The sequence below is a fragment of the Pseudomonas sp. PDM04 genome (assembly GCF_014851765.1).
In the GTDB taxonomy this organism is placed as follows: Bacteria; Pseudomonadota; Gammaproteobacteria; order Pseudomonadales; family Pseudomonadaceae; genus Aquipseudomonas.
The window spans coordinates 345,707-576,392 of the sequence record NZ_JACVAI010000005.1 but is presented as its reverse complement, the minus strand read 5'-3'; the positions used below and the strand labels follow the sequence as shown (position 1 = coordinate 576,392).

The 230,686-nt window shown below is 62.5% G+C and carries 187 protein-coding genes, 2 tRNA genes, 1 pseudogene and 1 riboswitch (2 of these 191 cut by a window edge); of the genes and pseudogenes, 88 read left to right on the top strand and 102 right to left on the bottom strand.

From position 1 onward, the window contains the following. Positions 1-922, top strand: the 3' portion of a protein-coding gene (locus IB249_RS22105; RefSeq protein ID WP_192307831.1) for an adenosine deaminase. The gene continues 32 nt to the left of window position 1, outside the view; the window shows 922 of its 954 coding nt (coding positions 33-954); the start codon falls outside the window, past its left edge; it ends in the stop codon at positions 920-922. 52 nt (positions 923-974) lie between these two features. Here the strand turns inward: IB249_RS22105 and IB249_RS22100 are convergent, their stop codons facing one another. Both IB249_RS22100 and IB249_RS22095 read right to left on the bottom strand, forming a co-directional pair. After that, positions 975-1,712: an ArsR/SmtB family transcription factor gene (locus IB249_RS22100; RefSeq protein WP_192307830.1), complete on the bottom strand. Its 738-nt coding sequence runs from the start codon at positions 1,710-1,712 to the stop codon at positions 975-977. A 314-nt stretch (positions 1,713-2,026) separates the two neighbouring features. Then, a complete protein-coding gene (locus IB249_RS22095; protein ID WP_192307829.1) occupies positions 2,027-2,956 on the bottom strand; it encodes a LysR family transcriptional regulator in 930 nt (309 codons plus the stop codon). A 120-nt stretch (positions 2,957-3,076) separates the two neighbouring features. On the opposite strand from IB249_RS22095, the gene IB249_RS22090 reads away from it, so the two are divergent. The 3 genes from IB249_RS22090 to IB249_RS22080 all read left to right on the top strand — a co-directional run bounded on the left by IB249_RS22090 (position 3,077) and on the right by IB249_RS22080 (position 4,721). Then, complete coding sequence (locus IB249_RS22090) at positions 3,077-3,370, top strand: putative quinol monooxygenase (protein ID WP_192307828.1); 294 nt, start codon at positions 3,077-3,079, stop codon at positions 3,368-3,370. Positions 3,371-3,402: 32 nt separating this feature from the next. Then, positions 3,403-4,416 (top strand): zinc-binding alcohol dehydrogenase family protein, encoded by a 1,014-nt coding sequence (locus tag IB249_RS22085; protein WP_192307827.1) that lies wholly within the window; start codon positions 3,403-3,405, stop codon positions 4,414-4,416. A 134-nt stretch (positions 4,417-4,550) separates the two neighbouring features. Further along, entirely contained in the window at positions 4,551-4,721 is a 171-nt protein-coding gene (locus IB249_RS22080; RefSeq protein WP_192307826.1) for a hypothetical protein, read from the top strand. Positions 4,722-4,728: 7 nt separating this feature from the next. Here the strand turns inward: IB249_RS22080 and IB249_RS22075 are convergent, their stop codons facing one another. Beyond that, positions 4,729-5,925 carry a multidrug effflux MFS transporter gene (locus IB249_RS22075; protein WP_192307825.1) on the bottom strand — a complete coding sequence of 399 codons (1,197 nt, stop codon included), beginning with the start codon at positions 5,923-5,925 and terminating at the stop codon, positions 4,729-4,731. Between the two features lie 199 nt (positions 5,926-6,124). Further along, positions 6,125-6,322, bottom strand: a complete 198-nt coding sequence (locus IB249_RS22070; protein WP_192307824.1) for a cation transporter — start codon at positions 6,320-6,322, stop codon at positions 6,125-6,127. Positions 6,323-6,470: 148 nt separating this feature from the next. Here IB249_RS22070 and IB249_RS22065 point away from each other — a divergent pair, with 148 nt between their 5' ends. The 3 genes from IB249_RS22065 (at position 6,471) to cueR (ending at position 9,745) form a co-directional block, all read left to right on the top strand. Then, complete coding sequence (locus IB249_RS22065; protein ID WP_192307823.1) at positions 6,471-6,854, top strand: hypothetical protein; 384 nt, start codon at positions 6,471-6,473, stop codon at positions 6,852-6,854. Between the two features lie 87 nt (positions 6,855-6,941). Further along, a complete protein-coding gene (locus tag IB249_RS22060; RefSeq protein WP_192307822.1) occupies positions 6,942-9,335 on the top strand; it encodes a heavy metal translocating P-type ATPase in 2,394 nt (797 codons plus the stop codon). Further along, positions 9,332-9,745, top strand: coding sequence for a Cu(I)-responsive transcriptional regulator (cueR, locus tag IB249_RS22055; protein ID WP_192307821.1), 414 nt, complete (start codon positions 9,332-9,334; stop codon positions 9,743-9,745). The genes IB249_RS22060 and cueR overlap by 4 nt, the downstream gene beginning before the upstream one ends. Positions 9,746-9,907: 162 nt before the next feature. Here the strand turns inward: cueR and IB249_RS22050 are convergent, their stop codons facing one another. Then, positions 9,908-10,801: a PA4780 family RIO1-like protein kinase gene (locus IB249_RS22050; protein ID WP_192307820.1), complete on the bottom strand. Its 894-nt coding sequence runs from the start codon at positions 10,799-10,801 to the stop codon at positions 9,908-9,910. A gap of 441 nt (positions 10,802-11,242) precedes the next feature. Between IB249_RS22050 and IB249_RS30265 the strand changes: the two are divergent. Next, positions 11,243-12,331, top strand: a pseudogene (locus tag IB249_RS30265) (cache domain-containing protein); the annotation flags it as partial. A 90-nt stretch (positions 12,332-12,421) separates the two neighbouring features. Beyond that, positions 12,422-13,189 carry a methyl-accepting chemotaxis protein gene (locus IB249_RS30260; protein WP_412548023.1) on the top strand — a complete coding sequence of 256 codons (768 nt, stop codon included), beginning with the start codon at positions 12,422-12,424 and terminating at the stop codon, positions 13,187-13,189. 115 nt (positions 13,190-13,304) lie between these two features. Here the strand turns inward: IB249_RS30260 and IB249_RS22040 are convergent, their stop codons facing one another. Both IB249_RS22040 and IB249_RS22035 read right to left on the bottom strand, forming a co-directional pair. Continuing rightward, on the bottom strand, positions 13,305-14,096 hold the full coding sequence (locus tag IB249_RS22040) for an AraC family transcriptional regulator (RefSeq protein WP_192307818.1): 792 nt from the start codon (positions 14,094-14,096) through the stop codon (positions 13,305-13,307). A gap of 184 nt (positions 14,097-14,280) precedes the next feature. Continuing rightward, a complete protein-coding gene (locus IB249_RS22035) occupies positions 14,281-15,558 on the bottom strand; it encodes an acetyl-CoA C-acetyltransferase (protein ID WP_192307817.1) in 1,278 nt (425 codons plus the stop codon). Positions 15,559-15,795: 237 nt separating this feature from the next. Here IB249_RS22035 and IB249_RS22030 point away from each other — a divergent pair, with 237 nt between their 5' ends. The 4 genes from IB249_RS22030 to IB249_RS22015 all read left to right on the top strand — a co-directional run bounded on the left by IB249_RS22030 (position 15,796) and on the right by IB249_RS22015 (position 21,439). Beyond that, positions 15,796-17,148 carry a 3-oxoacyl-ACP reductase gene (locus tag IB249_RS22030; protein ID WP_192307816.1) on the top strand — a complete coding sequence of 451 codons (1,353 nt, stop codon included), beginning with the start codon at positions 15,796-15,798 and terminating at the stop codon, positions 17,146-17,148. A 4-nt stretch (positions 17,149-17,152) separates the two neighbouring features. Further along, a complete protein-coding gene (locus tag IB249_RS22025) occupies positions 17,153-18,007 on the top strand; it encodes a MaoC family dehydratase (RefSeq protein WP_192307815.1) in 855 nt (284 codons plus the stop codon). A 223-nt stretch (positions 18,008-18,230) separates the two neighbouring features. Beyond that, on the top strand, positions 18,231-19,649 hold the full coding sequence (locus tag IB249_RS22020; protein ID WP_192307814.1) for a collagen-like triple helix repeat-containing protein: 1,419 nt from the start codon (positions 18,231-18,233) through the stop codon (positions 19,647-19,649). A 119-nt stretch (positions 19,650-19,768) separates the two neighbouring features. Then, on the top strand, positions 19,769-21,439 hold the full coding sequence (locus IB249_RS22015; RefSeq protein ID WP_192307813.1) for a ShlB/FhaC/HecB family hemolysin secretion/activation protein: 1,671 nt from the start codon (positions 19,769-19,771) through the stop codon (positions 21,437-21,439). A 56-nt stretch (positions 21,440-21,495) separates the two neighbouring features. On the opposite strand, the gene IB249_RS22010 is transcribed toward IB249_RS22015, so the two are convergent. The 5 genes from IB249_RS22010 to IB249_RS21990 all read right to left on the bottom strand — a co-directional run bounded on the left by IB249_RS22010 (position 21,496) and on the right by IB249_RS21990 (position 24,980). After that, positions 21,496-22,278 (bottom strand): response regulator transcription factor, encoded by a 783-nt coding sequence (locus tag IB249_RS22010; protein ID WP_192307812.1) that lies wholly within the window; start codon positions 22,276-22,278, stop codon positions 21,496-21,498. Between the two features lie 412 nt (positions 22,279-22,690). After that, positions 22,691-23,248 carry a DUF4136 domain-containing protein gene (locus IB249_RS22005; protein WP_192307811.1) on the bottom strand — a complete coding sequence of 186 codons (558 nt, stop codon included), beginning with the start codon at positions 23,246-23,248 and terminating at the stop codon, positions 22,691-22,693. A gap of 53 nt (positions 23,249-23,301) precedes the next feature. After that, on the bottom strand, positions 23,302-23,916 hold the full coding sequence (locus tag IB249_RS22000) for a DUF4136 domain-containing protein (protein ID WP_192307810.1): 615 nt from the start codon (positions 23,914-23,916) through the stop codon (positions 23,302-23,304). Between the two features lie 12 nt (positions 23,917-23,928). Beyond that, entirely contained in the window at positions 23,929-24,678 is a 750-nt protein-coding gene (locus IB249_RS21995; RefSeq protein WP_192307809.1) for a methyltransferase domain-containing protein, read from the bottom strand. After that, on the bottom strand, positions 24,678-24,980 hold the full coding sequence (locus tag IB249_RS21990) for a MazG-like family protein (RefSeq protein ID WP_192307808.1): 303 nt from the start codon (positions 24,978-24,980) through the stop codon (positions 24,678-24,680). Before IB249_RS21990 ends, IB249_RS21995 begins: the two co-directional genes overlap by 1 nt. A 145-nt stretch (positions 24,981-25,125) precedes the next feature. Here IB249_RS21990 and IB249_RS21985 point away from each other — a divergent pair, with 145 nt between their 5' ends. Together IB249_RS21985 and IB249_RS21980 are read left to right on the top strand one after the other, a co-directional pair. Further along, the gene (locus IB249_RS21985; protein ID WP_192307807.1) at positions 25,126-25,419 is read left to right on the top strand and encodes a hypothetical protein; all 294 of its coding nucleotides are present in this window, start codon (positions 25,126-25,128) and stop codon (positions 25,417-25,419) included. A 72-nt stretch (positions 25,420-25,491) separates the two neighbouring features. Beyond that, a complete protein-coding gene (locus IB249_RS21980) occupies positions 25,492-26,841 on the top strand; it encodes an MATE family efflux transporter (protein WP_192307806.1) in 1,350 nt (449 codons plus the stop codon). On the opposite strand, the gene IB249_RS21975 is transcribed toward IB249_RS21980, so the two are convergent. From IB249_RS21975 to IB249_RS21950, 6 genes are all read right to left on the bottom strand, one after another. Further along, complete coding sequence (locus IB249_RS21975; protein ID WP_192307805.1) at positions 26,835-27,620, bottom strand: DUF4123 domain-containing protein; 786 nt, start codon at positions 27,618-27,620, stop codon at positions 26,835-26,837. The genes IB249_RS21980 and IB249_RS21975 overlap by 7 nt on opposite strands. Continuing rightward, a complete protein-coding gene (locus IB249_RS21970; RefSeq protein ID WP_192307804.1) occupies positions 27,617-28,927 on the bottom strand; it encodes a contractile injection system protein, VgrG/Pvc8 family in 1,311 nt (436 codons plus the stop codon). Before IB249_RS21970 ends, IB249_RS21975 begins: the two co-directional genes overlap by 4 nt. Before the next feature lie 228 nt (positions 28,928-29,155). After that, positions 29,156-31,069, bottom strand: coding sequence for an arginine decarboxylase (speA, locus tag IB249_RS21965; protein ID WP_192307803.1), 1,914 nt, complete (start codon positions 31,067-31,069; stop codon positions 29,156-29,158). A 218-nt stretch (positions 31,070-31,287) separates the two neighbouring features. After that, positions 31,288-31,659, bottom strand: a complete 372-nt coding sequence (locus IB249_RS21960; protein ID WP_192307802.1) for a translation initiation factor Sui1 — start codon at positions 31,657-31,659, stop codon at positions 31,288-31,290. Positions 31,660-31,890: 231 nt separating this feature from the next. Then, positions 31,891-32,448: an NUDIX hydrolase gene (locus tag IB249_RS21955; protein WP_192307801.1), complete on the bottom strand. Its 558-nt coding sequence runs from the start codon at positions 32,446-32,448 to the stop codon at positions 31,891-31,893. 3 nt (positions 32,449-32,451) lie between these two features. Continuing rightward, positions 32,452-33,519 (bottom strand): DUF2333 family protein, encoded by a 1,068-nt coding sequence (locus IB249_RS21950; protein ID WP_192307800.1) that lies wholly within the window; start codon positions 33,517-33,519, stop codon positions 32,452-32,454. 510 nt (positions 33,520-34,029) lie between these two features. Between IB249_RS21950 and gcbA the strand changes: the two genes are divergently transcribed. The 14 genes from gcbA (at position 34,030) to IB249_RS21880 (ending at position 52,596) form a co-directional block, all read left to right on the top strand. Next, a complete protein-coding gene (gcbA, locus tag IB249_RS21945) occupies positions 34,030-35,700 on the top strand; it encodes a diguanylate cyclase GcbA (RefSeq protein ID WP_192307799.1) in 1,671 nt (556 codons plus the stop codon). Between the two features lie 51 nt (positions 35,701-35,751). Next, positions 35,752-37,698, top strand: a complete 1,947-nt coding sequence (locus tag IB249_RS21940; RefSeq protein ID WP_192307798.1) for a methyl-accepting chemotaxis protein — start codon at positions 35,752-35,754, stop codon at positions 37,696-37,698. A 176-nt stretch (positions 37,699-37,874) separates the two neighbouring features. After that, complete coding sequence (locus tag IB249_RS21935; RefSeq protein WP_192307859.1) at positions 37,875-39,617, top strand: protein-disulfide reductase DsbD; 1,743 nt, start codon at positions 37,875-37,877, stop codon at positions 39,615-39,617. Positions 39,618-39,758: 141 nt separating this feature from the next. After that, on the top strand, positions 39,759-40,211 hold the full coding sequence (gene aroQ / locus IB249_RS21930) for a type II 3-dehydroquinate dehydratase (RefSeq protein ID WP_192307797.1): 453 nt from the start codon (positions 39,759-39,761) through the stop codon (positions 40,209-40,211). A 48-nt stretch (positions 40,212-40,259) separates the two neighbouring features. Further along, on the top strand, positions 40,260-40,718 hold the full coding sequence (accB, locus tag IB249_RS21925; protein ID WP_192307796.1) for an acetyl-CoA carboxylase biotin carboxyl carrier protein: 459 nt from the start codon (positions 40,260-40,262) through the stop codon (positions 40,716-40,718). Positions 40,719-40,735: 17 nt separating this feature from the next. Further along, on the top strand, positions 40,736-42,094 hold the full coding sequence (accC, locus tag IB249_RS21920) for an acetyl-CoA carboxylase biotin carboxylase subunit (RefSeq protein ID WP_192307795.1): 1,359 nt from the start codon (positions 40,736-40,738) through the stop codon (positions 42,092-42,094). Between the two features lie 173 nt (positions 42,095-42,267). Then, entirely contained in the window at positions 42,268-43,146 is an 879-nt protein-coding gene (gene prmA, locus IB249_RS21915) for a 50S ribosomal protein L11 methyltransferase (RefSeq protein ID WP_192307794.1), read from the top strand. Between the two features lie 30 nt (positions 43,147-43,176). Then, a complete protein-coding gene (locus tag IB249_RS21910; RefSeq protein ID WP_192307793.1) occupies positions 43,177-44,412 on the top strand; it encodes a DUF3426 domain-containing protein in 1,236 nt (411 codons plus the stop codon). 185 nt (positions 44,413-44,597) lie between these two features. Further along, complete coding sequence (gene dusB, locus IB249_RS21905) at positions 44,598-45,608, top strand: tRNA dihydrouridine synthase DusB (RefSeq protein ID WP_192307792.1); 1,011 nt, start codon at positions 44,598-44,600, stop codon at positions 45,606-45,608. Further along, complete coding sequence (fis, locus tag IB249_RS21900; protein ID WP_030128251.1) at positions 45,605-45,925, top strand: DNA-binding transcriptional regulator Fis; 321 nt, start codon at positions 45,605-45,607, stop codon at positions 45,923-45,925. Before dusB ends, fis begins: the two co-directional genes overlap by 4 nt. Before the next feature lie 81 nt (positions 45,926-46,006). After that, positions 46,007-47,614, top strand: coding sequence for a bifunctional phosphoribosylaminoimidazolecarboxamide formyltransferase/IMP cyclohydrolase (purH, locus tag IB249_RS21895; protein WP_192307791.1), 1,608 nt, complete (start codon positions 46,007-46,009; stop codon positions 47,612-47,614). Positions 47,615-47,764: 150 nt separating this feature from the next. Continuing rightward, positions 47,765-49,060, top strand: coding sequence for a phosphoribosylamine--glycine ligase (gene purD / locus IB249_RS21890; RefSeq protein WP_192307790.1), 1,296 nt, complete (start codon positions 47,765-47,767; stop codon positions 49,058-49,060). Positions 49,061-49,159: 99 nt separating this feature from the next. Next, on the top strand, positions 49,160-51,937 hold the full coding sequence (locus tag IB249_RS21885; RefSeq protein ID WP_192307789.1) for a hybrid sensor histidine kinase/response regulator: 2,778 nt from the start codon (positions 49,160-49,162) through the stop codon (positions 51,935-51,937). Between the two features lie 62 nt (positions 51,938-51,999). Continuing rightward, positions 52,000-52,596: a MarC family protein gene (locus IB249_RS21880; protein WP_192307788.1), complete on the top strand. Its 597-nt coding sequence runs from the start codon at positions 52,000-52,002 to the stop codon at positions 52,594-52,596. Positions 52,597-52,675: 79 nt separating this feature from the next. On the opposite strand, the gene IB249_RS21875 is transcribed toward IB249_RS21880, so the two are convergent. The 6 genes from IB249_RS21875 to cobG form a co-directional block, all read right to left on the bottom strand. Further along, positions 52,676-53,326 carry a hypothetical protein gene (locus IB249_RS21875; RefSeq protein WP_192307787.1) on the bottom strand — a complete coding sequence of 217 codons (651 nt, stop codon included), beginning with the start codon at positions 53,324-53,326 and terminating at the stop codon, positions 52,676-52,678. Positions 53,327-53,354: 28 nt separating this feature from the next. Then, entirely contained in the window at positions 53,355-54,164 is an 810-nt protein-coding gene (locus IB249_RS21870; protein ID WP_192307786.1) for a hypothetical protein, read from the bottom strand. A 193-nt stretch (positions 54,165-54,357) separates the two neighbouring features. Continuing rightward, positions 54,358-56,061 carry a precorrin-3B C(17)-methyltransferase gene (gene cobJ, locus IB249_RS21865; protein WP_192307785.1) on the bottom strand — a complete coding sequence of 568 codons (1,704 nt, stop codon included), beginning with the start codon at positions 56,059-56,061 and terminating at the stop codon, positions 54,358-54,360. Further along, positions 56,061-56,792 (bottom strand): precorrin-2 C(20)-methyltransferase, encoded by a 732-nt coding sequence (locus IB249_RS21860; RefSeq protein ID WP_192307858.1) that lies wholly within the window; start codon positions 56,790-56,792, stop codon positions 56,061-56,063. The genes cobJ and IB249_RS21860 overlap by 1 nt, the downstream gene beginning before the upstream one ends. Next, positions 56,792-57,418, bottom strand: a complete 627-nt coding sequence (locus IB249_RS21855) for a precorrin-8X methylmutase (RefSeq protein ID WP_192307784.1) — start codon at positions 57,416-57,418, stop codon at positions 56,792-56,794. Before IB249_RS21855 ends, IB249_RS21860 begins: the two co-directional genes overlap by 1 nt. Next, a complete protein-coding gene (gene cobG / locus IB249_RS21850) occupies positions 57,411-58,718 on the bottom strand; it encodes a precorrin-3B synthase (RefSeq protein WP_192307783.1) in 1,308 nt (435 codons plus the stop codon). Before cobG ends, IB249_RS21855 begins: the two co-directional genes overlap by 8 nt. 211 nt (positions 58,719-58,929) lie before the next feature. Between cobG and cbiE the strand changes: the two genes are divergently transcribed. The 10 genes from cbiE (at position 58,930) to IB249_RS21800 (ending at position 67,978) form a co-directional block, all read left to right on the top strand. After that, positions 58,930-60,141 carry a precorrin-6y C5,15-methyltransferase (decarboxylating) subunit CbiE gene (gene cbiE, locus IB249_RS21845; RefSeq protein WP_192307782.1) on the top strand — a complete coding sequence of 404 codons (1,212 nt, stop codon included), beginning with the start codon at positions 58,930-58,932 and terminating at the stop codon, positions 60,139-60,141. Beyond that, the gene (locus tag IB249_RS21840) at positions 60,134-61,231 is read left to right on the top strand and encodes a cobalt-precorrin-5B (C(1))-methyltransferase (RefSeq protein WP_192307781.1); all 1,098 of its coding nucleotides are present in this window, start codon (positions 60,134-60,136) and stop codon (positions 61,229-61,231) included. Before cbiE ends, IB249_RS21840 begins: the two co-directional genes overlap by 8 nt. Next, a complete protein-coding gene (locus IB249_RS21835) occupies positions 61,228-61,956 on the top strand; it encodes a cobalt-precorrin-6A reductase (RefSeq protein ID WP_192307780.1) in 729 nt (242 codons plus the stop codon). The genes IB249_RS21840 and IB249_RS21835 overlap by 4 nt, the downstream gene beginning before the upstream one ends. Positions 61,957-62,121: 165 nt before the next feature. Continuing rightward, positions 62,122-62,424 (top strand): type II toxin-antitoxin system RelE/ParE family toxin, encoded by a 303-nt coding sequence (locus tag IB249_RS21830; RefSeq protein ID WP_192307779.1) that lies wholly within the window; start codon positions 62,122-62,124, stop codon positions 62,422-62,424. A gap of 3 nt (positions 62,425-62,427) precedes the next feature. Continuing rightward, complete coding sequence (locus IB249_RS21825; RefSeq protein WP_192307778.1) at positions 62,428-62,718, top strand: addiction module antidote protein; 291 nt, start codon at positions 62,428-62,430, stop codon at positions 62,716-62,718. A 98-nt stretch (positions 62,719-62,816) separates the two neighbouring features. Next, on the top strand, positions 62,817-63,215 hold the full coding sequence (locus IB249_RS21820) for a DUF2946 domain-containing protein (RefSeq protein ID WP_192307777.1): 399 nt from the start codon (positions 62,817-62,819) through the stop codon (positions 63,213-63,215). 48 nt (positions 63,216-63,263) lie between these two features. Further along, positions 63,264-63,743, top strand: a complete 480-nt coding sequence (locus tag IB249_RS21815) for a copper chaperone PCu(A)C (protein ID WP_192307776.1) — start codon at positions 63,264-63,266, stop codon at positions 63,741-63,743. A 21-nt stretch (positions 63,744-63,764) separates the two neighbouring features. Continuing rightward, on the top strand, positions 63,765-64,214 hold the full coding sequence (locus IB249_RS21810) for a DUF2946 domain-containing protein (RefSeq protein ID WP_192307775.1): 450 nt from the start codon (positions 63,765-63,767) through the stop codon (positions 64,212-64,214). Positions 64,215-64,395: 181 nt separating this feature from the next. Next, a complete protein-coding gene (locus IB249_RS21805) occupies positions 64,396-66,513 on the top strand; it encodes a TonB-dependent copper receptor (protein WP_192307774.1) in 2,118 nt (705 codons plus the stop codon). Between the two features lie 88 nt (positions 66,514-66,601). Further along, positions 66,602-67,978, top strand: a complete 1,377-nt coding sequence (locus tag IB249_RS21800; protein ID WP_192307773.1) for a PepSY-associated TM helix domain-containing protein — start codon at positions 66,602-66,604, stop codon at positions 67,976-67,978. 60 nt (positions 67,979-68,038) lie between these two features. On the opposite strand, the gene IB249_RS21795 is transcribed toward IB249_RS21800, so the two are convergent. Continuing rightward, entirely contained in the window at positions 68,039-74,005 is a 5,967-nt protein-coding gene (locus IB249_RS21795) for a DUF4329 domain-containing protein (protein ID WP_192307772.1), read from the bottom strand. A gap of 326 nt (positions 74,006-74,331) precedes the next feature. Here IB249_RS21795 and urtA point away from each other — a divergent pair, with 326 nt between their 5' ends. The 5 genes from urtA to urtE all read left to right on the top strand — a co-directional run bounded on the left by urtA (position 74,332) and on the right by urtE (position 80,007). Next, complete coding sequence (gene urtA / locus IB249_RS21790; protein WP_192307771.1) at positions 74,332-75,597, top strand: urea ABC transporter substrate-binding protein; 1,266 nt, start codon at positions 74,332-74,334, stop codon at positions 75,595-75,597. A 126-nt stretch (positions 75,598-75,723) separates the two neighbouring features. Further along, the gene (gene urtB, locus IB249_RS21785; RefSeq protein ID WP_192307770.1) at positions 75,724-77,226 is read left to right on the top strand and encodes an urea ABC transporter permease subunit UrtB; all 1,503 of its coding nucleotides are present in this window, start codon (positions 75,724-75,726) and stop codon (positions 77,224-77,226) included. Next, the gene (gene urtC / locus IB249_RS21780) at positions 77,226-78,305 is read left to right on the top strand and encodes an urea ABC transporter permease subunit UrtC (RefSeq protein ID WP_192307769.1); all 1,080 of its coding nucleotides are present in this window, start codon (positions 77,226-77,228) and stop codon (positions 78,303-78,305) included. The genes urtB and urtC overlap by 1 nt, the downstream gene beginning before the upstream one ends. Continuing rightward, positions 78,302-79,171 (top strand): urea ABC transporter ATP-binding protein UrtD, encoded by an 870-nt coding sequence (gene urtD / locus IB249_RS21775; RefSeq protein WP_192307768.1) that lies wholly within the window; start codon positions 78,302-78,304, stop codon positions 79,169-79,171. Before urtC ends, urtD begins: the two co-directional genes overlap by 4 nt. 137 nt (positions 79,172-79,308) lie before the next feature. Then, entirely contained in the window at positions 79,309-80,007 is a 699-nt protein-coding gene (gene urtE / locus IB249_RS21770; protein WP_192307767.1) for an urea ABC transporter ATP-binding subunit UrtE, read from the top strand. On the opposite strand, the gene IB249_RS21765 is transcribed toward urtE, so the two are convergent. After that, on the bottom strand, positions 80,004-80,666 hold the full coding sequence (locus IB249_RS21765) for a DUF4329 domain-containing protein (protein WP_192307766.1): 663 nt from the start codon (positions 80,664-80,666) through the stop codon (positions 80,004-80,006). The genes urtE and IB249_RS21765 overlap by 4 nt on opposite strands. A gap of 241 nt (positions 80,667-80,907) precedes the next feature. On the opposite strand from IB249_RS21765, the gene IB249_RS21760 reads away from it, so the two are divergent. From IB249_RS21760 to ureC, 6 genes are all read left to right on the top strand, one after another. Beyond that, positions 80,908-81,747, top strand: a complete 840-nt coding sequence (locus tag IB249_RS21760; protein WP_192307765.1) for an urease accessory protein UreD — start codon at positions 80,908-80,910, stop codon at positions 81,745-81,747. Between the two features lie 146 nt (positions 81,748-81,893). Continuing rightward, entirely contained in the window at positions 81,894-82,196 is a 303-nt protein-coding gene (gene ureA, locus IB249_RS21755; protein WP_007915951.1) for an urease subunit gamma, read from the top strand. 9 nt (positions 82,197-82,205) lie between these two features. Further along, positions 82,206-82,739, top strand: coding sequence for a GNAT family N-acetyltransferase (locus IB249_RS21750; RefSeq protein ID WP_192307764.1), 534 nt, complete (start codon positions 82,206-82,208; stop codon positions 82,737-82,739). Between the two features lie 6 nt (positions 82,740-82,745). After that, on the top strand, positions 82,746-83,279 hold the full coding sequence (locus IB249_RS21745; protein WP_192307763.1) for a GNAT family N-acetyltransferase: 534 nt from the start codon (positions 82,746-82,748) through the stop codon (positions 83,277-83,279). Next, positions 83,279-83,584, top strand: coding sequence for an urease subunit beta (locus IB249_RS21740; RefSeq protein WP_192307762.1), 306 nt, complete (start codon positions 83,279-83,281; stop codon positions 83,582-83,584). Before IB249_RS21745 ends, IB249_RS21740 begins: the two co-directional genes overlap by 1 nt. A 107-nt stretch (positions 83,585-83,691) precedes the next feature. Next, entirely contained in the window at positions 83,692-85,392 is a 1,701-nt protein-coding gene (ureC, locus tag IB249_RS21735; protein WP_192307761.1) for an urease subunit alpha, read from the top strand. A 63-nt stretch (positions 85,393-85,455) separates the two neighbouring features. Here ureC and IB249_RS21730 read toward each other — a convergent pair whose 3' ends face one another. Continuing rightward, positions 85,456-92,379 carry an NEL-type E3 ubiquitin ligase domain-containing protein gene (locus IB249_RS21730; protein ID WP_192307760.1) on the bottom strand — a complete coding sequence of 2,308 codons (6,924 nt, stop codon included), beginning with the start codon at positions 92,377-92,379 and terminating at the stop codon, positions 85,456-85,458. Positions 92,380-92,595: 216 nt separating this feature from the next. Between IB249_RS21730 and IB249_RS21725 the strand changes: the two genes are divergently transcribed. Continuing rightward, entirely contained in the window at positions 92,596-93,720 is a 1,125-nt protein-coding gene (locus IB249_RS21725) for a sensor histidine kinase (protein ID WP_192307759.1), read from the top strand. Between the two features lie 81 nt (positions 93,721-93,801). Here the strand turns inward: IB249_RS21725 and IB249_RS21720 are convergent, their stop codons facing one another. Then, positions 93,802-94,107 carry a chaperone modulator CbpM gene (locus IB249_RS21720; RefSeq protein WP_192307758.1) on the bottom strand — a complete coding sequence of 102 codons (306 nt, stop codon included), beginning with the start codon at positions 94,105-94,107 and terminating at the stop codon, positions 93,802-93,804. A gap of 23 nt (positions 94,108-94,130) precedes the next feature. Further along, positions 94,131-95,078 (bottom strand): DnaJ C-terminal domain-containing protein, encoded by a 948-nt coding sequence (locus IB249_RS21715; RefSeq protein ID WP_192307757.1) that lies wholly within the window; start codon positions 95,076-95,078, stop codon positions 94,131-94,133. Positions 95,079-95,375: 297 nt separating this feature from the next. On the opposite strand from IB249_RS21715, the gene IB249_RS21710 reads away from it, so the two are divergent. After that, a complete protein-coding gene (locus IB249_RS21710) occupies positions 95,376-96,650 on the top strand; it encodes an Hsp70 family protein (protein ID WP_192307756.1) in 1,275 nt (424 codons plus the stop codon). 127 nt (positions 96,651-96,777) lie between these two features. On the opposite strand, the gene IB249_RS21705 is transcribed toward IB249_RS21710, so the two are convergent. Both IB249_RS21705 and IB249_RS21700 read right to left on the bottom strand, forming a co-directional pair. Then, the gene (locus IB249_RS21705; RefSeq protein WP_192307755.1) at positions 96,778-97,791 is read right to left on the bottom strand and encodes an AI-2E family transporter; all 1,014 of its coding nucleotides are present in this window, start codon (positions 97,789-97,791) and stop codon (positions 96,778-96,780) included. 169 nt (positions 97,792-97,960) lie between these two features. Continuing rightward, a complete protein-coding gene (locus tag IB249_RS21700) occupies positions 97,961-98,263 on the bottom strand; it encodes a PsiF family protein (RefSeq protein WP_192307754.1) in 303 nt (100 codons plus the stop codon). Between the two features lie 170 nt (positions 98,264-98,433). Between IB249_RS21700 and IB249_RS21695 the strand changes: the two genes are divergently transcribed. Continuing rightward, the gene (locus IB249_RS21695) at positions 98,434-99,312 is read left to right on the top strand and encodes a DMT family transporter (RefSeq protein WP_192307753.1); all 879 of its coding nucleotides are present in this window, start codon (positions 98,434-98,436) and stop codon (positions 99,310-99,312) included. Between the two features lie 105 nt (positions 99,313-99,417). Here the strand turns inward: IB249_RS21695 and IB249_RS21690 are convergent, their stop codons facing one another. After that, positions 99,418-100,308 (bottom strand): esterase/lipase family protein, encoded by an 891-nt coding sequence (locus IB249_RS21690; protein ID WP_192307752.1) that lies wholly within the window; start codon positions 100,306-100,308, stop codon positions 99,418-99,420. 245 nt (positions 100,309-100,553) lie between these two features. On the opposite strand from IB249_RS21690, the gene IB249_RS21685 reads away from it, so the two are divergent. After that, the gene (locus IB249_RS21685; RefSeq protein ID WP_192307751.1) at positions 100,554-101,084 is read left to right on the top strand and encodes a ferritin-like domain-containing protein; all 531 of its coding nucleotides are present in this window, start codon (positions 100,554-100,556) and stop codon (positions 101,082-101,084) included. Between the two features lie 101 nt (positions 101,085-101,185). On the opposite strand, the gene IB249_RS21680 is transcribed toward IB249_RS21685, so the two are convergent. Beyond that, positions 101,186-103,261: an AsmA family protein gene (locus IB249_RS21680; protein ID WP_192307750.1), complete on the bottom strand. Its 2,076-nt coding sequence runs from the start codon at positions 103,259-103,261 to the stop codon at positions 101,186-101,188. A 388-nt stretch (positions 103,262-103,649) separates the two neighbouring features. Between IB249_RS21680 and IB249_RS21675 the strand changes: the two genes are divergently transcribed. From IB249_RS21675 to IB249_RS21655, 5 genes are all read left to right on the top strand, one after another. After that, positions 103,650-104,246: a hypothetical protein gene (locus IB249_RS21675; RefSeq protein ID WP_192307749.1), complete on the top strand. Its 597-nt coding sequence runs from the start codon at positions 103,650-103,652 to the stop codon at positions 104,244-104,246. A gap of 145 nt (positions 104,247-104,391) precedes the next feature. Further along, positions 104,392-105,024: a TetR family transcriptional regulator gene (locus IB249_RS21670; RefSeq protein WP_192307748.1), complete on the top strand. Its 633-nt coding sequence runs from the start codon at positions 104,392-104,394 to the stop codon at positions 105,022-105,024. Positions 105,025-105,062: 38 nt separating this feature from the next. After that, entirely contained in the window at positions 105,063-105,974 is a 912-nt protein-coding gene (locus tag IB249_RS21665) for a LysR substrate-binding domain-containing protein (protein ID WP_192307747.1), read from the top strand. Between the two features lie 111 nt (positions 105,975-106,085). Beyond that, positions 106,086-107,384 carry an OprD family porin gene (locus tag IB249_RS21660; RefSeq protein ID WP_192307746.1) on the top strand — a complete coding sequence of 433 codons (1,299 nt, stop codon included), beginning with the start codon at positions 106,086-106,088 and terminating at the stop codon, positions 107,382-107,384. Position 107,385: 1 nt separating this feature from the next. Then, positions 107,386-108,987: an MFS transporter gene (locus tag IB249_RS21655; RefSeq protein WP_192307745.1), complete on the top strand. Its 1,602-nt coding sequence runs from the start codon at positions 107,386-107,388 to the stop codon at positions 108,985-108,987. 167 nt (positions 108,988-109,154) lie between these two features. Here IB249_RS21655 and IB249_RS21650 read toward each other — a convergent pair whose 3' ends face one another. Continuing rightward, positions 109,155-110,996, bottom strand: a complete 1,842-nt coding sequence (locus IB249_RS21650; protein WP_192307857.1) for an amidohydrolase — start codon at positions 110,994-110,996, stop codon at positions 109,155-109,157. A gap of 272 nt (positions 110,997-111,268) precedes the next feature. After that, positions 111,269-111,898, bottom strand: coding sequence for an isochorismate family cysteine hydrolase YcaC (ycaC, locus tag IB249_RS21645; RefSeq protein ID WP_192307744.1), 630 nt, complete (start codon positions 111,896-111,898; stop codon positions 111,269-111,271). 312 nt (positions 111,899-112,210) lie between these two features. On the opposite strand from ycaC, the gene ureE reads away from it, so the two are divergent. The 5 genes from ureE to IB249_RS21620 all read left to right on the top strand — a co-directional run bounded on the left by ureE (position 112,211) and on the right by IB249_RS21620 (position 115,923). Then, positions 112,211-112,711, top strand: a complete 501-nt coding sequence (gene ureE, locus IB249_RS21640; RefSeq protein ID WP_192307743.1) for an urease accessory protein UreE — start codon at positions 112,211-112,213, stop codon at positions 112,709-112,711. Beyond that, a complete protein-coding gene (locus tag IB249_RS21635; protein ID WP_192307742.1) occupies positions 112,708-113,382 on the top strand; it encodes an urease accessory protein UreF in 675 nt (224 codons plus the stop codon). Before ureE ends, IB249_RS21635 begins: the two co-directional genes overlap by 4 nt. 23 nt (positions 113,383-113,405) lie before the next feature. After that, positions 113,406-114,020: an urease accessory protein UreG gene (gene ureG / locus IB249_RS21630; protein ID WP_192307741.1), complete on the top strand. Its 615-nt coding sequence runs from the start codon at positions 113,406-113,408 to the stop codon at positions 114,018-114,020. Positions 114,021-114,054: 34 nt separating this feature from the next. Further along, positions 114,055-114,627: a HupE/UreJ family protein gene (locus tag IB249_RS21625; protein ID WP_192307740.1), complete on the top strand. Its 573-nt coding sequence runs from the start codon at positions 114,055-114,057 to the stop codon at positions 114,625-114,627. Between the two features lie 162 nt (positions 114,628-114,789). Further along, positions 114,790-115,923 (top strand): AGE family epimerase/isomerase, encoded by a 1,134-nt coding sequence (locus IB249_RS21620; RefSeq protein ID WP_192307739.1) that lies wholly within the window; start codon positions 114,790-114,792, stop codon positions 115,921-115,923. 76 nt (positions 115,924-115,999) lie between these two features. On the opposite strand, the gene IB249_RS21615 is transcribed toward IB249_RS21620, so the two are convergent. The 8 genes from IB249_RS21615 to IB249_RS21580 form a co-directional block, all read right to left on the bottom strand. Then, on the bottom strand, positions 116,000-116,770 hold the full coding sequence (locus IB249_RS21615) for an SDR family oxidoreductase (protein ID WP_192307738.1): 771 nt from the start codon (positions 116,768-116,770) through the stop codon (positions 116,000-116,002). 755 nt (positions 116,771-117,525) lie between these two features. Further along, positions 117,526-118,245, bottom strand: coding sequence for an ABC transporter ATP-binding protein (locus IB249_RS21610; protein WP_192307737.1), 720 nt, complete (start codon positions 118,243-118,245; stop codon positions 117,526-117,528). Continuing rightward, on the bottom strand, positions 118,242-119,114 hold the full coding sequence (locus IB249_RS21605; RefSeq protein WP_192307736.1) for an ABC transporter ATP-binding protein: 873 nt from the start codon (positions 119,112-119,114) through the stop codon (positions 118,242-118,244). Before IB249_RS21605 ends, IB249_RS21610 begins: the two co-directional genes overlap by 4 nt. Then, complete coding sequence (gene livM, locus IB249_RS21600; RefSeq protein WP_192307735.1) at positions 119,111-120,394, bottom strand: high-affinity branched-chain amino acid ABC transporter permease LivM; 1,284 nt, start codon at positions 120,392-120,394, stop codon at positions 119,111-119,113. Before livM ends, IB249_RS21605 begins: the two co-directional genes overlap by 4 nt. A gap of 3 nt (positions 120,395-120,397) precedes the next feature. After that, positions 120,398-121,312 carry an ABC transporter permease subunit gene (locus tag IB249_RS21595; RefSeq protein ID WP_192307734.1) on the bottom strand — a complete coding sequence of 305 codons (915 nt, stop codon included), beginning with the start codon at positions 121,310-121,312 and terminating at the stop codon, positions 120,398-120,400. 171 nt (positions 121,313-121,483) lie between these two features. Next, on the bottom strand, positions 121,484-122,617 hold the full coding sequence (locus IB249_RS21590) for an ABC transporter substrate-binding protein (RefSeq protein ID WP_192307733.1): 1,134 nt from the start codon (positions 122,615-122,617) through the stop codon (positions 121,484-121,486). A 355-nt stretch (positions 122,618-122,972) separates the two neighbouring features. Next, on the bottom strand, positions 122,973-124,256 hold the full coding sequence (locus IB249_RS21585; protein ID WP_192307732.1) for an NAD(P)/FAD-dependent oxidoreductase: 1,284 nt from the start codon (positions 124,254-124,256) through the stop codon (positions 122,973-122,975). A 161-nt stretch (positions 124,257-124,417) separates the two neighbouring features. Beyond that, a complete protein-coding gene (locus IB249_RS21580) occupies positions 124,418-125,908 on the bottom strand; it encodes an aldehyde dehydrogenase family protein (RefSeq protein WP_192307731.1) in 1,491 nt (496 codons plus the stop codon). A gap of 174 nt (positions 125,909-126,082) precedes the next feature. Here IB249_RS21580 and IB249_RS21575 point away from each other — a divergent pair, with 174 nt between their 5' ends. From IB249_RS21575 to IB249_RS21560, 4 genes are all read left to right on the top strand, one after another. Then, on the top strand, positions 126,083-126,985 hold the full coding sequence (locus IB249_RS21575) for a LysR family transcriptional regulator (protein WP_192307730.1): 903 nt from the start codon (positions 126,083-126,085) through the stop codon (positions 126,983-126,985). A gap of 189 nt (positions 126,986-127,174) precedes the next feature. Then, positions 127,175-128,401, top strand: coding sequence for a nicotinate phosphoribosyltransferase (gene pncB, locus IB249_RS21570; protein ID WP_192307729.1), 1,227 nt, complete (start codon positions 127,175-127,177; stop codon positions 128,399-128,401). Positions 128,402-128,405: 4 nt separating this feature from the next. Then, on the top strand, positions 128,406-129,233 hold the full coding sequence (nadE, locus tag IB249_RS21565) for an ammonia-dependent NAD(+) synthetase (protein ID WP_192307728.1): 828 nt from the start codon (positions 128,406-128,408) through the stop codon (positions 129,231-129,233). A gap of 192 nt (positions 129,234-129,425) precedes the next feature. After that, positions 129,426-129,773, top strand: coding sequence for a hypothetical protein (locus IB249_RS21560; RefSeq protein WP_192307727.1), 348 nt, complete (start codon positions 129,426-129,428; stop codon positions 129,771-129,773). A gap of 23 nt (positions 129,774-129,796) precedes the next feature. On the opposite strand, the gene azu is transcribed toward IB249_RS21560, so the two are convergent. Further along, complete coding sequence (gene azu, locus IB249_RS21555) at positions 129,797-130,243, bottom strand: azurin (RefSeq protein WP_192307726.1); 447 nt, start codon at positions 130,241-130,243, stop codon at positions 129,797-129,799. A 343-nt stretch (positions 130,244-130,586) separates the two neighbouring features. Here azu and IB249_RS21550 point away from each other — a divergent pair, with 343 nt between their 5' ends. Further along, complete coding sequence (locus IB249_RS21550) at positions 130,587-131,174, top strand: TIGR00730 family Rossman fold protein (protein WP_192307725.1); 588 nt, start codon at positions 130,587-130,589, stop codon at positions 131,172-131,174. Between the two features lie 67 nt (positions 131,175-131,241). After that, positions 131,242-131,433, top strand: a complete 192-nt coding sequence (locus IB249_RS21545) for a hypothetical protein (protein WP_192307724.1) — start codon at positions 131,242-131,244, stop codon at positions 131,431-131,433. Between the two features lie 137 nt (positions 131,434-131,570). On the opposite strand, the gene IB249_RS21540 is transcribed toward IB249_RS21545, so the two are convergent. The 11 genes from IB249_RS21540 to rnr form a co-directional block, all read right to left on the bottom strand. Beyond that, positions 131,571-132,461 carry a transglutaminase family protein gene (locus tag IB249_RS21540; RefSeq protein WP_192307723.1) on the bottom strand — a complete coding sequence of 297 codons (891 nt, stop codon included), beginning with the start codon at positions 132,459-132,461 and terminating at the stop codon, positions 131,571-131,573. Next, positions 132,461-134,947, bottom strand: a complete 2,487-nt coding sequence (locus IB249_RS21535) for a circularly permuted type 2 ATP-grasp protein (RefSeq protein WP_192307722.1) — start codon at positions 134,945-134,947, stop codon at positions 132,461-132,463. The genes IB249_RS21540 and IB249_RS21535 overlap by 1 nt, the downstream gene beginning before the upstream one ends. An 88-nt stretch (positions 134,948-135,035) precedes the next feature. Then, positions 135,036-138,311, bottom strand: a complete 3,276-nt coding sequence (locus IB249_RS21530; RefSeq protein WP_192307721.1) for a DUF2126 domain-containing protein — start codon at positions 138,309-138,311, stop codon at positions 135,036-135,038. Positions 138,312-138,653: 342 nt separating this feature from the next. Next, positions 138,654-140,972 carry a YgiQ family radical SAM protein gene (locus tag IB249_RS21525; RefSeq protein WP_192307720.1) on the bottom strand — a complete coding sequence of 773 codons (2,319 nt, stop codon included), beginning with the start codon at positions 140,970-140,972 and terminating at the stop codon, positions 138,654-138,656. Positions 140,973-141,088: 116 nt separating this feature from the next. Beyond that, positions 141,089-142,486, bottom strand: a complete 1,398-nt coding sequence (gene dnaB / locus IB249_RS21520) for a replicative DNA helicase (protein ID WP_192307719.1) — start codon at positions 142,484-142,486, stop codon at positions 141,089-141,091. Between the two features lie 133 nt (positions 142,487-142,619). After that, positions 142,620-143,066 carry a 50S ribosomal protein L9 gene (rplI, locus tag IB249_RS21515; protein ID WP_175375463.1) on the bottom strand — a complete coding sequence of 149 codons (447 nt, stop codon included), beginning with the start codon at positions 143,064-143,066 and terminating at the stop codon, positions 142,620-142,622. Positions 143,067-143,087: 21 nt separating this feature from the next. After that, positions 143,088-143,981, bottom strand: a complete 894-nt coding sequence (locus IB249_RS21510) for a hypothetical protein (protein WP_192307718.1) — start codon at positions 143,979-143,981, stop codon at positions 143,088-143,090. A 36-nt stretch (positions 143,982-144,017) separates the two neighbouring features. After that, complete coding sequence (gene rpsR, locus IB249_RS21505; protein WP_002551829.1) at positions 144,018-144,248, bottom strand: 30S ribosomal protein S18; 231 nt, start codon at positions 144,246-144,248, stop codon at positions 144,018-144,020. 28 nt (positions 144,249-144,276) lie between these two features. Further along, a complete protein-coding gene (gene rpsF, locus IB249_RS29935) occupies positions 144,277-144,699 on the bottom strand; it encodes a 30S ribosomal protein S6 (RefSeq protein ID WP_037015709.1) in 423 nt (140 codons plus the stop codon). A 305-nt stretch (positions 144,700-145,004) separates the two neighbouring features. Then, complete coding sequence (gene rlmB, locus IB249_RS21495) at positions 145,005-145,772, bottom strand: 23S rRNA (guanosine(2251)-2'-O)-methyltransferase RlmB (protein WP_192307717.1); 768 nt, start codon at positions 145,770-145,772, stop codon at positions 145,005-145,007. Continuing rightward, positions 145,769-148,396 carry a ribonuclease R gene (gene rnr / locus IB249_RS21490; protein ID WP_192307716.1) on the bottom strand — a complete coding sequence of 876 codons (2,628 nt, stop codon included), beginning with the start codon at positions 148,394-148,396 and terminating at the stop codon, positions 145,769-145,771. Before rnr ends, rlmB begins: the two co-directional genes overlap by 4 nt. Positions 148,397-148,622: 226 nt before the next feature. Here rnr and IB249_RS21485 point away from each other — a divergent pair. The 4 genes from IB249_RS21485 (at position 148,623) to IB249_RS21470 (ending at position 151,853) form a co-directional block, all read left to right on the top strand. After that, positions 148,623-148,709, top strand: a tRNA-Leu gene (locus IB249_RS21485). A gap of 166 nt (positions 148,710-148,875) precedes the next feature. Further along, a tRNA-Leu gene (locus IB249_RS21480) sits at positions 148,876-148,962 on the top strand. Positions 148,963-149,277: 315 nt separating this feature from the next. After that, positions 149,278-150,288: an extracellular solute-binding protein gene (locus IB249_RS21475; RefSeq protein WP_192307715.1), complete on the top strand. Its 1,011-nt coding sequence runs from the start codon at positions 149,278-149,280 to the stop codon at positions 150,286-150,288. After that, positions 150,288-151,853 carry an ABC transporter permease gene (locus IB249_RS21470; protein WP_192307714.1) on the top strand — a complete coding sequence of 522 codons (1,566 nt, stop codon included), beginning with the start codon at positions 150,288-150,290 and terminating at the stop codon, positions 151,851-151,853. Before IB249_RS21475 ends, IB249_RS21470 begins: the two co-directional genes overlap by 1 nt. 108 nt (positions 151,854-151,961) lie before the next feature. Here IB249_RS21470 and IB249_RS21465 read toward each other — a convergent pair whose 3' ends face one another. From IB249_RS21465 to IB249_RS21410, 12 genes are all read right to left on the bottom strand, one after another. Further along, the gene (locus IB249_RS21465) at positions 151,962-153,896 is read right to left on the bottom strand and encodes a methyl-accepting chemotaxis protein (RefSeq protein WP_192307713.1); all 1,935 of its coding nucleotides are present in this window, start codon (positions 153,894-153,896) and stop codon (positions 151,962-151,964) included. Between the two features lie 151 nt (positions 153,897-154,047). Further along, entirely contained in the window at positions 154,048-155,340 is a 1,293-nt protein-coding gene (locus IB249_RS21460; RefSeq protein ID WP_192307712.1) for an adenylosuccinate synthase, read from the bottom strand. Between the two features lie 54 nt (positions 155,341-155,394). Continuing rightward, complete coding sequence (locus tag IB249_RS21455; protein WP_192307711.1) at positions 155,395-156,582, bottom strand: ATP phosphoribosyltransferase regulatory subunit; 1,188 nt, start codon at positions 156,580-156,582, stop codon at positions 155,395-155,397. Between the two features lie 315 nt (positions 156,583-156,897). Next, on the bottom strand, positions 156,898-157,767 hold the full coding sequence (gene hflC / locus IB249_RS21450; RefSeq protein WP_192307710.1) for a protease modulator HflC: 870 nt from the start codon (positions 157,765-157,767) through the stop codon (positions 156,898-156,900). After that, positions 157,767-158,942 carry an FtsH protease activity modulator HflK gene (hflK, locus tag IB249_RS21445; RefSeq protein ID WP_192307709.1) on the bottom strand — a complete coding sequence of 392 codons (1,176 nt, stop codon included), beginning with the start codon at positions 158,940-158,942 and terminating at the stop codon, positions 157,767-157,769. Before hflK ends, hflC begins: the two co-directional genes overlap by 1 nt. 96 nt (positions 158,943-159,038) lie before the next feature. Continuing rightward, positions 159,039-160,340: a ribosome rescue GTPase HflX gene (hflX, locus tag IB249_RS21440; protein WP_192307708.1), complete on the bottom strand. Its 1,302-nt coding sequence runs from the start codon at positions 160,338-160,340 to the stop codon at positions 159,039-159,041. A gap of 12 nt (positions 160,341-160,352) precedes the next feature. Beyond that, a complete protein-coding gene (gene hfq / locus IB249_RS21435; RefSeq protein WP_192307707.1) occupies positions 160,353-160,613 on the bottom strand; it encodes an RNA chaperone Hfq in 261 nt (86 codons plus the stop codon). Between the two features lie 94 nt (positions 160,614-160,707). Next, the gene (gene miaA / locus IB249_RS21430) at positions 160,708-161,679 is read right to left on the bottom strand and encodes a tRNA (adenosine(37)-N6)-dimethylallyltransferase MiaA (protein ID WP_192307856.1); all 972 of its coding nucleotides are present in this window, start codon (positions 161,677-161,679) and stop codon (positions 160,708-160,710) included. Further along, on the bottom strand, positions 161,679-163,586 hold the full coding sequence (gene mutL / locus IB249_RS21425; RefSeq protein ID WP_207195537.1) for a DNA mismatch repair endonuclease MutL: 1,908 nt from the start codon (positions 163,584-163,586) through the stop codon (positions 161,679-161,681). Before mutL ends, miaA begins: the two co-directional genes overlap by 1 nt. Beyond that, on the bottom strand, positions 163,583-164,962 hold the full coding sequence (locus tag IB249_RS21420; protein ID WP_412548022.1) for an N-acetylmuramoyl-L-alanine amidase: 1,380 nt from the start codon (positions 164,960-164,962) through the stop codon (positions 163,583-163,585). The genes mutL and IB249_RS21420 overlap by 4 nt, the downstream gene beginning before the upstream one ends. A gap of 48 nt (positions 164,963-165,010) precedes the next feature. Continuing rightward, positions 165,011-165,481 carry a tRNA (adenosine(37)-N6)-threonylcarbamoyltransferase complex ATPase subunit type 1 TsaE gene (tsaE, locus tag IB249_RS21415; protein WP_192307705.1) on the bottom strand — a complete coding sequence of 157 codons (471 nt, stop codon included), beginning with the start codon at positions 165,479-165,481 and terminating at the stop codon, positions 165,011-165,013. Next, a complete protein-coding gene (locus IB249_RS21410) occupies positions 165,469-166,968 on the bottom strand; it encodes an NAD(P)H-hydrate dehydratase (RefSeq protein WP_192307704.1) in 1,500 nt (499 codons plus the stop codon). Before IB249_RS21410 ends, tsaE begins: the two co-directional genes overlap by 13 nt. A gap of 63 nt (positions 166,969-167,031) precedes the next feature. Between IB249_RS21410 and queG the strand changes: the two genes are divergently transcribed. Continuing rightward, a complete protein-coding gene (gene queG / locus IB249_RS21405) occupies positions 167,032-168,102 on the top strand; it encodes a tRNA epoxyqueuosine(34) reductase QueG (protein ID WP_192307703.1) in 1,071 nt (356 codons plus the stop codon). A 4-nt stretch (positions 168,103-168,106) separates the two neighbouring features. Here the strand turns inward: queG and IB249_RS21400 are convergent, their stop codons facing one another. The 5 genes from IB249_RS21400 to orn all read right to left on the bottom strand — a co-directional run bounded on the left by IB249_RS21400 (position 168,107) and on the right by orn (position 179,493). Beyond that, positions 168,107-172,840, bottom strand: a complete 4,734-nt coding sequence (locus IB249_RS21400) for an RHS repeat domain-containing protein (RefSeq protein ID WP_192307702.1) — start codon at positions 172,838-172,840, stop codon at positions 168,107-168,109. A 69-nt stretch (positions 172,841-172,909) separates the two neighbouring features. Continuing rightward, a complete protein-coding gene (locus IB249_RS21395) occupies positions 172,910-173,887 on the bottom strand; it encodes a hypothetical protein (protein WP_192307701.1) in 978 nt (325 codons plus the stop codon). 195 nt (positions 173,888-174,082) lie between these two features. Beyond that, positions 174,083-177,988, bottom strand: a complete 3,906-nt coding sequence (locus IB249_RS21390; RefSeq protein WP_225607133.1) for a dermonecrotic toxin domain-containing protein — start codon at positions 177,986-177,988, stop codon at positions 174,083-174,085. A gap of 221 nt (positions 177,989-178,209) precedes the next feature. Beyond that, a complete protein-coding gene (locus IB249_RS21385; protein ID WP_192307699.1) occupies positions 178,210-178,821 on the bottom strand; it encodes a trimeric intracellular cation channel family protein in 612 nt (203 codons plus the stop codon). A gap of 129 nt (positions 178,822-178,950) precedes the next feature. Next, positions 178,951-179,493 carry an oligoribonuclease gene (orn, locus tag IB249_RS21380; protein WP_192307698.1) on the bottom strand — a complete coding sequence of 181 codons (543 nt, stop codon included), beginning with the start codon at positions 179,491-179,493 and terminating at the stop codon, positions 178,951-178,953. 107 nt (positions 179,494-179,600) lie between these two features. Here orn and rsgA point away from each other — a divergent pair, with 107 nt between their 5' ends. Further along, entirely contained in the window at positions 179,601-180,632 is a 1,032-nt protein-coding gene (gene rsgA / locus IB249_RS21375; protein WP_192307697.1) for a small ribosomal subunit biogenesis GTPase RsgA, read from the top strand. Between the two features lie 892 nt (positions 180,633-181,524). Here rsgA and motB read toward each other — a convergent pair. Both motB and motA read right to left on the bottom strand, forming a co-directional pair. Then, the gene (gene motB, locus IB249_RS21370) at positions 181,525-182,553 is read right to left on the bottom strand and encodes a flagellar motor protein MotB (RefSeq protein ID WP_192307696.1); all 1,029 of its coding nucleotides are present in this window, start codon (positions 182,551-182,553) and stop codon (positions 181,525-181,527) included. A 3-nt stretch (positions 182,554-182,556) separates the two neighbouring features. Next, positions 182,557-183,408 carry a flagellar motor stator protein MotA gene (motA, locus tag IB249_RS21365; protein WP_192307695.1) on the bottom strand — a complete coding sequence of 284 codons (852 nt, stop codon included), beginning with the start codon at positions 183,406-183,408 and terminating at the stop codon, positions 182,557-182,559. 166 nt (positions 183,409-183,574) lie between these two features. Here motA and IB249_RS21360 point away from each other — a divergent pair, with 166 nt between their 5' ends. The 4 genes from IB249_RS21360 (at position 183,575) to IB249_RS21345 (ending at position 188,766) form a co-directional block, all read left to right on the top strand. Continuing rightward, positions 183,575-185,113 (top strand): HDOD domain-containing protein, encoded by a 1,539-nt coding sequence (locus tag IB249_RS21360; RefSeq protein WP_192307694.1) that lies wholly within the window; start codon positions 183,575-183,577, stop codon positions 185,111-185,113. A 39-nt stretch (positions 185,114-185,152) separates the two neighbouring features. Continuing rightward, complete coding sequence (gene rhdA / locus IB249_RS21355) at positions 185,153-185,968, top strand: thiosulfate sulfurtransferase (RefSeq protein ID WP_192307693.1); 816 nt, start codon at positions 185,153-185,155, stop codon at positions 185,966-185,968. A gap of 18 nt (positions 185,969-185,986) precedes the next feature. Beyond that, complete coding sequence (gene asd, locus IB249_RS21350; RefSeq protein ID WP_192307692.1) at positions 185,987-186,847, top strand: archaetidylserine decarboxylase; 861 nt, start codon at positions 185,987-185,989, stop codon at positions 186,845-186,847. Positions 186,848-186,978: 131 nt separating this feature from the next. Further along, positions 186,979-188,766, top strand: coding sequence for a molecular chaperone (locus IB249_RS21345; RefSeq protein ID WP_192307691.1), 1,788 nt, complete (start codon positions 186,979-186,981; stop codon positions 188,764-188,766). A 107-nt stretch (positions 188,767-188,873) separates the two neighbouring features. Here IB249_RS21345 and serB read toward each other — a convergent pair whose 3' ends face one another. Continuing rightward, positions 188,874-190,088, bottom strand: coding sequence for a phosphoserine phosphatase SerB (gene serB, locus IB249_RS21340; RefSeq protein WP_192307690.1), 1,215 nt, complete (start codon positions 190,086-190,088; stop codon positions 188,874-188,876). Positions 190,089-190,223: 135 nt separating this feature from the next. Here serB and IB249_RS21335 point away from each other — a divergent pair, with 135 nt between their 5' ends. Beyond that, a complete protein-coding gene (locus IB249_RS21335) occupies positions 190,224-191,747 on the top strand; it encodes an AhpA/YtjB family protein (RefSeq protein ID WP_192307689.1) in 1,524 nt (507 codons plus the stop codon). Between the two features lie 240 nt (positions 191,748-191,987). Here IB249_RS21335 and IB249_RS21330 read toward each other — a convergent pair whose 3' ends face one another. From IB249_RS21330 to IB249_RS21290, 9 genes are all read right to left on the bottom strand, one after another. Further along, positions 191,988-192,701 carry a membrane integrity-associated transporter subunit PqiC gene (locus IB249_RS21330; protein ID WP_192307688.1) on the bottom strand — a complete coding sequence of 238 codons (714 nt, stop codon included), beginning with the start codon at positions 192,699-192,701 and terminating at the stop codon, positions 191,988-191,990. Positions 192,702-192,877: 176 nt separating this feature from the next. Beyond that, positions 192,878-195,145 carry a DNA topoisomerase IV subunit A gene (gene parC / locus IB249_RS21325; protein ID WP_192307687.1) on the bottom strand — a complete coding sequence of 756 codons (2,268 nt, stop codon included), beginning with the start codon at positions 195,143-195,145 and terminating at the stop codon, positions 192,878-192,880. Positions 195,146-195,152: 7 nt separating this feature from the next. Then, positions 195,153-195,677: a TIGR02281 family clan AA aspartic protease gene (locus tag IB249_RS21320; RefSeq protein WP_192307686.1), complete on the bottom strand. Its 525-nt coding sequence runs from the start codon at positions 195,675-195,677 to the stop codon at positions 195,153-195,155. Continuing rightward, positions 195,674-196,663, bottom strand: coding sequence for an esterase-like activity of phytase family protein (locus tag IB249_RS21315; protein WP_192307685.1), 990 nt, complete (start codon positions 196,661-196,663; stop codon positions 195,674-195,676). The genes IB249_RS21320 and IB249_RS21315 overlap by 4 nt, the downstream gene beginning before the upstream one ends. Then, entirely contained in the window at positions 196,663-198,567 is a 1,905-nt protein-coding gene (parE, locus tag IB249_RS21310; RefSeq protein ID WP_192307684.1) for a DNA topoisomerase IV subunit B, read from the bottom strand. Before parE ends, IB249_RS21315 begins: the two co-directional genes overlap by 1 nt. A gap of 53 nt (positions 198,568-198,620) precedes the next feature. Beyond that, entirely contained in the window at positions 198,621-199,229 is a 609-nt protein-coding gene (locus IB249_RS21305) for a YqiA/YcfP family alpha/beta fold hydrolase (RefSeq protein ID WP_192307683.1), read from the bottom strand. A 184-nt stretch (positions 199,230-199,413) separates the two neighbouring features. Further along, a complete protein-coding gene (gene cpdA / locus IB249_RS21300) occupies positions 199,414-200,229 on the bottom strand; it encodes a 3',5'-cyclic-AMP phosphodiesterase (protein WP_192307682.1) in 816 nt (271 codons plus the stop codon). 83 nt (positions 200,230-200,312) lie between these two features. Continuing rightward, positions 200,313-200,765: a DUF1249 domain-containing protein gene (locus tag IB249_RS21295; RefSeq protein ID WP_192307681.1), complete on the bottom strand. Its 453-nt coding sequence runs from the start codon at positions 200,763-200,765 to the stop codon at positions 200,313-200,315. Next, positions 200,756-201,373: an NUDIX domain-containing protein gene (locus IB249_RS21290; RefSeq protein ID WP_192307680.1), complete on the bottom strand. Its 618-nt coding sequence runs from the start codon at positions 201,371-201,373 to the stop codon at positions 200,756-200,758. Before IB249_RS21290 ends, IB249_RS21295 begins: the two co-directional genes overlap by 10 nt. A gap of 227 nt (positions 201,374-201,600) precedes the next feature. On the opposite strand from IB249_RS21290, the gene IB249_RS21285 reads away from it, so the two are divergent. Then, positions 201,601-202,347 carry an RsiV family protein gene (locus IB249_RS21285; protein WP_192307679.1) on the top strand — a complete coding sequence of 249 codons (747 nt, stop codon included), beginning with the start codon at positions 201,601-201,603 and terminating at the stop codon, positions 202,345-202,347. Here IB249_RS21285 and cytX read toward each other — a convergent pair. Both cytX and thiC read right to left on the bottom strand, forming a co-directional pair. Further along, complete coding sequence (gene cytX, locus IB249_RS21280; protein ID WP_192307678.1) at positions 202,316-203,608, bottom strand: putative hydroxymethylpyrimidine transporter CytX; 1,293 nt, start codon at positions 203,606-203,608, stop codon at positions 202,316-202,318. The genes IB249_RS21285 and cytX overlap by 32 nt on opposite strands. A 128-nt stretch (positions 203,609-203,736) precedes the next feature. Further along, the gene (gene thiC / locus IB249_RS21275) at positions 203,737-205,626 is read right to left on the bottom strand and encodes a phosphomethylpyrimidine synthase ThiC (protein ID WP_192307677.1); all 1,890 of its coding nucleotides are present in this window, start codon (positions 205,624-205,626) and stop codon (positions 203,737-203,739) included. 163 nt (positions 205,627-205,789) lie between these two features. Further along, positions 205,790-205,895, bottom strand: a riboswitch (TPP riboswitch). A 198-nt stretch (positions 205,896-206,093) separates the two neighbouring features. Between thiC and IB249_RS21270 the strand changes: the two genes are divergently transcribed. Then, positions 206,094-207,527 (top strand): TolC family outer membrane protein, encoded by a 1,434-nt coding sequence (locus IB249_RS21270; protein WP_192307676.1) that lies wholly within the window; start codon positions 206,094-206,096, stop codon positions 207,525-207,527. Positions 207,528-207,578: 51 nt separating this feature from the next. On the opposite strand, the gene waaA is transcribed toward IB249_RS21270, so the two are convergent. Together waaA and IB249_RS21260 are read right to left on the bottom strand one after the other, a co-directional pair. Then, the gene (gene waaA, locus IB249_RS21265) at positions 207,579-208,859 is read right to left on the bottom strand and encodes a lipid IV(A) 3-deoxy-D-manno-octulosonic acid transferase (protein ID WP_192307675.1); all 1,281 of its coding nucleotides are present in this window, start codon (positions 208,857-208,859) and stop codon (positions 207,579-207,581) included. Between the two features lie 11 nt (positions 208,860-208,870). Then, positions 208,871-209,767: a LysR family transcriptional regulator gene (locus tag IB249_RS21260; RefSeq protein WP_192307674.1), complete on the bottom strand. Its 897-nt coding sequence runs from the start codon at positions 209,765-209,767 to the stop codon at positions 208,871-208,873. A 101-nt stretch (positions 209,768-209,868) separates the two neighbouring features. Between IB249_RS21260 and IB249_RS21255 the strand changes: the two genes are divergently transcribed. The 4 genes from IB249_RS21255 (at position 209,869) to IB249_RS21240 (ending at position 213,262) form a co-directional block, all read left to right on the top strand. Further along, positions 209,869-210,201, top strand: coding sequence for a DMT family transporter (locus IB249_RS21255; protein ID WP_192307673.1), 333 nt, complete (start codon positions 209,869-209,871; stop codon positions 210,199-210,201). Between the two features lie 78 nt (positions 210,202-210,279). Then, a complete protein-coding gene (locus IB249_RS21250; protein ID WP_192307672.1) occupies positions 210,280-211,455 on the top strand; it encodes an NAD(P)/FAD-dependent oxidoreductase in 1,176 nt (391 codons plus the stop codon). Continuing rightward, the gene (locus tag IB249_RS21245; protein WP_192307671.1) at positions 211,452-212,264 is read left to right on the top strand and encodes an aldo/keto reductase; all 813 of its coding nucleotides are present in this window, start codon (positions 211,452-211,454) and stop codon (positions 212,262-212,264) included. The genes IB249_RS21250 and IB249_RS21245 overlap by 4 nt, the downstream gene beginning before the upstream one ends. A 32-nt stretch (positions 212,265-212,296) precedes the next feature. Continuing rightward, complete coding sequence (locus tag IB249_RS21240) at positions 212,297-213,262, top strand: metal ABC transporter ATPase (protein ID WP_192307670.1); 966 nt, start codon at positions 212,297-212,299, stop codon at positions 213,260-213,262. A 24-nt stretch (positions 213,263-213,286) separates the two neighbouring features. Here IB249_RS21240 and IB249_RS21235 read toward each other — a convergent pair whose 3' ends face one another. The 5 genes from IB249_RS21235 to msbA form a co-directional block, all read right to left on the bottom strand. Beyond that, positions 213,287-214,090 (bottom strand): hypothetical protein, encoded by an 804-nt coding sequence (locus tag IB249_RS21235; RefSeq protein WP_192307669.1) that lies wholly within the window; start codon positions 214,088-214,090, stop codon positions 213,287-213,289. Between the two features lie 66 nt (positions 214,091-214,156). Then, the gene (locus tag IB249_RS21230) at positions 214,157-214,828 is read right to left on the bottom strand and encodes a hypothetical protein (RefSeq protein ID WP_192307854.1); all 672 of its coding nucleotides are present in this window, start codon (positions 214,826-214,828) and stop codon (positions 214,157-214,159) included. A gap of 32 nt (positions 214,829-214,860) precedes the next feature. Continuing rightward, positions 214,861-215,838 carry a glycosyltransferase gene (locus IB249_RS21225; protein WP_192307853.1) on the bottom strand — a complete coding sequence of 326 codons (978 nt, stop codon included), beginning with the start codon at positions 215,836-215,838 and terminating at the stop codon, positions 214,861-214,863. A 127-nt stretch (positions 215,839-215,965) separates the two neighbouring features. Continuing rightward, on the bottom strand, positions 215,966-217,387 hold the full coding sequence (gene hldE / locus IB249_RS21220; RefSeq protein WP_192307668.1) for a bifunctional D-glycero-beta-D-manno-heptose-7-phosphate kinase/D-glycero-beta-D-manno-heptose 1-phosphate adenylyltransferase HldE: 1,422 nt from the start codon (positions 217,385-217,387) through the stop codon (positions 215,966-215,968). A 168-nt stretch (positions 217,388-217,555) separates the two neighbouring features. Beyond that, positions 217,556-219,358 (bottom strand): lipid A export permease/ATP-binding protein MsbA, encoded by a 1,803-nt coding sequence (gene msbA, locus IB249_RS21215; RefSeq protein ID WP_192307667.1) that lies wholly within the window; start codon positions 219,356-219,358, stop codon positions 217,556-217,558. A gap of 154 nt (positions 219,359-219,512) precedes the next feature. On the opposite strand from msbA, the gene IB249_RS21210 reads away from it, so the two are divergent. Next, a complete protein-coding gene (locus IB249_RS21210) occupies positions 219,513-221,369 on the top strand; it encodes a bifunctional O-antigen ligase/aminoglycoside phosphotransferase family protein (protein WP_192307666.1) in 1,857 nt (618 codons plus the stop codon). A gap of 62 nt (positions 221,370-221,431) precedes the next feature. Here the strand turns inward: IB249_RS21210 and IB249_RS21205 are convergent, their stop codons facing one another. The 9 genes from IB249_RS21205 to IB249_RS21165 all read right to left on the bottom strand — a co-directional run. Continuing rightward, a complete protein-coding gene (locus IB249_RS21205) occupies positions 221,432-222,316 on the bottom strand; it encodes a glycosyltransferase (protein ID WP_192307665.1) in 885 nt (294 codons plus the stop codon). Beyond that, on the bottom strand, positions 222,313-223,467 hold the full coding sequence (locus IB249_RS21200) for a glycosyltransferase family 4 protein (RefSeq protein ID WP_192307664.1): 1,155 nt from the start codon (positions 223,465-223,467) through the stop codon (positions 222,313-222,315). Before IB249_RS21200 ends, IB249_RS21205 begins: the two co-directional genes overlap by 4 nt. After that, positions 223,464-224,348 (bottom strand): DUF6625 family protein, encoded by an 885-nt coding sequence (locus IB249_RS21195; RefSeq protein ID WP_192307663.1) that lies wholly within the window; start codon positions 224,346-224,348, stop codon positions 223,464-223,466. Before IB249_RS21195 ends, IB249_RS21200 begins: the two co-directional genes overlap by 4 nt. Before the next feature lie 53 nt (positions 224,349-224,401). After that, positions 224,402-225,835: a PIG-L deacetylase family protein gene (locus IB249_RS21190; protein ID WP_192307662.1), complete on the bottom strand. Its 1,434-nt coding sequence runs from the start codon at positions 225,833-225,835 to the stop codon at positions 224,402-224,404. A gap of 8 nt (positions 225,836-225,843) precedes the next feature. Then, entirely contained in the window at positions 225,844-226,740 is an 897-nt protein-coding gene (locus IB249_RS21185) for an antimicrobial resistance protein Mig-14 (RefSeq protein WP_192307661.1), read from the bottom strand. Further along, the gene (locus tag IB249_RS21180; protein WP_192307660.1) at positions 226,740-227,870 is read right to left on the bottom strand and encodes a glycosyltransferase; all 1,131 of its coding nucleotides are present in this window, start codon (positions 227,868-227,870) and stop codon (positions 226,740-226,742) included. The genes IB249_RS21185 and IB249_RS21180 overlap by 1 nt, the downstream gene beginning before the upstream one ends. Beyond that, on the bottom strand, positions 227,854-229,611 hold the full coding sequence (locus IB249_RS21175; protein WP_192307659.1) for a carbamoyltransferase: 1,758 nt from the start codon (positions 229,609-229,611) through the stop codon (positions 227,854-227,856). The genes IB249_RS21180 and IB249_RS21175 overlap by 17 nt, the downstream gene beginning before the upstream one ends. Before the next feature lie 173 nt (positions 229,612-229,784). Next, positions 229,785-230,105, bottom strand: a complete 321-nt coding sequence (locus tag IB249_RS21170; protein WP_412548021.1) for a YceK/YidQ family lipoprotein — start codon at positions 230,103-230,105, stop codon at positions 229,785-229,787. 236 nt (positions 230,106-230,341) lie between these two features. After that, positions 230,342-230,686 carry the 3' end of a lipopolysaccharide kinase InaA family protein gene (locus IB249_RS21165; RefSeq protein WP_192307657.1) on the bottom strand. 1,107 nt of this gene lie beyond the right edge of the window, so 345 of the gene's 1,452 nt are visible here — the last part of the coding sequence; the start codon falls outside the window, past its right edge; it ends in the stop codon at positions 230,342-230,344.

The window sequence follows — 230,686 nt, the reverse complement described above, 5'->3', positions numbered from 1 at the left end:
AGAACTGCACCTGCACCTCGAGGGTTCGCTGGAGCCCGAGCTGCTGTTCGCCCTGGCCGAACGCAACAGGATTGCCCTGCCGTGGAGCGATGTCGAAACCCTGCGCAAGGCCTACGCCTTCAATAACCTGCAGGAGTTCCTCGACCTGTACTACCAGGGCGCCGACGTCCTGCGCACCTCGCAGGACTTCTACGACCTGACCTGGGCTTACCTGCTGCGGTGCAAGGCGCAGAACGTGGTTCACACCGAACCGTTCTTCGACCCGCAGACCCACACCGACCGTGGCATTGCCTTTGAAGTGGTGCTCAATGGCATCGCCGCCGCGTTGAAGGATGGCGAGCAACAACTGGGCATCACCAGTGGTTTGATCCTGAGTTTCCTGCGCCATCTGAGTGAAGACGAAGCCCAGAAAACCCTGGATCAGGCGCTGCCGTTCCGCGATGCGTTTGTCGCCGTCGGCCTCGACAGCTCGGAAATGGGCCACCCACCGAGCAAGTTCCAGCGCGTGTTCGACCGTGCCCGCCACGAAGGTTTCCTGACCGTCGCCCATGCCGGTGAAGAAGGCCCGCCGGAGTACATCTGGGAAGCCATCGACCTGCTGAAAATCCAGCGTATCGACCATGGCGTGCGCGCCATCGAAGACGAGCGCCTGATGCAGCGGATCATCGACGAGCAAATCCCGTTGACCGTGTGCCCATTGTCCAACACCAAGCTTTGCGTGTTCGATCACATGTCCCAGCACAACATCCTCGACATGCTCGAGCGTGGCGTGAAGGTCACCGTGAACTCGGATGACCCGGCGTACTTCGGCGGTTACGTGACCGAGAACTTCCACGCGCTGTATACCGATCTGGGCATGACCCAGGACCAGGCCAAACGCCTGGCGCAAAACAGCCTGGACGCCCGGTTGGTCAAACCCTAAGCCGGTGTGGGAGCGAGCGAGTCGAGTCTTCGCCGCCGCTCCCGCCTTGCGCCTACAACGCCATTTCCAGTTCGGTTTCCTTGGCAAAGCGGTGGATTTCACGCTGCCCTGCCGAGGTGATGTGCAAGGCGCGGGAATCGTTTGGCAGGCTCAGCCACCCGGACTGCATGAACAGTTGCAACAGCGCCGCCCCCAGAGAACCGCCCATGTGCGGACGTCTTTCGCTCCAGTCGGGACAGGCACAGGCCGCCTTGCTGGTGCTGTACGCCAATGCCTGGACGAACACCCCGCGATTGGCCAGTTGCGTCGCGCCCTTGTGGGTGATCGACACCCGATGATCGAACTGCTCGATCCAGCCTGCGTCCAGCAGGCGCTGGTAGAGATCGGCGGCCAGCGTGCCGCCCAGATGATCGTCACAGAGCCGGGCGCGCAATAATGACGAAGGTGCCGCCTGGCGTATCGGGATAGGGGTCGTGTTGCGCTTGAACACGTCGGGAATGTCCCGAGGGGTACTGGCAATCGTTGCACTGGCCAGCGCTTCGATCGCAGCGCCGATTTCGGGCGCGGCCAGGCGGAAGAACCGCTTGCGGCCACGGGTTTCGACTTTCAACAGACCTCCGGCGGACAAACGCCCCAGGTGCGCACTGGCCGAGGACGGCGACAGGCGGGCCAGCAATGCCAGCTCTTCGGTCTGTCGCGCCGCGCCGTCCATCAAGGCCCACATCATTGCGCTGCGCTTTGGGTCAGACAGCAACGTGGCAATCTGGCTGATGCAAGGTGCATGTTCCATGTATTCACTCCCTGTTGAATCGTTTCGTCTACTGCTCAGAGATATCTTGACCAGTAATGTGTCGTCGGCCAAGACGTGGAAACCGCCATAAACCGGGCAGAGCCATCCACTCACCCAAGCCACGGCTTCGCAGACCTTGCAAAGACCGGTGATTGACCGCAGAGCCGGGCGGCTCGGACGCGGACTCGCCATGGCAAGCTCGACGCTGCGCACATGAGGCGGCGCTAGTATAAGCGCGTTGATCGCCGGTTCCTGCCCCCCGGAAACCATTGGTGGTGATTGATCCTGAGAGAAATTTCGCTATTTTCCGGCGACTAATGATCAGCCCCCGCCAACCCGGGAAATTGACCGCCCAGACGAGTACATCGGCTGGCAAGCATTTCCCGCAGAAGGTTCACCGGCTTACTCAATTGTGCGCGATGGGCGCACAGCAGATTCAGCGGTGCACGCTCACAGAGCAGCTCCGGCATCAGCACTTTCAAGCGACCGGCCAGCACATCGGCGGCCACGTCGAGCCATGACTTGTAGGCGATCCCCGCGCCCGACAGCGCCCACAAGCGCACCACATCGGCATCGTCGCTGAAGCGGTCACCGCTGACCGTCAGGCTGACTTCGCGCTTGCCGTCGTGGAAACTCCAGTGGTCATGAACCCGACTGCCGAGCATGTACAGCAGGCAATTGTGCTGCGCCAGTTGCTCGAGTTGGCGCGGCTCGCCATGCCGGGCCAGGTAACTCGGCGCGGCACACAACACACGTCGGTTCTGCGGGGCGATGGGCAACGCCACCAGGCTCGAATCTTCCGGCTCGCCGTAACGCAGGGCAATGTCCACAGGTTGGCGAAACAGGTCGGCGATACGATCGCCCAACAGCAAACGCACGGTCAGTTTCGGGTGCTCGCGCTGAAACTCGTCCAGCCAGGGCAGCAGCAGGTTGCGCCCGAAATCCGACGGTGCCGACAACTGCAGCACCCCGCTGACCTGATCCTGGCCACGGGCCAACAAGCGGCGGCCTTCGTCCAGGTTGCCCAGCGCGGCCCGGGCATACTCGAGGAACCCTTCGCCCTCGGCGGTCAGGCGCAGGCTGCGTGTGGATCGAGCCAGCAACCGGGCGCCAAGTTGCTGCTCGATGCGCTTCAACGCGGCACTGGCCACCGCCGCCGACATGTCCATGCCCCGGGCGGCCGCCGACAGGCTTCCCAGGTCCGCCGCCCGGACAAACAGCTGCAGGTCATCGAAACGCAACATGGCTCAAGCCCCAATTATCAAAAATATATTGAAAGAGACTGCTCTTTTAGCGGGTTTTATCTTGCAGAGAAATAGCCAATCATCTGCCCCATCGCAATCAACCTGCTCACGGAGCCGAACATGTCGCAGCCTTTCACCGCCATTGCCACGCTGATTGCCAAAGCTGGCCAGCAGGACGCACTTGAGCAGCACTTGCGCACCCTGCTGGAACCGACCCGCGCCGAAGCCGGCTGTGGTCAATACGATTTGCACCAGGACCTGGCCAACCCGCTGGCTTTCTACATGATTGAACAATGGAGCAGCGACGAAGCGCTGCAGGCCCATGATGCCAGCGCCCACATCCAGCATTTTCGTGCCTCGGCCGGCGAGCTGATCGAACACTTCGACCTCAAGCGCCTGCGCGCCCTGGTTTGACCCTTCTTTTTACTACTGCTCAGGAATCCCTCATGAAAGCCATCGCCTACTACGCCTCGTTGCCGATCAGCGACGAAAAATCCCTGCAGGACATCGAATTGCCAGAACCGGTCGCCGGCCCGCGCGATCTGCTGGTGGAAGTCAAAGCCATCTCGGTCAATCCCGTGGACACCAAGGTCCGCCAGAACGTCCAGCCTGAAGGTGGTGCGCCCAAAGTGCTGGGCTGGGACGTCGCCGGTGTGGTCAAGGCGGTCGGCAGCGAAGTGACGTTGTTCAAGGCCGGCGACAAGGTGTTCTACGCCGGCTCGATCGCCCGTGCTGGCGGCAACAGCGAATTGCACGTGGTGGACGAGCGCATCGTCGGCCACATGCCGAAGACCCTGGGTTTCGCCGAAGCCGCCGCCCTGCCGCTGACCGCCATCACTGCGTGGGAATTGCTCTTCGAACGCCTGCAAGTGCGCGAAGGCAAAACCGATGAAGGCCAGAGCCTGCTGATCGTTGGCGCGGCCGGCGGGGTGGGTTCGATCCTGACGCAGTTGGCCAGCCAACTGACCGGCCTTACGGTGATCGGCACCGCTTCGCGACCGCAAACCCAGAGCTGGGTCCGTGAACTGGGTGCCGACCTGGTGATCGATCACAGCCAGCCGTTGAGCGAAGCCCTGAAAAACGCAGGCGTTGCGAATGTCACCCACGTCGCCAGCCTGACCCAGACCGATCATCACCTGGACCAGTTGGTCGAAGCCCTGGCGCCGCAAGGCCAGCTCGCGCTGATCGATGACCCGAAGGCCCTGGACGTGACCAAGCTCAAGCGCAAGAGCCTGTCGCTGCACTGGGAGTTCATGTACACCCGCTCGCTGTTCGAAACCCCGGACATGATCGAGCAACACAAACTGCTCAACCGGGTCGCCGGGCTGATCGACGCCGGGACCTTGAAAACCACGGTCGGCGAGCACTTCGGGAGCATCAATGCGGCCAACCTGCGACGCGCCCACGCGCTGCTGGAAAGCGGAACATCCAAGGGCAAGATCGTGCTCGAAGGCTTCTGAAACAGGTTGAAACACGCGTCGCCCGCCAGGGCGACGCCGTCAGTCCGAAGGTTGATCGTTGTCATGGTTTTGATTGCACGGGGGTCTACAATCGTGACCTCTGCGATGCAATCTTTTAACCGAGGAGGTCAGCAATGAAGATCCTGATAAAAGAATTGGCACATTCCCAGTGGCAGGTCCGCCTGGATCAACACGCCGTGACATTCCGCACCGAAGCCGAAGCCCGCGCCTTTACCCGCACCCTCGAAGCGCGCCTGCAAGCCCCTCACCCGATCCCCGTCTACCAGCACCGAGCTGCTGGCTGAGGCCTCCTCAGACCTGGGCTTGCGCCAATGCCCGGGCATTTTGCAGACGTCGGGTGAGCATCGCCGCACTCACCACCAGAATCGCGCACAGGCTGATGACCATGGCCATCGGCATCGCGCTGCCGTCATACAAGACACCCACCAGCGACGCGGCCCCGGCGGCGACGCTGAATTGCAGGCAACCGAGCATCGCCGACGCACTGCCGGCGCGCGCACCCTGCCCGGTCATGGCACACGCCGAAGCATTGGGCAGAATGCAACCGAGGCTGGAGATGCAGATGAACAGCGGCACCAACAGCGGCCACAATTGCTCGGTGTGCAGCGAGCTGACAGCCAACAGCGTCAGGGCCGCCGCCAGGTAAATCCAAACGGTGCGCACCAGCAGATACGCCGGCCCGCGCTTGGCCAGCAGGCGTGCGTTGACCTGCGCCACCAGAATGAAGCCTGCCGCGTTGGTACCGAACAACCAGCCGAAGTGCTCGGCCGGAACCCCGTAGAGCTTGATGAAAACGAACGGCGAACCGGCGATGTAGGCAAACATCCCGGCGATGGCGATGCCACCGGTCAGGGCGTGGCCCAGGTAAACCGGATCCTTCAGCAGGCGACCGTACTGGCGCAGCGCCCCTGACAGCGGTTGACGCGGCAGGTGCGCGGGCATGCTTTCCGGCAACCCCAGCGCCACTGCCAGCCCCGCCATCGCACTGAAACCGGTCAAGGCGAGGAAAATCGATTGCCAGCCCGTGGTGTTGACCAGCAATCCGCCGAGCATCGGCGCGAGAATCGGCGCCAGGCCCATGACCAGCATCAGTTGGGAAAAGACCTTGGCCGAGCCCACGGCATCACACTTGTCGCTGACCACCGCCCGGGAGATCACCATGCCGGCGCAGCCACCCAATGCCTGGACAAAGCGCGCGCCCATCAGCCACTCCAGGTTCGGCGCATAGGCGCACGCCAGGGACGCGACGGTGAACAGGCCGACGCCCGTCAGCAATGGCACCCGCCGGCCGAAACGATCCGCCACCGGGCCGTACGCCAGCTGGCCGATGGACAGACCGAGGAAATACGCGGCCAGCGTCAGTTGAACGTGCTGTTCATCGGTGCCGAACGCCAGGGCCATCGCCGGGAAGGCCGGCAGGTAGAAATCGATCGCAAGCGGCCCAAAAGCGCTCAGGGCGCCGAGTATCAAAATGGTACGGAGGTTCATCAGGCATCCAGTGGGACTGAGGTCAGCAAGCCCGACAGTCTAGCCGTGCCTGGCCGCCTTGAACATTCCGATAGCTCGCTAACTATTAAAAACCTGCTGAATGGAAGCAAAACACTGTGGGAGCGAGCTTGCTCGCGATTGCGCGGGCATCAGTCAATATCAATACCCTTGACCGGGACTGGCTCCCACAGGGAAGTGTTCAGGCGACTTTCACTTCATAGCCTTCTTCACTGATCGCCGCGATCACTTGATCGACGGTCAATGCGCTTTCGACGCCCACTTCCTTCGCCGCCAGGTCGACTCGCACGCTGGCTGCGGGATCCTTCGCCTGCAGCGCCTGGGTAATGGCCTTGACGCAATGGCCGCAAGACATGCCTTGAACGTTGAACACTTGCATGCAATGACTCCTTTTGATGAGGTTGCGCACAGCCTCGACCTTTCCACCATGGCAAGGTCAAGTTCTGAGATTCGCTGCCGGGCTGGCAATCGGCGCCGCGCTCGGCCAAGCTGCGAGCATCAATGACTCGAACTCAGGAGATTCAGCCATGCGCTGGTCAGCTTTCAGCCTGTTTGGCTTGCTCAGCCTTTCCGCCGCCGTGCCCTCGGCCCTTGCTGCCGGTGAAGATTACGGCGTCCTGATCATTTCCCGCGAGCGCCTGGAAGTGTCGACCAGTTGCGAAATCGGCGTGTACCTGCAGGATCAACTGTCGGCGCGGCTGTTCCAGGAACAGAGCACCTCGTTCAACCTGCCGCCGGGCGATGTCTCGCTGCGCCTCAAACTGCTGCCCGGCCAGGCGCCGGGTTGCAACCCCGGAATGCTCGCGCCGGGCTCGCAGGTCATTACGCTCAAGGCCGGTGACGTGTTGAAGTACCGGATCGCCATGACCCAGGAAGGCATGTACCTGAAGCAGGCAGCCCTGGATTACTGACGCCGCATTTGATCTGGAACATGGCGCTTGACCTTGCCCGCATGGCAAGGTTGATCCTGTAGGCATCTTCTACAGGGAGCGCGACCGATGTCCGAATCCATCACTTTCGATCTGCCGATTGCCGGCATGACCTGCGCCAGCTGCGCCGGGCGTGTCGAGCGTGCCTTGAGCAAAGTCATTGGCGCCACGGCGGTCAGTGTCAACCTGGCCACCGAGCAGGCTCGGGTGCAGGCGCCGGGCGACAGCCTGCCGGCGCTGGTGGAGGCCGTGGCACAAGCGGGCTACAGCGTGCCGCAGCACAACCTGGAACTGAGCATCGGCGGCATGACCTGCGCCTCCTGCGTCGGTCGAGTCGAACGGGCGTTGGGCAAGGTGCCGGGTGTCAGGCGCGTCAGCGTCAACCTGGCCAACGAACGCGCCCACCTCGAATTGCTTGGGCAGGTCGCCCCCCAAACCCTGATCGATGCGGTGTCCAGGGCGGGTTACAGCGCCAGCGTCTGGCAGCCCGAACAACCGCAGACCGATACGCAACAGCAGCACCTGCACCGTGAGCGCTGGGCGTTGATCCTGGCGATCGCGCTCGCCCTGCCGCTGGTGTTGCCGATGCTGCTGCAACCGTTCGGTGTGCACTGGATGCTCCCGGCGTGGGTGCAGTTCGCGTTGGCCACCCCGGTGCAATTCATCTTCGGTGCGCGCTTCTATGTGGCCGCCTGGAAAGCGCTGCGTGCCGGTGCCGGCAACATGGACTTGCTGGTCGCCCTCGGCACCAGCGCCGGCTACGGCCTGAGCCTCTATGAGTGGGCCACCGCCGCCGGACGCATGCCGCACCTGTATTTCGAAGCGTCCGCAGTGGTGATCGCTCTGGTGCTGCTGGGCAAATACCTGGAAAGCCGCGCCAAGCGCCAGACCGCCAGTGCCATCCGCGCCCTTGAAGCGCTGCGCCCGGAGCGCGCTGTGCAGGTGATCGACGGCCGTGAACAGGACGTCGCCATCAGCGCCTTGCGCCTCGATGACCTGGTCCTGGTCAAACCCGGTGAGCGCTTTCCGGTGGACGGTGAAGTGGTCGAGGGCCAGAGCCACGCCGATGAAGCACTGATCAGCGGTGAGAGCCTGCCCGTACCGAAACAGCCCGGCGACAAGGTGACCGGTGGCGCCATCAATGGCGAAGGCCGATTGCTGGTACGTACCCAGGCCCTCGGGGCGGAAACCGTACTGGCGCGCATCATCCGGCTGGTGGAGGACGCCCAGGCGGCGAAAGCGCCGATCCAGAAACTGGTGGATAAAGTCAGCCAGGTGTTTGTGCCGGCGGTCCTGCTGCTCGCATTGGCAACCCTGGTGGGCTGGTGGCTGTACGGCGCGCCGCTGGAAACCGCGTTGATCAACGCCGTCGCGGTGCTGGTGATCGCCTGTCCGTGCGCCCTCGGCCTGGCCACGCCGACCGCGATCATGGCCGGCACCGGCGTGGCCGCGCGCCACGGGATTCTGATCAAGGACGCCGAAGCCCTGGAACGCGCCCATGAAGTCAGCGCGGTGGTGTTCGACAAAACCGGCACACTGACGTCCGGCGCTCCGCGCATCGCTCACATGACCGCCGTTGACGCGGACGAAACCGCCCTGCTGCAAATGGCGGGCGCCCTGCAACGCGGCAGCGAACACCCGCTGGCCAAAGCGGTATTGGACGCCTGTGCCGAACGCGGCTTGACCGTGGCGGACGTCAGCGACAGTCAATCGCTGACCGGACGCGGCATCGCCGGCACCCTCCAGGGCCGTCGGCTCGCGCTGGGCAATCGGCGCCTGCTGGAAGACAGTGGCTTGAATGCCGGTCCATTGGCAGATTCCGCCAGTGCCTGGGAAAACGAAGGCCGCACCCTGTCCTGGCTCATCGCGCAATCGCCACAACCGCAAGTGCTGGGCCTGTTCGCGTTTGGCGACACCCTCAAGCCCGGCGCACTGCAGGCGGTGCAACAACTCAGCCGGCGCCAGATCAGCAGCCACCTGCTGACCGGTGACAACCGCGGCAGCGCCAGAGTGGTCGCCGAAGCGCTCGGCATCGAGGATGTCCACGCCGAGGTGCTGCCAGCCGACAAAGCCGCCACCGTCGCGGCCCTGAAAAAAACCGGGGTGGTGGCGATGGTCGGCGATGGCATCAACGACGCCCCGGCCCTGGCCGCCGCCGACATCGGCATTGCCATGGGCGGCGGCACCGACGTCGCCATGCACGCGGCCGGGATCACCCTTATGCGCGGCGATCCGCGCCTGGTGCCGGCGGCGCTGGAAATCAGCCGCAAGACGTATGCGAAGATCCGGCAGAACCTGTTCTGGGCCTTCGTCTATAACCTGATCGGCATCCCGCTGGCCGCGTTCGGCTTCCTCAACCCGGTGTTGGCCGGCGCGGCAATGGCGTTATCGAGCGTCAGCGTGGTGAGCAATGCGCTACTGTTGAAAACCTGGAAACCCAAGGACCTGGAGGATGACCGATGAACATCGGCCAAGCAGCCCGTCAAAGTGGCCTGAGCGCGAAGATGATCCGTTATTACGAGTCCATCGGTTTGCTCAAGGCGGCCCATCGCACCGACAGCGGCTATCGGCTGTACGGCGATGACGACTTGCACACGCTGGCGTTCATCAAGCGTTCGCGGGATCTGGGGTTTTCCCTGGAAGAGGTCGGCAAACTGCTGGCCCTGTGGCAAGACCGCCAGCGTGCCAGTGCGGACGTGAAGGCGCTGGCCCGTCAGCACATCGATGAGTTGGAGCAGAAAATCCGCGAGCTGGGCCAGTTGCGCGACACCCTGCAGGACCTGGTGGAGCATTGTCAGGGCGATCACCGGCCGGACTGCCCAATCCTGAAGAATCTGGCGTCGGGGTGTTGTGATTCATCGGTGCCAGCCTGAAACAGACGTGCTGGCTGTCAGGCCGTGCTCGCGGCCGGCCCGCTCCCAGATTGGAAGGCGCTCGACAGGGGGGACGGGCGCGCTCCGGGCGGCGGTTGCCCCTTCATAACCCACCCACCATAAAAAAACCGGCCGAAGCCGGTTTTTTTCTGTCTCAACCGATCACTGCATCCACGGAGGCGGCGGCTCTTCGGTTTTGTTCGGTGGCGCATCGTCTGCGGCAAGGGCCGCTTGCCGGCGCTCTTCGTCTCGGCGCGCCGCTTCGATTTCGCGCATCACCCCGCCGACATCGGCCAGTTCTTCCGTATCGGCGAATTCGCCGGTCAGGACACTGCCCGGATGCAGGGTGCCGGCCTCATACAAGGCCCACATTTCCTTGGCGTACCGGGTGTTTTTCAGCTCCGGGGCAAACCGCCCGAAGTAGGACGCCATGTTGCCCACGTCCCGTTCCAGCATGCTGAACGCATGGTTGTTACCCGCCGCGTCGACCGCTTGCGGCAGGTCGATGATGACCGGGCCGGTCGGCGTCAACAGCACATTGAACTCGGACAGGTCACCGTGCACCAGACCGGTACACAGCATCAGCACGATCTGCGAAATCAGGAACGCGTGATACTCGCGCGCCTGGTCCGGCTCCAGCACCACGTCGTTCAGGCGTGGCGCGGCATCGCCGTACTCGTCGGCCACCAACTCCATCAGCAGCACGCCTTCGAGGAAGTCATACGGCTTGGGTACCCGCACACCGGCATTGGCCAGGCGGAACAATGCCGCCACTTCAGCGTTCTGCCAGGCGTCTTCGGCCTCCTTGCGACCGAACTTGGAGCCCTTGGCCATGGCCCGGGCCTGCCGACTGTTGCGCACCTTGCGGCCTTCCTGATATTCGGCCGCCTGACGAAAACTGCGTTTGTTCGCCTCCTTGTAGACCTTCGCGCAACGCAGCTGATTGCCGCAGCGCACCACATACACCGCTGCTTCTTTACCACTCATGAGTGGGCGCAGCACCTCGTCGACCAGACCGTCCTCGATCAGGGGTTCAATGCGTTTTGGAGTCTTCATCAGCTTTTATTGTGGGTCCTTTATTACCAAACACGCGAAAGTCATTCGTTATACGGCAATCCTTTCCCGGGCGGGAGGGGTTGCCGACCTATGAACGCTGCAGATGCACACAATGTGCCGAAAAACCTGACAAATTCCGCCGATGTCCATCGACCGCCAAGGATCATAGCCGAGCACGCAACACTTGTTGGAGAAGGGATGCGCGGGGAATGGCGACATGATCTGACGTACCGCCCGACTCCATTCGTAGGATTTTTTTCGATAACCCTCAATTTCCCGCCTTGGCAGCCGAAGTCATCAGTAACAAAGTGAATTGTCCGACACTCGTTTCGATAGAAAACGACGGCTTCCCAGGATCGGGATCAACAACACCGTTTATGGCTGCCAATAATTCCGCGAGTCCTCTGCACTACGTGGGTTACAAGAAAATATGGAGCGCGGATGAACATCAAACAGAAGTTGACGTGGGCGTTTGCAATCATCGCCTGCTTGCCCGTGGTACTGGTCGCCACCCTGGTGGTGCTGAACCTGCGCAGCGATGCCAAGGACGACTTCGTCGACGGCAGCGGCCGCGAGATTCGTCAGGTCAGCAACGCCATGCAGCTGTTTTTCGACGGCATCAGCCAGAACGTCGAGTACCTGGCCAACCAGCCATTGGTCAAGACGGCCGACGCCAGCGTGAAGAGCCGTGTCAGCGCTGACGCCGCGCAGATCCCCGATACCGAGATCGACACCAAACTGTTTGATTTGTTCGCGGCCCTGGCCGCCAGCCATCCGGCTTACTCGTACGTGTCTTACGGCTTGGCCAGCGGTGGTTATGCGTTCTGGCCGGGCGACGCCAAAATGTCCAACTACGATCCGCGCATTCGTCCCTGGTACAAAACGGCGATGGCCAACCCGGGCAAGACCGTGCGGACCGAAGCCTACTACTGGGCCGGCGATGACGCGGTGCTGGTCAGTACCGTGCGCGCCGTGGCCAACCAGCTGGGGGCCCAGGGCGGCGTGGTCAACATCGACGTCTCGCTCAAGCAGCTCACCGAGATCGTCAAGCAGATCAAACTGGGCGAATCGGGTTACCTGATGCTGCTGGAAAACACCGGTACCGTGCTGGTGGACCCGAAGCAGCCGGAGCATAACTTCAAAGCCCTGGGCAGCCTCGGTGACGGTTACGCACAACTGGCCAAGGCAGGCAAAGGCCTGGTGGAAGTCGAACTCAACGGCGAGCGCTACATGGCCAACGTCTGGCCGTCGGAACAATTGGGCTGGACCTTCATCGGCCTGATCAAGCAAAGCGAAGTGATGAGCTCGGCCACCCAACTGACCTGGTTGATCGCGATCATCGCCGCCGTGCTGGCCGTGTTCTTCGCCATCGTCGGCGCCAGTTTCGCCAGCCTCATCGTACGTCCGATCCGCGGCGTGGCCAGCGGCCTGGAAGGCATCGCCCAGGGTGAAGGCGACCTGACCCAGAGCCTGCAAATCCGTGGTCGCGATGAAACCGCGCAACTGGCCAACTGGTTCAACCAGTTCCTGGCGGCGATTCGCAACCTGATTCAGAGCATCGGCGGCGCCGCGAGCAAAATCCTCGACACCTCCAAGAGCTCGACCCAGGTCTCCCACGACATGGCCGAGGCGGCCGGTCGTCAACGTGAAGCCGTGGACATGGTGTCCACCGCGTTCCACGAAATGGTCGCCACCGCCAACGAAGTCGCGCGCTCCTGCAGCCAGGCCGCCGAGTCGGCCGACAGCGGCCAGCGCCAGGCCCGCGAAGGCCAGCAGCAGATCGATGCCGCGGTGAACAGCGTTGATCGCCTGAGCCAGGAAATCGAACAGTCGGCGCAGTCGATGCAACAATTGGAGCGCGACAGCAATGACATCCAGTCGATTCTCGGGACGATCCGTTCGATCGCCGAACAGACCAACCTGCTGGCGCTGAACGCCGCCATCGAAGCCGCCCGGGCGGGTGAGCAAGGTCGCGGTTTCGCGGTGGTGGCCGATGAAGTGCGGGCGCTGGCCAAACGCACGGCCGACTCCACGGCGGAAATCGACGGCCTGCTCGGCAACCTCGCCAAACGCACCAGCGAGGTGACCCAGCAGATGCACGCGAGCCTGGAAGTGTCGCAGCAGTCGGTGACCCGCATCGGCGAGGCGCGCAGCAGCTTCGGGCAGATTCGCGAATCGGTGGACGTGATCCGCGACATGAACACCCAGATCGCCACGGCAGCGGAAGAGCAACACCAGGTGGCCGAGGACATCAACCGGCACATCAGCCAGATTCACGGCGATGCGCAGTTGGTGGCGGAACTGGCGAACTCGGCGCGGCTGGATTCCCAGAGTTTGGCAGGGTTGTCGAGTGAACTGGACGGGTTGGTTCGACGCTTCAAGACCTGACATCCTCCCTGTGGGAGCGGGCTTGCCCGCGATTGCGGTGTGCCAGTCGATACGTGTGACAACTGACACTCTGCCTTCGCGGGCAAGCCCGCTCCCACAGTAGACAGCGCCGATCCTACTGGCGGAACAACTCCCCCGGCGTAAAGCCGAACAACCCCTTGAACGCCGCTATGAACGCTGACGTCGAGTCATAGCCACAGGCCAACGCGGTATCGGTCACGCTGCCGCCCTCCTCCAGCAGGCTCAACGACGACAGCAATCGCATGCGCTGGCGCCAGCCCCGGAAACTCAAGCCGGTTTCACGCTGGAACAGGCGCATCAGCGTCTTCTGCGACGTCCCCAGGCGCTGCGCCCACTCCTGCAAGGTCACGTCGTGCTCCGGGGTTTCGATCAACTCGTTGCACAGCGCCAACAACCGCTCATGACGGGGCAACGGCAGCGAGAAGCCGACTTCCGGCAGGCTCGCCAGTTGATCCAGCAACACGCTGACCAGCCGCGCCTGCGGGCTGTCGCCTGGTGGATACTCCACCGGCAGTTGGCAAAAACTCTTGATCAGCTCCCGCGCCAGCGGCGTCACCTCCAACACCCGACACCGGTCCTCGGCCCAGCGGCAGTCTTCGCGGCGCACATACAGGCTGCGCATCTCGGCGCGCATCGAGGTCACGACCTGATGTTCGACCCCCGCCGGAATCCAGATCCCCCACTGCGGCGGCGCAAAGTAGCTGCCCTCGGCGGTGTGCACGCCGAGAACGCCGCTGATTGCGTAGGAAAACTGCACCCAGTCGTGGCGATGGGCGGGGGTCCAAGAGCCAGCGTTGAGGCTTTCTACCCGGGCATAGAGCGGGCGTGGCAAGGCGCCAAGCACTGGAATGGCGCGCTCCAGGGAAAGCTGTCCGTTAGTCGCCATTGACGAGCCTTGTATCGCTGAGTGTCTGGTGGGGACGACGTTAAGCCAAGTCGAACGTCCGTTCAACACTGTGGGAGCGAGCCTGCTCGCGATAGCGTCGGAATCCTCGCCAACAAGGCCTCGACAAATCGCAATCGCAAGCAGGCTCGCGGCCACATCAGGGATGGGGTCTCAGTCCAGGAGATCAGCGTTCGAGGATGGCAGTAACGCCCTGCCCACCTGCGGCACAAATCGAAATCAATCCTCGCCCCTTCCCGGCCACATCGAGCAACTTCGCCAGGTTCGCGACGATGCGCCCGCCGGTGGCCGCGAACGGATGCCCCGCCGCCAGCGAGCTGCCCTTGACGTTGAGCCGGCTGCGGTCGAGGGTGCCCAGCGGTGCGTCGAGGCCCAGGCGGGTTTGGCAGTACTGCGGGTCTTCCCAGGCTTTCAAGGTGCAGAGCACCTGCGCGGCGAAGGCTTCGTGGATTTCGTAATAGTCGAAGTCCTGCAGGGTCAGGCCGTTGCGCGCCAACAAGCGGGGCACCGCGTAGACCGGCGCCATCAGCAGGCCTTCGGCCCCCTTGACGAAATCCACGGCGGCGGCCTCACCGTCACGCAAATAGGCCAGGACCGGCAAACCACGTTCCTTGGCCCACGCCTCACTGCCCAGCAGCACCAGCGATGCGCCGTCGGTGAGTGGCGTCGAGTTGCCGGCGGTCAGCGTGCCCTTGGCGCTTTTCTCGAAGGCGGGTTTGAGCGAGGCCAGTTTTTCCAGGGTCAGGTCCGGGCGCAGGTTGTTGTCGCGGGTCAGGCCGAGAAACGGTGTCATCAGGTCGTTGTGCCAGCCCTCGGCATACGCCGCCGCCATCTTCTGATGACTCTCCAGCGCCAGTTGATCCTGCTCGGCGCGCGCAATGTTCCAGGTCTGCGCCATCAACTCGCAGTGATCGCCCATGGACAGCCCGGTGCGCGGCTCGCCGTTACGCGGAAACTCCGGGATCAGGTGACCGGGGCGCAGTTGCAGGAAGGTCTTCAGTTTGTCGCCCGTGGTCTTGGCCCGATTGGCTTGCAGCAGGATCCTGCGCAATCCTTCGTTGATGCCGATGGGCGCGTCGGACGTGGTGTCGACCCCGCCGGCAATGCCGCACTCGATCTGACCCAGGGCGATCTTGTTGGCCACCAGCAAGGCCGCTTCCAGGCCGGTGCCACACGCCTGCTGAATGTCATAGGCCGGGGTGGTCGGTGACAGTCGCGAGCCGAGCACGCATTCGCGGGTCAGGTTGAAGTCCCGGGAATGCTTGAGCACCGCACCGGCGGCCACTTCGCCCATGCGCAGCCCGTGCAGGTTGAAACGCTCGATCAGGCCTTCGAGCGCTGCGGTGAGCATGGCCTGGTTACTCGCGGTGGCGTAAGGCCCATTGGAGCGGGCGAATGGAATGCGGTTACCGCCAATGATCGCGACGCGGCGCAACTGAGTCATGAAAAGCTCCTTCTGAATCGAAAAATGTGCGTTCCCCCCTGGGAGCGAGCCTGCCCGCGATGGCGGTTGATCAGGCGACATCCATGTTGGCTGACAGGGCCCCATCGCGAGCAGGCTCGCTCCCACAGGGCGGTTTCGTCCGCCTGAAAGCACAAGCGTAGGCTTTATCTCGGGAATCGAACGACCGATTGCCATTCGTGGTCCACACTTTGAACCCCAGCTACCGGAGCGCGTTCCATGTCTGACCGCTATATCGACTTCGCCAATTCGTCCATCGGCCATCGACTGGTCGGGGCCCTGGGTCTGCCGTCACCCGTGCGGCTGGAGCGCTGGCAAGCCGGCCGGTTGCGGCCGGTCGAGGGGGCGCTGCTGATCGGCGGCGGGCCGCTGGCGGAGAACGTCAGCGCTTTCGCCAACCGCCTGACGGATGCGATCTACAGCTACGGCACCGAGCCTTCGATGGCCACCCCGTGGATTCCCGGCCACGGCCCCAAACTCAAGGCGGTGGTGTTCGACGCCAGTGACCTGGTGCACACCGATGCGCTGAAGCAGTTGCGCGAGTTCTTTCAGCCGTTGATGAAAAACCTCGATCACAGCGCGCACCTGGTGATTCTCGGGCGCGCGCCGCAGGACTTGAGTGATCCCTTCGCCGCCAGCGCGCAACGTGCCATCGAAGGCTTCAGCCGTTCGCTGGCCAAGGAACTGCGCAGCGGCGGCACCCTGCAGCTGATTCATGTCGGCGCAGGCGCCGAGGACCAACTGGAAGGGCCGTTGCGGTTTTTCCTCTCGCCCAAAAGCGCCTTCGTGTCCGGACAGGTGATCCGCCTCGACGCCTGCGACACGCCAGTGACGGACTGGACGCGGCCATTGGCGGGCCGCAAGGCACTGGTCACCGGCGCGGCGCGGGGTATTGGTGCGGCCATCGCCGAAACCCTGGCCCGTGACGGTGCCCAGGTCATTGTGCTCGATGTGCCAGCGGCCAAAACCGATCTCGAAGCGCTGGCCGCACGCCTCGGTGGGCGCGGCATTACCCTGGACATCTGCGCCGAGGACGCCGCTGCGCAGTTGATCGAACACCTGCCTGACGGGATCGATATCGTAGTGCACAACGCCGGCATCACTCGGGACAAAACCCTGGCCAACATGACCCCGGAATTCTGGGACGCAGTGCTTGCGGTCAATCTCAACGCGCCACAAGTGCTGACCCGGGCCCTGCTCGACAGCGGCACCTTGCGCGACAACGGCCGGGTGATTCTGCTGGCGTCGATCAGTGGCATCGCCGGCAATCGCGGCCAGACCAACTACGCGGCGAGCAAGGCCGGATTGATCGGCCTGGCCGAAGCCTGGGCACCGCAGCTCAATGAGCGTGGAATCAGCATCAATGCGGTGGCCCCCGGCTTCATCGAGACGCAGATGACCGCGCACATTCCGTTCGGCTTGCGTGAGGCGGGTCGGCGCATGAGTTCGTTGGGCCAGGGTGGCTTGCCGCAGGACGTGGCCGAAGCGGTGGCCTGGCTGGCGCAACCGGGTACCGGCGCATTCACCGGTCAGGCACTGCGGGTCTGCGGCCAAAGCGTTCTGGGGGCCTGACGATATGATCACCGACTGGCACACCCTCGACCGCGAACCTGGCTTGCCAGGGTTGTATGCGCGGGCCGCGACACGACGCAAGATCACGGGCAGCACATTACCCGACACCGGTTTACGTTGCTGGGTCGACGTCGATGCCAAACGCCTGGCCGCCTACCGTTCCGTGTGCGGCTTCGCCGACAATGGACTGCTGCCGCCCACCTATCCACACATCCTGGCGTTTGCATTGCAGATGCAATTGCTCACGGCCAAGGCCTTTCCGTTTCCGCTGCTGGGACTGATTCACCTGAGCAACCGGATAAGCGTATTGCGCCCCCTGGGAGGGGTGAACCGCGTGAGGATCGGCGTACGAGTGGAGAACCTGCAACCCCACGCCAAGGGCGCGACGTTCGATCTGCTGACGACACTGGACGATCAGTTGGGGCCCCTGTGGGAGGCGCAGAGCCGGATGCTCTGTCGCGGGGTGAAGCTCGAGGGTGAGCCGGTCGAGGACGAATGGACGACCTCACAGGCGCAAAGCGAAGTGACTCGCTGGAAAGCCCCCACGGACATCGGTCGGCAATACGCCAAAGTGTCCGGCGACTACAACCCGATTCACCTCAGTGCCGCGAGCGCGAAACTGTTCGGCTTCCCCACGGCCATCGCCCACGGGTTGTGGATCAAGGCTCGCACCCTTGCGGCGCTGGCCGAGCATTTGCCGACGGCAAATATCGAAATCGCGGTGCAGTTTCGTAAACCGGTGAGGCTGCCCAGCGAGGTCTTCCTGCTCGCCAGTGCAGCCGGGTCCAGCGGCGATTTTCAGCTTATGGGTGCCGGCGATCTTGAGCACATGGTGGGGCATTGGCGACCGATCGCCTGACGTTTCAGGCCCCCGATCCTTGATCGTTTCCACGCTCCGAGTGGGAACGATCAGCACCGGCCCCCTCTCCCCACGTCATTATCCAAGGTGTTAATACCAATTGGAGAATGGCGCCCCAGAGCGCTTGCGCCTTTTATGTAAACAACGGACGAAGGCAGCATCGCCGGCAGTCACGGCGAGCTATCGAAACCACGGCGTTGTTACAGGTGCAAGGAATCTCTCCATGAAAAATCCAGCGTGGTGTAAATCGGCAACGGCTCTGGCACTGATCCTGTCCCTGGGCCTGGGCGGTTGCAGCAGTGGCGGTGGCGGTCATCACAGCAGTTCCGGCAGCAGCTCACCCGACAGCTCGGCCAATGCCGGCGCGGGCGGTGGTGGTGGCAGCGATGGCTCGGGCGGCGGTTCGGGTGGCGGCGGTGGAACTGGCGGCGGTGGCACGACCCCGCCAACGGCGACGCCACTGGTGACCACCACGCTGGTTCAGGATGTGGGCACCACCGTCAGCGGCCTCGGCGATGGCGTGGGCCAGATCGGCGACTCCCTGGGCTCGGTTCCAGTGGCCGGCGGCGTGGTGCAAAGCGTGGCCAACACGGCGGGCAATGTGGTGACCACCCTGGGTGACGGCCTGGCCAACGGTGTCGGCAAGCTCGGCACGGATCCGAACGGCCTCGGCGTCACCGCCTCGGCGGTGGGCGGCGTGGTACAGGATGTCGGCAATGGCGTTTCCGACGTCAGTGGCAAACTCGACACGGCCACCGCCCGCATCCCGGTCGTCGGTGGCGTCGTGACTCGCGTCGCGCCGGTGCTCGATGGCGTCGGCCAGAAAGTCACGATGCTCGGCGACACCCTGAGCACAGCCACCACCACGGGTCCCCTGGGTTCAGTCACCCAGGAAACCGGGGATGCACTGGTACCGGTCATTGCCATGGTGGAAAACACCACCGATAAGGTCGGCGACGCCACCGGGCTGGGCGAGCCGCTCAAGGGTGTGATCAAGAAAGTGGGGGATACCGTCGATGGCGTGGGTGACAAGGTCACCGATGCCGGCAAGGGCAATCCTGTGACCAACACCCTGGGTAACGCGCTGAGCAATACTGGCACGGCAGTTGGCAAGGCCGGCGGCCTGGTCGCCAATGGCAGCGGTTCAGGCGCGGGCGGCAATGGCTTGCTGGAAACCGTGGGCGGCGCCGTGGTCAATATTGGCCAAGGCCTCAACGGCGGCAATACCGTGATCAACGCAGCGGGCGGTAACGCGGTCGCGGGCGGCAACCTCGTTGCCAGTGTCGGCGGCGCACTGGGCGGTTCCGGTGTTGCCAACCTCGGGCCGACGGCACCGCTGGCCAGCGTCGGCAGCAACCTCGGCACAGCGCTGAGCCCGGTAGTGGGCGCCGTCGGCGGCGTGACTCAGAATGTCGGCGCCGCCACCGGCCTCGGCAGTCCGGTCGCCAGCCTGACCGGCCAGGCCGGTGGTGCAGTCGCCAACCTTGGCGGTGCGATTGCCGCCGGCAATGCCAACCCAGTCAGCACCTCGCTGGGCAACACCGTGACCTCGTTGGGCAACACCGTCACTGCCGCGGGCGGGTTGGTCAACGGCGGCACGGGCGGCGGCGGTCTGCTCGGAGGGCTGGGCAATAAACGCTAGTTGGCATCCGGCTGCTCAACGATAGCGCCCATCCTGATTGACGGCGCAAGACTCACCACCAGTCTTGCGTCGTCATTCCCGGACATCAACCCCGCAGCGAATAGAACAGGGAATGTCTTATGCGCGTCATGGCGTCATTGCTACTGCTCACCGTCAGCTCCTGCACCCTCGCAGACACGCTTCCCAGCTTTCTCAACAGCAACGACACGATTCGCAACCTCCCCGTCCCCAACCTGCCCGCCGACGCCTACCGCCCGACCGCCGCGCCCTTGCAGGTGCCGGAACCCGGTGCAACGCAGGCCCAACCCTTGCTGATGGGCACCCGGCTCACCCTCCGGACCGTGCAGATCGAGGGCGGCACGATCTACCCGCTCAGCGAACTGGCGGCGCTTTATCAACCGTTGCTAGGCCGTGAAAGCAGCGTCGCCGAGCTGATCGAGGCGACCCGCAGCATCACCCGCCGTTATCAACAGGACGGCTACCTGCTGTCCTATGCCTTCCTGCCCCAACAACCCTTCGACAATGGCGTGGCACGGGTGGTGCTGGTGGAGGGCTACATCAAGGATTACCAGTTGCAGGGCGACGTCGGACGGGTCAAGGGGCTGCTGGACAAACTGGTGGCCAGACTCCAGGCGGAACGGCCGCTGACGCGCAAGACCTTCGAGCGCTACACCACGCTGATGAGCCGCATTCCCGGGGTGACACTGCAGGCCCAGGTGCCGCCGCCGGGCACCACCGACGGTGCGGCGTACCTCGCCGTGCAGGCCAGCCGCAAGCCCTTCACCAGCAGCCTGAACGCCACCGAGGACAACCGCAACGGCACCCAGGCGCTGCTCGGCGTCAGCAGCAACTCACACACGGCCATGGGCGAACAGCTGAGCCTCAGCGGGCTTTTCCCACCGGGCGATGACGCCGAGCATTACTATCGCCTCGACTACAACCAGTTCCTCAATGCCGAAGGCACGCAACTGGCGTTCTCCGCTTCGCGATATCGCGCGGACCCCGGCACCCGGGTGCCGTTGGACAACGGGCTGGAGCTCAAGCCGCACCGGGAAAACGACCGTTACTCACTCGGCTTCAGCCATCCGCTGATTGCCGGCCCCAACGAGATGCTCAGCGCCGGCGCGCGGCTGTATGCGGTCAACGACAGGACCCGCTACCAGGTGGTCGGCCTGCCGCTGAGCCTGGAGCAACGCAGCGACATTCGCGCCGTCGCCGTGGAAAGCGACTGGCGCAAGGCCGATCAGACCCGCTTGCGGATTCTCAGCGGCGGCCTGTATCAGGGCATCAACGGCATGGGCGCGCGCACCAACGACACCGCCCTGGACCTGGACTTCTTCCGTGTTCGCCTGTCGGGGGTGCAAAGCGACAAGTTTTTCGACAACTGGCAGGGTGTGGTGTCCGCCGCCTTGTACTGGAGCGACGATAGCTTGCCCGAGAGCGAGCGCGCCGTGTTCGGCGGGCAGAACTTCGGTCGTGGCTACCCCGACGACCAGGCATCCGGCGACAAGGGTTGGGGGGTGGCCTACGAGTTGAACTACAGTTTCAACCGCGACGCGAACTGGCTGAGGATTGTGCAGCCGTACATGGTGCTGGACCGCGCCAGGACCTGGTTCAACCAATTGCCGGTCAAGGGCAACGACCTCTCATCGGCGGCGTTGGGTGTGCGCTTTGGTGATGCCAAGTACTACAACATTGCGCTCGAGGCAGCCAAACCGATGTCGGAAAAAGCCCTGGATACGTTCAATCGCAAACCGAGGTACAGCATCAGTTTCAGTTATCAGCTGTGACGGGGCTTGTCCCTGAAGGGGCGAGCCTGCTCGCTTCCACAGGGACCGGGGTCGGATCAGTGCGTGGTGTCCCGCTGGCGCGTGCCCGAACGGCTCGGCGACAGCGCCAGGGCCAGTTGCGTCCGGTTGTGCATGTGCGTCAGCCGCAACACTTGCGACACATACAACTTCACGGTGTTCTCGGTAATGCCCAGCTCACAGGCAATCTGATAGTTGGTCTGCCCTTTGCCGACCAGCCGCGCCACATCCAGCTGCCTGGGTGATAACTGGTTGAAGATGGCCGGGATCTCCGCCCCCTCCGTGTCGCCGGCATCCCCCTCGACCTCCTCCGGCAACTGTGGGCTGTGGCGGATCTTGTCCAGGTCCTGATACAAGTCATCGATCGAGGCGGACAGGTACTGCAGCTTCTGGCTCAACTGCCCCAACTGCACATTTTTTTGTCGCTCCTGCAGGACCCTTTCCTGACGCTGAATCCCTTCGAGCATTTCGGCCAGGTTGACCGGTTTCTGGTAGTAATCGGCAATCCCGGCCCGCAAGGCCTTGATCAGGTCCTGCTTCTCCGCGTGACCGGTGAGCATGATGGCCTCGAAAACCCGGTGTTTGCCGGATAACCGTTGCAGCTCTTGCACCAGCTCAATCCCGTCCAGCCCCGGCATGTACAAATCACAGAGCACCAGGCCGACGTCCACGTCCTCGCTGAAACGTTCGACCGCTTCCTGGCTCGACTCACAAGGCACACAGCGATAACCACTGCCCTCCAGAAATTCGCAGACCATCTCAACAATCAACGGCTGATCATCGACGACGAGGACTTTTACCGGTGACACCGACTTATTCAATTGCAGCTCCTTTCCGGGTCAAAGCCTGACCTTTTCTGTACTACCCGTCACTGGTTGTACAACTACTGTCTTGAAAGTAGTCGCACTTGCCGACTCTGTCATACACCGCCCGGCGATTGGATCCACTTCAAAACGCCGGAACAGAGCGGCTGCACAAAGCGCACCGATCGCCGCTTGTTTGACACTTTCAGCCCGACAAATCGAGCACACCTTTAAGTCTTTGACGTGTATGAAGACAGACTTTTGGCGCGAGTGGTGGCCAGTGCGCACTAACCGAACCTGACATCGAGTCAGCGTCACGATCGGGCCTGCACCGTCCGTCGCAGAGTCAAGGCTGTCATTAATTTCACAACCTCGAGGCAGGCCAAAACGCCGGGAGCGGGCTCGCTCCCAGCGTTTTTCATGGCTGGGTTCAGCGCGGCGGGTAGTTGGCGAGGATTTTCCTGACGGTATCCTGGATCGCCGTGCTGCGATCCGAAGGGTTCGGTGTCCGGCTGAGGATCTGTTCGTCACTGCCGCGCCACACCAGTTTGCCGTCCTTGCCGTCGAGCAGGTCGACCTGGATGGTCGCCACCTTGTAGGAAATGTTGCGGGTCTCGTTGTACATCGGACCGCCCCAGTAGCCATTCCATGGATTGCCCCAGGCGCCGCCATAGTTGGTGGTGACCTGTTGTTGTCGGTCCTCGACGATCAGATAGGTCTGCACCCACACATCACCCTTGCTGCCTGCCGCCGCCGGGCGCAAGCCGCGCTGGTCCAGTTGCTCGGTGACCGCCTGGCGGATGCGCTGTTCAGTCAGGTCGCTCTTGATCCGAGGGTCATCGGGACGGTATTGCAGGACGGGGTCTTTCCAGCTCCAGCTGCGATAGGCGGCAAAATCGCGGCTGGCATCGAAGTCATGATTGACCTGGTTGGCGGCACAGGCACTCAGGAGTACGGCCATGACCAGTAGAACGAGACGGCGGAACATGATGATTCTCCGGTTGAAGACATGAACCTGCGCAATGCTTCTTATTGCAGAAGCTAACTGGGAGGATACGCCGACATGGCTTTTTCCACAGCCTCCCGAATGGCATCGGCTTGCGCGCTCTGGCTACTCTTGCTGCTGGTTTCGGCACTGGCGCTCCACACCGGCTGACCGTTTTGCGCATCGAACAGGTTCACCTGCACCACCACGACCTGTTCCGAGTAAGTCCGCACGATCGGTACCGTGTTGTACAGGCCATAACCGCTGCCGTAACGGTTGTAGCCACCATACCCGCCGCCGTAATAACCATAGTCGTCCCGATACTGGCGCAGACGGGTTTCCAGGTGCAGATTGGCACTGACGAACAGGTCCGCCGGGCGATTGTCATGCAGCGGCCGCAGACCACGCTGATCCAGGGCATTGCTCACGGCCTCGGCGACCTGTGCCGAGTCGGCCCACGCCGTGCCCGGTGGCAGCGTGCCATTGAGCCAGGCCCAGCTGCGATAACGGCCGTAGTCTCGAGGCGCGGCCGGGTAGGCGCTGCGGTCGAACGTCGTGGCCGCTTGTGGCGGCGCCGGCGGCAAAGGCTTCGAACTCGCCACATACGGATTGCTGCCCTGGCAGGCGGCCAGGCCCAGGCAGATCACCAGTAACCCTGAACGACTTTTCATTTCGCACTCCGATCAGATCGGCCGACACATCCAGTGCAGGTAACGCCCAAGCCCGGCAAAGCTCGGGTGACGTCGATGGGCCAGTTCCATTTCCAGCACGTCGACCAATTCGGCACGGGCCTGGAACTCCACGGGCATGTAGTCGTGGAAAACCCTGACCCCGCTCTGTGTTTCGACCTGCCACAGGCCTTCAAGTTGCGCCGCCAGTTCACGCGGATCAAGAGGTTGTTGCGGGGTCAGGCTCTGCTTTTCGCCGGCCATGTCGTTCTTGCGCATTTTGCGGAAGTGGCCCTTGAGCAGGTTGCGGTAGATCAGCGCATCTCGATTGTAAAAAGCCAGGGACAGCCAGCCGCCCTGTCGCGTCAACTGATGCAGCACCGGCAAAATCGCATGGGGTTCGGCCAGCCACTCCAGCACGGCGTGGCACAGCACCAGGTCGTAGGGTTCGGTGAGCTGGCCGAGCAGGTCCTGCCAGGGCGCCTGAATGAATGTCGCGGCCTGCCCGGCCTCGGCGAATCGCTGGCGAGCGCCTTCGAGCATCGGTTCGGCAGGTTCGGCCAGCGTGACCTCATGACCACGCTGGGCCAGCCACAATGACATGTGGCCCAGGCCCGCGCCGATGTCGAGCACCCGCAACGGTCGATCCGGCAAGGCCTCGGCCAGGTCGGCCTGCAACACCGCCAGGCGGATCGCCCCCTTGGCCCCGCCGTAGATTTTCTCGGCGAAGCGGGTCGCCAGTTGATCGAAATGACGGTCGCTCATCAGCTGAACCTCCGCTCACTGTCGGCAAGCTTGCTGCGCACCACTTCGTTCATGTCCAACCCCAGCTCGCTGCACAGCAGCAGGAGATACAACACGATGTCGCCAACTTCCTGCCCGGCGTGGGCCAGTTGATCCGCCGGCAGCTGGCGCGACTGGTCTTCGCTCAGCCACTGGAAGATCTCCACCAGTTCGGACATTTCCACGCTCGCGGCCATGGCCAGGTTCTTCGGGCTGTGAAATTGCCGCCAGTCATTGCGGTCACGGATGGCATGCAGGCGTTCGGTCAGTTCAACAAGGTTCATCGGGCTCTCCTGAAGGCGTATAGCTTCGGGGGGATAACCCCCTGAAGGCAAGTTTGTTGCGCCATACTCAATCGATCCGGCTACGGAACTCGCCGCGCCCATCCGTGGCCCAAGGCTCAACCACTGACATCAGGACGTTAATGACATGCAGGTAGAAAGCTTTTTCGAATGGCTCGGCCAGGCACTCGGTTCGGTCATCCGCTTTATCGTTGACGGCTTGAGCGGCCTGTTCAATCTGCTGAGCAACGCAGGAAGCAATTTCGTCGAAGGGTTGTCCCGCACGCTGGGCATGGACACGTCGATCGTCAGCATCATTGCCTTGATTGTCGGCCTCATGCTGTTGTGGTCAGCGATCCGGGCGTTCATGAATGCATCGATCATCATGGGCATCATCTGGCTGCTGCTGGGGCTGTGGTTGCTGAGCTGGATCATTCACTGACACCGCCCCTTGCAACGGATCGATGCGGACACCGGATGAATCGCTACAATGCCGGCTCTGCAAGGAGCCTGCATGTCCAACCTGATCGCCGACTGGCGCGACCGCCCCACCCATCGCCGGGTCTGGGCGCTCGCCGCCCCCATGATTCTCTCGAACATTTCCGTGCCGCTGGTGGCACTGGTCGACAGCACGGTCATCGGCCACTTGCCCCACGCCCATCAGTTGGGCGCTGTCGCGGTCGGGGCCAGCCTCTACAGTTTTCTGGCCTGGGCCATGAGCTTCCTGCGCATGGGCTCCACCGGATTTGCCGCCCAGGCCGCCGGCCGTGCCGATGGTACGGCGCTGCGCCAGATCCTGTTACAGGGGCTGTTGCTGGCCATGGCGCTGGCCGTCGTATTGGGTGCGCTGGGCGTTCCGCTGAGCGGTATCGCCCTGCACTTCATGCAGCCCTCGGCGGAACTGGACCAGATGGCCCGGGAGTTTTTCCACACGCGCCTGTTCGGTCTGCCGGCCGCGCTGGCCAGCTACGCGTTGGTCGGCTGGTTCCTCGGCACCCAGAACGCCCGGGCGCCGCTGGCGATCCTGCTGGGCACCAACCTGGTGAACATTGCCCTGAACCTGTGGTTTGTCCTCGGACTGGACTGGGGCGTGGCCGGTTCGGCCCGGGCCTCGGTGATCGCCGAATGGACCGGTGCCCTGATCGGCCTGCTGCTGACGCGCAAAGCCCTGCGCGCCTACCCCGGCCAGATCGCCTGGGCCGCCCTGACGCTGTGGGGGAGTTGGCGCCCGCTGCTGGCCGTCAACCGCGACATCTTCATCCGCAGCCTGTTGCTGCAACTGGTGTTCATGCTGATCACCGTACAAGGCACGCGGCTGGGTGACGCCACTGTTGCCGCCAACGCCCTGCTGCTCAACGGCTTGCTGCTGACCGCCCACGCGCTCGATGGCCTGGCCCACGCCGTTGAAGCGCTGTGCGGGCATGCGATCGGCGCGCGCGATCGTGACGCCCTGCGCCGCTCACTGGTCGTGGCCTGCGGCTGGTCGCTGCTGGCCAGTTCGGGATTTGCCACGCTGTTCCTGTTCGCCGGGCACCTGTTCATCGAGATGCAGACCGATATCCAGAGCGTGCGCGATACAGCCTTCATCTACCTGCCCTACCTGGCTGCCCTGCCGTTGATCGCGGTCTGGAGCTACGTGCTCGACGGCCTGTTCATCGGTGCCACCCGAGCCCGGGAAATGCGCAACGGCATGCTGTTGGCGGTGTTGCTGATCCTGCCGTTTGCCTGGGCCCTGCGAGGCCTGGGCAACCATGGCCTGTGGATCGCGTTCCTGCTGTTCATGGTGCTGCGCAGCCTGACCCTCGGCGCCATCGCCTGGTCGTTGCGCAAGCACGATCGCTGGTTCGCCGGGCGAAGTCATTGAGCCTGGTCGTCCTGCCAGCGCTGGCTCAGGCTGTCCAGGCGCTCCTGTTGCGTCAGCCCCTCCAGCGGCAATACCAGCGGGGCTGTCGGATGCTGCAGGCGCAGCCATAACCAGCCATCGAGCACCGGCCGATCGCTGAACCCCAGCGCCAGCCCTTCCTGCAGGTATGCCCACAGACGCTGGTAGTCGGTCCCGGTGGATTGGCTCCAGCGCCAGGCATGCTGCTCCAGCAGGCAGACCTGCAGCTTCTCCCGCTGACGCAGGCTGAGGCTTTCTTCGACGGCCAAAGGACGCACGGCCAGCGCCGGGTTGAGCAACTGCTGCCACCCCTGGCTGCCAAACGCCCGGTCGGCCCAGGTCCCGCCGAACCAATGCAACTGGCTGATCGGGCCCAACCATCGACTCAGCTCCCGGGCATCGCAGGCATCAAAAAAATAACTGGCCGTGTTCGGGTTGTAGTAACTCAGCAGGGCTCGGTGGTGCAGCCCCAGCGTGACGGTGAGCATGCGCCGCAAATGCTCGAGCAATCGAGTGGGTGGTGCCTCGCTGACGATAAGCAGGCCACGGCAGACCTGCGCCTGGCTGTAGCACGCCTGCGCCAGCGCCGGGCACTGGCGCAGATCGATCAGCGCCGGGCCGTGCTCACGCAACGTGTGCCATTGCGTGCCCTCGAACAACCAGAGCCAGCGGTCCAGAGGCAACGCCTTTTGCAACAGCGCCCGCGCCTGGGGAACACTCGGTACATCCAGCAACAGCCATTGCGCAGTCGCACCGATCATGCCACACCGCTCTGGCCAGACCGGGTCAGCGCCCGACAGGTGCACAACACCTCGCAGCAATGGCTGAAACTGCCGCCACCGGGCATCAGGCACAACACCACCAAGGGCTCGCCCGAGCGCAGCTGTTCCAGCATGCCTTCACCGGCCGGCCCCGCCAATGACACCGGCATCACCCCGAGCTCTTCAACCGCCGCCGGCGTGGGCAGAAAACCGCAGATCATTGGCTGGTCCGGATCGCCCTCGATGAAGCTCACCACCACTTCGGTGCCTTCACCGAAGGCATTCGAGCCTTGCAGTTCGCCGGCCAGCGGCAACCAGCAATGGCTGGGGCTGGCACCTTCGCCTTGATAGAGCCAGTCGAACTGGACGGCGACCGGTCGGGACGGATCCGGCCGAAGCTCCTCGACTTCCACCACCCAGGCCCGTTGCAGACTGTGCATCCGCGGTTTCACGGGAGCTCGTGGCGGGTCGAAGGGGGCCGGCCAGGGCACGGCGCGAATCTGGTTCGTGTAGGGTTCGACGGGATCCTGGCGGCCCTGGTGTTCTACGTGGGTCAGCAGCCACCGCCGGTTCCACTCGGCGACCGGATGACCGGTCAACGCCATCGAATACCCGCTGCGCAACGCCGACAGATCGCTGCGACCTTCAGCACCGGGTGCCTGGCACTGACCCGCCTGAAGTTGAAACTGGCGCACGCCCGGACGCTCGCCATCGACCCGAAACGGGGCACGCGCGCCTGCACGGAAATGCCCGTGACCATCACCAAACACCAGGCAGTGCCCACGCTCCTGATGCTCGAAGTGGTAATGCAGTGATGCCTGGGCGCAGAGGCGATGAAGAAACTGCAAATCCGACTCCCGATATTGGGTACAGAAATCCAGCGGCGGGTAATCGCCTTCCAACTCGAAGCGCCGGTCCCTGCCGACGATGCCATGCTCTCTGAGCACCTGATCGAGGATCTCTGGCACCGACAGCGCATTGAAAATCCGCTGGCTCAAGCGCTGGTCAAGACACGCCAGCTTCGGCCCCAGTCGCACCTGGCAGAGCCGGGCGCTGGTGCCATGGTCACGCTGGACCAGTTCGTGCAATTGGCCTTGTATCGCTCGGTTCTGGGGTCCGATATGCAACGCGGCCGGTCGATACAGCAAACTGGCGAGGTCAAGCGCCGGGTCTTCGATCAGCAGATCCACGTCGAACGCAAAGGGCTCGCTGATCGCTTCTCTACCGGTAAAGGCCAGGACTTCAAAAGGCTCAGGCAGACCGGCTATATCCAGACGAAATGAGGGCTCGTTGACTGGATCGAACATCGGCGATTCTCTACAGGAGGGGCGGCCGGGGATTCTCGCCGAGAGACATGGCCGAGTAGAGTGCTGAAGTACAACTTAGGAAATGGCCTACGCGAAAAGAAGACCATATGACTTTGATGGCCGGAAGTCGGAGCAACTTCCCGGAAAAATGGAGAAACGCCGCACCCAGGCCATCTGAAATTCCCGCAGCAAGCGGTACATTTTCAGACAGCCTGGCGTGGACTGACGTCAGGACGACAGGTAAGACGAACGGGTCAGGCCCAGACGCAGGGCGTCAAGGAACTGGGTACGCTCGGCGGCCGAGATACGGGCGCTGGCGCACTTGTCGCGGTAATGAGTCATCAGTTCTTCCGGCGACAAGTGCACGTAACGCAGCATGTCTTCGATGGTGTCGTGGGTTTCGATACCCGCGTGGTACACACTGCCATCGGCATTCTGGTAGATGTTCACCGAGTCGGTGTCACCGAACAGGTTGTGCATGTCGCCGAGAATTTCCTGATAGGCCCCGACCAGGAAGATGCCCAGCAGGTAGTCTTCACCGTCCTTCAGTGCGTGCACCGGCAGGCTGGTTTCGATGCTCTGCTCGTCGACGTACTGCTTGATCTTGCCGTCCGAGTCACAGGTCAGGTCCTGCAGCACGGCACGACGCAGCGGCTCTTCGTCGAGACGGTGCAGCGGCAGGATCGGCAACACCTGGCCGATGGCCCAGGTGTCCGGCAGGCTCTGGAACACCGAGAAGTTGCAGATGTACTTGTCGGCCAGCTTGTCATTGAGTTCGTCGAGCACCTGACGGTGGGAACGCTGGCGCGCCTTCAGCGAGTTGTGCAGGCGACGGCACACCGCGAAGTAGCATTGTTCGGCCAGGGCTTTTTCCGCCAGGGTCAGTTTGCCGTCGGCATACTGGGCGGCCACGTCGCTCATGTAGTGCGTGGCACGCCAGTAGGTTTCGGTGACCATTTCGATATCGGTCGGGCCGAGCAGGTCGACCAGCCACTGCACGGTTTCCGGCAGTGCTTCCTTGTTCTCGATCTGCGGCACGTCGTCGTTGTGTTTCTCGACGTCAGTGACCTGCACCACCAGCATGGCGTGGTGCGCGGTCAGGGAACGACCGCTCTCGGAGAAAATGTTCGGATGCGGCAGGCTCTGCGCGTCGCAGAATTCCTTGAGCATGCCGACCACCACACCGGCGTAATCGTCCATGTCGTAGTTGATCGAGCTGGCGTTGCGCGAGTGTGTGCCGTCGTAGTCCACGCCCAAACCGCCGCCGACGTCGATGTGATCCACCGGCAGGCCGAGGTTGCGCAGCTCACCGTAGTAACGGATCGCTTCCTTGAAACCGTGCTGGTAGTCCGCCAGGTTGGCGATCTGCGAACCCATGTGGAAATGCAGCAGGCGAATGCCCTGGTCCAGGCCGGCCGCGCGGAAACGCTCGACCACCGACAGCAACTGCGCCGCCGACAGACCGAACTTGGATTTCTCGCCACCGGTGTCCGCCCACTTCGACGACGCCAGGGACGACAGGCGCACCCGCAGGCCGACCTGTGGCTTGACCTTCAGCGACGCGGCTTCCTCGATCACCAGCCCCACTTCGGATTCTTTCTCGATCACGATGAATACGTTGTGCCCAAGCTTCTGGCCCATCAGCGCCAGACGAATGAATTCGCGATCCTTGTAACCGTTGCAGACGATGGTGCCGCCCTTCGGTGCCAGGGCCAGCACGGCCAGCAGTTCCGGCTTGGAGCCCGCCTCGAGACCGATCGACACATTCTGCGTGGCGATGATGTTCTCGATCACCGCTTCCTGCTGGTTGACCTTGATCGGATACAGCGCGGTGTACTTGCTCTGGTATTCCAGGCGCGCGATGTTGGCGTCGAACGCGCCGGTCAACTGACGCACGCGGTCTTGCAGGATATCCGGGAAACGCACCAGCAACGGCAAGGACAGGCCGCTCTGGCGCAGCTGGTCGACTTGCTCGAACAGGTCGATAGGCGAACTGTCGGGGCCGTTCGGACGAACCTCGACGCGACCGGCGTCATTGATCGCGAAATACCCGGCCCCCCAATGGCGAATCCCGTAAACACTGCGGCTGTCCGCAACTGTCCATTGGCTGCCATCGTCTTTGCGTGTGCGTCGTACGGACATTGAAGTCCCCTATAAAGAAGTCATAGAGCGTCGCCTGGATTCAGGCCGGCGCAGTCTAAAGGATGAAAATGACGGTTCGTCAACGAAGGGGTAGACCCCGTCGACCGCAACGAGTTTAGAAGCCGGTCAGGAACAGGCTCTGTGAAAACCATGGTGACGACGTCAGACCAGAGGATCTCGGGACTGGATCAAGCCACAGGTGGTCTTCACAGAGGCTGCTAGCCGCCAGACTTCTTCGCCTTGAAACCGAGCTTGATCAGTTCGCCCAACAACAGCTCGACATGATCCCCCTGGATTTCAATGACACCGTCCTTCAACGCCCCACCGGTGCCACAGCGTTTCTTCAACGTGGTGGCCAGTTCCTTGAGCGCGTCTTCGGCCAGTGGCACGCCGGTGATGGTGGTCACCGTCTTGCCGCCACGGCCCTTGCTTTCGCGACGCACGCGAGCGATGCCGTCGCCGGCCGGGATAACGGTCTGTTTGCAGATGCAGGCGTCCACCGGTTGACTGCATTCCGGGCAATGACGACCTGCGTCGGTGGAGAATACCAGGCCACCTAGGGCGGCGAAGGATGCGGCTTTTTTGGCCACCGGCAATCCTCTATGGGAGGACAAAGACTGGTCGCAGCCCTGGACAAGGCTATCGACCGCGAAGCCCCACTCAGGCAGGGGCAGCGCTACTGAAACGGCTGGACTGCTGCAGGAACGAGCTGGCTCGCGCCTGCAAAACAGAAACAGCAAAAACCCACGCCGTCACAGTTTGAAAAGGTCGCGCAGTGTAACGGCAAAAACGCCGATTGCTAAGAGCCAATCGGCGCCAATTTATGCCTCTTTTGCGACGTCGTCCCGATGAGCCCGCAGATAGCGCTTCAAGGCTGCCAAAGAGTCCGGGCAGTAAGGCTTTTGCTGGATTTCCAGCATGACCTGATCAATCGGGATAAAGCGGGCTTCCAGCACTTCCTCGGGTTGCAGGACCAAGGGGCCGTCCCACACCGCGGAAAAGGCCGAACACCAGAGCCGGTTACCCGTGTCTTCAAAGAAGAAGTGATCGTGGGCCGTCAGCTCCACCCCGCTCACCCCCAACTCTTCTTCCAGCTCCCGGGCGGCCGATTCGGCGTAGGTTTCGCTGGCGAGCACCATGCCCCCCGCCGCCACATCCCAGTAACCCGGATAGATCGCCTTGCTCAAGGTGCGCCGATGCACACAGAGGTCCCCGGCGGAGTTGAACAGCATGATGTAGGTGCCGCGCCCGATCAGACCGCGCTCGCGCAGGTCGGAGCGGACCAGGGCGCCGAGCAGGTTGTCCTGCTCGTCGACCCAGGCGATCTGTTCGGCATCGGAAGCCGCGCGATGGGCGGCCTCCCTTGCGTTATCGACCATGACTCAGCCCTGATTGAGCAGTTGACGCAAATCGATCACCGCCGCGTTGGCCCGGGAAATGTAGTTGGCCATGACCAGCGAATGGTTGGCCAGCACGCCAAAGCCACTGCCGTTGAGGATCATCGGGCTCCACACCGGCTCCTGCGAAGCTTCCAGCTCACGAATGATCTGGCGCACGCTGACCGTTGCGTTCTTTTTCGCCAGCACATCGGCGAAATCGACCTCAATGGCCCGCAACAGATGGGACAGCGCCCACGCCTGGCCGCGCGCCTCGTAGAACACGTTGTCGATCTGCATCCACGGGGTTTCGACGATTTCTTCGTCGACCTGCGGCACCTCGCCCGGCGCGACCACTTCAGTCTTCAGCGCAGTATTCAACTTGACCCGACCGACGCTGGCCGACAGGCGTTGCGACAGCGAGCCCAGGCGCGTGCCGACATCGCCCAGCCAGTTGTTCAGGTTGTCGGCACGGGCGTAGAACAGCGCGTTTTTCTGCTGCGGGTCGGACAGGCGCGCCTGATAGCGACTCAGGGAAGCGATGCCTTCCTGGTACTCGGATTCACTGGAGGGCAACACCCAGCTTCTGTTGTCGAAGTTGAAACGCGGCTCGGCCTTGGCCAGATCGGCGTCTTCGGCGGACTGCGATTGCGAGCGGGCAAAATCCTTGCGCAGGGCACGCGTCAGGTCGCGCACCTGGACCAGCACGCCGTACTCCCAGCTCGGCGTGTTATCCATCCACAGGCCCGGCGGGAAGCGGTCGTTGGAGATATAGCCACCCGGTTTGGTGAGCAGGGTATCGGCGACCGTCTTGAGGGTTTCCACCGTGGTGTAGCCGATGACCATCTGCTTGCCTTCTTTCTCGGCGGCCAGCTGGGCATTCTGTTGAACCGGGAACAGCGCCGGCTCCTGGCTCCAGTACCAGCCCAGCGCAATGGTCACAAGCAGGTAGAGACCGATCAACGTGGCCAGCGCCCGGCTGAACAACAGGCCACCGACGTAACTGCGGGTAGCCGACTTCGGTTCAGCAGGTCGTTCAGGCGCGCTGCCCGCGCGGTTCTTCCAGTCCAGCATGGCGATATCCTTTCAATCACTTGAGTTCATCGTTTCGACCACAACCATACAACAACGTGCCTTGGCCCGGCACCCGTCGTCGGGTGATCCGAAAAAAACAGTGCCGCGTCATACCCGTGAACTCTAGCTGGCCTGGCTGGATCAGGCGTTGCTGATCGCAGGGTTGATCCTTGAAACACTGGCTCATGACCGTCACGGCATCTAAGGGTTTCCCTGAAGCCTGTCAGCGCCAAAAAGCGTTTGAATCAGCCCGATGAAAAATCAGAATTTCCCGACAGCCAACGCATGTCGACGCGGCGAAGGTTTCGTACACAGCGGCCGGAAAGTTCCTGAACCCCCCGTTTTTCGGGAGCCTGGGGGAAACGAGCAGGCAGTAACAGACCGCCAAGTCAGAAACTGAATGCATTCACGTTGCAGATTATTGACGTACGACACTCATCCCACCGAAAAGAGGTGCTAGCATAGAGCCACCAGTCGACCTCAGCATGCACCCTACCTAGTAGTCAGGATATGACCGAGCCAGAAGACCCAAGCCGCGAGCGCCTCAAGCACCACTTTGCCCAGCGGGTAATTCACCAGGCACGTCAAATTCTTGAGATCTGGCAGCGCCTGCAACGCACTGAGTGGTCCCTCGCCGATCTGACGGAGCTAAGCGAGGCCAATCTGCGCCTGCTGCGTTTCGCCGAGCGTTTCGAACAACCGGAACACACCCAGCTGGCACGCCATATCGGCCAGTCGCTCGAAGCGGTCGACGCCAATCGCGGTCGCTTGAGCAGCGGGCTGATCACCGACCTCAACCGCCTGATGCAGCGCCTGTCGCGCACCGGCCTGCGCCATGGCGATCAACTCGATCAAACGTTTCTGCCACCACTGCGCAAGCCGATCTACGTGATGCTGCAGGATCACGACCGTGCCGAGCGCCTGGCCAAGCAGCTCGAGTTCTTCGGTCTCAGCGCCCAATCCCTCGACAGCGTGGCGGCTTTCCGCTCGTCGATGGTCGAGCGCCTGCCCGCCGCGATTGTCATGGATGTGGATTTCAGCGGTCCGGGCATTGGCCTGAAACTGGCCGCCGAAGCCCAGGTCGGCCTGGACGAACCGTTACCACTGCTGTTCTTCAGCCTGCACGAAACCGACACTCCGACTCGCCTGGCCGCAGTGCGGGCCGGTGGCCAGGAGTTCCTGACCGGCACCCTCGAAGCCTCGAGCCTGCTGGAGAAAATCGAAGTCCTGACCTGCGTCGCGCAGTACGAACCTTATAAAGTGCTGATCATCGACGACTCCCGCGCCCAGGCCCTGCATACCGAGCGCCTGCTCAACAGCGCCGGGATCGTCACGCGCACCCTGATCGATCCGATCCAGGCCATGGCCGAACTGGCGGACTTCCAGCCCGACCTGATCATCCTCGACATGTACATGCCGACCTGCACCGGCACGGAACTGGCCAAGGTAATTCGGCACAACGACCGCTATGTCAGCGTGCCGATCATTTACCTGTCCGCCGAGGACGACCTGGACAAGCAGCTCGACGCCATGAGCGAGGGCGGCGATGACTTCCTGACCAAGCCGATCAAGCCCCGTCACCTGATCACCACCGTGCGCAACCGCGCGGCGCGGGCGCGCAACCTCAAGGCTCGGATGGTGCGCGACAGCCTCACCGGGCTGTACAACCACACGCACATTCTGCAATTGCTCGAAGACTGCAGCTTCCGCTCGCGCCGCGAGAGCAAGCCGCTGAGTTTTGCGATGCTCGACATCGATCATTTCAAACGGGTCAACGACAGCCACGGCCACCCCATGGGTGATCGCGTGATCAAGAGCCTGGCACTGTTTCTCAAGCAACGCCTGCGCAAGACCGACTTCATCGGGCGCTACGGCGGCGAGGAATTCGCCATCGTCATGCCCGACACCGATATCGAGGCGGCACACCAGGTTCTCGACGAAATCCGCCAGCGGTTTGCGGAAATTCACTACCCGGCCCAGCCCCAGGACCTGTGGTGCACCTTCAGCGCCGGGGTGGTCGAACTCTGTGAGGACTCTGACAGCCTGATGATGGCCAGTCAGGCGGACGAGGCGCTGTATCGCGCCAAGCACGCCGGACGCAACCGTGTGCATGCCGCCCGGACATCAAAGCAAAATGCCACTTTTTCATCGGATTCGACTCCTTCGGTCATAACCGTGTAACACAATCGCAATAACTTCACGGGCTTACCATTCTGCCGTTGGTAGTCCGCGATGCGCCTCAAGCTGCTGACCAATTTCAATACCCTTCTTTTAGTCGCCGTGTGCGTGGCCCTTGGCGCGACGCTGTGGTGGTCGCAAAGAGCCCTGGAACGCCCGTATCTGTTGATGGAGCGCTACCTGGGGTTGTCCCAGCAGTTCCAGAATCAAGTGGCGCGCAACGTTGAGGACTACCTCGCCAGCGGTGATGCCCTGCGCCTGAGCGCTGCCAGTCAGGCCATCGAAACGCTGCAAAAGGAATTGGGGGAATTGCCGTCGACACTGGCCGACACCCTGCGCCCCAGCCTGACGAACCTGGATGAATTCAGCAAAACCGACCTGTTGGCCGCCGGCAAACTCGCGGGCGACCCGCAGGCCCTGTTGCTGCAGGCCGAACGCGAACTCGGCGCCAGCCTCGACCAGCTCAGCCAGTACGCCAGCGGCAACGCACCCTATCTGATACCTTTGCTGGCCGCGTCCCAGCACCTGGGCAAACTGTCACTGGCCCGGGACAAACTGGTCAGCAGCGGTCGCAGCGAACTGGCGGCGGACGTTGAACGTGAAGTCACCAACATTCGCGCTCAAGCCGAATTGCTCAACGCCCTGCCGCTGCTCGGCGTCGCCACCACCACCGAATCGGTCTCCGACGATTTCGCCGCCATGATGGGGCTGGAGAACAGCGAAAAAACCGCAGCCGAGGATGCCGGCGTCGGGCTCAAGCGCGAACTCAACAGCCTGCTGACCCGCTACCCCGCCGAACTCGAGCGCACCCGCGAGCAAATCCGCAAGCGTGCCGACCTCAGCTCCGCGACGCACCTGAAAATCACCGAAGTGCAACAGGCCATCGCCGGCCTGGAACCGGTGGTTCGCGCCCAGCACGGACAAATCCAGAGTGAAGTGCGCCTGATGCAAGGGGTGATGATCGGCCTGATCCTGCTGATCGCCTTGCTCATCGACACCCTGCAACGCCGCCTCGCCCGGACCCTGACCAACCTCGCGCCGGCCCTGTCGACCTGGGCCGAGGGCGACTTCAGCCGGGACATCGAACTGGGCAAGACCAACCGCGAGTTGCATGACATCCAGGCCTCGCTCAACCGCTTGCGCGCCTACCTGGCCGATCTGGTGGGGACCATCCGCCGCAACGCCGAACAGGTCGCCGGCAGTAGCCGCACGCTCGCCGAACTGAGCAACGACCTGCACAACGGCGCCGAACACCAGGCCGGCGACACCGCGTTGATTCGCGACTCACTGGGCGAACTGGAGGCGACCATTCAACAGGTCGCCGACGATGCCAGCCAGGCCGCCGACGCCAGCCGCCATGCCGGGCTGGCGGTGGAGCACGGCCAGGAAGTCATCGGCCTGAGCCTCACCGGCCTGCATGCGTTGGTGGAGGAAGTGCAAGGCAACGCACAGATGATCGAACACCTGGCCGAGGAGTCCGCCACCATTGGCGGGGTCCTGACAGTGATCCGCTCGATTGCCGACCAGACCAACCTGCTGGCCCTGAACGCCGCCATCGAAGCGGCACGCGCCGGGGAAATGGGCCGAGGGTTTGCGGTCGTTGCCGAAGAAGTCCGCTCATTGGCGCAACGCACTGCAGGCGCCACGGCAGAAATCCAGACCTTGATCGCCGGGCTGCAAACGGCGGCGCGAGAATCGGTGGAAGGCATGCGCGCCCAGGTCGAGCACGCCGAAGCCACTGCCAATCAGGCCCAGGCCGCCGACGGCGCGCTGGACAAGATCGTCGGGGCGATCCAGACCATTGCCGACACAGCGATCCGGATTGCCGACGTCACCGCACAACAGAGCGGCGCGGTCAGCGAAATCCGAGATCACAGCGAGAGGATTCACCAGTTGGGCGGGGATAACCTGTTGCGCATTGGCCAGGGCCGTGAGCAGGGCGAGCACTTGCTGGTGCTCGGTGAGCGGCTGGATACCGCCGTCCAGGCCTTCCGCGTCTGACAAAACGCCTTCACGAGCAAGCCCGCACACCCTGTGCTCGCATTCCCATGGCAGCACAGGGTTGAATGTCGGCGCAGGCTTGCTCGAAGGCGTCGGAACATTGGTCGCCGCACGACGTCCGGCACGCCCTGCCACGGTCCGCTATCATGCCCGCAATTCCGATACGCGAGATCGTCATGCGCCGCCTGCTCTGCCTGCTGTTCATAGTGTTCGCCCTGCCGGCCGGCGCCGGCGGCCTGCTGGAGAGCCGACCCAGCGCCACGTTGGGCTCGATCAACAACAGCGCCGACTTCCTGCCGGTGCGCGAAGCCTTTCAACTGAGCCTGGTGCAGAGCACGCCGCAATCGATCAAGCTGCGATTCGTCGCCAGCGAGGGTTACTACCTCTACCGCCACCGGTTTCAGTTTCGCGCCGAACCGTCTGACGTTGCCCTCGGCACGGCGCAACTGCCCAAGGGTGAACAAAAGCACGACGAGTACTTTGGCGATGTCGAGGTTTACCACGGCATCCTCGATGTCGAACTGCCGCGCACCGAGCAACGGGCTTTCACGCTGCTCGTCACTTATCAGGGCTGCGCTGACAAAGGCCTGTGCTATCCGCCCGAGACCGAACGCCTGAAGATCGACGGCACGGACGCCGGCACGCACTGGAGCTGGCGCGAACTGGCGCTGTTTTTCCTGGCAGGCCTGGGCCTGACGTTCACCCCTTGCGTGCTGCCAATGTTGCCGATCCTTTCCGGGGTGGTGTTGCGCGGCCAGGTCGGCGGATGGCGCGGCTTCAACCTGTCCCTCGCCTACGTGCTGCCGATGGCCGCGTGTTTTGCCCTGCTCGGCGCCTTGATGGGGTTGTTCGGGGCCCAGCTGAATCTCCAGGCGCGCCTGCAGTCGGCCTGGGTGCTGGTGCCATTCGCGATGTTTTTCGCACTGTTTGCCCTGGCGATGTTCGGCGTCTTCGAACTCAAGCTGCCACACGCGATCAGCAGCCGGCTGGACCGCATCGCCGGTCGCACCGAGGGCGGTTCATTGTGGGGCGCGGCGGTACTGGGGGTGGTCTCCAGTCTGCTGGTTTCGCCCTGCGTCTCGGCACCGCTGGCCGGCGCGTTGCTGTACATCAGCGCCAGCGGCGACGCCCTGGGCGGTGGCTTGAAATTGTTCGTGCTCGGGCTCGGCATGGGCGCGCCACTGTTGCTGGTCGCCACCGGGGGCGCTGCCTGGCTGCCGAAGAGTGGCCCTTGGCTGGTCTATGTGAAAAACGCGATCGGGGTGTTGCTGCTGGGACTGGCAATCGGTTTGCTCAGCCGGGTCTTGCCGGGGCAGATCACCCTGCTGCTGATCGGCCTGCTGGCCGGTGGCGTCGGGCTGTTCCTCGGCGCCCTGGAGTTTGTCTATAAACCGCCACGCAAGCGCCTTGGCCAGTTGCTCGGCCTGTTCCTGCTGTTTTATGCACTGGCCTGCTGGTACGGCGCGTTCAGTGGCCAGACCGACCCGTTCAACCCGATCGGCCAGCCGCGCATCGTCACAGGCACCCAGCAATCGCTGCAAGGCACCGACGACTGGCAAACCGTGACCACTGCGGCGGAACTGGACCGCGCCCTCGCAGATGCAAGATCGTCCGGCACGCCACTGCTGCTCGACTGGTACGCCGACTGGTGCATCAGTTGCAAAGTCATTGAGCGCGAGGTCCTCAGCGACGCCAACGTCGTCGAACGCCTGAAGGGCTATCGCCTGGTGCGCTTTGACATCACCGCCAGCAACGCCGAACAGCGCGTCCTGCTCGACCGCTACCAGCTGTTCGGTCCTCCGGCGCTGATGTTCTTCGGCGAGGATGGCGTCGAACGTACCGATGCGCGGGTGATCGGCGAAATCAATGCCCGGGACTTCGCCGAACGGGTCGCGCAGGCGCGGCGCGAAAGCAAATGACCGGAATTCATCAGCCAGTCACATATTTCGCGCAAACATCGGCCATCGTGCTGGCTATTGCATAGAACTGGACAGTCACAAAGGCTTTGCGGCATAGTCGCCGGGTTCTGACAATTGCATTCGGATAACAAGGAACAGCAGATGGCAACCCTATTGGTCCTGCACGGCCCCAACCTGAACCTGCTCGGCACCCGGGAACCGGGCACCTATGGTGCCACGACACTGGCGCAGATCAACCAGGACCTGGAGCAACGAGCCCGTGCCGCCGGCCATCACCTGCTGCATCTGCAAAGCAACGCCGAGTACGAATTGATCGACCGTATCCACGCGGCCCGCAGCGAAGGCGTGGACTTCATTCTGATCAACCCAGCAGCTTTTACGCACACAAGTGTCGCATTACGTGACGCGCTGCTGGCGGTGAGCATCCCATTCATCGAAGTGCATTTGTCCAACGTGCACAAACGCGAACCTTTCCGCCATCACTCTTACTTCTCCGACGTAGCGGTGGGAGTGATCTGCGGCCTTGGCGCCAGCGGTTACCGACTGGCCCTGGAGGCCGCTCTAGAGCAGCTTGAAAGCCAGGCAAAAGCTTGAACAACAAGCGTTAAACGCCCCTGACCGACCCTTGGGAGTTGATGATTCATGGATATCCGTAAAGTTAAGAAACTGATCGAATTGCTGGAAGAGTCCGGCATCGACGAGCTCGAGATCAAGGAAGGCGAAGAGTCCGTACGCATCAGCCGTAACAGCAAGACTCCAGCCCAGCAGTACTACGCTCCGGCGCCAATGCCTGCTCCGGTTGCCGCGCCTGCCGCCGCTCCGGCTGCCGCTGCCGCCCCGGCTGCTCCCGCCGCGCCAGCACTGAACGGCACCGTTGCCCGTTCGCCGATGGTCGGCACCTTCTATCGCAAGTCTTCGCCAACTTCGCCAGCGTTCGTCGAAGTGGGCCAGACCGTGAAGAAAGGCGACACCCTGTGCATCGTCGAAGCCATGAAGATGATGAACCACATCGAAGCCGAAACCAGCGGTGTGATCGAGTCCATCCTCGTCGAAGACGGCCAGCCGGTTGAGTACGACCAACCGCTGTTCACCATCGTTTGAACCGCGGAGAAACTTTGATGACTGCGAAGTTGGAAAAAGTTCTGATCGCCAACCGCGGTGAGATCGCACTGCGGATTCTGCGTGCCTGCAAAGAGATGGGCATCAAGACCGTCGCCGTTTACTCCAAGGCCGACAAAGAGCTGATGCACCTGGGTCTGGCAGACGAATCCGTCTGCATCGGCCCGGCTTCTGCCGCCCACTCTTACCTGCACATTCCGGCAATCATCGCCGCAGCCGAAGTGACCGGCGCTACCGCCATTCACCCAGGCTACGGTTTCCTTGCGGAAAACGCTGATTTCGCTGAGCAGGTCGAGAACTCCGGCTTCGCCTTCATTGGTCCGAAAGCCGAAACCATTCGCCTGATGGGCGACAAGGTATCGGCCAAGCACGCCATGATCGCTGCCGGCGTTCCAACCGTTCCGGGTTCCGACGGCCCACTGCCTGAAGACGAAGAAACCGCCCTGCGCATTGGTCGCGAAGTCGGTTACCCGGTGATCATCAAAGCCGCTGGCGGTGGTGGTGGTCGCGGCATGCGTGTGGTGCACAAGGAAGAAGACCTGATCTCCTCGGCGAAGCTGACCCGCTCCGAAGCGGGCGCAGCGTTCGGCAACCCGATGGTCTACCTGGAAAAATTCCTGACCAATCCGCGCCACGTGGAAGTTCAGGTATTGTCCGATGGCCAGGGCAACGCCGTGCACCTGGGCGACCGGGACTGCTCGCTGCAGCGCCGTCACCAGAAAGTTCTCGAAGAAGCGCCGGCACCGGGCATCGACGAGAAGGCTCGCCAGGAAGTCTTCGCCCGCTGCGTCAAGGCGTGCATCGACATCGGTTACCGCGGCGCCGGCACTTTCGAGTTCCTGTACGAGAACGGTCGCTTCTACTTCATCGAGATGAACACTCGTGTCCAGGTAGAGCACCCGGTTTCAGAAATGGTCACCGGCATCGACATCGTCAAGGAGATGCTCAGCATCGCCGCCGGCAACAAGCTGTCGTTCACCCAGGATGACGTGGTCATCCGCGGTCACGCGCTGGAATGCCGGATCAACGCCGAAGACCCGAAAACCTTCATGCCAAGCCCGGGCACGGTCAAGCATTTCCACGCACCAGGCGGCAACGGCGTTCGCGTCGACTCGCACCTGTACAGCGGTTATGCGGTTCCGCCGAACTACGACTCGTTGATCGGCAAGCTGATCACCTACGGCGCAACCCGCGACGAAGCCATGGCGCGCATGCGCAATGCCCTGGACGAAATCGTGGTCGACGGGATCAAGACCAACATCCCGCTGCACCGTGATCTGGTCCGAGATGAAGGCTTCTGCAAGGGTGGGATCAACATCCACTACCTGGAACACAAGCTGGCTGGTGAAAAGCACTAAGCTTTCAACCCGCAATGACAAAGCCGCCTTCGGGCGGCTTTGTTGTTCCTGGCTCCCCCTGGCGGGTCCGGCGTGTTCAAGGATCACTCCCACAAACGCCCCGCGCTCGCGTAAACTTGCGCGCTTCTCGCAGACCGCTAGGCTGCAATCAATATTTTTCAAAGGTGCCCGCCATGCCTTGGCTGCAAGTCCGTCTCGCCATCAGCCCAGAACAAGCCGAAACCTACGAAGACGCTTTCCTCGAAGTCGGCGCCGTCTCGGTGACCTTCATGGACGCCGAAGATCAACCGATCTTCGAGCCGGAACTCAATACCACGCCGCTGTGGTCGCACACGCATTTGCTGGCCCTGTTCGAGGGCGGCACCGAAGCGGCCGCCGTCCTGGCCCACCTCGAGCTGCTGACGGGCAGCCCGCTGCCCGAACATCACAGCGAAGTCATCGAGGACCAGGACTGGGAACGCAGCTGGATGGATGGTTTCCAGCCCATGCGTTTCGGGCAGCGCCTGTGGATCGTGCCGAGCTGGCACGCCGCCCCCGAACCCGACGCGGTGAACCTGTTGCTCGATCCGGGCCTCGCCTTCGGCACCGGGACCCACCCGACCACCGCGCTGTGCCTGGAATGGCTGGACGGCCAAGACCTGAAAGGCTGCAACGTGCTGGACTTCGGCTGCGGCTCGGGAATCCTGGCCATCGCCGCCCTGCTGCTGGGTGCGAAGGAAGCCGTCGGCACCGACATCGACGTGCAGGCGCTGGAAGCCTCCCGCGACAACGCCGGTCGCAACAATATTGCCGAGGCCCTGTTCCCGCTGTACCTGCCGCAAGACCTGCCGCCGGTTCAGGCCGACGTGCTGGTGGCCAACATTCTTGCCGGGCCGCTGGTATCTCTGGCGCCGCAACTGTCGAGCCTGGTCAAGCCGGGCGGTCGCCTGGCGCTTTCGGGGATTCTCGCCGAGCAGGGCGAAGAAGTGGCTGGCGCCTACGCGCAGGACTTCGACCTCGACCCGATCGCCAATCGTGACGGCTGGGTGCGCATCACTGGCCGTCGGCGCTAGAATGGACGCCTGCATAATCCGGATCGCCGCATGACCGACAGCTTCGTCACTCAGTGCCCGCATTGCCAAACCAGCTTCCGCGTCAGCCATGCTCAATTGAGCGTGGCCCGGGGAGTGGTTCGTTGCGGCTCGTGCCTGCAGGTGTTCAACGCCGCCAAGCAGCTGCTGGAGCAGGCCGGCAAGGAGGCGGTGACACCCGTGGCCCCGCCACTGGCCGAGACGACGGCGCCCGAGCCGCGAGCCATCAGTCAAAAGCAGTGGAGCGCCGCTGAGCTCGACCTGGACGCCCTGGACCTGGACGAAGAACTCGCCCGGCTCGAACAACGGGAAATCCAGCCGACGACCGAGTTCGGCCGCCACCGCGAAGACAACCTGAGCGCCCGCCGCGACAGCACCGAAGCGGACGACGCTCCCTGGTCCGACAGCCTGTTCAGCGACTCACCGGCCGAACGTGCTGAAGCCGCTGAAGCCGCCGACGCCATTGAGGCGACGATCACGCCAGAACCGGACATCGAGCCAGGCAAACCCTCGCGCACCGAACCCTCACTCTCCCTGGAGCCCGAGGAGCTCGACGAGGAACCGCAACCTGCGCAATTGCGCCTGAACGATCCGCTCGACGCCCCGCTGCATCACGAACGTCTCTCGGCCACCGATGACGAACCGGATGACAACCTGCCGTCCATCGCACCCCTGCGCAAACGCCACGAAGCGCCGACGCGGGCCGAGATCCTGCGGGATCTGGACGACGATCCATTGCAGCTCGACTGGCAAAAACGTCGCTCGCCCTGGGGCCGACGCTTTCTCTGGCTGTTGCTGATCCTGCTCGGTGCCGGCGCGCTTGTCGGCCAGTACATCGCCTACCACTTCGATGAGTTGGCTCGCCAGGATCAGTACCGCCCCTGGTTCCAGCAGTTCTGTCCGCAAATCGGTTGCACGGTGCCGTCCAAAGTCGACATCGCGAAAATCAAGAGCAGCAACCTGGTGGTGCGCAGCCACCCGGAATTCAATGGCGCCCTGGTGGTCGACGCGATCATCTACAACCGCGCCCCGTTCTCCCAGCCCTTCCCGCTGCTGGAGCTGCGCTTTGCCGATCTCAACGGTCACCTGATCGCCAGTCGTCGCTTCAAACCCGGCGAGTACCTCAACGGCGACCTCGAAGGCATGACAGAAATGCCTCCGCAGACACCGATCCACATCGCCCTGGACATTCTCGACCCAGGCGCAAAAGCCGTGAACTACAGCCTGAGCTTCCATTCGCCCGAGTGAAACGCTTCAGCGATCGGGGTTTGACGGCACATTTCTGACAGACACCGCTCATACCAAACTGCTGGCGATAACAGAATAACTGTTCAGATTTTGTTCAATTCAGCCTTTATCCGGTCATCGAGAGCGGGTATCATGCCAACCCTTTTTCGAACTCTCATGATCCGGCCCCACAACAGGGAAGTCCTATGTCGGCGGTACGCATCGGTCCATACACACTGCAAAACGGCTTGATTCTCGCCCCGATGGCGGGCGTCACCGACCAACCCTTTCGTCAGCTGTGCAAGCGACTGGGCGCAGGACTAGTAGTCTCGGAAATGGTCACCAGCGACATGAGTTTGTGGAACACCCGCAAATCGCGCATGCGCATGATCCACGAAGGCGATCCCGAGCCCCGCTCGGTGCAGATCGCCGGTGGCGATGCACAGATGCTGGCGGAGGCGGCCCGGGCCAACGTCGAGCTGGGCGCGCAGATTGTTGATATCAACATGGGTTGTCCGGCGAAGAAGGTCTGCAACAAGGCCGCCGGTTCAGCGCTGTTGAAGGATGAGGCTTTGGTGACCGAGATCCTGCAGGCCGTGGTGGCCGCAGTCGATGTGCCGGTCACGCTGAAGATTCGTACCGGCTGGGACCGGGACAACAAGAACGGTGTGACGGTAGCGAAGATTGCCGAGCAGGCAGGCATCACGGCGTTGGCGGTCCATGGCCGCACCCGTGCCGACCTGTACACCGGTGAAGCCGAGTACGACACCATCGCCGCGATCAAGCAGGCGGTGTCGATGCCCGTCTTCGCCAACGGCGACATCGACTCGCCGGAAAAGGCCCGGTATGTGCTCAACGCAACCGGTGCCGATGGATTGCTGGTAGGACGGGCTGCCCAGGGGCGGCCATGGATTTTTCGTGAGATCGACCATTACCTGCGTACCGGCGAGAAGCTCCCGGCGCTGGAACTGGTCGAAGTGGAACGCATTCTGCTAGAGCATCTGGCTGCACTGCACGTCTTCTATGGAGACGTCATGGGCGTGCGGATCGCCCGCAAGCATGTGGGCTGGTATCTCGCAACCTTGCCGGGCGCCAGGGAGTTTCGCGCCCACTTCAATCGTTTGGAAGATACGGAAGCACAATGCGCCAACGTTCGGAGCTTCTTTGCCGAACGTTATAAGAGCCTGACAGGGGACGGAGAGTGGGTGGCCGCATGACGATGATGACAGAGACTTTAGTGAGTGGAACAACGCCCGTGAGCGACAACGTGAATTTGAAACAGCACCTCAATACGCCCAGCGAAGAAGGTCAGACCCTTCGCGGCAATGTCGAGAAGGCGCTGCACAATTATTTCGCCCACCTTGAGGGCGCTGCCGTCACGGATGTGTACAACCTGGTGCTTTCCGAAGTCGAGGCGCCCCTGCTCGAGTGCGTGATGAACTACGTCAAGGGCAACCAGACCAAGGCCAGCGAGCTGCTCGGACTCAACCGGGGCACCCTGCGCAAGAAACTCAAGCAGTACGATTTGCTGTAAGCATTCAATCAAACCAGAAAGGCGCCCGCGTAAAAACGGTCGCCTTTTTTGCTGACTCCTTTGCTTTTGATGGAAATTGAAATGACCGACCAGACTACCCGCCTGCCGATCCGCCGCGCCTTGATCAGCGTCTCCGACAAGACCGGGATCCTCGAATTCGCCAAAGAGCTTGAAGCCCTGGGCGTCGAGATCCTCTCCACCGGCGGAACGTTCAAGCTGCTGCGCGACAACGGCGTTGCCGCAGTGGAAGTCGCGGATTACACCGGTTTCGCAGAGATGATGGACGGTCGGGTAAAAACCCTGCACCCGAAAATCCACGGCGGGATCCTCGGTCGTCGCGGTATCGACGACGCCATCATGAACGAGCACGGCATCAGGCCGATCGATCTGGTGGCGGTCAACCTGTACCCGTTCGAAGCCACCATCAGCAAGCCGGGCTGCGACCTGCCGACCGCCATCGAGAACATCGACATCGGCGGCCCGACCATGGTCCGTTCCGCCGCCAAGAACCACAAGGACGTGGCCATCGTGGTCAACGCCAGCGACTACGCCAACGTCCTGGAAAACCTCAAGGCCGGCGGCCTGACCTACGCCCAGCGTTTCAACCTGATGCTCAAGGCGTTCGAACACACCGCCGCCTACGACGGCATGATCGCCAACTACATGGGTACCGTGAACCAGGCCGCCGAGACCCTCTCCACCGAAGGTCGCAGCGAGTTCCCGCGCACCTTCAACAGCCAGTTCGTCAAGGCCCAGGAAATGCGCTACGGCGAGAACCCGCACCAGAGCGCGGCGTTCTACGTGGAAGCCAAGCCGGCTGAAGTCGGCATCGCCACCGCCACCCAGCTGCAGGGCAAGGAGCTGTCGTACAACAACGTGGCCGACACTGACGCCGCGCTGGAATGCGTGAAGAGCTTCGTCAAGCCAGCCTGCGTGATCGTCAAGCACGCCAACCCGTGCGGCGTCGCGGTGAGCCCGGATGCCGAAGGCGGCATCCGCAAGGCCTACGACCTGGCCTACGCCACCGACACCGAATCGGCGTTCGGCGGCATCATCGCCTTCAACCGCGAGCTGGACGCTGAAACCGCCAAGGCCATCGTCGAGCGTCAGTTCGTCGAAGTGATCATCGCCCCGAGCGTCAGCGAAGAAGCCCGCGCCATCGTCGCCGCCAAAGCCAACGTACGCCTGCTGGCCTGCGGCGAATGGTCGGCGGATCGCGCGGCGGCCTGGGACTACAAGCGTGTCAACGGCGGTCTGCTGGTGCAGAGCCGCGATATCGGCATGATCAGCGCCGATGACCTGAAAGTGGTGACCAAGCGCGCACCGACCGAACAGGAAATCAACGACCTGATCTTCGCCTGGAAAGTGGCCAAGTACGTCAAGTCCAACGCCATCGTCTACGCCAAGAACCGTCAGACCATCGGTGTCGGCGCAGGTCAGATGAGCCGCGTGAATTCGGCACGCATCGCCGCGATCAAGGCCGAGCACGCCGGTTTGCAGGTGGCCGGCTCGGTCATGGCTTCCGATGCCTTCTTCCCGTTCCGCGACGGCCTGGACAATGCGGCCAAGGTCGGTATCACAGCGGTGATCCAGCCAGGCGGCTCGATGCGCGACAACGAAGTGATTGCTGCCGCCGACGAAGCCGGCATTGCGATGGTGTTCACCGGCATGCGCCACTTCCGTCACTAACAGAACCGTTTTCCCTGTAGGAGCGAGCTTGCTCGCGATGAACGATACGGCGCCGCGTTGTTTCTGACACCCAGCGTTATCGTTAACCACCATCGCGAGCAAGCTCGCTCCTACAGGTTTCCGAATTCAGCGTCATCCGAGGTTTTTGAAATGAATGTTTTGATCATTGGCAGCGGTGGCCGTGAACACGCCCTGGCCTGGAAAGTGGCTCAGGATCCGCGCGTGCAGAAGGTTTTCGTGGCCCCGGGCAATGCCGGTACCGCCATCGAAGCCAAGTGCGAAAACGTCGCCATCGACGTGCTGGCCCTGGAACAACTGGCCGATTTCGCCGAGAAAAATGTTTCCCTGACCATCGTCGGTCCGGAAGTGCCGCTGGTCGCCGGCGTCGTCGACCTGTTCCGTTCCCGTGGCCTGGATTGCTTCGGCCCGACGGCCGGTGCCGCGCAACTGGAAGGTTCGAAAGCGTTCACCAAGGATTTCCTGGCACGCCACAAGATCCCGACCGCTGACTACCAGAATTTCACCGAGATCGAGCCGGCCCTGGCTTACCTGCGTGAAAAGGGTGCTCCGATCGTGATCAAGGCCGATGGCCTGGCCGCCGGTAAAGGCGTGATCGTGGCCATGACCCTGGCCGAAGCCGAGGACGCCGTGCGCGACATGCTCGCCGGCAATGCGTTCGGCGACGCCGGTTCGCGTGTGGTCATCGAGGAATTCCTGGACGGCGAAGAAGCCAGCTTCATCGTCATGGTCGACGGCAAGAACGTGCTGCCGATGGCCACCAGCCAAGACCACAAACGCGTCGGCGACGGCGACACCGGCCCGAACACCGGCGGCATGGGCGCTTACTCCCCGGCGCCCGTGGTCACCAGCGAAGTGCACCAGCGCGTCATGGACCTGGTGATCTGGCCGACCGTGCGCGGCATGGCCGACGAAGGCAATGTCTACACCGGTTTCCTGTACGCCGGCCTGATGATCGACAAGGCTGGTAACCCAAAAGTTATCGAATTCAACTGCCGTTTCGGCGACCCTGAGACTCAGCCGGTCATGCTGCGCCTGCAATCGAGCCTGGTGTTGCTGGTCGAAGCGGCATTGGCTCAAGCCCTGGACAAAGTCGAAGCGCAATGGGATCCACGTCCGAGCGTCGGCATCGTGCTGGCGGCAGGCGGCTATCCTGGCGACTACGCTAAAGGCGCAGCCATCAAGGGCCTGGACGCCGCTGCGGGCCTGGAGGGTAAAGTCTTCCACGCCGGCACCGCGCTGAAGGACGGTCAAGTGGTGACCGCCGGTGGCCGGGTACTGTGCGCAACCGCCATGGGCGCCAGCGTCGATGCCGCTCAGCAACAGGCGTACAAGCTGGCAGCGAAGATTGACTGGGAAGGCTGTTTCTATCGCAAGGACATTGGCTACCGCGCCATTGCCCGCGAGCGTGGCGAAAATCAGGAATAAGCGTTTCATTCGGTCGGGCAAGGGTTTCAGGCCCTTGCCGGACTATTCCGGCGCCGCGCATAGTTATACTCTGGCATCAACCTACGAAGGGATTTCGCCGTGCGCTGGCTCAGGATTGCCATAGGTTTCACCGTCACGCTGATGACGCTGCTCTTCATGCTGTCGGCCCAGGCCGCGCAGGGCAGTGGGTGGGCGGTATTGTTCGACGAGCAGGGCGACCTGCAACTGAGCGACATCCGTTCCGCTCGCTATATCAATCAATTCAGCCCCACCGAACTCGAACGCCTCACCGCAGCCGAACCCGGCGGCGCGCTCTGGCTGCGCTTCAGGCTGGCCCCCGGCAAACACGAACAGTTGCTGCGGGTGTTTGCCCCCGACCTGTCACGCCTCAACCTGTATGTGCTCGACGGCGACAAGCTGATCGATCAGCTGAACAGCGGTTCCGAACAGCCTCAGGCCGAACGGCCCTTGCCCAACAGCGACTTCATGTTGCCGTTGCCGCAAAGTGACAAACCCCTCGATGTTTACCTGCGACTGGCGTCCGAACACCAGATGCGGCCCTACATCACCCTGCAATCGGCGATCATGACCGCGGCGAATCAGAACCAGACGTTGATTTACGGCCTGCTGTTCGGCTGCATCGGCATGCTGATCCTGCACAACCTGATCCGCTACGCCTATACCCGCTCGCGCAGCAGCCTGTGGCTGGCCGGCTGTGAAGCGTTGCTGATGCTCAGCGTGGCATTGCTGCTCAACCTCGCCGGACCCTGGTTGCCGGACTGGCACGGCCTGCAGACACCGGGCGCTTACCTCGCCCTGCTGCTGACCGCGCCCTGCGGTCTGATGTTCGCCTACCGTTTCTTCGCCCCGCTCGGCCCCCATCCGCTGAACAAGCTGCTGCTGGGCGACATTCTGTTCATCTGTTTCTGCGGCCTGCTGCTGTTGTTCGTCAATACGCTGCCCCTGAACATCATCACCTACGCCATGGTCGCCCTCGCCGGCCTGACGATGCTGTTCGTCAGCGCCTGGCACTGGCAAAAAGGCTATCGCCCGGCGCGGCTGTTCGTGGCCGCCATGGTCGTGTTCAACCTCGGCACGCTGATCATTCTTCCGGCCCTGATGGGGCTGACGCTGATTGAACCGCAAGGCCTGATCACCGCCCTGCTGGCGTTCATCTGCCTCAGCGGCCTGCTGATGAGCATCGCCCTGAGCGAGCGTCAGCGCAGCATCACCGAAGACCGTTTCAGCATCAGCCGCGATCTCGCCGCCAGCAATGCCGAAATCAATGCCAAGGCTGAATTCCTGGCGAAAATCAGCCACGAAATCCGCACCCCGATGAATGGCGTGCTGGGCATGACCGAGCTATTGCTGGGCACCCCGCTGTCGGTCAAGCAGCGCGACTACGTGCAAACCATCCACAGTGCCGGCAACGAACTGCTGACATTGATCAACGAGATCCTCGACATCTCCAAGCTCGAATCCGGGCAGATCGAGCTGGACGACGTGCAGTTCGACCTCAATGCGCTGATCGAGGATTGCCTGAGCATCTTCCGCGCCAAGGCCGAACAGCAGAACGTCGAACTGATCAGCTTCATCCAGCCGCAGGTGCCGCGGGTCATCAGCGGCGACCCGACACGCCTGCGCCAGACCTTGCTGAGCCTGCTGGAAAACGCCCTGAAGAAGACCGACGAAGGCGAGATCCTGATCGTCGTCGCTCTCGACGAACGCAGCGCCCGTCCACGCCTGCGCATTGCCGTGCAGGACAGCGGCGAACCGATGGACGCCGAAGAGCGCGACGCGTTGATGCACGCCGAGCTGCACAGCAAGAACTTCCTGTCCGCCACCCGTCTGGGCGGCAACCTCGGACTGGTGATTGCCCGCCAGCTGATTCGCCTGATGCAAGGGGAATTCGGCATCAAGAGTGGCGCCAACCAGGGCAGCACCCTGTGGCTGACCCTGCCCCTGGACCCTGACCGACTCGAACACCCGACCTCCGACCTCGACGGCCCGCTGCAAGGGGCACGGGTGCTGGTGGTGGATGACAACGACACCTGTCGCAAGGTGCTGGTGCAGCAGTGCAGTGCCTGGGGCCTGAACGTCAGTGCGGTGCCATCCGGCAAGGAAGCCCTGGCGCTGCTGCGCACCAAGGCGCACCTGCGCGACTACTTCGATGTGGTGCTGCTGGACCAGAACATGCCCGGCATGACCGGCATGCAACTGGCGGCCAAGATCAAGGAAGACCCGAGCCTCAACCACGACATCCTGCTGGTCATGCTCACCGGCATCAGCAATGCGCCGAGCAAGATCATCGCGCGCAACTCCGGGATCAAGCGCATCCTCGCCAAACCCGTGGCCGGCTATACCCTCAAGACCACCCTGGCCGATGAACTGAACCAGCGCAACAAGGGGCTCGCCGTTTCGCCGCAAACACCCAGCGGCCCGACCGTGCCGGTCAAGGTCCCCAGCGATTTCCGCATTCTGGTTGCCGAAGACAACAGCATTTCGACCAAGGTCATCCGTGGCATGCTGGGCAAGCTCAACCTGCAACCGGACACCGCGAGCAATGGCGAGGAAGCCTTGCAGGCGATGAAGGCGCAGCGCTACGACCTGGTGTTGATGGATTGCGAGATGCCGATCCTCGACGGATTCTCCGCCACCCAGCAACTGCGCGCCTGGGAAGTCAGCAACCAACGGGTTCGTACCCCGGTCGTCGCGTTGACCGCGCACATCCTCGCCGAACACAAGGAGCGTGCGCGCCAGGCTGGCATGGACGGGCACATGGCCAAGCCGGTGGAGCTGTCACAACTGCGCGAGCTGATCGAGCATTGGGTCGCCCAGCGCGAACAGCAGAACCGCGCGGCCGCGCAAACGTCCTGAGCCGACAGACTCGGCGACGCCTGATAGACTCCCCCGACTTCCCTCGCCAGTGAGCCTGCCCCATGCTCCACGTGTTGTTCAGCGTTTACCTGAAGATGCTGGTGCTCTATAGCCCGTTCTTTGTGTTGTCCTGCTTCATCAGCCTGACCCGCGGTTATTCCCGCAAGGAGCAGCACCGGCTCGCCTGGAAAGTGGCGATCGCCACGCTGGTCTCCAGTGTCCTGCTGTATCTGTTCGGTCGCGTCATTTTCAGCGTGTTCGGCATCACCGTGGACGCTTTCCGTATCGGTGCGGGCAGCGTGCTGTTCATCTCGGCGTTGGGCATGGCCCAAGGCAAGTCGGCGGTACAGACCGATAATGTGCAGCAGGACGTCACCATCGTCCCCCTGACCATCCCCCTGACCGTCGGCCCCGGCACCATCGGTGCGCTGCTGGTGATGGGCGTCAGCCAACCGCACTGGGACGACAAACTCACCGCCATTCTCAGCATCGCCCTGGCCAGCTTCACTGTCGGCGTGGTGCTGTATCTGTCGAACCGCATCGAACGCCTTCTCGGTGACCAGGGTTTGCAGATTGTCAGTCGGCTGATGGGGCTGTTCGTCTGTGCCCTGGCGGCGCAGATTATCTTCACCGGGGTCAGGGGTTACCTGGTGCCCTGACCTGCCCCGGAATGACACCGCCGTAAAAAAGGCCTTGTTCGCAAGAACAAGGCCTTTTCGTTTTTACCCACAGCACACTTCAGAACCTGAGTGTGTGCACCAGGCGTTTGGCGGAGTACGACTCGATTTTTTCATGCACCCGTGCACGGTAGTGCTGGAAAACCGCCCGGTTGAAGGCGTAGACACCGCCACCCGGGACAATCTCCAGATTGTGGTGAAACTCGCTCCAGAGAAAAAGGGCCTGCTCTGTCACCCGGGTGCTGTACTGCACGCTCAATAGACAGACCACCGTTTCACCCGACGCCAGGCGCTCGCAAGGCGAGCACTTGAGAATGCCCTGCCCCCCTCGCGCCACGTTGCCACGGAAAAACTCCCAGGCGAACCGGTCCAGCGCCAGGGCCCTGTAGGTCTCACGAACACATTGCCCCAGACGGTCGTAACCGACGCGACCGATCACCGTATGGCTCATCGTCAGCAGTTCCTGAATACTCGACACCCGGAACGGTTCCGGAGCGATAAAAGCCTTGAGGGTGAAACCCGCTTTTATCAGTCGCCCCTGATAATAGTCGAACCAGACTTTTTTCGAGACTTGCCCCGGGTATTTGTCATTGGCCGCCAACTCGGCATATAACAGGCAATCCTGTATATCCTGCCGATCCTGCGCACTCACCTGCGGGGTAAATGACGCTAAACAACCGCCCACCACCACCGCATCAGTAATCGTTGGCATCTCAATACCTCAACACCGAATCGTGTCGTCAGCCCACCAACTTCTTGAACAAGTCCTGGCCGAAGTTATCGACATAGGCCTCGATCTCCGTACGTTTACGTTCGTAAGCGCGCCGGTTGAAGTTGCGAACACCGGCGGCCTGAAAAACGTGCACGCCGGCCGTATTGAAATTGAAAAACAGGAAGTTGCCGCGATAATTCCTGCTATAGACGTCCAGCCCGCCCATGACCATCGCCATGCCGCCCCCCGGAGCGACGATGCAGGGCACCGCCTTGAAACTGACGACCTGGCTGTTCTTGCTGCCCGAATCGACGATCGTGAGGGCTTTTTCGTCGCCCTTGAGCTGTTCAAAACCACTGGCAACCAGATTCAATATGTTGCCTGAGCCCGCACTGATCACGGTCTTCAATACTTGAAGCAGTGCTTCATTCATGGTCAGCGTCAGTGCTTGGGAGTCGTATTGCTTGCGCGTGAAGCTTTCCATGGCCCAGCCCGCAGCGGCCAGGCATTGGTTGTATTTTTCGTAGCGTTTCTCCTGGGAGCTGTCGGCAGGCATTCTGCTGACCACGGCTTCGGCAAACGCCTGGCTGTCGAGCGCACACTGCCTGTCCTCTGCGCCGAGGCGTTGCTCGAAGACAACCAGGGATGGGCCGACGATCGAAGTGTCGGGCGACGGATCCTTGCGCTCGGCAGAGTCGGTCATTGCCGCGGTGGACCGTTTGACCCGTCGCGGCAAGGACACGGCGGCCAGTTCCGCTTCAATACTTTTAAAGAAGGCGTCTTGTGCTGCCGTGTTGAAAGTTGAATCTGTGAAGTTATTTTCCAGCGAGTCAATCATGTTTCAGTCCTTCCATTAGTTAATCACCGCTCCCTGCGGCAACTGCAAACTAAAACAGGTACAACAAACATTCAATTCAATGTTCGACAGCAACTTATACCATTGATTACCAATACACTAACGCACCTCTAACTTTACTGAAAGAAGTGCACTATGAAGTGTTTTGAATGCGGCTCCTGAGGAGCCGCTTACATCAATTGCCAGGCTTGGCGCCGTACCAACGCGGGGTATACACCCACACCCCGCCGTCCGGACGCGCAAACGTGCAGGTGGTCGAAGAGCCGACAAGCACCATGGTGCGCATGTCCACCTGATCAGGCGTCAGTTGACCGAGCGTCGTCACGCGCAAGGTCTGGCCGGGGCGACCGATGTCGCGGCCCAGGACCACCGGGGTCTGGGGCAGACGATGTTGCGCAACGATCTCCAGCGCACGCCCCAGCTGCCAGGGGCGCGAGCGGGAGATCGGGTTGTAGAACGCCAGCGCCAGATCCGCCTGCGCCGCCAGGTCCAGGCGCTTCTCGATGATGGCCCAGGGTTTGAGGTTGTCCGACAGCGACATGACGCAGAAGTCATGCCCCAGCGGTGCCCCGGCCTGCGCGGCCGTCGCCAGGGAGGCAGACACCCCCGGCAGCATTTCCAGTTCCACGTTGTGCCAGGCCGGGTCGGAGGACTCGTGCAACGCCTCGAGCACTGCCGCCGCCATGGCGAACACGCCCGGATCGCCCGAAGACACCACCACCACCGAGCGTCCCTGTGCCGCCAGTTCGAAGGCGTGACGGGCGCGCTGCATCTCTTCGCGGTTGTCGGTGCAATGCAGCACTTGATCGGCGCGGAACGGACCGGCCATGCGCACGTAGGTTTCATAGCCCAGCACATCATTGGCCCGAGCCAGTTCCGCCTTGACCGCCGGGACCATCAACTCCGCCGCGCCAGGCCCCAGGCCGATCACTGCCAGACGCCCGCGCGGGCGGCCGATCGACAGCGGCTGCAGCGGATGTTCGGCCACGGCGATGGCGATGGCGTCATCGCCGAAGATCGACACCGGCTGATCGACAGCGTTGCGCGCCCGCTCCCTGAGTGCTGCGGTGTCGCTGGCAAAGCGCAGCGGCACCCCCAGTTCCAGTGCGGCTTCGCGCAACGACGGGTCGGCCATGTCACGATCGGCCGCCAGCAGCAACGCCACCGATTGCACAGCGATGTTCGCCTGGTGCAGCGCCTCGCGAATCGCCTGCGGCAGGTCGGCCACCCCGGCATTGACCGCCACCAGCACGTTGCGCGGGTAGATCAGTAATTCGTTGGCCGTGGGCGTGCGCTCGGCATGCCCGACATGCACCGTCAGCCGCGCCTCGGGGTCCTGCGGTAGCTGCGCGTCGGCCAACCATGGGGCCGAGCCTTCGATGCGCACCGTTTCACCCGCGAGTAGATCGGAGACGAAACGCTTGCCCAACGCCAGATCACCGAGCGCGAAGCCAGTGGGCGGGTTGAGCAGGCAGGTGCCGAAACGCAGTTCGCCACTGGTGGTGATCGCGGCCGGTACCTGCAACGCAGCGCCTATCTCCCGCGCCAGGACGTTCACCCCACCCAGCCCCCCCAGCAACGGCACCACCGCGCTGCCGTCTTCGGCAACGGCCAGCACCGGCGGCTCGGCTCCTTTCTCCAGCAGCAAGGGCGCGAGGGTGCGGATCACGATGCCGGCCGCGCACAGGGCGATGATCGGCGTGTCCTGTTGATAGAGTTCGCGCAGGGTCGCGCCGAATTCGCGATAGACACGATCCGCACCCTCGACCCGTTCGGCCAGCCCATGGACCAGGGCGCCGGGGTACAGCTGTTGGATTCTGCGCGCGGTGGCGAGGCTGCCATTGCCAAGAATGACAATCGCCGGAACTGGACGCGTCATCAGCCTTGCCACCTTTCACCCGGAACGATGATCAGCGAGAAGTAGGGCGAGGACATCGGCTCGACCTCCGCCAGCGGCACGATCTTCTGGTTGGCCATGGTCGCGCGTTCGACGTACAGCGCACGCCCCGCCAGCCCGAGTTCCTCCAGTACCTGACGCACCTTGGGCAGATTGCGCCCCAGTTTCATGATCACCGCCGCGTCGGCGTCGGCCAGGCGTCGCTTGAGGTCCTCGTGCGGCAAAACACCGGACAGCACCGACAGGCTCTGGTTGCGATACACCAATGGCGCACCGAGCACCGATGCGCCGCCGAGCATCGAGCAGACACCCGGCACCACTTCGGCTTCATAACGTTCGGCCAGACGATCGTGCAGGTACATGTAGGAGCCGTAGAAGAACGGATCGCCCTCGCAGATCACCGCCACGTCCCGGCCGGCGTCCAGGTGCGCGGCGAGCTCTTCGCCGGCCGCATCGTAGAAATCGCTGATGACCTGTTCATACGACAGCGGTGCCGGCAAGGCTTCGGTTGTCACCGGGTACACCAGTGGCAGCAACGTCTGCGCCGTTTGCAGGTGCGCCTCGATGATGCCGAACGCGTTGCCCTTCTTGCCCTTGGCGACGAAGTACGCCACCACCGGCGATTCGCGCAGCAGTCGCAGCGCCTTGACGGTAATCAGTTCCGGATCACCCGGGCCGACGCCCAGGCCGATCAAGCGTCCAGGTTGCTGCATCATTCGATCTCCGTGGCGAGGGCATTGACCGCAGCGGCGGCCATGGCGCTACCGCCCAGCCGACCTTGCATGATCACGAACGGTACGCCACGGCTGTCCGCCGCCAGCGCTGCCTTGGACTCGGCGGCGCCGACGAAGCCCACCGGGAAGCCCAGGATCAGCGCCGGTTTCGGGGCGCCGGCGTCGAGCATTTCCAGCAAATAGAACAAGGCGGTCGGCGCGTTGCCGATCACCACGACGCTGCCTTCCAGGTGCGGGCGCCACAATTCCAGGGCGACGGCCGAGCGGGTGTTGCCCAGCTCACGGGCCATTTGCGGCACGCTGTCGTCGCGCAGGGTGCAGATCACCTGATTGTTGGCCGGCAGACGCGTGCGGGTGATGCCCTCGGACACCATGCGCGCATCGCACAGGATCGGCGCACCGGCCGCCAGCGCATCGCGCCCGGCCTGGCCGGCGCCCGTGGAGAACTGCAAGCCGTCTATGGCATCGACCATGCCGCAGGCGTGAATCACGCGGACCGCGAGCTTTTCCAGATCGGCAGGAATGCGCGCGAGGTTGGCCTCGGCGCGAATGATCGCGAAGGAGTTGCGATAGATCTCCTGACCGTCGCGAATGTAATCAAGCATCAAGCGGGCTCCGTGAGCGGGCGGCGAGCAAGGCGTCGACCGCTTCAATAGTAAGGTTGCGTGCGTGCAGGGCGCCGAAACCCGGCTGCCCCGCTTCGCGAAAATAGAGGTCATAGTGACCGGGGGTAACGGCCAGCAGGGTCACCGGGGCGATATGCGCGGCGGCGCAGGAGCGCGGGCAACCGCTCAGGTGCACCTTCAACGCATCACCGTGACGCTGCAACAGCGCTGCCAGTTGCCGGGCGTCGCCCTTGGTGTCGGCCAGGCCCCGGCCACAGCCCGTAGACCCGGTGCAGGCGATCAACTGCGACAAGGCCTGATCGGCGTCGCACAACAGCCCCAACTGCTGCAGGCGGCGCAGGACTTCATCGGCGTGCTCGCGGGGTACATTGGGCAACAGCAGGCTTTGCCAGGGCGTGAATCGCAGCGTTGCATCACCGTATTCGCACGCCAGTTGCGCGGCACCGCGCAGCATCGCGCCATCGAGTCGGCCCAGGGGCGGCACGCCACCGACATAGACGTGTTGCGCCTGCGACTGCGCGTGCGCGCCCATGTGCAGGCCCGTCTCATGGACCGGGCGCTGCCAGCCCGTGACCGGCTGAAGGGTCACGCGCTCGGCCAGTCGCGCCACGAACGTGGCGGCCGGCATTTCGGCCAGCACATGACGCATGCGCGTCTGCTCGGGGCGCGCCAGTTCGAGGAACAACTCCAGCACGGCGACCACCAGGTCATGACCAGCGTCCAGCGCCACCGACCCGGCCGGCACGTCCGTGGGACAACCCGCCAGGCCGAACGCCAGTCGGCACTCGCCCGCTTGCCCGTAGGCCGAGAGCCACAGGTCGTTGGGGTGCTCGAGCATTGCCAGCGCCTCACCGCCATCCAGTTGCAGGGCGAACTTGGGGCTGAGATCGTGAAAGGGCTCATGGCGCTGCACGGTGGCCAGGATCTGCTCGGCCAGGGCGCGGGTATCGAACAGCATGTGCCGGTCTATGCCGGCACTCGGACTGAGCATCAGGTTGCGCACGTCATCGCCCGCCGCGTGGTGCGGGCCGAGACCCGCCGCCAGCAGGCGCTCGATCAACGCCGCCTGTTCCGCGCCTATCCCGCGTATCTGCAGGTTGGCGCGGTTGGTCGCTTCAATCGCACCGCTGGCGAAGTCCTCCGCTGCACGGGCCACCGCATCGGCCTGGGCGCTGCTGATCGAGCCGCCGGTCAACTTGATGCGGCAGATACCGCCGTCCAGCGCCGGGACGATGCGTAAGAGTCCCGGACAGGCCGAGGGGCGTACTGCGGTGGACATCGGACGTTCGTTCAAGGGCATGACCCGTACAGGTGGCGAGGCGCTTCGCGGGCAAAGCGGGCGGTATTATGCCTGCTTTGCAACCGGGTATGAAAAGCCTGTCGGACGACCAGAGCACTCGGGGAACAGAAACCGCTGCAGCGCGGTATCATTGCGCCCGGCACGAACCCGCTCGCCCTTCATGAGTGGGCGGCTTTTTCAAGGAGCAGGCATGACGCCCTGGCTGACGGTTATCGGCATCGGTGAAGACGGTTTCAAAGGCCTGGGCAAGAACGCCCGGCACGCGCTGTTGCGCGCCTCGCGAATCTTCGGCGGCCAGCGACACCTGGACCTGTTGCCGCCCTGCATCCGGGGCCGGCGCGACACCTGGCCCAGCCCGTTTTCCATCGACCCGGTGCTGGCCCTGCGCGGCGAGCCGGTGTGCGTGCTGGCCAGCGGCGACCCGATGTTTTTCGGTGTCGGTGCCAGCCTCGTCCGGCAGTTGCCCAGCGATGAAATGCTGATCCTGCCCGCGCCCTCGTCCTGCTCGCTGGCCGCCGCACGCATGGGCTGGCCGTTGCAGGAGGTGGTCACGCTGTCGGTCGTCGCACGCCCGATCGCGGCGCTCCATGCCCAATTGTTCAGCGGTGTTCGCCTGTTGGTGCTCAGTAACGATGGCCACAGCCCGGCGGCGATTGCCGCGCTGTTGCGCGAGCGTGGGTTCGGTCCCAGCCGCCTGACGGTGCTGGAACACCTGGGCGGTGCCGCCGAGCGGCGCATTGATGGCCTCGCGCAGGCCTGGAGCGATCCTTCGATTGCCGACCTGAACCTGGTCGCCATCGAATGCATCGCCGAAACCGCTGCGCCGCGTCTGTCGCGCCTGGCCGGCCTGCCGGACTCGGCGTTCGAACACGACGGTCAGTTGACCAAACGCGATGTCCGCGCCGTCACCCTCGCCCGCCTGGCTCCGGTGCCCGGTGAGCTGCTGTGGGACGTCGGCGCGGGCAGCGGCTCGATCGGAATCGAGTGGATGCGCGCTCATCCCAGCTGCCGTGCGCTGGCCATCGAGGCCGATGAGGGACGCCAGGCGCTGATCGAACATAACCGCGACGCGCTGGGTGTACCCGGCCTGCAGTTGGTTCGCGGCAAGGCACCGCACGCCCTTGCCGGCCTTGAACCCCCGGATGCGATTTTCATCGGTGGCGGGGTCACTCGCGAAGGTGTGCTCGACACCTGCTGGGCGCAGCTGAAACCCGGCGGCCGGCTGGTCGCCAACGCCGTGACACTGCAAAGTGAAATGACCCTGATGGCCTGGCGCGAGCAACACGGTGGCGAGCTGACGCGCATTCACATCGCCCAGGCGCAACCGCTCGGCGGCTTCGACACCTGGCGCCAGGCCTTGCCGATAACCCTGCTGGATGTGGTCAAACCTCTCGATGCGTGACGAAACCGCCGAACAGCCCAGGCCTCTGCGCAGCGGCCTGACCACTGGCAGCTGCGCCACCGCCACCAGCCTCGCCGCAGCGCGATTGCTGCTCGGCGGAGCCGGCGCGGACGCCGTGGACATCGTCCTGCCCAAGGGCAAGCGCGTACAGATGCGCCTGGAATTCTGCCGCCTGCTGGATGAGGGCGCCGAGGCCGGCACCCTCAAGGATGCCGGCGATGACCCGGACGTCACCCATGGCGCACTGCTGTTCTCCCAGGTGCGATTGCGCGCCGAACCGGGCATCCGCTTTTGCGCCGGGCGCGGTGTGGGCACCGTCACCCGACCGGGCCTGGTGCTGGCGGTCGGCGAACCGGCGATCAATCCGGTGCCGCGCAAAATGATCACCGAGCACCTGATGGGGCTGGCACAGGAGCTGGGTTATCCGGGCGGTTTCGAGGTCACGGTCAACGTCGAAGGCGGTGAGGCGCTGGCGCTCAAAACCATGAATCCGAGACTGGGGATTCTCGGCGGTTTGTCGATCCTGGGCACCAGCGGCATCGTCCGACCGTTCTCCTGCTCGGCATACATCGCCTCGATCCAGCAAGGGATCGACGTGGCGAAGACCAACGGTTACCGACATATCGCCGCGTGCACCGGCAACGCCAGCGAAGACACCATGCGCCGGGTGTACAGCCTGCCGGAAATTGCCCTGATCGAAATGGGCGACTTCGTCGGTGCCGTGCTCAAGCACCTGCGCAAAGTCCCCGTGGATAAACTCAGCCTGTGCGGCGGGTTCGGCAAGATCAGCAAACTGGCTGCCGGGCACATGGATTTGCACAGCCGGCATTCGAGCATCGACTTGCCGCAATTGGCCGAATGGGCGGCGACACTCGGCGCCGACGCGGCGCTGCAGCAGGCGATCCGCCAGGCCAACACCAGTCAGCAAGCCCTGGCGATGGCCAGTGCCGCGGGTATCGCGCTCGGTGATGCGGTGTGCCAGCACGCCCTGGCATTCGCGCGCAGCGTGGTGCCGGCGCAGGTTCAGGTGGAGGTGTTTGCCATCGACCGCCAGGGCGGGATCGTCGGCCAGGCGGGGACTGTTCGATGAAGCGCATTCTGCTGCTGGGCGGCGTCACCGAGGCATTGGCCATCGCCCGCACGCTGGGGCCCGAACACATCTACAGCCTGGCCGGCATCGGTCGCGTGCCCGATGACCTGAATTGCCAGGTGCGTGTCGGCGGCTATGGCGGTGCCGAGGGGCTGGCGCAATGCATTCGTGACGAAGGCATCGACCTGCTGCTGGACGCAACGCACCCCTATGCCGCGCAGATCAGCCAGAACGCCGCGAGTGCCGCCCGGTTGAGCGGCATTCCCTGCTGGGCGCTCAGGCGTCCGGCCTGGCAACCGCAGGCTGGGGATGACTGGCGCGACGTCAGCGACTGGGCGGAGTTGATCCAGGCCCTTGAACCGTTCCGGCGACCGCTGTTCACCCTCGGTCGCGAACCCCTGCAACACCTGAATGAAATTCCGCCGGAGCAATTCTGGACCCTGCGCGCGCTGGACGTTTACCCCGGCAACCCGCGCTGCGAAGTGATCGGCGCCCGAGGGCCGTTCCTGATCGACGACGAGCGTGCGTTGTTCGAGCGTCGCCAGATCGACGTGCTCGTCAGCAAAAACAGCGGCAGCACCGCCACCGAACCAAAACTGGAAGTGGCACGCGAGCGTGGGGTGCCGGTGCTGGTGTTGAAGCGACCGGTGTTGGCGGCGGTGGATCGGGAGTTTCAGTCAGTGACTGACGTGCTGAAGGCCCTGTCGACGTCGGACTTTTCCTGACCCTGACCGGGCCTGAGACTTTACCCGCAACATTCCAGGAAAGGGCCGACTGTGCGGCCCTTCGCTCGAATCCTATATTCCCAATCCTTCGGACCTGACTTGCACAGCGCGTCGACTCGTTGAAAGGCCGCTTGCCAACCTGTATCCCAAGGAATACGATTCGCCATGTATGACTTTGAACGATCAAGAGTGTTTGCCGATTGGCTCAATGCGCTGCGCGACAACATCGGAAAAGTGCGGATCCTTGCCAGAATAAGAGCCGCCGAGTTTGGGAATTTCGGCGATTGGCAACCTGTCGGTGAGTCCGTTTATGAAATGCGGATCCATCATGGGCCAGGTTACAGACTGTACTTCACCCGCAGAGGCGCGGTGGTTTACCTGCTTCTGGCAGGGGGTGACAAGTCGACTCAACAACGCGATATCAAACGCGCCATTCAGATGGCACAAAGCATCGCTGACAAGGAATGAAACATGACCGAACAATTCAGTCGGTTCGACGCGGCCGAGTTTCTCAAAACCCCTGCGGAAATGGCCGCGTACCTGGACGCCTGCTTTGCAGAGGACGCCGGCGACGGCGTGCTTATCCGTGCAGCGCTCAACGATATAGCCAGAGCTCAGGGCATGACACAGGTTGCCCGCGACGCAGGCTTGGGACGCGAAAGCTTGTACAAAGCACTGAGCAGCACTGGCAATCCGGAATTCGCGACTATCATCAAAGTCATGAAAGCCTTGGGTATGCGTCTGCATGCCACTGCGATCTGATAGCGCTGCGACACCAAACCGCACGCCGTCTTTTTACTTATCGGCACTGATCAGGCTAAATAGCCGCGCCTGATCGCCCACTCAACCGGATTCGTCCCATGTCCCGACAACGGCTCGCAATTGCCTGGATAGCCTGCTTCGCAGTGCTGTTCAACATGCTCGCCATGCCGATGTCCGGAGCGATGGCGCAGGCGGCGAAAGCCCCCGCCGAGCAAGTGATGTGGGGCAGTTTCTGTTCGTCCGGCGGCACCCGCATGGTGGCGATCTCCCTGGGCGACCTGGAGCAGAAAGCGCCGCAGAGCGACGAACATTCCAACATGCAGCATTGCTGGTGCTGCTCCGGTTCCGCGCCGCTGGTGGCACTGCCGGGGCACGCACCGCACTTGTATTTCGCCCGTTTCGAAAGCCATCGAAGCCAGCCTGCCACCTCTCTCGACAACCCCACCCCGCGCCAGCAATGGCCGAATCTGAATCCCCGCGCTTCCCCTCTGGTGTGATTGCTTCTCGCACGTTGACCTGCGTTTTGAATCGTCCGGAGCACTGCCATGTTGAACAAACTCATCGTCCTGGCCGCATTGCTGCTGCCTGCCTGTTTTGCCAATGCCCATGAATACAAAGTGGGCGAACTGGAAATCGCTCACCCCTGGTCGCAGGAACTGCCGCCCAACGCGCCGACCGTCGCGACCTACTTCGTGATTCACAACACCGGCAAAGCGGCGGACACCCTGCTCGGCGTCGATACACCGATTGCCGGCAGCGCCGAGCTGCACGAACACGTGATGCAGAACGACCTGATGAAAATGCAGCAGGTACCTCGGGTCGAGATTCCTGCCGGCGGCACCGTCACCTTCGCGCCGATGGCGTATCACGTCATGTTGCTGGAGTTGAAGGACCGCAGCCTGTTGAGCGACGGCAAGCGTTTTCCGCTGACGATGCACTTCGAAAAATCCGGTGACGTGACCGTCGAAGTGGCGGTGCAGAAAACCGCGCCCGACGGCACCCGGGCACACGTCCACACACCGTAACCGCCAGCGCTGAAGACGCCCATGCGCCCGCCTAGCACCCGGTCATCCGCCAACCGCCGTCAGTCTCCCGGACTGGCTCGCGGCAGCTGGATCAGCCTGTTCGCCATGTTGATGATCTTCATCGGCCCGCTGATTTCCCAGTCGATGCCGATGGATCAACGCGCCACTGCAATGACCCTGAACATGTCGATGGACATGGGCATGGACATGTCGGCGATGGACCACGGCGACCACGACGCGGCACCCGCCGCCGAGCACTGCCCACCCGAGGCGAGCCATCATGCGATCTGGGAGAAGTGCGGCTATTGCAGCCTGCTGTTCAATTGCCCGGCGCTGACGGGTAGCCAGTCCTTCATCGCATTCGCTACCCCCTTCACCAACACCTTCAGCATTCCCGCCGAACGACTGGGCCACGCCCGGTCCACCTTCTTCCCCGGTGCCCGCACCCGAGCGCCCCCCATCGTCGCGTAACCCCCCCCAGCTATCACACGGTCCGAAGACAGCCAGAGTCCCCTGAGGGAGCGAGCCGGCTTGCGACAAGGGCGGTTCAGTCGACATCGAGGTCGCCTGACGCCGCACTGCCGCGAGCACGCCCACAGGAAACGCGCAGGTTGCCGTCCGTATCGTTTACGACTGTTCGATGGAAATTGTCATGTCCAGGTTTTCTGCTGACCCACGCTTGAGCCCTGCCCAAGCGACTTTCGCCCTGAACGCCGTGCGCGTGCGCTTCAGGCACGCCACTGCCTTCCTGTGCGGCGCACTGCTGACACCCCTGGTGGTGGCGGACGAACACGCCGACCACCGTGAAGAACTGAGCCCCACGGTAATCACCGCCGTCGCCCCGAGTTCACCACTGACCGTCGTCACCAATCCCAAGGACCCGCGCCAACCGGTGCCGGCCAGCGACGGTGGCGATTACCTGAAGACCATTCCTGGCTTCGCCCTGGTCCGCAACGGCGGCACCAACGGCGACCCGGTGTTGCGCGGAATGTTCGGCTCACGGCTGAACATCCTCACCAATGGCGGCGTGATGCTAGGCGCCTGCCCCGGCCGCATGGACGCCCCGACCTCGTACATTTCCCCGGAAACCTACGACAGACTGACAGTGATCAAAGGCCCACAGACCGTGCTCTGGGGGCCGGGCTCGTCGGCTGGCACCATCCTGTTCGACCGTGAACCGGAAAGCTTCGGCGAACTCGGCACGCGGGTGAACGCCAGCGTACTGGCCGGTTCCAACGGCCGCTTCGACAAAACCGTGGACGCCGCCGCAGGCGGTCCCCTGGGCTACGTGCGGGTGATCGGCAACACCGCCCAGGCCGATGACTATCGCGACGGCAACAATGACACGGTGGCGTCACGCTACGACAAGTGGAACGGCGATGTCGCCGTCGGCTGGACACCGGATGCCGACACGCTGCTGGAACTCACCGCCGGCAAGGGCGATGGCGAAGCACGTTACGCCGGACGGGGCATGGACGGCGCGCAGTTCAAACGCGAAAGCCTGGGGCTGCGTTTTGAAAAATCCAACATCGGCGAGGTGCTGGACAAGATCGAGGCACAGGTCTACTACAACTACGCTGACCACGTGATGGACAACTACAGCCTGCGCACCCCGTCCGGCACCGGGATGATGGCCGGGCCGATGGCCTCCAACGTCGATCGCCGCACCCTCGGCGCACGGATCAAGGCCACCTGGCGCTGGGCCGATGTGCAATTGATCAGCGGCCTCGACGCGCAGACCAACGAGCATCGCCAACGCAGCAGCATGGGCGTCGACACCTACAAGGACCTGCCGTACAGCAAGGACGCCGACTTCCACAACTACGGCGTGTTCAGCGAACTGACCTGGTACGCCGCCGACCGTGATCGCCTGATCGGCGGCGCCCGACTCGATCGCGCATCCGCCAGGGATTTCCGCCAGACCACTGGCTCCGGGATGATGACCCGGCCCAATCCGACGGCCGACGACACCCGCGCCGATACCCTGCCCAGCGGTTTCGTACGCTACGAACACGACCTGGCCGACAGCCCGACCACCTTGTACGCAGGCCTGGGCCATACCCAGCGCTTCCCCGACTACTGGGAGTTGTTCTCGCCCAACGTTGGCCCCGCCGGTTCGGTGAATGCCTTCGATGCGATCAAGCCGGAGAAAACCACTCAGCTCGACTTCGGCCTGCAGTACAAGACCGATGACCTCGAAGCCTGGGCCTCGGGTTATGTCGGGCAGATCCGTGACTACATCCTGTTCGACTACACGCCCGGCATGATGGGCATGACCTCGCAAGCCGAGAACATCGACGCGCGGATCATGGGTGGCGAACTCGGCGCGGCCTACAAGCTCACCTCGAACTGGAAGGCCGACGCCACCCTGGCCTATGCCTGGGGCAAGAACAGCAGCGACGGCAAGGCACTGCCGCAAATGCCACCGCTGGATGCTCGGTTCGGTCTGACCTACAGCGAAGACAACTGGAGCGCCGGCGCCCTGTGGCGAGTGGTCGCGGCGCAAAACCGCATCGACCAGAACAAGGGCAACGTGGTGGGCAAGGACTTCACCAAGACCCCGGGGTTCGGCGTGTTTTCGCTCAACGGCGCCTACCGGATCAACACGCACTGGAAGGTCAGCAGCGGCGTCGACAACCTGTTCGGCAAGGCATACGCCGAGCATTTGAACCTGGCCGGCAACGCCGGTTTCGGTTACCCGGCCAATGACCCGCAGGCCATCAAGGAGCCGGGGCGCACGCTCTGGACCAAGGTGGACATGAGTTTCTGAACACCCCCCACAGGAGCGAGCCCGCTCGCTCCTGTGGGGTCCGGGAATGAACAATTAAAACAGCCTCACGCCAAGCGGAGCACAACCGATGAAACAGCCCAAAGTGAATTTCTACAACCTGGCCTGGCGCTGGCATTTCTATGCCGGTCTGTTCGTCGCGCCATTCATGGTGATGCTGGCCCTGACCGGCACCGTCTACCTGTTCAAGCCGCAGCTCGATCCGCTGATGTACGGCCACCTGATGAACGTCCCGGCCGGGCATCACAGCGTGCCGGCCGACGAGCTGCTCGAGCGGGTGAAAACCGCTTACCCGCAAGCCGCCATCAAGCAATACCTGCCCCCCGTGAGTGCCGGGCGAAGTGCGCAGTTCGTCGTGCTCGATGGCGATACGGAGCTGAACGTGTTTGTCGACCCGTACCACGGCGACATCCTCGGCGAGCAAGACGCCAAGAAGAACCTGCAAGCCGTGGCGCGGGCGATTCATGGTGAATTGATGATCGGCACGGTGGGTGACCGACTGATCGAAATGGCCGCCGGCTGGGGCGTGGTGCTGGTGGTGTCCGGGGTGTTCCTGTGGTGGCCGCGAGGCCAGGCGGCCGGGATCCTGTGGCCGCGCCTGAGCAGTCGCGGCCGCGTGCTGTGGCGCGACCTGCATGCCGTCACCGGTTTCTGGGGCGCCACGCTGCTGCTGGTGATGCTGCTGAGCGGCATGACCTGGACCGGCTTCTGGGGCAAGCAATACGCCGCCGTGTGGAATGTGTTTCCCGATGCCATGTGGAACGACATGCCCAAGTCGGACGTGGAGGCACGCAGCCTCAACACCGCCACCCGCCAGACCGTGCCGTGGGCCATGGAGAACACGCCGATGCCGATGTCCGGCGACCATGCCGAACACATGGACCACGGTGCGGCGCACGATGGCCCCGCCGCGCCGACCGTCAGCTTGCAGGCGGTGCAGGAGATTGCCGAACAACGCCAGGTCGAACCGGGCTACAGCATCACCTTCCCGACCACCGCGACCGGCGTCTTCACCATCGCCGTGTTCGCCGACGACCCGCGCAACGACGCCACCCTGCACGTCGATCAATACAGCGGCAAAGTCCTGGCCGATGTGCGCTGGGAGCAATACGGCACCGTCGCCCGCGCGACGGAGCTGGGCGTGATGCTGCACGAAGGCAAGATGTTCGGCACGCTGAACCAGATCATCGTGTTGCTGATCTGCCTGATGATCCTGCTCAGCGCCGTCAGCGGCGTGGTGATCTGGTGGAAGCGCCGACCACAGGGCAAGTTCGGCGTTCCACCGCTGCGCCACGACCTGCCGACCTGGAAAACCGGCGTGGCGATCATGCTGGTGCTGGCCGTGGCGTTCCCGCTGGTGGGCGCTTCGCTGGTGGTGGTCTGGGTGCTGGATCGACTGCTGCTGACGCGTTTCAATCGGCAGGCGGAACCGGACTCGGCGGCGTGAACGCTGCTGCGGGGTAGCGGGCACCCCGCGTGCGCGATGAGTCCGGAGGCACACAAGGGATCAACTCGGTCGGCGGCTCATCTCCAGTAACAAACGGGTCGTGAGCGGGCCGCGTGGGTGCCAGAACCGGTCAGGTTCCAGGATCTGCAGTCGGCCCGTGAGGATCAGGGTGCCGAGCACTTGCGAGAGCCTGGAGCGCGTGACGCCGTGTGCCTCATCGGACCAGGCGTCAAGCAGCACCTGGGACTCGCTGTCTTGGTAACCGGGGCGAAAGGCGAGCAGCGCGCCGTTTCGTGGCGTCAGGTAATAACGGCCGTCGGCGACGCCATGGCCCCTGAGCAACGCGATGCAAGCCCGGATCTCATCCTGAGCGACGAAATTGCGATAGAGCGTTTCCTCAAACCGACTGCTGAACCGCTGCTCCCGGTCATCGACCTTGTAGAGCTGCTGCACGCCCATTACCTCAAAACCGGCCGGATACCGCTTGGACGCCCCGCGAGCCATGGCCCCGACAAACAGGCGGCGAAAGGCCGGCGTAGCGTCACGCAGCCCGGGGGGCACGGTCGGCCCGGCATCCTCCAGCGGTTCGGTGGCGACGACGTTCGATTGAGCGTCCCGTAGAATCGCCGCCAATCGCGCTTCGCCACGGGTGTTGCGCAGCCGCCGCCACATCCATCGCGCCGCGTCGTCCGGGTGGGCACACAACGGGCCGAGCGCCAGGCGTTCATCGTCGGCGGTAACCCGGGCCTCGACCTTGGCTGGCGACCACGTGGGCCCGACACGCCCGGTCATCGCCCAGGTGGCACTGCGCACCAGCACCTCGAGCCGACCGCCGCGCGCAACCTTGCGGATGTAGTCGGCAGGGTTGCCATCGCCCTGCAACGACTGCACATAAGCCGTCAGCTTCGCATGACTTTGCAGATCGTTGTCCCACGCCACGGCGTCGTACCTGAGCAGCGCACCATCGGCGCAGGACAGGTACAACGGGTGAAACCGGGTCAACGTCCCGGCCGTGAATACCTGCACGGCCGACAGCGCCGCCGCGAGCACCGAAGGCGCAATGAAACTGCGAAACACCTCGGAGCGCGGCAGCTCTTCCGGCTGCCGGGCCGGCGCGCACAGATACAGGCCCTGCACCGAATACCCGGTGGGCAGTTGCCCCCGCAGAAACACCCGTTCATGGGGAAATTTCAGGTCGTGCGCCGCGACCGGCAGGCTGGTGACCGAATGGGCCAGGCGCGATGAGGTGAGCACCAGGCCAAAGCTCCAGCCGTCGCGTTTGCCGGCCTGCTCATGGGCATGCCGCACGGCGTCGTCGCTGTGGCAGAACGCCGGGCTCAACGCTCGATCAAGCGCGGCGAAGCGCACCGATTCGGCAGCCACAAAGCCCTGTTTCTGCGGCAGCCAGCCCCCGACCAAGCGGCCTGCCGGGCCCCACAGATGGCTGCTCTGCACCACCTGCAACGCGCCGACCTTGAGCACTTGATTGACCAGTTGGGTGGGCGTGCCCGCCCCGCTGCGAATCCGCCGTTCGATCAGGTTGCTCCAGGGGTCGTGGGGGCTGTCGGTGGAGGGCGCGAGCTGGCTTTCCAGCAGCGCCCAGTCCGCCGTCAACTGGCTACGCGATGACGCACTCAACAGATCACGGGCATCGTCGTGCAAGGTGAAGCCGAGTATCGAGCCCTGCGCGCCGAGCAGGTATTCGTGAGTCCAGAGGTGGTCCGAGGCCAGTGCAGTCGCCAGCACTGTGGTGGAAAAGAAATCGCGATAGACCTCCCGTTCCTGGCCCGACACCAGGAACGGCAACTCGCTGGCCACCCGCGTGCGATAACGGGCGACGATTGTGCAGCCGGGGGCCAGCAGATCCTGTGCGACGTCCTCGTCCGGCAGGATCTGCTTCGGGTCGAAGTCTTCCGTGTCCACGTGCAACGGCTCGGTGGCGACGAACAGACCATCGCCTCGCCTGAGTACCAGGCCGCCGTAAAGCTGATCCCGATCCGCGCCCAGCAAGCGCGCCACATGTCGCACCGCGTCGACCTGGTGGGTATATGCCGGGCTCAGGGCTCGGCGGACGAATGCGGCATACGGTGTCCAGTCGGCCGTCAGCCTGGTCGGGCTCGCCTCACCCCAGCATTCACTGCCCGCCACCACGTTGATCCAGCCATGAGTAATGGCCTGGGTGACAAAGTCCCTCGCCGGCAACTGCCCGCTGTTCAGTTGCCCATGCACGTCCTCGGCCACGCCCGAGGGCTGCATCCGCGCGTCGAACAATGTCGTCGAGTTCGGCGAGGTGTATTTGAGCAGCGCCCGGTCCAGGGTCGACAGGTACACCGGCACGCCCATGGCACTGCCTTGCGGGCGCAAGCGACGGGCCATGAAAAAACCTTCGTATAAATCCCTGGACGAGATGAAGTGTCGGCCCAGCCAGCGATCAGCCGACCCGAGGTTGTCCGGCATCCACTGCCGGGCATAAAACAGGCCGGACACCTGGAATGACGCGGGGTACACAAACCCGCCGGCGCCATCGGCCTTGAACAGGCTGGCCAGGGAAAACAGGGGCTGCTCATCGCTGGCGGGCACGGTTTCACTGACGACGTATTCATCCTTGCTCGAGTGCTTGAGGACAACGCCAAAACAGGTCTGGTCCGGACCGCTACGCCGGACACGCCGATGGGCGTCGCGAGCCGCCGCATCCGCATCGGCGAACACAGCGCCAAAGGCGGCTTGCTCGGGCGTTTGAAAACCCCCGGTGGCGGGAAAGGCGCTCCAATGCCGCGCGATCATGCCCCTCGCGCCCCACAACTCGCTGGCCACCACCACCCGCAAACTGCCGGCATGGGCCAACTGTTTGACGATGTCCTCGGGCTGCAGGGCGCCGCTCGCCAGATCCTCGGCCATCCGGCTGCCTTTGGCGTTTGGGGCCACCTGCGCGACCAGGGCCTTTTCAGCTGCCGAGCCACTGAGCTCATAGGCAATCAGCGCCTCTTCGGCGCAAGACAGATAGGCCACCTGCAGGTGTTGTCGGTTCTGGAGAATGGCGTGCAGGTCGCCATCGGAAAACAGCTGTGCGTCGAGACTCGCCTGCTCGCGCGTCCATCCGTGGCGCTTCATGCGCTGCGGGTCGTACTGCGACAATGCCAGGCGCGAGGCATAGACACCGCGCAACACATGCTGCTCCGGCAGGATCGGCTTGCCGGACGCATCGGCGGGATAGACATGGCCAGGGGCAAAGCGCCCTGACTTGCCGACGACCCAGGGTTCGGTGACCACAAAGCGCCCATCCTGGCGCTCCATTACGTAACCGCAAAATTCGTAGTCGCGCTGCTGGCCGATCTGCTCGTGAGCATGGCGCGCCGCATCGTCCGCCGTGAGAAATGCCGGGCTCAGGCGCTGCTGTGGATATCGGGCAAAAGGAAACCAGGACAAGCCCACCGCGCCCTCCACATCCCACAGCCTGCCCGCCTGAACCACCGACAAGGCACCGACCGCCGCCACCCGCCAGACAAACGCCTCGGGGCTCAGCGTGCCTTTCTCCAGTTCGCCCTGCTCACCGTTATCCGTCACCCGTCCACGGGGATCGACTGCGTACAGGCGGTTTTCCTGGGTCGACCCGGAAAACTCGTAACGCAACAGCGCACCGTCCCGGGTGCTGAGGTAGAGGGCCAACCCCGCAGTCTTGTGCACGCGGGCGATGCCGACCGTCGCGGCAAAATCCGTGGCCGAAATGAAACTCTCGTACAGCCACTTCTGCCTGGGTATCAGGCGGCTGTCCGGCAAGGACAGGTAACAGATACCCTGAATCTCATAGCCCCGAGGCAGCACCGGCCGGCCCTGATCATTCACCGCGAACGCCTGCAAGGCCGAGAACAGTGAGGTATTGCCGGGGTCGATCTCGCTGGGTTCGCTGACCACATAGTCGTGCGTCTGCAGGTTTTTCAGAATGAACGCGACCTGCCGCGCCGCCGGTTTCATCCGCATCAGATCGTGCGCCCACTGCGCGCCCACGGCGGCCCCGGGAAACACCCAACTGAGCGCGGGGCTCACGGGAACGTCGGAAACGAACGGTTGATAGGCCACCCAGTTGCCGGGCACCTTGCCCCGCGAACCTTTCCACACCGCGCTGGTGTTGAGCACGGCCAACTCACCCAGCGCGACGAGTTTCTTCACCAGCGTTTCCGCCGTGGCGTCGAACCCGTCGAGTTGTTCGTCCATCACGCCGGTCTTGACGGCGCCGTCGAGCAATACGCTGAAGTTGCGTTCCTGCTGGGAACCGACTCTCACGTACTTGACCAGGGATCCATCGGCACCGGAGTTGTAGAGCGTGGTGATATTCTCCCGGCCAGACAGGATGACCTCCAGATGCTGGAGGGTGGGCAGACTGGTGTGCAGCGCAATCCGTTCATTCGACCACTCGGGCTGTTGGACCTTGAGCCGCGCCCGCACATCCTCGCTGGCGTTGTACACCGCCGCATAGCGATAGCCCGGAAGCTCGACTTTGCGCTTGGACACGCCCCCCGCGAACGGCAAACTCCCATCCTTTTTCCAGCGCTTGCCGTCGACCGGTGCGGTGGCGAAGAACTTGCCGTCGTCGCGCTCCAGCACGTAGCCCAATTGATCGATGTCGCGGCGGGCACTCATCTGGTAGTGCGCATGACGAGCGGCATCGTCGGCCGTGAGAAACGCCGGGCTCAGCGATTGGCGGATACGCTCGAAGGGTTGCCAGTCCTGACCGACCGGTCCGGCCCTGTCCCAGATGTCGCCGGCCTGCAGCACCCTCAGTTGGCCGGCGGCGGCCACCTGCAACACAAACTGGAAAGGCGTCAGGCTGCCTGTCTTCAAGGCTTTCTGCAGGGTTTCCCCATTGCCCGCCATCAACACGGTTTCGGCATCGGAGCCCGAGCAGGTGTAGCTCAGCAACGCCTTGCTCTCGGTGCGCCGGTAGAGCGTCAGCCCCCGTTGCCGCGCTTGCAGGTAAACGTCCTTGCGCGACTGGGCGATCAGCGCTGCAAGCTCGGCGGGGGAAAAGAAGTTCTTGTACAGCCAGTCCTGTTGCACCGGGACCTGCGCCGGTTTCGTCGGGGCCACCGCATAGAAGCCCTCGAGGCGGAAACCCGAGGGCAGGCGCGGCCCGCCGGACTCGCGACGGGGAAACGCCTCCAGCACCGAGGCAATCGACAGGCGATCTTTCCAGGGGAATGTGGCGACGTATTCCTCGGTGCCCAGCGCCTTGAGCACCGCCCCCATGAACGCGATCCCCGAGGTCGCGCTGTCGGCGTTCATGACCTTGTCGAGCACCGCGCCCGGCTGATCGAGTACCGGCGTGCAGAACGGTTGCTCGGTAGGGACCGACGAGTTGTGCACCGGTTCAAACACCGCCCAATCGTCGTCGAAGACACCCCTGCGGTCACCCCACAGCTTGTTGGGAATAACCACACTCAGCGAGCCGACCCGGCTCAATTCGTCGACGATCGCCTCCACGTGGTCATAGATTCCCGACGGGCGCCCCTTGCTGATTTCTTCCCCTAGCTGCTCTTCCTCAGCCGATCCGCTGGGCACATATTTGAACAGGCAGTCCTCGCTTCCGGACAGGTAGAACGCCTTGGCAAAGGCGCGGTGACGGATCATGAACACCTTGTCGGGATCGGTGAAAAAATTCATCGCCAGTTCCCTGTATTCATCCGAGAGACTCGGATACTGCTTTCTCACCTGATCGAGGACCGCGGGATGTGAGTGGTAAAGGCCATGGCAGCGGTACCCTGCCGGATGGATGAAATGGCCCTCGGCGTCCATCGCCAGCAGCGTGTTGAAGTCCGCGTACATGTCATCGGCCGGCGTCGGCGCTGTCGCGAAAAAACGCCCGCCCTCTCCCTGCAGGATCAGCCCCGCGTACTCCCGTTTCCGTTTATTGCCAATCGCCTCATGGGCAAAGCGCGCCGCATCGTCGGCGCTGATCATGGGCGGGCTGAGTGCCGGCAGCACGATGTTCGCAGGGGCGTTGCGCCGGGCGCGATTGATTGAGTTGTCCATAACGTAGGTGTCCGTGAAGGTGAAAAATCCGCTTGGCGTTCCCGCACAAGCCCAGGGGGAAATCGCCCAACCCATGATCGGCCTTTGCCCTCCACGCCAGCGGTACATATGTATTCACGCCAAAAAAACCAGGCAGGCACCACATGGGCGCACACCGTGCACTGCGGGTCCGATTCGGCGCCAGCGTGGTGCATGCACCCGGGCTCTGCCCGGCCGGCAACCGCTCAAGCACAGTCGAAACAGCCTTGGGCACAGCCCTTGCTAAAGACCCTTCAGTAGTCCGCATCTGCCACCAGAAAAACTCACAAGTTCATGGAGATCGCACAATGAAGCGTCGCAGTTTGATCAAGGCTTTCACCCTATCGGCCAGCATCGCCGCGATGGGCATGACGTGGACGGTCCAGGCCGCCGAGACCATCAAGGTCGGGATTCTGCATTCGTTGTCCGGGACCATGGCGATCTCCGAGACCTCGCTCAAGGACATGGCGCTGATGACCATCGACGAGATCAACGCCAAGGGCGGCGTCAACGGCAAGATGCTCGAACCGGTGGTGGTCGACCCGGCCTCGAACTGGCCGCTGTTCGCGGAAAAGGGACGGCAGCTGCTGACCCAGGACAAGGTCGCGGTGGTGTTCGGTTGCTGGACCTCGGTGTCGCGCAAGTCGGTATTGCCGGTGTTCGAAGAGCTCAACGGCCTGCTGTTCTACCCGGTGCAATATGAGGGCGAAGAGCTGTCGCCCAACGTGTTCTACACCGGCGCCGCGCCGAACCAGCAAGCGATCCCGGCGGTTGAATACCTGATGAGCGAAGAAGGCGGCGGCGCCAAGCGCTACTTCCTGCTCGGCACCGACTACGTCTACCCGCGCACCACCAACAAGATCCTGCGTTCGTTCCTGCACTCCAAGGGCGTGGCCGACAAGGACATCGAAGAGGTCTACACCCCGTTCGGCCACAGCGACTATCAAACCATCGTCGCCAACATCAAGAAGTTCTCGGCGGGCGGCAAGACAGCGGTCATCTCCACGGTCAATGGCGACTCCAACGTGCCGTTCTACAAGGAACTGGCCAACCAGGGCCTGAAAGCCACCGACGTGCCGGTCGTGGCGTTCTCGGTCGGCGAGGAAGAACTGCGCGGCATCGACACCAAGCCGCTGGTGGGCAACCTCGCAGCGTGGAACTACTTCGAGTCGGTGGAGAACCCGGTGAACAAGAAGTTCGTCGATGACTGGAAGGCCTACGCGAAGAAACACAACCTGCCGGGTGCCGACAAAGCGGTGACCAACGACCCGATGGAGGCCACCTACGTCGGCATCCACATGTGGGCGCAGGCCGCTGAAAAAGCCAAGTCCACCGACGTCGACAAAGTCCGCGAAGCGCTGGCCGGCCAGACCTTCGCCGCGCCGTCCGGCTACACCCTGACCATGGACAAGACCAACCACCACCTGCACAAGCCGGTGATGATCGGCGAGATTCAGGCCGACGGTCAGTTCAACGTGGTCTGGCAGACCGAAGGCCCGATCCGCGCCCAACCGTGGAGCCCGTTCATTCCGGGTAACGACAAGAAGCCGGAATACGCGGTGAAGAGCAACTAAGCCAACACAACTTCTGTGGGAGCGAGCCTGCTTGCGATAGCGCCAGCCCAGCCGCCATTGAGGCTGACTGACACGACGCCATCGCGAGCAGGCTCGCTCCCACAATGTCCGAGTAAGGCCATCAAGATGCCCACTGCCCTTTACCGTTTGATCCTCGCCATCGTCTTGTTGCTGCCGATGGTCAGTCACGCCGGTGACGCAGAAGACTTCCTCGCCGCCAACCCCACGCAGCAGGCCAAGCTGCTGGAGACCTGGGCTGCGCAGCCCGATCCGGTCCGCATCGAATTGATCAATGCCCTGCAACAAGGCGAGTTGACTGTCGATGGCCAACCCAGAACCCTGCGCCTGAACAACCGCCTGCGGGGTCTGATCGACACCGCCCTGGCCAGCCACCAATTGCTCGCCGCCGACGGCAAAATCCGCCTGGCCGCCGCGCAGCAACTGCAGAAAAGCGCCAAGCCGGCGCAGTTGAAATTCCTCGAGCAACAACTGGCGGGCGAACAGGACGAGCGCGTGCACGCCGCGCTGAGCCTGGCGCTGGCCAACCTGCAATTGGTCGACGCCGATCCGGCCGTGCGCCTTGCCGCCGTGCGCTTGCTCGGCGAAACCGGTGACCCGCTGGCACGCACGCGCCTCGAAAGCCTGCTCGACCCCGGCGTCGAAACCGACGCCGCCGTGCGCACCGCTGCCGAAACCAGCCTGGCGCAGGTCAAACGCAAACTGCTGATCGGCGAGATGCTCGGCCAGGCGTTCAGCGGCATGTCGCTCGGTTCGATCCTGCTGCTCGCCGCACTCGGCCTGGCAATCACCTTTGGCCTGCTCGGCGTGATCAACATGGCCCACGGCGAGATGCTGATGCTCGGCGCCTACTCGACCTATGTGGTGCAACTGCTGTTCCAGCGTTTCGCGCCGCAGGCCATCGAGTTCTATCCCTTGATCGCCCTGCCGGTGGCCTTCATCGTCACCGCCGCCATCGGCATGGCGTTGGAGCGCACGGTGATTCGCCACCTCTACGGTCGCCCGCTGGAAACGCTGCTGGCCACCTGGGGCATCAGCCTCATGCTGATCCAGTTGGTGCGATTGCTGTTCGGTGCGCAGAACGTTGAAGTGGCCAACCCCGAGTGGCTGTCCGGCGGGATTCAGGTGCTGCCCAACCTGGTGCTGCCGTACAACCGCATCGTGATCATCGCGTTCGCCCTGTTCGTGGTGGTGCTGACCTGGCTGCTGCTGAACAAGACACGCCTGGGCCTCAACGTGCGCGCCGTGACCCAGAACCGCAACATGGCCGCCTGCTGCGGTGTGCCCACCGGGCGCGTCGACATGCTCGCCTTCGGCCTCGGTTCGGGCATCGCCGGCCTCGGCGGCGTGGCGCTGAGCCAGATCGGCAACGTCGGTCCGGACCTCGGCCAGAGCTACATCATCGACTCGTTCCTGGTGGTGGTGCTCGGCGGTGTCGGGCAGTTGGCCGGCAGTGTCCTGGCGGCGTTCGGCCTGGGCATCGCCAACAAGATTCTCGAACCGCAAATCGGTGCCGTGCTCGGCAAGATCCTCATCCTCGCGCTGATCATTCTGTTCATCCAGAAACGTCCGCAAGGTCTCTTTGCACTGAAAGGACGGGTGATCGACTGATGAATCAACCTCTCTTGGTTACGGCCACCCGCAAAGCCGGCCCCACCGTCACGATAGCCATCGGGACCCTCATCCTCGCCCTGCTGCTGGCGCTGCCGTTGCTGTCGCTGTTGCCGGCAGACAGCACGCTGCACGTCTCGGCCTACACGCTGACACTGGTGGGCAAGATTCTGTGCTACGCCATCGTGGCCCTGGCGCTGGACCTGGTGTGGGGTTATGCCGGCCTGTTGTCCCTCGGCCACGGTCTGTTCTTCGCCCTGGGCGGGTATGCGATGGGCATGTACCTCATGCGCCAGGCGGCAGGCGATGGCTTGCCGGCGTTCATGACGTTCCTGTCGTGGACCGAGCTGCCCTGGTACTGGACCGGCACCAGCAGCTTCCTCTGGGCGATGTGCCTGGTGGTGCTGGCGCCGGGTTTGCTGGCCCTGGTGTTCGGTTTTTTCGCCTTCCGTTCGCGGATCAAGGGCGTGTATTTCTCGATCATGACCCAGGCCCTGACCTTCGCCGGCATGCTGCTGTTCTTCCGCAACGAGACCGGCTTTGGCGGCAACAACGGCTTCACCAATTTCCGCAGCATTCTCGGCTTTGGCATCACCGAACCGGGGACGCGCGCGGTGCTGTTCTTCGCCACGGTGCTGTTGCTGGTGGCGAGTCTTTACATCGGCTGGCGCCTGGCGCAAAGCAAGTTCGGCCGGGTCCTGACCGCCCTGCGCGACGCGGAAAACCGCCTGATGTTCTGCGGCTACGATCCCCGGGGGTTCAAGCTGTTCGTCTGGGTGTTGAGTGCGGTGCTCTGTGGTCTGGCCGGTGCGCTGTATGTGCCGCAGGTCGGCATCATCAACCCGAGCGAGATGTCGCCCACCAACTCCATCGAAGCGGCCGTCTGGGTCGCTCTCGGCGGGCGCGGCACACTGATCGGGCCGTTGCTCGGCGCCGGCGTGGTCAACGGCATGAAGAGCTGGTTCACCGTGGCGTTTCCCGAGTACTGGCTGTTTTTCCTCGGCGCGCTGTTCATTGTCGTGACCCTTTACCTGCCCAAAGGCGTGATCGGTCTGCTGAAAAAGAGAGGTGAACAATGAGAGTCACTGCCACGGCTGAATTCATGCTCGAGCCGGCCTTTTATCCGCCGCATCCGAACAAGGATGCCGGCAGCAGCCGCGATGCCATCGGCCTCGGCCAGCGCGTCGGCCCAGGCCTGGACACGCGCCACGGCACCGTCCTGACCCTGGAGGACATCAGTGTCAGCTTCGATGGTTTCAAGGCCCTGAACGACCTGACCCTGTACATCGGTGTCGGCGAGCTGCGCTGCATCATCGGCCCCAACGGCGCGGGCAAGACCACTCTGATGGACGTCATCACCGGCAAGACCCGGCCCAGCCATGGCAAGGCCTGGTTCGGCGAAACCCTGGACCTGACCAAGATGAGCGAAGTGCAGATCGCCCAGGCCGGCATCGGCCGCAAGTTCCAGAAGCCGACCGTGTTCGAAGCCTTGAGCGTGTTCGAAAACCTGGAGCTGGCGCAGAACACCGACAAATCGGTCTGGGCCAGCCTGCGGGCGCGCCTGAGCGGCGAACAGAAGGACCGCATCGGCGAAGTGCTGGAGACCATTCGCCTGACCGCGTCGGTCAATCGACCGGCCGGTTTGCTGTCCCACGGGCAGAAGCAGTTCCTGGAAATCGGCATGTTGCTGATGCAGGACCCGCAACTGCTGCTGCTCGACGAGCCGGTGGCCGGCATGACCGACGCCGAGACCGAGTTCACCGCCGAACTGTTCAAGCGCCTGGCGGGCAAGCATTCGCTGATGGTGGTGGAACACGACATGGGCTTCGTCGGCGCCATCGCCGACCACGTCACCGTGTTGCACCAGGGCAGCGTACTGGCCGAGGGCTCGCTGGAGCAGGTGCAGGAAAATGAGCGGGTGATCGAGGTTTATCTCGGTCGCTGAGGGGTGCGAACACTGACTCGACCGTGGGCGCGGGCTTGCTCGCGAAGGAAATTCATCAATCGACGTCATCGCTGCCTGACACACCGCTATCGCGAGCAGGCTCGCTCCCACAGGGGGGCGTGAGGAGAACAGAAGACATGCTGCAAGTCGACAAACTGCACCAGTACTACGGCGGTAGCCACATCCTGCGCGGCCTGACGTTCGACGTGAAAGTCGGCGAAGTCACCTGCCTGCTCGGACGCAACGGCGTGGGCAAGACCACGTTGCTCAAATGCCTGATGGGCCTGCTGCCGGCCAAGGAAGGCGCGGTCAACTGGGAGGGCCAGCCGATCACCACGCTCAAGCCGCACCAACGGGTGCACGCCGGGATCGCCTACGTGCCCCAGGGCCGTGAAATCTTTGGCCGGCTGACTGTCGAAGAAAACCTGCTGATGGGCCTGTCGCGATTTCCCGGCCGTGAAGCGAAGGAAGTCCCGGCGTTCATCTACGAGCTGTTCCCCGTGCTGCTGCAAATGAAGCACCGACGCGGCGGCGACTTGTCCGGCGGCCAACAGCAACAGCTGGCCATCGGCCGTGCCCTGGCCAGCCGGCCCCGCCTGCTGATCCTCGACGAACCCACCGAAGGCATCCAGCCGTCGGTGATCAAGGAGATCGGCGCCGTGATCAAGAAACTCGCAGCGCGCGGCGACATGGCGATCCTGCTGGTGGAACAGTTCTACGATTTCGCCGCCGAACTGGCCGACCACTACCTGGTGATGTCCCGTGGCGAGATCGTGCAACAGGGCCGCGGCGAACACATGGAAGCCGAAGGGGTGCGCGGGCTGGTCACGATTTAGGATGGCGCCAGGTCCGCCGGTCCGGGGGTAAGCGGCTGAAAGGGAACCCAATCGGCAGTCACCCGGCCACGCCTCCCACCCCAGACGGTGCCTGGGTGGAGGACCCACAACCGGCCGATGGTGACGATCCTCCTGATCCGACTTTCCGGTGTCGAACCCATGCCATAGGCCGGGCTGCGCGACGTATGCTTCGGATCGATGGCATAACCGATCAGCGAGCCATAAGGGCTGGAAAGGTAGAGTTGCCGCAAGACAGGCGCCTGCCTGAAAGCCAGCGCAAGATCGACGGTCGACGGCAGCGTGATGTGCAACTTGACCTGATCCGCGCGGTAATGCGGATACATCCTGACAATCTCTCGTTCATGTTCAGGATGGCTGTGATGAAGCCCGACGCATCGATATCCCGGTGGGTGAATGATGGTTTGCGTGGAACGGTCGAATCCCAGCAAACGCTCGAAATCAAACGCATCCGCCTCGCCGGCGGTTGGGGAAGTGGCGACGAATTTCCCATCGGGGCGCTGCAAGATCAGCGCCCCGTACTCCTTGTCGGCGCGACGTTCATGTTGGTGCAGCCAACACGCCGCATCGTCAGGGCAAACAAAAGGCTGGCTCACGGGCGGTAACACCGGTGCGGCGGCAGGATCGGAAGCAGTGGTCATCAGGAACTCCAGTCAGTGAGTCACTCCGCAGGAAGCGGAGCGCACACACGCATCCTGGTTTTTTTGCGAGTTCGCCGTGCGGTACATAAGTCTGCCCCCGAAAAGCACCAGTTTGTCGCGCGACGCGCCAGCGACCGACTCATTTTGGTGCGCGACAAAGCCGATTCGCCGCTTCCGCCCCCTGAATACTGGCGGCACAGCCTTTGCAATCCTTCCCGTACTTCCCCGACAAGCACTGACTATGACCCTCCCCGCGACTGGCGCCTCGTTCACCCCCAGCTGGCATGCCGAGCTGGACCTGGGCTATGCCCGATTCGGTGACAGCACGCGCCCGATCCAGCGTCGGCATAAAGGTCCGTTGCGGGTGCAGAAGCATCTGTATGCCGAAGGGCCCGAAGTGTGTCAGCACATCATCGTCCATCCGCCGGGCGGGATTGCCGGCGGTGATCGCCTGGACATCTGCGCCAGCGTCGGCCGCGACGCCTGGGCACAGATCACCAGTCCCGGCGCGGCCAAGTGGTATCGCGCAGCCGCACCCGCCCATCAGTGCCTGACCCTGCGGGTGGCCGACGGAGCGACAATGGAATGGCTGCCCCAGGAAACCATCGTTTTCAGCGCGGCGCAGGCGCAGTTGAGCACGACCATCGACCTCGAAGGCGATGCCCGGTTGTTCTACTGGGACGTGGTCGCGCTGGGACGCCCGGCCAGTGGCGAGCGTTTCGACCTCGGGGATTTCCAGGCGCACCTGGATATCCGCCGTGACGGCCGATTGCTCTGGCATGAACGCCAGCGCATTGTCGGGAATGACGGTTTGCTCGACTCACCGATTGGCCTGGACGGGCAACCGGTGTTCGCGACGTTGCTGGTGACGGGTGAAATCGACAACGACTTGCTGGAGCGCTGCCGCGCGCTGCCCCATGATGTGCGCGGTGACCTGAGCCAGTTGCCGGGGCTGCTGGTGGCCCGGTGCCTAGCCGCTGAGGCGTTGCTGGCGCGGAGTTGGTTGATTGCATTGTGGCAATTGCTAAGGCCCGCATTGCTGGGCCGTGACGCCGTGCCACCACGAATATGGAACACCTGAATTTTGCTTTCCTGTGGGAGCGAGCCTGCTCGCGATGGCGGTGTGTCCAGCAACGACGAGCGCCTGGGTGGACGCCATCGCGAGCAGACTCGCTCCCACAATGCATCAACGAATCATTTATTTATCTGCCCGGATGAAATGTTCCAATGGACCTGACCCCACGCGAAAAAGACAAGCTGCTGATCTTCACCGCCGGCCTGGTGGCCGAGCGACGTTTGGCGCGCGGCGTGAAACTCAATTACCCGGAAGCGATGGCCTACATTTCCGCCGCGCTACTCGAAGGCGCCCGTGACGGTCAGACCGTGGCCGAACTGATGCACTTCGGCACCACCCTGCTCAGCCGCGAACAAGTGATGGAAGGCATCCCGGAAATGATTCCGGAGATTCAGGTCGAAGCCACCTTCCCCGACGGCACCAAACTGGTCACCGTCCACCAACCGATCGTCTGAGGCCGCGCCATGACCTATTCCATCCGCGATGCGGTGCACGCCGACCTGCCAGCGGTCCGCGACATCTACAACGACGCCGTGCTCAACACCACGGCGATCTGGAATGAACAGGCGGTCGACCTGGGCAACCGCCAGGCCTGGTTCAGCGCCCGGCAATCCCAGGGCTATCCGATCCTGGTGATCGTCGACGGCGAGAACAGCGTCCTGGGCTACGCTTCGTTTGGTGACTGGCGCCCGTTCGACGGTTTCCGCCACACCGTGGAGCATTCGGTCTACGTGCGCAGCGACCAGCGTGGCAATGGCCTGGGCCCGCAGTTGATGGACGTGTTGATCGAACGCGCCAGGGGCTGCGACAAGCACGTGATGGTCGCGGCCATCGAAAGCGGCAACGCCGCTTCCATCCGCCTGCATGAACGCGCGGGCTTCGTGACCACCGGGCAAATGCCGCAAGTGGGCACCAAGTTCGGTCGCTGGCTGGACCTGACCTTCATGCAATTGATCCTCAATCCTGGCGCCGAACCTCCCGCCGCCAGCAAGGAGTAACGCTCGATGAACGCCGCTCAACTGCGCCGCGTCAATATTGAAAGCTTTGCGCACTATCGCCAGGGATTGATCGACCTGCTGCTGGACGCCGTCGGTTATGGCGCCAGCGTCGGTTTCATGGCTGACCTGGATGCCGCCCAGGCACGCGCCTATTTCGATGAGGTGCAGGTGCAGTTGGGCAAGGGCAATGTGCTGCTGTGGGTCGTGGTCAAGGACGAACAGGTGCAGGCCAGTGTGCAACTGACCCTGTGCCAGAAGGCCAACGGCCTGAACCGCGCCGAAGTGCAGAAACTGCTGGTGCGCGAACATGCGCGCCGCCGTGGCCTGGGCCAGCAGCTGATGAGCGCCCTGGAACAGGCCGCGCTGCAGCACAAGCGCGGCCTGCTCTACCTCGACACCGAAGCCGGTTCGCCCGCCGAGGATTTCTACAAGGCCCTGGGTTACACCCGCGTCGGGGAAATTCCCGACTACGCCTGCGACCCCAGCGGTCGCTACAAGCCAACCGCCCTCTACTACAAGATTCTTCAGGGAGCCCACTGATGATTCCCGGTGAACTGCAGGTCCAGCCTGGCGACATCGAACTCAATGCCGGCCGTCGCACCCTCAGCCTGAAAGTGGCCAACAGCGGCGACCGGCCGATCCAGGTCGGCTCGCATTACCATTTTTTCGAAACCAACGACGCCCTCACGTTCGACCGCGCCGCCAGTCGCGGCATGCGCCTGAACATCCCGGCCGGCACGGCCGTGCGCTTCGAACCGGGGCAGAGTCGCGAGGTCGAGCTGGTCGACCTGGCCGGGCATCGGCGGGTGTTCGGCTTTGCCGGGCGGATCATGGGTGACCTCTAGGTTTTGCGCTGTCTGTCCGGCCAATCGAGAGCAGGCTCGCTCCCACAGGGCGCACATTGGACCTGCTCGCGATGGTTTCACAATCAATTGAATCTCAAGGCGAACGAATGAAGATTTCCCGTCAAGCCTACGCCGACATGTTCGGCCCCACCGTGGGTGACAAGGTCCGTCTGGCCGATACCGAGCTGTGGATCGAAGTCGAGAAGGACTTCACCACCTACGGCGAAGAAGTGAAGTTCGGTGGCGGCAAGGTCATTCGCGACGGTCAGGGCCAGAGCCAGTTGCTCGCCGCCGAAGTGGTCGACACGGTGATCACCAATGCCCTGATCGTCGATCACTGGGGCATCGTCAAGGCCGACGTCGGTCTCAAGGACGGGCGCATCGCCGGCATCGGCAAGGCGGGCAACCCGGACGTGCAACCGGACGTGACCATTGCCATCGGCGCCGGCACCGAAGTCATCGCCGGCGAGGGCATGATCCTCACCGCAGGCGGCATCGACACCCATATCCATTTCATCTGCCCGCAGCAGATCGAAGAGGCGCTGATGAGCGGTGTCACCACCATGATCGGTGGTGGCACCGGCCCGGCCACCGGCACCAATGCCACCACCTGCACGTCCGGGCCGTGGCACCTGGCGCGGATGCTCCAGGCGGCGGACGCCTTCGCGATGAACATCGGCCTGACCGGCAAAGGCAACGCCAGCCTGCCGGAGCCGTTGATCGAACAGGTCAAGGCCGGTGCCATCGGCCTCAAGCTGCACGAAGACTGGGGCACTACCCCCGCGAGCATCGACAACTGCCTGAGCGTGGCGGATCAGTACGACGTGCAGGTCGCCATCCACACCGACACCCTCAACGAATCCGGTTTCGTCGAAACCACCCTCGCCGCCTTCAAGGGCCGCACCATCCACACCTATCACACCGAAGGCGCGGGCGGTGGTCATGCACCGGACATCATCAAGGCCTGCGGCTTCCCGAACGTGCTGCCCAGCTCGACCAACCCGACCCGCCCGTTCACCCGCAACACCATCGATGAGCACCTGGACATGCTGATGGTCTGCCACCACCTGGACCCGAGCATTGCCGAAGACGTGGCCTTCGCCGAAAGCCGCATCCGCCGCGAGACGATTGCCGCCGAGGACATCCTCCACGACCTCGGCGCGTTCTCGATGATCAGCTCCGACAGCCAGGCCATGGGCCGGGTCGGCGAAGTGATCACGCGCACCTGGCAGACCGCCGACAAAATGAAAAAACAGCGCGGGCCACTGCCCGGCGACGGCGCTGGCAACGACAACTTCCGCGCCAAACGCTACATCGCCAAATACACCATCAACCCGGCGATCACCCACGGCATCAGCCATGAGGTGGGTTCGGTGGAAGTGGGCAAATGGGCCGACCTGGTGCTGTGGCGCCCGGCGTTTTTCGGGGTCAAGCCGACGTTGATCCTCAAGGGTGGCGCCATTGCGGCGAGCCTGATGGGCGATGCCAACGCCTCGATTCCGACACCGCAGCCGGTGCACTACCGACCGATGTTCGCCAGTTTCGGCGGTTCGTTGCACGCCACCAGCCTGACCTTCATCAGCCAGGCGGCGCAGGCGGCCGGCCTGCCCGAGGCCCTGGGCCTGAAAAAGACAATCGCCGTGGTCAAGGGCTGCCGCGAGGTGCAGAAAACCGACCTGATCCACAACGATTACCTGCCGGACATCGACGTCGACCCGCAGACCTACCAGGTCAAGGCCGACGGGGAATTGCTGTGGTGCGAACCGGCTGACACCCTGCCGATGGCACAGCGTTACTTCCTGTTCTGAGCAATTCCCTATAGCAGCTGCCGGGCCTGCGAGGCTACGTCCGGCTCGGCAGCGGTCTTCGAATCAGCGCCGAGGCGGCCCCATCAGGTTCCGCGAGGTGCCGGGTTGCGGCTCCTCGAAAACAGCGGTTGCGGCTTCGCCGGTGACTCGTCGGGACAGCTCGATCAGCTTTTGATTGCGCTCGATGCTGAGTTCGATGTTGAGCGTTTCCACCGCGGCTTTGTAGGCGTCACTCCCCACCGTTTCATGAGCATGGTCATCCTCGAAACGGCTTTGTTTGTCCGCCGCGCTCTGGTCAAGCACGCTGAACTCTTCTGGGTATTTTTCCCGCAGGAATTGCACCCAGAAATCACGGCCAATCAGGTTTTCATAAAAGGCCTCGGTTTTTTCCAGGGCTTCGATGGTGGCGCGTGCGGTGCTGAGGATCGTTCCGCTGATAGGCCTGCCGTATTGCATGTTCCTGGGTTGCCCGGGCAACTCCAGCCCGTCGCTCCAGCCCTGGGTCAGGCCAATCCTGTATTCCAGGCGTGCTTCCGCCTGATCGGTGTATCCCCTCGCCTTCTTGGCCAGGTCCTCGACTTTGTTCAGGCGGAACAGCTGTCGGCCCAGGCGCAGCAACGCGCGGCCTCTCTGCTCCAGCTGACCCGGCGCAATATCCTGCAAGACGTTGCGTTCGAAGACCTTCACCTCAAGTTCACTGAAGGTCAGAATCCGCCCGTCCACGCACGTCCCGTGGGTGCCGGACATGCCGAACAATATTTCCCTGAGCTCGCTATCCTCACCCGCCGCACTGGCCACCACCCACATCCGTCGTGTCAGGTCGGCGCGGGCCAGGCGGAACTCCGGGGTGAGTTGCAACAGGGCCAGCAGGTGAAAAAACGCCCCGTTATCCGGCTCGGCCGCCAGCCGGTTCCACAGCGCTCGGCGCTCGGCCATCAACCCCGGATCCTGCATTTCCAGCCAAGGCTTGAGCTGTTCAGGCTCGGCCTCCACGTGCGTGATCACCTCATCCGGCAAGACCGGGTGCACCTCATCCTCACCGTCACTGCCCAGATCGTTGATCAGCTCATCAAGCAAGTCAGGCGTATAACCCAACCATGTATTGGGCGTGACGCTGCTCCCGTAGTCCCTGATCTGCTCCAGTTGGTGGCGCGAAAAGCTATTGTCGGACACGTCCGTATGCGCCATCAGCACGTCGTGGTGCCCGTCGAGTGCTTCCTCCGGAATCGTCGCCATGCGGTTGCCGCTGAGGTTCAGCACCCGCAGGTGATCGGCCTGCAGCACGCCTTCGGGCCAGTCCGTGATCCGGTTGTTGCGCAAATCCAGTTCTTCCAGTCGCGGCAGTGATTCGACGCTGAAAGACTGTAGGTTGTTGTAGCTCAGGTCGAGCATGCGCAATTGCTCGAGGGAGCCCAGCGCCGAATAGATATGCTCGGGTGCCAGCAGACCGGTACTCGACAGGTCCAACCGTTCCAGCGCGCTCATCGACTCAAGTGCCCGGGGCAAGACGTGCAACGGCTGGCCACCCAGCGCCAGGCTGTGCACGTTGGGAAATGCGTTCAGGAAGCCATTGGAACCCTGCCCGGTCAGACGCACACCGGTCAGGTTCAAATCGCCCACATGGGGGAAATCCAGCCCCAGCTCAGGCAGATCGCCCAGCTGCAGGCCGTTGAAGTCAAGGCGATGATCGGCCACACCATTCCAACCCATCAAACCTTCCTGCCAACACTCGATGATGCGCAGTGCGGCCAACCGGCGAGAGTGCGCCGACACGTCCCAGCCCGTCCCTCGGGTTCCACGGGTAAACAGCCAACCGTTCAAGCGACGGGTCAAGTCTTCCAGGGTCCGGTGCCAAGCGTCGATGCGCTCGCTGATTTGCGCGCTGCCCAGGCCTTCCTTGCGCAGCTTCTCGATGGCATGCAAAGGTTCGTCGCCCACCATCCAGCGGACGGCTTTCAAACGCTGGGCAAGCCAGGCCGTACCTTCGCCGGCCGGCACTTGCGCGGGCAACGGCCACAGATTCCCGGCAATCGAGGCCCCCGTCTCGGTCGGTGGAAAGTCCCGAGGCACCGGCTCACGGTCGAAGCGTTCGAGGGCGCCGGGCGGCAAGCCTTTGCTCAGTTCGACCCGCGCCCGCGCGGCACTCAGCGCCTGCAAGGCCTGTGGCGTCAACGGCGCGCCACTCAGGTGGGTGCCGATCACCAGGTCGTCGCGGGCCAGGGCGGCTTCCGGCAGCGTGGTAATCGCGGTGCCCCCCAGGTCCAGCCAAGTCAGTTCAGCCAGGTTCTCGGCGCCCGTGGGCCACACCTGCAGATTGGTCCCGTTCAGGTTCAAGGCCTTGAGCTCGCTCATGGCGCTGACATCCAGGCCCACTGACGAGGTGCCGGCATCGGCGAAGCGGCTGCCACTCAGGTCGAGGTTTTGCACCCGATTGAAACCGCTGACAAAACGACGGGTCTCCTCAAGAGAGGCAGCGCCCCCGCGCAGGATCAGGGTCTCTACATGCTCAAAGTCCCGGGCGGCCAGCTCCGGAAGTTGGTTGATCGACATCAGGTTCAGTTTTAGACGCGTCGAGTAGTCCGTTGAGCCGTAGCGGCGCAGCAGTCCACTGTGCCAGCTACTTCTCAGGGCAGCCCCAATGTCCCAACTTTTTTCCACCTCAAGCACAAACAACTTGGATAGCCACACATGGAGGCGGCGATAGAACACATCGTACTCGTCGCCCAAGGCTTCGATGGCGTTGAACCTGGCTTCGGCGCCCTCCCAGCGCTGGAGAAACGACTGAAACAAAAAGCCGGAACGCTCTCCCCCCGGTCCCGGAGCGTTGGACGTCTCGCCAGCCCCGCCAAACTGCCGCAGCTCTCCTCTGCAGTGATCCGCGACCATTTCTTCCAGGTCGATCAAGTGCACAGGCTGGCGTCTCACATAGTGATAAGCCACCTTGAACGTTTCGCGCGTGAGCCAGGACCAGTCCAGAGAGAGTCCGGACAATAACCGATCATGCCCGCCCTCGAACAATCTGCCGGGCAACTGGTAGACGAAGCTGCCACGCATGTTCAGACGCTCCAGGTGAGGCAACTCGAGCACACCCGCCGGCCAGGCCTGTGCGGTGGCATTCGTGATGGTCAGGCTGCGCAGGTTGCTCAGGCGGCTCACATCAAGGTCTTCGGCCTTCTGCAGTACCCCACGCAGTTCCAATCTTTCGAGCCTGACCAGGTTCTCGAGCCTGGCGATTTCCGCCGCACTGTAGGGGAAGTTCGAGGCCAGGCTCAGATCGGTGAGTCGCTCCATGCCGTCCAGCGCCCGAGGAACCGTGCGCAACCGCATACTGCCGGTGATCGACAATTTTTCGAGCTGCTGAAAAGAGCCCAACAGCCCTTCGATGGTCGCGCTGGTCATGCCCACGCCGCCAACCGACAATTCCCTGATATGGGAAAAATCCGCCGACAGCGGCGGCAACGAATCGTGGCAGGACAGTTCGAGCCGCGCATACCTCGGGTTTCCCCCGGCCTTGGGCGAGTTTTTCCAGGCTGACTTGATCGCATCCGCCGCCGGGCCTTTGCCATCCAGCATGGCGCGCAGCGCGCTGTCCCCGCCCACCCATTGATCAAGGGTCGCCTCCAGCGCCTGCCACTCGCGCAGACGGTTGCTCAGCAGGTGGAAAATCTGCTGGTTGGACTGGCCAAGCCCCCACTGTTCGAGGAGAAACTTGAGGGCCTCGACATCGGACAGGTCCGGGTAAACATCCTGCACTCGACTGGTCAGCTCGCCGGTCGCATCAGCACCCCGTCCGCTGGATAGGTAGCCCCACTGCTTCTGTGCAATACGCCGGGGTGGCCTGGCTGCGGTTTTATCGCGCAGCCATTGCGCCGACTCGGTGGGATGCGCGGTGGCATAGTCGATAACCGCGCGCCGCAAATCAGCGCTTTGGCCCACGCTGGGGATTCCCAACGACTGACGTGCGTCGTCGGGCAAGGCATGCAGGATGGAGGCGAAGAAGTTATCGCCCGTTCGCGGCAGGCTGTTGAGGGTTTCGCCCCGCTCGTTGAATGCCTGGTAAAACGGCCCTTTTTTCACCACGAACTTATGGGTGCCGCTGTTTTCGTTGCCAATGCCATCGAGCAGTTCCCCTTCAATCCCGCCCTCGCGAATTTCCAGGCGTACATCACCCTTCCAGCCCGGCAATTTTTCCAGGATATGCAGCGCCATGCGCTTGCTGTCCGCCCACACCAGGTTTTCCATGTGCAAGCCGGCAAAGGCCTCCGTCAAGCGGCCTTGTTGCACGTACCAACGGGCCTGTTCCAGCAAGCGCAACGACAAGCGGGCGGTGCTCTCGAGCCGTGTCAGTTCCTCGACCGTGGCGTCGTCCAGCACGCTGACTGCCGCCGATTCGCTGAGTCCGGGGCACAGCCGTTGCAGCTTGGCGACCCGGGGGTCCACGGGGCCCAAACCCTTGTAGAGACTTTCGAACAGGGCCGGCTGACGGGTTCGGGCGAAATCGGCGATCTGCTTGCGCAACTCCTGAGGCCGTAATGCTTTCACTCGCGCCGGTTCGCCACCGAGCAGGTGGGTGATTTCCGACTCATCGAGCCCCGCCAGAATGAGCGCGGGCAGGTTGCCGCTCAGGACATCGGCCCGGGTAATGCGGATGGCTGGCTTCAGTTTGACGCCGGGATACAGCCGCTCGGAACCGTACTTGAGCGATTTCCCCGACAGTTCCGGCCCTTCGAACACTTTCAGCACCCGCCCGACCGGCCAGCGTGGCAACTCGGTGACCAGGGGCAGGGTGAACAAGTAGCGATCATCGATGGCTTGACCGGTCTCGATCTGTTCGATGACTTGCGCCACGCCATGGTCAGCTTCGAACAAACGCAGAGCATCGGTCAGCTCGGGTGGTGGCGGCGCGTTGTCCAGGTGCATTTTGCGCAAGGCGCTGTCGCTGACACCACTGACGTCGGCGATCTGCAGCAGTCGCTGGTCAGAGAAGGTGTCGGTCACCGGTCCAATGCGCCGCAGCAGCGTCAGGCGGTCCCAAGTCTGCGGGCGCTCCAGGGTATGCCGCCAGGCGCCGGTGCCGTTGTGGGCGAGCGGTGGCTGGTAGGCTTGGGGGTCGCTGGGGTGCTTGATGCGCCAGCGTTTCAGTTGCGGGTCGTAGGTTTTTTGATAAAACCGATTGTCGATCCGGACATGGGTCTTACCGTCGAACTCGAATTGCCCCAGGTCAGTGGCCGGCACGTCGCGGTCCACGGAAACGGCGCGTTCATAGCCCTTCAAGTCGGCCTTCCACAAGCGGCTGTCGCCATTGGGCAGCGTGACCGGGTCGAGTTGCTCGATCACCGGTTCGGCCTTGACCGCAGTCAGCTTGGCCAAGCCTTTGCCGACACCGGCCGCCACGGCGAAAAACGCCAGGTTCTCCGCCACGTCGATCAGGTGCGCCTTGGCCGCCTTGCGATCGCCCTCGCTCCATTCAATCGAGGCTTCGAACGTTTCGGACATCAGCTGGCCGGCGATCGCCACCATCATGACCTCGCCCAACACCGGGACGAACATGCTCACCGTGGTCAGGACCAGCATGCCGATGTTCAACAGAAAGGCGAACTTCTCGGAACGGACCCGGGCATCCACATCCGCCGTGGGCACTGCGTGGCTGCGCGCGTCGGCCAGGACTTTGTCGCGATGCTGCTCGTAGAGATAACCCCAAAGATCGATGTTCTCGACCCACAGCCCCTGGCCCGCTCGGACCTGAACCCGGGGAGCGAGAAAAGGGTCGTCATTCGGCTCCTGATTGATCGTGGTGGGCGGCAATTTCTTGAAGCCGGCAAAGGGATTGATCCCCTGCAACAGCGTGTTGAGGATCGACGCATAGGGGCTGAGCTTCTGCCCCAGCGGTCTGCCGGACGCATTCTGAGTGAACTCGTTGAAGTAACGCGCAAGATCGCCGTACGCCACGAACTGGCTGAAAAACCGTTGATACTCGGTCGGGCTGCCGTCCCTGGGTTGCGCCGCATCGCGGGCGGTGAAACGGCGCTTGAACATCGCCGTCAGGTCCTCATAGAGGTAGCGCTTGAGGGGATGCTCCGGATCGTTAGGGATATACACGATCATTTCGCCACCGTAGCGGTACTTTTCACAGATGTAGAACACCACGCAGCCGGTCATGGTGAGGTTCATCAGGCACAGGTCGCGGAACCACACCTGCTTTTTGCCCATCCACGGATGCACTTCGCCGTCGATCACCGACACGATCATGGTGTAGTCCGCCGGCGTGATGTCCTTTTTCAGCAGCGCCAGGTCAGCCGCAGCGCGCAACGCGGCTTTCTGGGATTCGATGAAGGGCTGGCGGAGCGCCTTTTGCGCTTGCGCGTCGGCGGTTTTGAAGAATGCCTTGAGGTACACCTGATATTTCGCGCCGATATCCAGCGAGCGGCACAGCCCGGTGAATTGCGTCACGGTCAGGGTGGTGCTGACGGCGCTGAACGTGCCCGGCGTAGGGTTCTCCACCAGGAAACCCGAGGACTCGTGAAACGCCCCGCCCTCGGTTTCCGACGCTTCGAAGTTATGCAGGGCGGCCTGCAGCAGCGGCAGCCTCAACACCTCGAAGGATCCGATATCGACGCCAAGGACGCCCCATTCCAGCGGTTGCCTGAGGCAGACCAGGGTCTTGTCGACGTCCAGTGTGACGCTGAACCGGTCCTTCAAGGCCTTGACCAGCAGAGGTCTGGCAAACGTGTCGACGTCCAGGAAAGCTGACATGGCCTTGTCGAGTCGGGTCTGCGCCGCGAAGCTGGCGGTGGCGCGATAGCCCAGGGCGTCGCGTTGTGCGCGGGTCGTGCCTTTGAGCCAGTCCGGCGTGGGCGTGGCGCTGTTCTTCAGGGCCGCGCGACGTTCCGGGGTGGCGTTGACCAGCCAGTCGGGAATGGCTTTTTCGAGGAAAAGGCCGTGGATGCTCGCGGTAGCGGCCGGGGTTGATGCAGTGGGGTCAGACATGGCGTCTCTCCTGTGAAGTGGAGCGCTAGGACACCATCTCGGGCAACTGCATTTGCGGTACATAGTTGTTTTGGGGTGGGCGGGCGGTGGTGCAAATGCACCTGTATGTCGCCTCGATAAAAGCGCATTGTCGCGCCGCCGCGCCTGAGGTTTTTTTCCTGCGTAAAGGCGCTACTATGCGAAACATCCCGTTTTCAAATACCCAGGAACCCGGCCATGCGCCTCTCGCAATTCATAAGGCAACAGGTTGACCTTATCGTCGATGAATGGGAGCAATTCGCAAGCACGATCACGCCGGCGGCCGAGAACATGGACCGCGCAGCCCTGCGTGATCACTCCAAAGAGATTCTGTTGGCCGCCGCGCGGGACATGGACACCGCGCAGAGCGCCAGCGAGCAACGGGCCAAATCCATGGGCGAGGGCCCGGAAAAAACCCCGAGCCTGGATCAGGCCGGGGCCAGCCACGGTGAGCTGCGGCACACCGTAGGCTTCGACCTGGTGCAGATGACCAGCGAATTCCGCCATTTGCGCGCCGTTGTCATTCGTCGGTGGGTCGAGAGCCTGCAATCGCCGGACATCACCTACTTCCAGGACATGATCCGCTTCAACGAAGCCATCGACGAGGCACTGGCCGAATCCACGGCGGCCTATGCCGAACGGGTCAACCGCTCGCGGGACATCTTCCTGGCGATCCTTGGCCACGATCTGCGCGCGCCGCTGCAAGCCGTGAGCATGTCCACCGACTTGCTGCTGCGCAAGGTCAGCCTCGAAGGCGAGGCGCTGAAATGCGCAACCCACATCCAGCGCGGTGCTCGGCACATGGCGGTGATGGTCAGCGATTTGCTGGAACTGGTGCGCAGTCGCCTGGGCAAGAGCCTGCCCATCGAGCCGGCGCCCATGGACCTTGCCGATGCGGCACAGGCGGCCATCGCCGAAGCCTGCGCCGGCCAGCCCGAGTGTGACCCGACGCTGAACGTGCACGGCGACACCCGCGGTATCTGGGACGCCGGGCGCCTCGATCAACTGCTGCGCAACCTGATCGGCAATGCCTTGCAGCACGGTTTGAACAAGCGAGACGTGACCGTGACGCTGACCGGCGAACCCGACACGGTACGCCTCACTGTGCACAACCATGGCACACCGATTCCCGAAATCGCCATCGGCACGATCTTCGATCCGTTGGTGCGCAGCGTTGACGAAGCACTCGGCCAACCGACCACCAGCCTTGGGCTGGGCCTGTTCATCGTCAAGGAAGTGGTCAACGCCCATGCCGGGACCATCGAGGTCAGCTCCAGCGAGGCGGACGGGACACTGTTTACCGTGGTGTTGCCCAGGGGGTAGACCCGGACACCACGCTGTACCGCTCATCGCTAGCCTGCTCGCGAAGGGCCCGGGTCGGCCCACACGGGAACAGCAGAATGCTCAGTCGACGACCAGCCGCCCCAGGCGCTGCTTGAGCATCTTGTTCTCGGCCCGCAGTTGCTGGACTTCTTCCAGCAGGTCCAGCGCCAGGGCGACGCCTTCCCATTCCAGTTCCAGGTCGTGCCGCAGCTTGGCGGCACGCTTGGCCAGGGTCAGCTCGTAATCGGTGAAACGCCAGTCCTTGGGCTGCCGGCCTTGAGGTTCGAGGATGCCGTGCTCGACGATTTCGATCACGTAGACGTCCGACAGATCGGTCGCCTCACAGAATTCTGCCATGTCCAGTTGAACGATCAGGGGGCTGCTCATCGTGGGCTACTCCGTCTCGGGTATCAGAAGTTCTCTCTGGGGTCGAACGCGGCTTTTTTCGCCAGTTCCTGCCACAGTGCCTTGACCTCGTCGCTGGAGGCCTTGGGCATCACGGCCTTGAGTTGCACGAACAGGTAGCCGCGTTGCCCGGCCTTGTTCAGCAGGCCGTGGCCCTTGGCGCGCATGCGCTGGCCATTCTGGCTGCCGGCGGGCACCTTGAGGTTGATCTTGCCGGTCAAAGTCGGCACGGCCACTTCGGTGCCCAGCGCCAGTTCCCACGGTGCCAGCGGCAAGGTGATGATCAGGTTTTCGCCTTCGACGTCGAACTTGGGGTGCGGCGCGAAGCGAATGATCAGGAACAGGTCGCCATTGGCCCCGCCGCCGATGCCCGGCGCGCCCTGCCCTTTGAGGCGGATGCGTTCGCCGTCGGTGACACCGGCCGGAATCTTCACGTTCAGGCTTTTGCTGGTATTGCTGACGTGCTGGCCCGCCGCGTTGTACTGAGGCACCTGGAAGGTCACCTTCTTCGACTCGTTGGACAGGGTTTCCTCAAGGAAAATCGCCAGTTCCATTTCCACGTCCTGCCCTCGGCGCCCAGCGCTACGACCCGATTGTCCACCGCCAAAACCAGGCCCACGGTTGCCGAAGATCGAACTGAAGAAGTCCGAAAAGTCGCCCGAGCCCTGGCCACCACCGAAACCGGCGCCGCCACGTCCCTGCCAACCCGGCGGGCCCTGGAACGGCTGGCCGTGCTGGCCGTATTTGCGCAAGTCGTCATACTCGGCGCGCTTGTCCGCGCTTTTCAGCGCTTCATAGGCTTCCGAGGCGTCCTTGAACTTGGCCTCGGCATCTTTTTCCTTGCTGACGTCGGGGTGGTATTTGCGCGCGAGCTTGCGATAAGCGGCCTTGATCGTCTTATCGTCCGCGGTCGGTTCCACACCGAGAATCTTGTAATAGTCTTTGAAGTCCATCTAAGGATCACCATCCGTTATCGATATCGCGCCGTCACCGGCAGTCTGCGCGTATTTGCAGGCGCCGGGTTGACCGATCTCAAGTTTGTGACCGGGTAGCGCATCAGAAGTTTATCGGCAGCGGTGGGCGGTTCTTGCGACCGTCCGATGGCTGCCAGGGTCAATGCAGACAAGTTGGGGGCATCCGGGCTGCTTATCAAGGCGCTATTGCCCGAGATTTAGCGGATAGTCGGCCTTCGAATCTGCGCCGCTCTGACATACACTGCGCGGCCGTTTTTTAACCGGAACCTGAAAGTCATGAAAAACGCATCTCCAGCCCGTGCCTGTGGTATCGACTTCGGCACGTCCAACTCCACCGTCGGCTGGCTGCGCCCCGGCATGGAAACGCTGATCGCGCTGGAGGACGACAAGATCACCCTGCCGTCGGTGGTGTTCTTCAACATGGAAGAACGCCGCCCGGTGTACGGCCGACTGGCACTTCACGAGTACCTGGAAGGCTACGAAGGCCGCCTGATGCGCTCGCTCAAAAGCCTTCTGGGTTCCAAGCTGATCAAGCACGACACCAGCGTGCTGGGCACGGCGATGCCCTTCAAGGACCTGCTCGGGCTGTTCATCGGCCAGTTGAAGAAGCGCGCCGAGACGACCGCCGGTCGCGAATTCGATGAGGTGGTACTCGGGCGCCCGGTGTTTTTTGTCGATGACGATGAGATGGCCGACCAGGAAGCGGAAAACACCCTGGTGGATGTCGCCCGAGCCATCGGTTTCAAGGACGTGTCCTTCCAGTACGAACCGATTGCGGCGGCGTTCGACTACGAGTCGACCATCGAGAACGAAGAGCTGGTGCTGATCGTCGACATCGGCGGCGGTACGTCGGACTTCTCCCTGGTGCGCCTGTCGCCGGAGCGCCGTGGCCACGACAACCGCCAGGACGACATCCTCGCCACCGGTGGCGTGCACATCGGCGGGACCGACTTCGACAAGCAACTGAGCCTGCAAGGCCTGATGCCGCTGTTCGGCTACGGCAGCCGCATGAAGAGCGGTGCCTACATGCCCACCAGCCACCACATGAACCTGGCGACCTGGCACACCATCAACTCGGTGTACTCGCAGAAGTCGCAGCTGGCGCTGGGCAGCATGCGCTACGACATCGAGGACACGGGCGGCATCGACCGGCTGTTCAAGCTGATCGAGCAACGCGCCGGGCACTGGCTGGCGATGGAAGTGGAAGAAACCAAGATCCACCTGACCCACGCCGACAGCCGCCACGTACCGCTGGACCGCATCGAGCCGGGCCTAAGCGTGGAACTGAGCCGCGCGCTGTTCGAGTCGGCCATCGACAACCTGCTGGAGCGTGTGCGCAACAGCGTGACCCAACTGCTGACCGACGCCAACGTTCGGGTCGATCAGGTGGACACGGTGTTCTTCACCGGCGGTTCGAGCGGGATTCCGGCGCTGCGCAACAGTGTGTCGGCCATGTTGCCGAATGCACGGCATGTGGAAGGGAACATCTTTGGCAGCATCGGCAGCGGTCTGGCGATTGAAGCGGCGAAGCGTTACGGTCCGATGGAGTGATCTGAGGCCGAGTCGCGCCTGTCGCGAGCAGGCTCGCTGCCACTGGGATATGCATTCCATTGTGGGAGCGGGCCTGCTTCGGACGGCGTTCCGACGAAGGCGTCAGACCCGGCAATGAACGGCCGGATCAAACCATCCCCACCTGCTTCAACTCACTCTTCAGGTACGCATAGTAAATCGGCCCTGCCACCACCCCCGGCAGGCCGAAGGCGGCTTCGAACACCAGCATCGCCAGCAGCAACTCCCACGACTTGGCACTGATCTGTCCGCCGACGATGCGCGCGTTGAGGAAGTACTCGAGCTTGTGGATGACAATCAGGTAACCCAGCGCCGCCACCGCGACCCAGATCGACAGGGACAGGCCGACGATGGTGATCAGGGTGTTGGACATCAGGTTGCCGATCACCGGCAACAGGCCAAGCAGGAAAGTCAGGACGATCAGGGTTTTGGTCAGGGGCAGCTTGATGCCGAACATCGGCAGCACCACCGCCAGGAAAATCCCGGTGAAGAAGGTGTTGAGCAGGGAAATCTTGATCTGCGCGAACACGATGTTGCGAAACGCCTGGACCAGCAGGTGCAGGCGATCGAACAGCGCGGCGGCCAACGGTTTGCGCTTGGTCAGGTCGGGGATGCGCTGCAAGGCGATGATCGCCCCCAGCACCATGCCGATCAGCAGCGTCACGAACATGTGCGCGGCGTCCTTGCCAACCAGTTGCAGGTCGCTGAGGTGCTTGCTCAGCCATTCGCCGATCGCTACGCGGAATTCCGCGGCACTGGCCGGCAGGTAGGCATCGACGAACGGCGGCAACTGCCCGCGCGCGCGGTCGACCACGTGCATGAATTTATCGAGGGACGCGCCAGGGTTTTCCGCCTCGTGCAGCAGGAAGCTGATGGCGCCGGCAAAGATCAGCGCCAGCACACTCACCACCAGGGTTCCCAGCAACGCCACGGCCAGCCAGCGCGCGCGCCGGCCTTCGATCAGACGCTGCAATTGCGGGGTCAGCATGTTGACCAGCTCGAACACCAACAGCCCGGCCAGCAGGCTGGGCAGCAAGCGCAACGGGATCACCAGGAGCAACCCACCGAAGATGATGACCCAACTGATGACCAGCAGGACTTGGCGTTGAGAAAACGTTGGCATACAGCCTCAAACGAACGGCGTAAAAGGATTGGCAGTCTGCCAGCGTTCGGGTGTCAGCACTAGGGATTGTCCCGGGGGCGAGGTGAAATTCAGGCGACCCTGCCGACCCCATCGTCGGGCGGCGTTCCGAGGATGGGGCCGGACGGCCGGCAAAAAATCCCGGACCCGGTTATTTCTTCAGGCAGCTGCTCATGAACGCCTTGCGCTCATCCCCTTTGAGGGCCTTGGTCGCGGCATCGGCGTTACAGGTTTTCATTTTCTCCTGCTGCGGGGTCAGGGCCTTGGCGTCGTTGGCCGCCGGTGCAGCCTTGAGGCAGGTGCTCATGAAGGCTTTGCGCTCGTCGCCCTTGAGGCTCTTGGCGGTAGCGTCGGCATTGCAGGTGGTCATTTTGTTCTGCTGTGCCGTGGCGGCGAAGCCCTGGGAGCAGAGCAGCAGCCCGATCATCAACAAAGGGACACGCAACATCTTCATGGAGTTTTCTCCTGGTCGCCGCACCGAGGGGCACGGCCTCGTCCTGAAGTGTAGACAAGGCCTGTTACACATTCCTGCGACCCCGGCGCATGTCGGAGGCAGGGCCATGGGCGTGGGCATTGCCGCCAGACCGTGGATAATGGCCGTCCATTAACGTTCTGGTTGTCCTGATGCAATACGCTTACCCCCTGCTGGCCATTTTCATTTGGGCCGGCAACACCGTAATCACCAAAATGTCGGCCGGAGCGATCTTCCCCGCCGAGATCGGTTTCTACCGCTGGCTGCTGGCCGGGTTGCTGTTCACGCCTTTCATGCTCAAACCGGTCATTGCCCATTGGTCGGCGATTGCTCCGAACCTGGGCAAGGTATTCATCCTCGGTGTGCTGGGGATGGCGATTTATCAAAGCCTGGCGTATTTCGCCGCGAGCATGACCACGGCCACCAACATGGGGATCATCCTGTCGCTGATGCCGTTGATGTCGCTGGCCATGGCCATTGCCTGCCTGGGCCAGCGCCTGACGGCAGGTGCGCTGGCCGGCGCGGTGCTGTCGCTCATCGGCGTGTTGGTGGTGGTGTCGTCCGGCAGCCTCGCGGTATTGATGGAACACGGGGTGAACCTGGGCGATGGGCTGATGCTGATCGCCACGCTGGCCTACGCGCTCTACAGCACACTGCTGAAAAAATGGCAGCTGCGCCTGCCGCCACTGGTGTTGTTGTACCTGCAAGTGCTGGTGGCGGTGGTGGTGCTGTTCCCGCTGTTCGCCGCGTCGCCGAAGATCGGCCCGACGCCACAGAACATTCCACTGGTGCTGTATGCCTGCCTGCTGGCTTCGATGGTTGCGCCACTGGCGTGGATGCAGGCAGTGGTGCGCCTGGGGCCGAGCCGGACCACGCTGTTTTTCAACCTGCTGCCACTGATGACCGCGCTGATTGCGGCGCTGGTGCTGCGCGAGCAGTTGGCGATGTATCACCTGGTGGGTGGGGCCTTGACCTTGGGTGGCGTGATTGTTTCGGAGCGGTGGAGGACGGTGTTGGGGCGCAAGGCCTAGAGCGAACTCACTGACGCTTTCGCGAGCAGGCTCGCTCCCACAATGGTCCTGTATAAGCCGATCCAATGTGGGAGCGAGCCTGCTCGCGATTGGGAGCGACGCGGTCTACAAGCCAGCGGCCTTGAGCCGGGCCGCATGCTCGACAAACAGGCGAATCGGTTCGGCCCCCTTGCCCACCAGCCCCAGCGACTGGTTGACGATGTCGAAGTGATCCAGTGGATACGCATCGCCAATCACCGTGCCCAGGTGCGAGCTGTAACGCCCGACCATGCCGTCGCACTGCCCGGCTTCGCGCACGAAGGTGGTGGCAAACAGTCGGCAGCTGCGGTTCGTGCCGTCGAACAGGTTGCGTCCGCGGTCGGTCTTGCCCGGCTGCAGGGTGCCTGACCACGAGTAGTAGCGCACGCCGTTGACCTCTTCCGGCCCGTGTCCGCCCCAAGTCTCGGGCAGCCCCTGTGGATAACGCTGGTTGAACAGCGCCACGCCCGCCGTGGTCAGGGACTCGTGGGACGCGTGGATGTCCACCGGCAACTTCGGGCCGCGATAGCCGGTGTCGAGCAATCCCATGACCGCACCGATCAGGCGCAGGAAGAAAGCCAGCAGCCGGCCTTTGGCGCTGTCCGCCGGATAATGGGTGTGCAGGTAGTCCGCCAGCTCCGAGCCATGGTTGGGCCCGGCCACCGAGGTCACGGAGGCCACGCGATCCGGGCGCTTCGCCGCCGCGTACCGGGCGGTCAACGAGCCCTGGCTATGGCCGATCAGGTTGACCTTGTCGGCGCCGGTCTGCCGCAGGATCTCGTCGATTCGCGTCAGCAATTGTTCACCGCGCACCTCGGTGGAGTTGAGCGGCGATACCTGCACCGCGATCACCGTCGCCCCACCCTGGCGCAACGCCTCCACAATTCCATACCAGTAGGGATAGAGCACCAGCCGGATAAACCCGAGCATCCCCGGGACCAGGACCAACGGATAACGCGTGGCCGAACCTTGCGACATGAGTGGACATCCTTGTGAGCGGTGAGGTGACACCCGGCTGGATGCAAGACATCCGCCAAGCATCGCCGGGAAAAGTGACAACTCGACGAGCAGTCTATGGCATGCCGCGATTCCAGCTCGGCCCGTCACGCTTTTCAATGGGCAAATTGCATCAAACTTTTCGCCACCCACGGGACTCACAGCCTAAGTAGCGATCACTTCCACAGAGGGTGACGCCCCATTGGATTAGCCTCCAGGAGAACGAAATGAGTGACATGCATTTGTCTGATGTAACGACGCTTCGCGCCCGAGCCCGGCAGAACGTCGAGAATGGCGCGGTGACCGAAAGCTACAGCGCCGACCGCGAGCAAGTGCTGCGCTTGCTCAACGAATCGCTGGCCACGGAGCTGGTCTGCGTGCTGCGCTACAAGCGCCACTATTTCATGGCCAACGGACTGAAGGCCCATGTCGCCGCCGACGAATTTCTCGAGCACGCCAACCAGGAAGCCGCGCACGCCGACCGGCTGGCCGAACGCATCGTGCAACTGGGCGGCGAGCCCGAATTCAACCCTGACCTGCTGTCGAAAAATTCCCACGCGCAGTACGTGGCCGGCAATTCACTCAAGGAAATGGTCTACGAAGACCTGGTTGCCGAGCGCATCGCCATCGACAGCTACCGCGAGATCATTCAGTACATTGGCGAAAAGGACCCGACGACCCGGCGGATCTTCGAAGACATCCTGGCTCAGGAGGAAGAGCATGCGGATGATATGGCGGACATCCTGAACGATTTGTAACACCTGACCGGCCCTATCCGCGAGCAGGCTCGCTCCCACAGACATGGGAGCGGGCTTGCTCGGGGCTGCATTCCGACGGAAGGACCCTTGCAGTCAACCCGTTACTTTGTGGGCTTGACCGTCACCGGCGCCTTCCCCGCCTTCATCTGTTGCAACAACGGCGCACACTGATTGGGCTCCCCGCCACTGGGCGCCACCAGCGCCAGCAGCCCCGCCGCCGGCGCGGCGATCACGCCCAACGCCACCATCCCCGCACCGCGCAGCATCAGCGGCACCGCCTTCACGCCGGCGTCGGGCTTGATGAACTTGCCCCGCACATACAATGGCGAGCGCAGCGAAATCAGGCGCCAGCCTTTGGATTCCGGGGTCACGGTCAGGTCCAGTTGCTCGGTCGTCATGTTCGCCGTGCCATCGATGTAGATGATCGCGTTCTCGGTGTCGAAGACGAACAACCGTGTACTCGCCAGGCCGCTCTTGATGTCGAAGTCAGCGGCCGCGCAGTTGATCTTCACTTCCTTGTCGCCAAAGATCTTGCCGACCACGTAGTTGCCGACATTGAGCCCGGCCAGCTCCATCAGTTCGCGACTGATGGCGCCGTCGTTGATCAGCATTTTCAGGTTGCCATTGGCCGTACCGAGCAAGGTCGCCACCGAGTTGCCGCGACCGCTGATGTCGGCATCGCCGTTGAGCTCGCCGAAACTGGTTTTCATCGGTTCGAAGGTCGGGAACAGTTGCTTGAGCTTGAAGCCGCGGGCGGTGAGTCTGGCGTTGCCTTCCAGCGGCTCGGTGCGCCCGTTGAGGCGAATCTGCGCGTCCAGCTTGCCGCCGGCGACGCCAAAGCGCAGCGGCTCGAGGCTGAGCGCGCCGTCGTTCAGCACCAGGTGGGTATAAAGGTCGTTGAACGGCAGTTTTTCGCTGTGGACGATGCGCTTGCCGGTGAATTCGACATCCGCGTCCATATCGCGCCAGCGCTCGGTCTTGAACTCCTCGACCGGCAACACCTTGTCCGCCGGTTGCTTGCTTTCACCGCCACGGGCCTTCTGCTTGGCGTTGGAGTCGGCGCCGATCAGCGGCGCCAGGTCGGCAAACAGCAGTTGGTTGGAGACCAGAGAACCGCTGAGTTTCGGCCGGGGCTGGCTGGCGACATAAGCCAGGTCGCCATGAATGTCGCTCGCGCCGATCTTGCCGTTGAACCCTTCATAGCGGAACACTGCGCCGCCCGCTTCGTGCAGCTTGGCGATCAGGTGACCGTCGGTGGCGTAGGGCGGGGTATCCGGCAGGGTCACGCCGGTCAGTGGATAGAGGTTGCCGAGGCTGGTGCCGGCCAGTTTCAGGCGCAAGTCCAGGGCACCGAGGTTGAGCGGATCGGTCAGCGTACCGGCGAGCTCGACGCGGGTGTCGGCAATCGCCACCTGGGCCTGGAGCGGGAAAGGTCGGGTGGCATCCTGCAAGGCCAAAAGACCGCCGATCTTGCCCTCGCCGGCGAGTTTCTGGCCGTGATACTGGCCCTTGACCTTGAGGGCAAACGCATAGTCCTGAGGCGCGCTGCCCTTGTCCTGCGCGGTCTTCGCCGCTTTGTCGCCGACGATCTCGCTGAACGGGATCGGCTTGCCCAGGGGATCGATCAGCAGGTCGAGCTGGGTTTTCAGGGTCTGGTCGTCGAGGGTGACGTGGCCCTTGTCGAACCCGATAGAACCAATGTCCACCACCCAGCTTGAAGGTTCGGCGTTCGGGTCCTTGGGGTCGAACTGGAACGTCCAGTTCGCCCGCCCATCGGCCAGACGCTGCAGCTGTGCGTTGGGTTCGGTGAGGTCAATGCGCGGGATCGTCACCCGTTGCGCCAGCAGCGCCAACGGCGAAAGGCGCAGCTCAACGCGTTTGAGCGTGGCCATCTGCGGTTGTTTCGACCAGTCCGGGTTGCCCAGGCTCAGGTCTTCGGCCACCACGTGCGGCCATGGCACCCACGCCCGCCAGCCGCCTTCGTCAGGCTCACGCCGCCAGATCACCGCGAGGTTGCCATTGATGGCAAACGGTCGGTGCAGTTCTTCGGAGACTTTGCTGTTGAGGGTCGGTTTGATCCGGTTCCAATCGAAGAACGCGATGATCAGCACCAGTATCGCCAGCACAACCACCAGGCTGGCAAAGGTCCAGGCGAGGATTTTCGGGGTGCGCGTCATTGCACAGAGCTCCTGAATACGACTGAGCGCCCTGACTGCGACGCACGTGTGAAACGTTAGGCCAGATTGGCCTGCCATGAAGTGTACGACTGGAAAACCGCCCGCAGGTTTAACCGAAATGCGGCTTAACGTTCAAATAATCGGCCCGGCTCACCCTGCGCTCGTCACCCGGTGTTACCGCCCCCGCACTTTTGTGCGGCACATATGAGTTGAAAATACCCACATCGGTGCGAAAACGCCGGCCGGAAAGGCCCGGTTTAGAGCCTTCGCAGTGAACAATCAATTCCGTTGATTATTACCATTGCGTTTATGAACTTTTATATCGACTTATCGAGAGTAGCATTGCCCTCGTACCCAATTTATTGCCTTGCCACGGAGCACCCCGATCATGAAACGCCAATTACTGCTTAGCCTTACCCTCTCAATGCTGGCCAGCACCGCTTTCGCCCTGCCGGCCGCCGAACAGGCCACTCCACAAGTCAAAGCCAGCCAATCGGCGTTCGGCCAGACCGTGGCGGCTGATGGTTCCGACCGCACCCCACAAGGCCAGACCCTGGCTGAAGGTGGCAACGATCGCCTGAAAGAAAAAGGCCTGATCACTCAAGACGGTTCGGATCGCACCCCACAAGGTCAGACCCTGGCTGCTGACGGTTCCGACCGCACCCCACAAGGCCAGACCCTGGCTGCTGACGGTTCCGACCGCACTCCACAAGGTCAGACCCTGGCTGCTGACGGTTCCGACCGCACCCCACAAGGCCAGACCCTGGCTGCTGACGGTTCCGACCGCACTCCACAAGGCCAGACCCTGGCTGCTGACGGTTCCGATCGCACTCCACAAGGTCAGACCTTGGCTGCTGACGGCTCCGACCGCACGCCACAAGGTCAGACCCTGGCTGCTGACGGCTCCGATCGCACTCCACAAGGTCAAATCCTTGCCGAAGGTGGTGGTGACCGTGTGATCGAACGCAACAGCCGCTTGAGTTAAGGCCATGTCCGCCCTGAAAAAAAGCCCAATCCCCGGATTGGGCTTTTGATTTTCCAGAATCCCCCTTCCCCGCCTGATCGTTCGACGCCGGCAAAGCCGATTTGCTAGAGTGCTTCGCTGTCCTGTCCAGAAAACACCCCTTGCGATGCTGCCCCGCGCCGAACAGAAACAACAAACCCGCAACGCCCTGATGGACGCCGCCCGTCATTTGATGGAGTGCGGCCGTGGATTCGGCAGTCTGAGCCTGCGTGAAGTGGCGAAGACCGCCGGGATTGTCCCCACCGGTTTCTATCGACACTTCGCCGACATGGATGAACTGGGCCTGGTCCTGGTCAGTGAAGTCGGCCAGACCTTTCGCGAAACCATTCGCCTGGTGCGCCACAACGAATTCGTGATGGGCGGCATCATCGACGCCTCGGTGCGGATCTTTCTCGACGTGGTGTCGGCCAATCGTTCGCAGTTCCTGTTTCTCGCCCGCGAGCAGTACGGCGGTTCGCTGCCGGTGCGCCAGGCCATCGGCCGGCTGCGCGAAGACATCAGCTCCGACCTGACGGCCGACCTGGCGCTGATGCCCAAGTTGCAGCACCTGGACATCGCCGGCCTGCACGTCATGGCAGACCTGATCGTCAAAAGCGTGTTTGCCACCCTGCCCGACATCATCGACCCGCCGGTCGAGGCGCTGCCCGAGCACCTCACACCCCAGGCCAAGATGACCCAGCAACTGCGCTTTATCTTCATTGGCCTCAAGCACTGGCAAGGGCTGGGCAGCACCGAATAAACCTGCTGCGCTGCTCCTTGAAGATCGGAGAACGATCATTGGAAGACCTCAACTCCCTCTACTACTTCACCCAAGTGGTCGAGCACGGTGGCTTCGCCCCGGCCGGCCGGGCGCTGGACATGCCCAAATCCAAGCTCAGCCGGCGCATCGCCGACCTCGAGGAGCGCCTGGGTGTACGCCTGTTGCACCGCACCAGCCGCCACTGCTCGCTGACCGAGGTTGGCCAGGCCTATTACCAGCGTTGCCTGGCCATGCGCGTGGAAGCCGAGGGTGCCGCCGAGATCATCGAGCGCAACCGCAGCGAACCCCGTGGCCTGGTGCGCATCAGTTGCCCGACCACCCTGCTGAACTTCTGGGTCGGGCCGATGCTGTCGCGCTTCATGCTCAAGTACCCCCAGGTGGAACTGTTCATCGAGAGCACCAACCGTCGCGTCGACCTGTTGCATGAAGGCATCGACGTCGCCCTGCGCGTGCGCTTTCCGCCCCTGGAAAACACCGACATGGTGATGAAGGTGCTGGGCAACAGCACCCAGTGCCTAGTCGGCCACCCCCGGTATCTCGAACAACTGCCGCCGGGCTTCGATCCGCAGGTGCTCAGCCAACTGCCGAGCGTGCATTGGGGCAGTGTCCAGCGCGAGTACCAGTGGGAGCTGATCCAGGGCGAGGACATGAACCACAGCATTGTCATCCCCCACACGCCGCGCATGGTCACCGACGACCTGTTTGCCCTGCGCCACTTCGTGGTGGCCGGCGTGGGGATCGCCCACCTGCCACGGGTGGCGGTACGCGAAGACCTGGCTGAAGGCCGACTGGTAGAGCTGTTGCCGGGCTGGCATCCGCGTTGCGGTATTGTTCATGCGATCTTCCCGTCGCGGCGCGGACTGCTGCCGTCGGTGCGCTCGCTGATCGACCACCTGGCCGAGGAGTTCAGCGTCAGCGACATGGCGTGAATCCGGGCCCGGCCGCCCTCGGCGCGGCGTCCGGGTCCGATCCAGCACATTCGTACAATCCCTGTCCCAGACGCTCCTCTACAGTGCCGGATCATCTACCCCGGAGCGCCCATGACTGCCTTGATACGTGGGCCATCCCGCGCCCTGCTTGCCACTGTCGCGATCATGACGCCGGCCCTGAGCCACGCCGATGACGAGGCGGGCTGGTCGCTGCTCAGCCGCAACTACTTTCTGCACAGCGATTTCCGTTCGCCTTCGCCCAGCGGTCAGAATTACCGCCAGGAATGGGCCCAGGGCTTCATCGGTGACATTCGCTCCGGTTTCACCGAAGGCACGTTAGGCCTGGGCTTCGATGCCCATGGCTTTGTGGGGTTCAAGCTCGACGGCGGTCGCGGCCACGCCGGCACCGGCCTGCTGCCGCGCGACAGCGACGGGCGCGCCGCGTCGGATTACTCCAGCGCCGGTGCGGCGCTGAAGTTGCGCATGGGTCACACCTTGTTGCGCTATGGCGAGATGACCGTCGAAACCCCGGTGTTCGACACCGCCGACAAACGCCTGCGTCCGGAATACGCCACCGGTTGGCTGCTGGAAAACACCGATTTGCCCGACTGGCGCCTGCAGGCGGGGCGCTTCACCGCCTTCAGCAACCAGGACAGCAGCTCGAGCGCCGAGGACTTCGACGGCTACGGCGCCAACACCGACGGTCACGCCATCAGCCTGGCAGGCGCCACCTACGCCCCCGACGGCCCGTTCGGCGGCGCACTGTTCGCCTCGCAGCTGCAGGACACCTGGCGCCAGGCCTATCTGAACCTGAACGCCAGGCAGGGTGACTGGCACCTGGACGGCAACCTCTATCAGACCCGCGACACCGGCAACGCCAGTGCCGGCGCCATCGACACCCTGGCCTACAGCGTGGCAGCCAAATACGCCTTCGGCGCCCAGGCCGTGACCCTGGCCTATCAGAAAATCGAGGGCGACACCCCGTTCGACTTCGTCGGCGGCGACTCCATCTACCTCGCCAACTCGATCAAGTACGCCGACTTCAACGGCCCGGGCGAACGCTCCTGGCAACTGCGCTACGACCTCGACATGGCCACGTTCAATGTCCCGGGCCTGAAGCTGATGGCACGTTACGTCATCGGCAGCGGCATCGATGGCACCCACGCCCCCCAGGGCGGCGCCTACAATCCATTCGACCCGGACGACGACCGCTACACACCCCAGCAAGGCAAGGGAGGCCGGCACTGGGAACGCGACGTCGACCTGAAGTACACCGTGCAGTCCGGCAGCGCCAAGGGTCTCAACCTGTCGCTGTCGCATGTCAGCCACCGCGCCAACAGCGCCCAGGCCGGCGACGACATCGACCGCCTCTACGTGATCATCGAATACCCCTTCAAAGGCACCTTCTGATATGAGCAATGCAACCTCAGGCGCCTGGAGCCCCTTGCGCAACACCACGTTCCGCATGCTGTGGATCGCCACCATCGCTTCCAACATCGGCACCTGGATGCATGAAGTGGGGGCCGGCTGGCTAATGACCACGCTGTCGGCCAGCCCGCTGCATGTGGCCCTGATCCAGGTCGCCGGCTCGCTGCCGATGTTCTTCCTCGCCCTGCCCGCGGGCGCGGCGGCGGACATCGTCGACAAGCGCCGCTACCTGTTGCTGGTGCAGTTGTGGATGTCGGCGGTCGCGCTGACCCTGGCCCTGCTGACGCTGTTCGGCATGATGAACGTCCCGCTGCTGCTGGTGCTGACCCTGGCCCTGGGCATCGGCACCGCACTGATGATGCCGGCCTGGAGTGCACTGACGCCGGAACTGGTCGGCAAGGACGAACTGTCCAACGCCGTGGCCATCTCCAGCGTCGGCATCAACGTATCGCGCGCGGTCGGCCCCGCGCTGGCCGGCGTGCTGGTGAGCCTGGTCGGGCCGTGGCTGACGTTCGCCCTCAACGCCGTGTCGTTCGCCGGGGTGATCGTGGTCCTGTTGCTGTGGAAGCGTCAGGTGCAGGAACCCTTGCTGCCGGCCGAGCGCTTTGTCGGCGCCATCCGCACCGGGCTGCGCTTCGCCCGCAGCTCGAAACCCTTGCAGGCGGTGCTGATCCGCGCCCTGGCCTTTTTCTTCTGCGCCAGCGCCGGCATGTCGCTGCTGCCGCTGATCGTGCGCGGTGAAATGCAAGGCAGCGCTGCCGACTTCGGCCTGTTGCTGGCGGCGATCGGCATCGGCGCCGTCGCTGGCGCCACCTTGTTGCCGCGCCTGCGCGAGCGGATCAGCCGGGATCGCCTGGTGGCGGCGGCGAGCCTGGTGTATGCGTTGTTTCTGCTGGCCCTGGCGTTGACGCGCAACTTCTACGCCTTGTTGCCGGCGATGTTGCTCAGCGGCGCAGCCTGGATCGCCGTGCTGTCCAACCTGCAGGTTGCGGCGCAAACCTCGGTGCCGGCCTGGGTCAGGGCCCGAGCGCTGTCGGTGTACATCCTGGTGTTTTTCGGCGCCATGGCCGCGGGCAGCTTGCTGTGGGGCAGCCTGGCCAGCCACGCCTCGATCACCCTCAGCCTGTTGCTGGCCGCCGGTGGCCTGGCCCTCGGCACGCTGGTGACCATCAGGGTGACATTGCCCAGCACCGAGGTCGAGGAGCTGACGCCGTCGCTGCACTGGCCCACGCCCTTGCTCAGCGAGGACCTGGATCGGGACGGCGGGCCGGTGATGGTCACGGTCGAGTACCACATCGAACCGGCCAAGGTCGACGCGTTCCAGAAGGCCGCGCGGGAACTGGAGGCCATGCGCAAACGCAATGGCGCGCTGTCGTGGGGGTTGATGCGCGACAGCGCCGAAGCCGAATTATGGGTGGAGTTTTTCTTCGAGGAATCCTGGCTGGAGCATTTGCGCCATCACGGCCGGGTGACCCGTGGCGAGCTGAAGATCGAAGCGCGGGTGCGGCAGCTGCAGACCGACGGGGTGCCGATCCGGATTCGCCACTTGCTGGCGGGGGCGGAAGCTAAACCACAACAGCTGTAGTGGCTGTTGCGGCCTCAGCGCGAGCAGGCTCGCTGCCACATGGAAACTGCTGCGCTGTAGCAACAGGTATCCCTATGGAGATCACTCTCCTGTGGGGGCGAGCCTGCTCGCGATGGGGCCCGCCTGAACAACACAAAAAAGGGGACCGTCACCGTCCCCCATTCACATCAAAACGCAAAGCATGAACAGCCCAACGCCCCCCAGAAACCCTGGTAGTCGTTGACCGGCACACTCGAATGCCGGGCGCGTTCGTGGCTGTGCGCATGCACCCCGCAAGGCCCGACGCACTGGTGCACCGCAGCCGCCAGCGAGGGGGCACCCGCGCGCCAGTGCCCTGGCACCTTGGCCACCGGTGACCACTCGGGCAGCACCGGCACCTGGGCCGGACCGAGCTTGTCGAATTCGCCGGCACCGTACACCACCTTGCCATCGACGACGGTCAACACCGATTCGATGCTCTTGATTGCTTCTTCGTCGACACTGAAGTAGTCCAGCGACAAGGCCGCCAGGTCCGCCAACTGGCCGACCTTGATCTGCCCCTTCTTGCCCTGCTCGCTGGAGAACCAGGCGCTGCCGTGGGTGAACAGTTGCAATGCGGTGTCGCGGCTCAGGCCTTCCGGGTACAGCGCCATGCCGCCAACGGTCTTGCCACTGACCAGCCAGTACAGCGACGTCCACGGGTTGTAGCTGGAAACACGCGTGGCGTCGGTGCCGGCGCCCACCGGGATGCCCTCGGCGAGCATGCGCTGGATGGGCGGCGTCTTCTCGGCCGCCTTGGCGCCGTAGCGATCGACGAAGTACTCACCCTGGAACGCCATGCGGTCCTGGATCGCGATCCCGCCGCCCAGCGCACGCACCCGCTCGATGTTCTTCGAACTGATGGTTTCGGCGTGATCGAAGAACCACGGCAGGCCATTGAACGGAATGTCGCGGTTGACCTTCTCGAACACGTCGAGCATGCGCGAGATCGATTCATCGTAGGTGGCGTGCAGACGGAACGGCCAGCGCTGCTCGACCAGGTGGCGCACCACCGGTTCCAGCTCCTGTTCCATGGTTTGCGGCAGGTCGGGACGCGGTTCCAGGAAGTCTTCGAAGTCCGCCGCGGAGAACACCAGCATTTCGCCCGCGCCGTTGTGGCGCAGGAAGTCGTTGCCGTCGCCGGGCTTGACCTTGGAGGTCCAGTTCTTGAAGTCGGCGAGCTCTTCCTTGGGCTTCTGGGTGAACAGGTTGTAGGCGATGCGGACGCTCAACTGACCCCGGTCGGCCAGTTCCTGGATGACCTGATAGTCGTCCGGGTAATTCTGGTAACCACCACCGGCATCGATGGCGCTGGTCAGGCCGAGGCGGTTGAGTTCGCGCATGAATTGGCGGGTCGAGTTGACCTGGTACTCCAGGGGCAGCTTCGGTCCCTTGGCCAGGGTGGCGTAGAGGATCATTGCATTGGGACGCGCGATCAACAGGCCGGTCGGTTCGCCGAACTTGTTGCGCTGGATCTCGCCACCGGGCGGGTTCGGCGTGTCCTTGGTGTAGCCCACGGCCTTGAGCGCAGCGCGATTGAGCAGGGCGCGATCGTACAGGTGCAGGAGGAACACCGGGGTATCGGGCGCCGCCTGGTTGATCTCCTCCAGGGTCGGCATGCGTTTTTCGGCGAACTGGAATTCGTTCCAGCCGCCCACCACGCGCACCCATTGCGGCGTCGGTGTGCGGGCGGCCTGATCCTTGAGCAGGCGCAAGGCGTCGGCGACCGAGGGCACGCCTTCCCAACGCAGCTCCAGGTTGTAGTTGAGGCCGCCTCGAATCAGGTGCAGGTGGGAGTCGTTCAGCCCCGGGATGACCGTACGGCCCTTGAGGTCGATGATATGCGTGGCCGAGCTTTTGTGGGCCATGGCCTCGCCATCCGTCCCCACGGCAATGAAGCGGCCGTCCTTGATGGCGACCGCTGTCGCCCGTGGATTCTCACGGTCGACCGTGTGCAGTTTGCCGTTGAACAGGATCAGGTCGGCAGTCATTGAGCCTCCCTGACTGGATGCGTAGGCGGAACCTGAAAATGGCAAGGCGGACCAGAGCGCACCGGCAGCACCGAGAATAGTGCTGTTGGCCAGGAACTGGCGGCGGCTCTTGTCGTTGGAGTCTTGGGTCATGATGGTCTCCATCTGGATGCGGCAGCGGTGGGCACGACTGCGTAGCATGCCGGGCAATGCCCGGGAGGAATTGGATGGATGTGCGGTGAACAGGCGGGCCGCCTCGGACAACGATAGTCGGTGTCCGGGGCGGCAGCGGATTACTTGGCGGTGTTGAAGGCGTTGTAGCTGGTCATCAGGTTGCGGTAGTCCGGGATGTGGTTGGAGCACAGCGCGGCCAGGCCTTCGATATCGTTGCGCCAGTCGCGGTGCAGCTCGCAGGCCACGCCGAACCAGGTCATCAGTTGTGCACCGGCCTGGCTCATGCGGTCATGGGCAGCGTCGCGGGTCATCTGGTTGAAGGTACCGGAGGCGTCGGTGACCACGAACACGTCGAACTCTTCTTCCAGCGCCGCCAGAGCCGGGAACGCTACGCAGACTTCGGTCACGACACCGGCGATGATCAGCTGTTTCTTGCCGGTGGCTTTCACAGCCTTGACGAAGTCTTCGTTGTCCCAGGCGTTGATCTGGCCAGGGCGGGCGATGTAAGGGGCATCCGGGAACAGCGCTTTCAGTTCAGGAACCAGCGGACCGTTGGGGCCTTGCTCGAAGCTGGTGGTGAGGATGGTCGGCAGGTTGAAGAACTTGGCCAGATCAGCCAGGGCCAGGACGTTGTTCTTGAACGCGTCCGGCTCGATGTCGCGGACCAGGGACAGCAGGCCAGCCTGGTGGTCGACCAGCAGCACGGCAGCGTCGTCTTTGTTCAGGCGGTTGTATTTGAATTGAGTCATGGCTGTTGCTCCTAAGGGTTTCGATTTTCAGTAGTGGGCGTGTTTCGCGTTGATGGGAGAAGATTAAAACCATCACGTTTTACCCGCTAGATAGTGAAAATCAGCCTTAGCGTTCTATTTTGTGAACGATAGACGGGCAAGCCCGCTTACGCCACAAATCAGTGCCCGTCTTGTACGGCGCGCCCCATAACGATGCAAAACCTTGGATGCATCGAATCAATCCTACGTCTCCGACAGCTGTTTCCTACGCCTCCCGGGATTGGCAAGGCCCTTGCTCTAACCTCGGTACTGTCTATTGCTGGAAGCTTTGCGATGCTGGTGATTCATCGAAGAATCGATCCTCAACCCGTCTGGGCCGCCGAGCTGCTCCTGACCTTCGAAGCGCGGAGCAAAAGCCGCCTGCGCTGTTTCAGTGCCGAGGGTGAAGACGTCGGGTTGTTTCTGGAACGCGGCCAGCCGCCGCTGTACGACGGCGAGTGCCTTGAAGCGCAGGACGGTCGCATCGTCCGCGTGTGCGCCCGTCCCGAGCAATTGCTGCACGTCACCTGTGCCAATGCGTTCGAGCTGACCCGCGCGGCCTATCATCTGGGCAATCGCCACGTGGCCCTGCAAGTGGGCGATGGCTGGCTGCGTCTGCTCGATGACTACGTGCTCAAGGCGATGCTCGAACAACTGGGCGCCCGGGTCGAGCCGGTCGAAGCTCCGTTCCAGCCCGAACACGGCGCCTACGGTGGCGGACATCACCACTCACGGCATGGCGACGAGGATTTCAACTACCCGCCGAAACTGCACCAATTCGGCGTGCGCTCATGAACCCGGCCTGGGCGCTGCTGCGCCTGGCCAGTCCGCAGTTGCCGATTGGTGGCTACAGCTATTCCCAGGGCCTGGAAATGGCCGTGGACAACGGCCGGGTGCACGACACCGCCAGCGCGCGACGCTGGATCAGCGATCAACTGTTGCTGAACCTGGCCCGTTTCGAAGCGCCCCTGCTGCTGGCCCATTGCGTGGCCGCCGCTGAAGAGGACTGGGACCGATTGCAGCAGCGTTGCGAAGAACATCGCGCCAGCCGGGAAACCCGCGAGCTGCATCAGGAGAGCCGGCAAATGGGTTACTCGTTGCAGCAACTGCTCAACGGCCTGCCGGAGCTGGACGCGCCGGCCCGCGCCTTTCTCGAGCGCCAACCCGAACCGCACCTCGCCCTGGGCTGGGCGCTGGCCGCACGCGCCTGGCACATCAGCGCGCAGGACGCCTTGGCCGCCTGGCTCTGGAGCTGGCTGGAAAACCAGTTGGCGGTGCTGATGAAAACCCTGCCGCTGGGCCAGCAAGCCGCACAGCGCCTGACCAGCGAACTGTTGCCGTTGCTGCAGCAAGCCCAGCAGGACGCCAGCCGCCTCAACCCCGAACACCTCGGCAGTGCCGCTTTCGGCCTGTCCCTGTCCTGCATGGCCCATGAGCGCCAGTACAGCCGCCTGTTCCGTTCCTAGGGCCTGTCATTTTGGAGAATCACATGAACACACAACCTCTGCGCGTCGGCATCGGCGGCCCGGTCGGTTCCGGCAAGACCGCGTTGACCCTGGCCCTGTGCCTGGCGCTGCGTGATCGCTACAACCTGGCGGTCGTGACCAACGACATCTATACCCGCGAAGACGCCGACTTCCTGGTGCGCAATCAGGCCCTCGCGCCGGAGCGGATCATCGGCGTGGAAACCGGCGGCTGCCCACACACGGCGATCCGCGAGGACGCCTCGATCAACCTCGAAGCCGTCGATCAGTTGAACCGGCGCTTCCCGGGGCTGGACCTGATTCTGGTGGAGTCCGGTGGCGACAACTTGTCCGCGACGTTCAGCCCGGAGTTGTCCGACCTGACGATCTACGTGATCGACGTCTCGGCCGGCGACAAGCTGCCGCGCAAGGGCGGCCCGGGCATCTGCAAATCCGACCTGCTGGTGATCAACAAGGTCGACCTCGCGCCGTTGGTGGGGGCGTCGCTGGAGATGATGGACAGCGACACCCAGCGCATGCGCAACGGCAAGCCGTTTGTCTTCAGCAACCAGAAAACCGGCCTGGGGCTTGAAGACATCATCGCCTTCATCGAACGCCAGGGCCTGCTGAACGCCGCCTGATCACCTTCACCGATCTCAACAAGGAAGCTTACCCATGACACTCAAACGCATTCTCGGCGCCCTGGTCCTGCTGCTGGCCCCGGCCATCGCCTTCGCCCACCCAGGCCACGGCGACAACGGTTTGATCGCCGGCATCAGCCATCCGATTGGCGGCCTCGACCACTTGCTGGCAATGCTGGCGGTCGGGCTGTGGGCGGCACAGCAGCAAGGCGCCGCACGCTGGGCCCTGCCGTGCACGTTTGTCGGCACCCTGCTACTCGGCGGACTGCTGGGTTTTGAAGGCCTGCAACTGCCGGCGCTGGAAGGCGGAATCGCCGCCTCGGTGCTGGCGCTCGGTTTGGCCGTGGCGTTGGCGGTCCGTCCGCCGTTGAGTCTGGCGGTGGTCGCGACGGCGCTGTTTGCGTTGTTCCACGGTGTGGCGCATGGCCTGGAACTGCCGGACATGACCAGCCCATGGGCGTACGCCGCAGGTTTTGTCGCCGCTACAGCGGCGCTGCATGCCGCGGGGTACGGCGTGGTCCGCGTGTTGCCGCAAGCGGCGGCGCCGCTGATTCGGGTTGCGGGGGCGGTGTCGGCGGTGACGGGTGGGTGGTTGCTGGCGGGTTGACCGGGTAATGCCGTGAGCCCCCATCGCGGGCAGGCTCGCTCCCACATTTGAAATGCGTTCATTGTGGGAGCGAGCCTGCTCGCGATCAGGGCTGACAGACACCACATCTCTCAGGCCTGCTAACATGTCGCGCAATCAACCCTGCCGTGACGACGCCAGCCAATGCCGCCTGTTTCCCGCTCCGCTTCCCAGCCTGAACTGACCGCCCTGTTTGCCACGGTGCAAGCGCATTTCCAGAACGTGATCGTGCCCCTCTGGCTCGGGCCTGGCTGGAACGCCGACATGGCGCTGCCCTACGAGGCACTGGACGCCGCGCACCAGCCATTGCCACCGCAACGTTACCGGGCCATGGCCTGCGCGCGTCAGCTGTACCTGTTTTCCAGCCTGATCGGCCAGGTGCCCGGCGCCCAGGTGCGGGCCGGCGCCCTGTTCCGCTCATTGCAGCAACACTTCCATGACGCCGAACACGGCGGCTGGTTCTACAGCATCGATCCACAAGGCGCGCCTCTGGATCAGCGCAAGGACCTCTACACCCACGCCTTCATCATCTTTGCCTGCGCCCATTACTGGGACAAGGTCCGCGAACCGCTGGTGGAGTCGGTGCTCAATGCGGCGCTGCAAGTGGTTGCCCAACGCTTCGCCACGGGCGACGGCCTGTACGAAGCCTGCCTGGAACGCGACTGGTCGTCGCTGGACAGCGGTCCCCTGCAAAACCCGCTGATGCACCTGGCAGAAGCCTTTCTCGCCACCCTGTCGGTGCGCGAAGACCCCGCCGTACAGACCGCACTCATCGAGTTGTGCAGCGCCATGCAACAGCGCTTCATCGACCCCGAACACGGGGTGCTGATGGAGAAACCGCTGGGGGCTGTGGATAACTGGTTCGAACCGGGGCACCAGTTCGAGTGGTATTTCCTGCTGCAATCTTCGCCGCTGTTGCGCGACTCGGTGCTGCACGCGTCCCTGAAGCGCGCCTTTACCTTTACCGAGCGATTGGGCGTCGACCAACAGACCGGAGCGGTCAAGGCAACGCTGGTTCTGCAGGCGGACGGCCAGCCCCGCGACGCGACACAGCGCATCTGGGCCCAGGCGGAATACCTGCGCGCGCTGACGCTGAGACCGGACAGCGAAGCCCACGTACTGCGGCAATTGCAGACCCTGCAACGGCGCTTTCTGCACGCGGGCGGCTGGCACGAATGTCGCGCGGTCAACGGTGAGGTCAGCCGTCGCGACATGCCGTCGACCACGCCCTATCACCTGGCGACCTGCTATCGCGGACTGCTCGATTATCTGCAGTGACGGGTAGGCTCGCTCTCACAGGGTATGCACACCACCTGTGGGAGAGAGCCTGCTCGCGAATGGCCCTTACTCGGCCTTAAGCCTCGCCACGCGTGCGATCAATCGCAAAACCCGCCCAGGTCTGGCTCACTGGCATCAATTCCAGGCTGTTGATGTTGATGTGGGCCGGGGCGTTGAGCACCCAGAAAATCGTGTCGGCAATGTCCTGCGGCTGGATCGGTTCGGCACCGGCGTAGGTCGCGTTGTAACGCTCCTGGTCCCCGGCGAAACGCACCAGCGAGAACTCGCTCTCGCACAGGCCCGGCTCGATGTTGCTGACGCGCACGCCCGTGCCTTGCAGGTCGCAGCGCAGGTTCAGCGAGAACTGCTGGACGAAGGCCTTGGTCCCGCCGTAGACATGGCTGCCCGGGTACGGGTAGTTGCCGGCGACCGATCCCAGGTTGACGATACCCGCACCGCGACCATGGGCAATCAGGCGCGGCAGCAGCAGACGAGTGCTGTACATCAGGCCCTTGATATTGGTGTCGACCATGGTGTCCCAATCATCGAGGTTGCACTTCGGTGCCGGGTCCACACCCAATGCCAGGCCGGCGTTATTGATCAGCCCGCGCAGCTTGGCAAAGGATGGCGGCAAGCTGGCAATCGCCGCCTCCATGGCCTTGCGATCACGCACATCGAGCACCAGGCCATGGACCTCAGTCTGCTTCGACAATTCGGCGCACAGGGCATTCAGGCGCTCTTCACGACGGCCGGTCAGCACCAGTTTCCAACCCGCCTCGGCGAATCGACGGGCACAGGCTTCACCAAAACCGGACGTCGCGCCGGTAATAAACAGGGTGTTGGACATCGTGTTCTCCTTGCTTGGGCTGACTGACAGCCCTGGAATGGAAATTCAGCTGGCAGCATGCCCGCCTTGACTCGCACCGGCAACCGGGTTCGCTGTACAAAAAACAACCACATCGCTGGGTGCCTTATCCGCCGTGGTCTGTAGCCATGTACCCGCACGTTATCCACAGGCGGCTCCACAGTTTCCGGGGGCAAGTGAATACGCTGCACGCCGCTGTGCACAAGGCCTGGCGGGCAGAATGCAAAGTTTTTTGCTTGACCCTGGATCGCTCACTGTGCACCCCGGGCCCCGTTGCCGAAGCGGACCGCCCCATCACCGATGGCGCCAAGCCAGTAACGACGGCCCTCAGCCGAGTCTTTCCAGAGTTTAACCACAGAGTTATCCACAGGCTGTGCCCGGCCGTTTCACCTCGCTGGCGGGCCCAATAAAAAGGTTGACATTACCGGCATTCAGACGGGCAAAAGCAGCTGATCAAAAAACAACCGCATCGCTGCAAGCCACGATTTCAAAGGCTTTCAGCCAGCTACTCCCACGTTATTCACAGCCGGCTCCACAGCAAACGGGGACAAGTCAAAAGCGTGGCGAAACAATTATTTACAGCGGCTTTATGTCGCGCTTTCGGAGCTTGGAAAATTTGTTTTCCACAATGGGCCAATGTCCCTTTGGCAGCGGCTTGCTCCCACAAGGAATCGAGGGTGGCCAGCAATAAAAAAGCCCCGACGATCACTCGTCGGGGCTGTGGGTATCAGCGAGGCTCAATGCCCGCCGAGGTAGGCGTTGCGCACATCCTCGTTGACCAGCAGCTCCTTGCCGGTGCCGCTCATGCGGATCTCGCCGTTGACCATCACATAGGCCCGGTCAGACAGCCGAAGCGCGTGGTTGGCGTTCTGCTCGACCAGGAAGATGGTCATGCCGGTCTTGGCCAGTTCCCGCAGGGTCGCGAAGATCTGTTTCACCACGATGGGTGCCAGGCCCAGGCTCGGCTCATCGAGCAACAGCAGCTTCGGGCGGCTCATGAGTGCGCGGGCGATGGCGAGCATTTGCTGCTCGCCACCGGACATGGTCATGGCCCGCTGAGTCCGCCGTTCCTTGAGGCGCGGAAACAGCTCGAACATGCGCTGCATGTCCTCGGTGGCGTACTTGTCACCGATCGGGATGGTGCCCATGAGCAGGTTTTCTTCGACTGTCATGTCGGGGAACACCCGCCGGCCTTCCGGCGACTGGGCGATACCGTTGGACGCGATGTAGTGCGACGACTTGTGGGTGATGTCCACGCCCTGATAGAGGATCTGCCCGTCCGCCGCCCGTGGCTGGCCGAAAATCGACATCAGCAGGGTCGATTTGCCGGCCCCGTTGGAGCCGATCAGGCTGACGGTTTCACCTTCGTCGATGTGCAGCGAGACTTTTTTCAGGGCCTGGATCGGGCCGTAGAACACGTCCAGGTTCTTCAGTTCGAGGATGGGAGCCTTGGTCATACGAGCTCCTCTTCATCGGCGCCCAGGTAGGCGGCAATCACTTTCGGATCGTTGCGGATGTCATCGGGGCCGCCCTCGGCAATGACAATGCCGTGGTCCAGGACCACGATGTGGTCGGAAATGCTCATCACCATGCCCATGTCGTGTTCAATCAGCACCACGGTCAGATCGTGCTCGTCGCGCAGCAGCCGGATCATCGCGCTCAGCGCTTCGGTTTCCTGAGGGTTGAGGCCGGCGGCCGGTTCGTCGAGGCAGATGATCTGCGGACGGGTGCACATGGCACGGGCGATTTCCAGACGGCGTTGCTGACCATAGGACAGCTCACCGGCCAGGCGGTTGGCGCAGTCCACCAGATCCACCACTTCCAGCCAGTAGAAGGCGTGGTCCAGCGCATCGCTTTCAGCCTTGCGGTAGCCCTTGGTGTTGAGAATGCCAGCCAGCATGTTGCGGTTGACCCACATGTGCTGGGCCACCAGCAGGTTTTCCAGCACCGACATTTCCTTGAACAGGCGAATGTTCTGGAACGTGCGGGCCAGCCCCGCGCGGTTCACCAGGTGGGTGCCGCCGAACATCTTGTAGTACATCCGGCTGAGGAAGGACTTCGGCGAAACGAAATCCACCGGTTTGAAAGACTCGCCCAGCAACTGGATGACGTTGGTCTTTTCGCCACGCACATTGAGTTCGATCTTGCCGCCGGAGGCCTTGTAGAAACCGGTCAGGCAGTTGAACACCGTGGTCTTGCCGGCACCGTTGGGGCCGATCAGGGCGAAGATCGAGTTGCGGTGCACCTTCAGGCTGACATCGCTCAACGCCTTGATGCCGCCGAAGTGCATCATCAGCTTCTCGACCGAGAGTACGACTTCGCTCATGGCGCTACTCCTTTACGCGGGGTCACACCGGTACGGCTGATCCGAATCAGGCCGCGCGGTCGCCAGATCATCATCAACACCATCAGGACGCCAAACAGCAGCACGCGGTATTCCGCGAAGCCACGCAACAGTTCCGGGGCCACGGTCAGCACGAATGCGGCTATGACGACGCCGATGGTCGAGCCCATGCCACCGAGCACCACGATAGCGAGGATCAGGGCCGATTCGAAGAAGGTGAAGGACGTCGGGTTGACGAAGCCCTGGTAGGTGGCGAAGAACACCCCGGCCAGACCGGCGGTGGAGGCACCGATGGTGAACGCCGAAAGCTTGACCAGCACATGGTTCAGCCCCATGGAACGGCAGGCGATCTCGTCTTCGCGCAGGGCTTCCCAGGCGCGGCCGACCGGCATCTTGACCAGCCGATGCTTGATGTACAGCACGGCCAGCACCACCAGGAACAACACCGCGTAAATGAAGTAGTACTTCACGTCCGGGTTGTAGGCGATGCCGAAGAACTCATGGAACGGCACCCCGCCGTCCTTGGCCCGCTTGCCGAACTCCAGACCGAAGAAGGTCGGGAGCGGCGCCGGCATGCCGTTCGGGCCACCGGTGAGCGATAGCCAGTTGTTGAGCACCAGCCGGATGATTTCGCCGAAACCCAGGGTCACGATCGCCAGGTAGTCACCGTGCAATCGCAGTACCGGGAAGCCGAGGATGCACCCTGCCAGCCCGGCCGTGATCGCCGCCAGCGGCAACACGGTCCAGAACCCCAGGCCGAGGTATTGATAGCCCAGCGCCAGGCCATAGGCACCAATGGCGTAGAAGGCCACATAGCCGAGGTCGAGCAGGCCGGCCAGGCCGACCACGATGTTCAGGCCCAGGCCCAGCAACACGTAGATCAGGCCGAGGATGACCACGCCCAGCAGGTAGGAGTTGGAAAAGAACGGGAACACCACGGCGATGACGATCAACAGCGGAATGATCCAGCGCAGGCGTGATTTGTAGTCGGGCGGCAGTACGTGCACACCGGAACCGGTGCTTTCAAAACCCTCGAGGATTTTCAGGCCCCTGGAGGTCTGCAGGAAGGTGCTCAGGGCAAAGCGACCGGCCATGACGATGGCGACGATCCACGCCACCCGCGTGGTTTCCAGGTTGAAGCCATAGCCATCGAGCACGACGCCGACAATCGGCCCGAACACGATCAGGGCAACGAGGCCGGCGAGAATCGCATCAACCAGACTTTTCTTTAGATCAATGGTTTTTTTAGTGGTTGAAGACATCGCTTACACCTTCGACACAAGAGGACGGCCGAGCAGGCCTTGAGGCCGAAAGACCAGAACGAGAACCAGCAGCGAAAAGCTGAAGACGTCTTTGTAGTCCGAGTTGACCAGGCCGGAGAACAGCGACTCGGAAATCCCGAGGATGATCCCGCCCAGCATGGCGCCAGGCAGCGAGCCGATGCCACCGAGTACCGCGGCGGTGAACGCCTTGATGCCGATGACGAACCCTGCGTAGAAGTCGAACGTGCCGTAGTTCATGGTGATCAGCACGCCGGCCAGGGCCGCCATCGCTGCACCGATGATGAATACGTAGGAGATCACCCGGTCGGTGTTGATCCCCAGAATCGAGGCCATCTTGCGGTCTTGCTGGGTCGCGCGGCACATGCGGCCGAGCTTGGTGTACTTGATGACGTAGGTCAGCAAGGCCATGCCGGCGAAGGCGGCGACCAGGATGAAGATCTTGGTGTAGGTGAGCTGGACGAAGCCAGTGCCGATGTCGATCCGCCATGCACCGGTCAACAGCGTGGGCACACCCTGTTGGCGAGCCCCCTGGCTGATCTGGGCATAGTTTTGCAGGATCAGCGAGATCCCGATGGCGCTGATCAGCGGTGCCAGCCGGGTGGAGTTGCGCAGGGGCTTGTAGGCGATGCGCTCGATGACCCAGCCATACACCCCGGTGACGACAATGGTGAACACCAGTGTGCCGAGCATCAGCAAAGGGAAGGATTCAATACCGAAGTAAGCCAGCAGTGCCAGACTGATTGCCGCGAGGTAAGCGGAAATCATGTAAACCTCGCCGTGGGCGAAGTTGATCATGCCAATGATGCCATAGACCATTGTGTAGCCGATGGCGATCAGGCCATAGACCGACCCGAGGGTCAGGCCGTTGACCAGTTGCTGCAGGAAAATACCATCCATAACGCAATCTCACGCATTTGAGAGACTGCACAGAAGCCGCCTGCGACGGACCGGGGTTCAGCCGCCGGCGCAATTCGGTTGTGTGCAGCTCTACAAGAAAAGACAAGTACTGCACGGACATGGCTGTTGGAAGCCCGGCGCACCAGGCGCCGGGCGGCTCAGCAGGTCATATCACTTCTGCTTGTCCAACTGATGGTATTTGCCGTTCGCATCCCACTCGTAAACCACGTAGTCGGAGACTTTCAGGTCACCCTTGCTGTCCCAGGTCTTTTCACCCATGACGGTTTTGACCGGGTTGGCCTTCAGCCAGGCAGCGGCTTTCTCGCCTTCGTTGGATTTGGCGCCATTGAAGGCAGCGGCCAGGGCCTGGACCGACGCGTAGGCATACAGGGTGTAGCCTTCAGGCTCGGTGCCGGCTTTGCGGAAGGCGTCTACCACAGCCTTGCTGTCTGGCAGCAGGCGCGGGTCGGCACCGAAGGTCATCAGCACGCCGTTGGTGTATTGCGGACCACCAGCGGTGGTCACCAGTTCATCGGTCACGATGCCGTCATCGGACATGAACTTCACGTCCTTCAGGCCTTCGGTACGCAGTTGCTTGACCAGTGGACCCGCCTCTGGGTGCAGGCCACCGAAGTAGACCACGTCGGCACCGGCCGCACGGATCTTGGTGACCACGGCGCTGAAGTCTTTCTCACCACGGGTCAGGCCTTCGTACAGCACTGGCTTCACGCCGCGTTTTTCCAGCTGAGCCTTGGTGGCATCCGCCAGGCCCTGGCCGTAGGTGTCCTTGTCGTGCAGCACGACGACTTTCTTGCCCTTGAGCACGTCGACGATGTAGTCGCCGGCCACGATGCCCTGCTGGTCGTCACGCCCGCACATACGGAACATGGCGCTCAGGCCGCGCTCGGTGACCTGCGGGTTGGTGGAACCCGGGGTGATGGCGATGATGCCCGCTTCGTCGTAGATCTCGGAGGCCGGGATGGTCGACGAGGAACAGAAGTGGCCAACCACGCCTGCCACTTTCTGGTTGGTCAGGTCCTTGGCGACCGTCACAGCCTGCTTCGGTTCGCAGGCGTCATCGCCCTTGACCAGTACGATTTTTTCCCCGTTCACGCCGCCTGCTGCGTTGACCGCATCGGCCGCTGCCTGTGCACCCTTCATGTATTGTTCGCCAAATGCCGCGTTGGCGCCCGTCATTGGACCCGCTACGCCGATCTTGATGTCGGCCTGAGCAAACGCAGAAACACCCAACGCAGTAGCCACTGCGAGGGCCAGAAAGCCTTTCTTGTAAAACGTCTGGGACATGAGGTGGTGCTCCAAGGTTTTTTTTGATTTGGCACTGCGACTTCACTGAATGCTCAGAGCAAGGGCCGTGCCATCGGTTTTTTATTCTGAAAAAAGTCGCTGCTTTATTGTTTTTACGACTGTTTCGTTCCCATTTTCATTGGGCGTGCAACCGTCTAAACCGCGGAAGGTGAAACCGTTTGTTTCTATAGGCGCAACCCGCCCGCGCCATCATTGCAACCGCGACCCCAAACGGCGTGCAACCCGCCTGTAACAATGCACGTAACCGAAGTGCACACTGCTGGTGCGGGGACTGCTACAACCCGCACCATTACAGGCTAGTCGCTACACCGAAAAGCGCCGGGAATTTCAGCATTCAGATCACGATGCGCAGGCACTGGCCCGCGTGATACAGCGAAAATCCGGCCTCATACAGACAGCTGCGCAAACCCACCCCGGCCACCGGCTGCATGGGCGCGAAAGGAATCGGCAACGCCTGAGGATTTCCGTTACACAGGTAGTCGGCGAAGGCCTTGCCGACCACCGTGCCCGTGGTCACACCGCGCCCGTTGTAACCGGTGACGGCCACCAGCCCAGGCGCCGGTTCGAACAGGCGCATCAGGTGATCGGGAGTAAAGGCGATGCGACCGGTCCAGGTGCATTCCCACTCCACCGGCTTGAGGTAGGGGAAGTAGTGCTGCTGGACCCGATCGGCCCAGGCCTTGAGGAACCAGGTCGGTTTCTGATTGCCATTGCCCAGGCTGCCGAGCAACAACCGACCGTCCTTGTCCCGACGAATGCTGCTGAGCACCTGGCGGGTGTCCCAGGAGCCCTGGCCACCCGGCAGAATGCGCTGCGCAGCCTCGTCAGTGAGCGGCACGGAGGCCACCTGATAGTAATAACCGGGGAAAAAATTGCGCCGCAACTGCGTCCAGTCGCCTTCGGTGTAGGCGTTGGACGCGATGACCACCTGCTCGGCAAGCACCGAACCCTGCGCCGTCTGCACCGACCAGCGTTGGCCCTGACGTTCCAGGTGCGTGACGGGTGAATGATCGAACAACTGACCGCCAAGGCCCACGGCCGCCTTGGCCAGACCGGTGGTGTAGGCCATCGGATTGATCGTGCCAGCACGCCGGTCAAGCAGCGCGGCGGCGATCTTTTTCGTCCCGGTGGCTTGCTCGCACGCCTGGCCGGTCAACAGTTCGACCGGGGCGCCGCGACGTTTCCACTGTCGCTCCCGACTGCGCAGATCCGCTTCGCCACGGGCGTTGTGCGCCATGTGCAGCGTACCTTCACGGCGTAACTGGCAATCGATGTTGTATTTGTCCACCAGGCTGAACACCAGCGCGGGTGCCGCGCCCAGCATGCGATTGAGCTGACTGCCGACCGCTTCGCCAAAACCGGCTTCGATCTCGTCCGGTGGAATCCACATGCCGGCGTTCACCAGCCCGACATTGCGCCCCGAACCACCATGGCCGGCCCGATGGGCTTCCAGCACACAGACCGTCTTGCCTTGCTCCAGCAGATGCACCGCCGCCGACAGGCCGGTGAAGCCGGCACCGATGACGCACACATCAACCGTGACGTCGCCCTTGAGCGCCGCCTGGTCAGGCCTTTGCGGCGTCAGTTTTTCCCACAGGCATTCTTCGCGTAAAGGCATTGCCAGACTCCAACAGAAACCCAACAAAAACACGTGTTCATTATTGAATGTGGGAGCGAGCCTGCTCGCGATAGCGTCGTCACATTCAAAAAAGAGGTGACTGACAGATCGCTATCGCGAGCAGACTCGCTCCCACAGGGGATATCACTCGGGTTCGAGATTCAGTCGAACGTGATGCCCTGCGCCAACGGCAATTCCAGCGAGTAGTTCACGGTGTTGGTCTGACGGCGCATGTAGGCGCGCCAGGCGTCGGAGCCGGATTCGCGACCACCGCCGGTTTCTTTCTCGCCACCAAACGCACCGCCGATTTCCGCGCCGCTAGGGCCGATGTTGACGTTGGCGATGCCGCAGTCGCTGCCCACCGCCGACATGAATTTCTCGGCTTCACGCACGTCGGTGGTGAAGATGCACGAGGACAGGCCTTGTGGCACGGCGTTGTTCAGGTGCAGGGCTTCGTCGAAGTCGTTGTAGCCGATCACATACAGGATTGGCGCGAAGGTCTCGTGGCGGACCACATCGCTCTGTTCCGGCATTTCAACGATCGCCGGCGAAACGTAGTAAGCGTTCGGGTACTGGTCTTCGAGCTGGCGCTTGCCGCCGAAAACGCGGCCGCCTTCGCTCAACGCCTGTTCCAGCGCGTCCTGCATGTTGTCGAAGCTGTGCTTGTCGATCAGCGGACCGATCAGGTTGCCTTCCAGTGGATTGCCGATGCGCACTTTGGCATAGGCGGCTTTCAGACGGGTGACGATTTCTTCCTTCACCGATTCGTGGGCGATCAGGCGACGCAGGGTGGTGCAACGCTGGCCGGCGGTGCCGACGGCGCTGAACAGAATCGCGCGAACGGCCATGTCCAGGTCGGCGCTCGGGCCGAGGATCATGGCGTTGTTGCCGCCCAGTTCCAGGATGCTGCGGGCAAAGCGTGCGGCGATCTTCGGCGCCACTTCACGCCCCATGCGCGTGCTGCCGGTGGCGCTGACCAGCGCCACGCGCGGATCGTCGACCAGGGCTTCGCCGGCGTCGCGGCCACCGATGATGACCTGGCTGAGGTGTGGCGGAGCGTCGCTGAAGTTTTTCAGCACGCGCTCGAACAGTGCCTGGCAGGCCAGGGCGGTCAGCGGGGTTTTCTCCGACGGCTTCCAGATCACCGGGTTGCCGCAGACCAGCGCCAGCGTGGTGTTCCAGGCCCAGACCGCCACCGGGAAGTTGAATGCGCTGATCACGCCGACGACGCCCAGCGGGTGCCAGGTTTCGCGCATGTGGTGGCCAGGACGCTCGGAAGCGATGGTCAGACCGTACAACTGGCGGGACAGGCCGACGGCGAAATCGCAGATGTCGATCATTTCCTGAACTTCGCCCAGGCCTTCCTGGGTGATCTTGCCGGCTTCCCACGACACCAGCTCGCCCAGGTCGGCCTTGTACTCGCGCAGGACCTCGCCAAATTGCCGCACCAGCTCGCCACGGCGTGGGGCCGGAACCTTGCGCCACAGTTCGAACGCATGATCTGCACGACTGATGTGCTGCTCGACCTCAGCGGCGCCCTCCCAGTTCACGGCGCCGATCCGGCTGCCATCGATCGGCGAATGCACCGGCACTTTGCCGTTCTGGTACAGGGCCGGGTTTACACCAAGACGATCAAGCAATGCGGCAACCATGGGTCACTCCTCAAGCAAAAAACAGGAAACGTGCAGCCGGAATTTCTCGACTGATCAGGCCTGTAGTTTTAGCTCGCCGAAGGTTACCCAACAAACGACCTTTAAGAGAGATATCATTCCGTTTATTCATGCTGCGAATTGCTGGTCAGAAAGAATCCGGAAATAGGACACGCCATGCTGAATAAACGCTACCTGCCGTCGATCACCGCCCTCCAGTGTTTCGAGGCTGTGACCCGGCATTTGAGCTTCACACGGGCCGCCGAAGAGCTGAACCTGACCCAGAGCGCGGTCAGCAAACAGGTCGCACAACTGGAAGAGTTGTTGCAACACCTGCTGTTCCGCCGGGTACGCCGGCGTCTGCAAATGACCCCGGCCGGTGATCTGTACCTGGTAGAGGTCCGAAAAATCCTCACCCAGGTCGAAATGTCGACGCATTACCTGCGTTCCTACGGCGGCGAAACCGAGGTCCTGCGCGTCTCGACCCCACCGACCTTCGGCGCCCGCTGGCTGGTGCCCCGCCTGAAAGGCTGGCGCTTGCGGCACCCGTCGATCCACCTGGACCTGTGCAGCGAACAGGAAGCCGATGACCTGCTGCAAGGCCGCAGCGACCTGGCGTTCTATTTCGGCCAGGGCTCACGGCCGCGCAGCGAATGCCTGAAACTGTTCGGCGAAGAGCTGGTGCCGGTGTGCTCGCCGGCCAGTCTGCCGACCAAACCCTTCACCGACCCCACCCAGCTCACGGAACTGGTCCTGCTGCAAAACGCCTCCCGGCCCCAGGCGTGGCACGACTGGTTCGACAGCCAGGGCTACCACACCGAACACAGCTACCACGGTCCGCGCTTCGAAACCTTCTACATGTGCATCCGCGCCGCCCAGGTCGGCTGCGGCGTGGCACTGTTGCCACGGTTTCTGGTGGAAGAGGAATTGGCCGACGGCAAACTGGTCATTCCCTGGCAGCATGCGATGCCCAGTTCTGACGCCTATTACCTGGCGTACCCGGAGCATTCGGCGGAAGTGCCCAAGGTGCGGGATTTCGTGCAGTGGATGCTGGAGCAGATCGACAGCCCCATAACTTGAGGCTTGCTCAATCCCTGTGGGAGCGGGCTTGCTCGCGAAAGCGATATGTCATCCAACATTGATGTCCACTGACATACCGCTTTCGCGAGCAAGCCCGCTCCCACAAGGATCGCAGCCACCTGAGAAATTGCTGGTAATTGCCGCCACCGATATGCGCCACTATGCGTATTCAATGTGGAGAACCCCGTTATGAGCGAGAGCGTATTTGCCGATCGCATCGTGCAGAACCTGCTCGACACCGACTTCTACAAACTGACGATGATGCAGGCGGTGCTGCACAACTACCCGAACGTGGAAGTCGAATGGGAGTTTCGTTGCCGCAACAGTGAAGACCTGCGCCCTTACCTGGCGGAAATCCGCTTCCAGATCGAACGCCTGGCCGAGTTGAGCCTGAGTGCCGACCAGTTGGGGTTCATGGAACGCATCAGTTTCATGAAGCCGGATTTCCTGCGCTTTCTCGGGCTGTTCCGCTTCAACCTGCGCTACGTCCACACCGGGATCGAAAACGACGAGCTGTTTATCCGGCTGCGCGGCCCGTGGTTGCACGTGATTCTGTTCGAAGTGCCGCTGCTGTCCATCGTCAGCGAAGTGCGCAACCGCTATCGCTACCGCGATGTCGTGCTGGAACAGGCCCGCGAGCAGCTTTATCGCAAGTTCGACTGGCTGGAGGCCAACGCCGGCAGCGATGAACTGTCCGAGCTGCAGGTTGCCGACTTTGGCACCCGCCGGCGCTTTTCATACCGGGTGCAGGAAGAAGTGGTGAACGTGCTCAAGCACGATTTCCCCGGGCGATTCGTCGGCACCAGCAACGTGCATCTGTCCCGGGAACTGGACATGAAGCCACTGGGCACCATGGCTCACGAATGGATCATGGCGCACCAGCAACTCGGCCCACGACTGATCGACAGCCAGAGCGCCGCCCTCGATTGCTGGGTTCGCGAGTACCGCGGCCTGCTGGGCATCGCCCTGACCGATTGCATCACCATGGATGCCTTCCTCAACGACTTCGACCTGTACTTCGCCAAGCTCTTCGACGGTCTGCGCCATGACTCCGGGGACCCGGTGATCTGGGCGGAGAAGGCGATCGCCCACTATCAAAAGCTCGGCATCGACCCGATGAGCAAGACCCTGACGTTCTCCGACAGCCTGACACTGCCCAAGTCGCTCGAAATATTTCGTGCCCTGCGCGGTCGGATCAATGTCAGCTTCGGCATCGGCACCCACCTGACGTGCGATATCCCGGGTGTTGAACCGATGAGCATCGTGCTTAAAATGGCCGCCTGCAATGGCCAACCGGTGGCGAAGATCTCCGACGAGCCCGGCAAGACCCACTGCAAAGACCCGAATTTCGTCGCCTATTTGCGACACGTGTTCAAAGTCCCTGCCGCCCTTTCCAGCACACCAAGCAAGGAGTGAATTCATGCAAGCCGTACAGCGTGAGATTGCTGAGCAGCTCAAGGTTCAACCGCCATTTGCCGACCAGGCCGCCCTTGAGGCAGAGGTCGCCCGGCGCATCGGTTTCATTCAGGATTGCCTGGTCAACTCCGGGCTCAAGACCCTGGTGCTCGGCATCAGCGGCGGTGTCGATTCCCTGACCGCCGGCCTGCTGGCCCAGCGCGCCATGCGTGAACTGCGCGCCAGCACCGGGGATGAACGCTACCGGTTCATCGCCGTGCGCCTGCCGTACGAAACCCAGTTCGATGAGCACGACGCCCAGGCATCGGTGGACTTCATCGCTCCGGACGAGCGTCACACCGTGAACATCGGCCCGGCGGTCAAATCCCTGGCCAGTGAAGTGGCGGCCTTCGAAGGCAAAGCGGCGGTCTCGGTGGATTTCGTCCTGGGCAATACCAAGGCGCGGATGCGCATGGTCGCCCAATACACCATCGCCGGCGCGGCCCACGGCCTGGTGATCGGCACCGACCACGCCGCCGAGGCCGTCATGGGGTTCTTCACCAAGTTCGGTGACGGCGCCTGTGACCTCGCACCGTTGAGCGGTCTGGTGAAAAACCAGGTCCGGGCCATCGCCCGCAGCTTCGGCGCGCCGGAGTCGCTGGTGGAAAAAATCCCCACGGCGGACCTTGAAGACCTGGCGCCGGGCAAGCCGGACGAGGCCTCCCACGGCGTGACCTACGCCGAGATCGATGCGTTCCTGCACGGCGAGCCGGTGCGTGAAGAGGCGTTCAGGATCATCTGCGACACCTACCGCAAGACCCATCACAAGCGCGTGATGCCGTTCGCGCCGTGATTGTTGGCGCCTGAGCTGACGCCATCGCGAGCAGGCTCGCTCCCACAGGGGCCTGTGTTGCTCACTTATTGATGAAGTAAGGTCAGGCAAAACTGAGAACGATGTAAGGCGTTTCTGAAAGCAATGGATACCCATTGAGGCGACGCAAGCGGCGATGCACATTCGGGCACCGCCCCTCGCCGGAACGCCCCCATGAGATCTCGATTATTTGCCATTCGCAAAGCAGCCATTGTGTTGCTGATGATCGTCAGCCAGCAGCAGGCCTTCGCCCAACCACAGTCAGCCGGATCGCAAGACAGGCTACTGCCGGACTTTTTTTCATTGAAGGGCGCGACGAGCTGCGCCTGGCAAGCGGAGGAAACTCCGGAGGCGTCGCAAATGCTGCATTGCAGACCCTCGGGCGCACGGAGCGACGGCACGCAACCGGCCGACACCCGTCAGAAGCATTTTCTGGATGAGGAAGAGCAGCGATTGAGAACCCGTTCGATCGGATTCTCAATCGACCTGCAAGACCCCCTTTCAATAGAGGCCTTGAACTAGACGCCCAGCGGCCCGGGCGTCGATTACTTCAGGGTCACCGTGCCTTTCATCATCGAGATGTGGCCCGGGAACGAGCAGAAGAAGCCGTATTTCTCGGCCGCGTCCAGTTTCGATACGTCGAAGGTCACCGAGTCGGTTTCCTTGGCGCCGATGATCTTGGTGTGGGCGATGATGCGGGTGTCGCCGTCTTTCAGGTAGTTCTTGTCAATCCCGGCGCCCAGGCCATCGGTGGCGATCGGCTGCATGTCCGCTTCCTTGCTCAGCACCCAGTTATGGCCCATCACGTTTTTCGGCAGGCTGCCGGAGTGGGTCAGCTCAACGGTGAAGGTCTTGCAGCTTTTGTCGATCTCAATGGCCTTGGTGCTGAAGGACATTTGGTCAGTGGAGTCGATGGTGGTCTTGCACTCGGCAGCCATCAATTGGCTGCTGGCCAGCGTCAACAGGGATACCGCAACAAGTTTGGCAAACATGGTGAATCTCCAAGGCATGGTTAACGACATTTCGAATGGACAGAAGACTGCCTGAAAATCCGGCAAGTTCCTATGACCTGGGTCATAAACTGTATACAACTTTAGCGCTATGACCCCCATCGAAACAATCTACCAGTCAGACGTCCGAGGCAGCCCTATCATTAGGCCATTACCCTTCATCAGGAATGCCTGTCATGTTCATCAACAGCTTTTTGTGCAGCTTGCTCGCCGCCTATGCCTGCGGCGCCAGTGGTACCTGTGAAACGTCCCGGCGCGACGTTTAGACCTTGGAGCGTCGCGTCACTGCCTTTACCCTGTGGTCACCCTGATCCTGGAGCAAGGCATGTCATTAGCATCCGTTTGTGTATTTTGTGGCGCCAGCACCGGCTCCCATCCGGCCTATCGTGAAGCTGCCGTCGCCCTCGGGCGCACCTTGGCGCAGCGCCAGTTGACCCTGGTGTACGGCGGTGGCGCCGTGGGCCTGATGGGGATCGTGGCCGACGCCGCACTGGCGGCCGGCGGTGAAGTGATCGGAATCATTCCCCAAAGCCTGAAAGACAAGGAAATCGGCCACAGCGGCCTGACTCGCCTGGAAGTGGTCGATGGCATGCACGCGCGCAAGGCCCGGATGGCCGAGCTCAGCGACGCGTTCATCGCCCTGCCCGGCGGCCTGGGCACCCTGGAAGAACTGTTCGAAGTCTGGACCTGGGGCCAGCTCGGTTACCACGGCAAACCCCTGGGTTTGCTGGAAGTGAACGGTTTCTACAGCAAATTGACCGGTTTCCTTGATCACATCGTCGGCGAAGGCTTCGTTCGCGGAGCACACCGTGACATGCTGCAAGTCAGCGAATCGCCGCAAACGCTGCTCGACGCCCTGAACGCCTGGCAGCCGACAGTGACACCAAAGTGGACCGAGCAAACGCCCGACTAACCCTTCGGTGCCGATACCGGGCAGAATATGCGCCGTTCACCTCACCTTCGACCCCAAAGGATCGCCCATGGCCAAACCTAATTATTCCTTCGCCAAACGTCAGAGAGACCTGGCCAAGGAGCAGAAGAAAGAGGAAAAACTTCAGCGCAAGAAAGCGATGGCTGAAGAAGAAGCCGCCGCACTGAACCCGGAAACAGACGGTGACGCGGCTGCAGAAAGTGATGCTGAAACTCCGAAGGACCAGGCGCCCGACGCCTGAGCCTGCAGCCGCTCTGAACGTTGCAGGAGCGAGCACGTTCGCAAAGTATGTGAAGGCGTCCGGGCATCTGATTCCCCGCGTCACCTTCACGTCCATCGCGAGCAGGCTCGCTCCCACGCAGGGCGAAAGGGCTGCTGTCAGTCCAATGGCATCACGGTGACGCGAACCTCCGGGTCGTGATTGCCGCCTCCCAGAATCACCCCTCGCAACGGCGACACATCGGAAAAGTCCCGGCCCCAGGCCAGGGTGATGTGTTCCAGCGCCGGCTGCACATTGTTGGTCGGGTCGAAATCCACCCATCCCAGCACCGGGCAATACACCGAAACCCAGGCATGCGAGGCATCGGCGCCGATCAGGCGCGGCTGCCCCGGCGGTGGCTGGGTCAACAGGTAGCCGCTGACGTACCTCGCCGCCAGCCCCCGTGAGCGTACGCACGCGAGCATCAGGTGGGCGAAGTCCTGGCACACCCCGCGCCGGCGTTCCAGCACTTCCACCAGGGGCGTCGCCACCTGGGTGGCTTCGGCATCGAAGGTGAACTCGCCGAAAATCTTCTCCATCAACGCCTGGACACCCAGCAACAGCGGTCGACCAGCCGGGAAACAGCTTTGCGAGAAGTCGACGAAATTGCGCTTGAGGTGCACATAGGGCGACTGGAATCGATATCGACACGCATCCAGTCGCTCGGCAGTCAGTGGCTGGCCGCTGTAGGTCAGCGCATCGCGGGTGTCCTCCCAGGCCGGGGACCGGGTGAAATCCAGCACAGGCCTGGCCAGCACTTCAACGGTGAGCCGGGCATTGACCTGCAATTCATCATGGGGCCGCTCGAACGCCAGGCGCGCGAGCGGATTGCCGAACACGTCCAACTCGTCCCGGCGCGAAGTCGGCTCGGGGCTGATCTGCAGTTGCTGCTCGGTGCAGCGCTGCCACGCACACGGTCGCGGCCACAGATGCGCCAACTGCTGGGCGAGGGACACCGGGCTGTCGTAGTGATAATGAGTGTCGTGGAAAATCTGGTAACGGGCGCTCATCAGACGGACACCGTACGCTGGCTGACATCGTCGACGTGGGCGAAGTGGCGCAGCGCCAGGCGATCCGACACCAGTCCGCTGGCGTCTGCGATCTCTTGCAACAGGTCAGCCAGGCCGTCGACTGCGGCCCGCACACTGGTTTCGCCGAACAGCGGATTCTCCAGGCAACCCAGGTCGAAACGCGCCAGGCGCTCCACCAACAGCGGCAGCACCGCTTCGCGCGGCGCGGCGAAATCGTCGTTCAGGCGTTTGAGGCTGCGGGTCACCAGCTTCAGCTGGAACAGCACCGCGTGCGGGTTCTGTTCGTCGAGCAGCAACAGGTCGAGTACCGGGATCAATTGCGCCACCGCCAGGTAGCGCGAACGGTAGGTGATGCTGCTGTTTCCCAGCTCCAGCAACCACTCGAGCCCTGCCTGATCGAACCCCCCACTGCCGCGCAGGAACGCCGCCAGACTGGCGCTGAGAAACTGCAGGCGCTCGATGCGCCTTCCGATCATCAGGAATCGCCAGCCTTCGTCGCGCGTCATGTCGTCGAGGGCGAAACCGGACAACGCCGCCAGCGACATCACCAGGCGGTTGAGAAAATCCAGCAACTCGCCGAAGTCCGGCTCTGCGGTTTCCAGCTCCATCGCTTCACGCTGCAACTCCACCAGCGCCTGCCAGTTTTCCCGGGAAAGCTTGCCACGCACCTGCGACGCCGCCCACTGCAAACGCTGCAGATTGGCGCGCAGGCTGAATGGCCAGTCATTGCCGAGCAACGCCGCCAGCAAGCGCTCCGGCAAGGTGCCTTCATCGGGCAGCAGCATCAGTCGCTCGCCCAGATCGACCGCCGCCAGCAGAGCTTGCGGGTCGTCACCGTCGACGTAGCGCGCCAGCATGATCCGCAATAGCCGGGCGCTGTCATCGCAGCGCTCGCAGTAACGACCGAACCAGAAAAGGTTCTCCACGACCCGCGACGGCAAATATGGATCGCGTCGCACCAGGTCGTGCACGCCGATGCTGCGCTGGGCTTTCCACTGCTCGCCGCTGGGCGGCCGGTCGCCCAGCACCCAGGTGTCCTTGCTCGCGCCGCCGCGTTGCATCGACACCACTTCGGCATCCGCTTCGGCGGCCACGCGGGTCAAGCCACCGGGCAGTACCCGATAACCGTTAGCGCTGGCCACCGCATAAACGCGCATGCCGATGGCCCGGGGCTGCAACTGGCCATTCTCGGCCTGCCACACCGGCGCCTGGGACAATTGTGCCAGCTCTTGCGCCACGTAGGCGTAAGGTCGCGCCTGCATGCGTTCGGCGAGCGCCCGGCGCTGCTCTTCGCTCAAATCCCGTCCCAGCACCGGGGCGAAGCTCTGGGAGGGAAACGCCGGCCTTATCAGCAATTGCGGCAGTTTTTCCAGCGCCTGGGCCAACACCGGCGCTTCGCCGCACCACCAGGTGGCGATGGAGGGCAGGATCAGTTCTTCGCCAAACAGGAACTGATTGATTCGGGGCAGAAAGCCCAGCAGCCCCGGCGACTCCAGCACACCGCTGCCCAGCGCGTTGGCCACCAGCACACGGCCCTGCCGCACGGCTTCGAGCAGGCCCGGCACGCCAAGGGCCGAATCGGTGCGCAGCTCCAGCGGGTCACAGAAGTCGTCGTCGAGCCGGCGCATGATGGCGTGAACCCGGCGCAGGCCGCTCAGGGTTTTCAGGTAGACGGTGGCATCGCGCACCGTGAGGTCGCCACCCTCCACCAGGGGGTAACCCAGCTGCCGCGCCAGATACAGGTGCTCGAAATAGCTTTCGTTGAAACGCCCCGGCGTCAGCAACACCACCAAGGGTGCCTCGTCGCTGCTGGGCGCCTGACGGGCCAGGGTTTCCTGAAGCGTTCGAAAGAATCCGGCCAGGTGCTGCACCTTCAGATCGCGGTACAGCTCCGGGAAGGCCCGGGACACGATCGTGCGATTTTCCAGGGCGTATCCGGCACCGGACGGCGCCTGGGTGCGATCCGCCGTCACCCACCAGCGACCGTCCGGCGTTCGCGCCAGGTCCACGGCGTACAGGTGCAAAAAGGCCCCGTCCGGTGGCGTGATGCCCTGACAGGGCCAGAGGAAATTGTTATGGCCGAACACCAGTTCGGCAGGCAGCAGGCCCTCGGCGATCAAACGTTGCGGGCCGTACAGGTCGGCCAGCACGGCGTTCAACAGACGCGCCCGCTGGGCAATGCCCGCCGATAATTGTTCCCACTCGTCGGCAGCGATCACATGCGGCAACAGGTCCAGCTCCCAGGGCCGATCCGCTCCCTTGGGGTCGGCGTAGACGTTGTAGGTCACGCCGTTTTCCTGGATCTGTCGTGTCAGCAAGGCTTGGCGCTGCACCAGCTGCGCGGGCGTGCTGCGTTGCAACTGATCGAGCAGTCGACGCCAGTGCGCACGGACGCCGCCGCTCGCGTCGAGCAGTTCGTGGTAGGAACCCGCCGTGAGCGGGTAGCGGTCTAGCAGGTCAGGCATGGAAAGCTCGGCAGACAGCGGGGAACGGTCAGACTAACGCAGGCGTGTGACGCCCGGATAGACGAAAAATCCGAGCGTCGCGTACGGTTCAGAAACGTCGTAAATCGAGCGTCATCGGCAGCTCGTCGTTAATGTCCAGCGTCGGTATGGGCAGTTTTCCAGGGCGGTGTCCAATGCGGAAAAACCGCGCCATCCGCCGACTCTCGGCTTCATTGGCGTTCACCGGCAGGGTCTCGTAGTTGCGCCCTCCCGGATGGGCAACGTGATACTGACAGCCACCCAGTGAGCGCTGCATCCAGGTATCGAGCAGATCGAACACCAGCGGCGCATGGACCGGGATCGTCGGTTGCAGGCAATTGGCCGGCTGCCAGGCCCGGAACCGCACGCCCGCCACGAATTCGCCGGTTCGCCCGGTGGGCTGCAAGGGCACCGGCACGCCGTTGCACGTCAGCAGGTAGCGTTGCGGGGGCAGGCCGCTGAGCTTGACCTGCAGGCGCTCCAGCGACGAATCCACATAACGCACCGTGCCGCCAGCGGCGCCCTCCTCGCCCAGCACATGCCAGGGTTCCAGCGCCTGCCGCAGTTCCAGTTCGATGCCGCTCACGGCGTAGTCGCCGACCTTGGGAAAGCGGAACTCCAGATGCGCGGCAAACCACTCGGCCCGCAGCGGATAACCTGCCGCATTGAGGTCGACGATCACGTCGGCGAAATCCTGCTCGATGAAGTGCGGCAACAGGAACCGGTCATGCAGTTCGGTGCCCCAGCGCGCCAGTTTCGGCGGCGCATACGGCTCGCGCCAGAACCGCGCGACCAAAGCCCGCAACAGCAATTGCTGGACCAGGCTCATGCGCGCATGGGGCGGCATCTCGAACGCGCGCAACTCCAGCAGGCCCAGGCGCCCGGTCGCGCCATCCGGGGAATACAGCTTGTCGATACAGAACTCGGCCCGGTGGGTATTGCCGGTCACGTCGATCAGCAGATTGCGCAACAGCCGGTCGACCCGCCACGGCGGGCACTCTTCGCCGCGAGCGGGCATCTGTGCAAAGGCGATTTCCAGCTCGTACAGCGCATCGTTGCGCGCTTCATCGACGCGTGGCGCCTGAGAGGTCGGACCGATGAACAAACCGGAAAACAGGTAGGAAAGCGATGGGTGGTTATGCCAGTAACTGATCAGGCTACGCAGCAGGTCAGGGCGGCGCAGAAACGGTGAGTCAGCCGGAGTCGCTCCGCCCAGTACGAAATGGTTACCGCCACCGGTGCCAGTGTGCCGCCCATCGATCATGAATTTTTCGGTAGTCAGCCGTGTCTGCCGCGCCTGCTCATAGAGAAACTCGGTGCGCTCGACCAGTTCGTCCCAGGTGGCGGAGGGCTGCACGTTGACTTCGATCACCCCGGGGTCGGGGGTGATGCGAAAGTTGCCCAGGCGCGGATCGCCTGGCGGTTCATAACCCTCCAGCAACACCGGACAATGCAGCTCCTGCGCCGTGGCCTCGATGGCGGCGACCAGTTGCAGATAATCCTCGACCCGCTCCAGTGGCGGCATGAACAGGTACAACCGCCCCTCTCGCGCCTCGGCACAGAGCGCGGTGCGCGTCAGCCAGTCCGCGGACTCATCGACCTGCGGCGCCCGGTCCTGCTCGACAGCCGCCATACTCTGGCGTTGCAGTTGCTCGGTGTCCGGCAGCGACGGGAAATCCTGATTCGGGTCCTGTGGATGAATGAACGGATACTCGGCCGCCTTCACCCAGGGTTGCGAACCGAGCGGCAGGCGATAACCCAGCGGCGAGTCTCCCGGCACCAGCCGGCAATGCTCGTCGCGCAGGTACCAGCGCCCGCTCTGCCACTGATCACCCTTGGCGGTGCGCGCCAGAGGCAGCACCTGGCCGATCACCTTGTCCAGGCCCTGGCTGAACACTTTACGCAGGCGCGCTCGCTCCAGCGGATCGTCCAGTCGCGAATCTTCGGCGCTGACGTTTTGCGGTAAAGCGCCCTCGCGCCACAGGTAATAGAAATTGTCCTCGTAGGCTGGAAACACAAAACGTGCCGGAATTTTCAGACGTTCCGCCACGCTCGCCAGGAAACGCCCCGCCAGTTCGCCATCGGCGCCATAGTCCTGCTGCTCATCGGCGATCAGCGCGCTGTTGTGCCAGATCGGCACACCGTCGCGCCGCCAGTACGCATTCAGCGACCAGCGCGGCAGCTGCTCGCCGGGGTACCACTTGCCCTGGCCGAAATGCACCAGCCCGTTGGGCGCATAGCGCTTGCGCAGGCGCTGGAACAGTTCGGCAGACAGGCGTCGCTTGTCCGGCCCGAGCGCGGCGGTGTTCCATTCGGCACCGTCCGGGTCGTCGATGGACACGAACGTCGGCTCGCCGCCCATGGTCAGGCGCACGTCGCCTTCCAGCAGGTCGGCGTCGATCTGCCGGCCCAGCGCCTGGATCGCCAGCCACTGTTCATCGGTGTAGGGCTTGGTGACGCGCGGCGCTTCCCAGATCCGCTCCACGGACATTTCATGGGTGAACTCGCACTCACAGGGCTCCACCAGGCCACTGATCGGTGCCGCAGAGCCCGGATCGGGGCTGCAAGCCAACGGGATGTGCCCTTCACCGGCAAACAGCCCGGAGGTCGCGTCCAGGCCGATCCAGCCGGCACCGGGCAAGTAGACTTCGCACCAGGCATGCAGGTCGGTGAAATCCACGTCGGTGCCCGACGGACCGTCCAGGCTTTTGACGTCGGCCGTCAGTTGAATCAGGTAGCCGGAGACAAAACGGGCCGCCAGCCCCAGGTTGCGCAACAGTTGCACCAGCAGCCACGCCGAGTCGCGACAGGAACCGCTCGCGTGTTCGAGGGTGTATTCGGGCGTCTGCACGCCCGGCTCCATGCGGATCAGGTAGCCAATGTCCTCGCTCAGGCGCTGATTGAGCGCGACGAGGAAATCCACGCTCGGCAGCGGTGTACGGTCGATGCCGTCCAGATAGGCTTTGAACTTCGGTGTCAGGGGCAGCGTTTCCAGGTACGGCGCCAGCTCCTTGCGTTCGTCTGCGGCGTAGGCAAACGGGATCTTTTCCGCGTAGGGCTCGAGAAAAAAGTCGAACGGGTTGAACACCGCCATTTCCGCCAGCAGGTCGACCTCGATCCGCAGTTCGGTGGTTTTCTCGGGAAACACCAGGCGGGCGAGGTAATTGCCCTGGGGGTCCTGCTGCCAGTTGATGAAGTGCTGCTCGGGAGAGACTTTCAACGCATAGGACAAAATCCGCGTGCGACTGTGGGCAGCCGGACGCAGGCGAACGATCTGCGGGCCGAGTTCGACGGCGCGGTCGTAGCGGTAATGCGTGACGTGGTGCAATGCGACATGAATCGACACGGCGTGCCTCCTGCGAGCCTTGAGCCTATTCGAAAGCGCGCAAGACTTATGCCACCCGAGGGCATTGGCGCTTTCTCCCTTTACTGGAGGCAGTACAGCACCAAAATCGGGCGATGCGGGAAATCATCGGGAATCGGTTGCACGTATTTGTGGCGGGCCGTTGCAAACTTGTTGGTGGGAACGGCCTCAGCGCGAGCAGGATCGCTCCCACGAAAGGACTCCATTCCAGGGTGCGAGCGAGCCAGCTCGCGATGAGGCCGATAGGCCCAAGCCAGTATCAGTGCCCGCCACAACGCAAAACGCCAACCCGAAGGTTGGCGTTCCGTTCATTCCATCAAGGCCTCAGCGCGGCACGACCGGCTTGCGCGTCGGCTTCTGGCCCTTGCCGCCCTTGGCCGCTTCCTTGCGCTCCTTGGCCGCCTGCTGGTTGCGTGCGAACGCTGCGGCCTTGGCCTGCTCACGCTTGTCCCACGGATTGCCGCCGTCACTGGCGCGAGGTGGCAGACCGTTGTGCTGGGTCAGGATCTTGGTGGTCTTCTCACCGGCCACTTTGTGGCTGCCAGCGGGTGTCGAGTTTTTCCGACGGGCGCTCTGGTAGCTGTCGGTCGACGGCTGGTGCAGCGGGATCAACTGGTGCTTGCCCGGTCCGATCAGGTCGCCGCGGCCCATGCGCAGCAGCGCTTCGCGCAGCATCGGCCAGCCCTTGGGGTCGTGATAGCGCAAGAACGCCTTGTGCAGGCGACGCTGCTCCTCACTCTTGACGATGGTCACCGCCTCGCTCTTGTACGTCACCTTGCGCAGCGGGTTCTTGCCCGAATGGTACATCGCGGTGGCGCTGGCCATCGGCGACGGGTAGAACGCCTGCACCTGGTCGGCACGGAAACCGTTGCCCTTGAGCCACAGGGCCAGGTTCATCATGTCTTCGTCCGTGGTGCCCGGGTGCGCGGCAATGAAGTAAGGAATCAGGTACTGCTCTTTCCCCGCTTCCTTGGAGTACTTCTCGAACATACGCTTGAACCGGTCATAGCTGCCGATGCCCGGTTTCATCATCTGGTTGAGCGGCCCTTCTTCGGTGTGTTCCGGGGCGATCTTCAGGTAACCACCGACGTGATGGGTCACCAGCTCCTTGACGTACTCCGGCGACTCGACCGCGAGGTCGTAGCGCAGGCCGGAAGCGATCAGGATCTTCTTCACGCCCGGCAAGGCACGGGCACTGCGGTAGAGCTGGATCAGCGACGAGTGGTCGGTGTTCAGGTTCGGGCAGATGCCGGGGAACACGCACGACGGCTTGCGGCAGGCGGATTCGATTTCCGGGCTCTTGCAGGCAATGCGGTACATGTTCGCGGTCGGGCCGCCAAGGTCGGAAATGACCCCGGTGAAACCCGGCACCTTGTCGCGGATCTCTTCGATCTCGCGAATGATCGATTCTTCGGAGCGGTTCTGGATGATCCGCCCTTCGTGCTCGGTGATCGAGCAGAAGGTGCAGCCGCCGAAGCAGCCACGCATGATGTTCACCGAGAAGCGGATCATCTCGTAGGCCGGGATCTTCTCCTTGCCGTACGCCGGGTGCGGAATGCGCGCATAGGGCATGCCGAACACGTAGTCCATTTCTTCAGTGGTCATCGGAATCGGTGGCGGGTTGAACCAGACATCGACCTCGCCATGCTTCTGCACCAGCGCACGGGCGTTACCCGGGTTGGTTTCCAGGTGAAGCACGCGGTTGGCGTGGGCATACAGCACCGCATCGTTACGCACTTTCTCCACCGACGGCAGACGGATCACGGTCTTGTCGCGGGTCATCTTCGGACTGGCCAGGATCTGCACGACCTTGGCTTCCTGCGGGTCCTCTGCACTTGAACCGGTCGCACCTTTTTCCTGCTCGATGGCGCAGGCCTGGGTGTCCTGGGTATTCACGTACGGGTTGATGATCTTGTCGATCTTGCCCGGACGGTCGATGCGCGTGGAGTCGACTTCGTACCAGTCCTTGGGCGTATCGCGACGGATGAACGCCGTGCCGCGCACGTCGGTGATGTCTTCGATCTTGTGGCCATAGGACAGTCGCTGGGCCACTTCGACAATCGCCCGCTCGGCGTTGCCGTACAGCAGGATATCGGCGCAGGCGTCGATCAGGATCGAGTTGCGCACCCGGTCCTGCCAGTAGTCGTAGTGGGCGATGCGGCGCAGGGAGGCCTCGATGCCACCGAGCACGATCGGCACGTGGTTGTAGGCTTCCTTGCAGCGCTGGCTGTACACCAGGCTCGCGCGGTCGGGCCGTTTGCCCGCCAGGCCGCCGGCCGTGTAGGCATCGTCGGAGCGAATTTTCTTGTCGGCGGTGTAGCGGTTGATCATCGAGTCCATGTTGCCGGCCGCGACGCCGAAAAACAGGTTCGGCTCGCCGAGCTTCATGAAGTCGTCTTTGGACTGCCAGTTCGGCTGGGCAATGATCCCGACGCGGAAGCCCTGGGCCTCCAGCAGCCGGCCGATGATCGCCATGCCGAACGACGGATGGTCAACGTAGGCATCGCCGGTCACGATGATGATGTCGCAGGAATCCCAGCCAAGCTGATCCATCTCCTCCCTGCTCATTGGCAGGAATGGCGCTGGACCGAAACATTCGGCCCAGTACTTGGGATAGTCAAATAACGGCTTGGCTGTTTGCATGACGATGACCGATTTGGCTTACGTGGAATTTCGCGGGCGCGGAATATAGCACAAATTTTGACCAATTCCGACGACTGTGGTCGGAAATTGCGTGACCGGGTCAGGCGATGAAGAGCTTACTCATCGTCATCGAAGTTGTAGCTACCTGGCGCCAGGTTCTCGAAGCGTGTGTATTTGCCGATGAACGCCAGCCGGATAAAACCGATCGGACCGTTCCGCTGCTTGCCGATGATGATCTCGGCAATGCCCTTGTGCTCGGTTTCCGGGTGATACACCTCGTCGCGGTACACGAACATGATCACGTCGGCGTCCTGCTCGATCGCTCCGGATTCCCGCAAGTCGGAGTTCACCGGACGCTTGTTCGGCCGTTGCTCCAGGGAACGGTTGAGCTGGGACAGCGCAACCACCGGGCAGTTGAATTCCTTGGCCAGGGCCTTCAGGGAACGGGAGATCTCGGAAATTTCGTTGGTCCGGTTATCGCCGCTGGAGCCCGGAATCTGCATCAGTTGCAGGTAGTCGATCATGATCAGACCGACTTCACCGTGCTCGCGCACCAAGCGTCGGGTGCGGGCGCGCATTTCCGAGGGGCTGATGCCGGCGGTGTCGTCGATGAACAACTTGCGATCATTGAGCAGGTTGACCGCCGAGGTCAGGCGCGGCCAGTCATCGTCATCCAGTTGGCCCGAACGCACCTTGGTCTGATCGATACGCCCCAGGGACGAGAGCATACGCATGATCAGCGATTCGCCTGGCATCTCCAGCGAGTAAACCAGTACGGCCTTGTCGCTGCGCAGCACTGCGTTTTCCACCAGGTTCATCGCGAAGGTGGTTTTACCCATGGACGGACGGCCGGCGACGATGATCAGGTCGGACGGTTGCAGACCGCTGGTCTTTTCATCGAGGTCGGTGTAACCGGTGGACAGGCCGGTGATCGCGTCGGCCGTGTTGAACAGCGTATCGATGCGATCGATCGCCTTGGTCAGCAGCTCATTCACACCCACCGGGCCGCCGGTCTTCGGCCGGGCCTCGGCGATCTGGAAGATCTGCCGTTCGGCTTCGTCGAGAATCTCTTCGGCGGTGCGACCTTCCGGGTTGAAGGCGCTGTCGGCGATTTCGGTGCTGATGCCGATCAGCTGACGCAGGGTCGCGCGCTGGCGAACGATCTGCGCATAAGCCTTGATGTTGGCGACGGACGGCGTGTTCTTCGCCAATTCACCCAGGTATCCGAGGCCGCCGACCTGGGACGTCTGACCTTCCTTGTCCAGTTGCTCGGCAAGGGTCACGACGTCGATTGGCGAGTTCTGGTCGGCCAGCTTGGCAATCGCGCGGAAAATCAGGCGGTGGTCATGTCGATAGAAATCACCGTCGGAGACTTGATCGAGCACGCGCTCCCAGGCGTTGTTGTCCAGCATCAGACCACCGAGTACAGCCTGTTCGGCTTCGATGGAATGCGGCGGCACCTTCAGCGCGGCGGTTTGCAGATCGTATTGCTCGGGAGCGGAGATTTCGTTCATGGTCACTTGGTTTTGTCGGAAAAGCAGGATTGAAAACGGGAGTTCCCAGAAAGACAAAGGGCACGACCTGTAAACAGGATCGTGCCCGATGTTAACCGTCTGACGGACAAGCCGCCAGCCGATCAGGTGTTGCTTAAGCGGCTACCACGACAACGCGTACGGTCGCTTCGACTTCGGCGTGCAGGTGCACGGCTACGTCGTATTCGCCAACCTGGCGAATGGTGCCGTTCGGCAGACGAACTTCGCTTTTTGCCACTTCAACGCCAGAGGCGGTCAGTGCATCAGCGATGTCGTGGGTGCCGATCGAACCGAACAGCTTGCCTTCGTCACCGGCAGTGGCAGTGATGGTCACTTCCAGCTCAGCCAGGTGAGCAGCACGGCTTTCAGCCGATGCCTTACGGTCTGCAGCAGCTTTTTCCAGCTCAGCGCGACGCTCTTCGAACGCAGCCAGGTTGGCAGCGGTCGCAGCGGTGGCTTTGCCAAAAGGCAGCAGGTAGTTACGACCGTAGCCGGCCTTAACCTTTACTTTGTCGCCCAGGTTGCCCAGGTTGGCGATTTTTTCCAGCAGGATCAGTTCCATTTGGTATTAACCTCTTAACTTTTAACCTTCACCGTTCGCGTTATCGGCGTCTTTCGGCGCCAGACGACCGCGAAAATCAATCAGGCTGTCGACGATGGCCAGGACCACCAGCAACGGATAGATCAGCTGCATGAACAGCAACAACGTGACGTACAACCCCACCAGCCAGAACCTGGCCAGTCGCTTTTGCGCCACCAGCCCGTGAATCAGGGCCAGTCCGGCGAACACCAGCGGTACACTGCACAACGGCGTCAACATGGCCATCTGCGGACCGATGTTCGGCCCCAGAAGCATGCACGCCAGCAGTAACATCGCCAGCCCCAGCGGGAACCGGATGGTGCGAAACTCGCGACCAAAACCACCCGGGTTGTACAACAACGCCTGCCAGTAGCGCCCGACAAGCAGGCTCAGCACACTGACGATTTGCAACAAGGCCGCAATCAGGCCGGTCAGGACCGGTGCAATCAGGGACGCAAAATGCGCTTGCTCATCCACCGACAACTTCTGGTAGACATCACCGAGTAGCGACGGCATGACCTTTATCAAGGCCTGCGCCAGCATCTCGATTTGGGGAGCAAAAACTGTCCCCAGCACCACTGCAAACACCACCCCCATCGCTATGCTGACCAGCAGCACGCGGATCCAGGATTCGCTTGCGCGCAAAACCAACGCAAGGCTCGAAGACCCCAGCAGCACCAGAAGTGCCCGTGGGTCGTCGGAATAAAGCCACCAGACCAACGCCGGCAGCAGTCCCAGAGCTAGAACGCCCAGGGCGTCCTGCAATCCGCGCCGCAGGAGCACGAGGCATCCGGCGGCAGCACCCAACCAATACAACAACGGCAATGCAGCACATCCAGCCACTACGAGAGTGGCCTGCATACGGCCGCGCATGATGAACTCAGCTAAGGCACGCATGCTTTCAATCCTTTGCTACGTGTCGACTGCCCGGTCTCAGCGGCCGTGGCTGTCGGTGTAGGCCAGCAGGGCCAGGAAGCGGGCGCGCTTGATAGCGGTGGCCAGCTGACGCTGATAACGAGCTTTGGTACCGGTGATGCGGCTTGGAACGATTTTGCCGGTCTCGGATACGTAGGCTTTCAGAGTGTTGAGATCTTTGTAATCGATCTCCTTCACGTCTTCAGCGGTGAAGCGGCAGAATTTACGACGACGGAAGAAACGTGCCATGTAATAGGCTCCTCAAAAGGTCCGTGGATTACTCGTCAGCGTTATCGCTGTTGTCGCTGTCATCACCGTCAACGCCTTCGGCGTCGGAGTGCTCAGGACGGTCGCGACGCTCACGGCGCTCACTGCGGTTTTCTTCAGCCTTGAGCATCTCGGACTGGCCGGTAACGGCTTCGTCGCGACGGATGACCAGGTTACGGATCACTGCATCGTTGTAACGGAAGTTGTCTTCCAGCTCGGCCAGGGCCTTGCCAGTGCACTCAACGTTCAGCATCACGTAGTGAGCCTTGTGAACATTGTTGATTGCGTAGGCCAGTTGACGACGGCCCCAATCTTCCAGACGGTGGATTTTGCCGCCGTCTTCTTCGATCAGCTTGGTGTAACGCTCAACCATGCCGCCGACTTGCTCGCTTTGATCCGGGTGGACCAAAAAGATGATTTCGTAATGACGCATGAATGCTCCTTACGGGTTGTAGCCTGCCGCTCAAAAGCGATCAGACAAGGAGTGAATGACACTTATGGACTTGCTTGCGGGAGACACATGCGTGCCTGCCGTCACAGCAAGGGGCGCAATTGTAGAGAAGGGACTGGAGAGGTGCAAGGCAATTGGTGATTATTTGAACAATCACCAATGTTTTCCCGGACACAAAAACAGTGTGGGAGCGAGCCTGCTCGCGAAGCGGTCCAACATTCAACATTGATGTTGAATGTTACTTCGCCTTCGCGAGCAGGCTCGCTCCCACAGGTATGACTACCGGCTTACGACTTCTTGGCGGATCCGGCCGCCTTGACGCTACGCTGGCGCTGCGCCTCGAACAGGCAGACGCCGGTCGCCACGGAAACGTTGAGGCTGCTGACGCTGCCGCTCATCGGCAAGTGCACCAGGTAATCGCACAGGTCACGGGTCAGGCGACGCATGCCGCTGCCTTCCGCCCCCATGATCAGGATGGTCGGGCCGGTCATGTCCTGCTGGTACAGACTCTGTTCCGCCTCACCGGCCGTGCCCACGACCCACAGGCCGCGCTGTTTGAGCTTTTCCAGGCTGCGAGCCAGGTTGGTCACGGCGACCAATGGAATCACTTCCGCCGCGCCGCAGGCGACCTTGCGCACTGTCGGGGTCAGCGTGGCCGACTTGTCCTTCGGCACGATCACCGCCAGCGCACCGGCCGCATCGGCCGAACGCAGGCAAGCGCCAAGGTTGTGCGGGTCGGTCACGCCATCGAGCACCAGCAGCAATGGCGCGCCCTCGGTGCGATCGAGCAGTTCGTCGAGCATCGCTTCACCCCAGACCTGGCTCGGGCTCACCTCGGCCACCACGCCCTGGTGCACGCCTTCGACCCAGGCATCCAGCTCACGTCGCTCGGCATTGCCGACCGGCACACGGTTTTCACCCGCGAGCGCGATCAGGTTTTGCAACCGCGGCTCACTGCGGCCTTCCGCCAGCCAGATCTGCTTGACGCGCTTGGGGTGGTGACGCAGCAAGGCTTCTACGGCATGTACGCCGTAGATTTTTTCCAACTGACTCATGACTTGGCCTTCGGTTTACGCGCCCCGGTGCTTTTGGCAGCTGGAGCGGAACCCGCTTTGGGCGGGCCTTTACGGTGTTTGCTGGGCTTGCCGGCAGGCGCCTTGTCAGGCGCGGAACGCCCGGCCTTGCCACCGGCAGGCGCTTTACCGCCGTTTTTCGCCTCGGTCAGCAGCGCCTTCTTCAGCTCCCGGCTTTTGCGCACTTCGGCGTTTTTCGCCGCGGCATCGCTTGAGCGGTAGGCTTCGACAGGCTTTTCCTTGGCGGTACGGCGACCGGTTTTCGCCGCAGCCGGCTCAGCCGTTTTCGCGGAAGATGGCACCGGCGTGGTGGTTTCAGCTCCGCGTTTCTTGCGACCGATCGGCGCGCTGATGGTCTTTTCAGCCATCTCGAAATCGATCTTGCGCTCGTCGAGGTCGACGCGCATCACGCGCACTTCAACGGTATCGCCGAGGCGGAAACTGCGCCCGGTACGCTCACCGGCGAGGCGGTGGTGCACAGGATCGAAGTGGTAGTAATCGCCCGGCAGCGCCGTGACGTGGACCAGGCCTTCGACGTAGATATCGGTCAGCTCGACGAACAGGCCGAAACCGGTCACGGCGGTGATCACGCCCGGGAACGACTCGCCCACGCGGTCTTTCATGAACTCGCACTTGAGCCAGTTCACCACATCGCGGGTCGCTTCGTCGGCGCGCCGCTCGCTCATCGAGCATTGCTCGCCAAGCTGCTCCAGCGCCGCCTCGTCGTACGGATAGATGCGCGCCTTCGGAATGGTCATCGCACCGGCACGGCGCACGTGCGGGGTGTTCATCTTCGAGTGGATCACACTGCGGATCGCCCGGTGCGTGAGCAGGTCCGGGTAGCGGCGGATCGGCGAAGTGAAGTGGGTGTAAGCCTCGTAGTTCAGGCCGAAGTGGCCCTGGTTATCGGAGGTGTACACCGCCTGGCTCAACGAGCGCAGCATGACCGTCTGGATCAGATGGAAATCCGGACGGTCCTTGATGCTCGCCAGCAGCGCCTGGTAATCCTTGGGCGACGGGCCATCCTTGCCTTTGTGCAGGGACAGACCCAGCTCACCGAGGAAGGCGCGCAGTTTTTCCAGGCGTTCCGGCGGCGGGCCGTCGTGAACGCGGTACAACGCCGGAATTTCGTGTTTTTTCAGGAATTCGGCGGTGGCCACGTTGGCCGCCAGCATGCACTCCTCGATCAGCTTGTGTGCATCGTTGCGCACGGTCGGGCGGATTTCGGCGATCTTGCGCTCGGAACCGAAGATGATCCGGGTTTCCTGCGTTTCGAAATCGATCGCGCCGCGCACATGACGGGCCGCCAGCAGCACCTTGTACAGTGCATACAGTTGCTTGAGGTGCGGGACGACGTCGGTGTATTCGCCGCGCAGCTTGCGCGCTTCGGTGGCTTTCGGCGTCTCGAGCATCGCACTGACCTTGTTGTAGGTCAGGCGTGCGTGGGAGTGAATGACCGCTTCGTAGAAGCAGTAATCGGTCATTTCGCCGGATTTGGAGATGGTCATCTCGCAGACCATGGCCAGGCGATCGACCAGCGGGTTCAGCGAGCACAGGCCGTTGGACAGTTGCTCGGGCAGCATCGGGATCACGCGCTCGGGGAAGTACACCGAGTTGCCGCGAACCTGGGCTTCGGCGTCCAGCGCCGAACCGAGCTTCACATAACTGGAGACGTCGGCAATCGCCACGTACAGCTTCCAACCGCCGGAGAACAGGCGCAGCTTGCCAGGACGGGCTTCGCAGTAGACCGCATCGTCGAAGTCACGGGCGTCTTCGCCGTCGATGGTGACGAACGGCAGATGGCGCAGGTCAATGCGCTTCTCCTTATCCTTCTCCTCGACTTCCGGCTTGAGCTTGGCGGCTTCCTTGAGTACCGCATCAGGCCAGACGTGGGGAATATCGTAGGTGCGCAGGGCGACATCGATTTCCATGCCCGGCGCCATGTAGTTGCCCACGACTTCAATCACGTCGCCTTGCGGCTGGAAGCGCGGCGTCGGCCAGTGAGTGATCTTCACTTCGACGAACTGGCCAATATCGGCGTTGGCATTGCGACCCGGAGTCACCAGCACTTCCTGCTGGATTTTCGGATTGTCCGCCACCACGAAGCCGATACCGCCCTCTTCGAAGTAACGGCCCACGATGGTTTCGTGAGCGCGGGACACCACCTCGACGATCATGCCTTCGCGACGACCGCGGCGATCCAGGCCGGACACGCGGGCCAGGGCGCGGTCGCCATCGAACACCAGGCGCATTTGCGCCGGGCTCATGAACAGATCGTCACTGCCGTCGTCCGGGACCAGGAAGCCGAAGCCATCACGGTGACCGCTGATGCGACCCAGGATCAGGTCGAGCTTGTCCACCGGCGCATAGGTGCCACGACGGGTATAAATGAGTTGGGCATCGCGCTCCATGGCGCGAAGGCGGCGACGCAGGGCCTCGATCTGATCTTCGGTGGTCAGACCGAACTCTTCGACCAACTGCTCGCGGTTAGCAGGCGAACCCCGATCAGCAAGGTGCTGAAGGATCAGTTCGCGGCTGGGAATAGGGTTTTCATATTTTTCCGCTTCACGAGCGGCCTCGGGATCGAGGGACTGCCAATCGGCCATTAGAGAGTTTTCACCTTGTCTATATGCGGGTTAGTTTGGCATAGGCGCAATGAAACGGGAAATTTCGGGCTGCGACAGCCCATCTAAAGCCCTTTATCGACGCCACAAAGCCGATTTGAATGCCGCCGGTAACATTTTTCAGGTTTTTTTGAGGCCAGGGGTTTACAGTTAAAAAGACGCTCCGTATAGTGCGCGCCATCGACGACGCACTAGCGCTGCCGATGCTGCCCAGATGGTGAAATTGGTAGACACGCCAGCTTCAGGTGCTGGTGACCTTACGGTCGTGGAAGTTCGAGTCTTCTTCTGGGCACCAATTTCGAGCTTGAGATTAGATGAATTTCAGGACTCACACAAAAACCCGCGAAAGCGGGTTTTTGCATTCTAAGCATTTGATTTATTAAAACCAAATCAGGGGTTTACAGATCAAAATGCGCTACGTATAGTGCGCCACATCAACAGCGGCAACGCTGAAGATGAATGCCCAGATGGTGAAATTGGTAGACACGCCAGCTTCAGGTGCTGGTGACCTTACGGTCGTGGAAGTTCGAGTCTTCTTCTGGGCACCAATTTCAGATTCAGGATCACGATTCTGAATCTCTCAGAAACCCGCGAAAGCGGGTTTTTGCATTTCTGGCCACCGAAATACTTCTGCCCCACTGTGGGAGCAAGCCTGCTCGCGATGCCCCCCATCAAACGCAGGCATCGGAACAGCCCGCGTCATGGTTGACGACCCTGGCGAGAATCGAGCGTCGACCCGCCGCTCCAACCGGCAAGCTTCACGCCCTACCAAAAGCGTCTCCAGCCCGCAAGGCGCACTTGAGAAACAATATCGTTTATCATTGTTGCAAGTTTTTGCAATGCGACAGTGAGGAACCCTGCGAATGATGTTTCGAAATACCCTGCGCCGCGGCCTGACCATCACCCTGTTCGGCCTGGCACTCGCCACTCACCTCACCCAGGCTGCCGACCCCGTTTCCCTGACACTCTATAACGGCCAACACAAGGAAGTCGGCGACGCCGTCGCCAAGGCCTTCGAGGCCAAGACCGGCATCCACGTCAACGTGCGCAAGGGCAGCAGCAACCAGCTCGCCAGCCAGGTCGTCGAAGAAGGCGATCGTTCGCCTGCGGACGTGATCTACACCGAAGAGTCGCCACCGCTGAACAAACTCGGCGAACAAGGCCTGCTGGCCCAGACCGATGCCACCACCCTCGCCGTCCTGCCCAAGGACTACGTTGCCCAGAACGGCACCTGGATCGGCGTCACCGCTCGGGTACGCGTCGTGGCCTTCAACCCCAAACTGATCGACGAAAAAGACCTGCCCAAGTCAGTCATGGAGTTTTCCGATCCGAAATGGCAAGGCAAGGTCGGTTTCGTGCCCACCAGCGGTGCGTTTCAGGAACAGGCGGTCGCCATCATCAAGGTGCATGGCATGGACGCAGCCGAGGAATGGCTGACCGGCCTGCGCGCCTTCGGCAAGACCTACAGCAACAACATGGTCGCACTCAAGGCCGTGGAAAACGGCGAAGTCGCCACCGTGCTGGTGAACAACTATTACTGGTTCGCCTTGCAGCGCGAAAAAGGACAGCTCGACTCGAAACTGCACTACTTCACCGGCGGCGACGTCGGCGGGCTGATCACCGTATCCAGCGCTGCGGTATTGAAATCCACCAAACACCCAAAAGAAGCCCAGCAATTGCTCGCCTACATGGCCAGTGAAGAAGGCCAGCGCGTGATCACTCAGACCACGGCCGAGTACCCGCTGCACAAGGGCATGGAATCGGACCGTGGCCTCAAGCCTTTCAGTGAACTGCAAGCGCCCAACGTCACACCTGCGGACCTCGGCAATGCTGAAGAAGCCCTGGACCTGGAACGCGACGTTGGCCTGAACTGATGAGCGCATCGTTATCCGCCCCCGCCGCGCGCGGGGGTTACGTGCCACGGCGCAAGCGGCCATCGATCTGGCTGCTGCTGCCGGTGTTATTGCTGGTGGTGCTCAGCCTGTTGCCACTGGCGTATGTCGGCCTGAAAACCTGGCAGGCCGGCTGGGCCGAGGCGCTGCATTTGCTGTGGCGCCCCTACGTATTCGGCCTGTTGCGCAACACCTTGGCGCTGATGGTTGGCGTGACGCTTGCCTGCGGGGTCATCGGCCTGTCGCTGGCCTGGCTGCTGGAGCGCAGCAATTTACCGGGGCGACGCCTGTGGGGCGTGATCCTGTGCCTGCCATTCGCAGTGCCAGCGTTTGTCAGCAGCTTCACCTGGGTTTCGCTGAGCGCTCACTTCGAAGGCCTGGGCGGGGCCATCCTGGTGATGACCCTGTCCAAGTACCCACTGATCTTTCTGCCGGTCGCGGCAACGCTGCGCAATCTTGATCCCTCCCTGGAAGAGTCGGCGCGCACGCTTGGGCAGAATCGCTGGGGCGTGTTCTTCAAAGTCACTTTGCCGCTGCTATGGCCCTCACTGCTGGCGGGCTCGCTGCTGATTGCGCTGCACATGTTGGTGGAGTTCGGCGCGCTGTCGATCATCGGCCTGCAGACCTTCACCACTGCGATCTACCAGCAATTCGAACTGGAATTCAGCAACGCCAACGCCGCGATGCTGTCGGCGGTCCTGCTGGCGTTGTGCCTGATGCTGCTGTGGCTCGAGCTGCGGGTGCGCGGCAAAGGGCGTCATGTACGCACCGGCCAGGGCGCAGCGCGGCGCGCGGAGCAGGTTCGCCTGGGCCCCTGGGCGTTCGCGGGACAGCTTTACTGCCTGGCACTGGCAATCATCGGCAGCGGCATTCCGCTGGGGATGCTGGCGTACTGGCTGATGGTAGGCTCTTCGGCGGCGTTTCCGGTGGCCGCGATCAGCGAGGCGCTCCTGTCCTCCCTCGCACTGTCCCTGGGTGGCGCCGCGCTGTGCCTGGTGCTGGCCGTCCCGGTGGGATTGCTGGTGGTGCGCTACAAAGGCCCACTGGCCATCTGGGCGGAGCGCCTGCCGTATCTGCTGCACGCGCTGCCAGGCCTGGTGATCGCCCTGACACTGGTGTATTTCGCCCTGCATTATGTGCCGGCGCTGTATCAGACCTCGGCATTGCTGTTGATTGCCTATGCGCTGCTTTTTCTACCGCTGGCGCAGGCGCCGATCCGCACCGCCCTGAACAAGGCCGCCCCGCAACTGGAAGAAGCCGCTCGCACGCTGGGCGCATCGTCTTTCAGCGCGTTTTGCCGGGTGACCTTGCCGATCATTTTTCCGGCACTGGGGGCGGCGTTTGCGCTGGTGTTCCTGGATGCGATGAAGGAGCTGACAGCGACGCTGCTGCTGAGCCCGACCGGGCTCAATACCCTGGCCACAGAGGTGTGGGCGCATACCGCGAACGTGGAGTTCGCGGCGGCGGCGCCTTATGCGGCGCTGTTGATCGTGGTATCGGGGCTGCCGGTGTACCTGCTGACCACGCGGATGTACCTGGGTCGCTGACAGCGCCTTTGTCCGAGCGCCGCCTGGAACCGGCTGACCTCACACAGGATTGCACTCCAGAAGTGGGAGCCAGCCGGCTCGCGAAGAGGCAGCTCAGGCGCCGAGATCTCAGGCCCTGAACTGCCCCAGGCTTGCCTTCAACTGCGCAGCCAGCCCGTCCAGCACCTTGCCGCTTTCAGTGGTTTCCACCACCGCCTGTGCGGCTTTTTCCGCCTGGGCATGAATGGTTTCTACCCGCCCGCGCACCGCTTGGGCACCCTTCGCCTGATGAGCCGCCGCCTGGGTCGCCAGGCCGATAGCCGCATGCACTTGCTCGACCGACGCCTGTACCGATTGCTGCAGGCGTGCACTGTCGCGCAGCACCAGCAGACCTTCGCTGGCCTGGCGCCCGGCCTGGCCAATCGCGGCCACGGCCTCACGCGCGCCCTGCTGCAGGGCAACGATGTGTGCCTGAATGTCGCCGGTGGAGCTCTGGGTCTTGCTCGCCAGCGCCCGCACCTCATCCGCCACCACGGCAAAGCCACGACCGGTCTCACCGGCGCGCGCCGCCTCGATGGCAGCGTTGAGCGCCAGCAGGTTGGTCTGTTCGGCAATCCCGTGAATCACGGTCAGCACCACTTCGATCTGTTCACTCTGCTGCGCCAGTCGCTCGATGACCTTCGCCCCGGTATCGACCTGCTCGGCCAACGCTTCGATCAGGCTGCCGACCTTCGCCGAAGTCCGGGTGTTTTCATCGGTGGCCGAGCGAATGTCCACCACCTGCTGCAAGGCCGCCTGCATGGCATGGCTTTCGGACTGCGCCTCATCGGCCATCTGCGACAACGCCCGCAGGCTCTCGGCCACCTCGTCACGCTGCATGCCGGCCGCCGCATCGGCGCCGGCGTTGCGCAAGGTCATGGCGCCAATTTCGACACCGGTTCGCTGAGCGACATCCCCGGCCTCGCGCACGATGGGCTGCAATTTATCCACAAAGCGATTGACCGCCGACGCCATGTCGCCGATCTCGTCCTTGCTGTTGATCTGCACGCGCTTGGTCAGGTCACCCTCGCCCGCCGCCAGATCGTCCATCGCGATAATCAACATTTTCAGGCGCTTGACCACACGACGCCCCAACACCACGGCCAACAGCAGCAACACGCCGCAACCCACCAGCGCCAGGCCCATGCCGATGCGCCAGCGCAGGGTGGCCGCCGCTTCCTGCACGGTGTCAGTGGTGTTGGCTTTCATGTCGGCGGCGGTGGACTGGGCCGAGGCCAGGCGCGCACGCATGGCCGTGGCACTGTCGGCCGCCGCGCCCTTCAGGCTGTCGCCAACCAGTTGATCGCTGTTGGCGATCAACGACTCAAAGCGTTTATCCAGGGCTGCCAGATCGGTCTCCACGGATGCGGTGGAGACGCCCATCAGGACCTTGCCGATTTCCACGCCATTGGGGTTGATCGAGGCTTCCACGTAGTAGACCGACGGATCGTTCTTCGCCGCGTCCAGCACCTTGTCCAGCGCTCGTTCGCCCTGGCCTTTTTCCAGAAGCGCCTTGTTGATCGGGTTTTCGCGGTTGAGGTAGCGCGTCAGGTGCTGCCCGGTGGCATCGTCATAGACGACGAACAGCACGTTGGGATTGCGCTGGGCCCGACGGGCGAACTCGGATAGGGTCGGCACGTCGTTGTCCCACATCGCACGCGGTGCAACCGAGGCGAGAAGCTGCGCCATATCACCGGCGGAGTCCTTCAGGTCCTTTTCCAGGGTGGCCCGCAGTTGCGCCTGCTCTTCCTCCAGCCGCGAAGACAACCCGGCAGTCAGGCGCTGACGCGTACTGGCGGAAAGGCTGTCCAGGCTCGACGTGACTTCGCGCCCCGCCTGTTCGAGCTCGGTGGACAATTTTTGACTGTCGGCGCCCAGGCGCACACCCAAATCGGCTTCCAGTGCAGTGACTGTGCTGCGCGTCAGGGCAACCGCGACCAGCACTTGCACCAAAAGGGCGATACCGAGGGTAACGAACACAGGCCGCAACAGACGGCTTTGTAACAAGGAGAGAACGGCCGACACAGGTGATACCTCTGCTTTTGACGCCATTAAATTGATGGCACGCTACAGCCATGCTTTTTTATGAAAACCGCAGCAAAGGTCATGCCGTCCGGCAGGCAGATACGAAAAAGGGCCCAATAAAGGGCCCTTTTTCTTTTACATCAACGACTTATCAGGCGAACGGGTGACGCAGAACGATGGTCTCGTTGCGATCCGGGCCCGTCGAAATAATGTCGATCGGCGCGCCGACCAGCTCTTCGATGCGCTTGATGTAGTTGCGAGCCGCTTGCGGCAGCTCTTCCAGGGTCTTGGCACCGAGGGTCGACTCGCTCCAGCCTGGCATCTGCTCGTACACCGGCTCCAGGCCAATGTAGCTGTCGGCATCGGTCGGTGCGTCGATTACCGCACCTTCCTGATTCTTGTAGCCGACACAAATGTTGATGGTTTCCAGGCCGTCCAGGACGTCCAGCTTGGTCAGGCACAGGCCCGAGATGCTGTTGACGTCGATGGCGCGACGCAGGATGACGGCATCGAACCAGCCGCAACGACGGGCACGACCGGTGGTCGCACCGAATTCGTGGCCACGCTTGGCCAGGAACGCACCCACGTCGTCGAACAGTTCGGTCGGGAATGGACCGGAACCGACGCGAGTGGTGTAGGCCTTGGTGATCCCCAGGATGTAGTCGAGGAACATCGGGCCAACGCCGGAACCGGTGGCAATGCCGCCGGCCGTGGTGTTGGAGCTGGTGACGTACGGATAGGTGCCGTGGTCGATGTCCAGCAGGGAACCCTGGGCGCCTTCGAACATGATGTCCTTGCCAGCGCGACGCAGGTTGTGCAGCTCGGCGGTGACGTCGAGCATCATCGGCTTGAGCAGCTCGGCGTATTCCATGCACTCGTCCAGAGTCTTCTGGAAGTCGATGGCCGGCTCTTTGTAGTAATTGACCAGGACGAAGTTGTGGTAGTCCAGCAACTCGCCCAACTTGGCGGCGAAACGCTCGCGGTGGAACAGGTCGCCGATACGCAGGCCACGACGGGCAACCTTGTCTTCGTAAGCCGGCCCGATACCGCGACCTGTGGTGCCGATCTTCAGCTCGCCACGGGCTTTTTCACGGGCCTGGTCCAGGGCCACGTGGTAGGACAGGATCAGCGGGCAGGAAGGGCTGATGCGCAGGCGCTCGCGCACCGGTACGCCTTTCTCTTCCAGCTTGTTGATTTCCCGCAGCAGGGCGTCGGGTGCAACCACCACGCCGTTGCCGATCAGGCACTGCACGCCTTCGCGCAGCACGCCCGACGGGATCAGGTGCAAGACGGTTTTTTCGCCATCGATCACCAGGGTGTGACCCGCGTTGTGGCCACCCTGGTAGCGCACTACGGCGGCAGCATGTTCGGTCAGCAGATCAACGATCTTGCCTTTGCCCTCATCACCCCACTGGGTGCCCAGGACTACGACATTCTTACCCATAACACTTGTCCTCATTCGCGCAAACTTGGTGCCGGCGGCGGCCGGCAGGAAAACTCAAGAAGCCAGTGGCGATACTTGCCAAAGCCCGTTCTGCTGAATCAATTGCCGGTCGCAGTCCGCTTCACGGGCGGCGGCCAAAGGCTGGCCAGGCAAGGCCTGGACAACACGCTGACCCTCACTGCGCAACTGGCAAACCTGCTGCCAGAGTGCCGCATCCGTACTGTCAGGCATCCAGATACCGCCAGACGGTAGCTCGATCTCAGCACGCCCCAGGGTCACCAGGGTTTTCAAATCGGTAGAGAAGCCGGTTGCTGGACGGGCGCGACCGAAGTCGGCGCCGATGTCGTCGTAACGACCGCCCTGGGCAATGGACTGGCCAACCCCCGGCACGAATACGGCGAACACCACACCGGTGTGGTAGTGGTAGCCGCGCAACTCGCCCAGGTCGAAGTACAGCGGCAACTCCGGGAAGCGACTGGACAGACGCTCGGCAATCGCCAGCAAGTCGTCGAGCGCCGCCGTCACCTGCGCCGGCGCTTTGGCCAGGCGCTCGCGAGCGGCCACCAGGACTTCACGGCCACCGCACAGGTCGACCAGGGCCCGCAGCATGTCCGACAGATCCGCCGGCAGCCCCTCGGTCAAGGTAATGACCTCGTCGATGGCTTTACGTTGCAACGCGTCGAACAACTGCTGCTCGACTTCACCGGACAAACCGGCGGCACGGGCCAGGCCACGGTAGATACCGACGTGACCCAGGTCCATGTGCACATCCGGCACATCGGCCAGTTGCAGCATGGCCAGCATCAGGCTGATGACTTCGACGTCACTGCTCGGGCTGGCATCGCCATACAACTCGGCACCCAGCTGGATCGGGCTGCGCGAGGACGACAAGGCACGCGGCTGGGCGTGCAGCACGCTGCCGGCATAGCACAAGCGATTAGGGCCTTCGCGACGCAGGGTATGCGCATCGATGCGCGCCACCTGCGGCGTGATATCCGCCCGGAAACCCATCTGCCGGCCCGATTGCGGGTCGATGACCTTGAAGGTACGCAGATCCAGGTCCTGGCCCGCGCCGGTCAGCAGGGATTCCAGGTACTCGATATGGGGAGTCACGACAAACTCGTAACCCCAGCTCTGGAACAGATCCAACACCTGGCGACGCGCGACTTCTATGCGCGCCGCCTCTGGTGGCAGTACTTCTTCGATGCCATCTGGCAGCAGCCAGCGGTCTACCGTTGCCATTACGCCATTCCCCTATGATCCGGGCGGCAAGCCTTGGGGCGAGCCTTGAGTGAAGCAGAAAATGCCTGGCCCTGCGCAAACCACGCGCATGAGCGACGAAGCGAAAAGCCCGAAACAGGCTTCGCCAAGCACTTTCCTCGTAAAACCAGTCGAGCCAACAGGCCCGGGCTTCTGCACATGAACAGCAATCAAACGTGCAGACGCAAAAAAGCCGGGAATTTCCCGGCTGCCGCATCATACACACGTTTTCCCAAAGGATCACCCCGCCGAAGGTTTTAGCCGCCCGGCGGGGGGATGATTCAGGTCAACGTCGTATCAAGGCTTGGCTTTTTCCAGGTAGTGGAAGAAGTCACTGCTTGGGTCGAGGACCATGACGTCGGATTTGTTCGCAAAGCTTTCGCGGTAGGCGCGCAGGCTACGGTAGAACGCGTAGAACTCCTGGTCCTGACCGTAGGCCTTCGAGTAGATCGCAGCGGCCTGGGCATCGCCGTCACCGCGAATCTCTTCGGACTCACGATAGGCTTCAGCCAGCAGCACGCGGCGTTGACGATCGGCGTCGGCACGGATGCCTTCTGCCAGCTCGTTACCCTTGGCGCGGTGCTCGCGAGCTTCACGCTCACGCTCGGTGCTCATCCGCTCGAACACGCTGCGGTTCACTTCCTTGGGCAGGTCGATGGTCTTGACGCGAACGTCGACCACTTCGATACCCAGTTCCTTTTCCGCCATCTTGTTCAGCGACGAGGTGATGTCGGCCATCAGCGCATCGCGCTCACCCGACACCACTTCGTGCAGGGTGCGCTTACCGAACTGGTCACGCAGGCCCGATTCCAGACGACGGGACAGACGCTCGTCGGCGATCTGCTTGAGGCCGGAAGTCGCGGTATAGAAACGCTCGGCGTCCTTGACCCGCCACTTGGCATAGGCATCGACCATCACGGCTTTCTTTTCCAGGGTCAGGAAGCGCTGCGTCGGTGCATCCAGCGTCATCAGGCGAGCGTCGAATTTACGCACCTGGTTGACGTAAGGCACTTTCACATGCAGGCCTGGCTGGACATCGGTCTGGACCACGCGCCCGAACTGCAGCAACACCGCACGCTCGGTCTGAGCCACGATGTAGAAGCAGTTCCAGGCAGCGATCGCCACGACGACGCCGACAATAAGGGCGATCAGCGATTTATTGCTCATCAGCGACTCTCCCTGGTACGTGCCTGCTGTTGTTGCAGATCAGCTGCGGCACGCGCATTCGCTTCATTGCTGGTAGCTGCCGCACTGTTCGCCGGCACGCTGGTGCTGCGACCACTGCTGTCGATCATCTTGTCGAGCGGCAGGTAGAGCAGATTGTTCTGGCCGTTCTTGTTCCCGGTCACGAGCACCTTGCTGGTATTGCTGAAGACTTCCTGCATGGTGTCCAGGTACAGACGCTGGCGGGTCACTTCAGGCGCCTTGCGGTACTCGGCAACCAGCTTGGTGAAGCGATCGGCCTCACCCTTGGCACGCGAGACGGTTTCGTCACGGTAACCATTGGCGTCCTCGAGGATGCGCTGGGCCTGACCACGGGCTTCCGGCACGACGCCGTTGGCATAGGTTTCCGCCTGGTTGCGCGAACGCTGCTCGTCTTCACGGGCACGGATCACGTCATCGAAGGCTTCCTGCACTTCACGCGGTGCCGCTGCGCTCTGCACGTTGACCTGGGTCACGGTGATGCCGGTGCGATAGGTATCCATGAAGCGTTGCAGACGCTCCTTGATTTCGCTGGCCATCAATTCACGACCTTCGGTCAGCACCTGGTCCATGGCCGTGGAACCCACCACATGGCGCAAGGCGCTGTCGGTCGCGTGCTGCAGGCTGATTTCCGGCTGATCGACGCTCAGCACGAAGTCCTGCAGGTTGCTGATCTTGTACTGCACGGTCAGCGGCACTTCGACGATGTTCTCGTCTTCGGTGAGCATCTGGCCCTGCTTGGTGTACGCACGCTCACGCGTGACGTTTTCCATGTACTTCTTGTCGATCGGCGGGAAATAGATATTCAGACCCGGGCCGACGGTTTCGTAGTACTTGCCGAAGCGCAGCACCACGGCCTGCTCCTGCTCGTCGACGACATAGACCGCGCTGTACAGCCAGACGGCCGCCAGCACGACCAGACCGATGCCGAGCAGTCCGCCGAAGCCACCACTCCTGCCCGAACCACCGCCGTCATCACCGCGTTTCTTACCACCACCGAACAACCCGTTCAGGCTTTCCTGCAGCTTTCGGAAGGCCTCGTCGAGATCCGGTGGCCCCTTGCGGTCGCCGTTATTGCGGCGCTTGCCACCCCAAGGATCCTGATTATTCGAGTTGCCACCCGGCTCATTCCAAGCCATAGCGCTCTCCATCTGATAAAGCAAAGACGCACCCACGGCGCGCCGACCAATGCTACAGAATGCCTGTCCCTGCGGCACAACCGCTTTCTCAGGCTTTTATTGCAAAGTGTGTTGCTCGATGAAATCCATCGGCTGCATGCCTTCGCGGCTCACCAGTCGATTCAACTCGATTCGTGGCAAACGAACGGCCAGCAGGCAGATGCCCTCTTCGTCATGCTCTTCTTTCTGTACCGCACCGACTTCAAAGAACTGCGCACGCAGTCGAGCAAAACGTTGCGGCAAGCGCAAGGTGCCCACGAACAAATCCTCGCCGAGCAGTTCGGCCACTGCCTGTTTGAGCAGCTCCAGGCCGGTACCGTCCCTGGCCGACAGCCAGACTCGCACCGGCTTGCCGTCGGCGTCGCGCTGGATCTGCGGCTCCACGCCCTCGAGCAAATCGAGTTTGTTGTATACCTCGAGGATCGGCAAGTCCTGCGCCCCGATCTCCCCGAGCACCACCATGACCTGTTCAATCTGGGCCATGCGCTCGGGCTCATGGGCGTCGATCACGTGCAGCAGCAGGTCGGAGTTGCTCGACTCCTCGAGCGTAGCCCGAAATGCCTCGACCAGTTTGTGCGGCAGGTGGCGAATGAAGCCCACGGTATCGGCCAGCACGATGGGGCCGAGGTCGTCGAGTTCGAGTCGACGCAACGTCGGATCGAGGGTGGCGAAGAGCTGGTCAGCGGCAAACACCTCGGAATCGGTCACCGCGTTGAACAGCGTCGATTTGCCGGCGTTGGTATACCCCACCAGTGAAACCGTCGGAATTTCAGCACGTTTGCGCCCGCGACGAGATTGCTCGCGCTGGCTGCGGACCTTTTCCAGGCGCCCCTTGATCTGCCGCAGGCGAACCCGCAACAGGCGCCGGTCGGTTTCCAGCTGGGTTTCACCCGGCCCCCGCAGACCGATACCGCCCTTCTGCCGCTCAAGGTGAGTCCAGCCGCGAACCAGCCGCGTGCTCATGTGCTCAAGCTGGGCCAGTTCGACCTGGAGCTTGCCTTCATGGGTACGGGCGCGTTGGGCGAAGATATCGAGAATCAGACCCGTGCGGTCGATCACGCGGCACTCGAAAACACGTTCGAGGTTACGTTCCTGACTGGGCGTGAGGATGTGATTGAAAATAACCAGATCTACCTGCTCGGCTTTGACCAGGTCGCGTAACTCCTCGACCTTGCCGCTGCCAATCAGGTATTTGGCGGTTGGCCGATTGCGCGGCACGTTGAAAAACGCGGCGGTCTCGGCGCCAGCCGATGCTGCCAACTCCTGAAACTCCTGCGGGTCTTCGCGCGCCTCAGGGTCCTGACCATCCAAGTGAACGAGAATGGCTCGCTCCCCACCACCGTGGCGCTCAAAGAACAAAGGAGACTCCTATCAGGCGTTACCTGGCTCAGCGTCACCCGAGTCGGATTCGGTTGCGCTAGGCAGACGAATTGGACGAACCGGCACCACTGTAGAGATCGCGTGCTTGTAAACCATCTGGCTGACGGTGTTTTTCAGCAGGATGACGAACTGGTCGAAAGACTCGATCGTGCCTTGCAGTTTGATCCCGTTGACCAGGTAGATGGACACCCCAACTTTCTCTTTACGTAAAGTATTCAAGTAAGGGTCTTGTAGCGAATGCCCTTTTGACATGTGCCGCACTCCTTTAAGGATTCAATATAAAAAATAGGTAAACAGTTGGCTTGTGACCGTCACACCCCCAAGGATAGACGGCAATTGCAAAGACTCAGCTCAATATGGAGATGGTCCCCAGGTATTTCAAGGCGCGTGGCAGATTGTCGCAATCGAGGCTGTCGAGCCAGTGTAAATCCGCCCAGCTGCGCAACCAGGTGAACTGACGCTTGGCCAATTGGCGCGTGGCGATGATTCCACGCTCCTGCATCTCGGCCTGTGTCAGCTTGCCATCCAGGTAGTCCCAGACTTGTCGGTAACCTACCGCACGTATCGATGGCAACCCGCTGTGCAGGTCACTTCGTTTACGCAGGGCTACGACCTCGTCTATGAATCCCTGTTCCAACATCAAAGTGAATCTTTGTTTAATTCGTTCGTGCAGCACCTGGCGATTTGCCGGAGCAATGGCCAAGTTCGCGACAGTATAGGGCAATTGTTGCCGTCCCGAAGCGGCTGCTTCAGTACTTTGCGCACTTTGTTGCAATCTGAGCGCGGTCATGCTCTGACCGCTGACCCGATAGACTTCCAGCGCGCGACTGAGGCGCTGGGGATCGTTCGGATGAATACGCGCTGCCGATTCCGGGTCAATACTCGCCAATTGCTCGTGCAGGGCCTGCCAACCAAGGCGCGCCGCTTCTTCCTCGATCTGCGCCCGCACCTCGGGATCGGCTGCCGGCATGTCCGCCAGCCCTTCGAGCAATGCTTTGTAATAAAGCATCGTACCGCCCACCAGCAGCGGAATCTTGCCGCGCGCCGTGATGTCAGCCATGGCCTGGAGGGCATCGCGACGGAAATCCGCAGCCGAATAGCTCTCCGCCGGGTCGAGGATGTCGATGAGACGGTGCGGGAATTGCGCCAGTATCTCTTTCGAGGGCTTGGCGGTGCCGATGTCCATGCCGCGATAGACCAACGCCGAATCGACACTGATCAGTTCGCACGGCAGGACCTTGGTCAGCTCGATGGCCAGGTCGGTCTTGCCCGCTGCGGTCGGGCCCATCAGGAAAATCGCAGGAGGGAGCTGGCTCATCAACGACCGCGCAGGAACAGTTTGTCCAGATCGTCCAGGCCCAGCTGGGTCCAGGTCGGTCGGCCATGGTTGCATTGACCGCTGCGCTCGGTGTTTTCCATGTCGCGCAGCAAGCCGTTCATTTCCGGCAGGGCCAGGCGCCGGTTGGCCCGAACGGCGCCGTGGCACGCCATGGTGCCGAGCAATTCGTTCAGGTGCGCCTGGATCCGGTCGCTGGTGCCGTATTCCATGAGGTCCGCCAGCACATCGCTGACCAGTCGATTGGCCTCGGCCTGCTTGAGCAGCGCCGGGATCTGTCGGATGGCCAGGGTTTCCGGGCCAAGACGCTGCAATTCGAAGCCCAGGCGCTGGAACCAGGCCACGTGCTCTTCCGCACAGTCGGCTTCACGCTGACTCAGCGCCAGCGATTCCGGCACCAGCAGCGGCTGGCCGCTCAGGCCTTCGCTGGCCATGGCGACCTTCAGGCGTTCGTACATGATCCGCTCATGCGCCGCGTGCATGTCCACCAGCACCAGACCGTGGGCGTTTTCTGCAAGGATATAGATGCCCTTGAGCTGCGCCAGTGCGTAGCCCAGCGGCGGAATATCGTCCTGCCCGGCGGGAAGCGCGGCGGCGTTGGCCTCCGGCAGCGGGGCAAAGAATTCCCGATACGCCGCCTGGGCTTCAGCCGCAGGCACTGCCGACTGCGGCCGCGGGGTGTACTGATACTGATAACCGGCGCCTGCCCCGCTGCCGGCGGTATTGAATGACGGCTGGGCCTGCGGCTGCTCGAGCAAGGCATTGGCGGCCAGGCGCATTTCGCCTTGCGGCCCGAACTCGCCGGCCTCGATGCCGGTCGGTCGAACGATGGCCGTGGCCACCGGCGCCGCCAGGTGATCGTCCGGACGTACATCGCCCAGGGCCCGGTGCAGGGTGCCATAGAGAAAGTCGTGGACCATGCGCCCTTCCCGGAAACGCACTTCGTGCTTGGTCGGGTGCACGTTGACGTCGACGCCGGTGGGGTCGACCTCGAAAAACAGCACGAACGTCGGGTGCCGGCCGTTGAACAGCACATCGCGATAAGCCTGGCGCACCGCGTGGGCCACCAGCTTGTCGCGCACCGCCCGACCGTTGACGAAGAAATACTGCAAGTCGGCCTGGCTGCGGTTGAATGTCGGCAGCCCGACCCAGCCCCACAAATGCAGGCCATTGCGTTCGATTTCGATGGGCAGCGCCTGCTCCAGGAAACCCGAGCCGCAAATCGCCGCCACACGCCGGGCGCGGGCCGCATCATCATGGGCTTCATGCAGGCTGAGAATGGTCTTGCCGTTATGGCGCAAATGAAACGCCACGTCGAAACGCGCCAGCGCCAGGCGCTTGATCACTTCCTGCAGGTGATCGAATTCGGTTTTTTCGGTCTTGAGGAATTTGCGTCGTGCCGGGGTATTGAAGAACAGGTCGCGCACTTCCACCGAGGTGCCCACCGGGTGGGCGGCCGGCTGGACCCGTGGCGCCATGTCCCGACCTTCGGTTTCGACTTGCCACGCCTGTTCGGCATCGCGGGTGCGCGACGTCAGGGTCAGGCGCGCTACGGAGCTGATCGAGGCGAGTGCCTCGCCGCGAAACCCGAGGCTCATCACCTGCTCGAGGTCTTCCAGGTTACGGATCTTGCTGGTGGCGTGACGGGCCAGGGCCAGCGGCAGGTCATCGGCAGAGATGCCGCTGCCATCGTCGCGCACCCGCAGCAGCTTGATGCCGCCCTGTTCGACATCGACATCGATGCGCCTGGCGCCGGAGTCGAGGCTGTTTTCCAGCAGCTCCTTGATCACCGACGCCGGGCGCTCGACCACCTCGCCAGCGGCAATCTGGTTGGCCAGTCGAGGGCTGAGCAGCTCGATGCGAGCGCTGTTGGTCACGGCCTGGTTCATTCTTTGGACGCCAGTTCGGTGCCGGGGATGGTCAGGGTCTGCCCAACCTTCAGCTCGTCGCTTTTCAGGTTGTTGGCACTGCGCAGGGTCGCCGGCGATACCTGATAGCGCACGGCAATCATTGCCAGGGTTTCGCCAGGGTTGACCCGGTGATCCCGTGGTCCCTGGGCGATCTTGCCCGAATCACGCAGCCAGGCGATGTAGGTGCCCGGCGGCGGGTTCTGCTGGAAGAACTGGCGCACACCGCTGCTGATCGAGCGGGCCAGTGCCTGCTGGTGACTGGAGGCGGCGAGCTTCGAGGCTTCGTTGGCGTTGGAGATGAACCCGGTTTCCACCAGGATCGACGGGATGTCCGGCGACTTCAACACCATGAACCCGGCCTGTTCCACCCGCTGTTTGTGCAGCGGGGTGACGCGACCGATATTGCTCAGGACCTTCTGGCCGACGTTCAGGCTGGAGGTCAGGGAAGCGGTCATCGACAGGTCGAGCAGTACACCCGCGAGCATACGGTCCTTGTCGTCGAGGCTGACGTTGCCGGCACCGCCGATCAGGTCGGAGCGGTTTTCACTGTCGGCCAGCCAGCGCGCCGTTTCGGACGTGGCGCCACGGTCGGACAAGGCGAACACCGATGCACCGAATGCGGCAGTGGAAGGGGCCGCGTCGGCGTGGATCGAGACGAACAGATCGGCGCCTTTCTTGCGGGCGATTTCGGTACGGCCACGCAACGGAATGAAGTAGTCGCCGGTGCGGGTCAGTTCGGCACGGAAGCCTTTCATGCCATTGACCTGACGTTGCAGTTCGCGGGCGATGGAAAGCACCACGTCCTTTTCACGCTGACCGCGAGACCCCGAGGCCCCCGGGTCTTCGCCACCGTGACCGGCGTCGATGACCACAATGATGTCGCGCTTGCCGGCCGGAGCAGGTGGCAGTTTGACTGGCGGGTCGACCGGGGTGACCGGCACTGGCGCGACGGTCGCGACGTTGGTCGGCGCGGGAATCGGCGCGGCGTCCGCCGGGTTGTCGAACAGGTCGACCACCAGGCGGTTGCCGTACTGCGCGTTCGGCGCCAGGGTAAAGCTCTTCGGCGTGACGGTTTTCTTCAGGTCGATGACCACCCGCAGGTCGGTCGGCGTGCGCTGGGCCGAGCGCATGGCGGTGATCGGCGTGTTGGCGGTGGAGACATTCAGTGGCGCGCCGAGGGAGGCGCCATTGATGTCGATCACCAGCCGATCCGGAGCCGTCAGGGTGAACACGCTGTGCTGCACCGGCCCGCTGAGGTCGAACACCAGCCGCGTGTTGTCCGGCGCCCGCCACAGACGAACGCTGTTGACCTTCGTTTCGGCCACAGCGTTGACGGTCACCGCCAAAAACAACATCCCTACGGCAGCTACCATCGCGCGAAAGCGCATACCTGACCCCATCATTCAATTGGATTCCAATGCCAAAACGGCACACCAGGACTCGCCGCGCGAGCCCTGGGACAAAATATTCAGCGAACGCCCAGTGCCTTGCGGGCTAATGGTAATGGTCAGGTCGGGCTTTGGCAAAAAGCCTGCACCCTTCTGGGGCCATTCGATCAGGCACAATGCGTCATCTTCGAAGTAGTCGCGGATGCCCAGGTACTCCAGCTCTTCGGGGTCGACCAGCCGATAAAGGTCGAAATGGAAGGCGCGAATGCCACCGATTTCGTAGGGTTCGACCAGGGTGAAGGTCGGGCTTTTGACCGCGCCCACATGGCCCAGGCCGCGGATGATGCCCCTGGAGAGCGTGGTTTTACCGGCGCCCAGGTCCCCCTCGAGAAAAATCAGACCGTGCCCTTCGGTGGTTTTCGCGATGCGTGCGCCGAACGCGGTCATCGCCTGCTCATCAGCCAGGTACAGGGTTACTTCAGACACGGTGCTTGCTCCTCCAACAACTGACGAATGGCTGGAATCAGATCACTGGCCGCCAGCCCACGGCCCGATTTACCTTGTTGCGCACCGGCATTGGCATGCAACCAGACCGCGAGGCAGGCGGCATCGAATGCGTTCATGCCTTGCGCCAGCAATGCGCCGACCAATCCCGCCAGCACATCGCCCAGGCCGGCGGTGGCCATGGCCGGATGCCCCTGGTGACACAGCGCCAGGCGGCCGTCGGGGCTGGCGATCAGGCTGCCTGCGCCTTTGAGAATCACCACTGCTGTATATTTTTTGCTCAATGCGTGCGCGGCGCCCGGACGGTCGGCCTGAACCTGGGCGGTGCTGATCCCGAGCAGGCGCGCCGCCTCGCCCGGGTGCGGGGTCATCACGCAGTCCCGAGGCAAACTCACGTGCTCGTCTGCCAGCAGATTCAACGCGTCGGCATCCCAGACTTGCGGCAACGCGGCATCGGCCGCCGCCGACAGCAGGCTGCGGCCCCAGGAAGACTGCCCCAAGCCGGGGCCAACCACCAGCACGGAAACCTTTTGCAGTAATCCCATCAACTGATTGGCCGACGAAATGCCCAGGACCATGGCTTCCGGGAGCCTGGCCAACGCCGCCGGTACATGCTCGCTGCGGGTGGCCAGCGACACCATGCCCGCGCCGCTGCGCAGGGCACTTTGTGCGCTGAGCAGGATCGCCCCGCCGAAACCGCGATCACCGCCCATCAGCAGGACGTGACCGAATTGCCCCTTGTGAGCGGTCGGCGCGCGGCTCGCCGGCCGCGGCAGGTTATCGGCCGTCAGGCGCAGCGCACTGATGCCGATGCCATCGAACGCCCCGGGCGCAGCCTGCAGGTCATTGAATACCCACTCGCCGACCACATCCGCCGCGTCGCCGGTGAACAACCCCAGCTTCAAACCGATGAACGTCACGGTCAGGTCCGCCCGCACCGCCACGCCGAGCACCCGTCCGGTGTCGGCACACAGGCCGGAAGGAATATCCACCGCTGCGACCGGCAGGGCACTGGCATTGATTGCGCCGATGACACGGGCATAGGGCTCGCGCACCTCGCCCGTCAGACCGGTGCCGAGCAAGGCGTCCAGCACCACACCGCGCAACTCCGATTGCGCACCCCAGGCCTGGATGACCACGCCTTCGGTCCGTGCCTCGGCATGGGCCAACCGGGCATCCCCTTGCAAACGTTGGGGATCACCGACGGCCAGGACCCGCACCGTCCAGCCGGCACGTCGGGCCAGCACCGCGACCAGATAGCCATCACCGGCGTTATTGCCGTGGCCAGCGACCACCGTCAATTCGTTGGCCGTTGGCCAGTGCCGGACCAGTGCCCGCCAGGTCGCGCGGGCGGCCCGTTGCATCAATTCGAAGCCCGGGGTGCCGGCGGCGATCAGCCGCGCATCGACGGCGCGTACCTGCGCGGCGCTGTACAGCGCGTCGGGTAAATCATCTTTAGTGTGCGGCATGCGTCTTCGGGCTCCGATGTCTGGCAGAATTATACGCACCTCAGCTCCGGTTTCTCTCGCCTCATGCCCGCCATTCCCACAGACCTGCCCGCCCTCGCCCAATCCATCAAGGACTGGGGCCGTGAGTTGGGCTTCCAGCAAGTCGGCATCAGCGGCCTGGACCTCGCCGAGCATGAGCAGCACCTGCAGCGCTGGCTCGAAGCCGGCTACCACGGCGAAATGGAGTACATGGGCGCCCATGGCAGCAAACGTTCGCACCCGGAGGAACTGGTGCCCGGCACACTTCGGGTGGTTTCCCTGCGCATGGACTACCTGCCGGGCGATACCGAAATGGCCCAGCGCCTGGCCCAACCGGAAAAAGCCTACGTGTCCCGCTATGCCTTGGGCCGCGATTACCACAAATTGATCCGTAAACGTGTGCAACAACTGGCAGAAAAAATTCAGACGGTGATCGGCCCGTTCGGCTACCGCGCCTTCGTCGACAGCGCACCGGTGCTGGAAAAAGCCATTGCAGAACAGGCCGGTCTGGGTTGGATCGGCAAAAACACCCTGGTCTTGAATCGCAAGGCCGGCAGTTACTTCTTTCTCAGCGAATTGTTCGTCGACCTGCCGTTACCGGTCGATCCGCCGCATGCCACCGAACATTGCGGCCGTTGCACCGCTTGCCTCGACATCTGCCCCACCAACGCCTTCGTCGGCCCCTATGTGCTGGATGCCCGGCGGTGTATTTCGTACCTGACCATCGAGCTGAAAAACGCAATCCCGGAAGAGCTGCGGCCCTTGATCGGCAATCGGGTGTTCGGTTGCGACGACTGTCAGATCGTCTGCCCCTGGAATCGCTTCGCCCGGCCGTCCGGCGAAAGCGATTTCAAGCCGCGACACAACCTGGACAACGCCGAGCTGGCCGAACTGTTTCTGTGGGACGAGGAGACTTTCCTCAGCAGTACCGAAGGTTCGCCGTTGCGGCGCGCAGGGTACGAGCGCTGGTTGCGCAATCTGGCCGTGGGCCTGGGAAATGCGCCTTCAACGATTCCGGTACTGGAAGCGTTGAAGGCGCGACGGGACTACCCGTCAGCGTTGGTCAGGGAGCACGTGGAATGGGCATTGCTGCAGCATTCGGCCCGCCAGCCCTGACCGCTCAGGTGTGACCGCCCACTTGCAGAACCGTCACCAATTGGGACTTGTATTCGACCAGGTAAGTGACGCGCTGGCTGCCGCCAATGCGTGCCTCCCACATCTCGGAGGCACAGACCGGGTTACCCTGATGGTCCTTGAAATGATTCGAACTGCTCTGCAGACGCTTGGGATTGGCATCGCCCATTCGCCGAACGGCGGTGGCGGGGTCCACCCCTTCGTTATGGATCGCATTCTTGAACAGGTCGTAATCGTTTTGGTGAGAGGCCTGTATTTTTTCGGCAATGTTGCGCCGCGCTGCCAGCTTGATTCTCCAGGGCCCCTTGGCAGGCGTACCACCCGTCGCGCCGGGCGTTGCCGCCGCACGGGTGCCTGACTTTGAACCAATCTTCGCCGCCACGGGCACGTCGGTCGGGCTCAACCCCTTGGCAAAGGCTTGATTGAGCCGGTTGCCCACTTTCGCCGCCGCCTTGCCCGCAGCGCCCAAGCCGCTGGCGAACGAGGCCGCGCCAAGCCCCAGGCTGATCCAATCCAGGACATCCGCCGCTTGCGATTCCACATCGTAGGCCCGCAGCGCGGCACTGGTTGCCCCGACGACCCCGGAAGCCACCCCCAGCGCCAGGCTCACTACCGCCAGCGGCGTGGCGGCGCCCAGCGTCAGGACGCTGGCCGCGATGCCGACGAACGACAGGACGCCGCTCAAGATCGCTTCCCAGAAATGCCCGGTCGGATCCACCCGGTTGATCGGATCGCCCGCGCAATAGGTGTAAGGATTCAAGCCACCGGCACCAAACGGACTCAGGTCGTCGGGGCTGAGAAAGCGCATCAGTGTCGGACTGTATGCCCGATAACCATTGCCCAGCAGGTACAGACCGGTCTGCGCATCGAGCTGTTCGCCACTGAAACCCGGCAAGCTGAACAAACCGCCTGGCGCCACTCGATGCCCATAGGGGCTGTAGCTGAAATGGACGGGGCGCGCGCCCGAGACCTCGGTCAGCGCGCTTTGCTGCTGATCGACACCCAGCAGGCCGACGCCAGCCTCGCCTCCCTGGCGATCCTGCCCCAGCAAAAAACCGCCCGATCGCAACGACGTGAGGCTGCTGGAACCGCAGAGATCGTTGGCCTGCCGGCCCTCCTGATAGAAGCGTCGGATGGCAGCCCCCGACGGCTGCGCCAGCTCCACCAGCCGGTCGCGGGCGTCGTAGCGCAAGTCGCGTATGACCTGATTGTCGGCCCCGGTGACCTGGATCAAACGCCCCAGCGCGTCGTAATCGATCCGGCGCCCCTGCTCATCCTTGACCAGGTGACCGTTGTCGTCGTACTGCAATACCGCGGACGTCGGGTAGTCCGCATGGTCGTTGCGGATGCCGGTCAATTGCGTGGGGTCCGTCGCGCTGTACTCGAACGTTGCCAGGTTCTCGCCGCCGGGAAACCGGGTTTCCAGGGTGAGGATATTGTCGAGCGCATCGAACGTGAACTGTTGCTGGATGATTTCCTTGCCCTGGGGATCGCGAGGTCGCTGGGTGCCCTCGCAGGCGTAAAGACTCAGGCGACCACGGGAATCGTAGGTGAAGTGCTCGTCGCGCAGGACTTCCTTGTCCTGCTTCAACGTCTTGCGCGCCAGTTTTCCCGTCGGGGTGTACGTCGAAGACAGGACCTGCGACACGCCCTCGCCGAACTCGAACGTGCGGGACACCTCACGCCCGAAATCATCGTAGGCCAGGCGCGTGACCATCGACCCTGATCCTTGCAGAGCACGCGCAACGACAGACGCCAGCTGCCCCAGTGGGTTGTAGGTAAAAGTGGTTTTCAACGCGCGATGCGTGAACGTTCGTGGACGCCCCGCTTCGTCGTAATCGGTCTCATGCGGCTCACCCAACACGTCGATGCAACTGAGGGGGCGGCCGCCCAGCGAATAGGTGTAGGAAGCGCTTTTGTGCTCCTTGTCGACGATTGAAGTTTCACCGGTCAGGCGCCCGAAGCGATCGTACTCGAGCCGGGTTTCGCAGCCCTGCTCGACACACTGGGTCAACACCGCCAGGCGCGGGTGATAGTCATAGCGGGCGAGCAGGCCCTCGGCCTCGCGCTGCGTGACAACACCTCCCAGGTCCGGCTCGTAGAGATAATCGATGCGTTTGCCATCGGGTCGCTGCTTCCACGCCGGCTGGCTGCGACCGCGCTCATAGCCGGCCTGGCTGCTGCGCCCGCCGAGGGTGCTCTGCGTCAACCGACCCAGCCCGTCGAACACCTGCTGCCCGAGCATTTTGCCGGCGACCGTGACACTGATCGGCAGGGTTTCCTGGCTATGGGCAGCGTAGGCCGTCTGCACCGCGCTGCCGTCAGGCAAGGTACTGAGGGTCAGTCGATCGAAGACATCGTAGGCAAAGGCTGTGCGATGACCCGCCGCATCCGTCTGGCCGACGGTACGCCCCAGCCCATCGTAAGTGTAGAACTGCTGCCCATGACGCGTGCCCGAGGTATCAAACCATTCGACGCGGTCAGGCTTGCCGAACGCGTTGAAGACCGTGACGGTCTTGCCCATTCCCGCCTGCCAGGTCGTTTTCTTGCGCAGGACGGGGTCATCCTCGCAGTGTTCCTGGCGGCCGTCAGGGTGCAACGTGGTCTTGACCTGCCCCCAGTCATCGAAGGCAAAGCGGGTGATGAACGGATGCCGCTCACCCCGCCACCAGTCGATCTTCTTTTCACCCGTCAGTTGGCCAAGGGCGTCGTATTGCGCTTCATAGACTGGAAGAAACACGACTTTATCCGCGTGTTGCGGATCCTGCTCCTGGATTTCCCTGATTCGGCCGAGGCCGTCGTAGAGGTACTTCGTCTGCAGGCCGCTGGCGTCCGTGTCGAGTTTCGTCGCCACGACTCTGCCGTCCTGCTTTTCCAGCAAAAAGCTGGAGCGACGGCCACTTTCGAAGGTGTCGCCGGCGGCGACGGTCTTGCTCAGCTCACGCCCGAGCCTGTCGTAGGTGAAATCGACGCGCCCCTGGTCTTCGTTCTGCTCCGAGCGCTTCAACCCATTGATCGCTGAAGACCTCACGCTCGATTCCCTGCGGGTCTGGTCAAACCCGACCTGGAGGGTCTGGACTTCCAGCGTGGTGCCGTCGAGCAGGTATTTGAACCGGGTCTCGCTGTCCTCGCCGTTCTGGCGCACGGTCTGTTTTTGCAAGACCAGGTAAACCTGCGGACCCGCGATCAGCTCGGCGTAATGCAGATCAGTCTGCGAGCGCAGGACGTCGCCCTCGGCGGCACGCTCATAAAGAGCCTGCTGCTCGAGAACGACGTCGCAACCGGGCTCTCCCGCCTTGCCGATCTGTTTGTAGCGAAACCGCAACTGCGTCGTAGCGGCCTGGGCCAACCCGTCGGCGGCACGCACGGTCCTGCTCTTTTCAAAACGCACGAACCCGAGCGGGTCCGCCGGGCAGCCCTCGGCACCGCTCGCCGGGTAGAACTCCGACACCGTGACCACCCCGGTCGGCGCGATGTGCTTGAGCAGGTTGCCCCAGGCATCGAACAGCGTGGTGGTCACTTCCTCGCGCGACGCCTTGGTCTTGCGATTCTCATACCGCAGCGTCTGCACCTTGGGCATCCGAAACTGCGCGGGCTGCGCCAGGAAACCCTTGCCGGGTTCGAGGTGATAGCTGACCGTGCGGGTCGTGACGCTCTGATTGCACGTGGTCTCCTGGGAAACCAACAGATGGTATTTGTTGTAGGTGCGCTTGATGGAACGGTGCACGTTCTTGCCGTTCATCAGCGACTCCACGGAGAAGTACCGGTAGTCCTCCGCCAGTTGGTAAAGCGTATCGCCCTCGCGCGACCAGCGAACAACGTTGTCGTCGTCATCGAACCCAAGGAAATTGGTTTGCGAAAAACTGTAATGGGTGGTGATCGGCGGCTGCAAGCCAGGGAAAACCGTGTGCGACATCACATGCGGGATGGCCCGCCGCGGCGCATCCGGCGGCAGACGATGACCGGCTTCTTCATAGGCGATCAGCTCCCGGGCCCCCAAAGGCGACGTCACCTGCGTCAGGCATTCGACGCCCCCGATCACTTCGCTGTCCAGCGACCAGACGCCGCCGTCCGGTAACTGCACGGCGCTCACCTGGTCGTCGGAGCGCTTGAGTTTGAAAGGCGCGGCGCATTCGCTGTCGGGATACAGGGTCAGCGTCACCTGGCCAGCGGTGCGGTCAATCGTCAGCAACGTGCGAGTGGCATCGCGCACGGCGGCCAATACCGGCTCGCCATTGATGGCGCTGTAGTCGAGATGGATCGCCGCACCATTGGCCGACACGATCCTTTTCGGCACCGCCAGGTCGCTACCGGCGTAGACATGCAGCTCTTCGGTCAAACCGTTTTTGTGCACCACGTCAAAACGTCCGGGGCCCGGGCGCAGGACCTTGAGGATCTCGAGCTTGAGCTCATCGAACACCAGTCGAGAAGACGTCTCCCTGGCTTTGTAGCGCTCTGCGCCGGATAACGTGAGCTGGTGGGTCACCACGTTGTATTGGGTCAATGGCAACGACCAACCTTTGCCATACCCAATGTCACTGCCTTGCAACGGGCTGAAAAAAAGCCTGATCGGCAGCGACGGCCCTTGCAGGAAACCGGACTTCAGTTCGCCCAGTGTCAGCGAACAGGTGTAAATCCCGGTGCGGGGGTCGACGCCTCCCGCGAGGAAACCGTCGAAGTTGAAAGCATTGGAATGTATAAGTTCTTGTTCAACCGCCATTTGAATTCCTTTCAAACAGGATGAATGATTTAAAACACTGAAGGGAAAAGAGGTATTCGATGCGGACCTTTATCCTCGCCGCAACAGAAACTCGGTCGCCTGTATATCAATCACCAGTGACAACTTATGGGTATTGCCATATTCATCCAGCACCGTGAAAAAATAATTATCCAGCCTGACGTCAACGCCTGTGTGTTTGTAATCAGGCGGTATCGCCATGAAGGCGACGATTTCCCCATCACCCTGTTTGACCGGCAACTGGAAACCCAGCACATCGATGGACTGGCTGCCCACGGGCGCCATGATCCCGGTAAACGACCTCGGTGCGGGATGCGAGAGGATCAAACCGGTATAGCAGAACCTCAACGGAAATTGACCGCTGCCTTCATATTGCGCGGTATCCCAACTCAACAACTTGACTTGTCGGCGTCCGGGGTACAACCCCAGATGATAACGGAACAGGGTGTAGCCATTAAAGGCGCCACGCACTTCTTCCGACCGCCAGGTAAACTCTTCGTGACTGTAGGCGGGACTGCGTTCGGCCACCACAATGACGCTGCTGTTTAATTTTGAACCGTCTGAATTATCGGTCTTGTTGCTCCGATAAACCTGGCCGTCGCAAGTAATTTCAGCCGCTATTTGCAGCTGCCCTTCTTCGGCAGACGAAACCCAGAATTCCATCATCGACCCGCTGTCGCTACCGCCTGTGGACGGCGGAAGAACGGCGCCCGGCATCTCATGCACGAACTCGTTGGGTGAAGTGCAGGATGTCCAGCCCGGCATCGGCTGGTTGGCATAAACGTCGCCACGCAGGGGCTTGCCATCGTGATAGCGAATCAAGCGAGTGGTGACCAGGCTGGGGTAGAAGGGCAGCTCCACGGCGCTGCCCGTCTCGCGGTCAACCGCTTCGACAAACACCCGGACCCGGACTTGCATCCTGCCGTTGGCGTAGATTTTCTTGGATTCGATACCGGGTGCTTCAAATCGTACTTGCAATTTTGAAATGCGAATTTTTGCGCGAGCCGTGTCTGTATTAGTTGCTGTCATCAGTGCTGCCTCATGAATAAACGGATAAAACTTCAACAAATATAAAGTTGAAATTCACGCATAAGAAAGCCCGCAACAGACCAGTGCCGCGGGCTGAAACCAGAAATAGCAAACAGCCTTGAAAAGTTCAATAGAAGTATGTATTGCCAACTAAGACAGGCACCCAATAGCGACAACCACGTTCAACTTGCCCGATCACCTTCCTTCATCGTCGGAATCTGCATCGCTCAGTCCACTGTCACTGGCCTCAGTGTCACTTTCATTGTCCCAGACCAGCGCCTCATCTGAATCAAATTGAATGGATATCTGCCGATCCAGGCTGGCATTATCAAAATAATCAGCAATATTTTTCTTACTTGATTCACTCAGCGGGTTATCGCGAAGCATGTAAATAACCTTCTGCGTATCGTCGACGTCGAATAGTTCTTCTGGAAGTGAAACTATCCGGTTGTCACTCAGATCGACAAGGCGTAATCGTTGCAACTCGAACAGGCCAGGCGGAACCACCTCCAGCCCGGTGTTATTCAAGCTCAATGTTTCCAGGCCTTTCATGTATCCGAGATAAGGCGCGAGGCCCAGCGGGTTGTTCGCCAGGTCCAACTCCGTCAGCCGGTCCATGTGCGCGAGCCCCTCGGCCGTGGCTTCGTCCAGGCGCAGATTGCAGTTGTCCAGATTGAGGATCACCAGCTCGCGCATGCCGAACGTTTCAACAGGAAAGGCGTCCAGCCGCACACCCCTCAGGGTCAGGAATTTCAGGTGCGGGAAGCCTTCGAGAAATTTGCCCGCCCGCAGGTGGGAACTGTGGTTGATCAGCACGAACTCCTCGACGTGGCTGAAATCGGCTGACAACGTTGGCAGGTCACCGAGGATGTCCAGCTTGAAAAAGAAGCGGTTCCTGTCGAACCGGTTGTTTTCGGTCAGGCGTCGGCTCCAGTTCGCCTGGATTTCCGTGGCAAATTCAGCCCTGCGCTGGCGCTGCACAGCCACCTCATCGCCAGACAGCGTGACGCCAGTGACCGGGTGAGTTGCCGGCACATCGGCTACCCACAGGTCCAGCTGGTTGACCAGTGTGAGGTATTGGTTTTCCAGGCCCTCCATGGCCAACAGCGGGTCGCCGACCAATCGTTCGCGGCGCAGCGTGGCCATGTCTTCTTCAGACAGCGTCGGATACAGCGCACGCAGGCGTTGTTCGATGGGCCGAGGCGACGGCGGCACATAATCGCCGCCCCCCCGTAAATAACCGGTACGCCCGACGGCCAGCCGCATCGGCGAATGAGTGCCCGACTCGAAGGGCGGTTGTCCCAGCAAGGCCCGCAACTGCGGACGCGGCAGCAAGGCCTGCTGCCTGAGCGCCTGCCTGAGCTGCGCGCCCTGCCCCACCTGCGGCATGGCCAGCGCCTGGCGCTGGGCGTCCGGCAAGGCATGCATGACCGCGCCGTACAGGTCGTCGAAACCGTGCAGTTCCGCGCCCGAGCTGTCGTGCGCCTGATACTGCCCCTGCCGCCTGACCAGCACTTTGCGGATGGACGCTTCGGGACGACCGATGGCGTCGAGCACCGCCCCGTCGAACTGCCCGTCACGCACTTCGATCCGTACCTCGGGCGACCAGCCACTCAGGGTTTCGAGGCTGTGCAGTGCCAATGTGTCGGTATCGGCAGAAGCGACCGAATCCAGGTACAGCCCTTCATAGGCCCTGCTGAGTCGCACCTCGCGCAGGTAAAACAGCGCCTCGTGCGCCATCGATCGCGGAATGCCCGGTTGATGCCGCAGTTGCAACTGATCCCTCGTTGGCGCATGACGCACAATCTCCTCGGCAACGGTTTTCGGCAGCCTGGGGAAAATCCGCCGCATCTGTCGAATGTGCGGTTCGTCACTCTGTTCAAACGACGCCTCGGCCGCGTCGAACAACTCGACGCGGCTGTCTTGCGCCCAGCGCGCCAGGTTGCGCCGCAGCAATCTGGCGCGGGTCTCCATGGCGGGCAGCGCGTCACCGAAGGCGGGGCTGGCGCCCAACAGTTTCTTCAGCCGCGCATCGTCCATTGACGCGACGACACCGGGCACCAGGTCGCCGCCGGCCATCGACGACGGTTGCACCTCGACGCCCCGGGCGCGCAGCAAATGCGCCTGCATCTGGGGGTCAGCCTTGGCGTTGATGGTCGAATCGGCGCTCTGCAACTGGTCGATGAACGTCTGAATCCGCTGATCGAGCTTGAAGCGCCGAAGGGTGTCCTCGAGCAAGGCAGGCGGACGTCGGGCATGCACGTGCATATCCCGCAGTACCGCTTCATCGATGCCGCTCACGGCGAGGATGCGTGCCGCCGTGGCGTCGGAAAAGTCGGCGGCCGAATGCCCCAGACGACGAAACAGCTGGGCGCCCTGCCATTCCATGGGACGCTCCACTTCATGGGCCCAGGCGCCGGCGCCGTTATGCCGCAGCCTCGGTTGGTAGGCGTCCGGTCGCTGCGGGTGACGAATACGGTAGGCGCCGTCCACGGCCTCCACGTCGTAGTGTTTCCCGTCCAGCGGCAGCAGCGTCGCACCTCCCTCCCTGTGCAGTCCGAGTTCATCGGGCTGCGCTTCGGCAGGTAAACCGGACGGGTGTTCATAGGGGGCGAGGTCCGGGTTCCACAGCCGCCTGTTGCCCGCGCCGATATCGACCCTCTTCAGACTGTCGACAAAAGGCGCAGGCTTGAGCGCAAGCAATTTGCCAGCGATCGCCCCGCCGACCGCAAACGCGCCGAGCTGGACAAGGTTTTCAGACACGGCCAGCAGATGCTCGCACGCCTCGCTGACCTGACCTTCGGACCAGTCCAGAATGCCGGTAAAGGTGTCGTCCAGCAGTTGATAAATGGTGTAGGCCAGCATGAGCGGCCCCAGGAAAGGCACGAAGGGCATGGCCACCAGCGAGGCCACCTCCACGATGACAGTGGCCACTCTCTCCAGGCTGTCCCATTGATCCCAGCGCGATTTGCGATCCTCATCCGCCGTCGGCACCGCCATGGCTCGCGCATCATTGAGGATTTTGTTCAGCTTCGATTGATACATCCAGGTCCATGGGTCGTCTCGGACGACCTGCACGTGCAGCCTGAGATTGGGCAGGGAAACCGGCGTTTCCCGCCAGGCCGGCCCTGCTTCAGCGGGTGCCCTACGGTGCCAGGTGACCGAGGTCAGCGCATGGCGCAACGCCGCAAAAAAGGCGCCGCGCTGGTCGTGGGCGACGAAGCGGGCAAAAAAGCGCTGATAGTCGACAGCGCGCAAGCGACGTGTCAGCTCCATGGTGAAATCGGCCGCGCTGGCATAGGTTTTCAGGGGGTGCTCAGGGTCGTCGGGGATGTACACGATCACCGGCTCGACGACATCGGCACCGCCCACCGCCGAAAAAACGACAATGCCGGTCAAGACAGCACCCAGGACCTGCAACTGATGAGCGCGAGCGACCTTTGCGCCCACCCTCAGCACTTTCCCGCCATCGAGCAGCCCCAGAAGCCGAGCCTGCTCGTCATCGGTGATGTCACCCTGCATGCGGGCCAGCAATGCCGAGACCCTGAACCGGTCCTGCAGGCTGCCGATGACCTTGTGCGCCAACACCGCTTTGACCATGGCGTCGGTCGGCAGCAACAACCCTTCAAGTTGCCGCTGGTAACGAGCGCCAATGTCCAATCTTCGACACAGCGACGTGAAGGCTTCAATACTCAAGCGATTGTCGATGGGCAGCACTTCAAACTGCTGCAAATGATCAGGCTCGCTGATAAAACATGAGGCACTGTCGAAGTAGCCTTTGGCCGTTTCCTTTTTTTCAAAGTTAAGCAAGGCGGCATCAAGCAAGGAAAGGGTCTTGATGTCATAACCCACCAGCAGTCCCTTGGGGATATAGAGCCGCAGGAATGTTTTCCTGACATCCAGTTCAAGTCCGAACTGGCTTTTCAAGGCTTCGCGCAATAAAGGTTCGGCGAATGCACTGACATCCGCGAGCCCATCGAACAGGCGATCCACCTTGTTCTGCGAAAGCCAGGCACGCTTGACAGCCTGCTTCAACGCCGCATGGCGGGCGGCAGGCGCCGAGCGGTAGTCATCGGGAAAGTCCGGCCGGGCCGACTTCAAGGCCAGCCGCCTGTGTGTCGGTGCCTTGATCAGCCAATCGGGGATCGACTTTTCTATAAAATGATGATGTGAGCCAACAGGCTCCTTCGCGGTAAATGGATCAGACATATGAATACCCTGTGAACGGTGGCAAACCACAGGTTATTCAATGAGTCATCCGGCATGTCCTACATATATACCGCAACCCTGCATGTTCTGTTTACGAACATTGCGGGGCCTGTTCACTGTTCATCGTTATAGACAAACTTCGGCATTTCCCAATGAAAACGAATGGCCAACAGGCGCAATAAAAAGCCACCGAACAAGGTGATCAGAATCGCCTGTTCGCCGGGAAGTTGCAGGTAGATGCACAGCATGTAGCACCAGGCCGCGGCGAACGACACGCTGGCGTAGAGTTCGCGCCGGAAGATCAGCGGGATATCGTTGCAGAAAATGTCGCGCAGGATGCCGCCGAACACCCCGGTGATCACGCCACTGACCGAAGCCACCAGCATGCCATGGCCCATTTCCAGGGCAGTCATGCAGCCAATCAGGGTGAACGCCACCAGCCCCACGGCGTCGAGCACCAGGAACAGCGAACGCAGGTGACGCATCCAGCGCGCGGTAAAGACCGTGACCATCGCCGCAATCGAGGTCAGCACCAGGTACTCCGGGTGTTTGACCCACGTCAGTGGGTAATGCCCGAGCAATACATCCCTGGCCGAACCACCGCCCAACGCCGTGATGCAGGCGATCAGCACCACGCCAAACCAGTCCATGCCCCGCCGACCGGCGGACAACGCCCCGGTCATGGCTTCGGCGGTAATGGCGATCAGGTAGAGCATCAACAGCATGGGGCGGTCCTTGCGGGGGGGCAATCGTCGACGGGAGCCGCCATCGCGAGCAGGCTCGCTCCCACAGGGATCTCGTGAACACTGAAGATCCGGTGTGGGAGCGAGCCCGCTCGCGATGGGGTCAAACCGTCAGAACTTGATGAAATGCTTGCGGTAGTGCTGCAACTCGGCAATCGATTCGCGGATATCGTCCAGCGCCAAGTGGGTGCTGCCCTTCTTGAAACTGTCGCGCACATCCGGCGCCCAGCGCGCGGCCAGTTCCTTGAGCGTCGAGACATCGAGGTTGCGGTAATGGAAGAAGCTTTCCAGAGCTTTCATGTGGGTATAAAGGAAGCGACGATCCTGGCAGATGCTGTTGCCGCAGATCGGCGACTTGCCCTTGGGCACCCACTGCTCCAGGAAGGCGATGGTTTGGGCTTCCGCTTCGGCCATGCTGATGCGGCTCTCGCGAACGCGCTGGGTCAGGCCCGAATTGCCGTGGGTGCGGGTGTTCCACTCGTCCATGGTGGCGAGGACTTCGTCACTGTGGTGGATGGCGATCACCGGACCTTCGGCGAGGGTGTTCAGCTCACTGTCGGTGACGATGGTGGCCATTTCGATGATGACGTCGGTGTCAGGGTTCAGACCGGTCATTTCCAGGTCGATCCAGATCAGGTTTTGCGCGTTTTGCATGTGTCGGCTCCTAGGCAATGCTGCGCAGTTTAGCTTAGGGAGGCGGCCGGGCGTGCTAAACTCGCGGCCGTTTTACCTAATCGCTGTATTCTTCATACGGAACACCCATGGCCAAACGCCAACTCAATCGTCGTCAAAACTGGCGCATCGAAAAGATTCAGGGCGAACGCGCTGCCCGCGCCGCCAAACGCGAGTCCTCGGCTGTCGAGGCACTTGAAGGTGGCGACCTGGGTCCGGAACAGACAGGCCTGGTGATCGCGCACTTCGGCGTGCAGGTCGAGGTCGAAGCGCTGGATGGCGAGTTGGCGGGCCAGGTGTGCCGCTGCTACCTGCGCGCCAACCTGCCGGCGCTGGTGACGGGCGACCAGGTGGTGTGGCGTGCCGGCAACCAGGGCATCGGTGTGATCGTGGCGCAACTGCCGCGCAAAACCGAACTCTGCCGCCCGGACACCCGAGGCCAGCTCAAGCCCGTGGCGGCCAACGTCGACATGATCGTCATCGTCTTCGCGCCGTTGCCCGAGCCGCACGCCAATTTGATCGACCGCTATCTGGTGGCGGCCGAACACGCCGGCATCCGGCCATTGTTGCTGCTCAATAAATTCGACCTGATCGACGAACACAACGCCCCGGCCCTCAACGCCCTGCTCGCGGTGTACCGCAGCCTGGGTTATCCGGTGCTGGAAGTGTCGGCGCACCACGGCAACGGCATGGAACAACTGCAACAGAAGCTGGACGGGCGCATCAGCGTGTTCGTCGGCCAGTCCGGTGTCGGCAAGTCATCGCTGGTCAACAGCCTGCTGCCGGACGTCGACACCCGCGTCGGTCCGCTGTCCGAACTGTCCGGCCAGGGCACCCACACCACGACCACCGCGCGGCTGTTCCACTTCCCCGGTGGCGGCGAGTTGATCGACTCCCCCGGCATCCGTGAATTCGGCCTCGGCCACGTCAGCCGAGCCGACGTCGAGGCCGGCTTCATCGAGTTCAACGACCTGATCGGCACCTGCCGCTTCCGCGACTGCAAGCACGACCGCGAACCGGGTTGCGCCCTGCTCAAGGCATTGGAAGAAGGCCGGGTGCACCAGCAACGGATGAACAGCTATCGCTCGATCATCGCGAGCCTGCCGGAGAGCAGCTACTAGACAGCGTTCACCCACACACGAAAAAGCCGCGATCATTTCGCGGCTTTTTGGTTTTCAGCGGATGGCTTTTCCATGGCCGCCCTGGCCCCGTATGTGGCCTCAGGCTCATCGCGAGCAGGCTCGCTCCCACATGGACAATGCTGAACCTGTGGGAGCGAGCCCTGCTCGCGATGGTCGTCAACGATGACACGGGGGTGCCTGATGCCCCGTGGCGGTCTCAGGTTCTTCGCGAGCAGGCTTGCTCCTACATGGACAATGCTGAACCTGTGGGAGCGAGCCCTGCTCGCGATGGTCGTCAACGATGACACGGGGGTGCCTGATGCCCCGTGGCGGACTCAGGCTCATCGCGGGCAGGCTCGCTCCCACATGGACAATGCTGAACCTGTGGGAGCGAGCCCTGCTCGCGATGGTCGTCAACGATGACGCGGGGTGCCTGATGCCTCGTGGCGGTCTCAGGCTCTTCGCGAGCAGGCTCGCTCCCACATGGACAATGCTGGACCGGTGGGAGCGAGCCCTGCTCGCGATGGTCGTCAACGATGACGCGGGGTGCCTGATGCCCAGTGGCGGCCTCAGGTTCTTCGCGAGCAGGCTCGCTCCCACATGGATAATGCTGGACCTGTGGGAGCGAGCCCTGCTCGCGATGGTCGTCAACGATGACGCGGGGTGCCTGATGCCCCGTGGCGGTCTCAGGTTCTTCGCGAGCAGGCTCGCTCCCACATGGACAATGCTGGACCTGTGGTAGCGAGCCCTGCTCGCGATGGTCGTCAACGATGACACGGGGGTGCCTGATGCCCCGTGGCGGTCTCAGGTTCTTCGCGGGCAGGCTCGCGCCTACAGGGGGTGCGTCCAGGCGGGATGCAAAAAACCGACATCGCTGTCGGTTTTTTGTGGATCAAGGCTTCGGCGGTTCTGCCGGTTTCGGCGCCGGGTCGTCGAACAGGTTCAGGCGTTCGCGAAGCTCATGGGCCGGCAGCGGTTCCTTCCCCGGAGGCAGCGCGTTCGGATCGGCCGGTGTGGCCGGCACTTCACCTGGGCCGCCCTGGCCTTGCGCCGGCTCCGGAGCAGGCTCGGCACCTTGCGAGCCTTCGATGGCCCGCTGGGCCTTCTTGGTCAGCACAATGATGTCGATGCGACGGTTGACCGGATTGAGCGGGTTCTCGCGATCGAACAAGGCCGACGACGCATAACCCACCACGCGCGCCACTTGCTCGTCCGGATAACTGCCCGCCACCAGCGCGCGACGTGCGGCGTTGGCGCGGTTGGCCGAAAGCTCCCAGTTGCCGAAATCGCCGGTGCCGGCGTACGGCTTGGCATCGGTGTGACCACTGATGCTGATCTTGTTCGGCACCGCCTTGATGGTGTCGGCCATGGCCAGCAGAATGTCTTCGAAATACGGTTTCAGGCGAGCACTGCCGGAGTCGAACATCGGGCGGTTCTCGGCGTCCACGATCTGGATGCGCAAGCCGTCGGTGGTGATCTCGAACAGGATCTGATCCTTGAACTTCTGCAGTTGCGGGTTTTCTTCAACCTTGTTCTGCAACTCTTGCAGCAGCAGTTCCAGACGCTCCTTCTCCACCATCTCGGCCATGCCTTCGACCTGTTCGGTGTCGACGGTCACCTTGTCCGGCTGCGGCTGGGACTTCACCTCGGGGTTGAGGGTGTTCTCCGGCGCCAGGGTCGGCGTACCGCCCAGGTCGATGATGTAGGGTGTGCCGCTCTCGGAAAAACCGACCGGGTCCTTGAAGTAACCGGCGATGGCGAGCTTCTGTTCCGGTGTGGCGGTGGACAGCAGCCACAACACCAGGAAGAACGCCATCATCGCCGTGGCGAAGTCCGCGAAGGCGATTTTCCAAGCGCCCCCGTGGTGCCCGCCGGCGATGCGCTTGACGCGCTTGACGATTATCGGCTGATTATTTTCCATGGCTTAGCGACCGCGAACCGCTTGTTCCAGCTCAGCGAAGCTAGGACGGTGCGCCGGGTACAGAACCTTGCGCCCGAACTCCACGGCCAGCGAAGGCGGCATGCCGGAGGCCGAAGCCACCAGCGAAGCCTTGATCGCTTCATACACGTTCAGCTCTTCCTTGGCATCATGAGCCAGGGAGTGGGCCAGCGGACCGAAGAAACCGTACGCGGCGAGAATACCGAAGAACGTACCGACGAGCGCCGCACCCACGTGCAGGCCGATGGATTTCTGGTCACCGTCGCCCAGGGACGCCATGGTCACCACGATACCCAGTACGGCCGCGACGATACCGAAGCCCGGCATGCCGTCGGCGATACCGTTCACCGCGTGGGACGGATGCTCGAGGTCTTCCTTGAGGCTGTAGAGTTCCATGTCGAACAGGCCTTCCAGCTCATGGGGAGCCATGTTGCCGGACGACATGATGCGCAGGTAATCGCAGATGAACGCGGTCATGCGTTCGTCCTTGAGCACTGCCGGGTATTTGGCAAAGATCGGGCTGGCGGCCGCGTCTTCGATGTCGCCTTCGATGGCCATCATGCCTTCGCGACGACTTTTGTTGAGGATCTCGTACACCAGCCCCAGCACTTCCAGGTAGAAAGTGTGGCTGAAACGGGAACTGAACATGCCCAGGGACTTCTTGAGCACGTGCATGGTCATGTAGCCAGGGTTGGCCTGCAAGAATGCACCGAGGGCTGCGCCGCCGATGATCAAGACCTCGAAGGGTTGGATCAGGGCCGCAATCTTGCCGTGGGAGAGCACGTATCCGCCGAGCACGCTCGCGAACACGACGATGATGCCGATTATTTTAGCCATAGGTAGGAGAGCACTTACTGAGTCGGGTTCAAGGTCATATTCGGAAGTTAAAAAATCTCTTCTTCTACTTATCGGCAAAACTGCGCCAGACTATAGCCAGTTCAGGCGAAAAGCCAATTTGGCCCATTCAGGGCGCAGGTATTGCAGACGATGATCACGTCCAACCATGGCGAATGAAACGAACGTTCCAGCTCCAAAACCGACCACGCTCGAAGGCTGGGTAAAGCTTCTCGATGGTGTTCGCCTGCCCGTCCCGCAAGCCAGCCACGACCGGGTTTGCAAGGCAATCGGCGACAATCGCAGCTCGCTGCGCGATATCGCCGAGCTGATGCAGGACAGCCCTGCGCTGGCCCTGAGCGTGATTCGCGAAGCCAACCGGCAGACTCACGGCAGCATGGCCGAACCGGCGGAAAACCTCGAAGTGGCGATCACTCGCCTGGGCTTGAAGCGCACCGAAGAGCTGCTCGCGCGCCTGCCCGCGATGCCTGAATCGCAAATTCCCGTGACCCTGCGCCAACTGCAGTTGATCAGCCAGCACGCGACCCAGCAGGCCAATGGCTTTTTCGCTGCACGCCTGGCCCGGCTGTGGCAGGACATCCATTGGGGCAGTCTGTTGTTCCTGTCACCGCTGTGGCCGATGGCGTTGACTCACCCGCAACTGCTCGAGGAGTGGGAGCTGCGGGTCATCCACAAGGGCGAGTCGGCACGCACCGTCGAGAAACAATTGTTCGGCGTGCGTTTGCTGCGGATTGCGCAGAAGCTGGTGGAGACCTGGCGCCTGCCGATCTGGGTGCAGCAGGGTTACAGGCTGCTGCTCAAGGAACAGCGCGAGCTGGTGAAAGTCCTGCGCATCGCCCGTGACGTCGATCACCCGCTGCGCCAGCAGAACCGGCTCGATGACGACCCGACGTTGCGTCGCTGGCTCAATCAGCCCGCCAACACCGTGTTGCTGGCCAACGGCCTGGCACTCTCGGCGCAACAGTCCTGGGACTGCCCGCACAGTGAGCGCTGGCAGTACCTGACCAGCCTTTACCTGCAAATGCCCATGGACGAGTTGCAGCAGCAACTGCACCAGCAGGCGGCCAACAGCGCACGCCATCACGCTGCGCCGGACCTTTGGCACCCTGCCATTGCGCTGCTGTGGCCGTGGGGCTCCTCGCACGTCCCCGCCGGCCTGATGCCCGCCCCGGCCCCGACCACCGAAGACCTGGCCAAGTGGCGCGTGCAATGTGCCGAGCTGCTGGTGGAACCCAGCCGGTTCACCAACGCCATGCACTTGACCAACTCGGCCCGGGACGCCCTGGTGGCGTGCGGCATGCGCCGGGTGATGATCCTGATGGCGGACCGCACCCACGCCAATCTTCGGGTGCACCAGACGGCCGGGCTGCCCAAGGAGGCGGGCGGGCTGAATTTCGTGGTCAGCCAGAGCAACGTGTTGCAACGCCTGCTGGCGCAACAGGCCCAGGTGCGTATAACGCCGGCCAACAACGCACAGTTTTCAGCGCTGTTGCCGCCTGGCCTGCGCGCACAATTTCGCGGTGATCACCTGCTGCTGCGCTCGCTGGTCAACAACGGCCGCGTGATCATGATCGTGGTGGCGGATCAGGGAGGCGGGCCGTTTTCGGACATCACCGTGCAGGCTTTCGGTAAAACCGCGCAGTGCATCGAGAAAGCCCTGCACAGCTTTAGCCATCGCGGCCAATGACCCGCTACAATCCTCCCCTTTGTGCTCTGGAGACCTCACATGTCTGACTTCTCTGGCTTGCCGCTGGTGATTGAACCGAGCGACTTGCTCCCTCGCCTCGACGCCGGTGAACTGATTCTGGTGGACCTGACCAGCAGCGCCCGCTATGCCGAAGGGCATATTCCCGGCGCGCGCTTCGTCGATCCGAAACGCACGCAACTCGGCCAGCCACCGGCGCCGGGCCTGATGCCACCGCAAGCGGCGCTCGAGGCGTTGTTCGGTGAGCTGGGCCACAACCCCGATGCGGTCTACGTGGTCTATGACGACGAAGGCGGCGGTTGGGCCGGGCGTTTCATCTGGTTGCTGGACGTCATCGGTCACCACCGATACCACTACCTCGACGGCGGCCTGCCAGCGTGGCTGGCAGAAGGTTCGCCGATGTCGATCCAGGTCCCGCCAGCGGCTGGTGGCCCGGTTTCGTTGACCCTGCACGAGGAACCCACCGCTACCCGCGAGTACCTGCAAAGTCGCCTGGGTGCGGCTGACCTGGCAATCTGGGATGCGCGCGGACCGCTGGAGTATTCCGGCGAAAAAGTCCTGGCCGCCAAGGCCGGACACATCCCCGGCGCGGTCAATTTCGAATGGACCGCGGGCATGGACCCGGCGCGCAACCTGCGCATCCGTACCGACATGGCGCAGATCCTGGAACAACTCGGGATCAGCAAGGACAAAGAAGTCATCACCCATTGCCAGACTCACCACCGTTCTGGCTTCACCTATCTGGTGGCCAAGTCCCTCGGTTATCCGCGGGTCAAGGGCTACGCCGGCTCCTGGGGCGAATGGGGCAACCATCCCGATACGCCCGTCGAGATTTAAGGTTTTTAAGGACAGTTAATGAACAAGCGTCTGTTTATCCTCAGCCAATACCTGCTGCCCCACCATTTGCTTTCGCGACTGGCCGGCTGCATCGCCGAATGCCGCGTGCGCTGGTTCAAGAATGCTTTCACCACATGGTTCGCCAAGCGCTACCAGGTGGACATGTCCCAGGCCCTGGTCGAGGACATCACCGCCTATGAACACTTCAACGCCTTCTTCACCCGCGCCCTGAAGGACGGTGCACGCCCGCTGGACGAAACCCCGGGCGCCATCCTCAGCCCCGCCGATGGCGCGGTCAGCCAGCTCGGCCCGATCGAGCACGGTCGCGTGTTCCAGGCCAAGGGCCACAGCTTCAGCGTACTGGAATTGCTCGGAGGTGACCCGGCCAACGCGGCGCCGTTCATGGGCGGCGATTTCGCCACCATCTACCTGTCGCCCAAGGACTACCACCGCGTGCACATGCCACTGGCCGGCACCCTGCGCGAGATGGTCTATATCCCGGGGCGGATCTTCTCGGTCAACCAGACCACCGCTGAAAACGTTCCGGAGCTGTTTGCCCGCAACGAGCGGGTGGCGTGCATTTTCGACACCGAGCGCGGGCCAATGGCCGTGGTGCTGGTCGGCGCGATGATCGTGGCGTCGATTGAAACCGTGTGGGCGGGCCTCGTGACCCCACCGAAACGCGAGCTGAAAACCTTCCGCTACGACGAAGCCGCCCGCGCGCCGATCCATCTGGAAAAGGGCGCCGAACTGGGTCGCTTCAAGCTGGGTTCGACGGCGGTCGTGCTGTTCGGCCCGGATCAGGTCAAGTGGGCCGAAGAACTGGGCGCCGGTTCGCCGGTGCAGATGGGCCAGGGGCTGGGCCTGCCAAAAGCCTGAACATCCGCCCCGCAGGAGCGAACTCCTGCGGGGATCGTTGCACCGGCAACACATTGCATCCCCCTCATCCCGTCCATAGCTGCTAGAGTCGAACCGTCACTGCCCATTTCCGCCTGGAGTTTGTATACGGCATGGATGAAACCAGTCCCCACCTTCTGTTGCGGGCCCCGACTCCCGCACTGTCGCGCCTGTCGTTCTGCGAGGCCACCCCGCGTGACCTCAAGCGCTGGATCGCCGACTTGCCCAAGGCCAATATCGGCGAAACCGCACGCCGTCTCTATCAGGGCCTGAGCGAGCTCAACCAGTTGCTGACCCCCAGTGACAACCGGCTGCAGCTCCTCGAACTGCTGCGGCCCGAGGTGTACTACGTCTGCAAGCACCTGGAGCGACATTTCCTGCACCAGTCGATCGTCCTCGACGAACGCTCGCGCAAGATCGCCAATCTTTGCCAGGCACTGCAAAGCCACCTGGCGATGGGCTACAAACAGATTGTCGTGCGCATTGCCCCACGCTTCAGCAAGGACCGCGCACCGCTGCTGACCCTGGCCTTGCAACGGGCGATGCATGGCCTCAACGGCTCGCTGGTGCGCGCCACCGAACTCTATTGCCCGGTGCCGGACGGCCTGTGGCTGGAGCTGCACCAGCTGTATCGAATCGCCTGCACCCATCGCCTTCAGCGCCTGAGCCTGCGTGACGAGCTGGCCAGCCAGACGCAAAACCTGAGCATCGAGCAGACGTACCTGGCCGCCCTGCTGCTGGGCGCCGCCCGCTGCAACCAACTGCGCCAGAGTCAGATTGCGCGGCTCGCCGAAGTCCTGGAGCCCTGGAGCCAGTGGCTCAAGCTGGAACCGCAAGCGTCGGGCACCGGTTTGTTCGCCGTCGCACCGGCGCTCGATGTCGGCCCGCGCTACCGGACGAAATTCCGTCCCGAGCAGCTGGAGAGCCTGCTGGCTTTCGATCCGCAGCCACTGGTCGCCGCCATCGAGGGCCATCTGCAAAACAGCGACAGCCCGACGCCACTGCCCGTACCGGCGGGGCTGAGCCTGGATACGCTGCAACACCTGAGTGCCGCCTGGGGCCAGGCGGTCGAACGCAGTTTCCAGCGCACGGCCAGTCAGGGCACCTTGACCCTGTGCGTGGGCATGAGCGCGCTGCACTTCTATCTGGGCGGGCAACGACCCTTCAGCGAGATCCTGAAAACCCCGGGTGTCGGACGCGCGCAGTTCAAGGCCAGCGAGCCCGCCGGACGCGACAGGGATCAATGGCGCCATGCGTTCGATGCAGCCCCTCAGGGCACCGCCGATGCGATGCTGCCGTATGAGGAAATCGAGTACCCGCAACTGCAGAATGACGACAGTCACGAACCCTCCGATCACAATCGCCACTTCCCGACCTATGCCCTGCCGGTGATCAATCACAGCCCCGGGGGCTATTGCCTGGCGTGGCCGGGCGAGGTGCCCGCCGAATTGCAGGCGGGCGAAATGGTCGGTATCGAGGATAGCGCCGGGGCCGGCTGGAGCATCGCCGTGGTGCGCTGGGTCCGCCAGGTTCGCGGCGGCGGTACGCAAATGGGCATCGAACAGGTGGCGCCCTATGCCGAGCCTTGCGGCCTGCAACTGGTGCGTACCCGGGACGAACACAGCCATTACCTGCGCGGCCTGCTGCTGCCGGCCATCAGCGCAGTCGACCTGCCGGCCACCCTGCTCGCACCGCGACTGCCCTTTCAGGAAGGCAACAAAGTGCTGATCAACACCAACGGTGAAGAACGCCGGGCCGGCCTGGATCGGCGGGTGGCGAGCACGAACAGCTTCAATCAGTTCGCCTACCGCTCACTGGAAGCGGCCAGAAACGACAACGCCGCAGGAAGCGGCGCCGTCAGTTCGGAAGAGAATTTTGATTCGTTGTGGAAGACGCTTTGACCTTCGGCTCCTGAATCGCTATCGCGAGCAGGCTCGCTCCCACAGGAACAGTGTAAACCTGTGGGAGCAGCCTGCTCGCGATGGGGTCAGCTCAAGCGGCGATCAACTCAGAGCTGCCCGTCACGATCGCGAAAGCCCAGCAGGTACAGCACGCCATCCAGGCCCAGCGTGGAGATCGCCTGCTTGGCCGATTGCTTGACCAGCGGTTTGGCACGGAAGGCCACACCCAGGCCGGCAATGGCCAGCATCGGCAAGTCGTTGGCGCCATCGCCCACCGCGATGGTCTGCTCCAGGCGCAAGCCTTCCTTGACCGCCAGCTCCCTGAGCAGATCGGCCTTGCGCTGCGCATCGACGATCGGTTCGACCGCGACGCCGGTCACCTTGCCGTCAACCACTTCCAGCTCATTGGCGAACACGTAGTCGATGCCCAGCTTGGCCTGCAATTGTTTGGCGAAGTAAGTGAAACCACCCGACAGGATCGCCGTCTTGTAGCCCAGACGTTTGAGCTCGGCGAACAAGGTTTCGGCGCCTTCGGTCAGGCGCAACGAGGCGCCGATCGAATCCAGCACGCCGACATCCAGGCCTTTGAGCAAGGCCAGGCGTTCTTTGAAGCTGGCGCGGAAGTCCAGTTCGCCGGCCATCGCCCGCTCGGTGATTTGCGAGACCTTGTCGCCCACGCCGGCCGCCTTGGCCAGTTCGTCGATGACTTCGGCTTCGATCAGCGTCGAGTCCATGTCGAACACCGCCAGACGACGGTTGCGGCGGAACAGTGAGTCTTCCTGGAAGGCGATGTCGACATTCAGTTCCTGGGCCACGTTGAGGAACTCGGCACGCAGCGCCTGCGGATCGGCCGCTTCGCCGCGCACCGAAAACTCGATGCAACCCTTGCCTTTGTCCGCCGGCGTATCCAGCGGCATGCGCCCGGAGAGACGATCGATGTGATCGATGTTCAGGCCATATTTAGCGGTAATCGCGCTCACTGCCTGCAATTGCCCGGCGGTCACCTTGCGGGTCAACAGCGTCACGATGTGGCGCTTCTTGCCCTGGTTGCCGACCCACTGCTGGTAATCCTCCTCGGAGACCGGCGTGAAACGCACCTGCTGGTCGAGCTCGTAGCCCTTGAACAGGATGTCCTTGAGCACCGAGCGGCCTTGCTCGGTGTCGGGAATTTCAACCAGGATGCCGAACGACAGCGTGTCGTGGATCACCGCCTGGCCGATGTCGAGAATGTTCACACCACCCTGGGCCAGGACGCCGGTAATGGCCGCAGTCAGACCCGGACGATCGGATCCGGTGATGTTTATCAGGACGATTTCGCGCAAGGCGCACCCCCGCAGGTGGAAAAAAACCGCATTCTACCCACTTTCAGTGACCATCGGGCACCGTGAGCGCTTTGCCGGTCTAGGGCCTGTCGCTATACTGCGCGTCAACTTCACGGACAAAAGAGCCGAGCGCAAGTGAACCGGCCCACGCCAGTAAAAACCGATAACTTCTTTCTGCTGATCTTCCGTGCACTGCGCCACCGCCGTGTACCGATTGCATTGCGCATCGCCAGCCATAACGTGATCCTGGTCGCCCTGGCCCTGGTGATCTACGCCTGCGTGATGGGTTTGCAGTTCAAGCAGGCCATGCACGAACAGGCGGATGCCCTGGGCGAAAGCCTGACCACGCAGACGGCCACCTCGGCCACCGAGCTGCTGGTGTCCAACGACATCCTCAGCCTCAACGTGCTGCTCAACAACCTGACCAAGAACAAGCTGGTGGCCCACGCCGCCATCTACAGCGTGGATAACCGCATCCTCGCTGAATCCGGTCAGCGCCCCAAGCACGGCCTGCTGGGCGAAGCCGAGGGCATGTACCAGAGCAAGATCACGTTCCAGGACGTGACCGCCGGGCAGTTGCGCATCAGCCTGGACATGGACCAGTTCCAGCAGCCGATGACCATCAGCCTGCAGAGCATGGGCATTTTGAGCGCCATCCTGTTGGCCCTGTCCCTGGCCTTGAGCCTGCGCCTGGGTCGTCACCTCTCCACACCGCTGCTGCAATTGCGCGTGTGGCTGCGCAATATCGACGAATACACCCCGGCTACCGGCCGTCAGGACGAAATCGGCGACCTGGCGCGCCAACTGCACGCCAACTTCGCACCGGAACCGGCCGAACCCGAGCCCGTGCCGGAACCCGAGTACGACGACAGCGAGTACACCGACGCCGACGATCACGAGCCAGCCTTCGAAGTGCGCAACCTGCGCGACCCGAGCTTCGATGAGACCAAGCCTGTCGCCAGCCTCAGGCCTGCACCTCGGCATATCGTCAGCACCGTCGAAGACGATGATGACGAAGATCCGTTTGCCGATCTGCGCGACGAGTCGGCATCGACCCCGGCGATCAAGCCGCAGGTCTCCAGCGTACCGCAGCACAGCGCGGTTCTGGCCGTGCAATTGGGCGCTCAGGACCAACTGCGTCGCTTGCCCCGGGCACGCCTGGAAGAACTGCTGGAACGCTACCGCGACTGCCTCGATCAGGCGGCGTCGCTGTATCAGAGCGAATTGCACACCCTCAACGATGGCAGCACGCTGATGCTGTTCCACACCGAGGACAGTGGCGACGATTACCTGACCAATGCCATCTGCTGCGGCGAATTGTTGCGCGCACTGGGCCATCAGTTGCAGATCGAAGTCGCCGACAGTGGCATCACCCTGCAATTGCAGCTGGGCCTGACCCTGGGCGATGAGTTGTTCGGCCTGAGCCAGATCGACCTGCTGCTGACCGAAACCGCTCAGGACGCCCTGGCCCTGTCGCAACACAGCCGCAACCTGCTGCTGGTGGAGCGCAGGATCAGCGACGACGCCCTGATCCGCCAGCGTGCGCGTATCCGCCCGATTGCCAGCCCTGAGGGTGCCTGCTGTGTAGAGCGCTTGATGGAGCCTTATCCGTCGATGCTCGAGCGGCAACTGGCGCGGATGCATGAGCGTCGGGCGTAAACCTTCGGCCCTGCTGCAAGAAAGCCCGCAGACAAGCGATTGTCTGCGGGCTTTTTTGTGGCCTTCACTGGCGTCATCGCGAGCAGGCTCGCTCCCACAGTGGTCGGTACTGGTCACAACACAAAACTCTGTGGGAGCGAGCCTGCTCGCGATGGGGCCAGCATAGACAAACGAGACTTCCAACCTGCAGAAACAACAAAGCCCGCAACAGGGCGGGCTTGGTCTTGAAGCCATCCGGCTTTAGAAGCGGAACACTTCCATATCGGTGCGGATCGGAGCGGCCATCGGGATCTTGGGCTGTTTCTCCTGCTCCGCTGCCGGTGCAACAGGCTTGGCAGCAGGCTTTTTAGGGGCTTCGGCAATCGGTGGCTGGTTGGCCAGTGGCTTGAGCGCCACGGAAAGCTGCTCGGCCAGACGCTGCAACAACACGCCCTGGGCCTGCACCTGGGCCGCGGTGCCACCGGCATGCTGCTCCTGCAGGTGAACGATGCGGTTATCCCGAACCTGACCACGGCGATCGATCAGGCGCCATTGCGCATCCAGGATCGCCGGTTGCGACTCACCCGAGTCCAGCCGCGTGATGGTCAGCAAAACCTGAACGTCCGGGGTGAAGCCGAGGGTCGCCGGGGCCAGCACCACACGCTGGCTGTCCAGGTGACCCGCGACCTGGCGCAACAACAGCTGATCGATGTCGGAGGAAAGGCTGCCAGCCCAACGACCGTCGGTCGAGGCCTGAAGGCTGCCATCCGGTTGACGCTGCAACAGCGTTTCACGTTGCAGGTAGTCCGCAACGACGACCGGACCCAACAATACCGCCATGCCTGCGGCTTGCGCAGGTTGTGCCGGACTTCCGCTGTCCAGCTGATACAGCGACACCGGCTGGTGAACGCTGCAACCCGCCAGGCCAAGAACGCCGGCGAGCATCAAAATAAAAGGAAGGCGCAGAGCAGTCATCGTCCCATCCAGGTGGTTGCCACAAGGCTAACCACAGTGAAAATACTCAATAAATATGAAGAACGCTCGACCACGCCGGCGCTTGAAAGGCCATATCATCCGTGAATATGCGTTCCGACTCCAGCGCCAAAGCGCCGATCTACGCGTTAAATCGTAGATCGGGCGCTCTAGGACGCCTAATTGAGGTTTTCGACGAGCAGCGCATCCACTCTCTGGAAGCCACGTGGCAATTTGTTACCACGACGCCCACGTTCACCTTTGTAGTGCTCGAGGTCGTCCGCTTTCAGTGACAAGGTACGTTTTCCGGCCTGCAGCACCAATGTGGCACCCTCCGGCAAAACAGCGATGTCCGTGACATATTCTTCGCGATTGGCCACACGCTCACCGGAAATACCGATGATCTTGTTGCCCTTGCCCTTACCTAATTGTGGCAGATCGCTGATTTTGAAGATCAGCAGGCGACCTTCGGTGGTCACCGAAGCCAGCCAGTTGTTCTCACGGTCGGCCACCGGACGCGGCAGGATCACTTTCGAATTGTTCGGCAGGCTCAGCAGGGCCTTGCCCGCCTTGTTCTTGGCCTGGAAGTCTTCACCCTTGACCACGAACCCGTAACCGGCGTCGGAAGCGATCACGTACAGCGAATCGTCTTCAGGCATCAGCACGCATTCGAAACTCGCCCCTGGCGGCGGCGTCAGGCGACCGGTCAGCGGCTCGCCCTGGCCACGGGCCGACGGCAGTGTATGGGCCGCTACCGAGTAACTGCGGCCGGTGGAGTCGATGAACACCGCGTACTGGTTGGACCGCCCGGCCGCCAGCGCCTTGAAACCATCCCCGGCCTTGTAGGAAAGCCCGGTGGCGTCGATGTCGTGGCCCTTGGCGGAGCGAACCCAGCCTTTTTCCGACAGCACCACGCTGACTTTCTCGTTCGGCAGCAGGTCGTGCTCAGTGAGGGCCTTGGCTTCGGCACGCTCGACGATGGGCGAGCGACGGTCGTCACCGTAGGTTTCGGCGTCTTTGAGCAACTCGCTGCGCACCAGTTTCTTCAGTTTGGCTTCGCTACCCAGCAAGGCTTGCAGCTTGGCCTGCTCCTTGAGCAGTTCGTCCTGCTCGGCGCGCAGCTTCATTTCTTCCAGGCGCGCCAATTGACGCAGACGGGTGTCGAGAATGTAGTCCGCCTGGATTTCGCTGAGGGCGAACCGCTCGATCAGCGCCGCCTTGGGGTGTTCCTCGGTACGGATGATATGAATCACTTCATCCAGGTTGAGGTAGGCAATCAGCAAGCCGTCCAACAGGTGCAGGCGACGCTCGACCTTGTCGAGGCGGAATTGCAGGCGGCGACGCACGGTCTGGACCCGGAACTCCAGCCATTCGACCAGCAGGGCCCGCAGGTTTTTCAACTGCGGTTTGCCGTCCAGGCCGATGATGTTGATGTTGACCCGGTAGCTCGATTCCAGCTCGGTGCTGGCGAACAGGTGCTGCATCAAGGCATCGTGGTCGAAGTTCTTGCGCGCACCGGGAATGATCACGATCCGGCACGGGTTTTCGTGGTCAGACTCGTCACGCAGGTCGGCGATCTGCGGGGCCTTGGACGGTTTGGCCTGCATCATCGCCGCGATCTGTTCCAGCACCTTGGCCCCGGAGACCTGGTGCGGCAGCGCGGTGACGATGATGTCACCGTCTTCGACGTGGTACACGGCGCGCATGCGCACCGATCCCTTGCCGGTTTCATACATTTTCAGCAGGTCGGCGCGCGGGGTGATGATTTCCGCTTCGGTCGGGTAATCCGGGCCCTGGATGTGTTCGCAGAGCTGCTCGACCGTGGCCTTGGGCTCATCGAGCAGGCGCACGCACGCCGACGCCACTTCACGCAGGTTGTGCGGCGGTACGTCCGTGGCCATGCCCACGGCGATGCCGGTGGTGCCGTTGAGCAGGATGTTCGGCAAACGTGCCGGCAACACCAGAGGTTCTTCGAGGGTGCCGTCGAAGTTCGGGCCCCAGTCCGCCGTGCCCTGGCCCAGCTCGCTGAGCAGCACTTCGGAATAGCGCGACAGCCGTGCTTCGGTGTATCGCATGGCGGCGAAGGACTTGGGATCGTCCGGCGCCCCCCAGTTGCCCTGGCCATCGACCAGCGTGTAGCGGTAGCTGAACGGCTGGGCCATCAGGACCATCGCTTCGTAGCAGGCCGAATCGCCGTGCGGGTGGAACTTGCCGAGCACGTCACCGACGGTACGCGCCGATTTCTTGTGCTTGGAATCGGCATCCAGCCCCAACTCGCTCATCGCGTAGACGATGCGTCGCTGTACCGGTTTCAGGCCGTCGCCGATATGCGGCAGGGCACGGTCCATGATCACGTACATGGAGTAGTTGAGGTAGGCATTTTCGGTGAAGTCAGACAGTGACCGGCGTTCTACACCGTCCAGGCTGAGATCAAGGGAGTCGCTCATGCGGGCCTCATCGGTTCGTTGTCTGGCGCAGCAGCATGGTGCCACCGCGCTGGGTAAATTCAAGTTTGTTCAGCGCGCTCATGCCCAGCAGCACCTGATTGCCGTCCAGGCCGGGCGCGACCAGCGCGCGGACATCGCGCAAGACGATGTCGCCGACCTGCAAGCGGTCGATACGGGTTCGGTAACCCTGGCTCAGACCGTTTGCCGTGCTCAGGGTCACCCCGAAGCCTTCTTCCAGTTTCAAGCGTTTGGCCAGTTCGGCCGGGATCGATACATCCGTCGCCCCGGTGTCCAGCATGAAATCCACCGGCTGGCCGTTGATCTGACCGCTGGCGACGAAGTGGCCCTGCTGGTTGCTGACCAGCTTCACTTCGATGTAACCATCGCCCTGCTGCGAACTGACAACCACATTGGGATTGTTCTGGCGCGCTTCCCATTCGCCGAAGAATCGCGTGGCCAGGAACAGGCCGGCGCACCAGGCCAGGATCAGCAAGACCCGACCGGCGCGCTTGCCTGGCGGTTGCGCAGTCACGGCGCGGCGTTCCAGCCACCGTCAGGCGCGGCAAAGCGCCAGACGATCGGGCGCTTCTCGCCATCGGCGCGAGCCCCTCCATTGTTATCGATGCCGATCCAGGCACCCTCGGCGTCCACGATCAGCGCCTCCGCCAGGCCGTAGTCCTGGGCGTAACGCCGAGGTGGCTGCAGCGCCTCGTCGGCAAATGACCAGCACCGCTCGACCTTGGCCGTCACCGCGTCGCGGCGGCAAATCTCGAACGCATTGCGCTCGAGGGTGAACAGCTTGCCGTTGAACAATGACAGATCGGAAAAATCCCGCGATACCGCCTTGGCTTTGGGAAAGTTCGCCGGCTGCATTTCCACGCCGGCTTCGCTCAGCAGCACACACCCTGCATCGCAATCCCAGACCGTTTGCTGACGCTTGACCAGCAGCAGGCCACGACGTTCGCGCTCCGCCGCCAACCACAATTGATCGCCAGCGGGGTTGATGGCCAGGCCTTCGAACAGCGCGTTGAAGTGCAACAGCATGCCACTGGCCCGCGCCTCACGAACCAGCAACGGCGAGATCTTCAACCAGGACGCCGGCCCGGCTGGCGGCACTTGCAGCACAGCGGCATGAGCTTCGCTGACGATGTAGCGATTGCCGGCGCTATCGCAGGTGATGCCTTCGAAATCAAGGTCACCGCCGCGCACGAACGAAGCCACCCAGGTCCGCGAACGCAGGCCCCAGGGCAAACCGCTGTCCGGCACTGGCGGCACATCGATGTGCACGGTTTGCGCCTGCCAGGTTCCGTCACCGGGCTCCAGGCGGTAGATCTGGTCGTCGTCGCGATCGGATACCGTCCACAATTCCTTGCCGCACTGCGCCAGCCCCGACAGATTGCCGCCGCGCATGCCCTCCACGGGATGCTCGGACAACAGGCGCAACGACGGTGCCGGTTCGGCAAACACCGAACCACAGCCCAGAAGTAACGCACACGCCAGGGCAAAGCCAACCCGCATCAGCCAAGAACCTCGGCCAGGTTGCCTTTGGATTCGAGCCAGGATTTACGGTCGCCGGCGCGTTTCTTCGCCAGCAACATGTCCATCATTTCCGACGTCGCGTCAAAATCGTCCAGGGTCAGTTGCACCAGGCGCCGGGTGTTCGGGTCCATGGTGGTTTCACGCAACTGCGGCGGGTTCATTTCACCCAGGCCCTTGAATCGGGTGACCTGCGGTTTGCCGCGTTTCTTCTCGGCCACCAGGCGGTCAAGAATCCCGTCGCGCTCGGCTTCATCGAGGGCGTAGTAGATGTCCTTGCCCAGATCGATCCGGTACAGCGGTGGCATTGCGACATAGACGTGACCGGCATCGACCAGCGCACGGAAATGCTGGACGAACAATGCGCACAGCAGGGTGGCGATGTGCAGACCGTCGGAGTCGGCGTCGGCGAGGATGCAGATCTTGCCGTAACGCAGCTGGCTCATGTCCGCCGCGCCCGGATCGACACCGATGGCCACGGCAATGTTGTGCACTTCCTGGCTGGCCAGCACTTCGCTGCCGTCCACTTCCCAAGTGTTGAGGATCTTGCCGCGCAACGGCAGGATGGCCTGGAATTCCTTGTCCCGCGCCTGCTTGGCCGAACCGCCGGCGGAGTCACCCTCCACCAGAAACAGCTCGGAACGCATCGGGTCCTGCCCGGCGCAGTCGGCGAGCTTGCCCGGCAGTGCCGGCCCCTGGGTAATGCGCTTGCGCTCGACCTTCTTGCTCGCCTTGAGGCGCCGGCCAGCATTGTTGATCGCCAGCTCGGCGAGCAGCATGCCGGTTTCCGGGTTGGCGTTGAGCCACAGGCTGAACGCATCCTTGACCACCCCGGAGACGAACGCCGCCGCTTCCCGGGACGACAGGCGCTCTTTGGTCTGGCCGGAGAATTGCGGTTCCTGCATCTTCATCGACAGCACGAAGGCGATGCGCTCCCAGACGTCTTCCGGCGCCAGCTTGACGCCGCGCGGCAACAGGCTGCGGAACTCGCAGAACTCGCGCATCGCGTCGAGCAGGCCCTGACGCAAGCCATTGACGTGGGTGCCGCCCTGGGCGGTGGGGATCAGGTTGACGTAGCTTTCCTGAACGCTGTCGCCACCTTCGGGCAGCCACAACAGCGCCCAATCCACCGCTTCCTTGTTACCGGCCAGGCTGCCGCAGAACGGTTCGTCGGGCAGGCGTTCGAACTCGCTGACCGCATCGACCAGGTACGAACGCAGGCCATCTTCATAATGCCACTCGACTTTCTCGCCGGTGCCCTTGTCTTCAAAGCTGACCAGCAGCCCCGGGCACAGAACGGCCTTGGCCTTGAGCACGTGCTTGAGGCGGCTGATGGAGAATTTCGGTGAATCGAAGTACTTCGGGTCCGGCGCGAAGAATACGCTGGTGCCGGTGTTGCGCTTGCCGACGCTGCCAATCACTTCCAGTTCGGTTTTCTTGAAACCATCGGCGAAGGTCATCTGGTATTCATTGCCATCGCGCTTGACGCGCACCCGCACTTCGGTCGACAGGGCGTTGACCACGGAAATACCCACCCCGTGCAAACCGCCGGAGAACTGGTAGTTCTTGTTGGAAAACTTGCCGCCTGCGTGCAGCTTGGTGAGGATCAGTTCGACGCCCGAGACGCCCTCTTCCGGGTGAATGTCCACGGGCATGCCACGGCCATCGTCGCTGACTTCCAGCGAGTGGTCGGCGTGCAGGATGACCTGCACCGACGTGGCGTGACCCGCCAGGGCTTCGTCGACGCTGTTGTCGATGACTTCCTGGGCAAGGTGGTTCGGCCGACTGGTGTCGGTGTACATGCCGGGGCGTTTGCGCACCGGGTCGAGGCCCGAGAGGACTTCGATGGCGTCTGCGTTATAAGAGCTAGCGCTGGGAGTGGCCATGGGGTCTCTTCGTCCGCCTGTCTAAAAAGTGATCGATGAAAAAGAGCGAGTGTTCACAGTGCCGTGAAATCCATCGCCCGATACAAATCTGCGCCGATGCCGGCAAAACTCAGCATTGCCGGCAGTTGCGCGGCAAAACCCTGGAAACCATGATCGCCGCCGGCCTGGATACGCAAGGCACACGCCCGGTAATACTGCTCGGCGAGGCGATAGTCCAGTGTTTCATCGCCCGTTTGCAACCACACCTGGTACCGCTGCGGATCCCGGGGCGCCGGCACTTCCAGTTCGGCCAAGGCCGTCACATGGTCGTGGGTCAATTCCCAGGCCTCATCGGTATACAGGTTTTTCTGCGTCCCCAGGAACCCGTCGAACATCCGGTGCGGACTGACGGCAGGGTTGATCAGCAAGGCCTTGAGGCCATGGCGCTCGGCCAGGTGAGTCGCATAGTAGCCGCCGAGTGAGCTGCCGACCAGCAGTGGCCGCCCGAGCTCGGCAATCGCCTGCTCCAGCTGCGCGATGGCCTGGCGTGGATGGTGATGCAAGGCCGGGACTCGCAGATGACTGCTCAGGCCCAGACGCTCCATCACCTGCATCAACTGCGTGGCCTTTTGCGAAGCGGGCGCGCTGTTGAAACCGTGGATATAAAGGATCGAACCGGACATCTGGACTCCCTGTGTGTCGGGTGAGGAAGGGCGGAGTTTACAGGGAGTCGGGGGAATCGGGGATATCTGTGAAATTCAAGTCGTCTGGGCCGACGCCTTCGCGAGCAGGCTCGCTCCCACACAGTTTATGAGCGGCCCGGATCCACTGTGGGAGCGAAGGCCACGACGCGGCCTTGAGGAATGACTAGTAGCCGTTGGAGCCGTAATCCACCGTGAAATCGAACCCGGTCACCCGCTCCACACCGGTCTCGATCTGCCCGTCCGGCGACAACCGCAGCCAGCGGTAGCCCGGCGCCTGCTCACCGACCTTGAAATCGACGCTCCCTGGCTCGAACTGAATGCAGGTCGAGGGCGAAGCGATCAGGCGCACGCCGTTTCGAAACTGATCGATTTCCTGATGCACATGCCCCCACAACACCGCGCGTACCTGTGGAAAACGATCCAGCACGGCAAACAGCGCCTCGGGGTTGCGCAACCCGATCGGTTCCATCCAGGCACAACCAATCGACACCGGATGATGGTGGAAACACACCAAGTGATGGCGCTCCGGCGCTTCGCTCAAGGAACGCGCGAGCAACTGCAATTGCTCGTCCTGCAAATACCCCGGCACCGACCCCGGCACCGCCGAGTCGAGCAGGGTGACCCGCCAGTTGCCGATGTCCACCACCGGCTCCAGCAGCGCACTCTGCACGGCAGCCTCGGCCATGACCTGCGGCTCATCGTGATTGCCGGGAATCCAGCGCGCGGGCGCATCGAGCGGCCGGGTCAGGTCGCGAAACCGCTGGTAGGACTCCAGCGTGCCGTCCTGGGAAATATCACCACTGGCAATGATCAGGTCGATTCGCGGCTGTTGATGCCTGACCAGTTCGATGACCTTTTGCAGGCTCTGTCGCGTGTTCATGCCCAGCAAGGTTCCGTCGGCTTCGGCAAACAGATGGCTGTCGGACAGTTGCACCAGCAGCGCCGAATCGGCGGTGGTCAATGTGGATACGCTCGGCAAGGCGCTCTCCCAGGGCTCAAGTGGCGCAATTATGCTGGGGGACATGCAAAAGGGGAAACCCGTTAACCGGACGCAGTTCACAACTAGCGAACGACTTCGTACTCATGCCCCAGCGCCAGGCAGTGACTCAGCCATTCACCCAGGAACATGTTCAACTGGGCCTTTTCATCCGGCTGATGCATCGCGGCGTTCGGGTAAGGATAGATGCCGCGAAAGCGTCGTGCATGTTCGGCGCTGACCACTTCGGCCATACAGGCGTCGTGGTACACCTGAACCTCCAGTTGCGGCACCGGCAACCACGGCAGGCTATGTTCCTGACGCACCTGCAACGTCGTGGTGTACGGACAGACCTGCAGCACTTCCAGCGCCAGGACACCGAGCATCTGGTCGCCATGGGTCACGGCGATACGCCGTGCCGCCGGCTCGTTGCGCATGTCGGGGAGCAGTCGCATCAGGCGCGCGTAGTTCGCCTCGCAGGACGCTTGCAGCCCCGCCAGGTCGACCCTGTAACGATCGCGCAGCTTGTTTACGACCATAGCCCCCTCACTTCAACGCGGTTCAAGGCCAGCCATTGCAAGGCAATGATGCTGGCCGCGTTGGCAATTCGCCCGTCGCGCACGGCTTGCAGGGCATCTTCGAAAGCCCAGACCGTCACGCGGATATCTTCAGCTTCTTCCTCCAGTCCATGCAGGCCCCCGACTCCGTTCGTCTCGCAGCGCCCCAGGTACAAGTGCACGAATTCATTGCTGCCACCCGGCGACGGAAAATACTTGGTCATCGGCCACAGTGCGCGGAATTCCAGCCCAGCTTCCTCCTGCGCTTCGCGGTGGGCAACTTCTTCCGGCACTTCGTCCTTGTCGATCAGACCAGCGACCAGTTCGACCAGCCACGGGTTGTCGGTCTTGCCCATGGCGCCGACACGAAACTGCTCGATCAGCACCACTTCGTCGCGCTGCGGATCGTAAGGCAATACGCAAACGGCATCGTGGCGGACAAACACTTCTCGATTGATTTCGCGACTCATGCCGCCGCCGAACAATTCGTGGCGCAAATGCACACGGTCGAGCTTGTAGAAGCCCTCGTAGCACTTTTCGCGCCGAACGATATCGACGGCGGTTGGAATGGCGCTGGCAAAATCAGTCATGACTATCCTCGTTTGCACAATCCGATCCGAGGTTGCCTGCGTGTGCCTGCAACCTCGACTTCGCGCCATCCTAACGCGCCCGTGACGTTTGATGCAGCCCCTTTCCCGTCAGCGGGATAGACGGTGAGGGCGAAACCCACTCTAATTAGCTTAGTGGCGAACTGACTGCCTGGTTGAGAGTCGAAGCGGGTAACTTTTCGCCTTTCCCTGTTTCATGAAGGACGCCCATGTCACTTTTCAAGATCGCCTCCGTGGCAGCCATCGCCCTGACCCTGGGCGCTTGCCAGAGCCTGTTCCAGCCCAACTACCGAGTGCCGCTGGAAACCACCCGCGATGCCTCCGAGCAGTTGAAGCCCGGTTGCACGTCTGCCGACTGCCCGCTGGTGAACATCGACACGCTGCGCTTCCCCACCGAGCCTGCACTGGACGGCATCGTCGAAAAACGCTTGCTGCAGATGACCCGCACCTCGCCTGAGGCACCGGCGGCACCGACGTTGGCGGCGTATCGCGACGAGTTTTTGCGCACCGCCGCACCGCGCAACAGCAGCTACTTGCAGGCCAAGGTACGCGAGCAGCATGACGGCTTGGTGATCATCGAGTTTTCCAGCTACCTGGACACCGGCGGCGCCCATGGCACGCCGGGTCGCGGCTTCATCAACTACTCGCGCCAGCAGCACAAGGTGCTGAACTTGTCCGACATGTTGCTGCCGGGGCAGGAAGATGCCTTCTGGAAAGCCGCGCAGGTGGCGCACAACAGCTGGCTGATCAGCACCAAGCTCGATCAGGAAGCGGAGTTCGTGAAGAGCTGGCCGTTCCAGAAAACCCCGAACGTGGCGCTGACCTATGGCGGGGTGATCCTCAAGTATCAGGTCAGCACCATCGCGCCTTACGCACTGGGCCACGTCGAACTGAAGATCCCCTACCCACGCCTGAACGGCATTCTCAAGCCCGAGCTGTTTCCCGGCCGTAACTGAACGCCCGGCCCAGCACAAGCTGCAACAGCCCTGCCAGGACCAGCGCCGGCAGGGTTGCGCCGACATCCGGGTACAGGTTCGCCAACAGATGGTAAGTGCTGATGCCCCCCAGCCAGGCGAGCAGCGCCGGCCAGCGCAATGCGACCGACGCCAGCTGGCCACTGCGCTTGCGCAGGATGAAGTGATCCACCAGCACCACGCCGAACAGCGGCGCGAACACCGAACCGATCAGCAGCAGGAAGTTCTGGTACTGCGCCAACGGCGCCAGCAGGGCGATGAGGGTGCAGAGCACGCCGATGGCCAATGCCAGATGCTCGACTTTCAAGCGCAACAGAAATCCGCTGGACACGGCCGCCGAGTGAATGTCGGCGAACGCGTTTTCCGATTCATCCAGCAGGATCAACAGCAATGGAATGCCCAGGCCCGCACCGGCCAGCGCCAGCAATAGCGCATTCACCTCGCCACTCGGCGCGAACGCCAGGGTGTACGCCACGCCCAGGCTCATCAGCCAGAAATTACCGATGAAGAACCCCACCGCGGTGCCGCCGAACACGTTTTTCGCCCGCTTGCCAAACCGCGAATAGTCGGCAATCAGTGGCAGCCACGACAGCGGCATGGCGATGGCGATGTCAAAGCCCACCGCGAACGGCATCGAACCGTCTCCGGCCTGCGCCCACAGCGCCGCCAGATCGGCCTTGGCGAACAGGTTCCAGGTCAGCCAGGTACACGCTGCCAGCAGCAGCCAGATGCCCCATTTGCGCAGTATCTGCCGCACAAACGTCAACGGGCCGCTGACCGCCAGCAAGGTCGCCAGACCGCCGAAGAATACTGTCCAGAGCAGCGGATTGGACCACAGGCTGCCTTCGCTGAAGGCCCGGGCGCCCAGCAGGCTCGCCGCATCGCGCATCACGATGATTTCGAACGACCCCCAGCCGATCAGTTGCAACAGGTTCAGCACCGCCGGAAGGCTCGCGCCTTTGGCGCCGAGGCTGAGTTTCAGCGCGGCCATCGACGACAGGCCGGTGTCGCTGCCGATCACGCCAACGGCGGCCAGCAGCAGAACGCCGACCAGGGTGCCGAGGAAGATCGCCAGCAACGAGCCGGGGAGGCCCAGGCCTGGCGCAAGCAAGGCACCGGTCTGCAACACCATCAGGCCGATGCCGAGGGAAAACCACAGGGAAAACAGATCGCGACCGCCGAAGACACGTTTGTCGGTGGGCACGGCGATGTCGGGTGAATAAGTGCCGGGTTGAATGCTCAAGGGTGTTATCTCAGAGGGACATTTGTTGTTGTGGAAATCGCCATCGCGAGCAGGCTCGCTCCCACAAAGGAAGGCATTTTCCCTGTGGCGGCGAGCCTGCTCGCGATGGGGGCCGAAGGCCCCCGGGATCAAACTTTCTGGTACAGCTGGCTGCCTTCCTGCTTGAAGCGCTCGGCCTGTTCGGCCATGCCTTGGGCCACCTCCACGTCGACCGCTTCGATCCGTTGGTTGGCCGCATACTCGCGGACTTCCTGGGTGATTTTCATCGAGCAGAATTTCGGCCCGCACATCGAGCAGAAGTGCGCGACCTTGGCCGAATCCTTCGGCAGGGTCTCATCGTGATACGAACGGGCGGTGTCCGGATCGAGGCCCAGGTTGAACTGGTCTTCCCAACGGAACTCGAAACGCGCCTTGCTCAGGGCATTGTCACGGATTTGCGCCCCCGGATGCCCCTTGGCCAGATCGGCGGCATGGGCGGCGATCTTGTAGGTGATGATGCCGGTCTTCACGTCATCCTTGTTCGGCAGGCCCAGGTGCTCCTTGGGGGTCACGTAGCAGAGCATGGCGCAGCCGAACCAGCCGATCATCGCCGCCCCGATACCGGAGGTGATGTGGTCGTAGCCCGGCGCAATGTCGGTGGTCAGCGGGCCGAGGGTATAGAACGGCGCCTCGTCGCAGCACTCGAGCTGCTTGTCCATGTTCTCCTTGATCAGCTGCATCGGCACGTGACCCGGGCCTTCGATCATGCATTGCACATCGTGCTTCCAGGCGATCTTGGTCAGCTCGCCCAGGGTTTCCAGCTCGCCGAACTGCGCTTCGTCGTTGGCATCGGCAATCGAACCCGGACGCAGGCCGTCACCCAGCGAGAAGCTGACGTCGTAGGCCTTCATGATTTCGCAGATGTCTTCGAAATGGGTGTAGAGGAAGTTTTCCTTGTGGTGCGCCAGGCACCACTTGGCCATGATCGACCCCCCACGAGAAACGATGCCGGTCACGCGCTTGGCGGTCATCGGCACGTAGCGCAACAGCACGCCGGCGTGGATGGTGAAGTAGTCGACGCCCTGCTCCGCCTGCTCGATCAGCGTGTCGCGGAACAGCTCCCAGGTCAGGTCTTCCGCCACGCCGCCGACTTTTTCCAGGGCCTGGTAGATCGGCACGGTGCCGATCGGCACGGGGGAGTTGCGGATGATCCATTCGCGGGTTTCGTGAATGTGCTTGCCGGTGGACAGGTCCATGACCGTGTCCGAACCCCAGCGGATACCCCAGGTCAGTTTCGCCACTTCTTCTTCGATGGACGAACCCAGGGCGCTGTTGCCGATGTTGCCGTTGATCTTCACCAGGAAGTTACGGCCGATGATCATCGGTTCCAGTTCGGTGTGGTTGATGTTGGCCGGAATGATCGCGCGACCGCGGGCGATTTCGTCGCGCACGAATTCCGGGGTGATGACTTTCGGCACGCTGGCACCGAAGCTGTGGCCGGCATGCTGCTGATCCAGCAGGCCAGCGGCACGGGCCACCTCCAGCTTCATGTTCTCGCGGATGGCGACGTACTCCATCTCGGCGGTGATGATGCCCTGGCGCGCGTAATGCATCTGGGTGACGTTGGCCCCGGCCTTGGCGCGACGCGGGTTGTTGACGTGGGCGAAGCGCAGTTTGGTCAATTCCGGATCGGCGAGGCGTTCCTGGCCGAAGTTCGAACTCAGGCCGCTCAGGCGCTCGGTGTCGCCACGGGACTCGATCCACGGCGAGCGCACATCGGCCAGGCCTTTGCGTACGTCGATGATGACGTTGGGGTCAGTGTACGGACCCGACGTGTCGTAGACCGTGACCGGTGCGTTGACCTCGCCGCCGAAGTCGGTCGGTGTGACGTCGAGGCTGATTTCGCGCATCGGCACGAGGATGTCGGGACGGGAGCCCTGGACATAGATTTTTTGCGAGCGGGTAAAGGGTTGAACCGACTGTTGATCGACTTGCGCCGAATCACTCAGGTTCGCGGTATTTTTTAGTTTTATCGTCATCACGGGCTCTCCAGACGGCATCCAGGCATTGGAATTTTGTCGGAGCGAACCTGTGACGGATGGACGCACGCGGGCTGCAAAACCAGCAGTGCTGTGCTCAGTGCTCGAGGGGTCGTTCAATGGTCGAACAACATCCCGGACGAAGCACAAGAGGACTCGCCGGGTGACGAGAAATCTTGTTCCCTACGCAGGCGCTAACCTGATCAGGTTCAACGGGATCCGAAATTATTCGATCTCAGCCTCATAGCAAGGCACCCCGACAAGAACCCGGCCAGTCTAGACACAACTGGCAAGGAACGCCAACACCGAGGCAATCACCATGATGAATGGCGTAATTGAAGGATTGTTGCCGCCCGAAGGCGCAACTACACTCGCTACGCCGCACCGCGCCTTGACGCTGTGCGGGCCGCGCCGTACCTTGGCGCCTGAATTATCAGCGTAATATCAATTTCCAGGGAATCGCCTCAATGCTGCGCAAACTCTCACTGGCCGTTGCCGTGTCTTGTGCGTCCAATGGAATGGCCTGGGCAGCAGAAGCGCCTCTGGCGACCAAAACCGACCTGGTCAGCGTGTACCAGGAAGCGGTGGACAATAACGCCGACCTGGCCGCCGCCCGCGCCCAGTATGGCGCCCAGAAGGAAGTCGTGCCCCAGGCCCGCGCCGGCCTGCTGCCCAACCTGTCCGGTGGCGGCCAGGTGGCCAATGTGCGCACCGACATCAATCAACCGTCGGCCATTGCCAATCGCAGCGCCAACTCCTACCAGGCGACGCTGGCGCAGCCACTGTTTCGTGCCGATCGCTGGTTCCAGTACCAGGCTGCCAAGAGCGTCAATGAACAGGCCGCACTGCAACTCTCGGCCACCGAGCAGAACCTGATCCTGCAAGCCGCCGAGGACTACTTCAACGTTCTGCGCAGCCAGGACACGCTGGCATCGACCAAGGCCGAGGAAGCTGCGTTCAAGCGCCAGCTCGATCAGTCCAACGAGCGCTTTGACGTCGGCCTGTCGGACAAGACCGACGTGCTGCAATCCCAGGCCAGCTACGACACCGCCAGGGCCAACCGGATCGTGGCGCAGCGGCGGGTGGACGACGCGTTCGAAGCGTTGATCACCCTGACCAACCGTCAGTACAACTCGATCCAGGGCATGGTTCATACGCTGCCGATCCTGCCGCCAGCACCGAACGACGCCAAGGCCTGGGTCGACACCGCCGCCCGGCAGAACCTCAACCTGCTGGCCAGCAACTACGCGGTCAGTGCCGCCGAAGAAACCCTCAAGCAGCGCAAGGCCGGTCACGCGCCGACGCTGGACGCCGTGGCGAAGTACGAAAAAGGTGACAACGATGCCTTCGGTTTCAGCAACCCGAATGCCTTCGGCCAGGCCTACGGCGGCCCCGTCGAGCAGACCACCCTGGCCTTGCAATTGAACATCCCGATCTACAGTGGCGGGCTGACCAGTTCGCAGGTCCGCCAGTCCTACTCGCAACTGGATCAGACCGAACAGCAGCGCGAAAGCCTGCGTCGGCAAGTGGTGGAAAACACCCGCAACCTGCACCGCGCGGTGAATACCGATGTGGAGCAGGTCCAGGCGCGCAAGCAGTCGATCATTTCCAACCAGAGCGCGGTGGAAGCGACCGAAATCGGTTACCAGGTCGGGACGCGAAACATTGTCGATGTGCTGGATGCGCAGCGTCAGTTGTACAACTCGGTGCGCGACTACAACAACACCCGCTACGACTACATCCTCGACAACCTGCGCCTGAAGCAGGCCGCCGGTACGTTGAACCCCGGGGACCTGGAAGACCTCAAGCGCTACCTCAAGCCGGACTACAACCCGGACAAGGATTTCCTGCCACCGGACCTCGCCAAGGCGGCGGAGGCGCAGCTCAAAGCAAGGCCATGACCGATCCGCGGGAGCGAGTCCGCTCGCTCCCACCGTTTGTAAAACGGTCAGTCAGGTTTTGTCGATCAACCGCCCTAACCCGTCCAGCAAGCGCTGCAATGCACCCTGATTGGTGCGCATGACCTTCAACCCGGCCTCGGCCATGCGCTGCGCATCGCGCGGCAATTCGAACAGGCGCTGCACTGCCAGCGCCAGACCTTCGGCGTCTTCCACTTCCTGCAAAGCGCCGGCACTGCGCAACTGCGCGGCGATTTCCAGGAAGTTGAACAGGTGCGGCCCACTGAGCACCGGTTTCGCCAGTGCGGCCGGTTCCAGCAAATTGTGGCCACCGTTCGGCACCAGGCTGCCGCCGACAAAGGCACTGTCGGCCAGGGCATACAGAAACAGCAATTCACCCATGGTGTCGCCCAGCAACACCGAAGTGCCGGCGCTCACCGGCTCGCCACCTGAGCGACGGACCGTGGCGAAACCCTGCTGCCGGCACAGGTCGAACACGGTATTGAAACGCTCGGGATGGCGCGGCACCAGAATCAGCAACGCATCGGAATGACTGGCAAGCAACTGGCGATGCGCCGCCAGCACCACTTCGTCTTCCCCGTCGTGGGTACTGGCGGCGATCCACACCGGGCGCTCCTGCGCCTGCCATTGCTCGCGCAACTCGGCGGCGCGCTGGAGCAAGGCCGGGTCGATGGTCAGGTCGAACTTGATCGAACCGGTCACCTCGACGGTGTCGGCACGGGCACCCAGGTCGCGAAAGCGCTGGGCTTCGGCTTCGGTCTGCACCGCGAACAGGCTCATCTCGGCGAGCATCGGCTGGGTCAGCCTGGCAAATCGGCCGTAACCCCTGGCGGAACGCTCGGACAGTCGGGCATTGGCCAGCGCCACGGGGATCGCGCGTCTGGCGCACTGGTGAATGTGATTGGGCCAGAGTTCGGTCTCCATGATCACCGCCAGGGTCGGGCGCACCCGATCAAGAAAGCGCGCGGCAGCGCACGGCAGGTCGTAGGGCAAATAGCAGTGCTGGATGCGCGGTTCGTTGGCGAACAAGGCCTGGATGCGCTCGGAACCGGTCGGAGTCATGCAGGTGACGGTGATCGGTAACGTCGGATAGCGCTGCAGCAGCGCACGGATCATTGGCGCGGCGGCAATGCTCTCGCCAACGGACACCGCGTGCACCCAGATGCCCCCTGGTTTCATCGTCGGCAGGCCGAAGGAAAAACGCTCGCCGACGCGTTTGGCATAGGCTGGCGCCTTGCGCGAGCGCAGCCAGAGCCGAATCGCTACCAACGGCAGCCCCAGGTAAAACAGCGCGGTATAGAGAGTTCTGTTCATGGCGGCGGAGTTTATCGACTTTTCTCGCCGATCGCCTGCAAGTGCACGGCAAAACATTCCGCCAGCCAACGGGCGGCCGGGCCGAGGGGCTCGTCGCGGCGCCAGACCAATTCCACCACCAGCGCCGGCGGTGTCCATTCGCTGGTCAGTTCGACGATCTTGTCGTGATAACCGGAATACTGCACGACGTTGCGCGGCAGCCACGCCCAGCCGAGGCCGCGCATCAGCAATTCGGCGATCACGTAGAAACTGTCAGCTCGCCAGACCTGCGGGCTCGCGGGCTCGCTGCCGGGGTAGACGCTGGATTGGGCGGCCATCAGCAATTGGCGATGCTGGGCCAGTTGCTGGCAGTTGACCTCGCCCATGGCCGCCATCGGGTGATCGACCCCACAGACCGTGACCATGTCGATACTGCCCAGCACTCGCCGCTCCAGCGCCTCGGGAATCTGCTCGTGATAGAACAACAGCCCGAGGTCGGCGCGGCGCTCCACCAGTTTGCGCGCGACGTCGCCTTGCGTGCCGTTGGATAACTCAACCTCCAGGCTGGGGAATTGTTCGGCCAATGCGTCAAGGCTGTCGATGACCGGCTGGAAGGGCATCGCTTCATCCTGTGCCAGGCGGATACGCGCCTCCTGCCCGCGCATCATCGCCAACGCCCGGCCGTTGAGGCGCTGGCACTGGCGCAGCACCTCCCGCGCCTCCTCCAGCAAGGCACTGCCGGCCCCGGTGAGCCTGGGCTGCCGGCCACTGCTGCGATCGAACAGGCTCACGCCCAGGTCCTCTTCCAGCAGCGCGATCGCACTGCTCACCGCCGATTGCGCCTTGCGCTGCTCGCGCGCCACGGCCGAAAACGACCGATGCTCCGCTACGCTGACAAACAGGCGCAATTGATCCAGATCCCATTGCATGCTTAACCCATCTCCAAATCAGATAGGTAATGACTTTACCGCATCTGTTGAATCACTAGAATGTCGACTCGGAATGCAACACGTCACATGAGGAGATTCCCATGACTGCTTACTACTATCTGGCTATCGCCATCTGCGCCGAAGTGATCGCCACGGTTTCGATGAAAGCCGTCAAGGGATTCAGTACGCCACTGCCGCTGATTCTGGTCATCGCCGGCTACGGCATTGCCTTCTGGATGCTGACGCTGGTGGTGCGCAGCGTTCCGGTCGGCGTGGCCTACGCCGTGTGGGCGGGCATGGGCATCGTGATGGTCAGCGTCGCGGCCCTGTTCATCTACGGGCAAAAACTCGATGTGCCGGCGATGCTGGGGATGGCGTTGATCGTGCTGGGCGTGGTGGTTATCCAGCTGTTTTCCAAAACGGCGGGGCATTGACCAGGGAACGCTCCCGCAGGTTTCGATCGAACGGTAGTCTGTATACTGCGACCTCGTCTTGAACACTGAGGTCGCTGCATGCCATCCGTTATTTCCACCGACGTTCTGATTGTCGGCGCTGGTGTCGCCGGCCTCTGGCTGAATGCGCGCCTGCGCCGTCAGGGTTTTTCGACCGTGCTGGTGGAAAGCGCCACCCTCGGTGGCGGGCAGAGCGTCAAGTCCCAGGGGATCATCCACGGCGGCGCCAAGTATGCGCTGCACGGTGCGCTCACCGGCGCCTCGGAAGCCATCGCCGACATGCCGCGCCGCTGGCGCGAAGCCCTGGCCGGCGACGGCGAGCTGGACTTGTCCGGTGTGCGCCTGCTGTCCGAAGCGCATTACCTGTGGTCGCCCGGCACGCTCGCCGGCAACCTCACCAGTTTCTTCGCCAGCAAGGCGGTGCGCGGCCGTGTCGATCAGGTCAAGGGCGACCAGTTGCCGCCAGCCCTGCAAGACAAACGTTTCAAGGGCAAGGTCTATCGCCTGGCGGAACTGGTGATCGACGTCCCGAGCCTGATCCAGCGCCTGGCCGACCTGGCCGGTGACGGCCTGCTCGCCGGGCAGCACATCGAACCCTTGCTGGAAGATGGCCTGCTGGTCGGCCTGAAGGTCGACGCACGGGAAATTCGCGCCCAGCGAATCGTCATCAGTGCCGGGGCTGGCACCGCGACGTTGCTGGAGGCACTGGGGCTGAGCCAGCCGGCCATGCAGCGCCGGCCGCTGCACATGATCATCGCCAAGGGGCCAGGCCTCAAACCCTTGTATGCCCACTGCCTGGGCGGCGGCACCAAACCCCGTCTCACCATCACCACTCACCCGGCTGCCGACGGCCAATGGGTCTGGTACCTGGGGGGAGACATCGCCGAAGCCGAGGGCGTCGCCCGCGAACCGGCGGAGCAGATTGCGACCGCACAGAAAGAACTCGCTCAATTATTGCCATGGATCGACCTCGACACCGTGCAATGGGCAACCCTGCGTGTCGACCGTGCCGAGCCCCTGCAAACGGGGCTGACCCGTCCGGACAACGCCTTCCTTGCCGAACAGGGCCGCCTGCTGGTCGGCTGGCCGACCAAGCTGGCCCTGGCACCGGACTTCGCCGACCGCGTCATCAGCGCCCTGCAACGTGACGGCATCCAGCCCGGTCACTCGGCGCCGCTGCCCGAGCTGCCGAAACCACCGATGGGCATCCCGGCCTGGGAGCAACTGCTGCCATGAGCGTACCGACCCTCCACGATCTGCATCGACCACTGGGCAGCACCGGCCTGCAGGTTTCGCCGCTGGGCCTGGGCACCGTCAAACTCGGGCGCGACCAAGGCGTGAAGTACCCCAATGGCTTCCAGATTCCCGACGATGACGACGCGCGCCGCCTGCTCAAGCTGACCCGCGACCTGGGCATCAACCTGATCGACACGGCCCCCGCCTACGGTCGCAGCGAAGAACGACTTGGCCCACTGCTGCGTGGCCAGCGCCACGAATGGGTAATCGTCAGCAAGGTCGGCGAAGAATTTGCAGACGGCCAGTCCCGGCACGATTTCAGCGCGGCGCACACCCGGCTCTCGGTGGAACGCAGCCTGCAGCGCCTGGAAACGGATTTTATCGACCTGGTGCTGGTGCACTCCGATGGCAACGACCTGGCGATTCTCAACGACAGCGAGGTCTACACCACGCTCGCCGCGCTCAAGGCCGAAGGCAAGATTCGCGGCTTCGGATTCTCCGGCAAAACCGTCGACGGCGGCTTGAAGGCGCTGGAGCAAGGTGATTGTGCAATGGTCACCTACAATCTGAACGAGCAGCACGAGAAGGCGGTCATTGACTATGCTGCTGCTCACGGCAAAGCCATCCTGGTGAAGAAAGCCCTTGCCAGTGGTCACGTCTGCCTGAGCCCCGGCGTGGACCCGGTGCGTGCCAGCTTCGAGTTGCTTTTTGAACATCCGGGTGTGGCCAGTGCTATTGTCGGGACCATCAATCCGCTGCACCTCGCCCACAACGTCGCGACCGTTGCCCAGGTTCTGGGCAGACACTGATGCCGCCCTCGCGGCCTTAAGCAGGAGCCGACATGCCGCGTACGCTCATAAGAAAGAACCCGAGCAACTTCAAGACCCTGCCGCTATTCGTCGAAGCGACCCCCGAAGGCTTGAGTTACCAGAGCGTCGGCATGCCGCTCAACTTCTCCCAGACCCTGCACCGGCGACGCCCGGTGGCGGTGGCTGACAGCGAACGGTTCGCCCTGGAACTGGCCAACCTCGGGGTCTCGGTGCGCCTGACCCTGCATTGGCAGAACCGCGATTACTGGGTGCTGGTGCGCCAACGGCGGCAGGACCGTGGCGATGTGGTCCTCAAGCTGATTTCCGGCTACGTGCCGGCCCACGAACTGAACCTGCCACTGCACACGGCGATCCAGGAGATTGCCGAGGAGTGCCTGCTGGAAACGCCGGAAGGCTGGCTCGGCGGACGTTTCAATGACACCTGGCTGCCCGCCCCCTACTCGTCCGCGCTGCATTACCGCGAGGCGCTGCCTTTTCGCCTGACGCCGCTGTCCGGCGCGGCACGACCGGTGCGCTGCGCCAATCTGCAACTGATCGAACGGCCGCAGGCTTACGTGCATCTGCCGACCGCCTCGCTGCAGTTGATCTATGACTTGCGCCTGGAAGTGCCCAGGGAAGCCAAGTCCCTGAGCCTGTTTCATGTCGATGAGCGGCTGGAGGGCGACCAACTGGTGGCCCGCCTGGATCGCAAGCGTCCGGACTTGTACTTGATGCCCCTCAAGGATGGGCAGCCGCTTGCCGAGTTGTACACGCTCAAGCGCGACAAGCTCCTGCCCGCCAGCACCCGCGGACTTTTTCTGGCAGAGAGCTTTGCCATCCAGGATGGCTGGACCGTGCGCGAGGAACGGGTTCGCTGGAAGGACTGGGTGATTCAACAGGGCCTGGAAGTGCCCAAGCCCCCGCGCCACGGCTTGAAAAAACTGAGCGTCAAGGCACTGGGCCTGGTCCGTCTGGTGCGGGGAAGCTTGCGCAAGTAACTCGAACCGAAACCCCGGTTCGATTCAGGCTCGCCGCTTGTCCATCAAGGTGCGCAATCGGGCAAAGAAATGGAAATAACGGTTCTCGCGCTTGCCCATGCCGCGCTTGGGGGAAAACGATTCCTCGGCAAAGGCTCCCGTGATGCGAACGCGCGAAGCCTGGGTTTGCACCGTGCAGATCTTCGCACCGGCCTGCTGCAGGACAAACTTGAGCAGCCGCTCGGAGTGCAGTTTTCTTCCCGTGGCTTGACTGAAATCGAAGATTCGCTCGATCCTTTTGCCATAAGCGACATAGGTGTCACGCCCGCAAATGGCAAAACGGTCGTTCAGCCCACCCCACCACTGCCAGTCCGGAATGTAGGTATTGAGCCGCCGGGCTTCGGAGTGCTTGAACACATAAGCGGGGAGCGCCGTGTGAAAAAAGATGTCCGGGCGCACGAAGACCACGAAATCGGGATTGAACGACTCCATCATGGTCGTGACCGTGTGCAGTGAATTGAGCTGATAGATCAAGTTGCGCAGTGAAGCGTAATCATCGGCCCAGGTATCGCCCTGCGCCTTCACTCGCTCGAAGTCCCAGCGTTCCAGTACGCCGTCGGTCGAAGTCAGTTGTCCGGTCATGGACTTGAAGGGTTCGTAGTTGTCAGCCTTCAACTCCCCCTGTTCGCCCGAACGCGAGTTCTGCACTTCGTTGACTTCATACAGGTGGTAAAAGCACTTTACGTTGCTGTCGGAAGGCAGCCGTGCCAGGACGTTTTCCTCAATGGAAGGAAAACAGATGGGCGAGTTTCTCGGGATACCAAAAAAAGCCACCGCAATATTCAACACTCGACAGCACCCCATGAAAATTGATCAAGCCGCACTTGCGCCGCCCCATTGGTTCCCGGTGATCGGTCATGCACGACTGAACAGCTTCTGCCACCACCGGCGACGCCGCAGCGGGATGGCGACGACACTCGATCGCTGCAACCAGTCGCGCTCGTAATCCCAGGCATGCCCGCCCCAGCGTTTGCCCGCCTCGTTGGAGAAACCCAACGTCATGAGCTGATAGTTGTAGCCCTCCTGGCCACGCAACCAGTCGAACAACACCAGTGCGTTGAACCCGGTGGTCGGTCCGACATAGCGTTTACCGTCCGGGCGATCGACCGGGTAGTTCCACAAGGCCGGTAGCGGAATGCGCTCCCAAAAGAGCGCTACTTGCGGCAAGGGGCACATGGCGCCAGTGCACCCGACCAACAGGGTGAAACAGCGAGCATCGACATGGTCGAAGATCCGCTGCACCTCCGGGCCGTAGGGCAGGCCGAAAAAATAGGCGTCCGGCGCATTGAACCCGTGCACGAACAGATTGACGCTTCGCGGATCGAGCAGCGGCGCCAGGACACATTTGTTGAAGCTGACGACCACATCGTCAGCCCCCATGTTCAGCGCCTGGAATTCTTCGCGGGTAATGGCCGGGTTGTTGGCCACAAGCAGCACCCGTGAAGCGTTGCGCAAGCAATTCTTCAACGCCTGGGGCAATGCGTCCTGAATGGACTGATGACCGCCTGGCAGCGCATCCAGCGCCATGTGCTCAGCGACTGGCGGCGGTTGAATTCCTTTCACCGCTCTGGAACCTGCATGCCGTATCGCACCTTGACCCAGAAACGGGTGAATGCGGAAGGTGGTTGCCAAGGGCGCATTTCCCGCTGAATCTCGGCGGCGAGCGTGCGCCCTACACGTGCAAAGGAATACCGGCTTTCGGCGAATGCCTGCCCATTACTGGCGATACGCGCCGTCAGCTCCGGATCGTTCTGCAGCAGCTTGAGTTTTTCCACGGCCTCCTCTTCAGAGCGATAGAAGACCGTGTTGTGCATATCCTGAAAACCCAGCAGCTCGTCTTCTTCGCCCTGGCTCCATGCCAGCAGGACGCAGCCACAGGCCATAGCCTCGAAGTTCTTGATCATGAATTCGTTCATGCCGAGGTCGGCACTCACGAAGACCCTGATGCGATTGAGCATCTCCAGGTATTCGGCTCCCGACTTGGTGCGGGTCACCAACATGCCAGTACGCCGGGCAAGCGACTCAAGCAATGCCTTGCGCTGCGTATACTCGGTACTTTTCAGACTCCCCAGAAACCCCGCCGGGATATCCCGCACATGTCCGGTGTTATGCAACATCTGTTCGTCGTATCCCTTGGAAACGAACACGGCATCAATATTCTCGGCTTGCATCCGGCGCGCGACAACAGCGCCGGAAACCAGTGCACGAGAACTTGGCAAACGGCTGTACAGGCGCGAGTAAACCCTCTGGTACTTACTGTCGGGCATGTAGTTCTGATAAGCGTCATGCTCGAGAAAAACCAGGCCCGGTATGCATTTCAACACGCGAAGTTGAGGAACAAGACGCTTGACCCTGGAGAAGATCACCACCCGGTCGAAAGACTGATAATTGACTGAAGCGAGAAAGGGTCCCAGTTTCAACTGCTGCTTTTTGCTCAGGCGATAGATAACGCACTCGTCGCAGTTTTGCTGCACGACTTCATAGAGACGATCCAGAATGACGCGCTGTTCGTCCATCACCAGGAGCATTACTTTCATCATTCTTTTACCACTATATAAGTGGGCAAGAGCATTGCGTGAATACCCACGAACATCATCGGCGTGGCTGGATGTTCACGATAAAACCCGTTCCTCCCCAGTATGAAACGGGCGTCGTCAATCAAGTTCAATGGTTGCGAATCTTCTCGACAATAGCCGTTGTCGAACTGTTTTCCACCAGGCCCAGCACTTTCACCGTGCCCCCATAAGCCGTCACGATGTCCGCACCAACCACCTGGTCGATTCCATAATCGCCGCCCTTGACCAGAACGTCGGGCTTGACTTCGCGCAGGAGATTTTCCGGAGTGCCCTCGGAAAAGCTGATGACCCAATCCACCGCGCCCAGTCCCGCCAGCACGGCCATGCGACGGTCGACGCTGTTGATCGGACGGCCCGGCCCTTTCAGGCGGCTGACCGATGCATCGTCATTGACCGCAACGATCAAGCGATCGCCTTGGGCCCGCGCCTGCTCCAGGTAGGTCACATGACCGGCATGCAGGATATCGAAGCAACCGTTGGTGAAAACGATTTTCTCTTTGTGCGCCCGCGCATCGTCAACCGCCAACCGCAGTTGCTCCAGGCCCAGCACGCCGCGCTCGGAACCTTCCTCGCGCTGAATCGCACGACGCAGCTCCGGAGCGCTGATGGCCGCCGTACCGAGCTTGCCGACCACAATGCCTGCCGCCAGATTGGCCAGGGCTACCGCATGGGGCAACTCTTCGCCAGCCGCAATGGCAGCGGCCAGGGTGGAAATCACAGTGTCGCCGGCACCGGTCACGTCGAACACTTCCCGCGCACGAGCAGGCAGGTGCAGCGCCGGATGCTCCGGGCGCAACAGGGTCATGCCATGTTCACCGCGAGTCACCAGCAAAGCACCCAGGTCAAGGTCTTGCATCAACTGCGCGCCTTTGCCCACCAGGTCATGCTCATCGACACAACGGCCAACGATGGCTTCGAATTCGCTGAGGTTCGGGGTAATCAGGCTCGCACCCCGGTAGATCGAGAAATCCTTGCCTTTGGGATCGGCCAGCACCGGAATGCCACGGGCGCGGGCGGCCTGGATCAATACCTGGTGATTCTTCAACGCACCTTTGCCGTAGTCGGACAGCACCAGCACCTTGATGCCTTCAAGCAATTCGTCGACCTGGTCGCCCAGCGCCAGGGCGTCGGTGGCGAACGGTTCTTCGAAATCAATGCGCAGCAATTGTTGGTGACGGCTCATGACCCGCAGCTTGACGATGGTCGGCTGATGCGCAATACGCTGGAACAACGCCCGCACGCCAGCCCCCTTGAGGCTGTTGGCCAGGCTTTCGGCAGCTTCGTCATCACCGGTGACACCGACCAGCGAGGCGGGGGCGCCAAGCGCGGCAATGTTCAGGGCAACGTTCGCGGCACCGCCCGGACGGTCCTCGATCTGTTCGACCTTGACCACCGGAACCGGCGCCTCAGGGGAGATCCGTGAGGTACCACCATGCCAATAGCGGTCGAGCATGACATCGCCGACCACCAATACAGGGGCTTGATCGAATCGCGGCATGGACAACTTCATGGAGCAACCCACATACAAAATGAACAAGGGCGGGATATTAGCACAGGGTTGGCGCAGGGCTGGCGCATGGCATGAATGTGACGGTCAAAAGTCAAAATCGCAGCCTGTCCAGGGTCGAAACCACAGGCTGCGAGCTTGGGTTGGTCAGCACACATGACCGCCAGGTGATCAGGCGATGTCTTCAGCCGGCGCATCAAGGCCCATTGCATTCAGACGAGCATAGTAGCCATTCTGTGCCAGCAGCTCGGTATGCGTGCCGCGCTCGACGATCCGGCCCTGATCCATGACCAGGATCAGATCGGCCTTCTCGATGGTCGACAGGCGGTGAGCGATGACCAGCGTGGTCCGGCCCTTCATGACCTGGTCCAGTGCCGCCTGGATGTGCCGCTCGGATTCGGTGTCGAGCGCCGAGGTGGCTTCATCGAGAATCAGCAACGGCGCATTTTTCAGCAGGGCCCGGGCAATCGCCAGGCGCTGACGCTGACCGCCGGACAGTAATACGCCATTCTCGCCGACCTGGGTGTCCAGGCCTTGCGGCAGTTGCGCGATGAAGTCCATGGCGTAGGCATCTCTGGCGGCCTTTTCGATGTCTTCACGTGGCGCACCGGCCAGATCGCCGTAAGCGATGTTATTGGCCACGGTGTCGCTGAACAGCGTGACGTGCTGGGTCACCTGGGCGATGTGCCGGCGCAGGTTCAGCAACTTGTACTGCTCGACCTCGACGCCATCGATCAGGATCTCGCCCTTGTCGTGGTGATAGAAGCGCGGGATCAGGTTGGCCAGGGTCGACTTGCCACTGCCCGAACGCCCCACCAGCGCCACCATTTGCCCGGGCTCGACCGCGAAGCTGATATCGTCGAGTACCTGGCGCTCGGTGCCGGGGTAAGTGAAGCTCAGGTGGCGAACCTCCAGGCGACCGGTGACGGCGTCACGCTCGACGGTCCCGGTATCGATTTCCGGCTCAACGTCCAGTTGCTCGAAGATACTCTCGGCACCCGCTACACCCTTCTGGATGGTCGAGCTGACTTCGGACAGCTGGCGGATCGGCTTGGGCAGCAAGCCTGCCAGGGTGATGTAGGCCACCATGTCACCGGCGGAAGCATCGCCGCGCAGGAACAGCACGAGGAACATCAGCACGGCCATGGCGCTGTAGATCACCAATTGCAGCAGCGGCGTGTAGATCGCGCCGGTACGGGTCATGCGCAATTGTTTGTCGGTGTTGCCCTGACTGGCCTTGAGGAAGCGTTTCTCTTCGTAGACTTCCCCGCCGAAACTGCGCACCACGCGATAACCCTGGATGGTTTCCGAGGCCACATGCGTGACATCGCCCATAGCGGCCTGGATCTTCTTGCTCTGCTTGCGGAATTTCTTGCTCGCGGTGCCCACCATTACCGCGATCAGCGGCAGGATCGCGACCATGACCAGGGTCAGCTTCCAGTTCATGAACAGCAACGAGGCAAACAGGAAGACAACCGTCATACCCTCACGGATTACGACCTTGATCGCATCTGTCGCCGCCCCCGTCACCATTGTTACGTTAAAGGTGATGCGGGAAATCAGGTGACCCGAGTTATGCTTGTCGAAGTAACGGTTCGGCAGCACCAGCAGGTTATTGAACAACTGGACCCGCAGGTCATGCACCAACCCGAGCGACACCTTGGCCAGGAAGTAGTTGCCCAGATAGGATCCCAACCCCTGCCACGCCGCAATCAGGATGATCAGCAACGGCACGGCTTGCAGCAGTTGCAGGTCACGCAGGTAAGGCACGCTGGGGAACAGCACTGCCTCGGGATTGGACAGGCCATCGACGAAATACTTGAGGATGTAGCCGAGCATTGGCTGCGTCGAAGCGAAAATCAGGAAACCGACGATGCTGATCAGGAACAGGCTGATGTATGGCCGCACATAACCCAGCAGGCGGAAGTAGATTTTCAAGCTCGAGGGGCTTGCGGAGAGACTGGAGTCGGTCATATCACGCGAATGTCGATAAAAAGGACGCTGACTTTAGCACAGCTTCCTCGGGGTTCTGGCAATCGCATAAAGGCTGTTATTGTTAGACGCCATAAACAGTATCATAAGGCCATCATTGGAATGGCCAATCAACTTCAGGATTGAATTTCTCAGCATGCAACTCAGCGGTTTAAACAGTACGCCCAATCGAATCTTCGATTTCATTTGCCTATGGATTCTTCCCGCGGGCTACTTTCTGCTTCTGTGCTCGCTGTTCTTCCTGCCGGACCGCAGCCTGCTTCACAAGCTCTATTACGGCCTCTTCAGCATCCCGACGCTGATAGCCCTGTGCCTGCGACCCCGGGCACTCAAGGAGCTGCTGCGCGAGCCGATCTTCATTGCGGTGCTGCTGTTCGCCATTTGGGCCCTGGTGAGCCTCTATTGGAGCACGGGGGATGAGGGCTTTTCCGGCAAGTTCAAGCCGCCGCTCCACTTGCTTATGCTGTTTGCCGGGTGCTACCTGCTGATCCGCCACCGCAGCGAGATCATCCAGCCTCTTCTGTTCGGCGCCGCGACTGTCGGGTTGGTCGCAACGCTTTACGAACTGTACGCGTTTGCGCACGCCTACACGCCGGGCGAGCGCCTGATCGGTGGCGGTGCATTCGACAATCCCTTGCTGAGCTCGCACCTGTTCGGTTTTTTCTGTGCCTACTGGCTCAGCCTGAGCATGAGTTGCAAGCGCCCGCAGATACTCTGGCTGAGCATTCCAGCGATGACGATCATGTTCGCAGCAGTGATCGCCACCGGCTCCCGGACACCGCTGGTCGCCCTGACGCTGGCGGCCTTATGGCTGAGTTTCATTTGCTGGAATCGTCGTTCCATCCTGCTGCTGGGCATCATGGCGGCCGGCGGTGTGGCCGTCCTCGTGCTTTTCTCCGAGATGCTCTTCGAGCGAGGCAACTCCTACCGCTTCGAAATCTGGCAACTGGTCCTGCAGAGAATCGCCGAACACCCGTGGATCGGCCATGGCTACGATTCCAGCCTGGATGTCGATGTAAACCTGGGATACACCCTGGCAGAACCCCACAGCTTCGCCTTGGGGGTTCTCTACTATGTCGGCATCTTCGGCTTCATCCCCTGGCTGTTTTTCCAGGCCTGGGCCCTGCTGAGCAGTTGGCGCCACCGCGTGCAGCCCCTGCTGATCATTGCCTCGACCTGGCTGGCCTTCGGCATCGGCGCAGGCCTGACCGAAGGCGGCGGGATTCTTTCGCGCCCCAAGGAGCACTGGTTCCTGCTGTGGATTCCCGTGGCGCTGATCGCCGCGTTGAGCATCAACCAGCGCGCAGGTCGCCTGCTGGCCATGTCGGTCAAGCGCTTGACCCGACCAGGCCTGCAAGCGTTGAGCGCCAACGCGCGGGTGATTGAAGAAGACGGTTTGGGACCCAAAGTCCTGCGCCTGGTCGATGACAGCTTCCTCAAGCTGTTCCGACCTCGCCGCTGGTACACCTCGGGCAGCTTCAATGCCTATTCCGAACGCTTTGCCGTCAATAGCGAACGACTGCGCAGGATGGGCTTCCCGACGCCGCAGATCCTTGACCTGTACCGCCTCGACGATGGCAGCAGTGCCGTGCACTACACACCGTTGCCAGGCAACACCCTGCGCCAGGTCCTGCAAGGGATCACCGCGCCGGATGTGCGCCAGGCACTGGTGGAGCGCTTCGGCAAGTTCATGGCGCAACTGCACGAGCGGGGGGTGTATTTCCGCTCCCTGCACCTGGGGAATGTGCTGGTGCTGGAGGATGGCGAGTTCGGCCTGATCGATGTCGCCGACCTGCGCATCTACCCATCGTCACTGAGCCTGTCGCTGCGCCAGCGCAACCTGCGCCACATGCAGCGCTACACCGTGGATCGACGCTGGCTGTTCGAGGATCATTTTCAGGCGCTGTTACAAGGCTATGCCGTGACAGCCTCGAAGTCGGCGGTGGATACCCTGCACAAGCAGGTGTTGGCGACCGCGCCCTCTACCCACTGACCCCTTTCGGCTTCAGACCCGCGCCCGCAGGCCATCTGCCAGGCGCGGGTTCGACCGCTCGCTCAATCCTTTTCCAGCGGTGAAAAGTACAGGCGCCCCAACCCCCGCCAGGTCTTCTTGTTCCACGCCTTGAACGGGATCTGCGCCAGCAGCTCGCGCGCCAACTGGCGGTCGCGATTGGCGGTCTTGAGAAACATCGAACTGAGAAACCGGTAGCGCACGAACTCGTACATCGGATGATCGCTGAACAGCGCATAGGTGCGCAGGATGTTGTCGATCATGAAACGGTGGTTCTTGTAGGAGTTGGTGGCGTGCTTGCGATAGCGCGCCATCAGCACGTTCAAGCCATCGATGAAGTACCCGGCACGGGTCACTTTCAACTCGATCAGCAAATCTTCCAGGCGAATCGTCGGATCGAAGCCGCCGACCTTGTCCAGCGCCTCGCGACGGATCATCAGCGTGGGTGCCGGCGGGTAAGGCTTGCGCTCGAGGAACATGTCGTCGAAATCCAGGCGGCGAAACGGCACATCGCGACGCTGGCGCGACTCCGGATATGGAACGCCGTCAGCGTCCATCAGCTCGATGTTGCCGGCGCAGATACCCACCTCCGGCTTGCCATCCATGTGCGCCACCTGCGTGGCGATGCGCTCGGGCAGCATGATGTCGTCGGAACCGAAAGGCACGATCAGGCTGCCCTTCGCACGGGCGATGGCGCCGTTCAGGGTGTTGGTCAGCCCCTGGTTCTGCTGGACGCGAAAATCAAAGCCATGTTGCGCCTGCAGGACCTTGATCCGCTCGACGCTGTCATCGCTGGAGCCATCATCGACCACCAGCAGCTCGATGTTCGGGTAGGTCTGGTCGATCACACTGAGGATGCTCTCCTCAATGTAGCGACCATGGTTGTACGACGCGATGATGACCGTGACGATGGGTTGGGCGTCGCTCATGAATGCTCCTTGCGGGCCTGGCTCAAGCCAGTGTCGATCAGGCTCAGGTACTCCTGGCGGAACACCTCGATGTCGTGTTGCGCCTGAAGATAACGATAGGCCTGTTCACCCTTGGCCTTGAGGTCGTCATCCGACAGCCCGAGGTAGTTGTCCAAGGCCGCGACCAGGCCCGGCACGTCTTTGGGCGTGATCGCCAGACCACCTGCGCCCTGAATCAGCGGCAACATCGCCGGCACGTTCGAGGCGATCACCGGAAGGTGACCGCTCATGCCTTCCAGTAGCGCCAGCCCGAGACCTTCGGCCAGTGAGGGCATGGTCCAGATGTCGAAGGCGCGTACGTACTGCAGGGCGTTCTCCTTGAACCCCAGCAAATGAGCACGCCCGACCAGCCCCAGACGCTCGATTTCGGCCGCCAGGTTCGACGCTTCGCGACCCGCACCGATAATTGCCAACTGGGTATTGGGGTACTTGTCCTTGAGGGCGGCAAACGCCTGCAACAGGTAGGTGTGCCCCTTGACCGGCACCAACCGTCCCAGCGCGCCGATCAGGCGCACCGTCGGATCGATGCCCAGCAATTCCCGGGCGCGCTCGCGACTGTGCTGCAGGCCTTCGGCCTGCTCGATGTCGATCGCGTTGGTAATGGCGTAGGTGTTTTGATCGGTGAAACCGCAATCACAGTCCAGCAGGTACTGCTTGACCGCCGGAGACACCCCGACGAAACGCCAGTGACGATCGATCAGGCGCTGGGTCTGGCGACGCCGGTAGAACCGGTCGTATTCGCCAAAGCCATGGGAGATACCGATACACAGCGGAACTTTCAGCCAGCGATTGAGGGTCAGCATCATGTTCACAGGCTTGAAGCGATTGCAGATCACCACATCGAATTTTTCTTTGCGGCAAAACTGGTAGAGCCGCCACATCGCCCGCAGGCGCATGCCCTTGAGCGACTTGTCGGAGAACTCGAAATACACCGAGCGCGCAGCACGGCTCACGGCCTCGCCCGGCCCGGGCTTGCCGCGCAGGAACGCTGCGGTCACTTCATAACGATCGCTGGGCAAAGCCTTGACGATCTGCTCCGCCAGGTCAGCGAAGTCGTGGGCCTTGACGTTGTAGTCAGGCTGTAATTGCAGCACCTTCGACCGCTGGCTCATAACGCCCCCCGGTGAAAGCCCGTCTCATCGATGATCCAGGCAGGCTCTGCGGCGAGACGCTTGATCTCGGCCGGATCGGGTTCGGGTAACTGCGACCATTCGTTGCGCTTCCAGCAGACGAAATGGAAGTACGGGAACAGCCGATCGCCATCGCGATCATTGCTGACCTGGCCATTGCGCCAATACCAGGTGTGCGGGAAATTGTCGGTGCCGTCATGCCACTTGATGCAACCGCCGGGCGTACTGAAGGCCTCGGTGAATTCGCTGCGTCGGCGCCAGGGGTTGAACTTGCCCACCAGCTTGAACAACGGCTCGGGAAAATTCTTGCGCCAGAGGAAGATCCGGCTGAAAGCGCCCTCGTCCAGTGCATGATGCTTCTGGTCGGTAAACCGCGCTTCCCAATCCTTGATCTTCCTGAACAACTGGCGCTTGCGCTCGGTATTTCTGATCAGGCAAAGATGCCCCGCCACCCGCCGCTCGTGGGTCGAGTACAGGTCATAGGCAGCGAGCCGGTCCGCCGTGAAATAACGGCGCAGATCGCCGTACACCAGGTCGATATCGCCGAAGCCCCAAAAATCATAGCCTTCCAGGCGGTCGGCATGGATAAGCCCGAACGCGGGACGGATGTCGCACAGTTTGTAGGCCTGGGTCGGCGCGAAGTCGATGTTCAGCCGCTGGGACACCAGCCCGCAATAATCGCCGAACGTCATGCACTCGATGGTGACGTTGGGCGGCAGGTCCTCGGGAACCCCGCAGTCGCTGAACATCAGCCAGTCGATGTCGGGATTGCGGCGGCAACTCTCCAGGAAAAACGGCATCCAGAAGGGCCAGCGACCGAAATAAGGCATCAGGAACAAAATACGAGGGCGTGGATTGATCACGAAAAACTCACTGTAAATACTGGGAACACCGCCTCGTCAGGCCGTGTTGTCGTTCAATTCTGCGGCCCGGATGCCTCACCGTGCTTGAGCAGCCAGAACAGTTCCTGGCGCCGGACCGCCTTGCGAAAGAACTCATTCTCTCCATAGGTGGACGGCACTCTACTGGCCAGGAGCCACTGCATCAACCGCCGGAGTCGTCGCTTGAACGGCATGCGCGGTTGAAGATCGTGCATCATTGCCAGCGCCATGGCTTTATCACGCTGGAGTGGCAGGGGCACCGGCAGACAATAAGGTTGCATCGACACCGCCGGATCGAAGGCCGGCGGCAACGCGATGCCATCCCCGGCATCGCCCATGGGCCAGCGGTCATTGTCATGCAGGTGGTTGGCATAACCGAGCAACGTGGTTGGCTGCCACTCCAGGCCACGCAGCGCTTCAAGCACCGCTTGCTGCGCGCACACGTGATCCGGATGCGGGTCGAGCGTGGGGTGCGGCAACACGATGACTTCAGGGCGGGCCCGCAGCAACAACTCGCGCAGGTCGGCCAACAGATTGTTCCAGGTCGGTGCGCCATCGGCATCGCCCGGCAGTGCAAAAGGGTTCAACTGACGGAACAGACGCGTGTCGTCCATCTGCGCTTCACGAGACCCCACTGGCAGGGACGGGTTGGCCTGCATCGCTGCCAGTTGCAGGCAGAAATAGCCCAACTGCACGCAATGATCCTCGGGAACGCCGGCCCAGCGGGGCACCGCGATACTGTCCCAGGCCCGCAGCCGCCCCTTCAGGCGTGCGGCCTCGACTTCGTCCAGGCCCATTTGCTGGTAATGCTGCGCTTCGATTTCGCCGGCCGTGAGGGTCACGATCCAGGCTTCGTCGGCCTGGCTGTACAAACCGTAGGCTGCCAGCTCGGCGTCATCCGCGTGGGGAGCGATCACCATCACCCGCTGACGGCGGTAGTCCGGCTGTTCGAAAGCCCAGAGGACAGGTTCGCCCAACACCCGGCAAAAGCGTCCGCGCAGTCGCAACGCTCCCCGCGACAGCACCTGCGCCTGACCACTGAGGTTGAGATAACGCAGGCCGTTCGCGCCACGCTCGAAGGTTTGCCGATCGGGATGATCGCCCCCCGACAGTTCGACAGCCGGGTCGAAAAAACGCCCCAGCCACGTGCTTTTCACCCGTAGCGCCAGTACCAGTGTCGCATCGTCCACCAGCATGACGCCGTCATCCAGGCGCAAGCGCTCACCGTCCAGGTGAACCCTGGGCTGCGGGGCGTAGGGCGGGAAGCTGTAGGCGTAATCGTCCTTGGGCGAATAGAACAGATGGTCGGCAAACCAGGCTTCGTGAGCGATCCAGCCCAGCACCGCCAGCACCAGCGGCAACCACCAGGCCACCAGCACGCCGATGGCGATCAGCAGCACCAGGGCAATCAGCAGGCCGATGCGCTTGTTGCGTCGGTGGCGCTTGAGCAGGTGTTGTTTACGACTCATGGGCGGGCTCATACGGTGAAGACCGGCACAGGATTACACCAGCGGTCCTTGTATTCACGGTCGGCGCGACCAAAGGAAAAGCGCAGCGGCTTGTCCAGGGCCCGCGCATGCTCCCAGGCGCTTTGGGTATTGAGAAAACTCAAGACGCTGCCGGGGCTGAACTCACGGGTTTCGGGGTCGACGCCCCCATTGATGTACTCGACGCTGATCCATTGCGGCGCTTCGACGCGATACACCAGTTGAATGGCAATGGGGGCATCATTGAGAAAAATCACCGAGCCGATCAACAGGTCGCGCAGCAACTCGATCACCTCGGCCATGCGTTCGGCCCCGGTCGCCGGGAAACCCCAGCGGCGCTGGAACAGGTCGCAATAGATCGCGGCCAGTTCGGCACTGGAAAACTCGCTGACCGGCCGCACCACCCCGCCCGCCTCTTCCAGCAAACGCAACTCACGGCGCTGGTTGTAGCGAAACTTCTTCGACAGTTCTTCGGGCGTACGGGCCATGGCCAACTGCTCCGCCTGCGGCCGGATGCCGCTGAAGCGACCTTCATTCAAGGCGGACAGGTAACGGGCGCGATGGCGCAAGGGGGCCTGGCTATCGACAGCGGCCGGCAGGATGATTTCGGCATTGCCAAGGTCGAACAACCCCTTCTTGCCGTTGCGCTTGAGCACGTCCTTGGACAAGGCGAGGTCACGGCCCCAGGTTGCAATCGCCGCCTGCACCTCGCCATTCGGCGCCCAGGCCAGGTAACGCACCGGGATGCCGGCCAACTGTGCAAGGCGCTCGACCACCATCGGGTGAGTGGCGACACTGCCACCATATCGCTGCCAGGTCTGGTCATAGGTCGCGGCGTCGATCACCGTCCAGCCACGCTCGCGCCATCCTTGGAATCGGTTGAGCATCAACCCCTCGCCGCCAGTTCGGTGACGTTGGGCAAATGCCAGAAAGCATCGCGTACCGCGCGGTCGGAGAAGCGCTCCCGCAAGCGTTCCAGCATCAGCTCGGCGCACTGGCGACGTTGCTGTTCATCCATCGCCGCCAGGTGTTGCAGCCCTTGGGCCAGACGCTCGGTATCGCCCAGGGGGAACAGAATGCCGACCCCTTCGACCACTTCCTTCGCGCCCCCACAGGCTGTCGCCAGCAGTGGCACGCCGGCGGCCATGGCTTCGAGCAGCACCATGCCGAACGGTTCATGATCGGAGGTCAGGGCAAACACGTCGAAGGCCCGGAAAAAGCGGCGCGCTTCCGGCACCTGTCCGAGGAACAGCACCCGGTCGCCAATCCCCAGCTCACGGGCCATGGCCTTGAGGTCCTGCTCCAGCCGACCGATCCCGAGGATCACCAACTGGCTGTTGGCCGGCAAACCCGGCAATGCCGCGGCAAAGCCGTGCAGCAACGTGGTCTGATCCTTGTCCGGATGCAGGCGGCCGACGTTGCCGATGATCCACGCATCCATCGACAGCCCCAGGGTTTCCCGGGCCTCGCGGACGGAGGCGTGATCCTCCTGCAGGTTTTGCACGTCGATGCGGTTGTACAGCGTCTGGATCCGTGACGAAGGCCATTGCGGCAGGCAACGACGGATGTCGTCGCGCACGGCATCGGAAACCCCAAGCAGACTCAGGCGCTTGCGGAAGAAATTCGCAAAGAACTTGCGGCCGCCACGCTCGTAGTCGCCAAACGCGTGATGAACACCGATCACCGGCAACGAGGTGCCCAGCAAGGCAATGTAGATCGGCTTGAATCGGTGAGCGATGCAAAAACTGAAATTGCGCGAAGCGGCGATCTTGCGCAGATCACTGATGGCGCCCAGCTTCAGGCCACGAATGGCCTTGGAGCTGTATTCCATGAACAACACTTCGTCCGACGCGCAGCTCGCGGCGACCTGTGCATCGGCAACCCCGGTCAGAAACACCGTGGTCACTCGATAACCGGTCCCCGCAAACAGGCTGGCATACTGCCGGGCGCAGTCCAGGAACGGACCGTCGTAGCCGTGGCAGAACTGCAGCACATGGCGTTCAGCCGAGCGTGTCATAGGCGTCCGCACCCTCTTTGACCACGAGAATGTCTTCCATGATCAGATACTGTAGGTCGGAACCGAAGAACATGTTCAGGGCATCCGTCGGCGAGCAGATCATCGGTTCGCCACGACGGTTGAGCGAGGTGTTCAGCGATACGCCGTTGCCGGTCAGGACTTCCAGCGCCTTCATCATGTCGTAGTAGCGCGGGTTGTATTCGCGCTTGAGCACCTGGGCCCGGGAGGTGCCGTCTTCGTGGACGACTTCCGGCACGCGGGTCTTCCACTCATCCGCCACTTCGAACGTGAAGGTCATGAACGGCGCGGGGTGATCGACCTTGATCATCTGCGGGGCAACGGTGTCGAGCATCGACGGGCAGAAAGGCCTCCAGCGCTCGCGGAACTTGATCTGGTGGTTGATGCGGTCAGCCACGCCCGCCACGCTCGGGCAGCCAATGATCGAACGGCCGCCCAACGCGCGCGGACCGAACTCCATGCGCCCCTGGAACCAGGCCACCGGGTTGCCGTCGACCATGATTTTGGCAATCTGCTCCGGCATGTTGTCGAGCTTGCGCCATTTCGGCTTGTCGGCATGACGGGCGCACGCGGCGATCACGTCTTCGTTGCTGTACGACGGGCCGAGGTAGACGTGTTCCATCTTCTCGACCGGCACGCCCCGGGCGTGAGACACGTAGGCCGCCGCACCCACTGCGGTACCGGCGTCGCCAGACGCAGGCTGGACGAACAGTTCCTTGACGTCACTGCGGGCAATGATTTTCTGGTTCAGCTTGACGTTCAACGCACAGCCACCGGCGAAGGCCAGCTTGCCGGTTTCCTTGAGCACGTCGCCCAGGTAGTAATCGATCATCTGCAGCGCGATCTTTTCGAACAGCGCCTGCATGCTCGCGGCGTAATGGATGTAAGGCTCGTCGGCGATGTCGCCTTCGCGCTTCGGCCCCAGCCACTCGATCAGCTTCGGCGAGAAGTAGAAGCCCTTGCCCTTCTCTTTATAGCGGCGCAGGCCGATGACGTTGGCGTAGTCGGTGTTGATCACCAGCTCGCCGTTTTCGAACGAGGCCAGGCGCGAGAAGTCGTATTTGCTGGCATCGCCGTACGGCGCCATGCCCATGACCTTGAACTCGCCGTCGAGCATTTCGAAACCGAGGAACTCGGTGATCGCGCCGTACAGGCCGCCGAGGGAATCCGGGTCGAAGAATTCCTTGATCTTGTGGATCTTGCCGTTTTCGCCATAGCCGAAGAAGGTCGTGGCGTACTCACCCTTGCCGTCGATCCCCAGGATCGCGGTTTTCTCCTTGAAACCGGAGCAGTGGTAGGCGCTCGAGGCGTGAGCGAGGTGGTGCTCGACCGGCTCGATCCTGATTTTCTTCGGGTTGAAGCCCAGTTGCTCCAGACACCAGACGATCTTGTTGCGGTAGCGCTTGTAGCGCCGGTTGCCCATCAGGATCGCGTCAAGGGCGCGGTCCGGGGCGTACCAGTAACGCTTGGCATAGTGCCAGCGCGCCTTGCCGAACAGGCTGATCGGTGCGAACGGAATCGCGACCACGTCAACATCGGATGGCTTGATGCCGGCCTGTTCCAGGCAAAACTTCGCCGACTCATAGGGCATGCGGTTCTTTGCATGTTTATCGCGTACGAAGCGTTCTTCCTCAGCGGCCGCGACCAGCTTGCCGTCGATGTACAGGGCTGCGGAAGGATCATGGCTAAGGGCGCCGGACAGGCCAAGAATCGTCAATGCCACAGGGGTCTAGCCTCTTAAGTCTGCGTGCAGGCGCAACGCGCCTCAAAATGGATGTGCCCTCGCAAAGGGCGAGAGGCAGCTAAAGGGCGGGATTATAGCGTAAAGATGGCAGGAATGACCCACCGGGTTGTCAGTGGCGTATAGATGCCCGCCAATGCCTGGATTGCCCGGGGTCATCGCGGACCGGTCCGCCAGTAGATTGCCATGCTGCCATCGGTCGACTGTCGGTAAATCGTGTAAGGCAGGACGACGGTGTCGAAGATGCCCGACAGGGCCAGGTCCGCCAGAACGAACGGGGCGAGGTAGCCGCCCGGGCTGGGTGGCGCATTCAACACGCAGAAATCATACGCCAGCCCGCTGTAGACGCGCGTAATGGACTGGCAGTACGTCTTTTGCTTCCTGAGGCCGCGCACGGCATCTTCTTCATTCTGCAGCACCGTGAGGCTGGTCCCGCACCCCGACAGCACCACGCTCGCGCCCAGTACAACCGCCATTTTAGTGATCAAAGCTTGCCCTCCATGAACGTCAGGCAAGCTAGCATTGCGTCGATGGGCGGCACAGTTCATGAAGTCGGCAGATGGCGTAGGACTTTTCACCAACGACCCGCGATAGTGACGGCTTCACCGACGCCATCGCGAGCAGGCTCGCTCCCACAGGGGAACGGCGCCGTTGAGGAATACCAGGACAGACATGTAACCACTGTGGGAGCGAGCCTGCTCGCGAAGCGGTTTCAGTTGGCGCTGGAGATATCCTTGGGCAGCCGCTGGTCGATGACCTGGTACAGCGCACTCTGCTCGGGCCAGTTGCGCATGAACCGCGCCCGGTCCCGCGCGTAGGCCGGGGCGAAGCTGCCCGCTGAACCGTGCTGGCACATGGCATCGAGATCGATCAGCGCCCAACGGTCTTCCTGCCAGAACAGGTTGTGCCCCTTGAAGTCGCCGTGGCTGATCCGCTCACGAATCAGCTCGGCAAACAGCTGGTCCAGCGCCGCCAGTTCCGCCTCGGGGGCCTCGCCACTTTCAACATGGGGCGCGAACCGCTCAATGATGTCCGGCCCGGGCAGGTGCTCGGTGAC

Excerpts from the sequence above, each read along its gene's own strand:
- IB249_RS21410 (WP_192307704.1), bottom strand. The coding sequence starts at position 166,968 with ATGCCGCACACTAAAGATGATTTACCCGACGCGCTGTACAGCGCCGCG.
- IB249_RS21840 (WP_192307781.1), top strand. The coding sequence starts at position 60,134 with ATGCGTGACGAAACCGCCGAACAGCCCAGGCCTCTGCGCAGCGGCCTG.
- IB249_RS22095 (WP_192307829.1), bottom strand. The coding sequence starts at position 2,956 with ATGTTGCGTTTCGATGACCTGCAGCTGTTTGTCCGGGCGGCGGACCTG.
- IB249_RS21255 (WP_192307673.1), top strand. The coding sequence starts at position 209,869 with ATGACTGCTTACTACTATCTGGCTATCGCCATCTGCGCCGAAGTGATC.
- IB249_RS21295 (WP_192307681.1), bottom strand. The coding sequence starts at position 200,765 with ATGGTCGTAAACAAGCTGCGCGATCGTTACAGGGTCGACCTGGCGGGG.
- IB249_RS21225 (WP_192307853.1), bottom strand. The coding sequence starts at position 215,838 with ATGAAAGTAATGCTCCTGGTGATGGACGAACAGCGCGTCATTCTGGAT.
- IB249_RS21680 (WP_192307750.1), bottom strand. The coding sequence starts at position 103,261 with ATGACGCGCACCCCGAAAATCCTCGCCTGGACCTTTGCCAGCCTGGTG.
- IB249_RS21725 (WP_192307759.1), top strand. The coding sequence starts at position 92,596 with ATGCGCCTCTCGCAATTCATAAGGCAACAGGTTGACCTTATCGTCGAT.
- IB249_RS30260 (WP_412548023.1), top strand. The coding sequence starts at position 12,422 with ATGGCCGAGGCGGCCGGTCGTCAACGTGAAGCCGTGGACATGGTGTCC.
- urtA (WP_192307771.1), top strand. The coding sequence starts at position 74,332 with ATGAAGCGTCGCAGTTTGATCAAGGCTTTCACCCTATCGGCCAGCATC.
- IB249_RS21695 (WP_192307753.1), top strand. The coding sequence starts at position 98,434 with ATGCAATACGCTTACCCCCTGCTGGCCATTTTCATTTGGGCCGGCAAC.
- IB249_RS21190 (WP_192307662.1), bottom strand. The coding sequence starts at position 225,835 with ATGAGTCGTAAACAACACCTGCTCAAGCGCCACCGACGCAACAAGCGC.
- accB (WP_192307796.1), top strand. The coding sequence starts at position 40,260 with ATGGATATCCGTAAAGTTAAGAAACTGATCGAATTGCTGGAAGAGTCC.
- IB249_RS21305 (WP_192307683.1), bottom strand. The coding sequence starts at position 199,229 with ATGTCCGGTTCGATCCTTTATATCCACGGTTTCAACAGCGCGCCCGCT.
- IB249_RS21995 (WP_192307809.1), bottom strand. The coding sequence starts at position 24,678 with ATGAGCGACCGTCATTTCGATCAACTGGCGACCCGCTTCGCCGAGAAA.
- IB249_RS21985 (WP_192307807.1), top strand. The coding sequence starts at position 25,126 with ATGCAGGTAGAAAGCTTTTTCGAATGGCTCGGCCAGGCACTCGGTTCG.
- IB249_RS21590 (WP_192307733.1), bottom strand. The coding sequence starts at position 122,617 with ATGTCCCAGACGTTTTACAAGAAAGGCTTTCTGGCCCTCGCAGTGGCT.
- prmA (WP_192307794.1), top strand. The coding sequence starts at position 42,268 with ATGCCTTGGCTGCAAGTCCGTCTCGCCATCAGCCCAGAACAAGCCGAA.
- IB249_RS21935 (WP_192307859.1), top strand. The coding sequence starts at position 37,875 with ATGCGCCGCCTGCTCTGCCTGCTGTTCATAGTGTTCGCCCTGCCGGCC.
- IB249_RS22050 (WP_192307820.1), bottom strand. The coding sequence starts at position 10,801 with ATGAAGACTCCAAAACGCATTGAACCCCTGATCGAGGACGGTCTGGTC.
- gcbA (WP_192307799.1), top strand. The coding sequence starts at position 34,030 with ATGACCGAGCCAGAAGACCCAAGCCGCGAGCGCCTCAAGCACCACTTT.
- IB249_RS21545 (WP_192307724.1), top strand. The coding sequence starts at position 131,242 with ATGGCCAAACCTAATTATTCCTTCGCCAAACGTCAGAGAGACCTGGCC.
- rpsF (WP_037015709.1), bottom strand. The coding sequence starts at position 144,699 with ATGCGTCATTACGAAATCATCTTTTTGGTCCACCCGGATCAAAGCGAG.
- IB249_RS21825 (WP_192307778.1), top strand. The coding sequence starts at position 62,428 with ATGACCGAACAATTCAGTCGGTTCGACGCGGCCGAGTTTCTCAAAACC.
- IB249_RS21610 (WP_192307737.1), bottom strand. The coding sequence starts at position 118,245 with ATGACCAAGGCTCCCATCCTCGAACTGAAGAACCTGGACGTGTTCTAC.
- IB249_RS21820 (WP_192307777.1), top strand. The coding sequence starts at position 62,817 with ATGTCCCGACAACGGCTCGCAATTGCCTGGATAGCCTGCTTCGCAGTG.
- cobG (WP_192307783.1), bottom strand. The coding sequence starts at position 58,718 with ATGTCCACCGCAGTACGCCCCTCGGCCTGTCCGGGACTCTTACGCATC.
- IB249_RS22065 (WP_192307823.1), top strand. The coding sequence starts at position 6,471 with ATGCGCTGGTCAGCTTTCAGCCTGTTTGGCTTGCTCAGCCTTTCCGCC.
- ureE (WP_192307743.1), top strand. The coding sequence starts at position 112,211 with ATGCTGGTGATTCATCGAAGAATCGATCCTCAACCCGTCTGGGCCGCC.
- urtB (WP_192307770.1), top strand. The coding sequence starts at position 75,724 with ATGCCCACTGCCCTTTACCGTTTGATCCTCGCCATCGTCTTGTTGCTG.
- IB249_RS22070 (WP_192307824.1), bottom strand. The coding sequence starts at position 6,322 with ATGCAAGTGTTCAACGTTCAAGGCATGTCTTGCGGCCATTGCGTCAAG.
- cueR (WP_192307821.1), top strand. The coding sequence starts at position 9,332 with ATGAACATCGGCCAAGCAGCCCGTCAAAGTGGCCTGAGCGCGAAGATG.
- urtE (WP_192307767.1), top strand. The coding sequence starts at position 79,309 with ATGCTGCAAGTCGACAAACTGCACCAGTACTACGGCGGTAGCCACATC.
- IB249_RS21180 (WP_192307660.1), bottom strand. The coding sequence starts at position 227,870 with ATGACACGCTCGGCTGAACGCCATGTGCTGCAGTTCTGCCACGGCTAC.
- IB249_RS21200 (WP_192307664.1), bottom strand. The coding sequence starts at position 223,467 with ATGAGCCAGCGGTCGAAGGTGCTGCAATTACAGCCTGACTACAACGTC.
- speA (WP_192307803.1), bottom strand. The coding sequence starts at position 31,069 with ATGTCCGTACGACGCACACGCAAAGACGATGGCAGCCAATGGACAGTT.
- rplI (WP_175375463.1), bottom strand. The coding sequence starts at position 143,066 with ATGGAACTGATCCTGCTGGAAAAAATCGCCAACCTGGGCAACCTGGGC.
- IB249_RS21765 (WP_192307766.1), bottom strand. The coding sequence starts at position 80,666 with ATGACCACTGCTTCCGATCCTGCCGCCGCACCGGTGTTACCGCCCGTG.
- IB249_RS21980 (WP_192307806.1), top strand. The coding sequence starts at position 25,492 with ATGTCCAACCTGATCGCCGACTGGCGCGACCGCCCCACCCATCGCCGG.
- IB249_RS21330 (WP_192307688.1), bottom strand. The coding sequence starts at position 192,701 with ATGACTGCTCTGCGCCTTCCTTTTATTTTGATGCTCGCCGGCGTTCTT.
- IB249_RS21875 (WP_192307787.1), bottom strand. The coding sequence starts at position 53,326 with ATGCCAACGATTACTGATGCGGTGGTGGTGGGCGGTTGTTTAGCGTCA.
- cbiE (WP_192307782.1), top strand. The coding sequence starts at position 58,930 with ATGACGCCCTGGCTGACGGTTATCGGCATCGGTGAAGACGGTTTCAAA.
- IB249_RS22035 (WP_192307817.1), bottom strand. The coding sequence starts at position 15,558 with ATGACTCAGTTGCGCCGCGTCGCGATCATTGGCGGTAACCGCATTCCA.
- IB249_RS21800 (WP_192307773.1), top strand. The coding sequence starts at position 66,602 with ATGAAACAGCCCAAAGTGAATTTCTACAACCTGGCCTGGCGCTGGCAT.
- IB249_RS21880 (WP_192307788.1), top strand. The coding sequence starts at position 52,000 with ATGCTCCACGTGTTGTTCAGCGTTTACCTGAAGATGCTGGTGCTCTAT.
- IB249_RS21475 (WP_192307715.1), top strand. The coding sequence starts at position 149,278 with ATGATGTTTCGAAATACCCTGCGCCGCGGCCTGACCATCACCCTGTTC.
- asd (WP_192307692.1), top strand. The coding sequence starts at position 185,987 with ATGAACAAGCGTCTGTTTATCCTCAGCCAATACCTGCTGCCCCACCAT.
- rnr (WP_192307716.1), bottom strand. The coding sequence starts at position 148,396 with ATGGCCGATTGGCAGTCCCTCGATCCCGAGGCCGCTCGTGAAGCGGAA.
- ycaC (WP_192307744.1), bottom strand. The coding sequence starts at position 111,898 with ATGACTCAATTCAAATACAACCGCCTGAACAAAGACGACGCTGCCGTG.
- IB249_RS21795 (WP_192307772.1), bottom strand. The coding sequence starts at position 74,005 with ATGGACAACTCAATCAATCGCGCCCGGCGCAACGCCCCTGCGAACATC.
- IB249_RS21270 (WP_192307676.1), top strand. The coding sequence starts at position 206,094 with ATGCTGCGCAAACTCTCACTGGCCGTTGCCGTGTCTTGTGCGTCCAAT.
- IB249_RS21990 (WP_192307808.1), bottom strand. The coding sequence starts at position 24,980 with ATGAACCTTGTTGAACTGACCGAACGCCTGCATGCCATCCGTGACCGC.
- parE (WP_192307684.1), bottom strand. The coding sequence starts at position 198,567 with ATGGCCACTCCCAGCGCTAGCTCTTATAACGCAGACGCCATCGAAGTC.
- motB (WP_192307696.1), bottom strand. The coding sequence starts at position 182,553 with ATGGAAAATAATCAGCCGATAATCGTCAAGCGCGTCAAGCGCATCGCC.
- IB249_RS21710 (WP_192307756.1), top strand. The coding sequence starts at position 95,376 with ATGAAAAACGCATCTCCAGCCCGTGCCTGTGGTATCGACTTCGGCACG.
- IB249_RS21670 (WP_192307748.1), top strand. The coding sequence starts at position 104,392 with ATGCTGCCCCGCGCCGAACAGAAACAACAAACCCGCAACGCCCTGATG.
- IB249_RS21950 (WP_192307800.1), bottom strand. The coding sequence starts at position 33,519 with ATGCTGGACTGGAAGAACCGCGCGGGCAGCGCGCCTGAACGACCTGCT.
- nadE (WP_192307728.1), top strand. The coding sequence starts at position 128,406 with ATGCAAGCCGTACAGCGTGAGATTGCTGAGCAGCTCAAGGTTCAACCG.
- IB249_RS21655 (WP_192307745.1), top strand. The coding sequence starts at position 107,386 with ATGAGCAATGCAACCTCAGGCGCCTGGAGCCCCTTGCGCAACACCACG.
- IB249_RS21750 (WP_192307764.1), top strand. The coding sequence starts at position 82,206 with ATGACCTATTCCATCCGCGATGCGGTGCACGCCGACCTGCCAGCGGTC.
- IB249_RS21230 (WP_192307854.1), bottom strand. The coding sequence starts at position 214,828 with ATGGCGCTGGATGCGCTGCCAGGCGGTCATCAGTCCATTCAGGACGCA.
- accC (WP_192307795.1), top strand. The coding sequence starts at position 40,736 with ATGACTGCGAAGTTGGAAAAAGTTCTGATCGCCAACCGCGGTGAGATC.
- IB249_RS21625 (WP_192307740.1), top strand. The coding sequence starts at position 114,055 with ATGACACTCAAACGCATTCTCGGCGCCCTGGTCCTGCTGCTGGCCCCG.
- IB249_RS21585 (WP_192307732.1), bottom strand. The coding sequence starts at position 124,256 with ATGCCTTTACGCGAAGAATGCCTGTGGGAAAAACTGACGCCGCAAAGG.
- IB249_RS21740 (WP_192307762.1), top strand. The coding sequence starts at position 83,279 with ATGATTCCCGGTGAACTGCAGGTCCAGCCTGGCGACATCGAACTCAAT.
- IB249_RS21835 (WP_192307780.1), top strand. The coding sequence starts at position 61,228 with ATGAAGCGCATTCTGCTGCTGGGCGGCGTCACCGAGGCATTGGCCATC.
- cobJ (WP_192307785.1), bottom strand. The coding sequence starts at position 56,061 with ATGACGCGTCCAGTTCCGGCGATTGTCATTCTTGGCAATGGCAGCCTC.
- IB249_RS21540 (WP_192307723.1), bottom strand. The coding sequence starts at position 132,461 with ATGAGCGCCCGTTACCAGATTTTCCACGACACTCATTATCACTACGAC.
- IB249_RS21805 (WP_192307774.1), top strand. The coding sequence starts at position 64,396 with ATGTCCAGGTTTTCTGCTGACCCACGCTTGAGCCCTGCCCAAGCGACT.
- IB249_RS22100 (WP_192307830.1), bottom strand. The coding sequence starts at position 1,712 with ATGGAACATGCACCTTGCATCAGCCAGATTGCCACGTTGCTGTCTGAC.
- purH (WP_192307791.1), top strand. The coding sequence starts at position 46,007 with ATGACCGACCAGACTACCCGCCTGCCGATCCGCCGCGCCTTGATCAGC.
- queG (WP_192307703.1), top strand. The coding sequence starts at position 167,032 with ATGCCCGCCATTCCCACAGACCTGCCCGCCCTCGCCCAATCCATCAAG.
- IB249_RS21290 (WP_192307680.1), bottom strand. The coding sequence starts at position 201,373 with ATGACTGATTTTGCCAGCGCCATTCCAACCGCCGTCGATATCGTTCGG.
- IB249_RS21210 (WP_192307666.1), top strand. The coding sequence starts at position 219,513 with ATGCAACTCAGCGGTTTAAACAGTACGCCCAATCGAATCTTCGATTTC.
- IB249_RS21955 (WP_192307801.1), bottom strand. The coding sequence starts at position 32,448 with ATGGTCGATAACGCAAGGGAGGCCGCCCATCGCGCGGCTTCCGATGCC.
- purD (WP_192307790.1), top strand. The coding sequence starts at position 47,765 with ATGAATGTTTTGATCATTGGCAGCGGTGGCCGTGAACACGCCCTGGCC.
- dusB (WP_192307792.1), top strand. The coding sequence starts at position 44,598 with ATGTCGGCGGTACGCATCGGTCCATACACACTGCAAAACGGCTTGATT.
- azu (WP_192307726.1), bottom strand. The coding sequence starts at position 130,243 with ATGTTTGCCAAACTTGTTGCGGTATCCCTGTTGACGCTGGCCAGCAGC.
- IB249_RS22005 (WP_192307811.1), bottom strand. The coding sequence starts at position 23,248 with ATGTTCCGCCGTCTCGTTCTACTGGTCATGGCCGTACTCCTGAGTGCC.
- thiC (WP_192307677.1), bottom strand. The coding sequence starts at position 205,626 with ATGACGATAAAACTAAAAAATACCGCGAACCTGAGTGATTCGGCGCAA.
- rsgA (WP_192307697.1), top strand. The coding sequence starts at position 179,601 with ATGGCCAAACGCCAACTCAATCGTCGTCAAAACTGGCGCATCGAAAAG.
- mutL (WP_207195537.1), bottom strand. The coding sequence starts at position 163,586 with ATGAACCAGGCCGTGACCAACAGCGCTCGCATCGAGCTGCTCAGCCCT.
- msbA (WP_192307667.1), bottom strand. The coding sequence starts at position 219,358 with ATGACCGACTCCAGTCTCTCCGCAAGCCCCTCGAGCTTGAAAATCTAC.
- waaA (WP_192307675.1), bottom strand. The coding sequence starts at position 208,859 with ATGAACAGAACTCTCTATACCGCGCTGTTTTACCTGGGGCTGCCGTTG.
- IB249_RS21185 (WP_192307661.1), bottom strand. The coding sequence starts at position 226,740 with ATGCTCAACCGATTCCAAGGATGGCGCGAGCGTGGCTGGACGGTGATC.
- IB249_RS21685 (WP_192307751.1), top strand. The coding sequence starts at position 100,554 with ATGAGTGACATGCATTTGTCTGATGTAACGACGCTTCGCGCCCGAGCC.
- pncB (WP_192307729.1), top strand. The coding sequence starts at position 127,175 with ATGAGCGAGAGCGTATTTGCCGATCGCATCGTGCAGAACCTGCTCGAC.
- IB249_RS22025 (WP_192307815.1), top strand. The coding sequence starts at position 17,153 with ATGATCACCGACTGGCACACCCTCGACCGCGAACCTGGCTTGCCAGGG.
- rlmB (WP_192307717.1), bottom strand. The coding sequence starts at position 145,772 with ATGAGTCAGTTGGAAAAAATCTACGGCGTACATGCCGTAGAAGCCTTG.
- IB249_RS21690 (WP_192307752.1), bottom strand. The coding sequence starts at position 100,308 with ATGTCGCAAGGTTCGGCCACGCGTTATCCGTTGGTCCTGGTCCCGGGG.
- IB249_RS21455 (WP_192307711.1), bottom strand. The coding sequence starts at position 156,582 with ATGGCAACGGTAGACCGCTGGCTGCTGCCAGATGGCATCGAAGAAGTA.
- IB249_RS21620 (WP_192307739.1), top strand. The coding sequence starts at position 114,790 with ATGCCGCCTGTTTCCCGCTCCGCTTCCCAGCCTGAACTGACCGCCCTG.
- IB249_RS21760 (WP_192307765.1), top strand. The coding sequence starts at position 80,908 with ATGACCCTCCCCGCGACTGGCGCCTCGTTCACCCCCAGCTGGCATGCC.
- IB249_RS21700 (WP_192307754.1), bottom strand. The coding sequence starts at position 98,263 with ATGAAGATGTTGCGTGTCCCTTTGTTGATGATCGGGCTGCTGCTCTGC.
- IB249_RS21470 (WP_192307714.1), top strand. The coding sequence starts at position 150,288 with ATGAGCGCATCGTTATCCGCCCCCGCCGCGCGCGGGGGTTACGTGCCA.
- IB249_RS21975 (WP_192307805.1), bottom strand. The coding sequence starts at position 27,620 with ATGATCGGTGCGACTGCGCAATGGCTGTTGCTGGATGTACCGAGTGTT.
- IB249_RS22000 (WP_192307810.1), bottom strand. The coding sequence starts at position 23,916 with ATGAAAAGTCGTTCAGGGTTACTGGTGATCTGCCTGGGCCTGGCCGCC.
- dnaB (WP_192307719.1), bottom strand. The coding sequence starts at position 142,486 with ATGAACGAAATCTCCGCTCCCGAGCAATACGATCTGCAAACCGCCGCG.
- IB249_RS21730 (WP_192307760.1), bottom strand. The coding sequence starts at position 92,379 with ATGTCTGACCCCACTGCATCAACCCCGGCCGCTACCGCGAGCATCCAC.
- IB249_RS21315 (WP_192307685.1), bottom strand. The coding sequence starts at position 196,663 with ATGCGGGTTGGCTTTGCCCTGGCGTGTGCGTTACTTCTGGGCTGTGGT.
- IB249_RS21810 (WP_192307775.1), top strand. The coding sequence starts at position 63,765 with ATGCGCCCGCCTAGCACCCGGTCATCCGCCAACCGCCGTCAGTCTCCC.
- IB249_RS21525 (WP_192307720.1), bottom strand. The coding sequence starts at position 140,972 with ATGCAAACAGCCAAGCCGTTATTTGACTATCCCAAGTACTGGGCCGAA.
- IB249_RS22080 (WP_192307826.1), top strand. The coding sequence starts at position 4,551 with ATGAAGATCCTGATAAAAGAATTGGCACATTCCCAGTGGCAGGTCCGC.
- hldE (WP_192307668.1), bottom strand. The coding sequence starts at position 217,387 with ATGAAGTTGTCCATGCCGCGATTCGATCAAGCCCCTGTATTGGTGGTC.
- rpsR (WP_002551829.1), bottom strand. The coding sequence starts at position 144,248 with ATGGCACGTTTCTTCCGTCGTCGTAAATTCTGCCGCTTCACCGCTGAA.
- IB249_RS21285 (WP_192307679.1), top strand. The coding sequence starts at position 201,601 with ATGTCACTTTTCAAGATCGCCTCCGTGGCAGCCATCGCCCTGACCCTG.
- IB249_RS21595 (WP_192307734.1), bottom strand. The coding sequence starts at position 121,312 with ATGGATGGTATTTTCCTGCAGCAACTGGTCAACGGCCTGACCCTCGGG.
- IB249_RS21870 (WP_192307786.1), bottom strand. The coding sequence starts at position 54,164 with ATGATTGACTCGCTGGAAAATAACTTCACAGATTCAACTTTCAACACG.
- IB249_RS21205 (WP_192307665.1), bottom strand. The coding sequence starts at position 222,316 with ATGAGCGACGCCCAACCCATCGTCACGGTCATCATCGCGTCGTACAAC.
- ureC (WP_192307761.1), top strand. The coding sequence starts at position 83,692 with ATGAAGATTTCCCGTCAAGCCTACGCCGACATGTTCGGCCCCACCGTG.
- urtD (WP_192307768.1), top strand. The coding sequence starts at position 78,302 with ATGAGAGTCACTGCCACGGCTGAATTCATGCTCGAGCCGGCCTTTTAT.
- IB249_RS21715 (WP_192307757.1), bottom strand. The coding sequence starts at position 95,078 with ATGGACTTCAAAGACTATTACAAGATTCTCGGTGTGGAACCGACCGCG.
- parC (WP_192307687.1), bottom strand. The coding sequence starts at position 195,145 with ATGAGCGACTCCCTTGATCTCAGCCTGGACGGTGTAGAACGCCGGTCA.
- IB249_RS21360 (WP_192307694.1), top strand. The coding sequence starts at position 183,575 with ATGGCGAATGAAACGAACGTTCCAGCTCCAAAACCGACCACGCTCGAA.
- IB249_RS22040 (WP_192307818.1), bottom strand. The coding sequence starts at position 14,096 with ATGGCGACTAACGGACAGCTTTCCCTGGAGCGCGCCATTCCAGTGCTT.
- IB249_RS21245 (WP_192307671.1), top strand. The coding sequence starts at position 211,452 with ATGAGCGTACCGACCCTCCACGATCTGCATCGACCACTGGGCAGCACC.
- IB249_RS21855 (WP_192307784.1), bottom strand. The coding sequence starts at position 57,418 with ATGCTTGATTACATTCGCGACGGTCAGGAGATCTATCGCAACTCCTTC.
- motA (WP_192307695.1), bottom strand. The coding sequence starts at position 183,408 with ATGGCTAAAATAATCGGCATCATCGTCGTGTTCGCGAGCGTGCTCGGC.
- ureA (WP_007915951.1), top strand. The coding sequence starts at position 81,894 with ATGGACCTGACCCCACGCGAAAAAGACAAGCTGCTGATCTTCACCGCC.
- IB249_RS21510 (WP_192307718.1), bottom strand. The coding sequence starts at position 143,981 with ATGCGTGCCTTAGCTGAGTTCATCATGCGCGGCCGTATGCAGGCCACT.
- urtC (WP_192307769.1), top strand. The coding sequence starts at position 77,226 with ATGAATCAACCTCTCTTGGTTACGGCCACCCGCAAAGCCGGCCCCACC.
- IB249_RS21705 (WP_192307755.1), bottom strand. The coding sequence starts at position 97,791 with ATGCCAACGTTTTCTCAACGCCAAGTCCTGCTGGTCATCAGTTGGGTC.
- IB249_RS22075 (WP_192307825.1), bottom strand. The coding sequence starts at position 5,925 with ATGAACCTCCGTACCATTTTGATACTCGGCGCCCTGAGCGCTTTTGGG.
- IB249_RS22030 (WP_192307816.1), top strand. The coding sequence starts at position 15,796 with ATGTCTGACCGCTATATCGACTTCGCCAATTCGTCCATCGGCCATCGA.
- IB249_RS21970 (WP_192307804.1), bottom strand. The coding sequence starts at position 28,927 with ATGTTCGATCCAGTCAACGAGCCCTCATTTCGTCTGGATATAGCCGGT.
- IB249_RS21635 (WP_192307742.1), top strand. The coding sequence starts at position 112,708 with ATGAACCCGGCCTGGGCGCTGCTGCGCCTGGCCAGTCCGCAGTTGCCG.
- fis (WP_030128251.1), top strand. The coding sequence starts at position 45,605 with ATGACGATGATGACAGAGACTTTAGTGAGTGGAACAACGCCCGTGAGC.
- IB249_RS21910 (WP_192307793.1), top strand. The coding sequence starts at position 43,177 with ATGACCGACAGCTTCGTCACTCAGTGCCCGCATTGCCAAACCAGCTTC.
- IB249_RS21815 (WP_192307776.1), top strand. The coding sequence starts at position 63,264 with ATGTTGAACAAACTCATCGTCCTGGCCGCATTGCTGCTGCCTGCCTGT.
- IB249_RS21830 (WP_192307779.1), top strand. The coding sequence starts at position 62,122 with ATGTATGACTTTGAACGATCAAGAGTGTTTGCCGATTGGCTCAATGCG.
- IB249_RS21605 (WP_192307736.1), bottom strand. The coding sequence starts at position 119,114 with ATGAGCGAAGTCGTACTCTCGGTCGAGAAGCTGATGATGCACTTCGGC.
- IB249_RS21550 (WP_192307725.1), top strand. The coding sequence starts at position 130,587 with ATGTCATTAGCATCCGTTTGTGTATTTTGTGGCGCCAGCACCGGCTCC.
- IB249_RS21720 (WP_192307758.1), bottom strand. The coding sequence starts at position 94,107 with ATGAGCAGCCCCCTGATCGTTCAACTGGACATGGCAGAATTCTGTGAG.
- aroQ (WP_192307797.1), top strand. The coding sequence starts at position 39,759 with ATGGCAACCCTATTGGTCCTGCACGGCCCCAACCTGAACCTGCTCGGC.
- hfq (WP_192307707.1), bottom strand. The coding sequence starts at position 160,613 with ATGTCAAAAGGGCATTCGCTACAAGACCCTTACTTGAATACTTTACGT.
- orn (WP_192307698.1), bottom strand. The coding sequence starts at position 179,493 with ATGCAAAACGCGCAAAACCTGATCTGGATCGACCTGGAAATGACCGGT.
- IB249_RS21660 (WP_192307746.1), top strand. The coding sequence starts at position 106,086 with ATGACTGCCTTGATACGTGGGCCATCCCGCGCCCTGCTTGCCACTGTC.
- IB249_RS21400 (WP_192307702.1), bottom strand. The coding sequence starts at position 172,840 with ATGGCGGTTGAACAAGAACTTATACATTCCAATGCTTTCAACTTCGAC.
- livM (WP_192307735.1), bottom strand. The coding sequence starts at position 120,394 with ATGTCTTCAACCACTAAAAAAACCATTGATCTAAAGAAAAGTCTGGTT.
- hflK (WP_192307709.1), bottom strand. The coding sequence starts at position 158,942 with ATGGCTTGGAATGAGCCGGGTGGCAACTCGAATAATCAGGATCCTTGG.
- IB249_RS22090 (WP_192307828.1), top strand. The coding sequence starts at position 3,077 with ATGTCGCAGCCTTTCACCGCCATTGCCACGCTGATTGCCAAAGCTGGC.
- IB249_RS21420 (WP_412548022.1), bottom strand. The coding sequence starts at position 164,962 with ATGTTGTTTTTGGCGGTGACCGTCAACGCTGTGGCCGAAACGAAGGTC.
- miaA (WP_192307856.1), bottom strand. The coding sequence starts at position 161,679 with ATGAGCCAGCTCCCTCCTGCGATTTTCCTGATGGGCCCGACCGCAGCG.
- IB249_RS21560 (WP_192307727.1), top strand. The coding sequence starts at position 129,426 with ATGAGATCTCGATTATTTGCCATTCGCAAAGCAGCCATTGTGTTGCTG.
- IB249_RS21535 (WP_192307722.1), bottom strand. The coding sequence starts at position 134,947 with ATGCCTGACCTGCTAGACCGCTACCCGCTCACGGCGGGTTCCTACCAC.
- rhdA (WP_192307693.1), top strand. The coding sequence starts at position 185,153 with ATGTCTGACTTCTCTGGCTTGCCGCTGGTGATTGAACCGAGCGACTTG.
- IB249_RS21250 (WP_192307672.1), top strand. The coding sequence starts at position 210,280 with ATGCCATCCGTTATTTCCACCGACGTTCTGATTGTCGGCGCTGGTGTC.
- ureG (WP_192307741.1), top strand. The coding sequence starts at position 113,406 with ATGAACACACAACCTCTGCGCGTCGGCATCGGCGGCCCGGTCGGTTCC.
- IB249_RS21860 (WP_192307858.1), bottom strand. The coding sequence starts at position 56,792 with ATGCAGCAACCTGGACGCTTGATCGGCCTGGGCGTCGGCCCGGGTGAT.
- IB249_RS21345 (WP_192307691.1), top strand. The coding sequence starts at position 186,979 with ATGGATGAAACCAGTCCCCACCTTCTGTTGCGGGCCCCGACTCCCGCA.
- IB249_RS22060 (WP_192307822.1), top strand. The coding sequence starts at position 6,942 with ATGTCCGAATCCATCACTTTCGATCTGCCGATTGCCGGCATGACCTGC.
- IB249_RS21575 (WP_192307730.1), top strand. The coding sequence starts at position 126,083 with ATGCTGAATAAACGCTACCTGCCGTCGATCACCGCCCTCCAGTGTTTC.
- IB249_RS21615 (WP_192307738.1), bottom strand. The coding sequence starts at position 116,770 with ATGTCCAACACCCTGTTTATTACCGGCGCGACGTCCGGTTTTGGTGAA.
- IB249_RS22015 (WP_192307813.1), top strand. The coding sequence starts at position 19,769 with ATGCGCGTCATGGCGTCATTGCTACTGCTCACCGTCAGCTCCTGCACC.
- IB249_RS21745 (WP_192307763.1), top strand. The coding sequence starts at position 82,746 with ATGAACGCCGCTCAACTGCGCCGCGTCAATATTGAAAGCTTTGCGCAC.
- IB249_RS21940 (WP_192307798.1), top strand. The coding sequence starts at position 35,752 with ATGCGCCTCAAGCTGCTGACCAATTTCAATACCCTTCTTTTAGTCGCC.
- hflC (WP_192307710.1), bottom strand. The coding sequence starts at position 157,767 with ATGAGCAATAAATCGCTGATCGCCCTTATTGTCGGCGTCGTCGTGGCG.
- IB249_RS21650 (WP_192307857.1), bottom strand. The coding sequence starts at position 110,996 with ATGACTGCCGACCTGATCCTGTTCAACGGCAAACTGCACACGGTCGAC.
- IB249_RS21580 (WP_192307731.1), bottom strand. The coding sequence starts at position 125,908 with ATGGTTGCCGCATTGCTTGATCGTCTTGGTGTAAACCCGGCCCTGTAC.
- IB249_RS21395 (WP_192307701.1), bottom strand. The coding sequence starts at position 173,887 with ATGACAGCAACTAATACAGACACGGCTCGCGCAAAAATTCGCATTTCA.
- IB249_RS21460 (WP_192307712.1), bottom strand. The coding sequence starts at position 155,340 with ATGGGTAAGAATGTCGTAGTCCTGGGCACCCAGTGGGGTGATGAGGGC.
- IB249_RS22085 (WP_192307827.1), top strand. The coding sequence starts at position 3,403 with ATGAAAGCCATCGCCTACTACGCCTCGTTGCCGATCAGCGACGAAAAA.
- IB249_RS21240 (WP_192307670.1), top strand. The coding sequence starts at position 212,297 with ATGCCGCGTACGCTCATAAGAAAGAACCCGAGCAACTTCAAGACCCTG.
- IB249_RS21385 (WP_192307699.1), bottom strand. The coding sequence starts at position 178,821 with ATGCTGTTGATGCTCTACCTGATCGCCATTACCGCCGAAGCCATGACC.
- IB249_RS21260 (WP_192307674.1), bottom strand. The coding sequence starts at position 209,767 with ATGCAATGGGATCTGGATCAATTGCGCCTGTTTGTCAGCGTAGCGGAG.
- IB249_RS21675 (WP_192307749.1), top strand. The coding sequence starts at position 103,650 with ATGAAACGCCAATTACTGCTTAGCCTTACCCTCTCAATGCTGGCCAGC.
- IB249_RS21170 (WP_412548021.1), bottom strand. The coding sequence starts at position 230,105 with ATGGCGGTTGTACTGGGCGCGAGCGTGGTGCTGTCGGGGTGCGGGACC.
- IB249_RS22020 (WP_192307814.1), top strand. The coding sequence starts at position 18,231 with ATGAAAAATCCAGCGTGGTGTAAATCGGCAACGGCTCTGGCACTGATC.